Raw genomic sequence first — 226557 nt, forward strand, 5'->3', positions numbered from 1 at the left:
TCACCGTCAACGCCACCCTGGTGTCGCAGGAGCAGAACGAGGAGATGCGCAACCTGACCCAGGCCAGCTACGCGCAGAACGAGGAGATCAAGAAGGTGTCGGCGTGGGCGGCGATCCTCTTCGCGCCCACCCTGATCGGAACCGTGTACGGCATGAACTTCGATCACATGCCCGAACTGCACTGGGTCGGGGGGTATCCGTTCGCGCTGTCGCTGATGATGCTCACCTGCGCCGGGCTGTACACGATCTTCAAACGCCGGGGCTGGTTGTGAGCGAGGCCGGCCGCGGGCGGGACCCGCGGCCGGCCTGCGCCCGCCGTCAGAGTTCGTCGACGCAGACGACGAATTTGCGTTCGGAGTATTCGTAGCCGTTGGACGACGTGCTGCACGAGTCCACGGACGTGGCGCCCTGCACGATCTCCGTCACCTTCACCCCGTCGACGGCCGTCGTGTCACCGCAGTCGATGCGCGCGGGATCCTCGCCACCGACGTCCATGCAGCCGCCGATCACCCAGTCCACGTCGAGGCAGATCGCGCCCTGCTCGATGCCGCCGAGGGTTTCGTAGTAGTACGAGTCGGCGTCGCTGACGCACTGGCTGTTCTTCGCGGCCTTCGCGATCACCTTGTAGTTCGAATCGGGGCTGCCGCACACCGCCTTGTCGATCTCGGCGTCGGTGACGGTGCCGCCGAGCTTCACGCATTCGCCGATCGCGACCTCGAAGTCGACGTCGCCGCCCGCGTCCTCGCCTTCCTGCCCGTCGATCACGGTGGTCGATTCGCTCGTCGAGGTTGCCGCGGAAGCACCCGATTCCGGCACCGCGGTGGGCGTCGTGTCCGAACCGCACCCCGCCACCAGAACTGCCGTCGCCGACAACGCGACGACCGCGGTACACACCCGCCGAACTAACCCTGTCATGTCTGACCCCTCCGTCGGGTGACGTCCCGCCACCCGTGCCTCTGAGATGACCGTTGCCACCTCGACCGTGTCCACCGCGATTGCCGTGTCGCGCATTATTTGATTACATCGCTGTCCGATTTGCCAATCGTGGTGACAGTATGGACGGGTGGACCTCCCCGTGATGCCCCCGTTACAGCCGATGCTCGCGAAGGCTGCGTCGTCCGTTCCGCCGCAACCGGAGTCCGGTCTCGCCTGGTCGTACGAGCCCAAATGGGACGGGTTCCGCACCCTCGTCTTCCGCGACGGCGACGAGGTGGTGCTCGGTTCCCGCGGCGGAAAAGACTTGGCCCGGTACTTTCCCGAACTCGTCCGCGCCGTGAAGGACGAACTGCCCGAGCGGTGCGTGGTGGACGGCGAACTCGTCGTCCCGCGCGACGTCGACGGCCGCACCCGCCTCGACTGGGAGTCGTTGTCGGAGCGCATCCATCCGGCCGAGAGCCGGGTGACGATGCTGTCGGAGAAGACGCCGGCCCAGTTCGTCGCGTTCGATCTGCTGGCGCTGGGCGACCGCGACCTGAGCAGGGAGGACTTCTCCGTGCGCCGCGCGCACCTCGTCGACACCGTCGGCGGCGGGCCCTCCTGCCACGTCACCGCAGCCACCGAATCCAGCGCGACGGCCACCGAGTGGTTCGAGGCGTTCGAGGGCGCCGGCCTCGACGGGGTGGTGGCGAAGAAACTGGTCGGCCCGTACCTGCCGAACAAGCGGGAGATGGTGAAGGTGAAGCACGCCCGCACCGCCGACTGCGTCGTCATCGGATACCGCCCGCACAAGAGTCAGCCGGGGGATCGGGTCGATGCTGCTCGGGCTGTACGACGGCGACCAGATGGCGATGGTCGGTGGGGCGTCGGCCTTCACGGCCGCGCGGCGGATCGAACTGCTCGCCGAACTCGACGAACTGCGCGTCGGCGACGACGTCGTCGCCGACGGGGCACCGACGCGGTGGCAGTCGGGCAACGACCGGACCTGGGTGCCGCTGCGCCCCGAACGCGTCGTCGAGGTGGCGTACGACCAGATGGAGGGTGCCCGGTTCCGGCACGCCGCGCGGTTCCTGCGCTGGCGCCCGGACCGGACGCCCGACGAGTGCACGTTCCAACAATTGGAGGTCCCGGTGCGATACGACCTTGCCGACGTCCTGGCCGGAGGTTCCTAGATGGCGAGTCCTGCCGAAGAACTCGACGTCGACGGCGTCGCCGTGCGGCTGTCGAGTCCCGACAAGATCTACTACCCGAAGCTCGGTGCCGACGGCGGCACGAAACGGCACCTGGTGGAGTACTACCGGACGGTGGCTCTGAACGGTGCGCTGCTGGGCGCCCTGCTCGATCGGCCGACGCACCTGCAACGGTTCCCGGACGGGGTCGAGGGCGAGGAGATCTACCAGAAGCGGGTGCCCGCGAAGCGCCCCGACCACGTCGACTCGTGCGAGGTCACGTTCCCGTCCGGCCGCACGGCGGACGTGCTCCGGGTGCGCAACGCCGCGAACATCGTGTGGGCGGCGAACCTCGGCAACATCACGTTCCACCCGTGGGCGGTGCGGTGCCCCGACGTCGATCACCCCGACGAACTGCGCATCGACCTGGACCCGCAGCCCGGCACCGGATTCGACGACGCCCGGGCGGTCGCGCTGGACGTGCTCCGGCCGCTGCTGGACGAACTCGGTCTGATCGGCTACCCCAAGACCTCGGGGGGCCGTGGCCTGCACGTGTACCTCCGCATCGAGCCGCGGTGGGACTTCGTCGAGGTGCGGCGGGCGGGCATCGCCCTGGCGCGGGAGGTCGAGCGGCGCAGCGGCGACCGGGCCACCACGTCCTGGTGGAAGGAGGAACGCGGCGAACGCATCTTCCTCGACTTCAACCAGAACGCCCGGGACAAGACGATCGCGTCCGCCTATTCGGCCCGCAAGACGCCGATCGCGACCGTGTCGACGCCGGTCACGTGGGAGGAACTCGTCGACGTCCACCCCGACGACTTCACGATCGCGACGGTGCCCGCGCTGCTCGAGAAACGCGGCGACCCGATGGCGACCATGGGTGACGTGGCGCACTCCCTCGACGTGCTGCTGGAAATGGCGGAACGGGACACCGCGAACGGCCTCGGCGATCTCCCGTACCCACCCAATTACCCCAAGATGCCGGGGGAACCCAAGCGGGTGCAACCGAGTCGGGACCGAGACCGCAAATAGCCGGCACTCACGTAGGCTCGGGACGGTCGGGTCGGGAACAATGTGAGGTCGCCATGGAACGTACGACGGTCGGAACTGCCGGAATCGTCCTCGGTGTCGTCGCGACGGCGCTCGGGACCCTGATGATCGCGCCGGCCACCGCGTCGGCCGTCTCCCTCTCCTGTGTGTCACCGCCGGGCCGGGGTGACACGACGGTCGTCGACCGCACCGCGTGCGGGGCCAACGCCGACACCAGCAGCAATTCGGCGGCGTTCGGCACCGACGGTGTCGGGTTCGCCGACGCGGCCCACGCGGGCGCGGCGCTCGGCGCCGGTCTGGGCGGTGGTGTCGGCGCGGCAGAGGCGCGCCGCGGCGCCGTCGCAGCGGTCGCGGTCGGGCCCGAGAGCGTCGCCATCGGAACGGTCGACAGCGTCGGCCCTGCGCTGGTGCTGGCCGGTCCCGGTGGGCAGGCGCTCGTCGCGGATCCGGCTAAAGGCGTGGTGTGCGCGGCCGGTCCCTCGCTGGCCATCAATTTCCTTGCAGGTCAAGCATGTCTGAGCGACGGAACAACTGTGTGGCGGCTTCCCTGAACGGCACCCCGGTCCGCGTCGTATGGTGACGGTAGTCACAATGGGCTGACGCACCTGCCGTAGGACTTACGGCAGCGAGATCGGAGGTGGTCGATGACGACCAGCGTTCGAGTTTCCAGGCCCGCGTCCGTGCCACGGACGGAACTGCACGTCGATCCGCGGTTCCTGCCGCTCGCCGACCGATTCTTCGCGATGTACCGGCAGCCTCAGCACGGCGGCGGCGCGCTCACCGCGTACTTCCGGGGCGAGAAGGTCCTCGACATCTGGGCGGGCTGGGCCGACCGCGACCGCCGGTGGGACCGCGACACCGTCGCATTGTCCTTCTCGACCGGAAAAGGCGTGGCCAGCACCGTCGTCCACCGGCTCGCCGAACGCCGGCTGATCGACTACGACGCGCCCGTGGCCCGCTACTGGCCCGAATTCGGTGCGGCGGGCAAGGACGACATCACCGTCCGCGACGTCCTCACCCACCGGGCCGGACTGCACAAGGTCCGGGGGCTGATGCGGAGCCCGCTCGATCTCCTCGAGTACGACGCCGTCGTGGAGGCCCTCGCCGCGGCCCCGGCGGATCCGCGCAGGCTGCGCGGCCCCGGGTATCACGCCGTCACCTACGGGTGGCTGGTGGCCGAACTGATCGCCCGCGTCACCGGAAAACCGTTCGTCCAGGTCGTGCAGGACGAAATCGCGGGACCACTCGGTGTCGACGACTTCTGGTATCAGGTTCCCGGACAGCACCGTCCACGGATCGCGAAACTGTTCCCGCACATCAACCCGGCCGGACTCAACTGGGAACTCACCTCGAACGTGCTCTCGCTCGTCGGCCCCACCCGCGGGCTCGCCGAGGCGGCGATGCCGCAGGGATTCGACACGCTGGTGCGGAACCCCGCGGTGCACGACGCGGTGATGCCCGGCTGGAACGGTGTGTTCAGCGCGCGGGCGCTCGCGCGGATGTACGGCGCCATCGCCAACGGGGGCAAGCTGGACGGACGCCGATTCCTGCGCAAATCCACCATCGCGCAGATGTCGGAGGTGCAGACCGGCGACCGCGACTACGTCCTCGGTATCCGGCCGCTGTGGTCGCTCGGCTACCACCGGCCGATCCTCCTGTCCCGGGAACAACCGCGGAACGCGATCGGGCACTACGGGGTCGGCGGGTCCGGCGCCTACGCGGACCTCGACAGCGGGCTGTCCCTGGGGTTCGTCACCAACCGCCTCGGCAGTTCCCTCACGGCTCTCGGTGATCTTCGTCTGGCCCGGCTCGGTGTCGAGGCACAGGCGATCGTCCGGAACGGCAAGTAACCCACGAAAGGAATCCTGATGAGTGATCACGTGTACCGAGTTGTCGAGGTCGTCGGCTCGTCGAGCGACAGCACCGATCAGGCCATCAAGAACGCCATCGCGCGGACCAACGAGACGGTGCGCAACGTCGAGTGGTTCGAGGTGGTCGAGACCAGGGGCCACGTCGAGAACGGCGCCATCGCGCACTACCAGGTCACGGTGAAGGTCGGATTCCGGGTGGAGCCGGGCGACGCGGTCTGACCCCGCGCACGGTTCTCGCGCAAAAGTGGAACACGTTATAGTCTGGGGTCGTATCTCGACGTTGGACTGCGCGTACTCAGGTAGGGGAGAACCGTGGCATATGTGATCACGCAGCCGTGCTGCAACGACGCGTCGTGCGTGGACGTCTGTCCGGTCAACTGCATCCATCCCACACCGGACGAGAAGCCGTTCGCGAGCACGGAAATGCTGTACATCGACCCGGACACCTGCATCGACTGCGGGGCCTGCGTCGAGGAGTGCCCGGTGGAGGCCATCTACGCGGAGAACGACCTCGACGAGGTCGACGAGCCGTACCTCGACATCAACGCGCAGTACTACACCAAGCACCCGATCGGCCCCGACTGGCCCGAGCCGCTGAAGCTGCCGCAGATCGACGCCGCCCTCGGCACGCTCCACGTCGCGGTCGTCGGGTCGGGCCCGGCCGCGTGCTACGCCGCGATGGAACTGACCGCGAAGCCACGCGTCGAGGTCGACATCTTCGACCGTCTGCCCACCCCGTACGGGCTGGTGCGTGCGGGTGTCGCCCCGGATCATCCGGGCACCAAGGGCGTCACGGACCAGTTCCGTTCGGTGGTGGGTAAGCGGACGGTGCACTGCCACTTCAACGTGACCGTGGGCGCGGATGTGACCCACGAGGAACTGCTCGCGCACCACCACGCCGTCATCTACGCGGTCGGCGCGGCAGGCGACCGCGAACTGGGCATTCCCGGCGAGAATCTCGCCGGCAGTCACGCCGCCACCGAGTTCGTGGCCTGGTACAACGGTCATCCCGACTACGCCGACCGCACGTTCGATCTGTCGGGGGAGCGGGCCGTCATCGTCGGCAACGGCAACGTAGCACTCGACGTCGCCCGCATCCTCGTCACCGACCCCGAGATCCTGGCCACGACGGATCTCGCCGACCACGCCCTCGAGGCGCTGCGGGCGAGCAACATCCGCGAGGTCGTCATCCTCGGCCGCCGGGGCCCCGCCCAGGCCGCGTACACCAACCCCGAACTCCTGGCGCTCGGGCGCATGCCGAACGTCGACATCGTCGTCGACCCGGAGGAAGCCGTGCTCGACCCGGCGAGCCGCGCATTCGTCGACGGCGACGACGCAGAGCCGTGGCAGCGCCACAAGGTGCGCCAGGTCGAGGAGTTCGCCCGGCGCACCGCCGATCCGGCCAAGAAGCGGATCGTGCTGCGCTTCCTGACCTCGCCCGTGGAAATTCTGGGCACCGACGCCGTCGAATCGGTGCGCATCGCGAAGAACGAGATGGTCGCGGACGCGTCCGGCAGGCTCGGCGCCAAACCGTCCGACGACACCTCGACGCTCGACACCGGCCTGGTGCTGCGCTCGATCGGCTACCGCGGGCAGCCGGTGGCCGGCATCCCGTTCGACGACCGGCGCGGCGTCATCCCCAACGAGAACGGGCGGGTGATCGACCCGGAGACCGGAGCACCGGTACCCGGCGTGTACGTCGCGGGGTGGATCAAGCGCGGTCCGACGGGTGTGATCGGCACCAACAAGTACTGCTCCGCGGAGACGGTCAGGATGCTCATCGACGACTTCTCCGCCGGCCGGCTCGACGCGCCCGCCGACCGTGAGGGTCTCGACCGGCTGATCGCCGAGCGTGTCCCGGACGCCGTCGACTTCCAGGGCTGGCAGCGGATCGACAAGACCGAGCGCGCCGCGGGCAGGGCGGCGGGCCGCACCCGCACGAAGCTGATCACCATCGAAAGCATGCTCGCCGCCGCCCGCGCCGAGACCTGATCGTGAGCGCTTCTTGACCACTCGGTGACACCGACCGCCCGCAGGCCGCGGAGCGGCAACGATTGCGGGCAAATTGCTCGCGGCCGGATGATGTGTGTTAATGGCAGTGCGCGATTGATAGGTCCGTCGGGGACGCGCGTTGTACACGTCGTCGAACGAGAGTGGTCATATGGGCAAGTCAGGAATCTGGTCGTCACGCGTCGCTGTCGCACTGACCGGGGCCGTCGTCTCCGGAACTGCGCTGGTCGGGGCCGCACAGGCCGCGCCGCTCTTTCCCGGTGGACCGGAGATTCCCAGTCTTCCCACCCTGCCCGGCGTGCCCGGCGCGCCGCAGCTCCCGCTGCCCGAACCGGCGCCGGCGCCTGCGAACTTCTCGGCCCCGTCCCTCAACCCGGGTGCGGGCGAGGTCGTGGGTGTCGCGCAACCGGTGATCATCCGCTTCAACGAGGCCATCGGCGACCGCGCCGCCGCCGAGAAGGCCATCAAGGTCACCACAAGCCAGCCGGTCGAGGGCGGCTTCTACTGGATCAACGACAGCCAGGTGCGGTGGAAGCCCACCGAGTTCTGGCCCGCGAACACCGAGGTCACCGTGGACGCCGGCGACTCGCACTCGACGTTCACCATCGGTGACGCGTTCGTCGCGACCGCCGACGACAACACCAAGCAGATCACCGTCACCCGCAACGGCGAAGTGGTCAAGACCATGCCGACGTCGATGGGCAAGGTCGATCACGAGACGCCGAACGGCACGTACATCATCGGCGACAAGTTCCGTGACATGTACATGGACTCCTCCACGTACGGGGTCCCGGTCGACTCCGCCGAGGGCTACCGCACGTACGTCGAGTACGCCACCCGCATGTCGTACAGCGGCATCTTCGTCCACGCCGCGCCGTGGTCGGTGGACGCTCAGGGCAACACGAACGTCAGTCACGGCTGCCTCAACGTCAGCACCGAGGACGCCAAGTGGTTCTACGAGAACTCGAAGAAGGGTGACGCCGTCGTCGTGCAGAACACCGCGGGCGGCACGCTGAACGGCTCCGACGGTCTCGGCGACTGGAACCGCTGACTCTGCTCCGACCACGTCTTCCCGTAGCCCGCACAGTTCAATGTGCGGGCTACGGCAATTTACCGGCTATTCGTCATCGGTCGTCAGACTGCCGCAGTGAGATCTGGTCCGGAACGAACCCTGCCGTCGCCGGGAAAGCAGGGGTTCCTCGGGCGTCCGTGGCGGGACTACGCGCTGTTCGCGGCGCTGGTGGGCCCCAATCTGGTTCTGCTCGTCCTGTTCACCTACCGCCCGCTGGTCGACAACATCCGGCTGTCGTTCTTCGACTGGAACATCGCCGATCCCGCCGCCACGTTCGTCGGCCTGGGCAACTACCGCGAGTGGTGGGGCCGCCCCGACACCTGGCAGATCGTCGGCAATACCGTCGTGTTCACGGCCGCGACCGTGGTGGGATCGATGGTCGCCGGTCTCGCGCTCGCCGTGCTGCTGGACCGTAAGCTGCACGGGCGCAATCTTGTTCGCTCGGCGATCTTCGCGCCGTTCGTCATCTCCGGCGCCGCGATCGGGGTGGCGTTCCAATTCGTGTTCGACCCGCGGTTCGGGCTGATCCAGGACCTCCTGCACCGCGTCGGGGTCGACTCCGTGCCCGACTTTTACCAGGATCCGCACTGGGCGCTGGTCATGGTCACGGTCACCTACGTGTGGAAGAACCTCGGCTACACGTTCGTGATCTACCTTGCGGCACTGCAGGGTACGCGGCGTGAACTGGCGGAGGCCGCGGAGATCGACGGGGCGAGCGGGTGGACGACGTTCCGCCGGGTCGTTCTCCCGCAGTTGCGTCCGACCACCTACTTCCTCTCGATCACGGTGATGCTGGGCTCGCTTCAGGTGTTCGACATCATCAACGTGATGACCAGGGGCGGTCCGCTCGGCACCGGCACCACCACGATGGTCTACCAGGTCTACAACGAGTCGTTCCGCAACTTCCGGGCCGGGTACGGCGCCACCGTCGCCACGATCATGTTCCTGGTGCTGCTCGGAATCACCGTCTACCAGGTGCGGATCATGGATCGCGGGGACGGCCGGTGACCGCGGGAGCCGTGCGCGAGCGGCGCGGCACGGAGGCACCGCCGGCGGCGGACGCGGCCCGCGATCATCGCCGGCGGGAAGCGCTCGTGACGGCGCTGGGCTACGCCGCGATGGTGGCCGTGCTGGTGACGGTGGCCCTGCCGCTGTACTGGATCGTGATGACGTCGTTCAAGGATCGCCCCGACATCTACACCCTTCCGGTCACGTGGTGGCCCGGGACCTTTCACCCCGAGAACTATGCGGAGGCCACCACGTCGGTGCCGTTCCGGACGTTCCTGCGCAACTCGGTGATCATCACCGGAGTGCTGTCCGCCGTGAAGTTCACACTCGGCGTCCTCAGCGCCTACGGTCTGGTGTTCCTGCGGTTCCCCGGCAAGAACGTCGTATTCCTCGGAATCATCGCCGCGTTGATGGTGCCCAACCAGATCACCGTCATCTCGAATTACGCCCTCGTCGCCGAATGGGGTTGGCGGAACAGTTTCCACGGCATCATCGTTCCGCTCGCGGGCGTCGCGTTCGGAACGTTCCTGATGCGCAACCACTTCCTGTCGATACCCACCGAGATCATCGAGGCCGCCCGGATGGACGGCGCCGGCCACTTCCGGCTGCTGTGGCGGGTGGTTCTACCGGTGTCCGGCCCCACCATGGTGGCGTTCGCGATCATCACCGTCGTCACCGAATGGAACGAGTACCTGTGGCCGTTCCTGATGGCCGACGACGCATCCGTCGCGCCGCTGCCGATCGGGCTGACCCAACTGCAGAACAACGACGGGCTCACCGACTGGGGTCCGGTCATGGCGGGGACGGTGCTCACGATGCTGCCGATCCTCGCGGTCTTCCTTGTGCTGCAACGGCACATGATCAAGGGCCTCACGTCGGGTGCGGTCAAGGGATAGCGGACACGAGGAGAGACATGAATCGGATGAATCGCCGGGGATTCCTCGGACTCGCGGGCGCGGCGGCAGCCGGCGCCGCGCTCACGGCCTGCGCGGGCTCGGGTTCGGGCTCGTCGGCGGCGTCCGGGGCGGCGGGGAACCCGAACACCATCACGTTCTGGTCCAACCACCCGGGCAAGTCCCAAGACGTCGAACGTGAACTGATCAACCGCTTCCAGGCGACGCACCCCGGCCTCACCGTCGACCTCGTGGACGCCGGGAAGAACTACGAGGAGGTGTCGCAGAAGTTCAACGCGGCGCTGTCGGGCGGCGCACTGCCCGACGTCGTGGTGCTGTCCGACGTGTGGTGGTTCAACTACGCCCTGACCGGTGCCGTCGAACCGCTCGACGGACTGTTCGGTGAGGTGGGGGTCGACACCTCCGATTACGTCGACTCGCTGCTCGCCGACTACCTGTTCCAGGGGAAGCACTACGCCCTCCCGTACGCGCGGTCGACGCCGCTGTTCTACTACAACAAGCAGGTCTGGGCGCAGGCCGGCCTGCCCGACCGCGGTCCCGCCACCTGGCGGGAGTTCGACGAATGGGGTCCCGAACTGCAGCGGGTGATCGGCGGCGGCAAGCTGGCCCACGGCTGGGGCGACGCCAAGAACTACCTCGGCTGGACGTTCGAGGGACCGGTCTGGACGTTCGGCGGGGCGTACTCGGACCAGTGGGACCTGAAGTTCGGCGACGAGAAGACACTCGCCGCGGGCACCTTCCTGAAGGACATGATCCACACGAAGAAATACGCGGCCGTGTCGAGCGACATCGCCAACGAGTTCGGGGCGGGCATCCTCGCGTCGACGATCGCCTCGACCGGCGACCTGTCGGGGATCACCACGTCGGCCGCGTTCGACTTCGGCACCGCCTTCCTCCCCGCGTCGGGCGCGCCGGGCTGCCCGACCGGCGGCGCGGGTCTCGCGATTCCGGCGCGAATCTCCGACGAGCGGAAGACGAACGCGCTCACGTTCATCGACTTCGTGACCAACGGCGAGAACACCGCGTACTTCTCGCAGAACGTCGGGTACATGCCAGTCCGCAAATCCGCGGTCGAGGACCCGGGCATGAAGGCGTACCTGGACGCGAACCCCAACGCGCGCACCGCCGTCGACCAACTCGCGAAGACCCGATCGCAGGACTACGCCCGGGTGTTCGTGCCCGGCGGCGACCAGATCATCGGCACCGGACTGGAACAGATCGCCTTGCAGAACGCGGACGTGGCAACGACCTTCGCCGGTGTCGGGGAGCAACTCCAGCAGATCGTCGACCGCCAGATCACCCCCAAACTGCCCCAGTAGGAGGAGAAGGTACATCCATGGCCAACGTGCAGTTCGCGGGTGTCACCCACCGCTATTCCGGAGCCGACCGACCCGCGGTCGATCGGCTGGACCTCGATATCGAGGACGGCGAGTTCCTCGTCCTCGTGGGTCCGTCCGGGTGCGGTAAGTCGACGAGCCTGCGGATGCTGGCCGGCCTCGAAGCCGTCGAGGCCGGCCGCATCGAGATCGGCGGCGCCGACGTCACCGCGCTGCCGCCCCGGGCGCGGGACGTGGCCATGGTGTTCCAGAGTTACGCGCTGTACCCGAACATGACCGTCGCCGACAACATGGGGTTCGCGCTCCGCAACGCCGGCGTCGGAAAGGCGGAACGCACCGCGCGGGTGCTGGAAGCGGCGCGGATGCTCGAACTCGAACCGCTGCTCGGTCGCAAACCGGCGAAACTGTCCGGCGGGCAACGTCAACGGGTCGCGATGGGCCGCGCCATCGTGCGGCACCCCAAGGTGTTCTGCATGGACGAACCGCTGAGCAACCTCGACGCCACACTGCGGGTGAGCACCCGCTCGCAGATCGCGGGGCTGCAGCGCAGGCTCGGCACGACCACCGTGTACGTCACCCACGACCAGGTGGAGGCCATGACGATGGGCGACCGGGTGGCGGTCATGCAGGCCGGCCGCCTCCAGCAGGTCGCCCGGCCACGCGATCTGTACGACAACCCGGTCAACACGTTCGTCGCCGGGTTCATCGGCTCCCCGGGCATGAACCTCATGGACACCCCGATCCGGGACGGTGTCGCCGAACTGGGCGACCTGCGTATTCCCGTGCCGCACTCGGTGATCGGGGACGGCTCCGTGATCGTCGGAGTGCGCCCGGAGTCGTGGACGCTCGTCGGGTCGTGGCGCAAGGACTCGTACACCGTCGAGACCGACCTTCTCGAGGAACTCGGTGCCGAGTCGTTCGTGTACGCGTCCGGCACGTCCGGGAAGGTGGTGGTGCGGGTCGACCGCACCCGCACCGTCACCGCGGGGGAGAGGTTGCACCTGCAGCCGAAGCCCGGCGAGGTGTACTTCTTCTCCGCGGCGACGGGCGACCGTCTGCGGTAACCGCGCTACCAGATCTTGACGCGCTCCTCCGGATCCAGATACAGGGCGTCACCCGGCTGGACGTCGAACGCGTCGTGGAACGTGTCCAGGTTGCGGATCACGCCGTTGCAGCGGAACTCCGGCGGCGAGTGCGGGTCGACGGCCAGCCGGCGGAGCGCCTCCGCGTCCCGGGCCTTGGTGCGCCACACCTGCGCCCAGCCGAAGAACACCCGCTGGATCCCGGTCAGGCCGTCGAGGACCTCCGGCTCGGACCCGTCCGTCGCGATCCGGTACGCGGCGATGGCGATGGACAGGCCACCGAGGTCGCCGATGTTCTCCCCGATCGTGAACTCGCCGTTCACCGTGTGCCCGGGCAGCGCCTTCGGCTCGAACGCGTTGTACTGCTCGATCAGCGCCTTCGTGCGCTTGCCGAACTCGGTCCGGTCGTCGTCGGTCCACCAGTCGATCATGTTGCCGTCGCCGTCGTACTTGGCGCCCTGATCGTCGAAGCCGTGGCCGATCTCGTGACCGATGACCGCACCGATCCCACCGTAGTTGGCGGCGTCGTCGGCCGCGGCGTCGAAGAACGGCGGCTGCAGAATGGCTGCGGGGAAGACGATTTCGTTCATGCCCGGGTTGTAGTAGGCGTTGACCGTCTGCGGCGTCATGAACCACTCGTCCCGGTCGACCGGGCCACCGAGCTTCGCGAGATCGCGGTCGTACTCCGCCGCGTAGCCGCTGCGGTAGTTGCCGACCAGGTCGTCGCGGGAGATGGTGACGGCCGAGTAGTCCCGCCACTTGTCGGGGTACCCGATCTTCGGCGTGAACTTCTCCAGCTTGCGGAGCGCGGCCTGCCGAGTCTGCGGGCTCATCCAGTCCAGGTCGGAGATGTTGCGCCGGTACGCCTCCTGCAGGTTCGCGACGAGTTCCTGCATGCGGGCCTTCGCGTCCGCCGGGAAGTGCCGCTCGACGTACAGCTTGCCGACGGCCTCGCCCAGCAGATCCTGGACCAGGGACACGCCGCGCTTCCAGCGCTCACGAATCTCCTCGGCGCCGGTCAGCGTCTTCCCGTAGAACGCGAAATTCTCCTCCACCAGCGCCTGCGTGAGATACGGGGCGCGGGAGCGGATGACGTTCCACGTCGCCCACGCCTTCCAGTCGTCGAAGTCCTCGGACGTCCACAGCCCGGTCAGGGTGGTGAGGTAGTCGGGCTGGCGGACCACGATCTCGGCGAACTGCTCCGACGTGCCGCCGAGCGCGCCGATCCACGAAGACCAGTCCAGGCCGGCGGGCAGCTGGTCGAGGGTGAGCAGGTTGTAGCTCAGCTCGGCGTCGCGGCGCTTCACGACGTCCCAATGGCCTGCCGCGATCTTCGTTTCCAGGGCGAACACCCGCTGCGCGTCGTAGTCGACACCGGCGAGGGCGAACATCTTCGCGATGTGTTCCACGTACGCCGCGCGGATCTCCGCGTGATCGTCCTGGCGGTAATACGACTCGTCGGGCAGCCCGATGCCGGCCTGGCTGAAGTGGACGAGGTAGCGCGCGGAGTTCTTGGCGTCCGTGTCGACGTAGTGACCGACGGCGCCGCCGACCCCCGTGCGCTGCAGGCGGCCGATGACGGCGGCGAGGGCGGAGCGGTCGGTGGCCGAGGCCACGTCGGCGAGTTCCCGGGCGATCGGTGCGAGCCCCGCCGCCTCCACGACATCCGCGTCCATGAAGCTGCCGTACAGGTCGCCGATGCGCTGCGCGTCGGTCCCCGGGGCCGCGCCGGAGTCCGCCGCCTCCTCGATGATGGTCTGGACGTCGACCTCGGCCTTGTCGTAGAGCGTGCGGAACGCGCCGTCGATCGCCCGGTCCGCGGGAATCTCGTAGTCGTCGATCCACTTGCCGTTCACGTGGACGAAGAGGTCGTCCTGGGCGCGGGTGTCGCGGTCGAGGTGGGTGAGGTCGATGCCGGAGCGCTGAGCCGTGGTCATGCGTTCCATCCTTACACCGTTCCGCGTCGACAGGTCCACCACTGCGCTCAGGGCGAAACACAGGACCGGGGAGCGGTCAGACGTCGATGCCGAGGTTGATCGCCGCGAGGTAGCCGTCCGACTGCGTGGCGACGGTCAGCAGGCCGGCGGCGTCGTAGATGCCGTCCGTGGCGTTGGTCACGTTGTTCTCCCGTCCGGTGTGGTCGGAGTACGGCGCCGTCGCGTACACCTCGTCGAGCAGTGCCTCGTCGAAGAACAGCTGGGTGGTGAGCACCGTCTTCTTGTCGATGTGCACCTTGAGATGGATGTGCGTGGTCCGGCCGGTGTACCAGCCGGGGAAGACGGTGGTGAACTGGGCGATGCCGTTCGCGTCCGTCGTCTGGGCGCCGCGAAGGTACATGCCGTCGTCCGTGGTGGTGGCCTCGCTGTCGCCGACGCTGTAGGACCCGTCGGACGTCTCACCCGAGCCGCCGGACATGTCGCCGCCGGGACCGCCTTGGCCCGCACCACCCGGACCACCCGGACCTCCGGCCGGGGGCTGGCCACCGTCGCCGGGCCCGCCTGCCGGCGGTGCTCCGGCGGGCGGGCCGTTGCCGCCGAGGTCCGCCGCCTTCGAGCCCGACTCGAAGCCGGAGTACACGCCGCCCGCGTCGCAGTGCCAGATCTCCACGACGGCGTTGCTCACGACCGCGGCGGAGCCGTCCGCGGAACAGTTCGTCAGGTCCTGCACCCGCAGTGCGAGCTGCAGGTTCGTTCCCGGCCGGTCTTCGCGGATGTCGCTGCGGATGGAGTCGACGTCGAACCAGTACGGTCCCTGCGTCTCCTCGACGGCCATCACGCACTGCGGCGCCTGGTCGAGCAGGGCCGTCACCGCGTCGGCGCTCGTCGCACTCGACGCGGCCGCGGTCGACGTGGCCGGCGCCGACGTGCCGCTGCTCCCGTTCCCGGTGCAGGCGGCGATGAGCCCACCCAGACTCACCGTTCCCCCGACCGCAAATGCGCGGCGGCGGCTGATGCGCAGCCGGCTCTTCTCGACGTCCTTGTTCACAATGGGTACCTCTCCATGATCGGGCTGTGCCTCGATCGTGGCGCACGAACCTGCGCGCGGCGTTCCGCCCGGCTGTGAACCCGCTGGGAACTCAGCCGCCGAGGCGGGCGTGCATCTCCCAGACGAGCACCTCGGCGCCGGAGTGGGAGGAGAGCTGCTGGCCACCGGAGGCGCTCAACCGGACGGCGTCGCCCTCGTACAGAGTGCCGACACCCTCCATCTCCGCGGTGCCCCGGGCGACGAACACGTGGAGGAACGGCGCTTCGGGAAGGGTCACCGGTGCGCCGGGGAAGAGTCGCGCGACGTGCAGCGCCGCGTGCTTGTTGTTGATCCGGATCGCCGAATTGTCCTTGTATTCCGGCATTCCGGACGCAACGGGCACCAGCCCGCCTGTGAGGATCTCGTCCTCGATCTCGAGTTGTTCGTAGCTTGGCGCGAGTCCGGGTTCGTCGGGTACCACCCACATCTGGACGAAATGCACCGGCTCGTGGTGCTGCTCGCCGGCGAGGCGCCAGCTGTCGTTCTTCTCGGAATGCATGATGCCCTTGCCTGCGCTCATGCGTTGCGCAAGGCCGGGATAGATGATGCCGGAGTGGCCGATCGAGTCCTGGTGGACGAGCGAGCCGCGCAGCACCCAGGTGACGATCTCCATGTCCTTGTGTGGATGGGTGTCGAATCCCTGACCGGGGAGCACGGTGTCGTCGTTGTTGACGAGGAGCAGTCCGTGGTGCGTGTTGTCGGGGTCGTAGTGCTGGCCGAAGGAGAACGAGTGCTTCGAATCCAACCAGGAAATCTTGGTTTTCAGCCGATCGCCGGCGCGATGAACGTAGACGTGAGGTGTGGTGACTGCTGGCATATCGGTCCTCCTTCGGGCGGTACCGGTCCAGAGTACGAGGTGCCGGCTGCGGGTACTCGCGAGACGGTGTCGATTGTGCATCGAATTCATCGCCCGCTCGTCGCGGTGAAGGTGTCCGCGTCGAACCCGAAATGATGTTGCGCAGTGCGGCATTGGGGGATTTGTGGGCCGTAAGATGCTGTTCGGCAACGGGTTTCGCCGTAGGTTCGAATTTGCGAAAGACGGCCGTCCAGTTCGTACCGCCACGAATGCCCGCTTCCGCCGGGCCCGCGGCGTACAGTTCGAATTGTGCGCCCAGGAGTCGCAGGTTGCGGCACGTCGCACCCGGCGGAAGGAGCGTGATGAAGGCGAATCCGGATCGACACGATCAGCTCCCCGAACACCAGCGGATCGCAGACCTCGTCGACGACATGGAAGACCGGCTGGCGGCCGAACGCGAGGCGAAGGGAATCGCCGGCAACGCGTCCGAGCGCGAGCAGGAGGAGCAGGTCGAGCCTGACGACCAGGCGCCCGAGTAGTGGTGCGGCTTCGCCGCCCGTGAGTACTTGTTAACGTCGGGCGGTTAACAAGTACTCACAGCTGGGTCACTCGAAGAAGCGGTACACGGCCTCGACGACTACCGCGGGACGCTCGCTGCCCTCGAGTTCGATCTGCCCCGCGACCGTCACCTGGACGCCGCCCTTGGGCAAGTCCTCGACGGACTGCAGCGTCGCGCTGAGCCGGACGCGTCCCTCGGCGGGCACGGGGCTGGTGAACCGGACCTTGTTCAGCCCGTAGTTGACGGCCATGGTCACGCTGTCGACGGTCAGGATCTCGTCCCACATGGGGATGATCAGCGACAACGTGAGGTACCCGTGGGCGATGGGACCGCCGAACGGGCTCTCGGCCCGGGCGCGTTCGGGGTCGACGTGGATCCACTGGTGGTCGTCGGTGGCGTCGGCGAACGTGTCGATCCGCTGCTGCGGGATGTCGATCCACGAGCTGGTGCCCAGCGGCGTGCCCTCGAGTGCGGCGAGGTCGGCGAGGGTGGCGACCCGGGTGGTGGTGGCGGTGGTGCTCATGTCAGGGCTCCTAGTCTTTGATACCGAGAACACGCAGGGCGTTCTGTTTGAAGATCAGCGGCGCGACCTCCGGCTTGATGTCGAGGTTCTCGAAGTCCGTGATCCAGCGGTCGACCTGGATGACGGGGAAGTCGGACCCGAACAGCACCTTGCCGCGGAGCATGCTGTTGGCGGCCTTGACCAGCTGCGGCGGGAAGTACTTCGGCGACCATCCGGACAGGTCGATGTAGACGTTGGCCTTGTGTGTGGCGATGGAGATCTGCGCGTCGACCCACGGGACGGCGGGGTGGGCCATGATCACGGTGAGGTCGGGGAAGTCGGCGGCGACGTCGTCGAGGAGCATCGGGTCGGAGTAGCGCAGTTTGATGCCGTGGCCGCCGGGCAGCCCGGCGCCGATGCCGGTCTGCCCGGTGTGGAACAGGGCGGGGACGCCGGCCTCGGTGATGGCCTCGTACAGCGGGTAGAACCGGCGGTCGTTCGGTTCGAAGCCCTGCATGCTGGGGTGAAATTTGAAGCCCTTGACGCCGTAGTGGTCGACGAGGCGGTGGACGCGGCGGACGGCGGCCTTGCCCTGCCAGGGGTCGACGGATCCGAAGGGGATGAGGACGTCGTTGTGGCGGGCCGCGCCCTCGGCGATCTCCTCGACGGAGTTGGCGGAGTGTCCGCTGGCCGAGGCGGCATCGACGGTGAACACGACCGCGGCCATGTTGCGGGCCCGGTAGTGGTCGGCGATCGCGTCGATGGTCGGGGTGCGTTCCTCGCCGGATTTGAAGTACTTCTCCGAGGCGGCCATCAGCTCGTCGTCGAGGGACCGGTGTCCGCAGCCGTCGATCTCGACGTGGGTGTGGATGTCGATGGCGTCGATCGTGTCGAAGTCGATGCCGTACTCGTAGCGGCTCATTTCGCCATCAACTCCTCGGGGAACTCCTCGCCGACGGACTGCACCGACTCGCCGAACGTCCGGGGCCACTGGGCGGCGATGTCGTCGGCCGACCAGCCGCCGTCGTGGTGCTCGACGGCGGTGAGTTCGGGGTGCGACCAGAGTGCGAGGCGGTCGCCGCCGACGGCGAAGGCCTGTCCGGTGATGTCGGCTGCGGCGTCGGAGGCGAGGAACGAGATGATGCCCGCGGCGTCGTCGGGGGTGCCCATCCCCACCTCGCGGCGGATGATGTCGGGCAGCGGTTCGCCGTTCTTCATGCCCTCGATGTAGGGGGCGAGGAACGGGACGGTCTCGGTCATCGCGGTCGCGGCGACGGGGCAGACGGCGTTGGCGGTGATACCGGCGCGCTGCAGTTCGAGCGCCCACGTGCGGACCATGCCGACGATGCCGGCCTTGGCGCCCGAGTAGTTGGTCTGCCCGAAATTGCCGCGCTGGCCGGCGGGGGAGCCGATACAGACGATGCGACCACCGTCGCCCTGTTCGCGGAACCGGAGGACCGCCTCCCGGACACACGTGAACGTGCCGCGCAGGTGCACGCCGACGACGGCGTCGAAGTCGTCGTCGGTCATCTTCCACAGCACCGTGTCGCGGAGGATGCCGGCGTTGGTGACCATGACGTCGAGGCGCCCGAACGCGTCGACCGCGCCCGTGACGAGGGCCCGGGCGGTCTCGGTGCTGCCGACCGGGGCGACGACGGCGACGGCGCGGCCGCCCGCGGCGGTGATGTCGGCGACGGCGGCGTCGGCGGTGGCCTGGTTGACGTCGTTGATCACGACCGCGGCGCCGTGGCGGGCCAGGTCCTTGGCGTAGGCGAGCCCGAGGCCCTGTCCGCTGCCGGTGACGACGGCGACTTTGTCGGTGAGGTCCATGTCTGATTCTCCTGAGGTCGTGTTCGCTGAATCACACGTAATCATTGATGATTGAGAAAGTCAATCATTAAGATCTGCTACTCTAGCGACACTCATCGGAAGGGGGTCGTCGCATGGCAGAGACGCAGGCGTTATCGGACGACATCGGGTTCCTGCTCTCCCGCGTCGGCGGAATGGTGCTGGGCTCGGTGAACAAGGCCCTCGTCCCCACCGGGCTGCGGGTGCGGTCCTACTCGGTCCTGGTCCTCGCGTGCGAACAGGCCGAGGGCGTCAACCAGCGCGGAGTGGCCGCCACCATGGGCCTCGACCCCAGCCAGATCGTGGGGCTCGTCGACGAACTCGAGGAACGCGGACTCGTCGTGCGCACCCTCGACCCCTCCGACCGCCGCAACAAACTGATCGCCGCGACCGACGAGGGCAGGCGGCTCCGCGACGACGCCAAGGCTCGGGTCGACGCCGCCCACGGGCGCTATTTCGAGGGCATCCCCGAATCGGTCGTGAATCAGATGCGGGACACGTTGCAGAGCATCGCCTTTCCCGCACTTCCCGAGTAGGGCGCGATGACCGACCTGCTCGCCCCGGCCCCGCCCGGCGAGGTGCTCCTCACGGCGTTCGTGGTGGACTGACCGGCCGTGGAAATCCGCTGGATGAAGTCGTTCGTCGCGGTCGCCGAGGAACTCAACTACGGCCGGGCCGCGGAGGTGCTGCACATCGCGCAACCGGCGGTGAGCCAGCAGGTGCAGCAACTCGAGAAGCGTCTCGGCGTGAAACTGTTCGACCGCACCACGCGCTCGGTCCGGCTCACCGCGGCGGGCGAGCGCTTCCTGCAGCCGTGCAAGGACGCCCTCGCCGGGATCGACCGCGCCGTCGATGCCGCGGTGATCGCGGATCCGGAGGTCGAGGGGCGCGTCCGGGTCGGCTTCAGCGGGGCCTACGGGCAGACCGAATTGTCCTCTCTGGCAAGGTCGGTGCGCCGCCGGTACCCCCTGATCGACCTCGTCCTCGAGGGGGCGACGGTGAGTGGGCAGATCCTCGACGAGATCTGGGAGGGGCAACTGGACCTCGGGATCGTCTCCGACGCGGTCTCGCACCCCCACGTGCTCACGCGGCAGATCTCGGTGGAGTACCTCAGCGCGCTGCTCCCGAGCGATCACCCACTCGCCGAACGGAAGTCGATCGACCTCGCGGAGCTGCGGGAGGAAACGTTCGTCGCGAACCCCGCCGCCACCGGATCCACGCTCCGCCGGGATCTGCTCGCCGCGTGCCGGGATGCCGGGTTCACGCCGAACATCGTGCAGGAGACCACCGACGGCATCGTCCTGACCGCCCTCGTCGCGGCAGGGGTCGGCGTCGCGCTCGTGCCCGGCGACGTGCAGACGTATCCCAATCGGGTAGTGCTGATTCCCCTCGACGCCGGGCGATTCGAGGTCCGGGCGGCGCTGGCCTGGTCGGACCGTCCCGTGTCACCGGTCGTACAGACGGTTCTCGACCTCGCCGCCGAGGTGCTGCCGACGCCGGGCGCCGTCTCCGACGAATAATAAAGATCGGTTATCAATCACTGCCGATACTGCTCTTGGACGGTGATCGGTTTCTTTGGCAGAGTCTCCCTCGGCGGCAACAGATGTGACCTGGACAACTCCCGGTCCCCGGTGTCGCACCCACCTCGAGGCCTCTCCGAACTCCCGGAAGCCCTTCACTTTCAGGTAGGAACCACATGACTTCCACATTCGACGGCCGCGCCGTACGCGCCGACGCGAACGCCCGGTCGCCCCACGCGCGCCGGGCCGCCCTGGCCTCCTTCGTGGGCAGCACCCTCGAGTACTACGACTTCTTCATCTACGCCTCCTTCTCCGCGCTCGCGTTCAACACCCTGTTCTTTCCGGACCTCGGTTCGTTCTGGGGAACCATCGTGTCGATGGCGACCATCGGGATCGGGTACGTCGTCCGGCCGCTCGCGGCCCTCGTCTTCGGGCACTTCGGGGACACGCTCGGACGCAAGCGGATGCTGGTGGTGACGCTCGTGATGATGGGCGTGGCCACGGCGCTCATCGGCTGCCTGCCCACCTACGGGGCGATCGGCGTCGCCGCGCCGATCCTGCTGGTCCTGCTCCGGGCCGTCCAGGGCGCGTCGGCGGCGGGGGAATCGGCGGGAGCGGCTTCGCTGGCCCTCGAACACGCACCCGCTGGCCGCCGCGCGCTCGCGGCGAGCTGGGTGAACACCGGTGCGGCTGCCGGCATGCTGCTGGCGTCGCTCGTGGTCCTCGTGTTCTCCGGGCTGCCCGAGGACGCCTTCCTCGACTGGGGATGGCGTATCCCGTTCCTGCTCAGCGTGTTCGTCGCACTCGCGGGTCTCGTGATCCGCCGGATGCTGCCCGAGAGCGAGGTGTTCGAGGAGGCCGTGTCCACCGACGGGCCGAAGGAGATGCCGGCGAAGGTGATCTTCCGCGACCACTGGCCGAGCGTGCTGCGGGTAGTGGGCTGCGGACTGTTCGCGGTGGTGTCCACCATCTTCAGCGCCTTCGCCCTGTCGTGGGGCACCCACGAAGCCGGTGTGTCCCGCACCGTCATGGTGGGAGCCACCGTCCTCACCGCCGCGCTCGCCCTCGTCGCGCAACCTGCCGCAGGGATCCTCGCCGACCGGATCGGCCGCAAACCGGTCTTCATCACCGGCAACCTCGTCTGCGCGGTCTCCGTCTCCGGGTTCTTCTGGGCGATCAGCCAGCGTTCGACCGCCCTGATCCTGATCACCGCGTGCATCGTGATGGTGGTCGGCTATTCGCTCGTCAACGCCGTCGGCCCCGCGCTGTACGCCGAGATGTTTGAGACGCGCATCCGGTACTCGGGCATGGCGATCTCCGGGCAGCTGGCCCTGGTGGCCACCGGTTTCGCCCCCACCATCGCCGCGACCCTGGTCCGGCCCGGACCGAACGGCTGGATACCCGTGGCTGCGTTCACCGCGGGCTGCTGCCTGGTCAGCGCCCTCACCACCCTCACGGTCCGCGAAACCTACCGGACCAGCACCACCGACCTCGGCCGATGACCCACCTCCCGTCGAAAGCGACCCACCCTGTGAAACACGATGTACTGATCGAGAACGATGTCGAGGCGACGATGCGGGACGGCGTCGTCCTCAGCTCGACCGTCTACCGCCCGAATGCCAGTGGCCGCTTCCCGGTGCTGCTCACCCGCACCCCGTACGGCCGCGACCTGTCCGTCAACTCCGGCTATCTCAACCCCAACACGGTCGCCGCCGGCGGTTTCGTGGTGATCATGCAGGACGTCCGCGGCCGGTTCGGCTCCGACGGCGACTTCGTGCCGTCCGAGAACGAAGGCCCGGACGGCTACGACACCGTGCAGTGGGCCGCCGAACTGCCGTACTCGTCCGGAGTCGTCGGCATGTGGGGAAGGTCGTACTTCGCCGAAACGCAGTGGCGCGCAGCCCAGGAGAAGCCGCCCGCCCTGCGCGGCATCGCCCCGGGAATCTCGGCAGGCGGCAACGCGCGGTCCGGCGGTCTCGTGCGCGGGGGCGCGGTCGAATTCGGCGCCCGGCTCGGATGGGGGCACCTGTCGGCAGGACCGGCGGAGATCACGAAACTGTCCCGCACGGATCCCGCACGCGCAGAACGCGAATGGGCGTCGTGGTCGCGGATCGATCGGGCGATGTCCGAGGACGCGTACTTCGACAGCCTGCCCCTGCGCGACCTGGCCGTCGATGCCCCCGCGTTCTTCGCGTCGCCGATCGTCGAATCGCTCGGATTCGCGATCGACCACCCCAGCCGCGACCTGTGGGACAGTGCGAGCGGGCGGGCCGTCGACCTCCCCACGCTGCACATCGGCGGGTGGTACGACATCTTCGTCAACAGCACCCTCGACCAGTACTTCGGCCAACTCGCCCACAGCGATTCCGGTGCGGCCCCCGCGCCGTACCTGATTCTGGGCCCGTGGAGTCACACCAACTTCTCCGGGCTCGGCGGGTCGGTGGTGTTCGGCAGCCCGGCCAACCAGGCGGTGCTCGACTCGGGTCAGGACCTGTCGTCGGTGCACGCCCAGTGGTACGCGGCGGTGCTCGGCGACGAGGAACCCGACCTGCCGCGGGTCCGGATCTTCGTGATGGGGGAGAACCGGTGGCGGACGTACGACCGCTTCCCGGAACCCACCCGCACCGCCGACCTGTTCCTCGCCCCCGGCGGAACCCTCGCCCCGGAAGCAGAACGGACGGAAGGACGCGTCGACTACGACTACGACCCGGCGGATCCGGTACCGACGGTCGGTGGGGCGACGATGATGCCGGGAACCTTCGCACCCGGAGCGCTGGAGCAGGGCCGAGTCGAATCCCGCGACGACGTCCTCGTGTTCACCGGCGAGGTCCTCACCGAACCGTTGACCGTGATCGGCCGGGTGTCCGCGACGCTGTTCGCGTCGTCGAGTGCCGTCGACACCGACTTCGTCGTCAGGCTGTGCCGCGTCACCGCGGACGGCACGTCGATCACCCTCACCGACGGCATGGTGCGGGCCCGCTACCGCGACTCCTACCGGACGCCCGGAACCTACACGTCCGCCGAGCCGAGCCTGCTCGAGCCCGGGAAGGTGTACGAGTACGCGATCGACCTGTGGTCCACGGCCGTCACGTTCCAGCCCGGTGAGCGGATCCGCGTCCAGGTGACGTCCAGCAACCATCCCCGCTGGGACCGCAACCTCAACACCGGCGAATCCGCCTACGATTCGGACGAATTCGTGATCGCCCACCAGCACGTGCACACGGGGGCGCGGTACCCCAGCCGGGTGTCGCTGCCGGTCGTGCGCTGACGCACCCGTGAGTACTTGTTAACCGCCGGCGGTTGACAAGTACTCACGGGCGGAGGTTCGCAGGTCGGGTTTGCGGATCTTGCCGGTCGCGGTGCGGGGGAGGGCCTCCGCGATCCGCACGAACGTGGGAATCTTGAACCCCGCGAGCTTCTCTCGCAGCCGGGCGCGCACCGTGTCCTCGTCGAGGGTGGTGCCGTCGGCGCCGACGACGAATGCCATGCCGGTCTCGCCCCACTTCTCGTGCGGGACGCCGATCACCGCCGCCTCCCGGATGCCGTCCAGCTTCAGCAGCGCCGCCTCGACCTCGGCGGGGTAGACGTTCTCGCCGCCCGAGATGTACATGTCCTTGTAGCGGTCGCAGATGAAGAGGAAGCCGTCGTCGTCGAAGTAGCCGGCGTCGCCGGTGTGCAGCCACCCGCCCACGATGGTGCGGGAGGTCGCCTCGGGCTGATTCAGGTAGCCGAGCATCACGTTCGGCCCCTTCGCGACGATCTCACCGATCTCGTTCGGTTCGGCACTCGACCCGTCCGGGCGGACGACGTCGACGTCGGTGAAGAACGTCCGCTTGCCCGCGGATCCGACCTTCGCGCGGACGTCGTCCCCCGACAGCATCGTCACCGACGGCGCGGTTTCCGTCAGCCCGTACGCCTGCGCGATCGCGACGCCGCGTTCCTGCCACGGCGAGATCAGCGCTTCGGGGAGGGGAGCCCCGGCGACGCAGATGGCCCGCAGGCTGGACAGGTCGGCGTCCGCGAACCGGGGGTGGTGCCACAGTTCCTGGATCATCGTGGGGACCGCGAAGAATGTGGTGATGCGCTCCTTCTCGATCGTGTCGAGGACGGCGCCGGCATCGAACTTGCGCAGCAGCACGACCGTGCCGCCGGACAGCAGGGTCGGTGTGACGGCTCCGCCGATTCCGCCGATGTGGAAGAGCGGCGCCACCGACAGCGTGCGTTCCCTGGACGTCATGTCTTGGGCGAGAAGCTGGTTCATGGCGTTCCACAGCATGTTTCCGTGGCTGAGCATGACACCCTTCGGTGCGCCGGTGGTGCCCGACGAGTACATGAGCACCGACAGGTCGTCGAGGCCCACCTGCTCGTCGATGCGGGTGTCCGGCTGCCCGGTGCGCACACTGTCGTAGGTGTGGGCGGACCAGGAGTCGGTCAGCCCGATCCAGGTGGTGACCGGGGAGTCCGACCGTGCGAGTTCCTGTGCGACGCCGGCCTGCTGGTCACCGAAGATCACTGTGGTGCAATGGGAGTCGCCGAGCACGTAGCGCGCTTCCTCGGCGGTGAGGCGGGCGTTGAGTGGGAGATATGTGGCGCCGAGCAGCCCGGCGGCGAACATCACCTCGAGCGCCGCGGGGTCGTTGAACCCGAAGAAGCCTACGCAGTCACCCTTCTCGACGCCGAGGGCGCGCAGGCCGTGGGCGAGCCGGCGGGTCCGCAGGGTCATTTCCTCGTAGGTGACGGCTCGTCCGTCGAAGACGAGCGCCTCGTTCTTCGGTGTCATGGTGATGCGGCGCTCGAGCCACGAGCCGATACCTTCGTTGTCCATGGTGACTCCTCGTTCTCTTCGAAACTACTCTCGGGCTCGGGTCAGGCCGACGGGGTGTCGGCGCTCAGGTCGTTGTCCTTGCTTTCCTTCGTTGCGACGAGGAAGGCGGCGCTGACCACGCACAGTGCGATGACGAACAGCCCGACCGGGAGGATCGACTTGCCGGACGACGCGAACAGCGACGCCAGGATGACGGGGGTGAAGCCTGCTCCGACGAGGGTGGCCAGCTGGTATCCGAGCGACGCCCCGGTGTAGCGCGCCCGCGTGCCGAACTGCTCGGAGATGAATGCGGCCATCGGACCGTAGGTGGCCGAATGGCACAGGGTGTAGCCGACGAAGGCGAGTGCGATGAACAGGAACTCTCCGGTGCTCAGCAGCAGGAACAGCGGGTAGACGCTGACGATCATCGCCGCGAGTCCCGCGAGCATGACCGGCCTGCGGCCGATCCGGTCGGACAGCCGAGCCGATCCGAGGACCAGGAAGATCGCACAGAACTGGCAGAAGGAGAACGCCAGCAGCGCGTCGGACCGCGGGGCGCCGCTCGACACGGCGTAGGTGATGGCGAACGTGGTGAACGCCGTCTGCATTCCGAAGCTTGCGATGCAGGACATCGACGCCACGACGACCGCACGGGGCCGCTTCAGGATCGTGACGATCGGCGGGGCGGTCTCCTTCTTCGCGCTCTCCTTCAGGGCCGCCGTGAACAGCGGGCTCTCCGACACCTTCGACCGGATGAACAGGCCGAGTGCCAGCATGAGCGCCGAGATCAGGAACGGGATGCGCCAGCCCCACGTCAGGAACTGCTCGTCGGGCAGCAGTGAGACGGCGGCCAGGGCGAGGGTGCCGAGCAGGGCGCCGGTCGGCGCGCCCGCGTTGGTGAACGCGGCGGCGAACCCGCGCTTGCCGGACTCGGCGTGCTCGAGCGACATCAGCGCTGCGCCACCCCATTCGCCGCCGACCGCCAGACCCTGGCAGACGCGGAGCAGGACGAGCAGCACCGCCGCCCAGGACCCGATCATCTCGGGTGGGGGAATGAGCCCGATCGCGAACGAGGCGATGCCCATGACGGTCATCGAGATCAGCAGCATGGCCTTGCGGCCGACGGTGTCGCCGAAGTGGCCGAAGACGATTCCGCCCAGTGGGCGGGCGACGTAGCCGGCGGCGAACGTGCCCATCGACGCGATGGTCGCGCCGAGGGGGTCCAGTCCGGCGAAGAACACCGGGCCGAAGACGAGGGACGCCGCAGTGGCGTAGAGCAGGAAGTCGTAGAACTCGATGGTGCTGCCCAGGTAGCTCGACAGGATCACCCTGCGAACTTCCTTCTTGCGTCGGGTGGCCGACATGGTGCCGGCGGTGGCGGTGACCGTCATCGATACTCCTTGGCCGAGCGTGGGACAACAGAGCGGAGCGCGTGTAGCGCGGATCACAATTAAACATTAATCATTGAAGTTGTCAATGGAAGAGATTGGCAACGCTTCTGAGAGTGCGGCCGCAGACGGCATCTGCGCCGGCATGAATCGCCTACGCGGGCAACCGGATCCGTCAGGAACGGATGAGCCTGCGCCCGATGATCTCCTTCATGATCTCGGTGGTGCCGGCGTAGATCGGGCCGCCGCGACAGTCGAGATAGTCCTGCGCGACGTCGTACTCGCGCATGTATCCGTAGCCGCCGTGCAGCTGGACCGCCCGCTGGACGACCCGCTGCTGCAGCTCGGTGATCCACCATTTGGCCATCGCCGCGGTCACCTCGTCGAGCGTTCCGTGCGCGGCGTCGAGGATGCAGCGGTCGGTGAAGCACTGCGCGATCTCCATCTCGGTGGCGAGTTCCGCGAGGTAGAAGCGGTTGGCCTGGAAGTCGGCCACCCGCCGGCCGAACGCCGTGCGGTCGCAGCTGTACGTCAGCGCCCGATCGAACGTGCGTCGCGTGGACGCCATGGACGTGACCGCCACGCTGAGGCGCTCCTGGGGCAGATTGTGGCGCAGATAGCCGAAGCCGGCGTTCGGTTCTCCGAGGACGTTCTCGCGGGGGACGCGGACGTCGTCGAACACGAGTTCCGCCGTGTCCTGGGCGCTCAGTCCGACCTTGTGCAGTGGGCCGTTGCGGGTGAATCCGGCCATTCCGGTTTCGACCACCAGCAGGCTCATGCCCTTCTTGCCCGCGGCCGGATCCGTCTTGGCCGCGACGATCACGAAGTCGGCGAGCATGCCGTTGCTGATGAAGATCTTGGTGCCGTTCAGGACCAGGTCGTCGCCGTCGGCGACGGCGGTCGTGGAGATCGCGGCCAGGTCGCTACCTGCGCCCGGCTCGGTCATGGCGATCGCGCCGATCTTCTCGCCGGTGCACAGCGGTGTCAGGAATCGGTGCTTCTGCTCCTCGTTCGCCAGTGAGGTGAGGTAGGGCGTGACGAGGTCGTTGATGCCGGCCAGGCCCATCACGACGGCGGGTGCCCCGACGCGGCAGAGTTCTTCGATGACGATGGCGTTGAAACGGAAGTCGTCGGTTCCGCCGCCCGCGAATCGCTCCTCGATGTTGATCCCGAGGATGCCGAGCTTGCCGGCCTGACGGTAGACGTCCCGGTCGACCCGCCCCGCATCCGCCCATTCGCGAAGATGCGGGGCGACATCACGTTCGGCGAACCGGCGCACCGTGTCCCGGAACGCATCGTGATCGGCGTCGAAAATGGTCCGTTCCAGTGCAACCGGAGACATTGAAAGGTTCCTTTCGTCGGCAGGCGTGCGTCGCACGCCTGCATACCCGAAAGGAACCTATCTATCAATCATTGATAAAGTCAATGATTAAGGATGTTCGGCGGCGTCAATACCAGTACTTCCGCCCACCGACCGCGCGGCCCGTCGTGCCCAGCAGCAGGAGTACGAGGCCGATGACGAGGAGGATGATTCCGATCGTCGTGAGAATCGAGATCCCCGCGACGAGGCCGATGACGAGCAGGATGAGTCCGAGAACGATCACGGTCTTCCCTCTTTCGGTTGACTGCTTGGAACTACTGACTCGGTTGCGGCACTTCGCAATCGATCTTCGGGTTGACGCCCGCATAGTTGAGCGGCCCGGCGATCACGGTGACGGCGATCGTTCCGGCGCTGGCACAATCGGCCTGCGCGTCCTTGAAATAGCCGCGCTGGAACACGGCGATGGCGCCGATGATCAGCCAGATGATCACGATCAGCGACAGGAGCCGTCCGATACGCATTTCCGACCTCCGTGTGGGCACCGGCACCGGGCCGGTGAACCTGTCGTACCCGAACGCTATGTCGACGACGTGTCGGTCGGCTTCGCGTGTGCTCCATGGGTATTCGTGGAGCTCGTGCCGTCGGGCCGGGCGTTGGCCGGTCCGCCGTCGGTGGTGCGGGCGTCCGCGGCCCGGGCGTCGGTGGTGCGGGCGTCGTTCGGGGCGGCACCCGTCGTCTTGACCTCGGGATCGAGCTCGTCCGCCCTCTTCCACTCCTTCTTCAGGTCGTCACGAGACGTGGTCGCCGTGTTCTGGTGAGTCTGCGCATCGACCTGTAGTCGCTTGGCCTCGGCGGCTTTCGCTTCCGCTTCTGCCTGGGCCTTCCGTGCATTGGCCGCGGTCTCCTCGGCCAGCGCTTCGCGCTTCTCGACGACGGATGTCTGCTCCTGCGCCTTCGCGCGGATGCTGTCGGCCTCCTGGTGGCGGCGCGCGTTGCGCTTGCGGGACGCCGCAATGAGCAGCGCGGCCACGGCGAGTACGACGACGATCGCGACGATGATCCAGATGATGGTCATGGTGTCCATTGGCTACTCCCAGCAGTCGTGTTGTTGAAGTACCCAGCCCGCAAACCCGGCAAACAGACCGTGAGCCAATCGCAATCAAACGGGCAGGTCCGGCAGGCAGGACCGGCAGCCGGAGTGCTGGAAGTACCCTGCATTCCACTACCGTGAACCGCATGAGCGAGTTGCTGGAACGCGACGGCGTGCGCGGACGACTCCACCGCCCCGCGGGAGACGCGTCGGCCGGGCTGGTCCTGACACACGGGGCAGGAAGTGACTGCGACACAAAGCTGTTGCTGGCCGTGACCGAGGGGTTCGTGCGGCGGGGGGTGGCGGTCCTGCGGTTCGACCTCCCGTTCCGGCAGCGCCGCGCGTCGGGCCCGCCGCACCCGTCGAAGGCAGCGGAGGACCGGGAGGGCGTCGCGGCCGCGGTGGCCGTGATGCGGGAGTTGGTGCCGGCGCCGGTGTGGGCGGGCGGGCACTCGTACGGCGGGCGTCAGGCGTCCATGCTCGCCTCGGAGCGTCCGGGTCTCGTCGACGCCCTGCTCCTGCTGTCGTACCCGCTGCATCCACCGGCCAAGCCGGAGAAACTCCGCACCGAGCACCTGCCCGGCCTCCACACCCCGGCCGTGGTGGTGCACGGGTCGAAGGACCCGTTCGCGACCCCCGGCGAAATGCGGTCGGCACTCGCACTGATCCCCGCCCGGACGACGCTCGTCGAACTCGAGGGCGCCCGGCACGATCTGGCCCCGGACAGGTTCCCGGTGGTCGAACGCGCGGTCGCGGCCATGCTGGACCTTCTGTAGGCCGGCCGAGAGCGTCCGCCCGTGGTCGGTATGTTCGGTGAATGAGCAACGAGCAGTCGGACGCGCCCCAGTGGTTCACCACGGCAGTGGCGGCCCCGGTCGACATCGGCCGGGTGGACGTCGCCGGTGCGGAGGTCCACTACCGCGCGTGGGGCCCGACGGGCACGCCCGGGCTCGTGCTCGTCCACGGCGGCGCCGCCCACAGCCGGTGGTGGGACCATGTGGCACCCATGCTGGCCACGGGCCGCCGCGTCGTCGCACTCGACCTCACCGGGCACGGCGACAGCGACCGCCGGCAGGAGTACGGATTGGAACGGTGGGCGGAGGAAGCCCTCGCCGTCGCCAAACCGGCGGGCATCTCGGGCGCGCCGGTGCTGGTCGGGCACAGCATGGGCGGAATGGTGTCGTACGTGGCCGCGCAACTGTTCGGCGAGGACCTGGCCGGTGTCCAGCTGATCGATTCGCCCGTCCTCGCGCGCACGCCGGAAGAGGAAGAAGCGCGGAAACAGCGGGCATTCGGTCCGAAGAAGGTCTACCCGTCCCGGGAGGTGGCGCTGCAGCGGTTCCGGTTCGTCCCGCCGCAGGACACCGCGGTGCCCGCCGTCCTGCGCCACGTCGCGGAGACCTCGATGGAGGAGGTGGACGGCGGGTGGTCGTGGAAGTTCGATTCCTCGTTCTTCTCCCGCGAGGGCAGCGGCCATCTGGGCGCGTCCGACCCGCGCTGCCGCCTCGCCTACTTCCGCGCCGAGAACGGCATCGTCACCGACGCCATGATGGACAGCATGCGCAGCCGATTCGGGCCGACCGCGGTGGTCGTCGAGATCCCCGACGCCGGACACCACGTGATGATCGATCAGCCGCTCGCGCTGGTCGTCGGTATCCGGACGGTGCTCGCGTCGTGGGACGTGGAGGATTCCGTGGCCGGGATGCCGGGCTGAATCAACTGATTCAGTCGCCGGACCGCACGGCGGCGACGAACTGCTCGATCAACGCCGCATCCTTCACCCCGCGGGACGATTCGACCCCGCTCGACACGTCGACACCCCACGCGCCGGTCGCGTCGACGGCGGCGCGCACGTTGCCCGGATGAAGACCGCCGGCGAGGATCCATTCGCCGTCCGGTCTGCTCTGGTTCGCCCAGTCCCAGGGCACCCCGGCCCCGGCGGTGGCCCCGTCGACGAGGACGCGGTCTGCTCCGAAATCGCCCGAGGTGTCACCGGCGACGACGGCACGGATCACGCGGAGCCCCGCCTCCCGCAACCGGGTGACGTCGTCGGCGGAGGTCAGGTCGTGCACCTGGACGGTGCCGAGCCCGGCCGCGGCGGCGACCTCGATCACCTCCGCGACAGAACTCCCCTTGAACACACCGACCGCGACGGTGTGACCGGCGACCCGGCGGACCAGCGGCGCGGCGTCGCCGGGGGAGATCCGGCGGACGCTGTCGGCGAACACGAAACCCACGGCGTCCACACCGAGGCGCACGGACAGATCGACGGAGGCCTCGTCACGCAGGCCGCACACCTTGATGAATGTCACCCGCGCAATTTTACCGGTCGCTCCGACTCGCCGACGCGGCGCTGGTTCGCGCTCTAGGCTTCGTGAGGTGGACTGGCTCAGCGACCTCAGCGTGATCACCGGGCCCCTGCCCTGGATCCTCACGGTGATCGGTGCGCTCGGCGGCGTGTGGCTGCTCGCCGCCCGCGCCCCGTGGTACCGCAGGAAGGCGATTCCGATCTGCCTGGCCGTGGCGGTGGTCGTCACCGTCGTCCTGTACGTGATGGTCGAAAAGGTTCTCCGGCCTTTCCCCGACCCCATCGAGATGTCCATCTACGTGTGGATCGGTCTGGGGCTCTTCGCGATCTTCCTGCTCGTGCCGCGGATCCGTGCGGGCCGGACAGTGAAAGCCGCCGTCGGGTCGGTGCTCGCGGTCCTCGCCGTGATTCTCGCGTCCGCGACGCAGATCAATTGGGTGTTCGACGCTTATCCCACGGTGGGCACGGCATTCGGGGCGGAGCCGTTCGACCGGGTCCAGATGAACGACCTCGGCAGCTCCACCGAGAACGTCGTGACGGGAACGCCGCTCGACGCGTCGTGGACGGCCCCGCCCGGGATGCCCAGCGAGGGACGGGTGCTGACGGCGGCCGTTCCCGGGACGGCGTCGGGATTCACCGCCCGCGACGCCGAGATCTACCTCCCGCCCGCCTACTTCGCCAACCCGCGCCCGCTGCTGCCCGTGCTCGTGATGCTGGCCGGTCAGCCCGGCGCGCCCGAGGACTGGTTCGCCGGAGGCAAACTCGCCACCACGATGAACGAGTTCGCCGCGAAACACGACGGGCTGGCCCCGATCGTGGTGGTGGCGGACGGCACCGGTTCGCAGATCGCGAACCCGCTGTGCGTCGACTCGAAACTGGGCAACGTGGCCACCTATCTGGCGAAGGACGTTCCGGCCTGGGTGAAGTCGAACCTGCAGGTGAACCCGGACCCCGAGGCGTGGGCCATCGGCGGCCTGTCCTACGGCGGCACCTGTTCGCTGCAGATGGCCACCAATTATCCCGACGTGTACCCGACGTTCCTCGACATCTCGGGTCAGGAAGCACCCACGCTCGGTGACCACCAGCGCACCCTCGACGACGGCTTCGGCGGTGACGAGGCGGCGTTCGAGAAGGTCAACCCGCTCGACCTGATGGCGTCGAACAAGTACCCGGACACGGCCGGGGTCTTCGTGATCGGCAGCGACGACGACGCCTACAAGCCGGGAGCGCAGAAGGTCTATCAGGCCGCGAAGAACGCCGGCATGGACGTGCAGTACGTGGAAGTGCCGGGCGGACACAGCTTCGCCGTGTGGTCCGCCGGGTTGGAGAAGGAATTGCCCTGGCTGGCACAGCGGTTGGGGCTGGTCGGTTCGTAAGAACACCTCGCGGTGGAGAGGGGCGACATGACGGCGGCAGCGAAGGTACTGCGGGTGGGGTCGGCCCTGCCCGACCCGCCGTTCGAGTTCCGGGACGGGGAGGCACCTGCGGGTTTCGACGTCGAGTTCACCCGGGCGCTCGCGCGGGAACTCGGCCTCGGCTGGTCGCTCGTCCCGTACCGAGGCACCGATTTCAACGGCATCTTCGATGCGCTGAAAGACGGCGAATTCGATTGCATCGCCTCGGGAACCACCGTGACGCCGGAGCGGCGGGAGCGCGCCGATTTCTGCGCCCCGTACCTCGTGTCGGGCCAGTCCCTGGCCGTCGACACGTCCCGGCATCCGGGCGTGCGCGGGGTCGACGACCTGCGCGGCCTGACCGTCGGTGTCCAGCACGGCAACACCAGTCAGCCGATCGTGGAGCGCCTGGTCGCGGAGGGCCGCGCGGCCGCGATCCGGGTGTACGCGTACGACCGGATCGGACAGGCCCTCGACGACCTGTCCTCGGGCGGGTGCGACGCCGTCATGAAACTCGCGCCGGTCCTCACCTGGCTGGTCCGGGACCGCCCGCGCGTGGAGGTGGTCGAACGGGGAATCTCCCGCGAGGAGATCGCCGTCGCGGTCCGCACGGGTGATCACGCACTGCGCGAGGCCATCGAGTCGGCGCAGCGCGCCCTGGCCGCGGACGGCACCCTCGACCGGCTGCGGTCGGAGTGGCTCGGGATCAGTGGCACGGACGGTGGCTCGGCATGACACCTGTCCAAGAATAGGAACGTGTTCTATATTTGCGGCAAACCTTTTGTCTCTCGGCGACTGGAGTGCCCGGCATGTATGAGTGGTCAGATACCGACCTGATGTTCCGCGACGCGATCCGCGGCTTCATCGACAAGGAGATTCGACCGCACGTCGACAAGCTGGAGACCGGCGAGCTGCCTCCGTTCGACATCATCCGCAAACTCTTCGCCACCTTCGGTCTGGACGAGATGGCCCGGGAGGCGCTCACGAAATCCCTGGACCGCGAACGCAGTGGCGACGCCGCGTCCGGCGCGAAGGAGGAGAAATCCGGCGGTCTCGGCGGTGCGGGCAGCATGGGCGTCATCATGAACGCCGAACTGGCAGGCGTCAGCCTCGGGCTCGTCGCCTCGCTCGGGGTGAGCCTCGGGCTGGCGGCGGGCACCATCCGCAGTCGCGGGACGCTGGCGCAGAAGGAGCGCTGGCTGCCCGGCCTGGTCACGTTCGAGAAGGTCGGGGCGTGGGCGATCACCGAGCCCGACTCCGGCTCGGACGCGTTCGGCGGCATGAAGTCCTACGTGCGCCGCGACGGCGACGACTACATTCTCAACGGGCAGAAGACGTTCATCACCAACGGTCCCTACGCCGACGTCATCGTCGTGTACGCGAAACTCGACGAGGGGGACTCGTCCGTCGACCGCCGCGACCGGAAGGTGCTCGCCTTCGTCCTCGACGCGGGCATGGACGGGCTCACCCAGGGTGCGCCGTTCAAGAAGATGGGCATGAACTCCTCGCCCACCGGGGAACTGTTCTTCGACAACGTGCGCGTCACCCGTGACCGTCTGCTCGGCGAGACGGAGGACGGCGGCACGTCGGACGGCAAGTCCAGCGCGAAGGAGAACTTCGCGGCCGAACGGATCGGCATCGCGTCGCTGTCGCTCGGCATCATCAACGAGTGTCACCGGCTCTGCGTCGACTACGCCAGGTCCCGCAAGCTGTGGGGCAAGGAGATCGCCCAGTTCCAGCTCGTCCAGCTCAAGCTCGCCGAGATGGAGATCGCGCGCATCAACGTGCAGAACATGGTCTTCAACGCCATCGAGCGCACCGCGGCGGGGGATCGGGTGAGCCTCGCGGAGGCGTCGGCGATGAAACTCTACTCCTCGCGGGCCGCCACCGAGGTGGCGATGGAGGCGGTGCAGTTGTTCGGCGGCAACGGGTACATGGCCGAGTACCGGGTCGAGCAACTCGCGCGCGATGCGAAGTCGCTGATGATCTACGCCGGCAGCAACGAGATCCAGGTGACGCACATCGCGAAGGGCCTGCTGGCGATGTGAGGTCCGGCCCCGGGAACAAATGTCGTACGGCGTACGTTAGGGGGGTGTCGTCAACGAAAGGACACCACCGTGAAGGTCACCGCGAGCGCACTGTCGCTGAACGTCGCAGACCCCGTCGCGTCGGCCGAATTCGCCAAGTCCCACCTGGGCTTCGTCGAGGAGATGGCCGCCGAGGGCTTCGTGTCGCTGAAGCGTGCGGACGTCGGCTTCAATCTGGTCTTCCTGAAGACCGGACTGGAGACGTTCAAACCCGCGCGGATCGCCGGTGACGCCGGCCAGGGGCTGCTGATCGCACTCGTCGTCGACGGCATCGACGGCGAATACGAGCGGCTGCAGGCGGAGGGCGTCCCGATCGTGACGCCCATCGAAACCGAGCCGTGGGGCGAACGCTACTTCCAGATGAGTGACCCGAACGGGGTGATCATCCAACTGGTCGAATGGGTGTAGCGGTCACACCGCCGCGAGGAACGGCTCCACGGTCGCGAGCACCTCGGTGCTCGCGGCCACCGCCGTCGAATGGTCGAAACCGGGCAGGATCGTCAGCGACGCACCGGGAATCAGCGCCGCCACCCGCCGGGTGTCGCCGATCCGCTCGGCATCGTTCGAACCGGCGAACAGCAGGGTGGGGACGGCGATCCGGCGCAGGACGTCGTCGTCCACTCCCGGCTCCGCACCGGAACGACGCATGTACGCGGCGAGCGCCTTCGCGTCGTTCGCCAGGAACGCGGCCCGCGTCCCGGCGTCGATCGGCCACGCGCGCCGGGCATTCCACTGCCCCAGGAACGCCTCCATGCCGTCCCGTTCGAGGACGTCGATGCAGCCGGGGAAGAACAGCCGGTCGAACGCGCCGGCCTGCGGGAGGCTGCTGCCACCGCCGACGATCAGGCTCTCCAGACGTTCGGGCGCGCCGACCGCCAACGCCAGCGCGACCCGGCCGCCGAGCGAATACCCCAGCACGTGCGCGCTGGGAAGGGCCAGGTGGTCGAGGACCGCCAGGACGTCGCCGCGGAGCAGATCCATCGCGTACGCGTCCTCGTCGTGCGGCTTGTCGCTGCGCCCGTGGCCCCGCAGATCGACCAGGATCAGCCGGTACCGATCACGCAGCGCGGCGACGTAACCGAAACCGCGCCAGATCGCGTGGGACAGGGCCGTGCCGTGAAGAAGAACCAGGGGCTCGCCCTCGCCGACGGTCCGGTACGCGATCCGGACGCCGTCGACGGGATTGGTAGCGTGCTGCACCCGCCCAGTCTGCATCACGTGCTTCGCGGACGGCACTCGGGCGCACGGGCCGGGGGCGATACTGGTGGCATGCCGATTCCCCCGAACCCCGCGCTCGACCCCGAGGAACTGCTGGCCGTCGCGATCGCCGAGGCGGAACTCGGCAAACGGGAAGGCGGAATCCCGATCGGGGCCGCGCTGTTCGCCGCCGACGGAACCCTGCTGGGCCGCGGCCGCAACCGGCGGGTCCAGCACGGCGACCCGTCCGTCCACGGCGAGACGGACGCGTTCCGCGCCGCCGGACGCCAGCGCGACTACCGCTCGACGATCATGGTGACCACCCTGTCGCCGTGCTGGTACTGCAGCGGACTGGTCCGGCAGTTCAACATCGGCGCGATCGTCGTGGGGGAGAGCGTCACGTTCACCGGCGGCCACGAATGGCTCCGCGAGAACGGCGTCGACGTGACCGTCCTGCGCGATCAGCACTGCATCGACCTCATGGCCGAATTCATCGAGAGCAGGCCCGCACTGTGGCACGAAGACATCGGCGTGGCCGAATAGGCTTCGCCCGTGCGCCTTTCCGGTAGCCGGGACTACCGGAAAGGCGCGCATGGCCGGAGGCCCTCTCCGGTCATTTCCAGCCACCGGGTGACACCGATGTCGTGGAGGAACTGCCGGTCGTGGCTGACCACGATCAGCGCACCGCGGTAGCTGCGCAGCGCCTGCGTGAGGTGTGCGAGGCTCGGCAGGTCGAGGTTGTTCGTCGGCTCGTCCATCAGCAGCAGACGCGGGGCGGGCTCGGCCAGCAGGATGGTCGCGAGGGCGGCCCGCAACCGTTCCCCGCCCGACAACGCCGACGCGAGAACATCGGAATCGTTGCCCCGGAACAGGAACCGGGCCAGCTGGGCGCGGATCTGCTCCTGCGACGCGTGCGGCGCCGCCGCGGCCACGTTCTCGGCGACCGTCAGCGACTCGTCGAACACGTCGAGCCGCTGCGGCAGGGCCTTGAACGGAACCCGCGGTCCCGCAGCCACGACGGCGTCGAGCAGGGTCGTCTTCCCGACGCCGTTGCGCCCGACGAGGGCGATCCGCTCGGGGCCGACCACGTCCAGCGTCACCCGCTGGCCGGTGCGCAGGCTCAGGTCCCGGACGGAGACCACCTCCTGACCCGAGTACACCTCCGTGGCGGGCAGGTCGATGCGCACCTCGCGGTCGTCCCGCAGGGCACTCTCCGCTTCCGTCAACGACTCCCGCGCCTCGTCGACCTTCGCGATGTGATTGTTCCGCAGCTTTCCCGCTGACTCCTGCGCCTGCCGCTTCCTCAGCCCCATCACGATCTTCGGCTCGCGCTTGTTCTCGAACATCTTCTGCCCGTACCGCTTACGCCGGTCGATCTTGATGCGTGCCTCGACGAGTTCCCGCTTCTGCTTCTGCACGTCGCTGCGGGCGTCGCGCACCGCGGCCCGGGCGGCCTCCTGCTCCGCCTCGACGATCTCCCGGTAGGCGCTGAAGTTGCCGCCGAACATGCGGATCTCGCCGCCGCGCAGTTCCGCGACGGACGTCATGAGGTCGAGCAGGGCGCGATCGTGGCTGACCACCAGCAGCGTGCCCGGAAACTGTTGCACCACCTCGTAGAGCTTGCTGCGGGACGCGCCGTCGAGGTTGTTGGTGGGCTCGTCGAGGAGCAGCACCTCCGGCTCCCTCAGTAGTTGCGCGGTGAGACCGAGTAGCACGGTCTCACCGCCCGACAGGGTGCCGACGGTGCGGTCGAGGTCGGACGTGCTGCCGAGCACCCGCTCGAGACCGAGCCGGTGCAGGGTCGACACGGCCCGCTCCTCGATGTCCCAGCGGCCGGTCGCCGCATCGAAATCCTCGGGCGTGCCCTCGCCGGACTCGATGCGGTGCAACGCCGCCCGAAGATCGTCGATGCCCAGGATCCGGTCGATCTTCAGCGTGGGGTCGAGCGTGATGTCCTGCGGCAGGTACGCCACCTCGCCCTGCGCCGTCACCGACCCGCGGTCGGGGCGCAGGCGCCCGGCGATCAGCCGGAGCAGCGTCGATTTTCCGGAGCCGTTGAGACCGACCAGGCCGGTGCGACCGGGGCCGAAGACGGCGTCGAGGCCGTCGAAGACAGGCTCGCCGTCCGGCCAGGTGAACGTGAGGTCGGACAGGGACAGATATGACTGGGCCATGGGGTACTCCCGAGGTGTGTGCGGATGAAGACTCGCGTGACTACCTCGTCAGGAGCAATGGACCGTTCCCCTCTGTCTGACGCGCCCGGTGCGCATCGGTGACGTTCACGATAGGACGCCGCCGATGCCCGCGCAATCGAATTAAATCTGGGGGCCGTCGGCCCTGAGTTCGTCCACCTTCGCCATGGCCTCGCGCAGTTCGGCCAGCCACTGTTCGCTGTGCTGGCCTGCCAGACGCACCGTCCACATCAGCGCGTCCGACCGCGACCGCGCCACGCCGGCGTCGACGAGCGTGTCGAGGACCTTGCGTTCGGGTTGGCGGAGGCGGGTCATCACCGGAACCGCGAGGTGGGTGAACAGCGTCTTGTGGTCGTCGAGGCTGACGCCCCACGCGACCTTGCGCCCGTAGCGACGCTCGGCCTCGTCCGCGATGCGCATCCGATCGGCCCGGGTCGTTTCGCGGAATCGCGAGATACGCCCGTCGATCGCGGCGTCGGAACCGGACTCGGCGGACTCGACGGGCGGCAACTCGCCGACCACCACGATCTCCTCCCGGTCGACCTCGACGGTCGCGGGGCCGGTGAACCAGTCGTCGGGGAGGCGGCCGGCGAACCACTCGGCCGCGTCGCTCGCGTCGGGGACGTCCGCCTGCTGCCATCCACCGGGGCGGCCGAAGCGGCGGGGGCCCGGACCTTGTGGGTTTCTCATGGCGTCCTCCTGGGAGCCGGGTGCCACGATCACCGTGATGCAGCACTGATTACATGATTACACCCATTATTCGAAGCGCGCCACCACGTCAGGCATGATCGAGTCCGTGCGCACCTCAACCGTTCGTCACAGCCCCATCCGTCCCACCCCTACCCGGAAGGCGACCGCCGGGATCGCCGTCCTCGCGACGGTGCTCTCCGCCTGCGGACTCTTCGGACCGGACCAGCCCGACACCGTGTCACAGCAGTTCGCCGAAGCCCTGAACAGCGACGACGTGCAGGCTGCCGCCGCGCTCACCACCGACCCGGCCGCCGCCACCGCCGCGATCACGGCCATGTACGACGGGCTCGGAAACCAGGACGGCACGTACACCCGCACCGACGTGCAGGAGTCGGGCGACGACGGCGGAACGTTCACGATGGACGTGACCTGGCCGTTCGCCCCGGGGCAGGAATGGAAGTACAGCACCACCGGCAACGCCACCAAGGACGGCGACGACTGGAAGATCGTCTGGGACCCGGCCGTGCTCGCACCCGGACTCACCGACGACACCGCCGTCCGATACACCACCACGACGGGCACACCGCCGAAGGTCCTCGCCGCCGGTGGCACCCCGATCCTCGAGCAACAGGTCGTCACGCTGGTCAACCTCGACCAGGGCGCCGACACCGCGGCGGTCGCGTCGTTGCTGTCGCCCATCGCGCCGACCATCACCGCGGCCACGCTCCAGCAGGATCTGGCAGGCGCCCAGGGCAAGCCGGTCACGGCCATCTCGCTGCGGGCCGAGGACCTGGCGCCGATCGAACCGCAGTTGCGGCAACTCGCCGGAGTCACGCTCGCCCCGCAGACCCGGCTGCTCAGCACGGACAAGGCGCTGGCCTCGCCCACCCTGGCGGGGCTCGGCGACCTGTGGCAGCAAGGGCAGGACGCGTCCGCAGGCTGGGCGGTGCAACTGGTCGGTCAGGACGGTTCGGCGAAGACCGTCGCCGGTGAACAGGGCCCCGACGCCCCCGACATCGCGACGACCCTCGACCTCCCGATGCAGATGGCCGCCGAGCGGGCGCTCGCCGACGTGCCGCAGCAGGCCGCGATCGTCGCCCTGCGACCCTCCACGGGGGAGGTCCTCGCGGTCGCGCAGAACGCCCCCGCCGACGCGCTCGGCCCGATCGCGCTCACCGGCCTCTACCCGCCGGGATCCACGTTCAAGACGGTGACGACGTCCGCCGCCCTGCAGGCCGGCGCCGCCACCCCGGACACCGTCCTGCCCTGCCCCGGCACCGAGAACATCGAGGGCAGGCAGATCCCCAACGACGACGAATTCGACCTCGGCGCGGTCCCGTTGCACACCGCGTTCGCCAGGTCCTGCAACACCACCATGGGACGGCTCGCGGTCGGGTTGCCGCCCGACGCCCTGCAGAAGGCCGCGCTGCAGTTCGGGCTCGGCGTCGACTACGTCACGCCCGGACTGACCACCGTCACCGGCAACGTGCCCATCGCCGACAGTCCCGCCGCCCGGGTCGAGTCCGGTATCGGGCAGGGGCAGGTGACTGCGTCGCCGTTCGGGATGGCTATGGTGGCCGCATCGATCGCGGACGGTTCGACGCCGGCGCCGACGATCGTGCAGGGACAGCCCGGCACCGCCGACAAGACGGCGCCCGCCGTGCCTGCGAACGTCACCGCCGACCTCCGGACGATGATGCGCGAAACTGTGACGGGAGGTACCGCTACTGCGCTGCAGGACATTCCGGGACTTCTCGGCAAAACGGGCACCGCCGAGTCCGGCAGTGGTCCCGCTCACGGCTGGTTCGTCGGAATCAAGGACGACCTAGCATTTGCCGTCTTTATTGCAACAGGTGACAGTTCGGCCCCTGCTGTGCAGGCTGCGGGGCGTTTTCTTCGATAAACCCGTTCACGCGTTGCTGTTCGGGGATAAGTTGTGGCTCAACCGTAACTCCTTCGTAGGCAAATGGTGCTTGTTACGCATGTGACTGAAAGCAAGATGGTGGACATGGGGAATGGACGATCGCTTGGCCGCCGTAACCGATACGTGATCGCCCTGACGTCGGCTGTCGTTCTGGCGGTAATTCTGGCGTCGTGCGTGCTCTCGAAAGAGGAAGCGACCGCGCAGTCGGTCGTCGACGATTTCGTCAACGCACTCAACGAGGGCGATGCCGCTGCCGCTGCAGCGCAGACCTCCTATCCCAACGCCGCGGAGACGGCGATTCAGCAGATGTTCGACGGCCTCCATCCCGAGGACGCCACGTTCGACGTGACCCAGTTCATGGATCTCGGCTCGGATTCCGGCTTCTTCACCGTCGGTGCCGCTTGGCATTTCGGTGAGGGCAAGGACTGGAGCTACCAGGTTCAGGGCGGTGTGCGGAACCTGTCCGTCGGCTGGCGCATCTCCTGGGATCCGTCGATCCTCGCGCCCGACCTGGGCAACGGTCGGGTGGTCCGCTACGACCGGACGGACGCCGCGCCGCCGCGGGTCTTCGACGCACTCGGCGGGTTGCTCATGAACGAGCAGACCATCAACTCGGTCACCCTCGATCCCGCGACGATGCCCGACCCGGTCGCGACCACCCGGCGGCTGGCGGAGGTCCTCGAGCCGGTGGCTCCCCTCGTGACGGCCGACTCGATGATGGCGGAGATGGCTGACAAACCCGGCCAGCAGGTCACCGCCGTGCTGTTGCGCGACCAGGACTGGCAATTCCTCGAGGAGGATCTCGCGATCCCCGGTGTGATCACCATCAAGACGCCGAAACTCATCACGTCGGATCGGCGCATCACGACGCCGCTGCTGGATCCGCTGCGCAAGGTGTGGCAGGCGAACCGGGACGCGACGGCCGGCTGGGCCGTCCACCTCGTCGACCCCGACGGCACGCTCATTCCGCAGGCCGGTTTCCAGGGCCCGCCCGGACCGGACATCGTCGCGACGGTGGACTCCCACCTGCAGCTGGCAGCAGAGGAAGCCGTCGTCAGCGTCGGAACCCCCGCGGCGATCGTCGCGATCCAGCCGTCCTCCGGCGCCGTGCTGGCCGCCGCGCAGAACAACCAGGCGATGGAGCAGGGGCCCATCGCGTTCCAAGGTCTCTACAACGCCGGATCGAACCTCGACCTGGTGAAGAAGGCCGCCGGACTGCAGAAGGGCGTCGACCCGTCCTCGCTGTCGATCGAGGACATCGAGAAAGCGGGCAATCAGCTCGGGCTCGGCATGAACTACAAGATCCCCGGCCTCGACCATCAGACCGCAGTCTTCACCGCCGACCAGTCGGGCATGAACCAGGTGATGAACCGCAAGGACAGCGACCTGCCCGCCGTCACGCCGTTCGGGATGGCCATGCTGGCCGCGTCGATCGCACGGGGCAGCGCGCCCGCGCCGATGATCGTCCAGGGGCAGCCGGGCACCACCGACGTGGCCGCTCAGCCGCTTCCTGCGAACGTCAACGACCAGTTGCGGGGCATGATGCGCGACAACGTGGTGCGGGGCGGGGCGTCGTACCTCAACGGCTACCCGGACCTCATGGGCATGAACGGTGCGAGCGGCGACGACCGCTGGTTCTACGGCTCACGCGGCGACCTGGCTTTTGCGGTCTTCGTCGCCGACGCCGACGGTGGCGACCGCGCGGTGAAGATGACCGACATGCTCTTCCGTGAGATGGCGAAGCCGGCGAACTGACAAGGCGGGGACCGTCCGCGCTGAGGGCGGACCGTCCGCGCAGAGGGAGTAAGTGAGCAAGGGTAAGTTTCTACCTTGTGTCCCTGCTTGATATCGGTCTTCTCGTCGTAGCGGGGTTCTTCGCGGGACTGGTCGGGTTCGTCACCGGCCTGGCGTCCATCGTGTCGTATCCCGCACTCCTCGCCGTCGGTCTGCCGCCCGTGACCGCCAACGTCACCAACACGGTCGCGATGGTGGCAGTCGGCGTCGGCGCACTGTCCAACTCGACGCGGGAGGTCGCCGACACCGGTCCCAAGCTGTGGCGGTGGGCGCTGTACTCGGCTGCGGGCGGCCTGGTCGGAGCGGGCATCCTGCTGCTGGCGCCCGCAGGGTCGTTCGAGGCGATCGTCCCGTTCATGGTCGCGTTCGCCGCGCTGGCGCTACTGCTGCAACCCCGGCTACGCGCGCTGGCGGGCGAACGGGACATGCCCCGCACCTATTCGGTGTCACTGTTCGTCGTCGCCATCTACGGCGGGTACTTCGGTGCGGGCGCCGGCGTCATCTTCCTGGCCATCGCCCTGATCCTCACGTCGGAGACGATCTGGCGCGCCACCATTCTGAAGAGCTTTCTCCTCGGCGTCGCGAACCTGGTCGCTGCGATCGGGTTCGCGGCCTTCGGCCCCGTCCACTGGGGCGCCGCCGCCGCGATGGCGATCGGCGCCCTGGCCGGTGGCTGGTGCGGTCCGCCCGTGGTCAGGCGGATACCGCCGTCCGTCCTCCGCGTCGTCATCGCGATGGCGGGATTCGGCTTGGCCGTGTGGCTGTGGCTGCGCTGAGACGGCTTCTCCGCGCAGAAGATCTCAGTGCACGCCCTTCATCAGACGCTTGATCCACGGCGCCCCGATGGCGAGCAGCACACCCACGGCGATCGAGCCGAGCCCGACCGCGGTGAAGTACGGGACCTCGTTGTTCTCGTCGTAGTACTTGGCCAGGGTGCCCGCCATCGCCGTGCCCAGCGCGACGGACAGGAAGAACAACGCCACCATCTGCGTGTGGAACGCCTCGGGCGCCAGCTTGGTCGACAGCGACAGGCCCACCGGCGACAGCAGCAGTTCCGCGAACGTGAACAGCAGGAGAATGCCGGCCAGGCCCAGCAGCGGTGCGCTGTTCGCGCCGCCACCCGACATCGGGATGAACGCCAGGAACGCCAGACCCATGATGATGGTGCCCGCCGCGAACTTGATCGGCGACGACGGCTGACGGGGGCCGAGTTTCGTCCACGCGGCCGCGAACACACCCGCGAAGATGATGATGAAGACCGGGTTGATGGACTGCACCCACGACGGCGGGAAGTCCCAGCCGAACAGGTTGCGGTCGAGTCGCTTGTCCGAGTACACGGCGACGGTGGTGAACTGCTGCTGGAACAGCGACCAGAACACGGCGCTGGCGATGAACATCGGAATGAACGCGTAGACGCGGCTGCGCTCGACGGCCGTGATGCGGCGACTCGTCAGCATGACCGCGAAATAGCCGATCGCCGCGACGATGGTGAGACCGACGACGATGTCCGACATGTTGGCAGCGGTGATCACTCCGGTGAGTGACAGGGCGGCGATCACGATCACCGCGCCGGCGCCGATCGCGATCCACTTGGTGCGCTGGTCGTGGGGGAGCGGGTTGGTCGGCTCGGCGCCGACACCCCGGAGGTGCTTGCGGCCGAGCGTGTACTGGATCAGTCCGAGCGCCATACCGATCGCGGCCAGCGCGAAGCCGGCATGGAACCCGATGGCGTCCTGCGCCCAGCCCGTCAGCAGCGGGCCGACCAGGGCACCCAGGTTGATACCCATGTAGAAGATGGAGAACCCGGCGTCGCGGCGCTCGTCCTGCTCGTCGTACAGATCGCCGACCAGGGACGTGGCGTTGGCCTTGAGCCCACCGCTGCCGAACGCGACACAGACCAGGCCGATGCCCACACCCCACAGTCCCGGGAACACCGCCAGGGCGATGTGGCCGAGCATGACGAGGATGGCGCTGTAGAACAGGGTGCGTTCGGAGCCGAGGAGACGGTCCGCGACCCACGCTCCCAGGATGGTGGACAGGTACACCGTGCCGCCGTAGGCGCCGACGATACTGGTAGCGGACGATTCGGCGATTCCGAGACCGCCGTCGGCGGCCGAATAGTAGAGGTAATAGATCAGGATGCCCTGCATCCCGTAGAAGGAGAATCGCTCCCACATCTCGACGCCGAACAGGTTCGCGAGGGCGAACGGCTGGCCGAAGAAACCGCGGTCGGACCGCCGCTCGTCCCGGGCCGGATCGATGGTGTCACTCATGGGAAAACTGTCTCACCTCGAGCGGAAGTTCGGGTGCCGTCGGGGTGGATTCGCCCGCGATCAGGTGGTGGCGCGCGCCTTCGTCACGATCTTCGCGAGGGCACGCCAGCCGAGGAGGAACAGGGCCAAGCTCAGAGCGGCTATCAACGGGAATGGCATCTCGGCGCCTCGGCCGCTCACGATGCGCAACAGCATGCCCACCACGAGCGTCGACAACCACACCACGATGCCCGTCGGGACGATGAGGAACGCGTCGAACTTGTCGCGGTATAGCGCGACGGTCGCGAGCCAGCCGACCGCCAGACCGGACAGGAACGGCCAGGCCGTGGTCGCCAGGCCTGTCAGGGCGTTGGTTTCGTCGTGGCTCTGGCGGCCGATCGCGCAGAACACGATGACGAGGACGACATCCAGGGCGAGCGCGGGGAGGTACTTCTTCACACGGCCAGCCTAGAGGTGGCGTCGACGCGGCGTTCCGCCCGATCGGTTCACCCACCCCGCACGTGAGCGGCAAAGCGTGTCCGGGGACGCTTTCTCACTCACGTGGGGGGAGGCAGGCGCGCGCGGCGGCGAGCACGGTGGCCCCGGCCGCGTCGAGCGGTTCGGTGCTGCGGAGCGCGCGGGCGAGGACGAACGCCCCCTCGAGGCTGGTCACGAACCCCAGGATCAGACGCCTCGCATCGGCCTCGCCGAACCCGCGCGCCCGCAACAGGGCGCTGCCGGAGTCGATCCAACTCGTGAACACATCCGCCGTGGCGACGCGGAGCACCTCGTTGGTGCTCGCGACCTCGAGCGCGACCGTGGCGATGGGGCAGGCGTCCGCGTAATCGGTGGCCACCAGGGTCTCGCCGGCCAGCCGGAACCCGACCTCGATCCCCTCGAGGATGTCGGGATGGGCGTCGAGGATGGAGAACACCAGCCGCGCGTACTCCTCGCCCGACGTGCGGATGACCTCCTCGCCGAGCTGCTGCTTTCCGCCCGGGAAGAAGTGGTAGATCGACCCGAACGGCGCGCGGGCCTCCGCCGCGACCTGCTTGAGTCCGGTCCCGGTGTAGCCGTTGCGACGGAAGAGGTCGCTGCTGGTGCCGAGGATCCGGGCCTTGGTGTCGTTCACTTTTTCTGCCTCCGACCGTTGCGCTCGGTGCGCACCCCATCGTAACCTGAGTCTCAGTAGAACGATCTATCAAATGGAGTGAGCGCCATGAAAAAGATCGAACTCTCCGCAGGCACCGTCGAGTACGACGACACCGGCGGCGACGGCCCCGTCCTCGTGTTCATCTCCGGCCTGACCATCGACGGCACCGTGTGGCGGCACGTCGTGGAGCGCCTCGTCCCGGACTTCCGCTGCATTCTCCCCACCCTCCCGCTCGGCGCGCACCGCATCCCGATGCGCGCCGACGCCGACCTCTCGCTACGCGGGCTCGGACTGCTCATCGGCGAGTTCCTGGAGAAACTCGACCTGGCCGACGTCACGCTCGTGCAGAACGACTGGGGCGGCGCGCAGGTGCTGATCGCACTCGGCGACACCAGCCGCGTCGGGGCCCTCGTCCTCACGCCGTGCGAGGCGTTCGACAACTATCCGCCGGGAATACCCGGTCGCGCGATCGGTCTCGCGGTGGCGGTCCCCGGCGGCCTCGCCCTGACCATGCACGCGCTCCGATTCCGGGCGATGCGCCGGGCTCCCGCGGCGTGGGGGTGGATGAGCAAGCGGCCCGTGCCGAAACCGGTGATGGACGGCTGGTTCCGCCCCGCGACCACCGACCGCCGGGTGCGGCGGGACCTGCGCAAGTACACGACGTCGCTTCCGTCCAAGTCGACACTGCGCGAATGGGCGGAGGCGAACCGGAACTTCGACCGGCCGGTCCTCGTGCTGTGGGCGATCGAGGACAAGGTGATGCCCCGCGACCACGGTCGGCGACTCGCCGAGCTGTACCCGAACGCCCGACTGCGAGAGGTCGAGGACAGCTACACGTTGATGCCCGAGGACCGCCCGGACGTGGTGGCGGAGGCGATCCGGGAGTTTGCGGCTTCGCCACCCGTGAGTACTTCCTAACCGCCGGACGTTAACAAGTACTCACGGCTGGGAGTCGGGCTCGGAGTCCGTGGTGTGCTGCGTGTGGTTGGTGCTCGGGGTCGACTGCTCACGGCGCTCGAATTCGAGGTCCATCTCCAGGTCCTCGTGCTGGTTGTGGCGGAACAGGATGAGGAACACCACCCAGCCGACCAGTGCGACGAGGATGTAGCTCACGACGCGATAGACGAACACGGCCGCGAGCGCCTGCGACGCGGTCGCCCCGGCCGCGGTCAGTGTGGCGATCAGGGTGCCGTCGACGAACCCCAGCCCGCCCGGCGCGAGGGGAATGCTGCCCACCGCCTTGGCCGCGGCGAACGCGATCAGCAGACCCGCGAACGACGGTTCCGCGCCCACCGCCCAGCACGCGAAACCGAGGCACGCGACATCGGCGAGCCGGTGCACCGCCGACCACCCGAACGTGATGATCGAATCCTTGCGCCTCAGCTCGACCGAATCGAGCTGGCTCAGGATCTCCCGCCACCGCTCGGCGCCGGCTTCGGGCGGATTCTTGCGGAACTTGTTGTACCGGGCGAGCGCCCACAGCCCGATCGATTCGATCGAGTCGGGGTTACGTGAGATGTATCGCAGTGCGTAGAACAACCCGAACGCGGCCACCAGCGACAGCACCAGAGTGACCGGACTCACCTTGGTGCCCACCGCAAATGCGCCCGCGGCGCCGAGAAGCGCGAGGCTTCCCGCGGCGATCACGCCCGAGATCGCCAGCTGCCACGACGCCACGATGGGGGTGGCCCCCCACTTGCGGGTCTGCTTGTAGGTGAAGGCGGTGGAGAACACCTGACCGGCGGGCAGGCTCACGGCCATCGCGGTGCTCGCGTAGATCACCGACACCGACTTGAGCTGGCTGACGACGACTCCGCCCGCCTGCAGCAACCGCTGCTGGACCGCTCCATACCCGCTCAGGGACACGGCCTGGGCTGCAATGCAGGCGGCGACCCACCCCCAGTGAATCTCGGTGAGCGCTTTCCACGAATCGCTGAGTGTGGGCCACAGATAGATTCCCTCGACGGTCAGCAGGGCCAGGAGGCCGGCGCCGAGTAGCCATTTGATCCACCAGTATCGGCTTCGCTGCCGAGGAGGCTCGGCAGTGGGCGGGTCGGATCGAGGCTGTGCCACCTGGCCAGCGTAACCAACGGGTAGCGGATTACTCCGGATAGTCCTCCGGCCAAGCCAGATGGGTGTTGCGGCGACGGCCCCGCAGCTGGACCTGTTCGCCGAGTTCCCAGTGCGCCTGCTCGTCGTCGTCCGCGAAGTACAGGGCACTCGTCGACGCGAGCACGCGGCTGGGGTGCAGCTTGGCGAGTTCGGTGAGCCGCGACGCCTCGTTGACGGGGTCTCCGATCACCGTGTACTCGAAGCGTTCGGCGGCGCCGATGTTGCCGGCGACGGCGAGGCCCGCGGAGACGCCGATGCCGACGTCGAGGCCGGTGATCTCGTTCAACGCGAACCGCAACTCCCGGGCCGCGGCCAGCGCCGCCGTCGGTGCGTCGGGGCGGTCGAGTGGGGCGCCGAAGATCGCGAGCGCCGCGTCACCCATGAACTTGTTGACGAAGCCGTGGTGCCGGTCGATGACGTCGACGACGACGCGGAAGAACTCGTTGAGTAGGTTCACGACCTCGCCGGGGGGACGCTCCGCGGCGGCGCCGGTGGAGCCGACCATGTCGACGAACAGCACCGCGACGAACCTCGTCTCGCCGCCGAGTTCGGTGCCGAACTGCAGTGCCCGCCGCGCCACGTCCTCGCCGACGTGCTGGCCGAACAGTTCACGCAGCAGCCGACGCTCGTCCGACTCGCGCATCATGCGGTTGAACCCGACCTGCAGCCGGCCGACCTCGCTGCCGTCGAACACCTCGACCCGGACGTCGGTGGCGCCGCGCTGGACGCGTTCGATGGCCCGCCGCAGCTGCTTGATCGGGTCGGAGATCTGGCTGGCCGTCAGCATCGACAGCGCGAACGCCTGCGCGATCGCGATGATCGACAGCAGCATGATCGCCCACGCGAGCGCGTCCGGGGAGAACACGAGGTCGGTGGTTATCTGCGTCACGCACAGCAGGATGATGCCGATGACGGGCATCAGCGTTCCCAGGCCCCACGTCATCGCCATCCGGGTACCGACGCCGGGGGCCATGGTCCTGTCGAACTCGCCCTCGCTGAGCGCGCGGGCGGCCACCGGACGCAGGATGCGTTCGCCGAGCATGTACGTGAAGCCGAACGTGGTGGTCGCGGCCATGCAGACGGTGACGATCACCGCGACCGCCAGTTCCGGCATCTCGGTGATGGTGAGCAGCACGAAGATGATGCCGCCGAGGATCCACAGCACCAGGTGCACGATCGCCTGTCGCAGCGGCGCGTGCAGCGCCGACATCTGCTCGCTGCGCGTCGGCGGACCGCCCCGCAACTGCCAGCGGACGACCGACCGCAGCATCATCGCGGCGGCCGTGAGACTCACCACGGCGGCGAACGCGAGATAGCCGCCGAAGATCGCGACGTTGCGCACCCGGTCGGCCATGATGGCCGCCGATTCGGGGATCGGCACCCCGTACCGCACGAACGCGAACACGAGGATGGCGCCGATGAAATTGGCGAGGAGCATCGAAACCATATAGAGCGGCCATCTGCTGCGGACCGTCGCCGCGATCGCTCTATAGGATTTCCGCACGCCGTTCAATTTAGCGGGGGGTGTACCGGGTGGCGTAGGACACGTCCCCAAAACGGCGCATATGCGTGCCCTGCGCACGTGTTTCCCGCGCGAAGCACCCGGCGCCGCCCGAACCTCGATACGCTCCGCAGGTGAACGCGAACGAGCAACGCTCGGACACTGCCGCGGTAACACAGGGCGGGGGTCACCCTTCGGCGTCGGTGCACCCGGTGGTGCGGGTGGCGGCCGAGTGGACGTGGCGGCTCCTCGTCATCTTCGCCGGTCTGCTGACCCTCGGATACATCGTGACCAGGCTCGACACCGTCCTCATCCCGGTGGGCCTGGCGCTCCTGGCGTCGGCGCTGCTGGTGCCCCTCGTCGACTGGCTGCAGGGCAAGGGGGTGCCGCGGTCGGCTGCCGTCCTGGTCGTCCTCATCGGTTCGATCGGCATCGTCGCCGGGATCATGACGTTCGTCGTCGAGCAGTTCATCGAAGGTCTCCCCGGCCTCACCGAACAATTCGAGGCGAGCATCACACAGATCCAAGGGTGGCTCACGAACGGCCCGTTCCACTTCAGCGAGGACCAGATCCGGCAGGCCGGCGATTCGGTGGTCAAGTCGATCCAGGAGAACCGGCAGCAGCTGACGAGTGGCGCACTGACCACCGCCACGGTCGTCGGCGAGATCTTCACCGGCGCTCTGCTGACCCTGTTCACCCTCATCTTCTTCCTCTACGGCGGCTCCCAGATCTGGGAGTTCGTCACCCGCCTCGTCCCGTCCGCGTCCCGGCGGCGGGTCCGGCTCGCGGGAAGTCAGGGGTTCGGCTCGCTGATCGGGTACGTCCGGGCCACGGTGGCGGTGGCCGCCGCGGACGCCATCGGGATCGGGGCGGGACTCGCGATCCTCGGGGTTCCACTCGCGCTGCCGCTGGCGTCGCTCGTGTTCATCGGCGCGTTCATCCCGATCGTCGGCGCATTCCTCACCGGCTTCCTCGCAGTACTCGTGGCTCTGGTCACCAAGGGATTCCTCACGGCGCTGATCGTGCTCGGCATCATCATCGGGGTGATGCAACTCGAGGCCCACGTGCTGCAACCGCTGCTGCTCGGCCGCGCGGTCCGGTTGCACCCGCTCGCGGTGGTGCTGGCCATCACCACCGGCATCGTCCTCGCCGGGATCGTCGGCGGTCTGCTGGCGGTGCCGATCGTCGCGCTGCTGAACACGGCGGTGCGCTCACTGCTGTCCCCGGACCCCGACGCCACCTACGACGCACTCGAGGTCGACGACCCGGCCGTCCCGCTCTACCCGGCCGCAGCCGACCCACCACCGCACCACGACCCACACTCGGAGAACCCGGCGCAGACCCATGACCGACGAGAGTGAACACCGCACCCGCCTGCACTACCGGCCGCGAGCCGCGGCCGAACTCGACACCCACCCGGACGCCCCGCTGTGGCGTGCGGCGCAGGCGTTCCGCCTCGTCACACTGGTGTACGCGATCAGCTACCAGGTCGTGTCGGTGCAGTACTACACGCATCAGCGGCTGAGCTGGTTCTTCGTCGCCCTGATGGCGGTGTGGTCGGGACTGTCGGCGGTCCTGCTGTCCCACGGGAACGTCCCGCGCTACCAGGTAGTGATCGCCGACCAGGTGATCGCCATCGCGCTGATGGCGTCGACGCGCGTCGTCTCCGATCACGAGTGGTACAGCCACCATCAGACGCTGCCGACGACGCTGTGGGTCACCAACGCGGTGATCTCCGCCGCCGTCTTCGGCGGGCCGTGGCTCGGCATGGCGTCCGGGGTGCTCATGGCGACCGTGAGTGCGGTGGTGCGTGACCAGGTCAACCTCGACCTGTGGAAGGACGCGACGGCACCCGTCCTGGTGTCGGTGGGGTTGGCGCTCGGGCTCGCCACCACCACCGCGAGGCGCGCGCAGGCCCAGCTGGAGCAGGCTGTGCGGTTGGCCGCCGCCACCGAGGAGCGGGAACGACTCGCCCGCGAGGTGCACGACGGCGTCCTGCAGGTGCTCGCGCTGGTGCGCCGCAGGGGCAACGAGATCGGTGGGCCCGCAGCCGAACTCGCGGAACTTGCCGGAGAGCAGGAGGTGGCGCTGCGGATGCTCATCTCCGAGCAGGGCGCCGGTGTCGCGTCGGATCTGGGTGGGAGCGCGGTCGACGTGCGACTGCTGCTGGGCACGCGGGCGAGCACCACGGTGTCCGTCTCGACCCCCGCCGACCCGGTGACGATCGAGCGCGGGCGGGCGACCGAACTCGTCGCGATCGTCGACACGGCACTGTCCAACGTCGCGCTGCACGCGGGGACCGGCGCCCGGGCATACGTCTTGCTGGAGGATCTGGGTGCCGAGGTGATCGTCAGCATCCGCGACGACGGCACCGGCATCGCCCCGGGACGGCTGGCCGAAGCGGAGGCCGAGGGGCGCATGGGAGTATCGAAATCCATTCTGGGCCGCGTCGGCGCGCTCGGCGGCACCGCCGAACTCGACACCGAACCCGGCCAGGGCACCGAATGGGAGATCCGCGTGCCGAAGGGAGACGAAACACATGGGTGACCCGGAGACCGGCGAACACATCACCGTGATGGTCGTCGACGACCACCCGATGTGGCGGGACGCCGTGGCCCGCGACCTCGACGGCGCCGGGTTCACCGTGGTCGCCACCGCGGACGGCGTCGCGGCCGCGGGACGGCGGGCGGCGGCGACCCGTCCCGACGTCGTCCTCATGGACATGCAACTGCCGGACGGCAACGGGGCCGCGGCCACCGCCGCCGTCCTGGACGTGTCGCCGGACAGCCGGGTGCTGGTGCTGTCGGCCTCGTCGGAGCGTGACGACGTCCTCGACGCCGTCAAGGCCGGCGCGTCCGGGTACCTCGTGAAGAGTGCGTCCGTGGAGGAACTGCTGGACGCGGTGCGGGCCACTGCGGCCGGGCAGGCGGTGTTCACGCCGGGGCTTGCGGGACTCGTGCTGGGGGAGTACCGCCGAATGTCGAGTGCACCCGCCGACGAGCAGGGCCCCGCCGTCCCCAAACTGACGGAGCGGGAGACGGAGGTGCTGCGGTTCGTCGCGAAAGGGCTCAGCGCCAAGCAGATCGCGACCAAGCTGTCGCTGAGTCACCGCACCGTGGAGAACCACGTCCAGGCCACCCTCCGCAAGCTGCAGTTGGCGAACCGCGTCGAGCTGACCAGGTACGCCATCGAGCAGGGCCTCGAGTAGCCGTGAGTACTTGTCAACGTCCGGCGGTTAACAAGTACTCACGGGCGCTAGCTGTAGTTCCCAGGCAGGTTGTGAACGGCGTGGCGAACAGGAATAGGTGAGGACCTCCGGTATCGGTGTGGTTACCACACACACGCCGCTACCGAGAGGCCCTCATGACACACCGTAATGCCTTCCTGACTCCACGGGGACGTTCCGCACTCGCGCGACTGGTCCTCGAAGACGGCTGGTCGCTACGCCGGGTAGCGGAGCGGTTCCAGTGCTCGCCAGCGACGGTCAAGAAGTGGGTCGACCGCTACCGCGACGGCGGCGAGGCCGCAATGGACGATCACTCGAGTCGACCACGTCACTGCCCGCACCAGACCCCGACCCACACCGAACGACGGATCATCAAGGTGCGATTCACCCGCCGCTGGGGACCACACCGCATCGCCCACCACCTGCGCGTGGCCCGCTCGACCGTCGAAGCGGTCCTGCGCCGATACCGGATGCCGAAGCTGGCTCACCTCGACCAGGCCACCGGTCTGCCGGTCCGCCGGCCGCCGGCGCACCGCTACGAGCACGACGCACCGGGCGACCTGGTCCACGTCGACATCAAGAAGCTCGGCCGCATCCCCGATGGCGGTGGCCACCGCAAACTCGGCCGCGCCGCCGGACGTCGCAACCGCTCCGGAGTGGGTTACTCGTATCTGCATCACGCCGTCGACGATCATTCGCGGCTCGTGTACTCGGAAATTCTGTGCGATGAGAGGAAGGAGACCGCTTCCGGGTTCTGGTCCCGAGCGAACGACTTCTTCGCGGCCCACCACATCACCGTCACACGGGTGTTGACCGACAATGGATCCTGTTACCGTTCAAAAGCTTTCGCTGATGCTCTCGGCCCGGACATTGCGCACAAGCGAACCCGGCCGTACCGGCCCCAGACCAACGGCAAAGTCGAACGGTTCAACCGGACCCTCGCCGCGGAGTGGGCGTATGCAGAGACCTACCTCAGCGACGAGGCCCGCTCATCGACCTACGAAGCCTGGCTGCATGACTACAATCACCACCGACCCCATACCGGGATCGGCGGCAACTCACCCATCGACCGCGTCGGCGTTCACAACGTCCCCAGGAATTACAGCTAGTGCGCGCAACGGTAGGCAGCGACCCCCTCGGGTGTCCGCGGCCGCTGTCGCGCGCGCGGTCGGCGTGTCTCCGGCCACCGTCTCCTACGTGATGAACGGGCGATCGGGGGTGTCGGAGGAGACTCGGGCGCGGGTTCTCGAGGCCGCGGAGGAGCTCGGGCACACCTCGAGTGCCCGGGCGAACCGTCTCCGTTCACATCAGTCCCGGGTCATCGGCCTCGTCCTGACCGATATCGCCAATCCGTTCTACACCGAGATCGCGGCGGGAACGATCGACGCCGCCCGAGCCCGCGGATACGAGGTATTTCTCGCTCACACGCAGGAAGATCCCGACACGCTACGGTCCGTCGTAGACGCGATGATCGCCCGGCACGTCGACGGCGTCGTGGTCACCGTCCTGCACCCGGACGACGGCGACGTCGTGCGGTCGCTGCGCAGCGCCCGCATCCCGCTGGTCCAGCTGTCCCGGCGCATCGAACGGGTCGACGCCGACTTCGTCGGTATCGACGACCGGGCCGCGGCATCAGAGATGATGGAACACGTTGTCGAGCATGGATATCAGGACATCGTCACGATTGTGGGGCCGCGCACCTCGAGCGCGTCCGCGGCCCGGGAGGAAGGATTTATCCGTACGGCCGAAGCTCGTGGCATTCGCAGTATCGCCTCGCACCGGATCAGCACCTATCTCAGTGAGCACGGTGGGTATGTGGCGGTCGACGAGCTCCTTGCGCGCAAGGCTCTCCCGCGGGTGATCGTCTGCGGCAGCGACGCGATTGCACTCGGCGCGATCAGTGCACTGCGCGCGCAATCGATCACCGTCCCCGGCGATGTCGCCGTCACCGGTTTCGACGGCCTCTTCCCCGGCGCGTCTCCACTGGTCGAATTGACCACCGTCAATCAACCACGCCGTGAGATGGCCGAACAGGCCCTCGAGCTGCTCACCCGCCGCATCGACGGTGCCGGCGGCTCGTACCAGGCAGTTCTCCGCGCCCACCAACTCCGCATCGGCACCACCTGCGGATGCCCACGAAAGGATTCCACCGCCGCCCCGTAGCGGCCGGCGCGCTTTCACCACCGCGCCAGAACCAATTTCATTCCGACCCGGACTGTCGTTCCTCTCATCATCCGGACGTCATCCCGACCGATTCTCCGGAGCGCTCCGCTCACGGGACCACCTCTCGACACCCTGAGAAGGCATTGCCATGTCTGAAAACCACACGGCCTCCGCGCCGCCCGGTGAAGAGCTGAACAAGCTCATCTTCCGCAAGCTCATGCCGTTGCTGATCGCCGCGTACATCATCGCGTTCATCGATCGCACCAACATCGGCCTGGCGAAGCATCATCTAGAAGCCGATCTGGGAATCTCCGCCGCCGCATACGGTTTGGGTGCGGGACTGTTCTTCCTCGCGTATTCGCTGTGCGAGGTGCCGAGCAATCTCATCATGTACCGGGTCGGCGCGCGGATGTGGATCACTCGGATCATGGTCACCTGGGGACTCCTCTCGGCGGCGATGGCATTCGTCGAAGGACCCATCTCCTTCTACATTCTGCGAGTACTGCTCGGTGCAGCAGAGGCCGGTCTGTTCCCCGGAGTTATGCTCTACCTCACCTTCTGGTTCGGTCGTGAACAACGCGCTCGCGCGAACGGGTCGTTCCTGGTCGCCGTCTGCCTGGCGAACATCCTGGGAGCGCCCATCGGCGGCGCACTGCTGGGATTGGACGGGCTGTTCGGCTGGCACGGCTGGCAGTGGATGTTCGTCCTCGAGGGAATCCCGGCAGTGATCCTCGCTGTCGTGGTGTTCAAATACCTGCCCAACGGCCCGCTCGACGCGAAGTGGCTCGACCCGAAGCAGGCCCGCGACCTCACGGCCCGTCTGGCCAAGGAACAACAGGAGGGCGCCGACGCGTCCGGCACCCATTCGTTTGCCGGGGTGTTCAAGGACAAGCAGATTCTGTTGGTCATCGCCGTGTACTTCACCCATCAGATCGCGGTCTACAGCCTCACCTATTTCCTGCCCAGCATCATCGGCGAGTGGGGGGAGATGTCGGACCTGACCATCGGGTTGCTCACCGCCCTGCCGTGGGTGGCGGCAGCGATCGGCACCCTGGTCCTGCCGCGGTATGCCACCAACGGCCGCCGGTCCCGCAAGATCCTCTTCGGCGGAATGACCTCCATGGTCGTCGGTTTCACGATCGGTGCCGTCGCGGGCCCGGCACTGGCTCTCGTCGGGTTCTGCATCGCGGCCGCTACCTTCTTCGTCGTCCAGTCGATACTCTTCGCCGTTCCCGCGGCCCGCCTCGCCGGAGCCGCATTGGCGGGCGGATTGGCGCTGGTCAACACCCTCGGCATCCTCGGTGGCTTCGTCGGCCCGTTCGCGATGGGACTCATCGAAACAGCGACCGACAACCCGTCTGCAGGACTGTGGTTCGTCATCGCCCTCGTCGCTGTCGGTGCAGCGGTCAGCCTCACCCTCCAGATCCAGGACCCACAGATGAACGGCAAGAAGAAGGAAAGCCAGGTAAAGGCATGAATCAGCGCATCCTCATCGTCGGCGCGGGGGCCATTGGCGGAGTCACCGCCGCCCATCTCGCCCGTGCCGGCCACGACGTCGTCGTCCTCGACGCCAACACCGAACACGTCAGGCTGATGAACTCACCCGGTCTGCAGTTCGATGAACTCGGCGCCACCTCGCATGTCACGATCAATGCGGTCGACTCGGCCGACGACCTGGAGGGGCGGTTCGACTACGCGCTCGTCACGCTCAAGGCGCCCTATCTCGAGGTAGCACTGACCCCGCTCGTCCTCGGCGATCTGGTGGGCACCTACGTCTCGCTCGGAAATGGTCTGGTGCAGAACAATGTCGAGAGTATCGTCGGTGCCGACCGATTGGTCATCGGCATCACCGAGTGGGGTGCAACGAACCTCGGCCCCGGCCACCTCGCCCAGACCACCGTCGCACCGTTCGTCGTCGGAGAGGTCGACGGCCGCCGGACCGACCGCATCGAGCGGCTGGCCCGCATCCTCGCCGCCGCCGCCGAGGTGAACATCTCCGAAGGCATCGTCGGGCAGATCTGGTCGAAGCTGCTCCTCAACAGCACCTTCTCCGGACTCGGCGCGGTCACTGGACTGCTCTACCGCGATGTCGTCTCGGATCCGCTCGGGCGAGAAATCGCGTACCGGCTCTGGACCGAAGCGTACGACGTCGCAACCGCAATCGGCATCCAACTCGACGAGATCGTCGGCGTCCGGCCCGATCAGCTCGTGGTCCGATCCGCCGACGACTCGAGCCGCGCCGATGCCGCACTCGCCATCTTGATGAACCGACTCGGGGCGACCAAGGCATCGATGCTCCAAGACCTCGAACGCGGTGCGGTCACCGAGGTCGATGTCATCAACGGCGGCGTCGCCTCGACCGCCGTGTCCGCCGGTGTTCCCAGCCCGCTGAACGTCCGCGTCGTCGAGCTCGTGCACGAGTGTGAACGCGGCCTCCGCAAGCCCGGCCGCGACACCCTGATGGCACTCGCCACAGTTCCCGCCTGACCAAACCGCCGAATCCCTGTCAAGTCCCCATTCAGGAGTCGAAAAACCATGAACGACAAAGTCATCATCACCTGCGCACTCACCGGCGGCATGACCGTCCCCGCCCAGAGCAAGGCCATCCCGATCACCGTCGACCAGATCGTCGCGGAGGGTGTGAAGGCCGCCGAGGCCGGCGCCTCCGTCCTGCACGTGCACGTGCGCGAGGAGGAGACCGGGCGCCCCGTCGCCGACCTCGACCTGTTCGAACGTGCCCTGTCCGAGTTGCGGAAACACACCGACGCCGTCCTCCAGCCCACCACCGGCGGCGGGCGCGGCATGACCGTCCAAGAGCGTGCCTCGGTCCTGAAGTTCCGCCCCGAGATGGCCACCTTCAACGCCGGCAGCTTCAACTTCGGTCTCTTCCCCGTTGCCTCCCGCGACCTGCCGTTCGCCGACTGGGAACGCGACTACCTCGAGGGCACCACCGACTACATCTTCAAGAACACCTTCGAGGACATGACCTACATGGCGCAGCAAATGCGCGAGTCCGACACCCGGCCGGAGATCGAGGTCTACGACGTCGGGCAGATCTACAACCTCGAACAGCTCGTCAAGGACGGCGTGCTGGAGGCGCCGTTCAACCTGCAGTTCGTGCTCGGGGTACTCGGCGCCAATGCTGCCGAACCCGACCAGCTCATCCACATGCTGCGCACCGCCGAGCGGGTTCTCGGCAAGGACTCGTTCACCTGGTCCGCCGCCGGAGTGGGCTACCGCGGTGAGTTCAACCTTGCCGCGCTGTCGCTGATGCTCGGCGGCAACGTCCGTGTGGGGCTCGAGGACAACCTTCGCGTGAGCAAGCGCGAGCAGGCCACCTCCAACGCGCAATTGGTGTCGAAGGTGGCAGACCTGGCCGCGATGTTCGACCGCACCCCCGCGACACCGGACGAGGCGCGTGTGCACCTGGGTCTCAAAGGCTCGTCCGCAGTGGCGTTCTGATTCCCACGCCTCACAGTCTCGTCCGACGCGCCCTCCGAGGAGACCGATGGACATCACGCTCGCGCTGTCATCCACGGCAACGGATCCTCGTCCGCACGCTGCAAAGGTGGCGCAGCGGTGAAGATTTCCTTGTCCCCGCGCGACCAGGACATCGCCGATGACGTATAGATCGCACCGAGCGCGGATTTCCGCTGGTCATCGGCGCAGGGGTATCTGCGGGGCACAACGAGATCCTGCACGGCTGCACGATCGTCGACGACGTTCTGGTCGGAATGGGTGCAACGGTGATGAACGGTGCCCGCATCGGGGCGGGCACCGTGATCACCGCGAACGCACTGATCTCAGAGGGAATACAGATTCCGCCCAGGACACTCGTCACCGGCATGCCCGGAAAGGTTCGGCGCGCCCTCACAACACCGGAACTGGCCGTCATCCGCACCAACGCACGAACCTACGAGCAGGCTGGTGCACGGCACGCGGCCGCAACAGGCACAGATCATCACCTTCGCCCGGTATCACCGTGAACCTGGAATCGGAACGATGAGTCCGCCCACGCCACGGGGGGCATACGCGAATCGAGGACGGGGCGCTCAACGCGCGCTATCCGCGTCGAGCGGTAGTCTCTCGCACCTGAATCCCGTACGGCAGTAACTCTTTGCGTGCGGGGCCCTTGTCGCCGGCGAGACGTTGGAGAAGCATGCGGGCGGCCCGTTGACCCATCAGATCCCGTGGCACGGTCACGGTACTCAACTGGAGAGGTCCGGCGCTGGAAAAGCTCATGTCGTCGAACCCCGTCAGGGCCAGATCTTCCGGCACGCGCTTGCCGATTTCCCGGGAGACATCGAGGACTCCGAGCGCGATCATGTCGTTACCGCACACGACGGCGTCTACCTCCGGATATTCGGCGAAGAGTGATCGGGCACGTAATGCACCGGCCGTGCGAGTCAACTCGCCCCAGACGTCGGGTTCGTTGACCGCACACAGACCGGCTTTGGCCAGGGCGTCACGATATCCGTTCATGCGGTTGACCGACACGCTCGAGGTGTCCGGGCCGCCGAGGACGGCGACCTTGCGACGCCCGGTGGCGATGACGTGGGACGCCATTTCGAACGAAGCTGAGTAGTCGTCTATGCCCACCCAGTCCGAGGGCTCGTCTTCGATCTGGCGGTAGAGCTGCACGACGGGGATGCTCTCGTGGCGGAGCTTGTCGAGGAGGGGTTTGTCGGCGGCGACGAGCGAGGTGAAGATCAGTCCGCTGCAGTTCCGGTCGACCTGCGCGAACGCGACGTCCGATTGCCGCGAACCGTCCACGCCGACGTGGGAGACGAACACCTCGTAGCCTTCTTCGGCGGCGGCCGCGACCACACCACCGGCGACCTCGGTATAGAACGGGTTGGCGATGTCGGCCAGGAGCAACCCGATCGCTTTCGTGGTTCCCGAGCGCAGGTCCCGGGCGATCCTGCTGGGTCGAAACCCCATTTCCTCGGCGATGGCGAGGATCCGTTGGCGCCGCTCCTCGCTGACGCCGGGAGCCCCGCTGAGCGCGTAGGAGACCGCGGCGGCCGACACCCCCGCCTTGCGGGCGACATCGCTCATGGTCACGCGACGGGAGCGCCCACCGTTGGACCGACCCGGGCCGCGAGGTGGAGGTGTGTCGATCATGTGCGCCAGCTTACGCGGTTAAGTGATGCCTTCAGTGATAGGGCACTCGAACTTGCCTGCTCGAACCGTATGCTGATTCGTTTAAGTTTTCGATCACCGCGTCGCTGACCGCTTAAGAAGGATGTCACCTGCTCAACCTGGTGGTATATCCCCAGATGGAAGCGTCAGAATCCTCGATGAACATCCATGCTTGTGTGCCGGAACACAACGATGTACGGTAACTTATGCGATTAAGCGAAAGGAGAGCATCGTGAGTTCCACCGTTGACATGACGAACGAAGAGGCTGTGCCCTACACGGGTCCGAAGCCGTACGGGATGAGTGACGATCTGATCGTTCCGGGTGCGCTGGATCTGGACTGTGACGAGCGGCTGTGGGTTCCGCAGTCTCAGGATGTCGAGTTCCGGCCGCTGGTGTTGTCGGCGAGTCAGGGCTATTTCGTGAACATTCTGCGGGTGCGCCGCTCGGGGATTCTGTCTCGGCACCGGCACGCCGGGGCGGTGCACGCCTTCACCCTGCGGGGCCGCTGGCACTACCTCGAGTACGACTGGTGGGCAGAAGAGGGCACCTACGCATTCGAGCCGCCCGGCGACATCCACACCCTCGAGGTCCCGGAAGACGTGACCGAGATGGCGACCCTGTTCCACGTGAGCGGTGCGTACATCTATGTCGACGTGGACGGCAACACCGTCGGCATCGAGGATGTGTTCAGCAAGATCGACAAGGCCCGCGCGCACTACGAGAAGATCGGTCTCGGCGCCGACTACGTCGACCGCTTCATCCGCTGATTCCGCCTCGGACACCGCCTGACATGGCGCAGCTACACGGAGTGTCCCCGGCACTGTGCGCGGTGTCCGCAGGCGCCCCAAACCCTTTCATCCCTGATCCCGGCCGCGGGCGAAAGTGAGCAGATTCCCATGCGAGCTCTAACCAAGAGAAGTGCCACCCCTCACGACGTTCGGGTGCAGGATCTGCCCAAGCCCGAACCGGGCCCGGGGCAGGTGCGGGTTCGCACCGAGGCATGCGGGCTGTGCGGCAGCGACGTGCACGCCTGGCGGCACGACAGCGGCTACGAATGGATCCGTCCCCCGGTGGTTCTGGGACATGAGGCGGTCGGATACGTCGAAGCCCTCGGCGAGGGTGTCGACCCGGACTGGCTTGGCAAACGCGTTGTCCCCGTTGCGATCGACGGCTGCGGAGCGTGTGATCTGTGCGAGCGCGGCTTCCGGCAGATCTGCTCCCGGCGCACCGTGCTCGGGCTGTCTTTCGACGGCGCGGCCTCCGAATCGTTCGTCGTCCCCGAGGTCCGCCTGGTCGAGGTCGACCCACATCTGCCGGCGTCGACCTTGGCGCTGACCGAACCGCTGTCGGTCGCCTGCCGCGCGATCGCGCACATCGAGAACGCAGCCGTGGGCCCCACTCAGGTGGTGGTGTCCGGGCCCGGTCCGATCGGCACGATGGCCGCCCTCGTTCTCGCTCAGCGCGGCCACGATGTCGTGCTCTCCGGGGTCGGCAACGATGAGAACGTGCGATTGCCGCTGGCCCGCGTGCTCGGTCTGCGGACCGTGATCGCCGGCCGGGACGAGCTGCCGTTCATCCCCACCGCCTGGGTCGACGCCTCCGGTTCGACGGCTGCGCTCGATGCCGCAATCGCCGCGGTCCTGCCCGGCAGCCCGATCTCCGTCGTCGGTCTGTTCGCCCGCACCGGACCAGTCGACTTCAACGCCGTCACCCGCAAGGAGATTCGTCTGCAGGGCAGCTACGGATCGACCAAGGTCGACTACCGTGCCGCTGCCGACGCGATGGCCGCCGACCCGACGCCGTGGCCACGGTTGGTCACCGAAATTTCGCTCACTGATGCGGCTTCGGCGCTCGAACGCGCCGCGGCCGGTCACGACATGAAGGTCGTGCTCGTCCCATGACCACACCGGACCCCACCCCTGTCCCGAAAGGACACGTCATGTCCACACCCGACGTTGCCGCCGAACCCGCTACCCACGCGGCCGGGCGCACCTCGATCGTCAAAGTCGCCTTCGCCAGCATGATCGGCACGGCCGTCGAATGGTACGACTTCTTCCTCTACGGCTCGGCCGCTGCGCTGGTCTTCGGACCACTGTTCTTCCCCGACAGCGAACCGGCCACCGCCACCCTGCTGGCGTTCGCCACGTTCGCGGTGGGCTTCTTCGCCCGCCCGCTCGGCGGGATCGTCTTCGGCCACTACGGTGACAAACTCGGTCGCAAGAAGATGCTGGTCGTCAGCCTGCTCATGATGGGCGCCGCGACCTTCGCCATCGGCCTGCTGCCGACCTTCGCGAGTATCGGTATGGCCGCACCGCTGCTGTTGATCGGCTGCCGACTGCTGCAGGGCTTCGCCGTCGGTGGCGAATGGGGCGGAGCAGTCCTGATGGCCGCCGAACACGGTGACAACGACCGCCGCGGATTCTGGACGTCGTGGACCCAGGCCGGTGTACCCCTCGGCAACCTCCTGTCCGCGGTGGTGCTGTGGGTGCTGGCACTGTTCCAGAGCGACGATGCCTTCGATTCCTGGGGCTGGCGTATTCCCTTCCTGCTCAGCGCCGTACTGGTTCTGATCGGTCTGTGGATCCGGCTGAGCATCGAGGAATCCCCGGTCTTCGCCGCCAACAAGAAGGCCCTCGAGAACCACAAGGCGGAGCACGCACCGATCATCGAGGTCCTGCGCAAGTACCCCCGCGAAGTGCTCATCGCGATGGGGCTGCGGTTGGTGGAGAACACCTCGTACTACATCTTCACGGTCGTGGTGATGACCTACATGGTCACCTACCTGGACATGCCCAAGAGCGCCGCCATCGCGGGTGTCCTGATCGCCTCCGTCGCGCAGTTCTTCCTCACCCCGGTCATCGGCGCCCTGTCCGACCGCGTCGGCCGGCGACCGCTGTACTTCACCGGCGCGGTCGGTGCCGGTATCTGGGGCTTCGTGTTCTTCCCCCTCATCGACACCGGAAACCACGCCGTCATCGCGGGGGCGATCTTCATCGGGCTGATCTTCACAACCCTGATGTACGCGCCGCAGGCGGCGATGTTCTCCGAACTGTTCGGTACCAGCGTCCGCTACAGCGGCGCCTCCCTCGGCTACCAGCTCGCCTCGGTGTTCGCCGGCGGCCTCGCCCCCGTCATCGCGGTCGCACTGCTCGGCACCGTCGAGGAGAAGAACACCGTCGCGGTGAGCATCTACCTCGCCGTACTTGCGGTAATCACCATCATCGCCGTGATCGCCGCCAAGGAAACCGCCCGCACTTCCCTCGAACACGACCGGGTCCTCGACGAGGCCACCCGAAACTGACGAAGCCGCCGGGCCGGTGTGCGGTTCTCACCCCGCACGCCAGACCGGTCCCCACCTCCGAAAGAGCCTCTCCCATGAACACACCCGTCCACACCACGGTTATGGATCTGTTCCGGCTGGACGGAAATGCCGCCCTCGTCACCGGTGCATCCCGCGGCCTCGGCCGCGCACTCGCCATCGCACTCGCCGAGGCGGGAGCCGACATCCTCGCCGTCGACATCGGCGACCTCGACCAGGTCGCCAAGGAGGTGCGCGCCCGAGGGGTTCACTGCGCGACCCGCACCGCCGACCTCGGCAATCTGACACCTGAAACCGCGGCCGAGCTGATCTCCTGGGCCGATGCCGAGTTCCCGCATCCGACGATCCTGGTCAATAACGCGGGCATCATCCGGCGCGGCCCGGCGATCGAAACCTCGGCAGCAGACTGGTCGGCGGTGCTCGATCTCAATCTCACCGCCCCCTTCCTGCTCAGCCAGGCCTTCGCGCAATCGGTTCTTGCTGCAGGTGACGATGCCGCCAGCATCATCAATGTCGCCTCGATCAACTCTTTCCAGGGCGGGATGGAGGTTCCGTCGTACGCCGCCTCCAAGCACGGCGTCCTCGGACTGACCCGCGCTCTCGCGAACGAGTGGGCACCCCAGCGCATCCGGGTGAACGCAATCGCCCCCGGCTACATGGAGACCGAATTCACCGCCGCGCACCGCGAGGACCCCGCCCGGGCGGAGAACATGCTGCGCCGCATTCCCGCCGGCACGTGGGGTCAGCCGAAGGACCTCGCCGGCGCGGTCGTCTTCCTCGCCTCGGCCGCGTCCGCCTACGTCACCGGCACCATCCTGTCCGTCGACGGTGGATGGCTGTCCCGATAGCAACGACGCGTGCCAACGGATAGAAGGCGAACCCGCCCGAGGGCGGTGTCACAGAACGGATTCCAGCCACGCCGCCGTCTCGAACAGGCGCTGCTCGGCGCCGGGGCGCCCGATCAGCTGCAATCCGAGGGGTAGGCCCACGCTGTCGCGCTTGCCGGGGATGGTGACCACGGGCAGGCCCATCGCCTGCCACGGCCGGCTCAGCACGGGCGTCCCCGTCGCGTCGTGGCCGCGGGGAGCGGCGCCGAGTGCGGCGGGTCCGAGGACGGCCTCGTCCTCGTCCAGAGCCGCGAGCAGCGACCGCCGGGTCTCGGCGATTCCGGCAAGGGCGGCGCGGTATTCCGCCTCGGTGGTCTGTGCTCCCGCGGTGAACAATTCGGCGAGGGGTGCACTGATCTCGTCGGGCTGCGCCGCCTCGACGGCGCGTTCCCGGGCGGCGTCGTACGCCATCACCGTGTGGTGATGTTCCGTCAGCGCCACGACGGCCGCGGCGGCATCCATCTCACGGCATCGAACACCCGCGGACTGCGCGGCACCCGCGGTGGTCCTGAGCGCCGCCGTCATGTCCGGGGACACCTCGCCGAGTTCGAACCCACTCCACAGGCGGAGCCGACGCGGCGCGGAAGGCTCGAGAGCGGGTGCCCGGGTGCCGTCGCGCAGCGCCGTCCACGCGAAGTGCAGATCGGACACCGTGCGTGCCAGCAGCCCCACCGTGTCGAGACGGGGACTCAATCCGGTGATGCCCGCGGTCGGGAATTCGCCGTGGGCGGTGACGAAACCCGCGACTCCGCAGAACGACGCCGGCCGGGTCAGCGATCCCGCGGTCTGCGTGCCGAACGCCAGCGGCACCATGCCGGCGGCCACCGCTGCCGCCGAACCGCTCGACGACCCGCCGGGCGTGTGGTCCACGGCGCGCGGATTGCGGGTGGGGCCGGGCTTGAAATACCCGAACTCGGTGGTCACGGTCTTGCCGACCGGGAGCGCACCGAGTGCACGCACACGCGCCACACAGTCGGCGTCCGTCGATGCCGGTTCCGCGCTCCGCAGCTCACTGCCGCAGCGCGTCGGCATGCCGGCGACGTCGATCAGATCCTTGACGCCGACGGGAACACCCCACAGCACGCCGCCGGGATCGCTGGATTGGATCCGGGCGGCCGCAGACCGCACCGCGTCGGGATCGAGGTGGGCCCAGGCGTGGATCGCCGGATCCAGGTCCGCGATCTGCGCGAGTGCCGCGTCCGCCACGTCGATCGGCGTCGTCGAACCCGCCGACAGCTGTTCGACCAGGTCCCGAAGTGGTGACCGTAGTTCCGTCTTCATTGCATCGCCGCCATCGTGTCGTCGTTCTCCGTCTCGGTCTGTCCGGTGAGCGCCCGGGTGCGCATCACCGAGAAGAGGCGGTCGGCCCGTGCCTTGGTCTCCCCGGACGGCGCCGACAGCAGTGCGACCACGATCGAGACGGCCAGCGAGATGGGCGCCACGGCGAGTGCCGGGTTCGAGAATCCGAGGATGGAGTCCGGCCCCTGGACGACCGGGCTGAGCAGGATGACGGTGATCGACAGCACCAGACCGACGACGATGCCGGAGATGACGGCACGGGCCGTCATGCGCTTCCAGTACATGGTCAGCAGCAGCGCAGGCAGGTTCGCGCACGCGGCGATGGACATTCCCAGCGACGCGAGGAACGCGACGTTCTGCTTCTGCGCCGCGAACGCGATGGCGACACCGATGACGCAGGTCGCCACGGTCGCGACCCGGGCCGCGCGGTGCTGAGCCTTCGCCGACACCGAACCGTTGCGGATCACCTGCCCGTACAGATCGTGTGCGATCGCACCCGATGTCGCGATGACCAGGCCGGACAGTGCGGCCAGAATGGTCACGAACGCCACGGCCGCGACGAACGCCAGCAACACTCCGCCGCCCACGGTTTCTGCAAGCTGGGCGACCGCCAGGTTGCCGCCGCGGTTCTCGGACTTGATGACCTCGACGCCGACCAGCTTGGCGGCGCCGTACCCGAGAACGGGAACGAGGAGGTAGAACGCGAAGAAGATCCAGATCGCCGTGTAGGCGGACGTTCTCGCCTGCCTCGCGTCCGGGACGGTGAGGAATCGGATCATGACGTGCGGCAGGCCGAGCACGCCGAGAACGAGCCCGACGGTCTGCGACAACTGGTCGAACGACGCCGCACCCGACGTGCGCTGCGGTGCGACGAACGATTGACCGAATTCGGCGAGCGCGGTGCTGAACGGGCCGAAGGGGTTGAAATCGAAGCGCACCAGCACGAGGACGAACAGCACGACGGCACACACCATGAGCAGACCGGTCTTGATGATCTGGATCCAGCTGGTGGCGAGCATCCCGCCCACGAGCGTGTATGCGGTGGTGAGTGTTCCGATGATCAGCACGGCCACCGCGTAGTCGAGGTCGAACAGCAGCGACACCAGCAGTGCGGCGCCCACCAGTTGCGACACGAGGTAGACCACGCTGATCACCACCGTGCTGAGCGCCATCATCGAGCGCACGTCCTTGCCGGGGAAGCGGGTGGCGAGGACATCCGCCAGCGTGAAGCGGCCGAGGTTGCGCAGCGGTTCGGCGATCAGCAACATCGCGAGAACGAACGCGACGGGCACGAAGACCGCGAGATAGAACCCGTTGAAACCGGTCAGGGCGATCGCACCGGTGACGCCGAGAAACGAGGCGGCAGAGATGAAGTCGCCGGCGATCGCGACACCGTTCTGCCGACCGGTGAGGGCGCCGCCCGCGACGTAGTGATCGGCGGCCGACTTGTTCCGCTTGGACGCCCACGCGGTGATCATCAGGGTGACGGCGACGAGCGCCGCGAACAGTGACGCAGAGACGAGGTTCACGGCGCGTTATCCTTTCGCCCGGGGAGAGGTTCGGGCGTCGAGTTCGGCGGCACGCACCATGTAGTACCGGGCCACGACGATGGCGACGACGAACTGTGCGACGGCGTAGAGCCACGCCACGGTGACACCGCTGAACACGACGCCGTCCAGCAGTGAGGTGAACCCGCCGAGGATCGGCAGGGGCAGGAACAGGGCGAGGACCAGCGCGCTGAGGCGAAAGGTCAAGGCGGCACGAGTATCTGCGAGCTCCTGCAGGTCGGAATTCTGCGGGAGTCGTTCTCGAGGTGGCGAGGTGTCCATGTCTATCTACCTCCGGCTGCGGTGGGAACGAGGGCGGGTGTCACGGTGATCGGATCGGACCATTCGTCGTAGAACAGCCAGTCGGGAGACTCGACCGGGACCGACAAACGGTGGAATTTGCGCTGGAAGTAGACGAGGCTGTCGCCCTGTTCGCGCGCCTGGACGCGGTCGAGTTCGATGAACATCACCGAATGCGATCCGACGGTCTCGGTGTCCGAGATCCGGCCCGCAAGCACCACATGGGCGGCGCGCAGGATCGGAACCCCGTCGTCGGTGTCCTCCTCCCAGATGTCCCACTGGAAGCGGTCCGCCATCGCCACTTTCGTCGCGCCCGCGAAATGCATGGCCAGCTCCTCGTCGTCGCCGGAGAGCACGTTGATACCGACTCGGCCGTTCTCCCGGAACACGTTGTGCATCGCGCTGTTCTGGTTCATGCACACGAGAGCTGTGGGAGGGGAGTCGGTCACCGAGCAGACGGCGGTGACGGTCATTCCGCAGCGCCCGGCGGGGCCGTCGGTCGTCACGATGTTGACCGCGGCGGGCAGATTCGCCATGGCGGTGCGGAAGTTCGATTGGATGGGAGTGAGTTCGGGCATTTTCAGCCTCCGTGAGTCGGAACGGGATGTCGTGTCACCACGTGGCGCCGGCGATCCTGCACAGAAGGATATGACGCGCTCGTGCGCTGGAACATTGGCGGCGACGCTACTTTCTCGCAGGAAGTCGCGTATCCGGGTAGGGGATTTCTTCAGTTGCCTGTCGCTTCCGTTACGGTCGGTGTTGACTGGACGGGCAAGCAAGCCATCTGTGCGAGGCAGGATTCGATGGAGCAGCAAGAAACACGGGTTTACATCGTCGACGACGATCAAGAGTTGTGCGCATCGCTTGCGTGGCTGCTCGATTCGGTCAACATCACGTCGGAGTACTACTTCTCGGTGCAGTCGTTCCTCGAGGAGTACCGCCGCGACATCCCGGCCTGCCTCGTCCTGGACGTGCGGATGCCGGAAGTCGGGGGATTCCAGCTCCAGGAGACACTCCTCGCCGACGAATCCCCGATTCCGATCATCTTCGTGTCGGCCCACGGCGACATCAAGATGTCGGTGCGGGCACTGCAGCAAGGCGCGCTGACGTTCATCGAGAAGCCCTACGACCCGCAGCACATGCTCGACGTGATCCAGGATGCGCTCCGGGTCGCGCGGCAACGATTCGGCGAGCGCCGCAACCGTACGGAATTGCAGGGTCGGATAGACGCGCTGACGGTGCGGGAACGGGAAATTCTCGCACTCGTGCTCGACGGGCTGCCGAGCAAGAATATCGCCAAAGAACTGGGTATCAGCGTGAAGACGGTCGACGTGCATCGCACGCGCATCAAGGAGAAGACCGGAGCAGAAAGCATTGCGGTTCTCGTGCGCGACATTCTGCAGGCCGGACTTTCCGTGACCTGACAGTGTTCAGGGAAGCTCGACGACGAGTCGCGCGGATTTCGCGCGCGACACACACGCGGCAATTCTGTCTCCCGCCTTTCTCTCACTCTTGGTGAGGCAATTGTCCCGGTGGTCGGGTTCGCCCTCGAGCACGTCCATCACGCACGTGCCGCAGATCCCTTCCCGGCACGAGGTGTCGATCTCGATGTCGTTCTCTTCGAGTACGTCGGCGATGGATTTTCCGGCCGGCACCTCGAACACCTCGCCCGTGTCGAGTTCCACCTCGAACGCCGTATCCGACTCGGTCGCGGCAGGCGTCGCCGCCTCGAAGTGTTCGAAGTGGACCGCGTCCTCGCCGACCGCAGGTTCCGCCAACTGGCGCACCCGATCCATGAAACCTTCGGGGCCGCACGTGTAGACGTGGGTGGCGGCGGACGCGTCCGCCAGGATCTTCTCGAGCGCCGAGAACTGGTCGTCCCGCGTGAGGCCGAAGTGCTGGTGCACGTCTTGCCGGAAATCCGCATTCTCCAGCAGGTCGACGAACGCGGCCTGCGCCCTCGTGCGCGCGAAATAGTGCAGGTCGAATCGCTGTCCCTGCCGATGCAACGCGAACGCCAGGCTCAGCATCGGCGTCAGCCCGATCCCCGCCGCGACGAGGATGTGCCGATCGGCGTCCTCGGCGAGCGTGAGCAGTGTCCGCGGCCCGCTGATCCGCAACTCGCTGCCGGTCGTCACGTGATCGTGCAGCGCGGCCGAGGCGCCGCGCGGACCGGTCTCGCGTTTGACGGCGACGACATACGATTCGGACTCGTGCGGCGGACTGCACAGCGAGTACTGGGTGAGGACCTCGGTGGGTCCGAGGATGTCGATGTGGGCGCCCGCAGGGTACGGGTCGAACGGTGAACCGTCCGTCCGGACCAGCCGGAACGACTTGATGTCCGGCGTTTCCTCGACGATTTCCGCGACCGTGACAGTGAACATGCTCATGGTGATTTCCTCCGGTGCTGCGACCCGTCGCCCTCGAGCGGGGGTCAGCGCATGTACAGGCCGCCGTTGACGTCCCAGCAGGCTCCGGTCACCGACGCGGCGGCCGGGGACGCGAGGAGGGCGACCGTCTCGGCGATGAATTCGGGCGACCCCAGTGTGCCCACGGGAATGGTGGTGAGAATGGCCGCGAGCGTGTCCGCGGGCACCGTCTCGCGCACCACTGGCAGGTCCAGCGGTCCGGGCGACACCGCGTTGACGGTGACACCCGACGGTGCGAGTTCCCGGGCGAAGACCTTGGTCAGCGTCCCGACGCCGCCCTTCGCGGCCGCGTAGTGGGCGCCGGTCGCCGTGCCGCCGTTCTGGCCGGCGAGCGAGGCGATGTTGACGATGCGGCCGTAGCCGCGTTCGGCGAAGTGACTTCCGAACACCTGGCAGCCGAGGAACGCACCGTTGAGGTTGATTTCGACGATGTCCGAGAATTCCTCCGACGCAATGTCCATCAACGAGCCGGTCTGGGAACGGCCGGCATTGTTGACGAGAACGTCCGCCCCACCCCAGAGGTCGACGACGCGGTCGCGCAGGGACTCGAAGTCGGACTTCTTCCGGACGTCGAGGGCGGCGGCGACGGCGGTGTTCCCGGAGGAGTCCAGGCTCACCGCAGTCTCTTTCGCGGCGGCCTCGTCGATGTCCGCGACCAGTACGCGATATCCGCGGTCGTGCAACAGGCGGGCGATGGCGGCGCCGAGTCCGCGTCCGGCGCCGGTGACTACTGCGACGTGATCCATGTCGAACTCCTATTTCTGGAGGGAAGGGTCAGAGGAGGTAGCCGGAGGCGTTGACCGCGGCCTGCGAGTTGACGAGCCGGATGACCTTCAGGTCCAGCCGTGGGCCGTCCTCGGTGTAGCGGATGCGGTGCGTGACGTCGGCGGCGAGGGTCTGCTGGTCGTCGCGTTTGAAGCCCACGAGGATCTGCGCGGACTTCAGCGTGATCGAGTCGTCGGTGCGGTCCTCGACCGTGAAGCGGGACACGGTACGGACGGTGCGGGCGGCGGCGAGGGCCGACATCGAGTAGCCGGACGTCAGGCGCTCGATCCGCATGCGCCGCATCCGGGTGTCGTCGTTCACCATGTTCAGCGATCCGTCGAAGTCGTCGGTGTCCGGGTCGATGGGAATGACGTACCGGCCTTCGCCGGTCCACAGGGCGTCCCAGGTCTGGTAGTCCTTGGCGTCGAGCAGGGCCGCTTCGTGCCAGACGAGTTCGATCGCCTGCAGTACCCGGGTGTCGGACAGTGCGATCGTCAGGAGGTCAGTGCTCATCGGTCATCATCTTCTTCCACATTGCGTACGCCTCGCGCATTCCGGTTTCGTCGGTGACGTGCGAGGTACGGTGCCCGTCGCTGTCGAGTGCTTCACGACCCAGACCGCGGTTCACCATGATCGGCATTCCGGGTGCACCGCGGGAGCCGCGCTGCACCCGGTCCCAGGCCTCGGAGTCGTCGGGGCTGCCGAAACCGAACGGGCCCTGGAAATGTTCGTGGATGCGGAGACGTTCACGGTTGACGATCTCGGGTCCGCCGTCCATGCCGAGGGCGATGTGCCGGATCTCGGTCTCGTCGACCGCGATCGGGCGCAGTACCCGGAAGAACGACATCGACATCGCGACGTTGGGGAAGATGTTGAGGTTGAACCCGGCGCCGTGCATGGACCGGACGATGCGGCGGACCTGGTCGGCGGGCATCGTCTTCGACAGTTCCTCGACGATGTGGTCGAAGCGGGCCTGAATCTTCTCGGTGCCGTCGTCGTGGTCGAGGTCGACGTGCTCCGGGACCATGATGGCGACGCTGTGGCCGTTGCCGAGCGCGTGCGTGACGGCGTTGTCGTCGGTCATGAAGGAGAGCATGTCGGCGGTTTCGGCGTCGACGGAGGACATCCAGGATCGGTGCACGATGGGGAAGTGGTAGCCGTCGGTGGTGTTCTCCAACTGGATCTTCCAGTTGCCGCGGAAGCGGAAGCAGTGCTCGCCCTGGGTCTTGATCGGGTAGCCGGCGCCCTGCTTCATGAACAGGTCGATCCACACCTTCGCGTCGCCGAGGAAGTCGTCGAGGGGTTCGATGTCGGGGTTGAAGCTGGCGAAGATCATGCCCGCGTACGACTCCACCCGCAGGCTCTGCAGCGGGAGATCCTTCTTGTCGAGGTCCTCGTCGTAGCCGTCGGGGTAGGGGATGCCGCGCAGCCGCCCGTCGAGGGCGTACGACCAGCTGTGATACGGGCAGGTGAACCCGTTCGCCTTGCCCTTGGGGACCTCGCAGACGCTGGCCCCGCGGTGGCGGCACCGGTTCAGCAGGACGTTGAAATTTCCTTTGCGGTCGCGGTTGACGATCACCGGCTGCCTGCCGATGGTCGCCATCTTGAAGCTTCCGGCTTCGGGGATCTCGCTCTCGTGGGCGACCCACACCCAGGTGCGGTAGAAGATTCGCTCGAGTTCGGCCTCGAACATGTCGGGGTCGGTGTACAGCGATCCGTCCACGCGGTCGTCGGTGACGAGGTCCGCGAAGTCGGTGTCCGCGAGGCCGGTGTCTGTGGGATCCAGCGAAGTGGTCATCACATTCTCTTTCCATTCGATTCGAGCAGTCGCGGTGCCTCGTCGAGGCGGGTGGCGAACAGCTTCTCGGTCGTGAAGTGGCTGATCCGGGCGGTGCCGTCCCGGACTTCGCACTCGGCGGTGATGCGGGCGACGAGCAGTTCGGCCGATTCGTCCTCGTACCGCGACAGCTGCTGCATGACCCACCGCCCCTGCGCGGTGGGTCCGTCCACGTCGATCTGCTCGTTGCCGAGCAGGTGCGCATTGCCGCGGAAATGAGAGCTCGGTGGAAGGTACGCGGTGAGCACTCCGACGATCTCCCGGCGGCCCTGCCGCCTGCCGAATTTCTGCGCATAGTCGTGGCCGACGCCCTCCCACACCGCGTCGGCGGTGAAGAGGGAGCCGAGTTCCTCGGCCGAGAACTGCACGGACGGAACGTCACACAGTTCCATGTAGCGGCACATCACCCGGTGAACGGCCTCGCGCTTCTCGATGCGCTCGGGTGCGCTCGCACGGTGCATGTCGCTCACACGCCGAGGTCGACGTCTTCGCGGACGGTGAGCGCGCGGCCGATGCGGGCTTCGATCTTCGCGTAGCGCCACAGCGTGTACTCGCCGACCGTGGTGGTGCGGAAGAGGTTGCAGACGTCCTTGACGGTCTGCTGGGTGTCGACGTCGGCGAGGATGTAGCAGGTCCACGGCCAGCCGTCCGACGGTCCGACCATGTGGCTGTCGTCGTCGATGTCCCCGATCACCCGCACACCGGGGGTCTCGGCGAGCGCGTCCATCATCCCGGAGAACGCCTTCCACACCAGGCCGCCCTGGCCGGTCGGGAGGTCGAAGAAGTTCTGGTTGATGCCGATGCAGAACAGCACACGCAGCGGTGCGGTCTTGGTGTCGCTCACGATGATCTCCTCGATTCGAAACGGGTGGTCAGATGAAGCCGGGGAACGGCGGGATGTCCATGAGCACCGCACCGGCGCTGTCGTAGATGCCGTCGCCGAGGAAGGCATGCTGCGGCGGGACCAGTGCCTCGCGCATGTACCGCTGCATGGCGTTGCCGTCGTAGATCGCGCCGGTGCCCGACAACTGGAAGGCGGTGTGCACGGCGGACGCTCCCGCCTTCGCGACGTGGGTCGAGGACAGGCGGAGCAGCGCGGCGAGCTTGTCCGGGACCGGATCGCCGGCGACCACCGTGGCGTACGCCTCGTCGGTCACCTCGTAGAAGAAGGCACGGGCGGACCGCAGCGTCGCCTCCGCCTTGGCGAGGTCGATGCGGTAGTAGGCCCGGTCGGCGAGCTTGGGCGCTCCGGTGATTCCGGTGCGTCCCGCACCGACCTTGATCGCATAGTCGAGGGCGGCGCGTCCCACTCCGAGATTGACGACGGCCAGCACCTGCGCGGCGTAGGCGATGGAGGGGTAGCGGTAGAGGGGTTCGTCGACGGTGGGGGTTCCGCCGCGGATGAACGTCCAGTCCTCGGGCACGACGACGCCGTCGACTTTCAGTTCGTGGCTTCCGGTGCCGGAGAGGCCGACCACGTCCCAGTTCTCGACGATCTCGACGTCCTTCGGCCACAGTAGCGCGGTGCGGGGCTTGCCGGCGGTGGAGTCGCCGCCCCGGATGCCGACACCGAGGATGTCGGCGCCCTTGCAGCCGCTGGCGAATTTCCACTGCCCGCTGATCTTCAGGCCGCCCGGCACCTGTTCGGCGGGTTGCACCGGGAACAGGCCGCCGGCGAAGACGAGGTCGGGGCTGTCCTTGTACAACTCGGCCTGCGTCGCGAGGGGCAGCGCCGCCAGGTAGACGAGGGCGGAGCCGAAACTCGCGACCCAGCCCGCCGACGCGTCCACCGCGGAGATACGTTCGATCATCCGCAGGAATTCGCTCGGGGGCAGTGCGTCGCCGCCGAACTGCCGGGGGGTCGCCGCGCGGTAGATGCCGATCTGCTTGAACTCGTCGATCATGTCGCGGGGAACGAACTTCTGGCGAGCGAACTCTTCCCGTCGCAGGGCGACGTGCTCGAGGACGTCCTCGAACGACAGCGTCCCGTTCGCGGCGGTGCCCGTCGTGTCGAGGGTCGGTGCGGTGGTGGTCATCGAATACTCCGATCGACGCGAAGTAGAAGGGGTGTGGCGTGTTTCGTGTCGAGTTTCACGCTATTGCGGTGGTGGGCGTCACTCAATCGGTGCTTCCTCCCGCGTATGTGCGGAGATGTCGCGCCGGACTGAAGGTTTTCCCTATCGTGTCCGCGGTCTGCGGGCTCAGTAGACTCGACGTGAGCCCAAGGAGGCCGCATTGTCCGATCTCGCGCCGTCCGACTACGAACAACTCGTCGAGTCGCTCCGCTATTGCGTCCTGGTCCACGATGCGGCGACCAAGGACATCCTCTGGGCCAACAGGGCTGCGTCGGAACTGCTCGAGTTCACGGTCGAGGAACTCAAACCGCTCAAGGCCCCCGACATGAGCTCCCCGGCGAAGCGCTACCGCCGGTCGGTGGGACGGCGGTGGCTGCAGGAAGCCGTCGACAACGGGGCGGCGGTCACCGAATGGGCGTATCGCGCGAAGAGCGGGCGAGAAGTCCTGACGGAGGCGATCGCGATCCGGGTCGAGCTGAGCGCCCGGACCGTGGTGATGGTGCAGTTCCGCGACATCGAGCAGGAAACGTCGATGCGCCGCGACCTCACGCGCACCGAGGCCGACCTCAGCCGCACCGAGGCCCGCCTGGCCGCGTTCCTGCGGAACATGGCCGAGGGCATCCTGGTCCTCGACGACGACAGCCGCATCACGTATGCGAGCGAGGCGGCGTCGGAACTCCTGAAGGTCCCGGTGGCATCGCTTGTCGGCGAACGTTTCACGGAGTTCTGCCGGGCGGGGCAGTCACGGGAGAGCGTGCGGCGGGCCCTGGACCTCACCACCGCCGACGGGGGTTCCCAAAGCCTGCGCTACGAGGTGGAACTGACAGCCGAGGAGCGCCGCTGGCACGCGGGAAGCTGCCAGCACATCGCGATCGAGAATGATCTGAGCGGGCACCTGCTGCTCTTCCACGACGTCACCGAGCACGTCCACACCGAACAGGAGCACGAGCGGGACTCGCAATACCTCAACTACCTGGCCCGCTACAACGCGATGGGCGACATGGCCATGGCCATCGCACACGAGTTGGCCCAGCCGCTCGCGGCCGCCACCAATTTCATCGCCGGAACGCAGAGCCGCCTCGGTGACGGGCAGAGCAGTCGCGACGAGGTGAGCTGGGGCCTCGGAGAGGCGCGCAAGCAGATCGACCGGGCCAATCAGATCGTCCGGAGCCTGCGCGAATACGTGACGCAACTCGAGGAGTCCCAGCAGATCGTCGACCTCAACGACATCGTCGACGAATGCGCGTATTTCGCCGACATCCGCGCGCGGCAGAAGGGCGTTCACGTCGAATACCTCCGCGCGCCCGAACCGGTCGCCGTCGTGTGCGAGCGGGTGCTCACCGGGCAGGTCGTCCTGAACCTGTGTTTCAACGCCATCGACGAGATGGCGGAATGGCCGGCCGCCGACCGCATCGTGACCGTCCGCACCGAGGCCACCAATACGGAGGGCGTCGTGAGCGTCGAGGACCACGGCAAGGGTCTCTCGCACGTCCCGGACGGCCGAATCTTCGACGGCGCGTTCACCTCGAAGTCCACGGGCCACGGAATCGGACTCGCGCTGAGCCACCGCATCATCACCCGCCAGGGCGGGACGATCACCGCACGCGAGAACGATCCACACGGGGCGGTCTTCACGTTCACGCTACCGGTCGACCCGAACCGCTGAGCGACCACACGCACCGGGGTAAAGGTTTCTTGGATTCCGTTGAGCACGATCCGGTTCTAGCGTTATGGGAAAACCACCGCGGCCCCGGAGGTACCTCGTGGACTATTCGCATCACCATCGCACATTCCTGACGTGTTACGCCGACACCCACCGCTACGGCTGGCATCACGTCGACCTGTTCGTGCACGACGAGCACGGCAACGAAGTGAACTGGGTGCACTGGCAGGTGCGGGAGGACGGACCGGACGGCGCCGACGTGGCCACCGCGCGCGTCGAGCCGAACCTGCGGCGGACCACCGATTGGCAACGCGGAATCAGCGCCGACGGAAGCGAGTACTGGATCGCGGAGGCCGCCTGGGCGCAGTGACGTGCCCGGACGCCGAACGGCCGGTTCACCTACAGCAGTGGTGAACCGGCCGTTCGGATGTCGTCGGTATCGGGCCTACGCGACACTCTCCGTGACGCGCTCGAACACGACCTTCCCACCCAGCACGGTCGTGACGACCTGCATCGCGGGGATGTCGTGCGGGTGAGCTGTCTCGAGGTCGCCGTCGAGGATGCACAGGTCGGCCACCTTGCCGGCCTCGAGTGACCCCTTCCAGTCTTCGGCGAAGTCCTGCCAGGCCGCGTTGATCGTGTAGGTCCGCACGGCGTCGGCGAGCCCGATGGTCTGGTCGGGTCCGCTCACCGCGCCGCTGGCCTTGCTCTCCCGCAGGATCATCGTCGAGATGCCCTGGCGCCAGTCGGGTGGTGTGACCGGCGCATCGGAACTGCTCATCAGGTGCACCCCGGATTCGACGGCGCTGCGATACGGCCACTCGTAGGCGGCACGTTCGGTCCCGACCACCCCGACCTCGAGGTCGGCGATGGTCCACTTGATCGTCGGGTTCATGTTGACGCCGATGTCGTTGTCGGCCAACCGCTTCAGGGTGGCTTCGCTGATGAAGTCGCCGTGGATCAGGTAGTGCCGGGCATCCGCGCGGGGGTGCGCGTTCTGTGCGGCGATGATCGCCTCGGCGACGGTGTCGATGGCACGGTCGCCGGTGACGTGCACACCGATCTGGTAGCCGGCCTCGTGGCCGATGCGGACCATCTCGGTCACCTCGTACACCTGCCGTTCGTCGGTGTCGCCGCCGACGCACAGGGATCCGCAGCCGCCGCCGACGTACTCCTCGTGCATCCACGCGGTCTTGCTCGGCGGGATGCCGTCGGCGAACACCTTCACCCCGAGGACCCGGAACATTCGTGGGTCCACCGTGTCCGGAACGTCGATGCCGGCGAGGTTCTTCCCGAAATCCTCGGCGGAACCGGACATTCCGGTGGGCAGGAGGAGAAGGTTGACGCGGGCGCCCAGTTCTCCGCGGCGGGCGAGGTCGGCGTACACCGACAGGCCCTCCGCGCCCATCGCGCCGCCGGCGAGCGCTTCGCCGCCGGGGCCGATCGCGGGGTCGGTGAAGCTGGTGATCCCCTCGCTCTGCAGGATCGAGATCGCCGAGCGGAGTGCTTCCTCCCGGCGCTCCCGGGTGAGGGCGGGCAGCACCCTCTGCACGAGGGCCTGCGCCCCCTCCATGACGATGCCGGTCAGCAGGCCGTCCTCGCCAATGGGCATGAGGCTGCCGGGCGGCAACGGGGTGGTCTCGTCCACCCCGGCGAGGGCGAGTGCCGCGCTGTTCACCCACGACGTGTGACGGGAAAAATCCTGCAGGAACACGGGATTGTTCGGGGACACCTCGTCGAGGTCCCAGCGGGTCGGCGTCCGCCCGTCCTCGGCGAGGCATTCGTCGAGATAGCCGTCGTCCCAGCCCGTTCCGATGATCCAGGCGCCGTCCTCGGCGGCCGAGGCGGCCTCCCGCACGCGTTCGCGGACATCGGAGATCGACCGGACGGCCGGGAACGACACGTCGAGCGAGAGCGGCGGCGTGTCGAGTCCGTAGGCGATGGCGTGCAGGTGCGAATCGTTGATCCCCGGGAGGATCGTCTTCCCACCGAGATCCGTGACCACGGTGTCCGGTCCGATCAGGGTTTCGATCTCCGCGTCGGTGCCCACCGCGTGGACGAGTCCGTCGCGGACCGCGAGGGCGGTGGCGATGGTGAAGTCCTCGTCGACGGTGAAGACCTTGCCGCGGGTGTAGACGGCATCGGCGTAACTCATCGGTTCCTCCAGGGTGCTGTCGGTGGGAGGGCGGTCAGGCGGCCATCGGGGCCATGCCCAGGATCATCAGTGCGGATCCCGCTGCCGCGGTCTTGACGCCGGAACGGCGCTCGCGGCGCGGGGTGGAGCGGAAGAGATACAGGGTCGACAGTGCCCAGCACACGAGCACGACGAGGGGAAGCCAGCCCGTCGAGATTCCTGCGCCACCGTGGTGGTGGCCGGAGGGTGTCGGCGCCGACGCCGCCGACGCCGCCGGGGTGGTAGCGGACATCGGCGCCAGGAGCAGCAGCACCCCCATGGCCGTGAGGTCGACCGCGCACGGAATCGCGGTCCGGCGGTGCATGGTCTCACCGGTGACGAACACAGCGAGGCCGATGAGGACGGCGCCCTCCAGCAGGTGGATCCCTGCCGGCACGCCGGGGATCATCATCGCGACCATGGACAGCGCCATCGCACCGTGCGCAATCTGGACCCGGCAGTCGGTTCCGTGCGCCCGCCACATCGGGACGAGGGCCCCGACCGCTCCGACGAACATCGCCGCGTGCACGGCAGGGATCTCGAACATCGTCGGACTCAGATCGTGGGGGTGAGTTCGCGGCTGTCCGCGACATCTGCCCGGCTCTGCCGGGTGACCCGGGCGACGACAAGTCCGGCGACGAAGAACAGGGCGATCACGGCCAGCAGGATGTCCGCGAGCAGCTCCGACCCGCCGATCAGCGTGGTGAAGTTGTCGAGCACCAATCCGGTGACGGCGACCAGACCCACGCAGCCCAGCACCGGGGCGATGCGGGTGTGCCAGAGCCGGGTGTCCAGCCGGGTGCGGGCGAAGAACGCGATGATCGCGACACTGGTGAGCACCATCAGCACCAGGATGCTCACCGTGGCCAGACCCGCCATCCAGGTGAACAGTTGCAGCACCGGGTCTGCGCCGGCGAGTGCGAACACCCCGACGACCACCGTCGCGGAGATCGTCTGGGCGATCGAGCCGACGTGCGGGGAACCGTGCTCGGAGTGGGTGCGGGCCAGTGCGCGCGGCGCCGCGCCCTTGCGGGCGAGGGCGAACACGTACCGGGAGATGGCGTTGTGGAACGCCAGCAGCGCGGCGAACAGGCTGGTGACGAGCATGATCGCCATGACGTCGGCAGCCGGGCCGCCCAGGAAGTGCGCGGCCGCGGCGAACGTCAGCCCGGCAGGGTCGGCGGCGGCCGCGTCGGACACGGTGTCGCTGCCGAACGCGAGCACCACGGCCCAGCTGGCGAGCGCATACACCAGTCCGATGACGATGACGGCGGCGTACGTCGCGATGGGGATCGTGCGCCGGGGGTTGCGGGCCTCCTCGCCGTAGATCGCGGTCGCCTCGAAGCCGATGAACGACGCGATCGCGAACATCAAAGCGACACCGGGTGATCCGCTGAAGAACGACGTCGGGGTGAACGACGCGAAGTCGATGCCCGCGGCCCCGCCCCGCACCAGGACGCCGAACGACAGCGCGAGGATGATGCCGATCTCGAGGACGAGGAGAACCCCGAGTACCTTGGCGCCCAGATCGATGCTGCGGTACCCGAGCACGGCCACCAGCGCGATGAGGACCAGCGCCCACATCCACCACGGCAGGTCGGGTCCGCCGTACTGGACGACGAGGCCCTGAATGGTCGCGGCGGCCAGGCCGTACACGGCGGCCTGGATGGCGGTGTACGTCAGCAACGCGAGACCGGCGGCCCCGAGCCCGCAGGATTCGCCGAGACCCTTCGCGACGTAGGCGTAGAACGCGCCGGTGTCGACCATGTGGCTGCTCATGGCCGCGTATCCGACGCTGAACACGAGCAGGACCAGCGCGGCGATGAGATAGGCCGTCGGAGCGCCCGCGCCGTTGCCGATCGCGATCATGACGGGCAGGGCGCCGCCGATCGCCGTGAGGGGAGCGGCGGCGGCGATGACGAGGAAGACGATCCCGACGACGCCGATGGATCCGCGTAGCTTGCCGGGTCCGGAACCCGTGGTGGTGTCAGACATCAGTGCCTCCGTCCGAGTGGCAGCTGCTGCTGCCTCCGGTCGAGCAGTGCTTCGACGTCGTGCGGGGCACGTCGAGAGAGGGGTTACGGTCGAAGAAACCGTTGGGCTTCAACGTGAATCCGGTGTAGTCGACGGGCATGATCGGCCAATCCTCCGGGCGCGGGAAGTGGGTGAGACCGAACGTGTGCCACACGACGAGATCCTCGTTCTCCAGATCGCGGTCGCCGGCCACGAAGCTGGGCAGTCCTGCGCCGCCGGCGTGCTGGTTCACGAAATCGCCTGCCGCGTAACGTTCCTTCTCGTCGAACCGGGTGACCCACAGGTGCTTGGTGGCGAACGTCGCCCGCGCCGCGATCGAGGAGTCGTCGTCGGCCAGCAGGATCGGCTGCCCCTCCGGGTGCAGTGCGTACGCCACCGGCTTGCCGAGACGGTTCAGCTTGTTCGAGTTGCTGATGTGCCACACCCGTCCGACGCTGTTGTCCGCGAGGCGCTGAGCCTCGGATTCCTTCGTCAGCGGCGTGCGCTCGAGGGTGAACGCATTGCCGTGCACATTCCCGGGGCCCATCTTCACCCGCTTGGTCTGCACCTCCTCGACAGAGTTGCGGTCGCCGTCGATCATCATGTCGAGGCGGGCGCTGAACAGGTGCTGGTGGTACGGGGCGCCGAGGCCGGGCGCGATCTCCGAGGCGTACGGGTAGTCGCCGCCCGGGTGACCCGACGTGAACACGACGCCGGTGGCCTTGACCTCGAACTCGATGGTGCCGTCGAGGTAGAGGTACCAGAAGAAGCCGTAGTCGTAGTTGCCGATCGTGGTGAAGAAGGAGATAACCAGGCGGCGTTGGCGGCGTGTCTCGGCGGAGCCGGCCCAGAGGTCGGTGTGCTTCCACAGCACACCGAAGTCCTCCTCGTGCATGCACACTGCGTTCTTCAGCGTCTTGGGGGCACCGAACTCGTCGGCGATGACGGCGTCGAAGTACGTGATGTCGCCGACGCAGTCGCAACCGAGTTCGAGGGCGTTCGCGTAGCGGCCCACCATGTACTCGCCCGTGTCGAAGTAGTTCTGCCACGACCGGACCGGTGAGGGGTCGCCGTAGGGAACGACCATCTCGGCGATGGACGCGCGGTGGATGATCGGGCGTACCCGGTCGCCGTCGGCGAATCCGAGCTGATGGAGGACGAGTCCCTCGCGGGCGTCGAAGCCGACGCGGAACGACCACTTCTCCCAGTCGACGCGGTTGCCGTCGACGACGAAGCTGGGGCCCTCGGGCTGGGTGATCTCGATAGGCTTCTGGGTGGTGCGCAGCGGGCCGGTGACGGCGACGTCGTCGAAGTTGCCCGACTCCTCGGGGATCGGGACGGCGCCGAGGTCGAGAACGTCGGTGACGGTCCGGTTCATGACGTCGACGAAGCCGACGAGCCCGTCGATCGGGTGGGCCCAGGCGTGGTCCCTCGGGTGGTCCTGACGGAACGCGAGCCCGCGGAGGATCCGCTTGCCGGTCTCGCCGGGGTAGTCGAAGACGCCGGCCGAGAGGGGAGCGACCCGGACGTCGGCGACGTCGAGTCCGCGGGCGGCGAGTGCGGCGAGCCAGCGTTCGTCGGCGGACAGTACCTGCTCGACGAGTTCGAATTCCTCGTCCAGGACCGGCATCTGACCGTCCCGGGTGGCGTCGAGGGTGACCGAGCTGATGACCGACCGCTGGGTCACGGACACCACGACGTCCACGGCGTTCGGCGACGAGATGTCGTGCAGCAGAACGCGGAATCGGCGATCGGTCTCGTTGGTCTCGGCCGGGTACAGCGTCGACTTGTCCGGTTCCTCGAGGCCGACGTAGACGAATCTCGTCTGCTCGGTCAGCGCGTCGGCGGCCTCGAGGATCTCGCGGAGGGAGGCGATCTCGTCGACGGTCGGCAGCGACAGCGGGTGGTCGATACGCGCAGGGGAAAGGGTGGGCATGTCGCGATCCTTTGGTTCTACGGGTGTTGAATAAAAAGCTTAGTGACGTACGTTACATCGGAGGTGCCCTCGTGTAAACAGTGAGTTTCGGAGCCCGGATTTACTGACCGTTCGGTCAGAAATCTGACCGGGTCGGAGTCGAGCGACGCGGGTGGCCGGGACTTTCCTGCCGGCGGTCAGCTGTTCGAGGGACGTGTCCGGCTCGTCGGATTCACCGAGGGCGCCGTGGAGCGACGGGCTCCCGGGGTTCGGGCCGCGAGGCGGGTACGTCGGGTGTGGCGGGCGCGTTCGTTTTCGGACAGGCCGCCCCAGATGCCGTGTGTTTCGGCGGCGGTGAGGGCGTGGGTGCGGCAGTCGGTGAGCACGGGGCACTCCTGGCAGATTTGTTTGGCGGTGTGCTCGCGCTGGGCGCGGACTCGGCGACGTTCACCGTCAGAGGAGAAGAACACGTCGGGGTCGGTGCCGCGGCAGGAGGCGCGGTCCTGCCAGTTCCCGTGGACATGGGTGTGGTGGTGCGAATGATCAGACACTGCTGGGTGGGTCGCTTTCGGAGTCGAACGGTTACACGATCCGGTGCTCAGGCGGAGCACGGGGCTTGCGCCGGCAGGAACGGCACCGCCGGCCGGCGAACATCAGGCGCCGCTGCCGGACATTACTCGTCGCATCGGTACGTCAGAGCGGGGACGGGTTTTCGTCGGTGCCGGCCGGGCCGTTCTCGTCTCGATCGGCGTACATCATCTGGATCCGCTGCAAGATCTCCGGCGTACTGAGCGCTCGGTGCGTGGGAATTGCATGGTGCGGTGCGCTGTCGGGCGAACCGTGTAGGCGTGTCATCAGGATTCTCTCGGTCGCACAGTCGTGGGACGCACGATGGCCAAGGCGCAGGGCAACCCCTGCCCGTCACCGTGATCCCGGTCCCTGTCAGTGTTCGGGCTCATGCGGTGGCGCGGATAGGGGACAAGGTCCTTTCCCCGGTGATCGGTGCCGGGCCGGTATGCGACGCGGCTCGTTTCGGAGGACATGAGCACTGAGATCCTCCGGGTGTTGCATGGGGCGAACGGGACTGCTTGGTGTTCACGCGCAATGGAAGCTGTGGTGCACAGTAGTTTTGGGGTGCTCCGTGCGTCGCGCGCGGATCGAATGGTCAATGCGGAGCGCAGGCGTTTCCTCAGCTGGTCGGGAATGGCTCCGACGGCAGCGGCGCCGTCGAAGGCTCCGGCGGCGGCGGCTGCTGAATGGGTGGTTGTGTGGTCGGGTTGTCGGACGGCGCAGGTGGGGGTGGTTGCGTGGTCGGGTTGTCGGGTGGCGCAGGCGGCGGCAGCGGCGCCGTCGAAGGCTCCGGCGGCGGCTGCTGAATGGGTGGTTGTGTGGTCGGGTCGTCCGACGGCACAGGCAGGGGCGGCTCCGGCGGCGGGACCACCGTGATGGGGGGTTCAGGGCTGGTGGACGGCAACGTCTCGGGCGGAAGCGGAAGCTGCGGCGGCAAGGTGGGTAGCGGCGTCACCGAAGTGGGCGGCAGTCCGGGAGGCAGCAGATCCGTGGGCAGGGTTCCCGGCAACTGCCCGACTCCCGGCACCGTCGTGGTTCCGGGTGTCCCCTGCACGGTGGCAGGCAGTGGGGTGGTCTGCGTCGGCGCGGGGGTGGTGGTACCGGGCGTTGTCGTCGCCGGGGGTGTGGTGGGAGCGATCTTCTCCAGTTCCGCGGCCAGCTTCGCCCGCCACACCTCGAGTTCGTTGCGGGTGTCGGCGTCGCGTACCTCGCCGGAACGGTCGGCGGCGCCCTCGAGCAGGTTCCTCGCCGACTCCGTGTCGCCCGCGGCGATCAGCCGTTCGGCCTCCTGCAGCTGCGACGTGGTGTCGATCTGCGCGACGGTCGAGTCGGCCTGCTGGCTGAACACGACCGACTTGACGCTCCACAGCGGATCGCCGGGTGCGGCGTCGTACGAAAGAATGGTGACACCGCCCATGACGACCGCGATCGCGGCGGCGGCACCTGCGATGGGCCGTAACAGCCGGAGCTTGCCGCGGGCGGCACTGCGTGCGGAACGGGCGTCCGAGGCGTCGATCGCCGCGATCACGTCGTCCAGCAGCGGACCCGACGGCATCGGCGTCGACACGATGTCGGCGCGCCAACTGGTCAGCAGAAGCGCGAGCTGGTCCTGTTCCGGCGAATCCGTCGCGACGGATTCGCCACCGGCGATCGCGTCGATGAGCGCGTCGTCGCGGCGCACAGCCGCGACGTCCACCGGAGCGTCGTCTTCCGGGAGATCGGCATCGGGATTGCCGTTGCGCTCGATGTCCCTGGCCACACCTCTCACCTGCCCTCGTCACCCGCCATGGCTCGGTGTCGAGCCGTGCGGACACCCCCGTGGAACTACCCCACGGCCGGGGCCGTTTCCTTCACTGACATACCGACCACGAGGCGGAGGATCACGACCTTCCGGTGCCTTCCGGCAGCGTGCTCGGCAGTCCGTTCATCTGCCTGCTCGCCCTTTCGAGTCCAGCGCCCGCTGTTCGGGTCTATCACCTGGTACTTCGGCGACGGGCCCCGACTTGTTACCACACTCGTCCTGTGCGGGCCGACCCCGGCGCACTCGGGCGGTCCTGAGGCCCTGGGCCGGGGTCGACGTCATTGCGGGGGCACCGTCGCGGGGTGGACGATCCTCCTAGTGGGATTATCCTCCAGTCTGCCATTCCGGAACACCCGAGCATCGCAGGCAAGATTCCGCGCATTCTGTCGGCCGTGGTGACGTGATATCGCCGGTAGCGCGGCGGTTGCGATCCAGATCAGTCGTGACCACACGGTGAGCTGGGGCGGGTATTCTGGCAGCCCGGCACGATCCGGGCCAGATCCCAAGCGGGAGGGTCACCGATGCGTTGGAGGACAACTCGCAGGCGGTGTGTTGCATCGACCGCTGGAATCGTGGCCGGCTGTGCTTTCTCGCTCGGATCGTCGGCTGTCGCGGCGGCGGAGCCCCCCGTAGTGCCTGTGGCGTTTGCGGCCCCCGCAACGTTTGTTTCGGGATGCTTCAGTTTGTTGATGTGCACTGTGCCACCGGTGGTGGCGGTAACGCCGTCGGCGACGACGGACGTGCCGGGCATAGTGACCTTCACGGCGCGGCAATCGGGTGCGATTGTCACGCCCGACTGTCTCGATGTGGCGGTGCACTGGCGAAACCTGTCCACTGCCGCCGCCGGTACCGCCGTGCTCCGCGGCGTGACGCCCACAGATTTCAGTCGGCCCACCGCCCCCGAGGATTGGTGCCGATATATCCCGGTGGCGGTGGTCACCGGCAGCGGCATCGTCGCCGCGTCTGCGGACGCGTTCGCCGATCTCCACCAGTTCCAGCTGGCCATCGCTCCAGGATTCGGAACTTTCGCGGTTCCCTAGCGCGGCCTGCCGATGCCGACGGAATTGTCCTTTCCGGACCTCGTTCGGAGTTCGGCACCGCCGACGGCGGCTGCGGTCATTCGCGTTCCTTCAACCGTGCGGTGTGCCGCTTCGCCACGTCGAGGTCGGCGTCGGCCGTTCCGAGCGTGTCCTGAGCGGCGCGGAGGGCGTCGACGGCGCTCTCCAACACCTCCGGCGCGGTGGTCGGGTCGCCGAGTTCGTCCACGTCGAGCGCGGTCGCATCGAGGTCTGCGTAGGTGCGCTCCAGGTCGAGGAGGGTTCGACGCAGGGCATGCAGCGCATCCCGGACCCCGGTTACCCGCTCATCGAGATCAGCGGGGGTACTCATACGATCACGGCCCAGGGCGCCGCGGCGGCGTTGATGAGGTGCAGCTGCCTGCGCGCCTCGGCTGTCGGTTGGTCGAGGTCGGTCATGAGATCACTCCATCCGTTGTGAATGACTCAGGGGTGGACATTCCGCGCCGATGTCGGTTCTCCCATGCCTTCCAGGCTAGGGGTTTACGTATCGGTTTTTCGGGGTGTGATGGTGCTGTGACCTGGTGCGTCGACATAACACCGGTTTGTGATGTGGGGGGTACGGGGCCGAGCGCCTGCACGGCAGAAACGTTCGTCGGCAAGAAGATACCGGCGACCTGTGCTCGCTCGTGGTCATCGATCGCGAGCCCTCCGGCTGACCCGGTGGAAACTCTGTTCCGCGCGAAGCGGAAACACCGGGACGCCGTGCGAGCGCTGTACGTCCTCTCCGCACGGGGGTGTGCGGGACCTGCGACCTCGGGTCGAAATTACTGCTATCCGATATCGGGAGAGACTGCGCCGCAGTGGCTTTGCGGAACCTCATTCGTTGGAAGGGCTGGGACCGCCACGCGCACGCCCAGCTCGGCGCCCTGAATACAGATTGGGCTGGGGACGTTGAAGTGCCAGCTCGGGTGAGCTTCGTGATTACCGGAGGAAGCCGCCTGCCGCTACTGTGTGCGTTCGACGATTGCCTGGCGAAGAAGGAGACAGCATGGCGGTATCACCGAGGGGTTCTGAAGGTTCGACGAAGAGGGCAACCAGGGAGATTCGCGAATGGGCGATCGGAATGGGCTTGGCGGTGTCTTCCCGTGGCCGGATCTCGGCCGAGGTCGAGCGTGCCTTCCACGAAGCTCAGGTGAAAAAGGTTCAGGCGAAAAAGGTTCAGGCGAAGAAGGCGGACGTGAAGACGGTCGCGGCGAAGACGCCGGTCAATCAGGCGGCCGTGAGTACAGCCCCGCCGAAGAAGACGTCCAGGGAGATTCGTGAGTGGGCGATCGGGGCGGGTCACGTAGTGTCCTCCCGCGGGAGGATCCCGGTCGAGATCGAGCAAGCTTTCCATGAGGCTCAGGCGAAGAAAGCTCAGGGGAAGCGGGCGCCGGTAAAGAAGACGGCGGCGAAGAAGACGGCGGCCAAGCCGGTGAAGAGAGTCGCGGCGAGCACGGCTCCGGCGGAGAAGAAGAACGGGAAGAAGACAGTCGCGAAGAAGGCGGCTACGAAGAATGTGGACGTGACGAAGGTGGTCGCGGCGACGGCTCCGGCGAAGGGGACGTCCAGGGAGATTCGTGAGTGGGCGATCGGGGCGGGTCACGTAGTGTCCTCCCGCGGGAGGATTCCGGTCGAGATCGAGCAAGCTTTCCATGAGGCTCAGGCGAAGAAGTTTCAGGCGAAGCGGGCGCCGGTAAAGAAGGCTGCGGCGAAGAAAACGGCGGCGAAGACGACGGCGGCGAAGACGACGGCGGCGAAGAAGACGGCGGCGAAGCCGGTGAAGAGAGTAGCGGCGAGCAAGGCGCCTGCGGAGAAGAAGAATGGGAAGAAGGCAGTCGCGAAGAAGGCGGCTACGAAGAAGGCGCCCGTGAAGAAGATGGTCGTGGCCACGGCTCCGGTCAAGCAGGCGGCCGCGAGTACGGCTCCGGCGCAGAGGACGTCCAGGGAGATTCGTGAGTGGGCGATCGGAGCGGGTCACGTAGTGTCCTCCCGCGGCCGGATCGCGGCTGAGATCGAGCGAGCCTTCCATGATGCTCAGGCAGAGCTGCCGGTGGCGTGAGTTGCGACAGTGCCTGATGGATTCGGAGCCCATCCTGCCGCGAAGGCGATGAGCCCTGCCCACCGTGTCGCCCGGTCATCGCGGACGCTGACGAGGTGACCGTCGATCCCCGCTCCCGCCGGCCTGGCCGGGGCGGGGCCCCACCGGCGTTATCGAGGCGCACATCACGGTGAGCGGACGGAGTCGGCCGAGTACGCTGACGCGGTCGAGACGGAGAGGTGTTGTGTCCATGAGTGAGCCGTATGCAGTAGTCGGAGCGACGGGTGGTCAGGGAGGCGCTGTCGTCGACGCGCTGCTCGAACGTGGACGCGAGGTCCGAGCCCTGGTCCGTCGAAGCTCTTCTCGCTCAGAGGCGTTGCGCCTACGCGGCGTCGACATTGCGGTGGCCGATATCACCGATCGAGCGGCGATCGCGTCTGCCGTCGAGGGGTGTGCGGGCGTGTTCGCCATGACAACGCCGTTCGAAGACGGCCCAGAGGCGGAGATCGCGCAGGGCGCCGCGCTGGTCGACGCGTTCGGTGATGCCGGTGTTCCGCACGTGGTGTTCTCTTCGGTGGCCGATGCGGACAGGAGTACCGGGGTCCCACATTTCGACACGAAGGCCGTGACCGAGTCGTTGCTGCGAGAATCCTCGGTCTCGCACACGATCGTCGGGCCGACCTACTTCTACGACAACTTGCTCGGTGGACTCGACGGCATCCGCGGAGGCCGGCTCGATCTGCCTCTGCCGGTCGATACCCCGCTGCAGCAGTTGTCGCGCCGAGACCTCGGTCGGTTCGTCGCCCTGGTATTCGATGATCCGGACCGATTTGCGCGGACACGAATCGACCTCGCGTCGGACGATCCGACCCCACGTCGCATGGCCGAGGTGCTCAGCAGCGTCCTCGGCACGCCGGTTCAGGCCCATGCGTCCGACGCGGACGCCATCGCCTCGCCGGACATGCGCGCAATGTTCCGCTTCCTCACCGACACCGGGTACGACGCGAACATCGGCGAACTGCGCCGGCTCTACCCCGAGGTGGGGTGGCAGAGCTTCGCCGATTGGGCAGCCGAGTTGGCCTGAGGTCTGCGGAGAACGCAAGGTCCGCAGTTCGGTGTCGGTGGAGGCCGTCGGCTCAGAGAGTGGTGACGAACCGCTCGAGCATCTCGAGCTGACGCTCCGACGACGTCTCGCCCGGCGTGAGGACACCCAGAATCTGCATGCCCATCATCATGTTGAGCAGTTGCTCGACCACGATGGTGACGTCGATGTCGCCGACGGTGCCCTCGTCGCGGGCCTGCTCGAGGAAGATCGCCATCTGCTCGCGCCAGCGGTCCATCGTCCGGCGGTTGGTCGCGGCCATCTGCTCGTCGTACATGGCCCGCGGCCACAGGGAGGCGGCGATCCGGGCCTCGAGAAGTTTCTCCTCGTTGATCGGCATCACCTCGCGGCACAGGATGCGCAGGGCGTCGAGGCCGGTCGCGTCGCCGAGCGCCTCGGTGATCCGCCGATCGGTGGCCTCGGAGATGTGCTCGTACGACGTCCGGAGGATCTCGTCCTTGCCGGCGAAGTAGTGGCTCAGCGCGCCATTGGTGTACCCGGCCTCGGTGGCGATGTCGCGCATGTTCGCGGCCTCGATACCGCGGGCCGCGATCAGCCGCCAGGCGGCGGCGGTGATGCTTCGCCGACGCTCGTCGTGATCCACGAGCTTAGGCACGACGTGTACCTGTCCCACCAGCGATCATGCGACCACGGTATCAATGAGCTCCGCCGAGATTGAGCACGACCACTCCGGAGACGACGAGACCGAGTCCGAAGATCTTCGTCGCGGTCAGCGGTTCACCGAGGAATGCGGCCCCGATCGCGACGATCGCCGCCGTCCCGAGCCCCGACCACATGGCGTAGGCGATCCCGACCGGCACCGTCTTGACCGCCTGCGACAGGAACAGGAACGCGAGAGTGTAGCCGGCGAGGCAGCCGACCGTCGGCCAGAGCCGGGTGAAGCCCTCGGTGGACTTCAGCAGGCTCGTACCGAACACCTCGGCGGCGATCGCGGCAAGCAGGAACACGTACGGCATGGGGACAGGGAACCATGCCGGGAGCGGTGAGGCGTGCAGCGCCCCACCGCTCCCGACGGTGCCGTCTACGAGTACATGATGACGCCGCGGACGTTCTCGGCCTTCCGCATCGCCTCGTAGCCGTCGTTGATCTGGTCGAGCGTGTATGTCCTCGTGATCATTTCGTCCAGCTTCAGCTGACCCTCCATGTACAGGCGGAGCAGATGCGGGATGTCGAACCGGATGTTCGCGTTGCCGAACCATGCCCCCTTGAGCGTCTTGCGCATCGCCGTCAGATCGAACAGGTTCAGGTCGACGTCGTTCTGCGTGACATCGCCGACCGACACGTGGACGCACGTGCCGCCCTTCGCCACCAGGCTCATCGCCGGACCGATGATGCGGCCACTCGCATTCGCGACAGTGATGAGCACCTTGTCGGCCAACTGGCCCCACGTCAGGTCCTGGAGGAGGGGGAGGGCCTCGTCGATGCTCGCCGCGGTGTGGGTGGCGCCGAAGATCTTGGCCTGCTCCCGCTTGAACTCCGACGGGTCGACGACCACGACGTGCCGGGCACCGGCGAGCGCGGCGCCCTGAACCGCCCCGCACCCGACGCCGCCCATGCCGATCACGACGACGGTCTCACCGGCCTGGACGCCGGCCGCGTACACCGACGACCCCCAGCCAGTCGTGACGCCGCAGCCGACCAGCGCCGCCTTGTCGAGCGGGATGTCCTTCGTGATCTTGACGCAGGACGCCTCGTTGACCACCGTGTACGGCGAGAACGTTCCGATCAGGCACTGGATGGCAGCGTCCTTGCCGCGCACGTGGTGGCGCGCCGTACCGTCCGAGATCTGCCATCCTTCGAGCAGGTGAGCACCCAGGTCGCAGATGCTGGACTGTCCGGTCGCGCACTGCCGGCACCGCCCGCACGCGGGGATGAATCCGAGTGCGACGTGATCGCCCTTCTCGACGCTGGTGACCCCCGGTCCGACCTCGAGCACGACACCGGCGCCCTCGTGCCCGCCGATGAACGGGTAGTACTCGAGCGGCAGGCTCCCGTCCCGAACGTGTTCGTCCGAATGGCACATCCCCGACGCCGCCAACTGCAGCAGCACCTCCCCGTGCTTCGGCGGGTCGAGTTCCAGTTCTTCGATCTGCCACGGCTGACCGGGTTCCCACAACACAGCGGCCTGGGTCTTCATGTTTGCTGCTCCTGTCCGACGACGTCGATGGTGTACGGGATCAGAGGATGATGGTGACGACCTTCTCCTCGGTGTTGGCTTCGATTCCGGCCCAGCCGAGTTCGCGTCCGGTGCCGCTGGTCTTCATGCCGCCCCAGGGCAGGGCGGGATCGATCGGTGCCCAGCCGTTCACGGCCACCGCTCCGGCCCGGACCTTGCCGGCGAGGGTGTGGGCGTGGGAGACGTCGCGCGTCCAGATCGAGGCGGCGAGTCCGTAGTCGGTGGCGTTGGCGATCGCGATCGCCTCGTCGGTGGTGTCGAACGCGATGACGGTGCCGACGGGTCCGAAGATCTCCTCCCGCGCGATCTTCATGTCGTTGTTGGCGTCGGCGAAGATGGTCGGCTGGACGAAGAACCCGTCCCCGTCCGGGCGGCCGCCGCCGGCGGCGACGCGGGCGCCCTCGCTGCGTCCGGCCGCGATGTAGTCGAGGACGGTGTCGCGCTGCTTCGCGTTGACCAGGGCGCCCATGGTGGTGGCCGGGTCGAACGGGTCGCCGAGGACCTGGGCGGACGCGGCGGCGGCGAGACCGTCGACGACCTGCGAGTACAGCGACCGGTGCACCAGGATGCGGGTGCCCGCGGCGCAGACCTCGCCCTGGTTGAAGAACAGACCCATCGCGGTGCCGTTGATCGCGGCCTCGAGGTCGGCGTCCGGGAGGATGATCTGCGGGGACTTGCCACCCAGTTCGAGGGTGGTGCGCTTGAACGTGTCCGCGGCGCGCTTGGCGATGATCCGCCCGACGCGGGGGCTGCCGGTGAAGCTGATCTTGTCCACGCCCGGGTGGGCGGCGAGTGCGTCGCCGGCGATCTCGCCGAGGCCGGGCACGACGTTGACGGTGCCTGCGGGCAGTCCGGCCTCCTCGAGCAGCGTCGCCAGGTGCAGGATCGACAGCGGTGCGTCCTCCGGCGGCTTGACCACCAGGGTGTTTCCGGCGGCCAGCGCCGGGGCGATCTTCCACGCCGAGATCATCAGCGGGGTGTTCCACGGGACGATCGCGCCGATCACGCCGACCGGTTCGCGGACGGTGTACGAGTGGGTGGGCTGACCGAAGTAGCCGGCGGTCGGGATGGACTGGCCGGTGATCTTGTCGGCCCAGCCGGCGAAGTGCCGGAACGTGCCCGCGGCCATCGGGATGTCGAGCATGGTGGGCTGGCCGACGGGCTTGCCGACGTCGAGGGCCTCGAGCCGGGCGAGGATCTCGCCGTCGCGCTCGATGAGATCGGCGACCTTGTTCAGGATCCGTCCGCGGGCGGCACCGGGCAGTGATCCCCATTCACCGTTCAGCTGCGACCGCGCCGCGGCGACGGCGTCGTCGATGTCCTGCCCGGTTCCGGCGGCCACGTCGACGAGGGGGCGTCCGGTGGCCGGGTTCAGGTCGGTGAACGTTCCGCCGTCCGACGCCGGACGCCACTGCCCGCCGATGAACAGCTGCGTGGCGGTTCCATCAGGAAGCCCTGTGGCACTGACGTTCTCGTGTACTGCGGTCATGGCGTCAACTCTCCCAGTGGTGTTGTGATGGCTGTCACAAGCATGCGGGTGTGGGGGCGGCGTCGTCTTGCACGCACGCGCATGGTTGTTGCTCGTATGCGCACCGATTCGCCGTCCGCGGGCACCGAGTCGCGGTTTCCTGACAGTAAACAGCGCTGTTACGATGCGGGCGTGACGACTCGACCCGAGACCGAGGTTCACCGCGACACGGGAGACCCCGCGCCCGTCGAGCGGGAGGTACCGTCCGACACGCCGACCGGGCCCGACCTGGAGAAGGTGATCGCCAGGCAGGTCCGGGCGCTCCGCAAGGCCAGCGGGCTGTCCGTCGGCGACATGGCGGCCAAGGTCGGGATCTCCAAGGCGATGCTGTCGAAGATCGAGAACTCGCAGACGTCGTGCAGTCTGTCGACGCTGGCGCGGCTCGCCGCCGGACTCGACGTGCCGGTGACCTCCCTGTTCCGGGGTGCAGACACCGCCCGCGACGCCGTGTACGTCGAGGCGGGCCACGGCGCGGTCATCGTCGGACGCGGCACCCGGGTGGGGCACCACTACGAACTCCTCGGCGCCCTGCGCGGGCAGCACAAGCGACTCGAACCGGTGCTGGTCACGCTCACCGACGCCAGCGAGACGTTTCCGCTGTTCCAGCACGCGGGCACCGAACTGCTGTACATGCTCGAGGGCGTCATGGTCTACGGGCACGGCGAGGCCGAGTACACGCTGCGACCGGGCGACTCGCTGCTCCTCGACGGCGAAGGCCTGCACGGTCCCAACGACCTCGTGCGGTTGCCCATCCGGTTCCTCGCCGTCACCGCGTACCCGGACCATCACGAGGAGTGACTCCTCCGACCGCTGTTTCGTCCTTCCTCCACGCCGTGTGCCGGGCGTAGAGTGGCGGGTGGTTCGAAAGGTCGTGGTAGCAATGTTGGCGACAGTTCAGATAGCGTCCGGCGGAAAAGCGGCGCTGCCCTTCGATCCCGCCGAGCCGGTCAGCCTGGCCACCGCGGGCGCGATCGGCCTCTACTATTTCGATTACGGCACCGATGCGCGGATGAACGCGGATGATCACGGCGACTTCTACGTCGTTCAGATTCCCCTGTCGGGCACGGCCCGAATTACCTCCGGCGCACAAGAATTCGACTCGACCATGACGGTCGCGTCGATTCTGTCGCCGGGACGCCGCGCAAGCATGGAGTGGCACGAAGGGCAGTCTCAGCTGATCATCCGACTGGCGCGCGGCACCCTCGAGGACCACCTGCAGGAAATTCTCGGGAGTCCACTCGATCAACCCCTACGATTCGAGCCGCAGATGGAACTCGGCAGCCCCGCTGTGTGCGGGTGGCGTGAGGCGGTCGAACTGCTCGAACACGAAGTCGCGAATCATGCAGCAATCACGGGTGATTCGGCCGCGATGGAGGAATTCGATCGAATCGTGCTGACCCAGTTCCTGTCCGCCCAGCCGAACAACTACAGCGATCGGCTTCGGAGTCTGGCTCAGAGCCTGACGTAGTCGGCGACGAAGGCAGGGCCCTGCCCGCGGAATGCTGCGGACAGGGCCCGGTCTGTGTGCGGCGCTGGATCAGGCCTTCGCGGGGTCTCCCACCGCTTCCGCGGTGATGGCTTCCGCACCGAGCACCGCGTCCGCGCCGTGCTTGGATGCACCGGTGAGGCCGACGGCGTCGAGCACGTAGGCGGTCTCACCGTGGACGGACACGTCGAGGCCGTCGTATTCGCTGTCCTGGTCTGCCCGGATGCCCATGACCTTCTTCAGTGCCGCGGCGATCACCAGGGTGACGACGAAGCAGTAGGCGAGAACGGCTGCCACGGCGACACATTGGCGCCACAGCACGTCGAAGCCGCCGCCGTAGAGCAGTCCCGCTGCGCCGTTGGGTGCGGCCGGGTCCGCGAGGAACCCGATCAGGAGGGTGCCGAGGATGCCGCCCACCAGGTGCACGCCGACGACGTCGAGCGCGTCGTCGTAGCCGAGCCGGTACTTCCAGGAGACCGCGAAGCAGCAGACCGCGCCGGCCGCGGCGCCGACCGCCAACGCGCCCAGGGGGGAGACGGCGCCGCAGGCGGGCGTGATGGCGACCAGGGCGGCGATCAGCCCGGATGCCGCGCCGAGCGACGTGGCCCGGCCTTCCCGCAGTTTCTCGACGGCCAGCCACGCGCAGATGCCTGCACACGCCGCGGCGACGGTGTTGAGGATGACGACCGACGCGCTGTTACCGGCGGACAGTGCCGAGCCGCCGTTGAACCCGAACCAGCCGAACAGCAGGATGCCGGCGCCGAGCATGGTCAGGGGAAGGCTGTGCGGGCGCGGCGAGACGGGGAACGTCTTGCGGGCCCCCAGAACCAGGACGACGGCGAGGGCAGCGACGCCGGCGTTGATGTGCACCGCCGTGCCGCCGGCGAAGTCGATGGCGCCGAGGGTGTTGGCGATCCATCCGCCGATCACCGATCCGTCCTCCGAGTCGAATGCGAAGACCCAGTGGGCGACGGGGAAGTAGACGAACGTGGCCCACAGTCCGGCGAACAGCATCCACGCGCCGAACTTCATCCGGTCGGCCAGAGCGCCCGAGATGAGGGCCACGGTGATACCGGCGAACAACAGCTGGAATCCGGAGACCAGCGCGGGTGGCAGTCCGGGTTCGGCGGGGGCCTCCAGCAGTGCACTGGAGCCGAAGAACTCGAGCGGGTCGCCCAGGAGGCCGAGGCCGCCGAGGGAATTGCCGAGCACGGCCGAGTAGCCGAACACGATCCACAGCACCCCGACGACGGCGAACGCGCCGAACGTCATCATGGCCATGTTGAGCGTGTTGCGCACGCTGACCATTCCGCCGTAGAACATGGCCAGGCCCGGGACCATCAGGCTCACCGCCGTGAAGGCCGCCAGAATCCAGGCGGTGTCGGCCGCAGCGACTGCTTCGTTCATAGTCGTCCACCTTGATCGAGGATGGCGGGACACCCGCAGTGTCCGCCGATGGGAATCAATGTCTATCGTCAGTGAACCAAAGTGGAGATTGCGGAAATAGTGCGTCGCGTGACGAATGCGTTACGGATTCGACCCGGGCTTTCTGTCGCCAAAGGTGAAACGCTGTATCGTGGCAGTGGACATTGTGAGTGAGGAGTACGGGTGACAACAGCTCGCGGGGCACGCATCATCCGTCGCGCGGAACGTCGCATCACGCCGTGGGCCAACGGTGCCGGGACGACCGCGGAGATCGCCGCCGGCGCCGCGTCCCGGTGGCGGTTCAGCGTCGCGACGCTCGACGGGAACTCGACGTTCTCGCCGTTCCCCGAGGTGGACCGCATCTTCACGGTGATCGGCGACCATCCGGTGTCGCTCGACTTCGGCGACGCCCCGGCGGTGATTCCGCGCCTCAGCCCGACCCCGTTCGCCGGTGAGGACGGTCCCGCCTGCGTGGCGACCGGGGCGACCGAGGCGTTCAACGTCATGGTCCACCGGTCCACGACGGCCGCCTCGGTGGACATCGTCGAGATCGGAACGGCGCACGAGATGCCCGCCGGCGGACGGGAGGCCGTCCTCGCCCTGGTCCTGAGCGGAGGCCTCACGACGGACCTCGGGTCACTCGAACCCGGCGACTGCCTGCTCGTCGAACAGGGGTCGGTGCACCTGTCCGGACCGGCGTCGGTCGTGCTCGCCCAGGTCTTCCCCAGGTGAGCGCCAAAGCGTGCCGGGGGACACTTTGGCACTCACCTGGGGGAGTCGCCTCGGGATGGATCTGAACCAACAACGCGTCGCGTGATGCACCGTGCATCACCTGCGGATGCCGGTGATGCACCGTGCATCACCACCCCGGTCTTTCTTCGCAGCTTGTCGTTTTCGCCATGAGTGTCGGTCAGACTGTCGAGGCCAGGGTCGCGTTGTAGTGCGCGAGCATCCGTTCGACGAGCACCAGGCCGATCGTGCTCGGGAGTGGCACGGAATCATCGCTGTTGACGGTGAGAGCGGGATGGATGGTGCGGGTGGGATCGGTGGCGAGCATCCAGGCGAACTTGTCCTCGTTGTGCCTGCAGCGGTATACCAGTCCGTCGGCCGACGGCGCCGCGGCGAACAGTGCACGCGCCCAGGTTCGGGTGAGCACGTAGTCGGAGGGGTCGGATTTGGTGAGCCAGGTGTCCTGTCCGACCGCCGACAGGTGTGATCCGTGCAAGGCGATTACGGTCATCTCGGTGACGACGGTAAGTCGGCTCAGGACTCGCCCTGAGATTCGGGCGCGCGGCACCAATCGGGGGCGGGCTGTCACGGCCAGGTCCCGGCACAGGGTCTCGGCGACGGCTGCCTCGGGTGAATCGCCGAGGTAGGTATAGGCGTAATCACCAGTGAGGCTGTCGAATCGGGCACCGCCGGGTATGGTCGGCTGAGGGGTCGGGTTCACGGCATTGGCCGCGTAATCTTCGTGGTGGATTCGCCACAGTTCGGTTCCCGCGGGTAGTGGCACCAGGGCGGGTCTACCGGTCAGATCGGGTGGCGGTGGTGCCGCGGGCACCGGTTCAGTCCGCCAGCAGGTCGTGGGCGATGGCGCGGATCCGATCGTCCTGCCCGCCCTCCGCAGCGAGGTCGGCGGGCGATTGCCCGTCCGGGAGCCACCCGGATGGGCTGATCCACCAGGAACTCACTCCCCAGGGGTCGTGCTTGGCGTTCAGGAGCTGGTTGATCTCCGCGACGACAGGCCGAACCTTCGCGGTCGCTGCGTCGAATTGGAAGCTGGGGTAGAGATAGCGCCCGCCGATCTCGTATCCGACAATGTCGCCCCGTTCGCGCAACCGGCTGGCTGGGCTGCGTCGGTTGCTGTCGCGAGAGCGCAGGACATCGGCGACATCGTTCGCTTCGAGATGTGGATGCTCGAAAATCGCCTGTCGTGCCGTGGTCTCGATTCGGGCCCGCGCGATCGACTCCGTCAGTGCGTGCGTGGGCACCGCCGAGGCGATGGAGGCGCTGAGGGTGGGGCCGGAGGCGACAAGCGAGAGGAGAGCGTTGCGCACCGAGCTCATCGACTCGCGGTTGGCGACTTCTCGGGCGAGGAGGGCGAAGAACTCGCCATCGGGCAGGGCACGGAGTTCCGCGCCGAGGTCATGGTCGATGCTCATTGCTCGCCTCCTCCGATGCGACGGTAGTAACAGCATACGTGCTTGTCGCTTCTGTCGCATCCATCGGGATCCGCTCCATCCTGCGGGCCGCGACGGCAATCCGTTGCTCGTCGGTACCCGACTCGAGAGGCATGACTTCAGTCGCTGCAGGGAAGATTTGGACGGCCGGCGGTCAGTGTCCGATGCTGTCGGCCAGCTCGGCCACGTCGTCCGGGGTGAGGGTCTCCCGGAGTGTCACTTCCGTGATGAGCCAGGCGAGGACGAACGCGGCGGCGGCGATGACGGCCCCCACAGGAAGATCGCGTGGGTGCCGTTGACAACGGCTTGTTTGAACGACCTGCACGGCCTCGGGAAGTTGGTGCAACGCTGCCGGGGACATCCCGGTGGCGCTGGGGGCTCCCTGCCCGCCGGTGTCGCCCAGCGACGACGTGAGTTGGCTGGCGTAGATCGCGCCGAGCAGGGCGACTCCGACCGACCCGCCCATGTTGCGGGCTAAGGTGGCGGTGCCGGTCGCGGTGCCCATGTCTCGGATCGGCACACTGTTCTGCGCGATCAAGGTTTTCGCGTCCATGGTGGAGAACAGCCACAGTCCCACCACCAGCATGGCGGCGCCGACGATCGGGATCGCCTTGTATCGGCCGGTCTTGGTTATGAACAGTCCACCGGCGAGCGAGACGACCATGGCCGAGATCAGATCCTCGTGGCCGGCCTGCTCGATCAGATCGTCGAACTCGTCGACTGGACGATGACGGAACTATGACGGACGGGGTTCTCGCCCAGATCCTCCCCAGGTGAGTGGCAAAGCGTGCCGGGGCACACTTTGCCACTCACCTGGGGGTCACCTCGCGGTCGACAGAATCCGGCGCAGGCGCTCGATGGCGCGCTCGGTGGCGGGACGATCCTTGGCGACCAGCTGGTGCATGATGAAACCCTCGATCGCCGAGTACACCAGCAGGGTCAGATCTTCGTCGGCGATGATGCCCAGGCGGGTCAGGGCCTGGGACGTCGCCTCGATGTACGTGGCGTACAGCAGCTTCACATGTGCGTCGAGGCGAGGTGTCCGCCGGGATTCGAGCATCAGCTCGTACTGGAAGACCTGTAGGTCGGGGTCTCGGGCGACGAGGTCCGTGAGGTGCTCGACGAAGTGGTCGAGTGACGACCCGTCGGCGATGTCGGCGAAGACGCTCGCGCTCTTGTCCAGCGCGTACCGGAGTGCGGCGTCGACGAGGGCGTCCGTCGACGCGAAACTCTGCCGGACTTCCGCGTCCGTGATGCCCGCCTCCGCGGCGACGGCCCGGACCGTCAGACCGCGCAGTCCGTCGCGGGCGATCACGGAGACTGTCGCGAGGACGAGGTCGAGAGCCACCTGATCGCTGCAGGGGACTGCCCGCCGTCGCCCGTCAACCAGCGTCACAGTTCCACACCCCCGTGGGCCGCGAGCCATCTCATTCCGGGCTCGCGGGTGCGGCTGATGCCCTTGTATTCGGCCATGTCCACCGGAAGGTCCTCGAGGACCTTGTACAGCCGTGCACCCCACTCGGGGACGGACGCGACGTCGCGGAGCGGGAGCAGGTAGGTGCGGATCAGGAACATGACAGCGCCGGAGTGGGCGAGCCGGATCAGGTGCTGCACTTCGGTTCTGAGGAACAGTCGGTCGCCGACCTCGTCGAGCGGTCCGTCGGCGAGCGTGCGACGGTCCTTCCCCCACTCCGGATAGGTCTCGGTGGACGTGTCGAGTGTGCCGTCGACGGTCAGCGTCCAGTTGGTGCGCCGGTAGCTCTGGCCGGGTTCGAGCCGCATCAGGAAGTTGTGGGCGCGGGTGATGATCTTCTCGGTGTGGATACGCGGGACGGGGCCGTGGATCTCGAGGAAGCTCATCCCGACGTCGAATCCGAAGGACCAGTCCGCGGCGAATGTCACCAAGCCGGCGTCGCCCCACAATGCGCCCTCACGCTGATCGAGGAGCACGACGTCTTCCTGGATCTGGCCGCAGATGTACAGCAGCGGCGGCGCCGGCAACGTGGTGAGGTCGCCGAACACGAAGCTGTGCTCGATCCCGAGGAGGTCGTTCCGCCAGAACCAGGTGTCCCCGCGACGTTCGAGGGCCATGGTGTCGGGGTATTCGGCGGCGAGGGTGCGCATCAGGGTGAGCATCGCGTCCCAGGCGGCGGGGACCATGTGCGGCAGGCACTGGTGCCGCGACGGGTCCGCGGTGAGGATTCGTTCGCGCTCGGCGAGTTCGCGGTGGTAGTGGTCGTCGATGGCGATGCGGGTGCCGCCCCAGCTGCCGGCCAGGGTTTCGGTCGGGTTCCCGGCCGGCTCGACGTTGGTGCTGTAGCGGTACTGGTCGCGGGGGAAGGGGAAGGGAAAATGCGCGGTACGCGAGTCGGTCGAGGTCACAATTCCAGCTCCAATCGGTCTCCTACGGCCCGTGACACGCACGGCATGATCGAATCCCCGGACGCCTTCTCCTCGTCGGTGAGGAACAGGTCGCGGTGCTCGACCTCGCCGCCGCGGACCGACAGCCGGCATTCGCCGCACACTCCCTGCCGGCACAGGTTCGGGACGGTGATGCCCTTGTCCAGCAGGGCTTCCAGAAGGCTGGTGCCCGACGGGACGGGGACGATCATCCCGGTGCGTCCGAGCTTGGCGGCGAACGGGTTTCCTTCGGGCAGCGGGCCCGCGCCGAACGCCTCCGAGTGCACGCGGCCCGGTGGCCAGCCGCATTCGCGGGCCCACTCCGCGACCGCGGCGATCATCGGCGCGGGTCCGCACGTGTAGACGTGGGTGCCGAGTGGCTGGTCCGCCAGTGTGGGAACCAAGGTCTCGCGCAGTTCGTCGGGGGTGGGCACCGTGACGAGCCGGTCGCCGCACAGCGCCGCCAGTTCGTCGGCGTGCGCCCCCTGACGATCGCGGAAGGAGTAGATCACCTCGAACGACCGACCCCATTCGAGGGCGGCCCGCACGTGCGACAGGATCGGCGTGACGCCGATCCCGCCCGCGACCAGGATGTGGTGCCGGGCGTTGAGGATCGGCGCGAATGCGCTGCGCGGGCGGCTCACCCGGACGGTCTGCCCCGGCTGGAGGTCGTGGACCCAGCGCGAACCGCCGTGGCCGTTCTCGTCGAGCCGGACCGAGATCGCGTAGTGGTCCGGCTCGATCGACGGCCCCGTCAGCGAGTACGAGTTGTGCCTGCCCTCGGACCAGTTCACCGCGATATGGCTGCCCGGGGTGAACGTCGGCAGGGCGCGGCCGCCCGGGTCCGCGAGGACGACGTGCCGGACACCCGGGCACAGCAGCCGGGCCTCGCGCACCGTCAGGGCGAGCGTACCGGAAACATCTTCGCCCGCAACCGTTTCGAGCACCATGGTCATGGCAGTTCCTCCGCGTCAGCTCGGTAACCCAGATACGCGCTGTGGCGCCGGGAGAAGTGGTGGTAGACGGTCAGCTCTTCGGAACACCCCGTGCACGGTGTCTGCCCGCCCATGGCCACCGGAACGTTCGGGGACGTCGTGTGGCAGTGCGCGCAGTACACGTCGCGCACCCCGGTGTCCCCGTCGCTGATCACGGCGGCGATCTCAGAGGGCAATGCGCCCGCGGAGACCAGCCGGGAGCGCACCGCCCCCACCGTCCGCTCGGAACCCGCGACCACGAATCGCCACCCGATGCGCGCTTCGGACAGCAGGTCGTCGAGCCCGGATCCGTCGACGTTCTCGACGGCCAGCGTGCGAGTCGGTACCGGGGCGACCCGCTCGGACAGCTCGCGCAGTATTCGATCACCGACCGAACCGTCCGAGACGAGCACGTAGCAGGTGACGCGAGCGCCGGCCGCCAGGTCGTCGACGGCCGAGTAATCGGACCGCCACCGTGGGACGCTCGTCGACCTCATCGAGACGGCCATCGCGGATCAGGGTGCGAAGGAACGGTGGCCGACGAAGTAGGCCAGCGCGCGGTCGGGGGTGGTGAAGCGGATGCGCGACCCCTTGGGGAAGAAGATCGCATCCTTCGCCTTCGCCACCTCGACCTGGCCGGTGTCGAGGTTCTCCAGGGTGAACTCGCCTTCGAGGACGACCTTCATCTCGTCGTACGCGTAGTAGTAGTCGAGCGGGGCGTCGGTGCGCTGGAGTTCGAAGTAGCCGGCCGACATCTCGGAGCCGTCCGGGTTGGCGAAGACGTCGTCGATGTATCCCTTGGTGCCCGGGTACTGCGAGACCGGCATCTGCGGCAGGTTCTCGTGGAATCCGGCGGTGACGCGGAACGGGACGGCGGTGGGCTTGTCGGTCGTGGTCATGGAGTCTCCTGTGAGAGGCGATGGAGGGTGGTGAAGAGCGAATCCCCTTCGTGAAACTCGGGGTAGCAACAGGAAACCACATTGCACATTTCAGTGGCGTAAATCCAGTTGGCGACCCGGAAAGTTCGCTGTTCAGGACCGCATTATCCTGCCGAAGCCTCAGTTGGACCGGAGATTTTGGTGATTCGGCCACAACATTGCCGTAACGCGATGGACATAGTAGAACTGTTTCATGGTGAACAACAGCGATTCATGAGGTGAAACGAACCGCTACCGCAGCCACCAGAGCCCGACCGTCCGGCCGAATGAAGGAAGCAACGTGACAGAGACAGCAAAGTTCGTGATCGTCGGTGGAGGACTCGAGGGTCTCGCCATCGCGTGGTCGCTCGCGGACCGAGGCGAGACCGACGTCCTGGTCCTCGAGCGCGACACCTTGTGCTCGGGCATGACCGGCAAGTCGTCCGGCGTGGTCCGGTGCCACTACGGGACGCCGTCGCTGGCGGCGATGTCCTGGTACGGCGTCGACATCTTCACGCGGGCCACGGAGATCTTCGGCGACGACATGGCGTTCCGCCAGTGCGGGTACGTCGTCGGCGTCGGCGAGAACAACATCGACCCGCTCAAGGCGAACGTCGCGATGATGCAGGGCCTCGGCATCGACGTCGACTACATCGGCCACGACAAGATGGCCGAGCTGTGGCCGGGGCTGCACCTCGACGATTTCGCCGCCTTCGCCTACGAGCCCCTCGGCGGCCGCGGCGAGGCGTACATGGCCGGCATGGCGTTCGGCGCGTCCGCCCGCAAGCTGGGCGTCACGATCCGCCAGAGCACGCCGGTAGCGTCGCTGCTGCAGAACACCGACGGCCGCGTCTACGGCGTGACCCTGGGTAACGGCGACGAGGTGCACGCCGAGCACGTGATCCTCGCGACCGGCCCGTGGGCGCCCGAACTCGGTGCCGGAGTCGGCGTCGACATCCCGGTGAAAGCCCAACGCGCGCAACTCGTCCTGATCGATCAGGGAGTTCCCACGCCGGAGGTTCCGGTGCTGTCGGATCTCGCCGGACTGCAGTACATCTGCCGCGAACCCAACGGCGAACTGCTCGTCGGGAACAGCGACCATGCCGCGCCCGAATACATCGACCCCGACAAGTACAGCAACCGCGCGGACGACAGCACCATCGAGAAGAACATCATGAAGCTGGGCAACCGGCTGCCGGACATGCCGGACCCGCGCATCACGTCCTCGTACGTCGGGGCGTACGACGTCACCCCCGACTACAACCCGATCATCGGGCCCGCGCCCGTCGCCGGGCTGTTCCTCGCCACCGGGTTCTCCGGTCACGGTTTCAAGATCTCCCCCGCGGTCGGGCGCCTCGTCGCCGACATGCTGCTCGACGACGGCACGACCACCCTCCCGAACGTCGAGCCGTCCGACTTCCGCTACTCGCGCTTCGAGGAGGGCGACCTCCTCTTCAGCCTGCACCCCTACGAGGGCGCCGGCGAGATGCGCTGACCCACAAACCACCTCACCCGTAGACCACCAGTTCAGGAGCTCCCCATGGCTGTCGACACTGCTGACGCGTTCACCGCGCAGAACATCGTGGCATCCCCACCGCAGACCTTGTCCGAGGTGGCCCGGGCCACCGGAACCACCTTCATCCTCGCCCTGTTCGTCACCCTGTCCGGGAAACCGTGCGCCAAACTCGTCCCGATCGAGGCCGTCGAGCAACTTCAGGACGACGGCGTGGGCTTCGCCGGCTACGCGGCCGGGCACATGGGGCAGGAGCCGAAGGACTCCGATCTCGTTGCCGTGCCAGATGTCTCGTCGTTCACGCCGATCCCGTTCGTGAAGCCCGGACTCGCGATCGTGCACTGCGACCCCCACGTGGAGGGCACGCCGTGGCCGTATGCGCCGCGGGTGATCCTGAAGGAGACGCTGAAGAAGGCGGCCGAACTCGGCCTGTCCGTCAACGTCGGGGCGGAGATCGAGTACTTCCTCGTCAACCGCACCGGCGACGGTCCCCTCACCACCGCGGACACCGACGACGTCAGCCGTCAGCCGTGTTACGACGCCCGCGACGTCACCCGGATGTACGACCACCTCACCGAGGTGTCGCAGGCCATGAACACGCTCGGGTGGGGCAACTACGCCAACGACCACGAGGACGGCAACGGGCAGTTCGAGCAGAACTTCGACTACGCCGACGCGATGACCACCTCGGACCGGGTGATCACCGCCCGGTACCTGTTGTCGGTGATCGCCGAGAAACGGGGCATGAAGGCCACGTTCATGCCGAAGCCGTTCTCCGACCGCACCGGGTCGGGCATGCACCTGCACCTGTCGCTGTGGAACGACGGCGGTTCGGTGTTCCCGGACGGTGACGACCCCAAGGGGCTCGGACTGTCGAAAACCGCATACGCGTTCATCGCCGGCATTCTGGAGCATGCGTGCGCGCTGCAGGGCGTGATCGCCCCGACCGTAAACTCCTACAAGCGAACCGGCGCCACCTCGACGAGCAGCGGCGCCACCTGGTCGCCGCGGTACGCCACGTACGGTGGCAACGACCGCACCCACTACCTGCGGGTGCCGGACAAGAACCGGGTGGAACTGCGCGGCGGCGACGGCTCCGCCAACCCCTACCTCGCGGCCGCCACCGCGATCGCCGCCGGCCTGGACGGCATCGCCCGCGACCTCGACCCGGGCACCCCGGGATCCGGCGACAGCCCCAGCGACATGCTGCCGATGACGTTGCTGCACGCCATGGACGCGCTGGAATCGGATCCGATCGTGACGGGCGCCCTCGACGTCGCGGGCCCCGGCGTCGCCGAGTACTTCGCGAAACTCAAGCGCGAGGAATTCTTCGCCTGGCACAACACCGTTTCCCCCTGGGAACTCGACCACTACCTGACTGCGTTCTGAACGACCTCCCGAAAGGAGACATCCATGTGTGGAATCGTCGGACTTCACCTGCGTGAGCCGTCCCTCTACCCACAACTCGGCGCCCTGCTCACCGACATGCTCGCGCAGATGTGCGACCGCGGCCCCGATTCCGCCGGCATGGCCATCTACGGCGACCGGACCTGGTCGCCGGAAGGGGAGTCGACGGTCTCGCTGCTCGACTGCCCCATCCCCGCAGCGGATCTCGCCGCGACGCTGTCGTCCACCCTCGACACGACCATCACCGGACTCGACCTCGACCCGACCACGATCCTGCACGGCGTCGTCGGCGCGGGGGACCTCGCGGCGGCCGTGCGCAGCCTCGTCCCCACGGCACGGGTCATCGGCTTCGGCGACGATCTCACCGTCCTCAAGGGCGTCGGGAACCCCGTCGACCTGGCGAACCGGTTCGGGCTGCCCGCCGCCACCGGATGGCAGGGCGTCGCCCACACCCGGATGGCCACCGAATCCGCCGTCACCGCCGAGGGTTCGCACCCGTTCTCCGTCGGCCCCGACGAGTGCCTGGTGCACAACGGGTCCTTCTCGAACCACATGAGCATCAAGCACCAGCTCGAACGCGACGGCGTCGTGTTCGACAGCGCCAACGACACCGAGGTCGGGGCGCGGTTCGTCGCCAAGCAACTCGCCGAGGGCGTCGATCTCGAGAAGGCGCTGCTCATGCTCAACGAGACATTCGACGGCTTCTACACCCTCCTCGTCTCGACCGCCGACTCGTTCGCCGTGGTCCGCGACGCCATCTCCTGCAAGCCCGCCGTCATCGCCGAGACCGACCAGTGGGTCGCGATGGCCTCCGAATACCGCGCCCTGGCGAACCTGCCCGGCGTCGAGAACGCCCGAATCTTCGAGCCCGAACCGGAAGAGGTGTACGTATGGCACCGGTAGCCACCACCGAAGCAACTGTCCTGGACCTCGCGTCGTCGAGCACCCGGGCCGTCAACGAACGGCTCACCTCGCCCGAGGCGCCGAAGGTCGTCACCGTCACCGGCCCCCAGGGGGCGCACGCACTCGCCTGCGGCCTCGACTCGGACATCGACGTCACGATCGAGGGGCACGTCGGCTACTACTGCGCCGGCATGAACCAGCAGGCCACCGTGACCGTGACCGGCAACGCCGGCGTCGGGCTCGCCGAGAACATGATGTCGGGGACGGTGCACGTCAAGGGCGACGCGTCGCAGTCCGCCGGCGCCACCGCCCACGGCGGACTGCTCGTGATCGACGGCAATGCTGCTGCGCGCTGCGGCATCTCGATGAAGGGCGTCGACATCGTCGTCGGCGGCAACATCGGGCACATGTCCGCGTTCATGGGTCAGGCGGGCCGGCTCGTCGTCCTCGGCGACGCCGGCGAAGCCCTCGGCGACTCGCTGTACGAGGCGCGCATCTACGTCCGCGGCACCGTCGCGTCCCTCGGCGCCGACTGCATCAAGAAGGAGATGCGCGAGGAGCACCTGACGGAACTGCGGGAACTGCTCGATCAAGCCGGCTTCGACGCCGACCCGTCCGAGTTCACCCGGTACGGCTCCGCCCGCAAGCTCTACAACTTCCACGTCGACAACGCCAGCGCCTACTAGGAGAACCGTCATGAACACCCCGAACCCGGCCCTGCGCGAATCGGCGACGTTCGACCGCGGCGTCATCTCCGAGATCCAGCGGGCCGCCGAGACCGGCATCTACGACATCCGCGGCTGGGGCGCCAAGCGGAGGCTGCCCCACTTCGACGACCTGCTGTTCCTCGGCGCGTCGATGTCGCGGTACCCGCTCGAGGGGTACCGCGAAAAGTGCGACACCGACGTCGTCCTCGGCGACCGCAACGCGAAGTTCCCGCTGCACCTGGACATCCCGATCACCATCGCCGGCATGAGCTTCGGCGCGCTGTCCGGGCAGGCGAAGGAAGCGCTAGGCCGCGGCGCCAGCGAGGTCGGCACGTCCACCACCACCGGCGACGGCGGCATGACCCCGGAGGAACGCGGGCAGTCGAAGAACCTGGTCTACCAGTACCTGCCGTCGCGGTACGGGATGAACCCGGACGACCTGCGCAAGGCCGACGCCATCGAGATCGTCCTCGGGCAGGGCGCCAAGCCCGGCGGCGGCGGAATGCTGCTGGGACAGAAGATCACCGAACGCGTCGCCGGGATGCGCACCCTCCCCATGGGTGTCGATCAGCGGTCGGCGTGCCGGCATCCCGACTGGACCGGTCCCGACGACCTCGCAATCAAGATCATCGAGTTGCGCGAGATCACCAACTGGGAGAAGCCGATCTACATCAAGGTCGGTGCCACCCGCACCTACTACGACGTGAAACTCGCAGTGAAGGCCGGCGCCGACGTCGTCGTCGTCGACGGCATGCAGGGCGGCACCGCCGCCACCCAGGACGTGTTCATCGAACATGTCGGCATCCCCACCCTCGCGGCGATCCCGCAGGCGGTCCAGGCGCTGCAGGAGCTCGGGGTGCACAGGAAGGTGCAGCTCATCGTGTCCGGTGGCATCCGGAGCGGCGCGGACGTCGCGAAGGCGATGGCCCTCGGTGCGGACGCCGTCGCGATCGGCACCGCCGCCCTGATCGCGTTGGGAGACAACAGCCCCCGCTACGCGAAGCAGTACGAGGAACTCGGCTCCGCCGCCGGGTTCTACGACGACTTCCAGGCAGGCAAGGACCCCGCCGGGATCACCACCCAGGACCCGGAACTGTCGAAGAACCTCGACCCCGTCGAGGGCGGACGGCGGCTCGCGAACTACCTGCGGGTGCTCACCATGGAGGCGCAGACCCTGGCCCGCGCCTGCGGCAAGTCGCACCTGCGCAACCTCGAACCCGAGGACCTCGTCGCCCTCACCGTCGAGGCGTCCGCCATGGCACGCGTGCCCCTCGCCGGAACCACCTGGATCCCCGGCGCACTGTAGGCGGCTCCGCCACCCGTGCGTGCTTAAGGAGTCCAAAGACTCGTTAACCACGCACGGGCGCGAAGCGCCTATTCCTACGAGTAGAGGACCCAATACATGACTTCGTTCGATTCGCTGTGGGCGACCATTCTCGATGTCGGTCAGCACAAGTCGACGCGCGGGTACCGCCGCTTCGCGTGGAACGACGCCGACATGACGCTGCGAGAATGGTTCGGCGACTGCGCCCGGCAGCGGGGGATGAGCGTCGAGGAAGACCGCAACGGCAACCTGTGGGCCTGGTGGATGCCGGAGGGATGGTCGGGTGATCCCCGCGACAGTTTCGTCACCGGGTCGCACCTCGACTCCGTGCCCGACGGCGGCGCCTACGACGGACCCCTCGGGGTCGTGTCGGCGTTCGCGGCGATCGACCTGGTGCGGGAACGGGGGATCGTGCCGACGCGTCCGGTGGCGGTCACGGCGTTTTCCGACGAGGAGGGTGCGCGGTTCGGTGTCGCCTGCGTCGGCTCACAGCTCTCGACCGGGGCGGTGACACCTGCCCGTGCTCTGGCTCTGCGGGACAGCGACGGCATCAGCCTCGGCGAGGCACTGATCTCGGCCGGCCGCGACCCGCACCATCTCGGCGAGGACCCCGACCTCGTCGACCGCGTCGGCGTGTACGTGGAACTGCACGTCGAGCAGGGGCGCGCCCTCGACCTGATCGACAGCCCCATCGCCGTGGCCTCGTCGATCTGGCCGCACGGGCGGTGGCAGTTCGTGTTCTCCGGGGAGGCCAACCATGCAGGTGCCACCCGTTTGGTCGACCGCCGCGACCCGATGCTCGCGTTCGCGTCCTCGGTACACACCGCACGGTCCGCCGCGGCACTGCACGAGGCGGTCGCGACGTTCGGCAAGGTGCGGGTACTTCCCAACGGTGCCAATGCGATTCCGTCGGAGGTGCGGGCGTGGCTCGACGCCCGGGCCGCCGACGAGGAGACGCTGACGAAACTGGTGCAGCAGATCACCGCCGAGGCGCGGGCCTACGCGGCCGCCGACGGCATCGGTCTCGACGTCGACGCCGAATCGGTGACACCGATCGTCGAGTTCCCGCACGACACCCGGGAACGACTGCGCCGCTCCCTCGCCCACCTCGGCGACATCCCCGTCCTCCCGACCGCGGCCGGTCACGACGCGGGGATCCTGTCGGCGAAGGTGCCCACCGCGATGATGTTCGTCCGCAACCCCACCGGTGTGTCGCACTCGCCGGACGAGTTCGCCGAGGCCGACGACTGCAATCGGGGCGCGGAAGCGCTCGCGGACGTGATGGCGGACTGGGTGACCGCCACCTGACCCCCACGTGAGCGTCAAAGCGTGCCGGGGCACTCTTTGCCACTCACGTACGGGAGGGGCTCCACTCCTCGAGCTGTTCGACGGCGGTGTTCGCGACCGCGACGGCTTCGTCGCGGTCGACCCGCGACAGTAGGAGGGCGCTGACGGACAGGGACGTCAGGAGCCGGGCCCGGTGCTGCAGGGTGGCGGCCGAGGCGTCGGGGTCGTGGGCTCGGAGTGCGTGGGTGAGCGCCCCGGACAGTTCGCGCTGGTAGCTCTCGACGACGGACCGTTGTGCGTCGTCGTGTGCGGCGAAACCGGCGGCACTGTTGAGCAGCAGGCAGCCGCGTCCGGGGGCTTCATCGGGGAGGGACGCGAGGGCGCCGGCGAGGCTGCGGTAGTAGCGCGAGGCGGCGTCGGGGCGGGTCGGCTCGTCGGTCAGGATGCGGAGCCGGGGACGCACCACGCGGTCCAGGTAGTCGTGGACGGCGGCGTCGTAGAGTCCGCGTTTGTTGGTGAAGGCGTTGTAGAGGCTCGACCGATTCAAACCGGTGACGCGCTCGAGGTCGGGTATCGATGTGGCTTCGAAGCCCTTGTCCCAGAACAGGTCGCGGGCGCGGGCGACCACCTCGGCCGTGTCGAAGTCCTGCGTGCGCGGCATGACGGTCCTCACTCGTGGTTGTGAAACGACCATTTCAGTATATATTGAAATGGTCAGTTCAGAACGAGGAGGGGTTTCGTATGGTCGCCGCGGGTCTTGTTCTTGCCGCACTCGCCAGTGCGCTCCACGTGTATATCTTCGTGCTCGAGTCCGTCCTCTGGACGGCGCCGCGCACCCGCGCGACGTTCGGGACCAGCGCCGAAGAGGCCGCCGCCACCAGGGAGCTTGCCTTCAACCAGGGCTTCTACAACCTCTTCCTGGCGATCGTGACGGCAGTCGGCATCGTCGCCGTCGCCATCGGCGCCACCGCCGTCGGTTCGGCCCTCGTCTTCGCCGGAGCGGGCTCCATGCTGCTCGCGGCGCTCGTGCTCCTGCTGTCGTCGCCCGACAAGGCGCGCGCGGCGATCACCCAGGGGACCCTGCCGCTGCTCGCCGTCATCCTCCTCGCGCTCGGACTGGCGCTGTGACCTCAGATGCATCGAAAGGAACACCATGCCGTCGAGCACCCAGATTCAACTGATCCATCGGCCGGTGGGCTGGCCCACCCCGGACGACTTCCGCACCGCCACCGTCGAACTACCCGCACTCGGGCCCGACCAGGTGCGCGTGCTCAACGAGTTCGTCTCCGTCGACCCCTACATGCGCGGCCGGATGAACGACGTGAAGTCGTACATCCCGCCGTTCGTGCTGGGTGAGACGATGACCGGCGGGGCCGTCGGTCGCGTCGTCGAATCCACCGCCGCCACCCACCCGGTCGGCTCGGTGGTCGTCCACGACCTCGGGTGGCGCGACGTCGCGCAGGGTGACGCCTCCGCGTTCCGGGTCGTCGAAGAGATTCCGGGAGTGCGGATCTCGGCTTACCTGGGGATTCTCGGACTGACCGGGCTCACCGCCTACGTCGGGCTGGTCCACATCGCCCACCTGAAGGCCGGCGACTCCGTATTCATCTCCGGAGCCGCGGGAGCGGTCGGGACCGCCGCCGGCCAGATCGCACGACTCGAAGGCGCGTCCCGGGTGATCGGTTCCGCCGGGTCCGCGGAGAAGGTCGCGCTGCTGACCGACCGCTACGGATACGACGCGGCCTTCGACTACAAGCAGGCACCCGTGCGCGAGCAGCTGCGCGGACTCGCGGGCGACGGCATCGACGTCTACTTCGACAACGTCGGTGGCGACCACCTCGAGGCCGCCCTCGACGTCATGCGCCTCGGCGGGCGGGCCGCACTGTGCGGCGCGATCGCGGCGTACAACGCCACCGAGCGCACTCCCGGCCCCGACAACATGGTGAACATCATCAGCCGCGGGCTCACCCTCGAGGGTTTCACGCTCGGCAACTACACCCACGTGTTCCCCGAGTTCGCCGCCAAGATGGGACCGTGGCTCGCGTCCGGCGACGTGGTGCACGACGAGACCGTCGTCGACGGCATCGAGAACTCGGTCGACGCGTTCCTGCAGCTCATGCGCGGCGCGAACGTCGGGAAGATGCTGGTGAAGGTGGCGTAGCCACCTGTGCGCGGTTAAGGAGTCCAGAGACTCGTTAACCGCGCACAGGCGCGGAGCGCCTGTACCGCTCGCGGACGTCGGGTGCCGGGTCGGCCTCGAAGCGCCGGGTGGACGTCTGGCTCCACTGCGGCGGCTCGGGGGTCCCGGCCAGGGTCCAGGCCGCTTGACGGCACGCGCCGATCGCGACGTATTCCGCCGGCTGCGGAACGAGCACCGGCGCCCCGAAGATGGCGGGCGCGAGTTCACACAGTGCCTGTGAGCGGGCACCGCCGCCGATCAGGAGGATGCGGCGCACCGTGACACCCTGGGCGATCAGGTGGTCGATGCCTTCCGCCAGGCCGCACAGCAGCCCCTCGACGGCCGCGCGGGCGAGGTGCGCGGGCGTCGAATTGGCCAGCCGCAGACCGTGAACGGATCCGGTGGCGTCGGGACGGTTGGGGGTGCGTTCGCCCTCGAAGTACGGCACCATCACCAGGCCGCCGCTGCCGGACGGCGCCGACAACGCCAGCCGCGACAGCTCGTCGTGATCGACCCCCAGCAGCGAGGCGGTCGCGTCGAGGACCCGGGCGGCGTTCAGCGTGCACACGAGCGGCAGCTGGCGTCCGGTGGCGTCGGCGAAGCCGGCGACGAAACCGCCCGGATCGTTCGCCGGTGTCACCGATACCGCGGACACGACACCCGACGTTCCCACGGAGACGACGACGTCACCTTCCCGCGCGTCGAGAGCGAGCGCCGCGGCGGCATTGTCGCCGGTGCCCGGTCCGACGGCGGCGCCCCAGCGGGTCTCCCCGATCCGCTCGGCCGGTCCGGCGACACGCGGCACGGCGGCGGTGCGTCCCCGCAGTGCCAGCGACAGCAGGTCGGACCGGTAGGAATCCGTTGCGGCGGAGAAGTATCCGGTGCCGCTGGCGTCGCCGCGGTCGGTGGCCAGTGTGCCGAGATCCGACCTGCCGGTGAGCTGCCAGGCGAGCCAGTCGTGGGGCAGGCACACCGCGGACGTCCGGTCGGCGTTCGCCGGTTCGGAATCGGCGAGCCAGCGCAGCTTGCTGACGGTGATCGCGGCGAGGGGCACCACACCCACGGCGTCCGCCCACGCGTCCGGCCCGCCGAGGTCGTCCACCAGTTGTTCGGCGGCGCCGGCGGAGCGAGTGTCGTTCCACAGCAACGCCGGACGCACGACCGTGCCCGCGTCGTCGAGGCAGACCATGCCGTGCTGTTGCGCGCCGACCGACACCGCGGCGACATCGTCCAGGCCACCTGCGGCGTCCACGGCGGCGTCGAGGGCCGAAGCCCACGCCTGCGGATCGACCTCGGTGCCGTCCGGGTGCGGGGCCTTGCCCTCGCGGACGAGTGCGCCGGTGTCGGCGTCGCAGACCATCACCTTGCACGACTGGGTGGACGAGTCGATTCCCGCGACGAGTGTCATTGCCGGACACCCGCCGCGCGGTCCAGTGTCTCGCGGGTGGGGAGGTCCGCCCCGGCGCGCGCGACCGTGAGACCGGACATCAGCACGGCGTTGTCGAGCACGTTCCGCAGTTCGTTCGGTTCGATCGCGCGGAGGGCGGCGCGGCTCTCCGCGCCGAGGAAGCCGTGCGACCAGAATCCGTCGAGGAGTCCGGCCATGAACGCGTCGCCGGCCCCGACGGTGTCGACCACCTCGACGTTCCGGGCTGCGACCTCGACGAGTCCGGCCGCGCAGACCGCGAAGGCGCCCTCGGCGCCCTTCGTCACCGCGACCATCGCCGGACCGCGGGACAGCCATGCGCGGGCGATGTCGACCGGATCCCGGTCGGGGTCGTACCAGCGCAGGTCTTCGTCGCTGACCTTGACGATGTCGGAGATCGACACGAGGTGCTCGATCCGCTGCCGGGCGCGGGCCCGGTCGGTGACCAGCACCGGTCGCACGTTGGGGTCGTAGCTGATCGTCGCCGAGGAGCGGCGGCGGTCGAGCATGTTTGCCACCACATCGCAGCCGGGTTCCAGCACGGCGGCAATGGAACCGGTATGCACGAGCGACGGGGCCGACGCACCGCTGGGGGAGGGAAGATCCCACTCGAGGTCGAACTCGTAGGTGGCGGACCCGGCGGCGTCGAGGGTGGCGTGCGCGGTCGCCGTTCGCTGCGCGGTGACACTGCCGGGCGCGACGCTCACCCCCGACTGCTGCAGGTGCCGGACGATCGCAGCACCCCGGGTGTCGTCGCCGATCCGGGTGACGAACTCGACCGGACGCCCGAGCCTGCCGAGACCGACCGCGACGTTGAGCGGGCTGCCGCCGACGTATTCGGTGGTCGTGCCGTCGCTCGCCGTGACGATGTCGATGAGGGCTTCACCGATGATCAGACTCATGACTGCACCTTCTCACGCAGGGCCTCGAGCGTCTTCCGTGCGCCGACGCCGTGCAGTGAGTCCAGCGCCCACAGGTAGGCGGTGACGAAGCGCGGGTTGTCGGCCAGATCGCCGAAGACGGATCGGTTCTCTATGAAGGCTGTGGGGTTCTCGTGCTGGCTGCGCGCGATCGGGACGAGGGAGTCCTTCAACTGGTCGACGACGTCGATGGGTTCGCCGTCCTCGTCGACGCCCTCGGCGTAGCGGGCCCAGCTCGCCACGATCGCGGCCGACAGTCGAATGTGCCGGTCGGACAACAGGTTCTCGCGGATCACCGGCAGCAGCCACTTCGGGATGCGGTCGGACGATTCGGCGCAGAGCCGGGCGACGGTGTCGCGGATCTCGGGATTGGAAAAGCGCTCGATGAGCGTGCGCTTGTACTCGTCGAGGTCGACCCCGGGCACCGGCGCCAGGGTGGGTGTGGCCTCCTCGTCCATGTACGCCAGCAGGAAGTCGGCGAACAGCGGATCCTGGGCGACGTCGTGCACCAGCCGGTACCCCGACAGGTACCCGAAATAGCAGAGACCCTGATGGCTGGCGTTGAGCAGGCGCAGTTTCATCAGTTCGTACGGTTCGACGTCGTCGACCACCTGCACACCGACGTCCTCGAACGCGGGGCGGCCGAGCGGGAACGCGTCCTCGAGCACCCACGAGGTGAACGGCTCCGCCGCGACGGGCCACCGGTCGTCGACGCCGAAGCGCGACGACAGCGCCGCCGTCACCTCGGGGGTGGTGACGGGCGTGATGCGGTCGACCATGGAGTTGGGGAACGACGTCTCGGTGCGCATCCACTCGGCGAGGTCCCGGTCCTTCAACTCTGCGTACTCCAGGAACATCCGGCGCGCCACGTCGCCGTTGCCCTGAATGTTGTCGCAGGACATGATGGTCGGCGACGGCAGTCCGCGCGCGCGGCGGCGGGACAGGGCCTCGACGACGAGTCCGAACGTGGTCCGCGGGACGGCCCCGTCGGTGAGATCGTGCACGACGTCGGGGTTGGCGGCGTCGAATTCGCCGGTGTCGTGGGTGAAGTTGTAGCCGCCCTCCGTGATCGTCAGCGAGACGATCCGGGTGGTCTCCGCGGCGATCTTCTCGACGACCGCCTCGGGATCGTCGGGGGCGAGGAGGTAGTCGACGATGGAACCGATGACGCTCACGTCCCAGGTGCCGTCGGCGTGACGGAGCGCCAGCGTGTACAGGCCGTCCTGTGCGTCGAGGACGTCCTTCATGCGCCGGTCGCCGGGCAGCACCCCGACTCCGCAGATGCCCCAGTCGCGGGCGCCGCCCTGCCGGAGCAGCCGATCGACGTACATCGCCTGATGCGCGCGGTGGAATCCGCCGACACCGAAATGCACTATGCCCACGGTGATGTCGCTTCGATCGTAGTTCGGCACCTGCACGGTGTCGTCGAACTGCTGCAGTGCCTGCGCGCTCAGTTGCATCGGTCTCTCCTCATTCCTGGACGCGTACGACGGCCTTGAGGCTGCCCGGCGTCCGGTCTGCGTTCAGTGCTTGTTCCGCCTCGGCGAGCGGAAATCTTTCGGTGACCATCGAATCGAGGTCGACGCGCCCGGACCGCGCCAGCGCGATCGCCGTCGGCCAGGTGTTGGCGTAGCGGAACACCCCGGTCAGCACCAACTCTCGGTTCTGAATGGTCTGGACGGGCAGCGTCATCTCGGGGGCGCCCATGCCCACCAGGACCACGATTCCCGCGGGCCGGACCGCCCGGATGCCGGCGAGGACCGCGCTCGGGGCGCCGGACGCGTCGACGAACGCGTCCACGTGCAGTCCCGCGACGTCCTGCTCGCGGGGGTCGAGCACGGTGGTGGCACCGAATTTCGTTGCGACGTCGCGTCGCTGGGGGTCGAGGTCCGAGACGATGACTTCGGTGGCGCCGAAGGCCAGGGCCGTCTGCACCGTCGCGATCCCGATCGGCCCCGCGCCCGCGATCAGCACCCGGGAGCCTGCCGTCACGCCGGCCTTGCGGGTGGTGGCGATGGCCACGGACAACGGCTCGCACAGCGCGGCCGCGTCGTCGGACATCTCGTCGGGAACCGGATGGGCGAACGCCGAGCCGATGGTCACGTATTCGGCCAGCGCCCCGTCGATCGGCGGGGTGGCATAGAACTGCATGTGCGGGCACAGGTTGTAGAGACCGCGCCGGGATTCGTCGGTGTCCGGGTCGGGGCGCTGCGGTTCGATGGAGACCCGCTGCCCGATGCGCTCCGCCGCGACGCCGGCCCCGACACCGACCACGGTGCCCGACGCCTCATGTCCCAGCACGATCGGCTGGTCGACCACGAACTCGCCGATGCGGCCCTCGCGGTAGTAGTGGGTGTCCGATCCGCAGACGCCGACCGAGGCCACGCGGATCAGGACGTCGCCGGGGCCGGGAGCGGGCACGGGCCGCTCCCGGATCTCGATCACGCCCGGCTCGACGAGTACGCCGGCACGCATCGTCCTGGGGATTTCCAAGGGGAGTGTTGTGTGGGTCACACTTCGATGCTAGCGTATTGAGCAGATGAACGCATAGTGATCATTTGCTCACGGTTTCTCGAGGCTCCGAAGACACGCTCGACGGGCTCGGGATCATGGCGAGGAGAACCAGTGACGTCCCCCAACTCGACGGCCCCGACGCCGTCTCCCATCGCGGCACCGCCGCCGTCCACGACGGAGGATCTGCGCCTCGCGTTGCGCGCCGCAACGTTGTACTACCTCGACGGAATGACCCAGGCCGAGGTCGCCACGCGCCTCGGCGTCTCCCGCCCGACGGCGGGCCGGCTGGTGGCACGAGCCCGCGCCCAGGGCCTGGTGCGCATCGAGGTGCAGGCACCCGCGCATCTGCGTGACTCGCTGCGCTCGGACGAGGAGCGCGCGCTCGAGGAGAAGTACGGCCTCGTCGAAGCGGTGGTGGTCGCCGATTCCGTCGACGCCGCCGGTGCGATCGACGACCACAACAGTTTCGCGGGTGTCGGGCGCGCCGCCGCGTCCCTGCTGGTTCGCCGGATCCGGGAAGGCGACACCCTCGGATTCACGTGGGGGCCGGAGACGGTCGCCGTCGCGCAGGGGTTGCCGTCCGGTGCGGCCACGTGCGCATCCGTCGTCCAGCTCGACGGCTCGGTGAGTGCGATCAACTATCAGACGGGAACGGAGTACGTGCTCGGCCGATGCGCGGAGCAGCTGCAGGCCAACACCGTTCGGCTGCCCGTGCCCCTGTACGCGGACGCGTCGACCGTGGTATCCATGCGGGGCGACTCCGTCATCTCCAAAGCGCTCGAGGCCGGGCGGACCGCGCAGATGATGATGTTCGGCACGGGCGCCGTGTCCACGTCGACCACCCTGTTCGAAGGCAGCTTCATCGACACGGACATGCTGTCCGTGCTCACCGGCCTCGGCGCGGTCGGCGAAGTCGGTGGACGCTTCTACCGGCTCGACGGAACCGAGGTGTCCGGCCCACTGGACGAACGGGCCATGTCCGTTCCTCTCGACGACATCCGCGCGTGCGAGGGATCGATCCTCGTCACCGGTGGCGTCGCCAAACACCAAGCGGCACTGGGTGCCCTCCACGGCGGACTGGCCAAGATGCTGGTCTGCGACATCGAATGCGCGCGTTGGCTGCTCGACCAGTAGCACCACGCAAGAGAGGTGAAGATCGGTGAAGAAACACAGGAAACCGGCGACGATGCTGGTAGCGGGGGCAGGAGCGCTCTGCCTCACGCTCAGCGGATGCGCGGGCGCCGGATCGCTGGGCGCGTCGGACCAGACCATCACCATCGCGATGGTCTCCAACTCACAGATGCAGGACGCCCAGAAACTCGCCTCGCAGTTCGAGGAAGAGAATCCCGACATCGACCTGAAATTCGTCACGCTGTCGGAGAACCAGGCGCGCGCGAAGATCACGGCATCCACCGCGACCGGCGGCGGGGAGTTCGACGTCGTGATGATCAGCAACTACGAGACGCCGCAGTGGGCGCAGTACGGCTGGCTGAAGAACCTGTCGGAGTACGCCCAGGCGACGGAGGGCTACGACGAGGCCGACTTCATCCCCACCCTGCGCGAGTCGCTGTCCTACGACGGGAGCATGTACTCGGTGCCGTTCTACGGCGAGTCCTCGTTCCTGATGTACCGCAAGGACCTGTTCGAGCAGGCCGGAATCACCCTGTCGGAGAAGCCGACCTGGACCGAGGTCGCCGCGGCGGCGAAGCAACTCGACTCCGAGGACATGGCCGGCATCTGCCTGCGCGGCAAGCCCGGCTGGGGTGAACTGCTCGCACCCCTCGACACCGTCATCAACACGTTCGGTGGCCGCTGGTTCGACGAGGACTGGAACGCTCAGCTGACCAGCCCCGAGGTGGAACGCGCGGTCCAGTTCTACGTAGACCTGGTGCGCGAGTACGGCGAGCCAGGCGCCGCGACGAGCGGTTTCGGCGAGTGCGCCACGCAGCTCGCTCAGGGGCAGGTGGCGATGTGGTACGACTCGACGTCCGCCGTCTCCACGCTCGAGGATCCGTCGTCGAGTGCCGTCGTCGGCAAGATCGGGTATGCGCCCGCGCCCATCGAGGTGAAGGACAACTCCGGATGGCTGTACAGCTGGGCGCTGGGAATCCCCGAGAGCAGCGAGAACCCCGATGCTGCCTGGAAGTTCATTTCGTGGATGACCGACAAGCAATACATACGCACGGTCGGTGAGGATCTCGGCTGGGAGCGGGTGCCTCCGGGCAGCCGGCTCTCGACCTACGAGATTCCCGAGTACAAGGAGGCCTCGGCCGCGTACGGACCGCTGACGCTCGAGGCGATCGAGAACGCGACCCCGGAAGCGCCCACTGTGCAGCCGGTTCCGTACACGGGCGTGCAGTTCCTGGCGATCCCCGAGTTCCAGGATCTCGGAACCCGCGTCAGCCAGCAGATCAGCGCGGCGATCGCCGGCCAGCAGACCGTGCCCGAGGCACTCGCCCAGGCACAGCAGTACGCCGAGGTCGTCGGCGCGACCTATCGGGAGGAAAGTTAGCGGTTCCCTTGCCTGAAGGCATGGGATTTCAGGCTCAGACAGCACACACATCCGACCCGAAGGAGGAATGCACATGTCTGACGTCGTCAACACGAGTGTGGCCCCGCTCTGCCACAGCCAAGATCACCCTGGCAGCGTTCCTGTCCCGACAGTCCCTGAATCCGCACTGTTGGCACAAGAAGACTCGTTCCGCGAGCTCGAGTCGTTGCTTGGCTCTCGCGAAACAGCTCGAACACGTCATCGTCGTGTACGCGGGCTGTACCAACACCACCCTTCGGCCGGCCCGCACAGCGCGCTCGATCAGTTCTCGCTTGGAGGCGCCGATCGTCGCATCGGCAGCCTTCCGGGCCATCCTGGACTTTGCAAGGAATTTCGGGCGGAAGTCCTCGACGGCGATCAGGTGATGACTGTCGACGACCCCTTTGGCCCAAACCCTGGCATCGTACCGAGTCTGCCGGGCCGCCTTCTTCTGCAACTTGGCGGCTTCCCTGCGGGCGCGTTCGTACCCGTTGGTTTGAGGACCACGCGTCCCGCGATGGCGCCGCGCCATCTTTCGCTGGGCCTTGCCGAGTTCGGCGGAACAACGCTTGCGGTGTCCGAGGTACGGCAAATCAAACCCCGAGCTCGTAGTCGTAGCCGTGACGGACACACCCCAGTCGATCCCGATGCCACTGTCCAAATCGACAGCGGGGACGGGGATGGCGTCACGGCGTACCACGAACGAGGCGTACCAGTGACCGATCGAATCCCGATGTACGCGGACACTTGTCGGCTCGGACGGCAATTCCCTGGACCAGATGACCGGGACTACGATGCCTTTGGCCAGGCACAACCGGCCATCACGAAGAGAGAATCCCCGGGAGGTGTACTCGAGCGACGGGAGCGTGTTTCGGCGCGCCTTGAACGTCGGCCGTCCGCGGCCCTTCACCGTGAACGATTGTGCCAACGATTGAGCGTACGTCCGCAGTGTCTGTTGCTGCGGGACTTGGGCGCCCTCGCGCAGCCATCCGTTGCGGCTGCGGGCTTCGGTCAGGAGCTTTCCGAGCTTGGCGAACGTCGGCCTGCGGCCGGTCTTCTGTTGCCGCACTGCCTCGTTCCACACGTATCGACAGCGATGCCACTCGGATTCGAGCGCACGCACAGCCGTCACACCCGGCCGAAGCCGGTAGCTGTACCGCACGATTTCTTCCACAGCACAACTGTAATCAGGAGCACCGACATGCACCGATGCCGCACACTTCACACATGGCCGAGCGGTCTGTCTACGTTGAAGGATTGGGAATCTGCCCGTGAATCCCGATGACAACCATCGCCGAGAAACCCACCGCGGACGGCACCGCCGATCGGGTGCGGGAACTGCGGGAGGCCAAGGACGACAGCGTCTCCCGGGCCGAGGGCTGGCGCCGCCGGGGGCCGTTGCTGCCCGCCCTGATCTTCATGATCGTGGTGACCCAGATCCCGTTCCTGTTCACGCTGTACTACTCGACGCAGTCGTGGAACCTGGTGCGACCCGGCTCCCGCGAGTTCATCGGGCTGCAGAACTACGTGGACGTGTTCAAGGACAGCCAGTTCCGTGAGGTCGCGGTCAACACCGTGATCCTGATCGTCGGGACGGTGCTGATCTCGGTGGTGCTGGGCCTGCTGCTCGCGCTGCTGCTGGACCGAGCGTTCCTGGGCCGTGGCATCGTGCGTACCCTGCTCATCACGCCGTTCCTGGTGACACCCGTCGCCGGCGCGCTGCTGTGGAAGACGACGATGTTCGACCCGGTGTTCGGCATCGTCAACTTCGTGCTCTCCCCGTTCGGGGTGGGGCAGGTCGACTGGGTCAGCAAGTTCCCGCTGGCCTCGGTGATGGTGAGCCTGGTGTGGCAGTGGACGCCGTTCATGATGCTGCTGATCCTGGCCGGGCTGCAGTCCATGCCGCGCGACATCCTCGAAGCGGCCCGGGTGGACGGCGCCAAACCGTTCGCGATGTTTCGCGAACTGACGCTCCCGCACCTGCGCCGGTTCATCGAACTCGGTGCGGTGCTCGGCGCCATCTACCTGATCAACACGTTCGACGCCATCTACATGATGACCCAGGGCGGGCCGGGCACCGCCAGTGCCAACCTTCCCTTCTACATCTACCAGCGCGCATTCCTCGGTTTCGACATCGGGCAGGCCGCGGCGATGGGCGTCATCGTCGTGATCGCGACGATCGTCGTCGCGACCCTGGCGTTGCGCCTGATCTTCAAGAGCTTTACCGGTAACGAGGAGGCAGCGTGATGAGTACCGACACTGCGGCGGCGCCGGTGGAGTCCGCTCCCGCCTCCCCGGAGACGAAGCGGGCGCGCAAGCATCGCAAGTTCAGTCCGTGGAGTGTGGTGGCGTGGATCGTGGCGCTCGGGTTCTTCTTCCCGGTGGCGTGGATGGTGCTCACCGCGTTCAAGCAGGAGGGCGACGCCTACACGACTCCGCCGAAACTGTTCTTCACGCCCACGCTGGACCAGTTCAAGGCGGTCCTCGACAGCGGAATCGGCACGGCACTGCTGAATTCGGCGTTCGCGACCGCTGTGTCGACGATCATCGTGCTGGTGCTCGGCGTCCCGGCGGCGTTCGCGCTGTCACTGCGGCCGGTCCGCAAGACGAAGGACGCCCTGTTCTTCTTCATCAGCACCAAGATGCTCCCGATCGTGGCCGCGATCATCCCGCTGTACGTGATCGTCAACGACATCGGCCTGCTCGACAACATCTGGGCGCTGATCATCCTGTACACGGCGATGAACCTGCCGATCGCGGTGTGGATGATGCGCTCGTTCTTCCTCGAGGTCCCGGGCGAAATCCTGGAGGCCGCGAGCATGGATGGGGCGAGCCTGTGGACGTCGGTGCGCGAGGTGATCCTTCCGCTGGTGTCACCCGGTATCGCGGCCACCGCGCTGATCTGCGTGATCTTCTCGTGGAACGAATTCTTCTTCGCTGTCAATCTCACGGCCGTCCAGGCGCAGACCATTCCGGTGTTCCTCGTCGGATTCATCACCGGTGAGGGCCTGTACTGGGCCCGGCTGTCGGCGGCGGCGACGCTGGCGGCGCTCCCGGTCATCCTGGCCGGCTGGGTCGCGCAGAACAAACTGGTCCGCGGCCTGTCCTTCGGCGCGATCAAATGATCACCCCGGCAACCACTTCCCCCGATTTCGGTACCCACCAGAGGAGCAATCATGGCTGACATCGCGTACAAGGGCGCATCCTGCATCTACGAGAACGCCGACACGCTGGCGGTCGATACGCTCGACCTCGAGATCGAAGACGGCGAGTTCATCGTCCTCGTCGGACCGTCCGGTTCCGGCAAGAGCACGGCGCTGCGGATGCTCGCCGGCCTCGAGGACATCGACGAGGGCACCATCACCATCAACGGCAAGGACATGGTGGGGGTGCCGTCGAAGGATCGCGACATCGCGATGGTGTTCCAGAACTACGCCCTCTACCCGAACAAGACGGTGGGCGAGAACATGGGCTTCGCGCTGAAGATGCGCGGCGTCGGCGTCGAGGAACGCAAGAAGAAGGTGGCGGAGGCGGCCAAACTCCTCGACCTCACCGATTATCTCGACCGCAAACCCGGCAAGCTGTCCGGTGGTCAGCGGCAGCGTGTCGCGATGGGGCGCGCCATCGTGCGTGAGCCGCAGGTCTTCTGCATGGATGAGCCGCTGTCCAACCTCGACGCCAAACTCCGCGTCCAGACCCGCACCCAGATCGCGGCACTGCAGCGCCGGCTCGGCACCACCACCGTCTATGTCACCCACGACCAGGTGGAGGCCATGACCATGGGTGACCGGGTGGCCGTCCTCAAGAACGGTAAGCTGCAGCAGTTCTCGGCACCCACCGAGCTGTACGACCGTCCCACCAACGCCTTCGTGGCCGGCTTCATCGGTTCCCCGGCGATGAACCTGATGACCATGCCCATCGTCAGCGACGGTGTGCGGCTCGGAAACTCCACGCTCCCGCTCGAACGCGACCAGCTGTCGACGCTGCACGCCGCCGGCCTGGAGACCGTGACGGTCGGCGTGCGGCCCGAGCAGCTCGAACTGTCGACCGGGGAGGGCGGCATCGAGGTGATCGTCGACCTCGTCGAGGAACTCGGGAGCGAATCCTACGTCCACACCCACATCGCCGGGGACGGCACTCAACTCGTCGCCCGGTCGTTGACCCGCACCCCCGCCCGGCTCGCCGACACCGTGTCTCTGCGCAAGCGGGACGGAGCCGTGCACCTGTTCCACCCGGAGACGGGGGATCGGATCGGGGACTGACTTCGGGGGCCAGGGCTACGACTCGCATCTCGACGCACACCTCGGCACAGGCGAAGATGTAGTGACCTCGTCCGGTAGCGACACCAGGGCGGAACCCTGGCATCACCGGCGCACGAACATCCGTAGGAGGAGTTGTGTTTGTCCCGTTCAGTGTCAACGATTTCCTCGACCGCGCGGCGACCGTGTACGGGGACAGGATCGGTGTGGTCGACGAACCTGACCAACCCGCCCCGTCCCAGGGGTCGCTGACCTACGCCGAGATCGCCGACCTGGCCCGCCGCCAGTCCGCCAAGCTCGACGAACTCGGCATCGGCGCCGGTGAGCGGGTCGCGATCGTCAGCCACAACTCCAGCCGGTTGATGACCTCGTTCTTCGGGGTCAGCGGTTCGGGCCGGGTGCTGGTTCCGGTCAACTTCCGGCTGCGTCCCGACGAGGTCCGTTACATCGTCGAGGACTCCGGTGCCCGCGTCCTCTACGTCGATCCCGAACTCGAGGACGCGCTCGAGGAGGTCGACTGCGAGCACAAGTTCGTCCTGGGCTCGGACACCGACCTCTACGCCGCTCCCGGGGCGGTGCCGCAGCCGTGGGAGCCGGACGAGTCGGCTATTGCCACCCTCAACTACACATCCGGGACCACCGCCCGCCCGAAGGGTGTGGAGATCACTCACCGCAACATCTGGGTCAATGCGGTCACGTTCGGGCTGCACGCCGGGATCGGTGACCGGGACGTGTACCTGCACACGTTGCCGATGTTCCATTGCAACGGCTGGGGTCAACCGTTCGCGCTGACCGGCGTCGGCGCCCGGCACATCATCCTGCGCAAGGTCGACGGCGCCGAGATCCTGAGGCGGGTCCGCGACCACGGGGTCACGGTGCTCTGTGGGGCGCCGGCGGTCGCGTCCGCGGTCCTCGAGGCCGCACAGACTTGGGAGGGCGAGATTCCCGGCCGGGACCGGGTGCGGATCATCATGGCCGCTGCGCCGCCGCCCACGACGACCGTCGTGCGGGTCGAGGAAGAGCTTGGCTGGGAGTTCATCCAGATCTACGGTCTCACCGAAACCTCCCCGCTGCTGACCGTCAACCGCACCCGCGCCGAATGGGACGACCTCGACCCGGAGACCCGCGCGGCGAAACTGATCCGGGCCGGCGCCCCGGCACTCGGTGTCCGGCTGCAGATCGAGGAGGCCGAGGAAGGCGCGGGGGAGGTGCTGGCCCGCTCCAACGTCGTGATGGAGGGCTACTGGAACAAACCGGAGGAGACCGAGAAGGCGCTGGCCGGTGGCTGGTTCCACACCGGCGACGGTGGCGCGATCGGCGAGGACGGGTATCTGACCATCGCCGACCGGAAGAAGGATGTCATCATCACCGGCGGTGAGAACGTGTCTTCGATCGAGGTCGAGGACTGCCTGTTCTCCCATCCGGCCGTGTCCGAGGTGGCCGTGATCGCGGTGCCGAGCGACAAGTGGGGAGAGACGATCAAGGCCCTGGTGGTACTGCACCCGGACGTGGAGCCGGGCGACAGCACCGAGGCGGAACTGATCGGCTGGTGCAAGCAGCATCTGGCCGGGTACAAGGCACCGACCTCGGTGGAGTTCCGCAGCGAGCTGGCCCGCACCGCCACCGGCAAGCTGCAGAAGTTCAAACTGCGCTCCCCGTATTGGGACGGACACGCACGTCAGGTCAACTGACATCGCGTTTTCGGTGTCCACACGCCGGCGTGATGTGAAAAGACCTCGGTGGGGTGGGAGGTGTGCCCGCCCCACCGAAGCCGAATCAAACGCCAGCCGGCCGGGCTCAGGCCGGCCAGTGGGCCAGCACGCGCTGTTTGAGCTCTTCCGGGTAACCCTGCTCGAACGACGAGTGGAGATCCCGGCCCTCTCCGAATGCGGGCAGGAGCAGGTCGTAGACGATCTTCGGGCCCTGTCCGGAGGCGTACTCACCCTCGTCGTAACACTGCGGCAGCCGAACGATCCGCTGGTCCTCGAATACCGCGCGCCGGCCGGTGGGGTGCACACGGGTGGAGATGGCCCACACGACATCCGAGAGGTTCGTCGGGTCGATGTCGTCGTCGACGAGGAAGACCTTCGGGATGAACAGCATCGCGCCGGTCTCGAACAGAACGTCGCCCACCCGTTTCGCGAACTGTTCACTCGAGACGCCCGGTAGCTCGTCACGCCAGTCCGCCGGCACGACTACCAGGAGCCAGTGCACCGCGGCGCCCTCCGGTGCCCAGACGGTCTTCACCGGAAGCTTCGCGGCCCGGAGGTGGGTCAGGGCGTCGGCGGCGATGCCCATGGCCCAGATGGTGTGTGATTCGTCCGCCGGGCGCCCGGCCACCACCAGCGGCCAGATCGGTTCGTCGCGGTGAGTGATCGTCTCGACATGGAAGGTGGGCTGGAGTGAAGAGCCGGTGCCGAGGTATCCGCCGTACTCGCCGTAAGGCCCCTCCATGCAGTCGCGGGTGATGGACACGTGACCCTCGATCACGATCTCCGCGGTCGCGGGAACCTCGAGGTCTACGCTGATCGCCTTGACGAGTTCGACCGGTTCACCCACCAGGGCTCCCACATAGTCGACCTCGTCGACCTCGGCGGGCAGGGGGATACCCGAGACACACGAGATCGCCGGTGCAGGTCCTTGCACGAGCGCATAGGGCATGGGCTCGCCCAGCTTCACCCACTCGGCCCAGATCTGGCCGGTGTGCTGGCTCGGTACGACGAGGCCCACCATTCTCCGACCGTCGACCTTCATGATGCGGGCGATCGCCCAGTTCACCCATCTGCCGTCGGGTGTTTTCACGATCAGGGTGCCCCACGTGTTGGCGTAGCGTCCGCCGTCCTTCCCGTGGGCGAACGGGATGGGGAACAGGTCGAGATTCGCATCCTCGCCGCGGAGAACGTTCTGCTGACAGGGTGCCTCGGACGGGTCGACGAGGACGGGCGGTGTGAGCGGAAGGTCGCGCGCGGCCGCGAGAGCCTCGACGATCTCGGGGCCGGCCGACTCCGGCGGCAGGCCCAGTGACAGTGCGACCCGGGCATACGGCATGTCGGGTCGGGAAGAGAGCGCGGCCGGTCCGCCGAGGATGCGGAATCCCGGCTCGGCACCCGCGATGTTCTCGAACAGCGGTGCCGGCGAATTGATTTCGCAACTGCGCCGGGTGATGGCGCCGGGCTCGAGATCGCCGTCGACCTGACGGGTGATGTGCGTGATGTCGCCGAGATCGTCGAGTGCGGCGATATAGCTTCTCAGGTCACTGAGGTACGTCATGGGGCATTCCTTCGATCGAATGATTGCGGGCGGCCTTTGTTCCGTTCCACCGCGTGGTGAGGCTGTTGTCCAGGCCGAACTGGTCGAGGACCCGGGAGACGATGTGATCGACGATGTCGGCTGTCGTCTCGGGGTTGTTGTAGAAGGCAGGCATGGGCGGAAGCATCATGGCGCCCGCCCGGGTCAATGCGAGCATGTTTTCGAGATGAATTGCACTCAAGGGAGATTCGCGGGGAACGAGGACGAGGCGTCGTTGTTCCTTCAGTGAGACGTCGGCCGCCCGGGCGACGAGCCCGTCGCCGTAACCGCAACGGATGGCCGCGAGCGTCTTCATGCTGCACGGAGCGACTATCATGCCGTCTACGCGGTAGGAGCCACTGGCGATGGCTGCTGCCTGATCTTGCTCGCTGTATGTCTTCGATGCAAGTGCCATGACGTCGTTAACCGAATAAGGAGTCTCCATGTGAATGGTCGCGCGAGCCCACTTCGTTATCACCAGATGGGTTTCGACCCCGAGGTCACTCAGTGCCTCGAGAATGCGAATTCCGATTGCGGCGCCGGTCGCGCCGGTCATTCCTACTACAAGCTTCATGCCCACTGCCTTCATTCGGTCCGGCCGAACTCGCAAGGCGCAGTTCGTGTTAAAACAGTTCGAGTACGAACTATAAATACGAGACTATGAGGAGTCAAGAGACGCTATGACCGACAACACCGAATCCGTTCTTTCCGCGCCGCTCTGGCCGCACGGCGATACTGCGCTCATGCACCTGATCCGCCGGGCCGGCCAGCGGTGCACGACCAGCTGGACCTCGACCGTGACTACCGGTCTGTCCGCGGTTCAGTACGCCATTCTCGTCGTGCTCGCCGAGATGAAGACCTGTGATCAGCAGACGCTCGGAAGTCGCGCGGGTTTCGACAAGGCGACCGGGACCTACCTGATCGACAAGATGGGCAAGGGCGGTCTGGTCAGGACGCACTTCGATCCGGCCGACCGCCGGCGCAAGCTGGTCTCCCTCACTGCCGCCGGCCGCAAGGCGTTGAATCAGATGATCGACGAAGCTCGGCAGGCCGAAGCCATGGTTACCTCCGGCTTGGAGCCCGGCGATATCGCGGAACTGAAACGCTTGCTGAGCAAGATGACAGGGCTGCAGTAACCCGGCAGTCCGGCGCGAAGGTCACGCGAGATCGATTTCGATGAAAACCATTCGAGAACAGTTGGATTCACGACTTCGAGACTGCAGCATCCACAGGGAAGGTCGGCGCTACGGTCTCGATGACAAGCCTCGGGTCAGCCGCGCGCGCGTCGCTCGGTGCCGGCCAATGCATCGCTGCACGCGCGGGGCGTCGTTCCGTACCGCTCGCGGAACTCGTTGATGAAGTGCGACGTGCTTCGGTAACCGACGGCCTTCGAAATCTCCGTGACGTTGCACTCGTTCTCGATCAGCAGCTCACGCGCCTTGTTCAGCCGGATCTCCTTCACGAACTGGTACGGCGATCGTCCGGTCACATCCCGGAACAGGTGCGAGAACGCGGACGGACTCATGAACGCGCGCTCGGCGAGTTCGCTCACGCTCAGCGGCTCGGCGAGGTGTTCCTGCACGTACGCGATGACGGCGCTGACGGGGTTGCTCGCGCTCTCACTCGCCGCTCTTTCGACCAGGCGGGTGTACTGCTCGGCCTGCAGCGCCCGGTAGACGATTTCCTTCAGGTATGTCGGCGCGAGCACGCGGCGGTCGGCTCCGGTCGAGAGTGCGCGGAGGAAGCGCAGGATCGCGTCCAGCATGTCGCGGTCCAGGGCGGAGACGAAGTCGTGGTGCGCCTCGCTCTTCGGCCGCGCGCGGGTGAATGCCGTGGTCTCCCGCTCCAGGAGGATGTCGGACGACACCTGTCGCACCAGTTCCGGATCGAGCTGGAGTCCGAACGACAGGAAGGGCTTCGCCGGGCTGGCTTCGATGATCTCCGTCAGGAACGGAACATGGTTGCTGATCGCCAGATACGTGAACGGGTCGTAATAGCAGGCGTTCCCGTTCGTCGTGACGCATTTGCGGCCCTGCGCGATCACGCACAAATGAAGTTCGCGGACCTCTTCCCACTGCGGCTCCGCGGGTGCGTCGAACCGGTAGATGGTCAGCCCGGGCCACAGCCCGTCGTTGGTGCCCGGCTCCGGAGCGCGGGACTTGAGTTCGGCGACCAGATCTCCCGAGGTGATTCGGAACTCGAGCGGATTCAGTGCGTTCATCGCAGCCTCCCGTGCGGGGGTAAGTGGCGGATCAACCCGCTCCTCGGATTGAAACACTATAACCGCAATTCGCCATTCTTCTTCGACTGATTTTCACGCATTACTGGAAGTCCCGTACCCGGACGAATGACCAGTACCTGCCGGTAACCCACGTGGTCGCGCTTTGTTAGCAGAATCCTGCGGTTCGTTTGCGGATTCCAGCGCGACTCTCCGCTGAGGCTGTTGCTGCGCCCGTCGGGGGTTCTCTAATGGGCCGAGGAAACACCCTCAGCGAACAACCGAGACGAGAAACGAGGCACATCCGACATGACTAGCGCCCTCATCGCCGTCACCGGCGTCGACTACTGGACGCTCGCGGACGGCACCACGCACCCTTGCGGCTACTGGCCGGAGGAAGTCAGTACGCCGTACCAGGTCTTCGTGGACGCAGGCATCGACATCACGATCGCCACCCCGGGCGGTGTCACACCCACTGCCGACCAGGCCGGATTCGCTCCCGAATACAACGGAGACAGCGCCGAAGAAGGGCAGCGAATCAAGGCGCACCTGGAGTCGATCGCGGCCCTGCGTTCCCCCGAGGTGCTCGAGGACGTCGATGTGGCGTCGTTCGATTTCATTTTCGTGCCGGGTGGGCACGGTCCGATGGAGGATCTCGCGGCTTCCGAGTTTTTCGGTGCTCTGCTGCGTCAGTTCGTCGATGCGGGCAAGCCGGTGGCCGCGGTGTGCCACGGCCCGGCCGCGTTGCTGCCCGCGCGAGATGACAACGGCGAGTGGCTCTTCGCAGGTCGCAGGGTCACGGGGTTCAGCAACGAGGAGGAGCATCAGGTGGGCTTCGCGCCGCGTGCGAAGTGGCTCCTCGAAGACCGCCTGAAGAGCTCGGGAGGTATCTATTCGTCCGCGCCGGAGGCGTGGACCGAGTTCGTCGTCGTCGACGGGAATCTGTACACCGGTCAGAACCCCGCCTCGTCCGAGGGAATTGCACGCCGACTGGTTCTCGACGTCGTAGAACGTCGCCAGACGGTCGACGCCGGCGCCCAGTAGCCCGGGAAACGGAGGATCGCAGGGGGAGTCGAAGGGCATGTTCCGGCTCCCCCTCGGTCTTTCACGACCGCCTGTCACACCGAATCATCGATCCAGTTCGTGCAGTCTTCGAAAAGGTTGGTAGATAACCAAGTTGGCGGGCTCCCTCACGCTCCGAACTGCACCAACAGAGAGGCTTACCCGTGACCACCACTGACTCGCTCCAGGACCGTATCGCGTCCCTCGACGCACAACGCGGCGTCCTCGTCGGCGGACGCCGGCTCCCGGGATCGCTCGGCACGTTCGACGTCGAGGATCCCGCAGACAAATCCGTCATCGCCCGGGTCGCGAACGGGGGAGTAGCCGAGGCCACTGCCGCGGTCGATGCCGCCGCGGCTGCGGCAACCGACTGGGCCGCGATCAGCCCTCGGCAGCGATCCGAGATTCTCTACCGTGGCTTCGAGCTGATCCGGGGAGAGGTCGACGGTCTCGCGGCGCTGATCTGCGCGGAGAACGGCAAGTCGATTGCCGACGCCCGCGCCGAGGTCACCTACGCTGCGGAGTTCTTCCGTTGGTATGCCGAGGAGGCGGTGCGCACGGAGGGCACGTACGGTCCGGCGCCGGCCGGCGGCGTGCGTACCGTCGTGACCCGGCGCCCGGTCGGCATCGCCGCACTCGTGACGCCGTGGAACTTCCCGGCCGCGATGGCCGCCCGCAAGATCGCGCCTGCGCTCGCGGCAGGCTGCACCGTGGTCCTCAAGCCGGCCGCCGAGACCCCGCTCACCGCCCTGGCAGTTGCGCGGCTCCTCGCTCGGGCCGGTGTCCCTGACGGCGTAATCAACGTGGTGCCGACCCTCGAAGCGGGCGAGGTGGTGCGCACCTGGCTCGAGGACGACCGGGTGCGCAAGCTGTCCTTCACCGGCTCGACCGGTGTGGGCCGCCTGCTGCTTCACCAGGCCGCGGACCGAGTGCTCAATGCGTCGATGGAACTCGGCGGCAACGCGCCGTTCGTCGTCACCGAGGATGCCGATCTCACGGCGGCCGTGGACGGCGCGATGATTGCGAAGTTCCGCGGCGGAGGGCAGGCGTGCACCGCGGCCAACCGGTTCTACGTCCACGCCGACGTCGCGGACGAGTTCGTCCGACTCTTCGCGGATCGGATCGAGACGCTCGTCGTCGGACCGGGCAGCAACCCGGATACCGAGATCGGCCCGCTGATCAACGGCCGCGCGGTGGAGAAGGTCGCGGCACTGGTGGACGACGCGATCGCCGGCGGTGCCCGTGTCGCCGCACAGGCCGCTGTCCCTGCCGAGCTCGGCGGATATTTCCATGCGCCCACCCTGCTCGTCGATGTCGCCCCCGATGCGTCGGTGGTGCGGGAGGAGATCTTCGGACCTGTTGCCCCGGTGGTGACCTGGCGCGACGAGAACGAACTGGTCGGTCTTGTGAACGGCACCGAGATGGGCCTGTCCGCCTATCTCTACGCCCGCGACCTCAAGCGGGCGCTCCAGCTTGCCGAGCGAATCGAGGCCGGAATGATCGGCATCAACCGTGGCCTCGTCTCCGACCCCTCCGCGCCGTTCGGTGGGCTCAAGCAAAGCGGACTGGGACGCGAGGGCGCCCGCGAGGGACTCGCGGAGTACGCGGAGATCCAGTACTTCAGTGTCGACTGGAGCGAGTCGTGACCACCGGGACGATCGCGCTATTTCCTGCGTGAGAGATCAATTCAATTGCAGCACAATGACATAACGATAGGGGATTGACATGCCATCCATTCGCTCTCATGCCATTCTCGACCACGATGCGGCGTCGGTGTGGTCCGTCGTCAGGGATGTCGGCTCGGTTGCCGACTGGTTCCCCGCGATGACACATTCGGAACCAACCAGTTCCGGGCGCAGTATCACCCTCACGGACGGCGCCACGCTGATCGAGGACACGGTGACACTCGACGACGACCTACGACGTCTCCAATATCAGCTCGTCGGTGGTGATCTCAGTGTCGACTCGCACCTGGGCACGATTGACGTCATCGATCTACGCGACGGCCGCTGCGTGCTCGTCTACGGCTCGGACGTCGAGCCGGCGGAGGTCGCTGCGGCGTTCGACGCGGCGATCCGCGAGGCCGTCAACCGTCTCGGTGCACACCTCGCCGCACGGCGCGCCATGTCTGCCTGAGCCCAGTCGTTGCGGGAGAACATGATCCGGTCGAGCAATCGAGCAGGCGACTCGCCGTGCCTCTTTCGCTCACATCGAGTGCCCGCAGGAATGCGCAACACCACAGCAGGATTCTGTGATGTGTGCCAGGCCACAATCCAGCTAGGTTCAAAGAACTCAACCAGTCCATTACCGGGAGTCAACGAATGCCTCGCATCGCTTATCTTGTGACCAGTGCACGGGAGATCGATCTCCGTGACAGCAGTAGCCACCCGACCGGATTCTGGGCCGAAGAGGCGCTGAAGCCCTACGAACGGTTCGTCGAAGCAGGCGCCGACGTCGTCGTGATGACGCCGGACGGCAAGCCCCCGGTCGCCGACCCCTACGGTCTCGACCCGATCTTCCACTACCCGGACAAGGACCGGGACTTCTTCGCGTCCGTCTACCGAACGTTCCATCACGATCCGGACGACATCCGGATCACCCTGCACAACACGACGGAACAGGAGTTGATGGCCGGCCGCCGGATCGCGGGACGGCTGGTCGACTCCGGCAAGTCATCCGCGGAGGCACACGAGATCGTCAGCCGAGCCGCCAAGATAGCCTGGGCGCAGGACCGTTTGCTGGTCGACGTCATGCTCGCCGAAGGACTCGACGGTGGTCTGTCCGAGGAGTCGCTGCGCGGCGCGGTCCAGGAACTGGTGGCGGACAGCCAGGCCAAGTCGGACGAACGCAAGGCGAAGCTGGACGCTATCGAGGGATTCCGTTCGCCGCTGGCGCTTTCCGATCTGAGCGACGAACAGCTCGCCGAGTTCGACGCGGTGTTCGCGCCGGGTGGGCACGGACCGATGGTGGACTTCCCGGAGAACGAGGACATCGGCAGGCTGCTCGGAATCCTGCACGCCAAGAACGCACCGATCGCCTCGCTCTGCCATGGCCCGGCCATGCTGCTGTCGGCACCGGAGCGTGCGGACGGTCAGTGGTTGTTCGAAGGGTTCCGGCTCACCTCGTTCACCGACGAGGAAGAGGACCAGAACAAGCTGGGAATGCTCGGTATTCCATGGTATTTGGACGCCGCACTGAGAAACGCGGGTGCGGTGTTCGATGACGCACCGTACCCGTGGGCCTCCCACGTCGTCGTGGACCGGAACCTCATCACCGGCCAGCAACCGAACTCCACCGACGCGGCCGCCACCGCCACGTTGAAGGCATTGAATCTGTGAACCCGCGCGCTATTTCGAGGAGTCAGTCATGACAACAAGCCCCCGCCAGACCGTGGAGGCCTTCATCGCCGGCTTCCGCCTCCAGGACGTGGACGCGGCACTGTCCACCGTGTCGGACGACGTGCAGGTGACCGTGTACCCGCTTCAGCTCTCCGACAGTGGAAAGCCGGTGATCCGCGGGGTTCTCGAGGACATCGTCGTCTCGTTCCCGGACCTGCACCTCACCGTGCGGAACGTGCTCGAACTCGGCCGGGTCGTGGTCGTGGAGATGAAGATCGAAGGCACCCAGGCTGCCGACTACCTGGGCGCGATCAACCAGGAGAAGCATCTCGACGTGGACTCCGCATGGCGGTTCACCGTCACCGGAGACGCGATCACCGGAATCGACGTCTACTGGTGCCAGAACCAGCTCTACCGCCGGCTGGCCGTGAAACGAACCGACCACGTCACGATCGTCTAGAAGGAGACACCGTCTCATGACCATCCAACTCGATTCCGCTCCCACCATCGGAGCCCGTAAAGCCACCGAAGTCGTCACCGAGTTCTTCAACGCCTACCGGCGCCGCGACGTCGAGGCCATGACTGACATGTGCACGGACAACGCGGATTTCTCCTACATCCCGTTCGAGGTGTGGGCCAAGCAGCGGGTGATGCGCGGCGACGGCAAGGTCCGCACGGTCGGCAAGGTGATCTGGAGCGGACTGATCAACGCGTTCCCCAACCTGTTCAACGTCGTGCACCACATCGACGGCAACGACAACGGCGACGTCGTCGTGGCCTGCGACATCGCGGGCACGCAGCAGTCTGCCTGGGCGTTCATCGCGCCGCAGGGCCAGCCGTTCTCCGAGCCGCACCTGTTCATCATGCACGTCAACCCTGAAGGCCTGATCGACAGCATCCGGGCCTATTGGGACAACGCGGGCGTCTGCCGGCAACTCGGCCACCTCGAAGTCGACTAGCGAAGGAACACCAACACCATGGCATTGCTCAAGCGAGAAGAATGGCAGGACTTCGTCCGCGACGTCGACTGGACCCTGTCCTACGTGGACGACGAGGCCGTCTATCCGGAATGGTTCTGCGGAACCGGCAAGGTGCCCCGGGATGCGTGGCTGAAGTGGGAAGAGGACTACAAGGTCAGCTACCAGGAGTACGTGTACACGCAGCGTGAGAAGGAGGCGTCGACGTACGCGGTGAAGGCCGCGCTGCAGCGTTCGACGGTCTTCGACAACCTCGACGAGGGCTGGAAGTCGTCGACGAAGATGCACTTCGGTGGTGTCGCTCAGGTCGAGTACACCGCGACCCTGGCCGAGCTGAAGATGGCCCGGTTCGGGCTGAGTGCGGCGTGGCGGAACATGGCCACGTTCGGTCAGCTCGACGAGCTGCGGCACGGCGCGCTCACCACGTACTTCGGACACGAGTTCGTCGGCAAGGACCCGCAATTCGACTGGACGCAGAAGACGTACTCCACCAACGACTGGGTGCCGATTGCGCTGCGCACCTACTTCGACGGCATCATGACCACCTCCAACGCGGTCGACACCGCGCTGATGGTGCCGCTGGTGTTCGAGACCGGTTTCACCAACCTGCAGTTCGTCGGCCTGTCCGCGGACGCTTTGGAGTCCGGGGACATCAACTTCGCCAACATGATCTCGTCGATCCAGACCGACGAGGCCCGGCACTCCCAGCAGGGCGTCGCGACCCTGGAGATCCTCGTCGAGCACGACCCGGCCCGTGCGCAGTGGGTGATCGACAAGGCGTTCTGGGGATCCGCCCGCCTGTTTGCCGCCCTGACCGGTCTGCCGATGGATTACTACACCCCCGTCGAGCACCGGAAGCAGTCCTACCGGGAGTTCATGGAGGAGTGGATCATCGACCAGTTCCTCCGCACGATCGAGGGCTACGGACTGAAGAAGCCGTGGTTCTGGGACGAGTTCATGCGGGGACTGGACACCTGGCACCACAGCCTGCACCTGGGCATGTGGTGGTGGCGCCCGACCCTGTGGTGGAAGCCGAAGGCCGGTGTCTCCAAGGACGAGCGCGACTGGCTGCGGGAGAAGTACCCCAACTGGGAGACGATCTACGGCGAGAAGTGGGACGTCATCATCGACAACGTCAACAACAACAACGTCGAGGCCACGCTGCCGGAGACGCTGCCGTGGCTGTGCAGCACCTGCCACCTCCCCGCCTGCAACCCGACGATGGCCGGGGACGGTAGCTGGAAGGTGCGCGACCACTCGCTGAAGTACGACGGCAAGACGTACCACTTCTGCACCATGGGCTGCCGCCAGATCTGGTGGAAGGACCGCGACAACGTCAACCACGAGACGCTCGTGGACCGGTTCCTCGCCGGCCAGATTCAGCCGATGACCGTGCCCGGCATCCTCGACTACATGGGCGTCACCCCGGACGTGATGGGCGACGACCCGGACTACGCGGCGTGGACCAAGGACTACATCGGCCGCACAGCCAGCGGCCTCATCCTGACGGGAGACGCGAAGCGATGACCGGAGAAAACACCCAGTTCGGGGTCGAGGACCGGGCACCCGAAGTGGTTCCGTTGAATGCGATCTTCTCGACCGATTTCGTGCAGATCCTGGTCCCGGTGACCACCGCGGACACGATGGACGAGGTCGCCGCCGCGGTGGCCCACCACTCCGAGGGGCGGCGGGTGCGAGCGCTCCCGTACCCCAAGGTCGTGATTCACAACGGACGAAAACTGCCGGGGCACAGCACTGTTGCCGAAGCCGGCATCCAATCGCACGACCACGTCGCGGTCGAGTACGACATCCCGGAAGAGGCGTCATGAAGAACCCTGTCGGACCTGTATTGCGGATGGGCGAAGAGGTCGATCAGATCATCGCGGCGATCGAGGACGACAACCCGGACACCGACATCGAGATCATCGACCGCGGCTCGTACGTGCGCATTCAGGGCGAGGAGCGGGTCGTGCTCACCGAGGCGTCCCTGCAGGCCTACCTCGGCTCTGATTACCGCATCCGGTCGCTGGAAAACCTGATGTCCTCGTTCAGTGGTCGCGCCATCACCGCGAGCGACTCGATCACCTGGCTGAGCTCGGGTGCCCGCAAGGACGCCGCACCCGTCACGGAAGGAGCGGACCGATGACCACGCCCGCACGCAAACGCAAGCTCCGCACGTTCAGCGCATTCGGCGACGTTCGCCGGATGCCGAGCGAGTACGAGATCGTCACGCACGCCCAGAACTGGAACACCAGAAACGGCCGGCTCAGCACGTTCGAACAGAACACGTCCTCCCCGCTGAACCTGTGGTTCCTCACGTACCGCGAGAACTCGCCCCTGCAGGCGGACGACTGGGACAGCTTCCGCGATCCCGACCAGATCGCCTACCGCTCCTACGTGAACCTGCAGGCCGATGAGCAGACCAAACTCGACGGCATGCTGGACAGCTACTCGGGTGCGGACGCCGGACTCTCGCAGAAGCAGGTGACGCGGCTCGCGACGGCGCACACGCCGTCCCGCTACCTGGTCCACGGCTTCCAGCAGGCGCAGGCCTACGTCGCCTACATGGGCCCGAGTTCAACGGTCACCAGTGCGGGCGGATACGCGAACGCGGACTTCCTGCGCCGGGTGACGATGATCGCCTACCGCACCCGCATGCTGCAGATCACCCATCCGGACTCCGGAATCGGGGTGAACGAGCGGCAGATCTGGGAACAGCACGAGGCCTGGCAGCCGGCCCGCGAGGCGATCGAGCGGGCGCTCGTCGCCTACGACTGGGGCGAGGCGTTCACCGCCCTCGACCTCGTCCTGGCACCCACGTTGGACGACGTCCTGATCCGCCAGTTCGGCGAGATCAGCAAGGCCGACGGAGACGAACTCTCCTGGCTGTTGTCCGGGCTGCTCGACCGCGACAGTGCACGACGCAACCGCTGGACCGGCGCCCTTGCCCGGCACGCGGTGGAGCAGCGGCCCACCAACGTGGCGGCGCTGAACAAGTGGATCGACCGCTGGTCGGCGCTCGCCGACGACGCAGCGGAAGGACTGGCCGGACTGCTCGGTGCGCCGGCATCCGATGTAGTTGCAGGCGCGCGCGCCGCACGCGAAGAGTTCCACAACGGCTTCTTCGCCGCGGCGGCAACGGCCAACTGAGGAGAGTGCGATGAGTGAAACGTTGGCGCAGCAGTGGCACACGGTCTTCCACCTCGACGACCTGTGGGAAGGCGAGATGGAGTCCGTCGAGGTGGACGGCAAGTCGGTTCTGCTGATCAACCTCGACGGTGAGGTGTTGGCCTATCGGAACCGGTGCCCGCACCAGGATTGGCCGCTCAACGACGGCGACCTCGAGGACAACAAGCTCACCTGTGCCCAGCACCTGTGGGAGTTCGACGTCACCACCGGCAAGGGGATCAACCCGTCCACCTGCGCACTGCTCACGTACCAGTGCAAGGTCGACGGCGACGGCAACATCTCGGTGTGTGTCGGATGACCAGGTTCGTGCTGGTCGGTGGCGGGGTCGCTTCGGCGGCCACTGCTGCCGGCCTGCGGGAGGCGGGATTCGACGGCGAGATCGTGCTCGTCTCCGACGAATCCCATCTCCCGTACGAGCGCCCGCCGCTGTCCAAGGAGTTCCTCACCGGAACGTTCGCTCACACGGACTTCCGGGTGAATCAGGAGAGCTGGTACGCCGACAACGCCATCGAGTTGGAGCTCGGAACCCGGGCGACGGATCTGGACCCCGTCGCCCGCCGAGTGTCCCTTTCCGAGGGTCGATCACTCACGTACGACGCCCTGGTACTGGCCACCGGTGTCCGGGCGAGGACCCTTCCCGGCTTCGACGGCGAACGGGTGCACTTCCTGCGCACGATCGCGGACGCCGAGCGGCTCGGTCAGCGCCTCGCGCCCGGGCGCCACCTGGCGATCCTGGGTGCGGGGTTCATCGGCTGCGAGGTCGCCGCGGTCGCCGTGGCGCGCGGGCTGCGGGTGACGGTCTTCGATCCGGGTCCCGTGCCCCTCGGTCGTGCGCTCGGCGCCGAGATCGGCGGCGCGATGGGCGGCATCCACACCGAACGCGGCGTCGAGATCCGCACCGGCGAGGTGGTCTCCGCGATGATCGAGACCGCATCCGGGGTCCAATTGCGGACCAGCTCCGGCGAACTGTTCGAGTGCGATGATCTGCTGGTGGGTATCGGCTCGATACCCAACTCCGAGATCGCGGCGCAGGCCGGAATCGACGTGGACGGCGGAATCCTCACCGACGAGTACGGCCGCACCAGTGTGCCGCACGTGCACGCGATCGGGGACGTCGCCTCGCGGTTCCACCCGGTGCACGGCCGCAGACTCAGGGTCGAGCACCACGAGGTCGCGATGCGGCACGGTGCGAACACGGCCCGCAACCTTCTCGGTGCGTCCGAACCGTTCGCCGAGGAACACTTCTTCTGGTCCCACCAGTACGAGCACAACTTGCAGTCGGTGGGGCACTTCGCCGGTGGCGGCACTCGGGTGATCCGCGGGTCGATCGAGGAGCGGTCGTTCTCCGTGTTCTCCCTCGAGAACGGACGCATCCGTTCCGTCGTGGCCCTGGACCGGCCCCTCGACGTGCTGCACACGCGCAAACTGCTGGCCGTGCCGCACGAGGTCACCGCGGAACAGCTCGCCGACAAGGGCTTTCCACTCAAGAGCCTGCTTCCACGAAAGGCAGGCGCACGCCGATCGGAGGCGAGAACATGACGACACTGGCCGAAGCCACCGACATCGTCGTCCGGGAGCACCAGCTCCGGATCACCGAGTCCGACGCGTCGAAGGCGCTCGAACGGGTGACGGGTCAATCCGCCGCGCAGGCACGGGCGAAGTTGCGTTTCGGGCCCGGGATCGTCTGCGAGCAACTGGCGCGGATGCTGGACAAGGCGTTGATCCGGGCGAAGGAGCGTGGACTGGACGCCGGCACCCTGGTGCTCAGCGGCGGCAGCGCGGTGGCCGCCGAGGACATCGTGCGGGTACGGCGAAAGGCACACGGCGTCGCCGACTTCATCAACAGCCCGACCAGCGACGTGACGATCGTGTTGCGGCCCAAAGGGCTGGTGGCAGCGGCGTCGGTCGCCCCTCCTGCCGCGCCGCCGAGCGTGCCCCAAGGGCGGCAAAACGCGCCGGAAACAGCGGCGGAGCTCGCGGTTCGCGAGGCGCTGTACGACGTGATTGACCCCGATCTCGGCGTGAACATCGTCGACCTCGGGTTCGTGCGCCGAGTCGAGATCGCCGACGACGGACTCGCGACCATCACGATGACGCTCACGTCGGCGGCATGCCCGCTGACGGTGGTGATGGAGAGCCAGATCCGCACCGTGCTGTCCGAGATGGACACCGAGTACGTCGTGCAATGGGAATGGTTGCCAAGCTGGCGCCCCCACGACATCAGCGAAGACGGGCGCGACCAGCTACGAGCGATCGGGTTCACCGCATTCTGAGATTGACAATCCAATCCGACAAGGAGATCTGAAGATGGCAGTTCAGGACGAAGAGAAGATCGAGACATTGAACGCGCTGATGAAGGCGTTCAACGCGCACGATCTGGACGCGATCATGGAGTTCTTCACCGAGGACTGTTCCTTCGACACGTCGAAGGGACCCGAGCCGTGGGGGCAGCGTCTCACCGGCAAGGCGGCGGTGCGCGAGGGACTGGGCGCGCGGTTTGCCGGAATGCCCGACGTCCAGTACGACGCCGACCGGCACTGGGTCTCGGGCGACCTCGGCGTCTCCGAATGGCTCGTCACCGGCACGACGACCGACGGCAAGAAGGTGAGCGCGCGCGGATGCGACCACTGGGAGTTCCGGGACGACAAGATCGTCCGCAAGGACTCCTACTGGAAGATCGTCGACGCCCCCGCCTAGGACGGCACCGCCCTCGATACTCGCCCAGCCGCACAGCCGAATCGACTTCCTGTGCGGCTGGGCGTCCCACCGTGGGGCGGAGGCCGGTCGAAACGGGGCAGCGGGTACGGTGAGAGAAGATAAAGTATAGTTATGATGTTTAAGCTTGGGGTGGAGCCTCGGCGGACGCACCCTCCGGCTTCGTCAGACTCTCATCCGTCCTGAAGTGCGTTGGCGGGGATATGAATTCTGTGGAGAAAGATGTCTTCTCTATCGATCTCGGTCGGGTGCGGGACGACTCCGTCTCGAAGTTGGTCGACGGCGTCGTGCATCAACTGGAGATGACGATCGCGGTCGGCCTGCTGGCCGGCGGGGAACGGCTGCCCACCGAGGCCGAGCTGGCCGCCAAGCTTCAGGTTTCGACGGTCACGTTGCGGCAGGCTCTGACCGTTCTGAGGGACCGCGGTCTGATCGAAACCCGGCGCGGCCGCGGCGGCGGGAGCTACGTCCGCGACTTCGGCACCGCCGACCGCGAACGGGCGGACGCGCAACTTCGGACGACGAGTGCGGAGAAGTTGCGGGACCTCGGGGACTTGGTGGGGGCTTTGACCGGCGCGGCAACCCGCCTTGCGGCGCTGCGCGCACTGCCCGAGGACGTCGATCGGCTGGAGGATCTCGCGCGGAATTTCGCCGAGGCCACTCGTGCGGACGTTCGACGCCGCGCGGACAGCCGCTTCCACATCGAACTCGGTGCCGCAGCGCAGTCGTCGCATCTGACGACGTTGATCGTCCAGGCGCAGGCCCAGGTGGCCCCGTTGCTGTGGGATACCGATGCGCTGGATCCGCACGATGCGATCCGCGAGCACACGTTGATCGTCGAGGCCATCCGCAATCGTGATCCCGACGCCGCGCACCGCCATGCGCTGGATCATTGTGCACGCGAAACCCGCGTTCTGGTCGATCGTCACCTCGCGTTGGCGGCGACGTGACGAACGAGGACGGCCGTCGGCCCGCGCAGCTTCCGGATTTGGATCGGCTGACGGCAGAGATCACCGACTATCTGCGCGTGACGCTGGACAGCCTCACTCGGGTGCGTGCCGACATGCGCGAGTTGCTCGAACGCGTCGCGCGGGACGGGCGTCGACCGGCCCGCTCCGATCTCAGCGGAATCCGCGACAGTCTGCAGGCGTGTCTGCGGAACCCCGAGTACGCGGTGGATCGCATCGGCGTGGCCACCGCCGTGGACTACCTGACGGACAGCCCGTACTGGATGGAGTGGTGGGGCTACGACGACCACGGGGATCTCGAGTTCATCGGTCACAGCGTCAACCCCGGACAGGTCTCCTTCTACGACTACTCCCGCCGGGGCTGGTTCTCCATACCTCAGACCTGCGGCACTCCGGCCGTCATCGGACCGTACGTCGACTTCGGCGGTATCGACTCCTACAGCTACACGGTCACGATCTCGGTGCCGGTCATAGCGGCGGGCGGTTTCGCCGGCGTCGCGGGTGCCGATGTTCTGGCGCATCGGTTCGAGCGCTTCCTGTTCACGGGGGACCGGGACCGACTGCCCGTCGTTCTGGTGAATGCGGACTTGCGCGTCATCGCCTCGACGACGTCCGGGTACCTGCCCGGCGACCTTCTGCAACCGGACGACGTCACGTCGTGGGCCAGGTCGGAACTGGCCGCGGACCTCTTCCCGAACGGCAGAAGCTGGCAGTTGGTCTCGCCCCTGCCCTGAGTCGGCCCGTCGGATCCGTGGTTACCCGTGTCCGGTAGCCCCTGACCTGGCACTTCGCCATAGAACTTTAAAAAGTGAAAATATCTTCTATTGCTTATAGACTCGGCTTGTGCCACGATGATGTGGCGGGCGTCACAAGTCCAGCGGAGCGCGGGACTGCCGCCGGCGGTGGGAGCGTGGGCAATCGCCAAAGACGTTGTGACGCATGCAGCTTTGTGGATGTCCGCCGCCGTTGTCGGATTCCCAACTTCGAGGTCGAGCAAGTTGGCCTTCGCTGCAGCAGTCAACTTCACTACTTCGGCTTCAGGAGACATGCATGTACGACGTGATCGTCGTTGGTGGCGGTACAGCGGGAGTGGCCACGGCCTACTTTCTTCGAGACCTGAAATTGGATATCTGCGTGCTCGAGGCGACCGGTGAAGTGGGAGGTAGGTCGAACACGGTAGATCTCGCGGGGGCGAGTGCGAACTCCGGTGCGCTGTTCATCTACCGGAACACCCGGACCGAAGAACTTGCCACCGAACTCGCGCTCGACGTCGTACCGTTCGAACCCACCACGTACGGAATCCATGCCAACGGCAAGACGGTCGTCGCCGAGACCAACGAAGATCTCGTCGCGCGTCTCGATCTGACCGACTCCGAAAAGGCGGAGCTGAGCGAATTCATCGACAGTGCTCTGCTCGAATACAACGAGCACACGAGCAACGGTGTGCTGGACCAGGACGATCGGGGTCTGGCTACCGAGACGATCGCCGAACGGCTCAGCGGACTGCAACCCGGCGTGCGCCGGATCATCGATGCCGCTCTGCGCGGCGGGGCAGTAGGAGACCCGGCCAAGCTGTCGGCGAAGTACGCCCTCCGCTACTTCGCGAGCTATCTCGCGCGAGAGAAGCGCAACCGATCCTTCGCGCTCGACGGCATGCAGGCCATCCCCAGGGCGATGCACGGCCACCTGCCTCCGGACACCGTTCGATTCGACACCACGGTCACCGGTGTCGCGTTCAAGGAAGAGCAGGACGCCTACGAGGTCAGCTTCACCGGCCCGGAGGGAGCGGGAACGCTCCTGACCCGTCACGTCGTGTCGACGCTGCCCGCCCCGCTGGTTCCCACCGTCTTCGGTGATCTACCGACATGGAAGACGGACGCGCTCCACAGCTTCGACACTCCCGGCAGCACCACGCTCAATATCGTCGCCGACATCGACGGCCTGTCGGGCATCGAGGACTGGGCGTTCATCGTGACCGCCGGGATGCCGTTCGACGCGATCATCAATCCGACACCCGGCCGGGTAGGACCCAACTGGGCCGCGGGCAGAGTGCAATTCACCTGCTACGGAAATTCCACCGGGTTCCAGCCGGGATTCGCCGAGGACGAGGCCCGCGTCGCCGATTGGGTGGAGAGCTTCCTGACCGTTGCGCCGCAGCTCAGAGGAAGAATCACCGGCGTTCACGCCCGCACGTGGGAACACTGCTTTGCGCTACTCGGCCCCGATCGCGCCGCGAATCTGGCCGAACTCCAGCGATCGGTGGGCTCGATCCACTTCGCCGGGGACTACACGTCCGAGACCGCGGGGACCCATGGCGCGTACACGGAAGCAGAACGTGTCGCGTCCCTGATCCGGGCCTCCGTTGCCTCCTCGAACAATTGACCGACGCTCGCCGGCCCGACACCGACTTCAGAACACCATCACTGACGAGGAGCTCGTTATGACGACGATCAACCCCTTGGACGATGCGCCACTGTCCAGGTTCCACAAGAAGCTAGCGCTGTTCTCCTCTGGCGGACCGTTTCTCGACGGCTACGTCTTGTCGATCATCGGTGTCGCGATGGTGCAGTTCGCGGATCAGTGGAGCCTGTCGTCCGTCGAACAGGGCCTGGTCGGTGCCTCGTCACTGGTCGGAATCCTGCTGGGCGCCTACGCCGGTGGATGGTTGACCGACAAATTCGGGCGTGAGGTTCTGTTCACGATCGACCTGGTCGCCATCATCGTGTTCTCCGTGGCTCAATTCTTCGTCCAGGACGTCGTGTGGCTGATCATTCTGCGCCTGCTGATCGGTATGGCGGTAGGTGCGGACTACCCGATCGCCACCTCTCTGCTGACCGAGTTCACACCGCGCAAGTACCGGGGCCCGTTCCTCGGCGCCTTCGTCGCGATGTGGTTCGTCGGCGCCGCAGCCGCCTACGTCGTCGGAGAATTCCTGGCACGAACCGGACACGAAGATGCATGGCGTTGGATGCTGGCCAGCGCCGCAGTACCCGCGATTCTGATCGTCCTCGCCCGGGTCGGAACACCCGAATCCCCACGCTGGCTTGCGAACAAGGGAAGGATCGACGAAGCGAACGACGTGATGCGGAAGGTCTACGGACCCACCGTCAGCATCGCAGACCTCCCGATGGACGACGGCACCGACGTCAGTGTCAAGGACCTCCTCCGGTCCGGATACGGAAAGCGGATGGCCTTCATCACGCTGTTCTGGACGTGCTCGATCGTGCCGCTGTTCGCCGTGTACGCGTTCGCACCCGCCATCCTCGGGGCACTGAAGCTCGAAGGCGATGCAGCACACTTCGGATCGGCCGTGATCACGATCCTGTTCCTGGTCGGATGCGTCGTCGCGCTGCTTCTGGTCAACCGGATGGGCCGGCGGCCCCTGCTCATCCACAGCTTCCTGTGGTCCGGACTCGCCCTCCTGATCCTCGGACTGTTCCCCGAAGCACCGAGCGTGATCATCATGGCGCTGTTCGCGATCTACGCGGTGGTCATCGGCGGCAGTCAGATCCTGCAGTGGGTCTACCCGAACGAGCTGTTTCCCACCGAGATCCGGGGTTCCGCCGTGGGTATGGCCTCCTCGCTCAGTCGTATCGGCGCCGCGGTCGGAACGTTCCTGGTTCCGATGTCGCTCAGCGGTATCGGCATCGGCCCCACGATGCTCATCGCGGCCGCCATCACCCTCCTCGGCGCGGTCCTGTCGCAGGTCATGGCGCCCGAGACCCGCGGAATGGCACTGACGGAAAGCGCCGCACTGGGCACCACCACCCGCACGACGCTGTCCACCGCCTGATCCCAGCCGGCAGCACGGACACAGTTCGCAGGTACCCGGGCGCTCACCGAGCGTCCGGGTACCTCGCGGCTACGAGGGATGCGACGTTCCCGGACCCCCGACCAGCCGTCCCAGCGAGAGACCGACGTGTAACTCCAAGCGGTCCTGGCCGATCGACAGATCCAGCGTCGTGAGTTCCTGAATTCGACGCAGCCGGTAGTACAGCGTCTGCCGGTGAATGCTCAGCGCATCGGTCGTCGCGGCAATGTCGCCACCATTGTCGAAAAAGGTCTCCGCGGTGGCGAGAAGGTCTCTGTTCCGGTGCTCGAACAGTGCCCTGACCGCCGGGGTGATGGCCGCCTCTGCGACGAGTTCCGCGGATGCCAGTGCTGCCAGCCGATACACGCCGAGTCGATCCCAGTACGCCACCGGCCCTTTAGAGGGCTCGAGTGCGATGACGTCGAGGCACAGTCTTGCCTGCCGCCAGCTCTTCCCGGCATCGCGAAGGTCCGAATAGGTTCCCCCGACTCCGACGACGCTTCCCTCGGCGCAACAGCTGTCGACAGCCGATCGAAGGGTGGAAGACGATGAATCTCGGTGCGCTACGAACACTGCCGTGAGTCTTCCCATCGGCACGGCGGTGACGCCCGATCGTCGATCGATCGAGGCGTGGTCCGTTGCGAGCATCGTGAAGTCGGCGTCGTTCATCTCGCCCGACGCCCGGAGGTGCTCTGCGGCAGCCGAAGACCTGTCCGGATCGCCCTCCAGCAGGTCCGCAAATGCCCCTGCGAGGTGCCCATTTCCCGATGCGCCGGCGGCGAGCAGCGCACCCGCCTGAGCCGCGAGCGGCATCAGTTCTTCGAGTGCGCGGTCGGAGATCGATGTGTCGTCGCCCGGGAGGACGAACAAGAACCCGTACGTCCTTCCTCCGTGCCGGACGGGGAGGCAGATCCGTGCCTTCGAACCGGTGGTCCTGTTCGCCGGTGTTCGAACCGGCCTCGTGGCGTACGCGATTCCACAATCGACGATCCAGTTGCGGGTGTCTGCATCGGTCGCTTGCCTGACCACCGACTGTGCGTGATCTTCGGACACTTCGATCGACCGGGCGCTGTAGGCGATCATCTCGAAATCGCTGTCGAGCAGCACTACGGATGCTCCCAGGTGCCGGCGCGTGCGTGCCATGAAATCGTCGACGCTGGCAACGGCAACAGCCCGGCCGATCTGATTCATGACTAATATATTAACATGCGGCCAGTGGTCGATCATCCATATGTCTGACGTACACCTGCGGACTTCTGGCATCTGTCGATAGTCGCGGAGCGCCTCGGAGGTGTTGTATGGATCACATCCAAACACGGGACGTGATCATCGCAAGGGCGGGTGAGTTACTTCCGCCGAAAGTGATCGAAGTCGCTGGGCGAGTAGAAGCCTCGCTCGGCGGATGCGGGCAGAATGCTCCGCGTCCACGTGTGTCGAATCGATCGTGAGAGCTGCCGATGTCTGATTTGGATAAGAAACCGTCGCCCACACTGCAGAAGAGTCTGAAGCAACGTCACCTGACCATGATTGCTATCGGTGGCGTCATCGGCGCCGGACTGTTCGTCGGCTCCAGCGCACTGCTGAACTCATCGGGCCCCGCCGCAATCTTCTCCTACGCGATCACCGGTCTCGTGGTCATTCTCGTCATGCGCATGCTCGGCGAAATGGCCGTGGCAGACCCGTCGACGGGCTCCTTCGCCGGATACGCGCGTAAGGCGTTCGGAAACCGCGCGGGATTCACCACCGGGTGGTTGTACTGGTTCTTCTGGGTGGTCGTCGCCGGGGCCGAGGCCGTGATCGGCGGCAAACTCCTGCAGCGGTGGATAGATCTCCCCTCGTGGCCCATGGCGGCGGCGTTGCTTCTCGCCATGGTGGCGACCAACCTTCGGTCGGTGCGCAATTTCGGCGAGTTCGAGTACTGGTTCGCCGGCATCAAGGTCGCCGCGATCATCGCGTTCCTCGCCATCGGGGCGTGCTTCGTGGTGGGCCTGTGGCCGGGACACAGCGCCGACGTCTCCAACCTGACCGATCACGGGGGATTCGCACCGAACGGGTGGACCGTCGTACTCTCCGGTGTCGTCGTCGCGGTCTTCTCCATGGTCGGCCCCGAGATCGCCACGATCGCGGCGGCAGAGTCCGAAGAACCCGAGAAATCGGTTGCCAAGGCGGCGAACTCCGTGATCGGCCGTGTCGGAGTGTTCTATCTCGGCTCCGTCCTTCTCCTGGCGATCATCGTCCCCTGGACTTCCATCAAAGTTGGTCAGTCGCCCTTCGTCGACGCCCTGAACGTCATGGGTATTCCGGGCGGCCCGGACATCATGAACGCGGTGGTCCTGGTTGCGGTGCTGTCCTGCCTGAATTCGAGTCTCTACACCGCCTCGCGCATGATGTTCGTCCTGGCCAATCAGGGAGACGCACCGCGTTCGGTCGCTCGGGTGGACAAGAACGGAGTTCCCCGCGGGGCGCTGCTGGCCGCGCTGTGTGTTGGGCTGGGCTGCGTTGCGCTCGACTACTTCTCACCGACAACGGCGTTCGCGTTCATCGTCAACGCGTCGGGTGCCACGATCCTGATGGTCTACCTGATGATCGCGCTCTCCCAGATCAAGCTCCGTGCCGTGCTCGGCCGGGAGAAGGCCCGCGAACTCCGCTTCAAGATGTGGCTGTTCCCGTACCTCTCGATCCTCGGGGTCGTCGGTATCCTCGCGGTGTTGATCTCGATGTTCTTCGTCGAATCCACGCGAACACAGATCTCCCTCAGTCTGTGTGCCCTCGTCGTCACCCTGATCGCATACCAGGCTCGGCGCACGTTCGGCTCCGGGCGCACGCCGGCCGGTTCCGCCGACGGCCGAAACGTCGATCCGGAACGAGAATTCGACGCCGAGGCGTCGTACGCGGTGCCGGCAGACGCGGCGCCGAGCGACCGGTAGTCGCGCGAGTTCTCTGGGCCGGAGCACGCTGCTCCGGCCCAGAGGTATGCGCTGTCTGACGGTGTCTAGCCGGCTGCGTCCTCGGACGGTTCTTGCCGTCCGGGCCTCGGATGGCGGGAGGAAACGGTCAGACGTCGTGCGGCGCTTCCGGTTGCGGTGTTCGTTCGGGGCGGCTGCTGCGGCGTGCGGGCGGTCGAGAATCGGCGATCGGCCTCGGTCGCGCCGCCCCAGATCCCGTACGGCTCACGAACTGTCTGGGCGTAGGTGTGGCACTCGGTCACGACCGGGCAGGAGTGACAGATCTGGGTGACGAACTCTTCGCGGTAGCGCCGCGCCTGCCGTGTCTCGCCGTCGGGGGAGAAGAACAGGTCGGTGTCCATGTTCCGGCAGCGGGCATGCAACTGCCAGTCCCACATCTCCGTCGAGGGTGCGTAGGGGTGCGCTGTCAGAGACGCGCTCATGACTTCTCCGCTTCTATCCGGTCCTTCACGCTACCGGTGACCGTAGTCGGGATCACACTCGGCGTCAATAGATTCGATCTGTGATCACAAGTGGTATACGCTGGCAGTAACCGTCGGTGACCTCTCGCCGGCGATCTCGCCACAACTCGGAGGTCCCCGTGGGCAGGCCGAATACTCTCGTCTTGCGGGAGATGAAAACGACTCCACCGCACTGTTCTTCGTCGAGCCTGCTGGCGGACCGGGTATACGAGACCCTGCGTGGGCACATCGCGCAGGGGCACTGGGCGCCGGGGACGCAGCTGCGGATCAGGGAGGTCGCCGCACTGGTGGGCACCAGCGTGATGCCGGTCCGGGAGGCGTTCCGGCGACTCGAGCAGGCGGGTCTGATCGTCACGGAGCCCTACCGGGGAGCGTCGGTGCGGGAGTTGAGCATCGACGAACTCGAATACGTGTACGACGTGCGCATCATGCTCGAACCCGATGCCGCGCGCCGGGGCGCCGTCCTGGCCGACGACGCGGCCGTCGAGACGATGAGACAGCACTGGCGGCTGCTGGAGAACGCGGCCGTGCACGGCGACATCGCGGGAGCCGTCGCTCAGGACGAACTGCTGCTGTCGGCGTTGTTCTCCGCCGGAAACAACCCGGTGCTCACGGGGCTGATCCAGGGGATGTGGGATACCTGCCGCCCCTACAAGAACCTCTGGGTGCGCGACGCCGTCGGACACGGACTGTCCCGGTGGAGTTATCTCGCCGACATCGTCGCTGCGGTCGAAACCCGCGACGGCGACAGCGCATTCCGCATTCTCGAACACGTGTGCCGCACCTCCCGGTCCACCGTGCGGGGCATTCTCGATCCGCTGTCCATCTGAGTCTCCGAGCGCATCGACCGACCACCAGTAGATTTCATCGCGGGAACCCGGATCCGGAAGGAACGTGCCGCCCATACGGATGACCGTATGGGCGGCACGTCGTGGCAGGACTCGATCGGCACCGTCGACGTCGGTTCGTGGTGCCGATCGAATCAGCGACTGTGGTTGTGCATGACGTGCTTGGTGCGGGAGTAGTCGTCGAGGGCGTAGATCGACAGGTCGCGACCGTAACCGGAACCCTTGAATCCACCCCACGGGACCTCGTTGGCCAGCACCAGGTGTGAATTGACCCAGACCGTACCGGAATCCAGCCGTGCAGCGATGTCGTGGCTGCGGCGCGCGTTCTCGGTCCAGACCGAAGCGGACAGGCCGACGGGGACGTCGTTGGCGCGGCGCACGGCCTCGTCCTCGTCGGTGAACGTCTCGACGGTGACGACGGGTCCGAAGATCTCCTCACGGGAGCACTCGGCGCCGTCGGGGACGTCGACGAGCACCGTCGGTGCCACGAAGTAGCCGGTACCGGCCAGCGCCGTTCCGCCGATGGCGACGCGGATGCCCTGCTGGGCGGCGCGATCGAGGTATCCGACGACCCGATCGAAATGGGCCTTGGAGACGAGCGGTCCGATCTCGATGTCGTCGCCGGAGCCGGGTTCGCCGACGGCGAGTTCGCGGACCTGGGCGACGAAAAGTTCGACGAACTTGTCGGCGACCGACTCGTGGACCAGGACGCGGCACGCCGCGCCGCACTCCTGCCCGGAGTTCCAGAAGCTCGCGACCCGCAGCGACTCCGCTGCCTCCTCGAGATTGGCGTCGGCGAAGATCACGACCGGCGCCTTGCCGCCGAGTTCGAGGTGGACGCGCTTGAGGGTCTCGGCGGCACCGCGGGCGACGGCGCGGCCACTGCCCACCGACCCGGTGAGGGCGATCATGTCCACGTCCGGGTGCTCGGCGAGCCGGGCGCCGACGACCGAGCCGCGGCCGGTGACCACGTTCAGCACTCCGGCGGGCAGCAGGTCGGCGACGAGTTCGGCGAACTTCAGGGTCGTCAGCGGGGTCTGCTCCGACGGCTTGATCACGAGGGTGTTGCCGGCGGCGAGGATGGGTGCGATCTTCCATGCCGCCATCAGCAGGGGGTAGTTCCACGGGGTGACCACCCCGACCACTCCGAGGGGTTCGCGCAGGATCACCGACAGGTGGTTCTCGACGTAATCCCCGGCCGCCATGGACGTGGTCGCGCGCAGCGCGCCGGCCATGAAGCGGAAGGTGTCGATGGTGCCGTCGACGTCGTCACGGGAGACGGCCAGGGGCTTTCCGGCGTTCATCGATTCGAGTCGGGCGAGCAGGTCGGCGTTCGCGGCGAGCCGGTCGGCGATTCGGTGCAGAATCTCCGACCGCTCCTTGGGCACCACGCGTGCCCAGGCTTCCGCGGCCGCTGCGGCGGCGTTCACTGCGCGGTCGACGTCCTCGGTGGTGCCCTGCGGGATCTGAGCGATGACGTTCTCCGTGCTGGGGTCGATCACATCGAACACGTCGCCGGGAGCAGCTTGGTCGAACACGCCGTCGACGAAGTGCGAGGTCGGGGGAAGATCGGCCGTCGTGATCAGCGGCGCCGAGCCGGATGCACGGCGTACCGTCACGTCCTCGACGGGGGTTGAGATGGACATCAGAGGTACCTCCATGATCGTGGAACTCGAGCTGCAGGCCCGGTCCGTTGTGGATCCCGAGCCGATTACGGCGGGCATGAAACGTGCGGGTGTAATGGCGTGTGTTCGGGGATCGCCCGAGGTGGGTGGGCTGCTGCGGCACCTGCGTCTCACCACAGCCTAAAATGTAATCACAGATCACACAAGGGGGGATCCGAACGCCGGTTAATATGTGATCTGTGGTCATGTCCAAGCGCGCCGAGCCGACTCTTCTGACCGATCAGGTCTACTCGATGATTCACGAGTCGATAATGAACGGTGATCTGCCCGCCGGTGCCCGCCTGCGGGTGCGCGATCTCGCCGAGCAGGTGGGAACCAGCGTGATGCCGGTGCGTGAGGCGATCCGGCGGCTCGAGGAAGCCGGTCTGGCCGAACGCGTGCCCCACCGGGGAGCGGTGGTCAAGGGCCTGACCCTCGCCGAGTTGGTGCACGTCTACGACGTGCGTCGGTTGCTCGAGGTGGAGGCCGCCCGGCTCGGCGCGCAGCGGATCAGCGCCGAGGACTGCGACAGGATGCAGGCCGAGTTCACGCTGATGCGCGCCGCCGTCGACGAGGGGCGCGTGGTTGCCGTCCTCGACCACGACGAGGCCCTGTTGTCGATCCTGTACGAGGCCGCCGCGAATCCTGTTCTTCTGCAGACGATCCGCAACCTGTGGAACCACTGCCGGGCCTACAAGATCGTGGGCGCGCAGGGAAGCCTGGACTCCGGGGGAGACGACCCGCTGTGGCGATTCCAGGAGCGCCTCGTTGCTGCTGCCCGGGACCGCTCGGGTGAATCCGCGGCCGCGGTCAACGAGGAATCGCTCCTCGACGCGACCGACCGCATCAAGGCGCTCCTGGCGACAGAGCAGGCCGCGGCGGCAGACGCCGGATAGCGCCGCCCCACACCTCTACGCCGTCGGCACGAATCGCCGTCGAGCAGTGCACCCTCGGGCCGGAATGACTCCCGAGTAACCACGGCCGGAAGGTCGCGCCACCCGAGGTGGTGAGCCCGCGGCCGGGTGAACCGTCGTGCTGTCCGCTGTGTCATCGGTATGGAAGCACGACCGAGGGGTTGTGTGATCTGTGATTACATATTAGTGTTCTGTGACGAGACGCACATCACACCAGCGGGTGTGGCAAGTGGTGAATGAAGCCGGCTCGCCGGCACGGCCTCGCGTCGAGAATCACGTGTTCTCGAATTGCTTTGTGTCTCAACAGGAATCGAAACATCATCCGACCACCTCGATATCGCCACCGAGGAATGCCGCATCAGGGCCGGGTCGGCACAGAATGTCAACAAGGAGTCCGAGATGACGACGACCAACCCGTTGGACGACGCGCCACTGTCCACCTTTCACAAGAAGTTAGCGGTGTTCTCCTCCGGAGGGCCGTTCCTCGACGGCTACGCCCTCTCGATCATCGGTGTCGCGATGGTGCAGATCTCGGGCCAGTGGAACCTGTCGTCGGCCGAACAGGGCCTGATCGCCGCGTCCACGCTGATCGGCATCCTGCTCGGTGCCTTCGCCGGAGGTTGGCTGACCGACCGCTTCGGCCGGGAGGTCCTGTTCACCCTCGACCTGATCGCGATCATCGCCTGCTCGGTGGCGCAGTTCTTCGTAGAAGATGTCGTCTGGTTGATCGTGCTGAGGCTGCTCCTGGGCATGGCCGTGGGTGCGGACTACCCGATCGCCACCTCCCTGATGACAGAATTTGCGCCGCGTAAATACCGTGGTCCGTTGCTCGGTGCCTTCGTCACCATGTGGTTCGTCGGTGCGGCGGCGGCGTACGTCGTCGGCGAGGTCCTGGCGCGGACCGCCGGAGACGACGCGTGGCGTTGGATGCTCGCCAGTGCCGCATTGCCCGCAGTATTGATCTGCGTGGCCCGGGTCGGCACGCCGGAGTCGCCCAGGTGGCTGGTCAGCAAGGGGAAGATCGACAAGGCCAACGAAGTGCTGCGCAAGGTCTACGGTCCCGGTGTCACCGTCGCCGACCTTCCCGCGGACGAAGAGACCAACGTCGGCGTCAAGGAACTCCTGCGCTCCGGCTACGGCAAGCGGATGGCCTTCATCACCCTCTTCTGGACCTGCTCGGTGGTCCCGCTGTTCGCCGTCTACGCCTTTGCCCCGGCCATCCTCGGTGCCCTCGAACTCGAGGGCGACGCCGCACACATCGGATCCGCCGCCATCACCATTCTGTTCATGGTCGGTTGCATCGTCGCGCTGCTGCTGGTCAATCGGATGGGCCGGCGCCCGCTGCTGATCCACAGTTTCGTGTGGTCGGGTCTCGCCCTGCTGCTGCTGGGAATTTTCCCCGGCGCGCCGAGCGCGATCATCATGGTTCTCTTCGCTGCCTACGCAGTCCTCATCGGCGGCTCCCAGATCCTGCAGTGGGTGTACCCGAACGAGCTGTTCCCCACCGAAGTCCGCGGTTCCGCAGTGGGATTGGCGTCCTCGCTCAGCCGCATCGGCGCTGCGATCGGCACGTTCCTGGTGCCGCTGTCCCTCAGTAGCCTCGGCATCGGCGTCACCATGCTGATCGCCGCCGGCGTCACCCTCTTCGGTGCCGTGATCTCCCAGATGTGGGCACCCGAGACCCGGGGGCTGTCCCTCTCCGAGAGCGCCGGGCTCGGCCAGACGGCCACGTCGCCCGCCCCCGCGGAAACCATCTCCGTGTAACAGAACCCCAGGCGTCATGCGAGAACCGTGTCCTTCGCTCGGAAGGACACGGTTCTCGTGCGTCCCATGGCCGGTTCGACGCGCCACCACTCCGACGCCCGGCCGGCAGTCAGTGGGTGTCGATCGCGCCGGCTTCGTGCTTGCGCCGGCGAACTCCCAGCGCGCTCGGGCCTCGCGACGAGTGACGTCGACCGCTGACGCGCACCGACGCATGATTCCGCGGTCGTTCGTCTGGGACGGTGCTGTCGGATGTCGCCGGTGCCGGAGGGGTACTTTCGTCGGCCTTCCCGGGCTCACGCGTTGCGACCCAGCACACCGTTGCGCCGAGGCACACGATGGCGGTGCCGACCCAGAAGGTGACTCCGAGCGCGGTAGCCAACATCAGCGAAGAGAACGCAGCCGACAGTACCGGCGTGAAGTAGGAAGCGGCAGCGAGCAGGGTCATGTTTCCGTGAAGAATGCCCACATTCCACAGGGCATAGCCGAAACCGATGGCACATGCCGCCACCAGCGTGGCTACCACCCCGGTCACCGTCAGGCGGAGGGGTTCGGTGTCGCTGAACAGGTACAGCACCCAGAACGATGCTGCGGTGAGCATGAAGAACGGAGTAATCCCGTTGTTGCCCTTGGCGAACAGCTTGGTCACGGTGCAGTATGCGGACCAGATGACGGCACCCAGGAGTGCGAGAGCGTAACTCAGGGGATTCGCGCGGATGTTCTCGATGGTTCCGGGCAGGTCGAGTCCGGCGTCACCGCCGAGGACCAGGGCGATCCCGGCAATGGACAATCCGATGCCGGGAATGAACAGGATCGAGGATCTCTGACCGGTGAACAGGATGGCGAACAGGACTGTCAGGCACGGCCACAGGTAGTTCACGATGCCGACCTCGATCGCCTGGCGCGGGTCGGTCGCCAGTCCGATCGCGAGAGCGAAGCACACTTCGTAAGCGGCGAACATCAGCGCACCGGTCAGCAGATAGATGCGGTTGAATTCGCGAAGTGTGGGCCACCCGACGGTGAGGAACAACAAAACGGAGCAGCACGTGTAGATCATGGCCGCGCCGCCGAGGGCGCCGAGGCTCTCGGTCACCAGTCGGATCATGCCGACCATGGTGCTCCACAACACAATTGCTGCCAGGCCGGCCAGGGTTGCGTTCCGGCCAGTCATCGCCACTTTTGCCAAGATGATCCTCCTTCGTGCTGAGCTCAGGGATTGTCGAACCCGAACACCGTGACGTGCAGGCGAGGAGGGAGGTCGTCCCGCGGCACGCCTGAGAGGTCTGTGGATCGAGTTGTCGTGGGCACCACGAATCGGCGTACATCGGCGCGAGGGAACCCGACCGTTACGCGATTCTTACCTAAATGTAATCTGTGATCACAAAGTTGGCAAGTGATGTGCGCCGCAGGGGTCGGTAGGCGTGCAACGAGCAGGAATGATCAGCGGTGGCCATCACGGGAACGCCGTGTGGCCCGCTCGGGAGCGGGCCACACGGAACTCTCGGTCGGACTCAGAAGTCGGGGTAGTAGCTCGGACGCGGTGCCGTGGTCCGAATGTCGGGAAGCTCCATGTTCCGCTTGTCCTCCTCGTCATCGACCCAGCAGTCGGCGATCTCGTCGGTGGTCGCGAACCAGACACCGTCGTGGGACACCATGTGCTCGATCAGCTTCTGGTACCACATCATGTGATGGGCCTGGCCGACGATCTGCGGATGCACACACGAGACGAACGCGGCACCCTCGACGTTCTGATAGCCGTAGTCGAAGATATCGCGCCAGCGTTCGAAGACGGTACGACTGTCCTGCTGGCCGGCCTGTACTCCGGTGATGCAAGCGAGTGGCGGGAAGTCGTCGAGGTACCAGCTGACCGGCAGTTCGAGGACATGGCTCGCCTTGCCGGGCTTGTACTTCGTCGTCACTCGAACGCTGGGGATCAACACCGACCCGTTTCGTGATCTCCGGGTCGGGTCGGGCGAGGGGCTCGGCGGGGCGGCGCGTGAGACCGGGCACCCCATTCGTTCGCTGAACTACGAGGAAGATCGCAACCTTCGCGCCGCGAAGCGCGAGGAGACACGTGGCGAGGGAATCAACTCCGCACTGGCGGTCCCCGTCCGCGACGGCGGCAACGTCGAGGCGGTGCTCTACGTCGCGAGCCGGCGGCCGCGCGCGTACAGCGAAGACGACGAGCGGGTACTGGCGGACTTCGCGAACGCGGCACTGCGGGGTCTGGACCGGTCCAATCTGGGCGAGAGCCGGCGGGGGTCGTTCGAGACCTGGAACGCGCCCGGCTCGCGCAATCACTCCACGACGATCTGGTACGTCGGTTGGCCCAGATCGGTTCGCAGCAGAGGAACTCGAATACCAGTCGACCGGTGACAGCCGTCTTGTAGGTGGCGGCTGCCCTTTCCTTTTCCGAATCGGCGGTGACCAGGGTGGCGTCGATCTCATGGTCGGAAGCCTGTTCACCGGCGGCGTTCCAGGCGATCCGTCGGGCTGTCGAACGCGCGGAGTTGATTGCCGCCAACGCTTTCGGAACGTCAGCGGCCACTGCGGCAATCAGTCTCGAGACGGTGGGGTCGGACGCCACCCGGCCGAAGACTTCGGGTTCGGTCGTCGGTTTACGCCACGGCTCGAGCGCACTCGACAACGCGGTCGTCAGACCAGTCTTCTCTGCGGTACGTAGCAACAACACCGCCCCGGCGTGCGACACGACACCAGTTCCGGCGGGGTCAACGGACAGCGACGGGTACCACGAAGTAGACTTGCCCACCAGAAAGACATCCCATGTTGCTAGGAAGTCAAGTGGCATCCTCTTTTTGGGTTGTCAAACCCGCCTTGGCGGGAGTAGTCCAGGCAATGTGTTCGTCGTAGACACACTCCAATGCGAGGCATCCGTGCAAGATGCCCACGAATCGGTTGGCCAGGTCGCGTAGTGCAGCGTTGTGTTCGACGCCGCGGTGCCGTTGCGTGTCGTAGTAGGCGCGAGCTCCGGGTGAGACCCTGATAGCGGTGAAGGCCTGACGGGTCAGCGCATCGAGAAGTCTGTCGTTGTGGACGTAGCGGCGCGAGACGGCAGACTTCTTGCCTGATGCTCTGGTGATGGGGCTGGTCCCAGCAAAGTTCCTGCGGGCCTTGCCTGTGAGATAGCGACCGGGTGCGTCACCGAACTCGGCGAGCACGCGCGCCCCGACAACTGATCCCATGCCGGGCAGGGACGCGATGATCGCCGCCTGGGGTGGCTTTCGAAGGCCGTGGTGACCTGTTCGTTGAGAAGTTCGATGTGGGTATCGATGGTGGCGATCACGGCCAACGTCGCGACCGTGGCGGCGGCGTGGGCGGCTTCGAGTGCGCCGGGTTGGGTCAGTCGTCCCGGGGCGCGGAGTGCGGTGCGGATCTTCGTTTGCACGTTCGTCGATCGTCCGCCGATGGGCTCGTTTGAGTGCGGCTTTGATCTGAGTGAGGGTCAATGCGGCGGCTCGCGACGGAGTGGGGGGCCTTGGTCAACAGTCCGACACATTCCGGTGACGCCAGGTCGCCGAAGGTGTCGACTGCCGCCCGGGAAATATTGGATTAGATTGTACCGCAGCCTGTTCAAGTGGCGGTTGCGTTCCCAGATGAGGGCCTTGTGAGTACGGGCAAGTATCTTCGAGGCCCTCGACCTCGACGGAGTCTTCGGCCACCGGGCGCAACTGCCGACGGTCGCGACCAAAATGATGAGTGCTCAGCCGGCGTTTCGAGCAGGTAGCCGGTCGGCACGACATCCCATCAGCGATCAGGCGACGGCAGTCGACGAGGGCACGGTCATTCTGTAGGACTCCCCGTCACCGAGGGTCCAGGTGCTCCGTGTGCTCACCCGTCAACTGCTGCCCCGCGAGAATCCCTGTACGAGGGGTTCCCACGACTCATTAGGTGCTCCTCGAATGCAGTGAATATCGGCCCTCAGCAAGCCATATTCTCCCAGTTCAGAGCACCTTTCTTCGTGATCAACACGCGGCCGCGGCATGACCAGCGTGAAAGCCCGAGGTTAGCTGGGGCGATCGCTGTCCCACTTCTCCGATCACCGCGTCGGCGTGCAGTACGCAGTCGGGTGAAGTAGAGGTCGTTGACCTCTTCTCCGATTCATTTGGCGATTCCAGGACGGTCATTTCTGTTCCATCAATTCTCGACGGGTCTGGCACTCCTGTGCCGACCTTGGGGGGTCGGTACAGGAGACTGTGATCTGACCGGATGTCGTTGTGTGAGTGGCTTTGTCTCGCTCACCGTGAACTACTTCGGAAAACACGTCGTCCCGGCCACGGAAAGGCCGGGACGACGTGCCAGAGGCCGGAAGTTGGCCCCCCGATCAGGTGGTCACACGCAGGGAGAACCGAAAACCTGCGGCGTGCTTCCATTGAACTCGTCAGGTCTTGTGAGACTTGTCGCTGCTGTCAGATATGGAAGTGAGTGCAGTCGGTAATTTTTAGCGTTCCGAGCCGTTCTCATCCGACGCTGTTACTTCTGATGTGGGCGCGGGACAGGGGTGTTGGCCGTGTTCCTGCGGCAAACATCATCAATCCTCAGGCAGCGAAGAAGATGTCGGGATGCGGTGTTGACGCCAGTGTCGCGTCAGCTCTTCCGCTTTCGGATGAGTTGGGTGGACTCGAGGGCTTTCTCTCGCTTCTCCGCCCGGCGCTCCTTGAGGGCACGTGCGGACTGTTTCGAACTCTTGACGGCGGACTTGTCGGCCATTGTCGGTCCTTTCCGAATCGGCAACCGCGAACTGACCTCGACCATACCCAACAAAAGAAATAAGTCCAGTTCAGCGGCCGAAATGCGAGGCGACTCGGTGATGCTGGGTCGTGACGAGGGGTCGGGTGGTGCCTCGGGGCGGGGCGGTTCCCCGATCCGAGATGCGCTACGCCCCCTTTCGTCCGGTCCGGTCGTCGTGAAACACCAGTCGGGAGCTTCCGAGGCGCAAGGCGCGCAGGAAATTTCACGGGGCTTGCTTATTTCTTACCGATGGCTATGGTGCAGGGCAGCGTTAGTGGAATCTACTTGGAGGACTGAAATGTGAGTGCAGCTACCGATCGTCAGTGGGCGGTTCGCGACGCTGTTCTGCGTTGGCTTCTTGCGAAGACAACGGAGGGTTATCGCAGCCCGATTCTGGACGCGGATGCCATCGGAGCGGAGGTCGGGTGGGTGGCCTCGGCGCTCACCCACGACGAAGTGGTCGACGCCTCGATGTTTCTCTTCAAGGAGAACTTTGTGACAGGCGTCCCGGTAATGGGTATCGGGATTCCACGACCGATGCTGACTGTCGCCGGACGCCGGGTGGCCAAGGCAGGCAAATCGTTGAGGTCCAAGATCGACGCTCACGAAGCGAAGTTGCGCCAGCGTCTACCGGCCCCCCTCTCAGAGACATCCGCGACGACGTCGGCAGTGAAGTGAACGAGAGAATGGCTCGACCGGTCACTCGACGATGGGTTCGTGAGCCTGGGGTTGAATTCGGAACCGTTGGGGCTGCACCGTCCGGGCTGCACTCTGCGGCGCGAAGGTCCGACCGCATGGGCGACAGCCGGCAGGGCGCCGTTCGCGTGGCTCGTCGATGGACACGTTATTTGCTGGTGAGGGTGTAGCGGTCGGCGATGACGTCTCGTGGGGTGACTGTATGCCCGTCCGTGATCTGGCCGATTGCACTCGGAGCCAACCAATGGATTTCTAGACGAAGGCAGGAATCGTCCATCATGAGTGTGACATCCGACCGCAGGACATCGTCGACCCTCACCGGTGCCGGGTCGATCAGCACCGCGGAGATCAAGGCCCGACTCGCCGTGATGTTCGCTGACGACAACGCCGACACCCCTTCGCCCCCACTGCCGATTGCGCGCGAACTGATCTCTACCGCATCACGATCCGCACCGGCCGCCACACCTGGCCCATCCCGAGGAGGACCTGTCCCGTGAATCTCAATGTCGTTCTACTGCTCCTTGTTCTCGCCGGCGGAATCGGTGGCACCGCCGTCATCCAGGCCGCGTTGCGCCGTTCCGCCGACCGCGGTCGACGTGCGGTGTTCCACGTCGACGGCTGATCGAACTTTCTCTGTCAAGGTCGCCGGCGGTCGAGAAGGGCAGCGGTAAGCGATCCTGCGACGGGGTACCCGCGCTATCGAACTGCGTGACAACGCCATCTGTCTGTTGCCCGGCTTCGGATTGCTCACTTGCGCCCTCCGCGCTAATCGCCTGGCCTCATCCCGACCGTGTCTGTTCGAGCCGCGGTCGCAGCCGCCACCGAGCAGGAGAAGCAATTGATGGAGGAGCTGTCGCAGCGGGTGCACCGTACGTTCGCTGCGGCCGGCGTGCCCACCGACGTGTTCGCGGACGTGCAGGCGACCGCTGACGATCATAGAACCGTAATCAGCCGTGCGAGAGGACGACCTTCCCGAACCCGCTTCCCTGTTCGAGATGCTTGTGTGCGGCGGCCGCTTCGGCGAGGGGGAATGCCGCGCTGGTAGTGCGGCGATGGACTGCTCCCACGTCCCCACCGCATCCAGGACGAGGTCGAATCCCTGACCGTCCGGGGTGAGTCGGCGAGCCTCGTCCGGCCATTCGGGGTCGGTGTAGAGCACGCCGTTCGCGGCGCCGAGTTCCTGTGCCTGCGCGATCTTGGCCGCCGTGGAGGACGTGACGGTGACGTTCGCTCCTACTGCGGAAGCCAGCATGACGGCCATGGTCGCGACGCCGCCGCCTGCACCCAGGACGAGCACGTTCTCGCCGGCGTGGAGGCGGCCGCGCGTGAACAGGGCGCGGTAGGTGGTGAGTCCGACGAGGGGCAGTGCGGCGGCCTGCTCCCAGCTGAGTCCGCGTGGTTTGGGGGCGACGCAGTCTGCGGGAACGCGTACCAACTCGGCATAGGTGCCTCGCTGGTGATCGCCGAGGATCTCCCATTGTGTGCTCGGCGCGGCGTCGCGATCTCCCCACCACAGCGACGGGAGGACGAGAACCTCCTCGCCCGTGTCGGTGCGAATACCTGCACCGTCGGCGCCGAGTACGAGCGGCAACGGTGATGAATACCTGCCCTGGCGGACGAGGACGTCGTGCCAGTTGAGCGCGGCCGCCTTCAAGCGGACGGTGACCCAACCCGGGTCGGCAACCGGATTGGCGACCGACTCCAATTTCAAGACATCGGGCTCCCCGAACTCTCGTAAAACTACCGCGTCGACAGCTACTTTTTCGGTCGTACCATTCGCAAGATAGCGTTTCGCTGAGGACTGAGGTGGGCTACAGCGGATAGTGCGTCAGCACCCCCATCGGATCGTGCCGCTGCCGCAGTTCGCGCAGCCGCCGCAGGTTTCCGCCATAGGCCGCGTCGATCTCGGCGCCGGTCTCGGGGAAGCCGGGCCGGACTTCGACGCTGTAGACGCCGGTGGTGTGGGGTGCGAGTGCGTCGAGGGTGCCGCCCGCCCAGGACAGGCAGGCGGTGCCGTCGTAGGGGTCGGACCAGATCGCGTTGAGGGGGATGTTCCATTCGCCGCCGCGACCCCAGAAGGCGGTGTCCTTGTCGCCCACGTCGGCGAGCGCACCGCCGGTGTGCTGGAAGTCGATTCGACATTCCCGCGTCGGCGCCCCGCGGATCTGGGTGGCGAGGGCTTCCGCGAGGTGGGAATCGAGGGTCGGTCCGGTGAAGACGGCCTTACCGAAGAACGACGCCCGGTGGTCACCCGGTTGGGGAAGCCGGATCGGTTCGGGTTCTTCGCCGTCGGCTCCGGGTGGCGCAAATTCGGGTAGCCCGGCGAGGTAGGTGCCCGAGGTCTCGGACCGATACAGCACGCTGCCCGACACGGCGGCGACCGAGGTGGCGGCGGCCCGGGCGCGGTCGATGTCGGATGCATCCTCGCTCGCGCACGCGGTGTACACGAACAGGACGGGTTCGTCGGCGGACAGTGCGCTGTAACCGAGCACCGCGCCCATCGTCGTGTCACGCGGAAGCGTTGGTGCGACACGGAAATAGGTGGCGAGCGCTTCGAGTCCGAGCACCATCCGATCGACCCACACCGGACCCTGCGGATGGGTGCGCAGCACCGCCGACGTGACGACTCCGAAGCACGGTGCGCACCCCCGGACCGCCCACCACAGGTCGGCCTCGTCGCCGGTACTGGCATCGGACAGGTGGACGATTTCGCCGGAGGGCAGCACGAGTTCGACCTCGAGCAGTTGATCGACGGTCAGACCGAGACTGCGGGTGAGGTAGCCGACGCCGCCGCGGGTGACGAGTCCGAAACCCGCATGTCCGACGATTCCCACCGGCACCACCCGGCCGGTGGGGGCGAGGGCGTTCAGCATGGTTCCCACGGTGGCGCCGCCGGCGACGACCACTCGATCGTCCTCGGGCCGCGCCGTGTTCATCTGCGCCGACAGGTCGAGCATGACGGCGTCGTCGGCGACACAGTTGGAACTCAGCCCGCCGCCGCGGACGGTGACGGTGCCGCCCGTCCGGTGCACGACCCGCACGACGGAGGAGACTTCGTCCACGGACTCCGGTTCGACGACACAGGACGGGCGGCGTCGCGCGGCGTCGGGAAAGAACACTCTGCCCAGTGCGTTGTGGTAGTCGTCGGTGTCCGGCAGATGAACCCGGTGCGGGAGCACCGCCTTCAGCTGCGCGACACATTCCGCGGATGGTGAACTCACGAGCGCCTCCTATCCGGTTGCGTTACCTGCCTGCCACTCGGCCCACGGGACCTCCCAGTCCCCGTACGTGTCCCACACGGGCAGGATCGGTCCGCCCGAGTTGGTGATCTCGACGACGTCGCCGATACCGAAGTGGTCGAACATCCACTGGGCGTTGGCCGGAGCCAGGTTCACGCAGCCGTGGGAGACGTTGCTGTTGCCCTGATCGCCCACCGACCACGGCGCCGAGTGGACGAACTCACCGTCGTTCGAGATGCGGAGGTTCAGGTCGACCTTCTCGCGGTAGTAGTCGGGGTCACCGGCGCAGACCCCGTACGTGCAGGAGTCCATGATGATGCTCTGCTGCTTGTCGGAGACCACGTGCGGACCCTCGTGCGACGGGTGGTCGGGGGAGCCGAGACTCATCGGCATCGAGGTCTCCTGAACACCGTTGTGGAACACGGTGAGTACCTCACTGGCCCCGTCCGCCTTGGCGACCCACGAGTCGTGCACCGTGTAGTCGGCGGCATTGTTCTCGGCGCCGAAGACGCCGTCGCCCAGGTCGACGCCGAACACGTCCGCCTCGATGTGGATCTTGGTTCCCGGCGCCCAATAGTTCGCGGCGCGGTAGTGCGCGTTCTGGTCGTCGGTCCAGTACCAGGCCCCGGGCTGCGGCGGTGTCGTCGTCACGTGCAGTCGCTCCTGCACCGCGGCCTTGTTGGCGACCGGAGCGGTGAACTGGAAGACCATGGGCTGGCCGACGCCGATGCCGGTGTCGGCGACGACCTCGGGTGCCGGGACGACGTTTGCATACGCGGTGGAGCCGGGAGTCATCGTCGTCACCGTGAACGTCTGCTCGACGGGGGCGCCGTCGGGGTTCGCCGCGTCGGCGACGACCGTGTACGTGGACCCGTATCCGAGGGGCGCGCTGCTCGTCCAACTCGTGCCGTCGGGGGCGAGGGCGCCGGCGACCGGTGCGCCGGCGTCCGCGGGATTCGTGACCGTCACGGTGGTCAGCCGCCCGCCCGTGGCGGTGACCACGATCGGGGTGGTCGGGTTGATCGGTGCGCCGTCGGCCGCGGGAACGGCAATCGTGGCGGGCGCGGCCTGGGTGGTGGTCGGGGGTGCCGAGGTGCCGGCGTCTCCGATGGTGCATGCCGTGGCCAGGAACGTCAGGGCCACCACGGCAACGATGCCGGCTGTCCGTGTGCGGAGAGTCACGACCACCTTCTTTCGGATCTCGATCAGCGTTCGCCGTTCCTCATACTGCCAGCGATCGGCTCGGAGTTTCCTGTGAGACGCCCGCGGGTGCCGCCCGACCTGCGGAAATTCGACCAACCAGCGTTCATTAGGCAGTCTTGCTGGCGAAGTTTACCGCCGGGAGCGCGGGTTTATGCCGGAATTTAAGCATTGATTGTCGAAAATAAAACAGCTAGACTGGCTAATGAATCCGACCGGCGAACGAGAGGCGAATACATGGACGACAAGGCTGATCGACTCCGCGAGGACGTCGTCATGTTCACCCGGCGCATCCGGACCCAGCGCTCCGGGCACCTGCTCACGCCCTCGCAGTTGCAGGCCCTCGCGCATCTCGACCGGGAAGGTCCGATGAGCGCCCGCGCCCTCGCCGATCTCGAGCAGGTGGCGCCGCAGTCCATCGCGCGGACCGTCTCGATCCTCGAGGACTCCGGGATGGTATCCCGCACGGTGGACCCCCAGGACGCGCGGGCGAGCATCGTCGCGATCACCGCGCAGGGATTGCAGACCCTCACCGCCGACCGGTCGCGGCGGAGCGAATGGCTCTCGGCCGCGCTCGCCACCGAATGCACCGAGGCTGAACGCGACCTCCTCTTCATCGCCGGACGGCTGCTCCGCCGACTCGCAGCAACCCCCGAGTCGGCGCCGCAGCGGGAGTCACTGATGAACTCGTGAGCGCGACCGTCACCGAAACCGTTGTCGCGCAGAAGTCGCCGTCCGTACCGTTCCGGGTCAGCGGATCCGTCGCCACCGGGAGCATTCTCCAACCGCTGAACTCGTCGATGATCGCGGTGGCGATCGTCGGCATCGCCGCCCAGTTCGGCTCCTCGTCCGGCATCACCTGGGTGATCTCCGCGCTCTACATCGCCACCGCCGTCACCGCGCCGATGGCGGGGAAGCTCGGCGCCCTCCTCGGCGCCCGGAAGGTGTACCTCGGGGGACTCGCACTGGTGGCGCTGGGCTCCGTGGCCGGTCTACTTGCGCCCACGGTCGGCTGGCTGATCTTCTCCCGCATCCTCGTCGGAATCGGCACCGCCACCCAGTATCCCAACGCGATGACGATGATCCGCGGATACGCGGAACGGCACGGTGCGCAACCGCGCACCGCGATCACGACCCTCGCGATCTGCAGCCAGGCCGTCGTGGCGCTCGGCCCGACGCTCGGCGGACTACTGGTGGGTGCGTTCGGCTGGCAGTCGATCATGTGGATCAACCTCCCGATCGTTCTGTTCAGCGCCGTCGCGGTCACGAAGTTCGCGAACGTCGGTTTCGTCGGCGGCATGTCGGTCAGCCGACGGCAACTGGTGCACGCGCTCGACGTCGTGGGAGTCCTGCTGTTTCTCGCGCTCGTCTCGTCCACGATGCTGTTCCTGCTGTCGATCACCACCGACCCGGTGTGGTGGCTGATCCCCGTGTGGGCGCTGGTGCTGGCGCTGTTCGTCCAGTGGGAACGTCGGGCGGGCGAACCGTTCATCGACGTTCGGGCGCTGGCCCGGAACCGGGCGCTCACCGCGACCCTCGCGCGGACCCTCCTCACCTACACGGCCTTCTACTGCGTCTTCTTCGGAATCCCACAGTGGCTGCAGTACTCCCGGGGGATGGGCGCCACCGAGGCGGGGCTGACGATGCTTCCCGTCGCCGTCGTCGGTATCGGCTCCACACTGCTCGCGTCCCGGACGTACCGGCGGCACGGGGTGCGCCGAACACTCACCATCGGGACGTGCGCGCTGCTGGTCGGCGGGGTGCTCCTGGCCTCGGTGGAAAGCAGTACCGCGCCGATCGTCGTGCTGCTGATGGTCGCGGCGGTGCTGGGAATCCCCAACGGATTCAACAACATCGGCAATCAGAATCTGATCAGCTCGGTCACGTCCGTCGAGGAAGTCGGCACAGCGATCGGGATGTACCGCACCGTGCAGTACATCGGGGCGAACCTGTCGGCCGTCGTGCTGCAGACCACCGCCGGTCACGTCATCGGCGACGACGGACTACATCGCACGGGATGGTTCATCGCGATCACGGGTGTTCTCCTCCTCGCCGGGGTCCTGATGTCGCGGAACATGGGCGACCGCCGGTCGGCTGCATAGACCACGTCAGGAGGGAACCGTTCCTCCGACCGCCCGCCAGGTCAGCGCCGCGGTCCGGGCAGGCCAGTCCGCGGGGGGACGGTCGCCGGCCAGGGTGCGGCCGTACCAACTGCCCGTGGTCATCGTGACGGCGATCTCGAGATCGGCGTCGGCGTCGATCATCTTCAGCTCCGCGGCACGATCCAGGATGGCGCGGATACGACGCCGGCGCGGTGCCACCACCCGGGCACGGTACTGCGCGCGGACGTCGCCGTCCGTCGTGTCCTGCAGCATCGTCCCGACCAGCGACAGCCGGCCGGTGCGCGACACCCCGCGCTGGAAGTCGGCCAGTTCGCGAACCAGATCACCGAACGGGTCCGCCGTCGACCGGCCGGTCTCCTCGTCGGCCAACTGCGCCACGACGGCCGCGGCCAACTCCGCCTTCGTCGCCCACCGGCGGTACAGCGCCTGGCGGGTGGTGCCGGCCTCGGCCGCGATCGCGGCGAGCGACATCGCGTCGTATCCGGCCCGGGACAGTTGCCGGCCCGCAACTTTCAGGACCCGGGTGTCGATGTCGGTGTCGCGACTGCGCCCGGCCACACTCATGCTCGAACCTCTTTTCAATCCAATACTGATGTGTATTGTAATGGGGAGACGACGGAAATCGGGAGCTCGCATGAGTGATCAGGGCACCCCGTCCCTGTACGAGTGGGCGGGCGGTGAGCAGTCGTTCCGGCGGCTGATCGACGCCTTCTACGACCGGGTGGAGCGCGACGATCTGCTGTCGCCGATGTTCCCCGGCGGCGTCCACGAGGAGCATCGCCGCAACGTCACCCTGTGGTGGTGCGAGGTGTTCGGCGGCCCGCCGCGATACACCGAAACCCTCGGCGGCTACGAACGGATGTTGCGGCACCACATCGGTCTCGGCATCACGCCGGAACAGCGGCACCGCTTCGCCGCGACCATGAGTCTCGCCGCCGACGACGCGGACCTGCCGTCCGACCCCGAATTCCGCTCGGCCTTCATGGCATACGTCGAGTGGGGGACCCGGCTCGCCCTGCAGAATTCGAGTCCGGGAGCCGAGGTGGTCGAGCACGCACCCGTCCCGCACTGGGGTTGGGGCGTCGCCCCGCCCTACCGCGGTTGACCGGGCAGGGCGTCGGGCCGACGTCCTACAGGTTCCCGCCGGTGAACGGACACCCCGACGTCGCGGGTGCCGGGAGAAAGTTGGGGCGAATGTCCATGTCGGGCGCGTCGTAGAGCCGGTGGAACGTCGGGGTGAGCGCCGCCGACATCGGTGGGTTGATCCACGACCAGTCGGTGGGGCACTTCCGGCCCAGCGATTCCTCGCGTTCGACATGGCTGATGAACTGCTTGGCGACGGTGTGGTGATCGACCATGTGCACCCCGGACTGCCGGTAACTGTGGATCACGGCGCGGTTCAGTTCGACCAGTGCCCGGTCGCGCCACAGCGTTCGCTCCGAGGACGTGTCCAGGCACAGCTTCTCGGCGATGGCCGGCAGCATGTCGTAGCGATCCTGGTCGCTGAGGTTGCGGGCCCCGACCTCGGTGCTCACGTACCAGCCACTGAACGGGGCGAGTGGGTATGTCAGCCCGCCGACCGAGAAGTGCATGTTCGACACGGCAGGCACGGCATGCCATTTGAGACCGAGATCGGCGAACCAGGCGTAGTCGGGGTGCTCGATCTCGACCTCGAGTACCAGCTCGGATGGAATCTCGTACCAGCGCAGCGTCTCGTCGGGGGTGCTCACCAGCAGCGGCAGCACGTCGAACGGCGTGCCTGCGCCCCGCCACCCCATCTTCGTCACCGCCTCGGTGATTCCGACCTGGGCGGGGTCTCCGGTCACCGTTCCGTCCGCGTGGCGGTAGCCGGCGTAGCGGATCAGTTGCGGGCTGACGATCTTGTACTCGCGTCCGTCCGCCAGCGGTAGGGGACCGACCGTGATGACCGAGCGTAGCGCGCCCCCGTTCGTCGCGACCCGCAGGTGCTCCCAGCACGCCTCCGCAATCTCGTCCGCGGTGGTGGCGTGGCGGGCATCGATCAGCTTCAGCGTGCGCCAGTGCTTGCGACCGACGCAGCGGGCGTGATTGCGCCACGCCAGCTGCGAACCGACTTCCAGTTCCTCCACGGTGTGCTCGTAGCGGCCCGTCTCGGCGAGCGACTCCAGTGCGTCCGCGAGGCGGGCGGTGGGCAGGTGGGCCAGCTCGGGCTCGCTGAAGAACTCTGCGCACTCCCGCATCTGCGCTGCGGACCGCGACGTGACGTCCAGCGAGAACGACATAGTCCCTGTGCTGCTCACCATTGACCTCCTGGCGATCGTGGATCCTGCGGCGGTCAGTATGTCAGCGAAGCGGGCACACCCGTCCACCGAGTGCGGACGGGGTGAGGAAATACCGCCGGCAGGACGGCGGTTCCCCCGGAGGTGAAGCTCTCGATTCTGGACCGGTCCCGCACGCGCCGCGGTGCGCCCGACTCTGCCGCGCTCACCGGAACGATCGAGCGGGCGGTGCACGCCGAACACCTCGGATTCGAGCGGTTCTGGGTGGCCGAGCACCACGCCGTGCCGGGCATCGCGAGCGGGTCGCCGCCCGTGCTGCTCGCGGCCCTCGGCGCCCGCACCAGCCGGATCCGGTTGGGCTCGGGTGGTGTGATGTTGCCGAACCACCAGCCGCTGGTGGTGGCCGAACAATTCCTGATGCTCGAGGCCGTGTACCCGGGCCGCATCGACCTGGGGGTCGGGCGGTCACTGGGATTCACCAAGCCGGTGCGGGAGGCACTGCGACGCGACCGCAACGCCCCCGACACGTTCGCGGACGACCTCGACGAGGTGCGGAACTACCTCGAGGGCAAGGGCACCGTGACGGCCCGGCCCCAGGTGGCGAGCCCCCCGTCGATGTTCGTTCTCGCCACGCGCCGCGGACTCGACTTCGCCGCGAAGGCCGGTCTGCCGGTGGTGGTCGGCGGGCCGATCCTCCACGGGTCGGGCGCGAGCGTTCCGGAACTCGACCGGTACCGCGACAGCTTCGTCTCCTCCGCCGCTCACCGGGACCCGTACGTGATGATCTCGCTCGAGGTCATGATCGCCGAGAACGACGACCAGGCCCGCGAACTGCTGCTCCCGGAGGCGTGGGCGCTGGCGCAATCGAGCCGGACCGGCGAGTTCCCGCCGCTCGAATCGGTCGCGGACATACGCACGCAGCCCTGGACCCCGCGGCTGCGCGAACAGGTCGACGCCACGATCGCGTCGTCGATCCACGGCGACGCCGAACAGGTGAAGGTCGCGCTCGACGCGCTGAGGGCACGCACCGGCGCGGACGAACTCCTGGCCTCGACGTCCACGTTCGACCGGGACGCGCTGTTCGAATCCGATCGGCAACTGTCGCTTCTGTACGGTGAGTGAATTGCCGCACCCCCGAGGTCAGGAGAGCAAGCTGATGAAGGAATTCACCGCCTGGATCGCTCGCGAGAACGAGGGCGCCATCGGCCTCTCCGCGGAGACGGTCGACGAATCGTTCCTGCCACAGGGCGAGGTCACGATCCAGGTCGAATACTCCAGCGTGAACTTCAAGGATGCGCTGGCGCTCACGCCGAAGGGCGGAGTGGTGCGCGAATATCCCATCGTGCCCGGCATCGACGTCGCGGGCATCGTCGCCGAGTCGCAGTCGCCGGAGTTCGCGGTCGGTGACAAGGTCGTCGCCCATGGTTACGACATCGGAACCGCCCGGCACGGCGGGTACGCGCAGTTCGCCCGCGTCCCGGCCGACTGGGTGGTGAAACTCGACGGCATGTCCACCCGAACCGCCGCCGCGATCGGGACCGCCGGTTTCACGGCCGCGATGAGTGTGGAGGCACTGCAGTCTCGCGGCGTCGAGCCGGGCCACGGTCCGGTGCTGGTGACCGGGGCGAGCGGCGGAGTCGGCACCGTCGCCGTCGACCTGCTGTCGGCGGCCGGCTTCGAGGTGGTCGCGTCGAGCGGTAAGCCGGAGAAGGCGGAACTGCTCACCCAGCTGGGCGCGAGCAAGGTGATCGGACGCCTCCCCGAACCCGACACGAAACCGCGCCCCCTCGGCAAGGCGCAGTGGGCTGCCGCGGTCGACTGTGTCGGCGGCGCCACCCTCGCCCACGTACTCAGCACCATCGAATACGGCGGTGCCGTGGCGGCCAGTGGACTGACCGGCGGACCGAAGTTGGAGACCACGGTCCTGCCGTTCATCCTGCGCGGCGTCAGCCTGCTCGGCATCGACTCCGTGCAGTACCCGATCGACCAGCGGCGCCGACTGTGGGGCCGTCTCGCGTCCGACCTCGCACCCAGCCGCCTCGAGTCGATCACGCACGAGGTCCCGATTGCCGACGTCGTCTCGGTGATCGATCAGGTGCGGGCGGGCACGTGGTCGGGTCGTGCGCTGACGCGCCTGTGAGTACTTGTTAACGTCCGGCGGTTAACAAGTACTCACGGGCGGCGGAGCCGCACGATCCAGGCGCGGGTATCCGCCGGGTCGATCACGTCGTCGAGTTCGAAGATCGTCGCCGCGTTGAGTGCCTTCCCGTGCTGGTAGGCGGCGTCGACGAGTTGCGTGAACGCCGCGTCCCGCTCGGCGGGGTCGTCGAGCGCCTCGAGTTCCTTCCGGAACCCGAGGCGCACCGCGCCTTCCAGCCCCATGGCGCCGATCTCGCCGGTCGGCCACGCGACCGTGAACTCGGACGCGTGGAAGGAGCCGCCCGCCATGGCCATCGCGCCGAGGCCGTAGCCCTTGCGCAGGATGACCGTTCCGTACGGCACGGTCATCCGCGCGCCGGTGATGAACAGTTTGCCGAACCGGCGGACCGTGGCCTCCTTCTCCGAGTCCGGGCCTACCATGAATCCCGGCGTGTCGCACAGCGAGACCACCGGCAGGCCGAACGATTCGCACAATTCCAGGAAGTGGGCCATCTTGTCGGCCGCGACCGCGTCGATCGCACCGCCGAGGTGGTGGCTGCTGTTCGCGACGAGGCCATACGGCGCCCCCTCGACCCGGATCAGCGCGGTGACGATGCCGACGCCGTGGTCGCGGCGTAGCTCGAGGACCGAGCCGACGTCGGCGATGGACTCCACCGCACTGCGAACGTCGTAGGCGCGCAACCGGTTCTCCGGGACGACGCGACGGGCCAACCGCTCGTCGGGGGCCTCCCAGTCGGGGAGCACCCCCTGGAAGTACGACAGGTACGTCTTCGCCAGTTCGACGGCATGCGCCTCGTCGCGGGCGAGCAGATCGATCACGCCGTTGCGGCGCTGCACGTCGACCGGCCCGATGTCCTCCGGCCGGTACACACCCAGCCCGCCGCCCTCGACCATCGCCGGACCGCCCATGCCGATGTTCGCGTCGGGGGTGGCGATCAGGACGTCGCAGACCCCGGCGAGGGCGGCGTTGCCCGCGAAGCAGCGGCCGGACACGACCGACACCAGCGGCACCTTCCCGTTCAGCGCCGCCAGCGACCGGAAGGTGTTCAGGTCCAGGCCCGCGGCGGGACCGGCGTCGGTGTCGCCGGGACGTCCGCCGCCGCCCTCCGCGAACAGGACGACCGGAACCTGTTTGCGGCCCGCGAGTTCGATCACCCGGTCCGTCTTGGCGTGGTTCCGCATGCCCTGGGTTCCGGCGAGCACCGTGTAGTCGTACGACAGCACCACCGCCTGGGACTTCTGCGGACCGAACACGTCCCCGTTGATTGCGGCGAGGCCGGCGATCAGGCCGTCGGCGGGGGTGTTCTCGATCAGGTCCTGTTCGGAGCGGCGACTGCGCTGCGCGGCGAGAACGAGGGGCCCGTACTCGACGAAACTGCCGGGGTCGATCAGATCCTCGATATTGGCGCGAGCGCTGCGCCTCCCGAGCTTCGCGCGTTTCGCGATCGCGGCGGGCCGGGCGGCGTCGAGGGTGTAGTCGTGCCGCTGCCGGATCTCCGCCAGATCGGCACGCTCGCGATCGAGATCGTGTGCGCTGTCGGCCACGTCGCCGGCCTCCGACCCGGTGCGGCGGATCACGACCAGTGGATCGCCGGCGTTGACGGTCTGCCCGGACGACACCAGATTCCGCTCCACCACAGCGCCGGTGGGCGCGACGATCACGTGCTGCATCTTCATGGCCTCGAGCACCACGAGGTGCGCACCCGACGCCACGGCGGACCCCTCGGCGGCCGACTCCACGACCGTCCCGGCCAGGTGCGCGCGCAGCACGTCCTCGCCGGCCCGCAACTCGAGCGCGTCCGACGCGACCTCCGCCGGATGATGCACGTGCGCGGCGTCGACGAGGGCACCCATCCGCTCCGCAAGATAGTCGGTGCCCACGACGCCGTCGGCGAAGCCGGGATCCGTGAGAATCGCCCGGAGAAAGCCGATGTTGGTGGGGACGCCCTCGACGACGAACTCGGCGAGCGCCGCATCCGCCTTGCGCGCCGCCGCCGCGAACGACTGCCCGCGGGAATGCACGATCACCTTCGCGAGGAGCGAGTCGTACCGCGGGCTCGGCGACAGCCCCGGCCGCCCGTAGGTGTCGACGCGCACCCCCGGTCCCGTGGGCGGGGAGAACACGGACAGCGTGCCCGCGGCGGGAACGGCCTGACCGTCGGGGCGCATCGTCTCCATGTTCACCCGGGACTGGACGGCGATCCCACGCGCGACGGCCGGTGTGCCCGACGTGTCGAGCCCGACCGCGGTGACCCCGTCCGGCAGCGCCAGTTCCCTGAAGTCCGCTCTCCGCGCGAGGTCGATCTGCACGGCGACGAGGTCGATCCCCGTCACCTCCTCGGTGACCGTGTGTTCCACCTGAATCCGCGGGTTGACCTCCAGGAACACGAATCCGTCCGGGGACACCAGGAATTCGACGGTAGCGAGTCCCCGGTAGCCGACACTGGCACACAGCCGCGCCGCGGCCTCGTGGAGTTCGCTGCGCAGTCCGGGATCGAGCCCCTGCGCGGGTGCTATCTCGACGAGTTTCTGGTGGCGACGCTGCACGCTGCAGTCGCGGTCGCCGACGGCGAGTGCCCGCGTCACGCCCGCCTGCGGTGCCGCCACCACCTGCACCTCGATGTGCCGGGCGCCCTCGAGCAGCGCCTCGGCGAACACCGCGGGATTGCCGAACCCGAGTTCCGCCTCCGACGCGCACGCCCGGTACGCCTCCTCGATCCGGTCCGCGCTGCGGACGGCGCGGATGCCGCGGCCGCCGCCGCCCGCGAGTGCCTTGATCATGATGCCGCGCGGCTGCTCCGCGAAGAACGCGCGGACGCCGTCCAGGTCGGTGGGGCCGTTCGTCGCGGCGAGCACCGGAACCTTCGCGGCGACAGCGGCCTCGCGCGCCGACGACTTGTCGCCGAAGATGTCGAGCACCTCAGGGCCCGGGCCCACGAACGTGAGTCCGGCATCGCCGCAGGCGCGGGCGAAATCGGCGTTCTCGCTGAGGAACCCGTAACCGGGGTGCACCGCCGTCGCGCCGAACTCGGCGGCCGCGGCGAGGAGTGCGCGAGCGTCCAGGTACGCGGACGGTCCCGAGCCGCGCAGTGCGACCGCCTCGGTCGCCGCCCGCACGTGGGGGCTGTCGGCGTCGTCCTCCGCGTACACGGCGACGGTGTCGACCGACATTTCCTCGGCCGAGCGGATGATGCGCAGCGCGATCTCGCCGCGATTGGCGACCAGCAGGGTCACTTGTACTCCTCGGCCAGGGCGAACAGGTCGGCCTTGCGGACCTTCCCCGTCGCCGTCATGGGTAGCGCGTCGAGCACCTCGACGGTGGGCACCTTGTAGGTGGCCATGTTCCGGGCGGCCCACTCCCGCAGTTCCTCACCCGACACCCGACGGTCGGGCAGGAGCTGGACGAACGCGAACGGCACCTGCCCCTTGCCCGGATCGGGCTTCGGGACCACTGCGGCCGACTGAATCGCCGGATGCAGCATGAGCAGTGCCTCCACCTCCGAGGGGAACACGCTCATCCCGTTGGTCTTGATCATCTCCTTGTTGCGGGCCAGATAGTGCAGCGCGCCTTTGCCGTTCAGCTTTCCGACGTCACCGGTCCGGAGCCATCCACCGCGGAGTGCGTCGGCGGTGGCGTCGGGTTTGCCGTAGTAGCCGGTGAGCAGCGACGGACTGCGGACGATGATCTGCCCGGGTTGCCCCACCGGCACCGGAACCCCGGCGTCGTCGACGATCAGCACGTCGGTGCCCGGAACCGGCAGCCCGCAGAAGACGGGTTCGCTGAGCAGATCCTCGTCGTCGGTCTGGAAACCGAGCGTGATGGTGTCGGCGGTGTGCGTCTCCGTCATGCCGTAGCTGGCCTCCCGGAGGACGTGCCCGGTGGCTGCGCGCCAGCGGCCGCGGATCTCGGGGTCGAGTTTGAGCACGAACGACACGGCCATCGCGTTGCCGAGGGTGGAGAAGTCCCGCTCGGCGAAGCCCGGCAGATCCATCAGTTCCACGTAGTTGTCGACGGTGCCGACCATCGACGTCACACCACGGCGTTCGACGAGGGTCGCCGCGGCTTCCGGGTCCCAACGGGTGAGCAGCACGACGGTGCCGCCGTTGATCAGCGGGTACAGGATGCCGAAGTCCTCGCCGGCGATCCAGAAGATGGGCAGGAACCCGAGGACCACCGGGGGAGCCTCACCCACCTGGCTGCCCCCGGCCAGGGTCGCGGTGGCGGCGGTGTACACCATGTGCGCCTGAGTGTGTTTGCAGCCCTTCGGCATCCCGGTGGTGCCGCCGGTGTAGTTCAGCGCCGCGAGCGCGTCGGGATCCATCGGGATCGGATCGGCGCGTGGCGATTCCATGATCGACGTCCAGTCGGTGGCCCCGGACGCGGTGGGGAACGGCGGACTGACGCAGGGTTCGGCGGGCAGCAGGTCCGACAGGGCCGTGACCGCGACGTGCCGCAGAGCCGACTCGCCGCGCACGGATTCGACCATGTCCGCGAACGAATCCTGGGTCAGCAGGATCTCCACACCGGCGTCGCCGAGTTCGTACGCGAGTTCGTGCTCACGGAACAACGGGTTGATCGGGACGTGGACCGCACCGATCTTCAGGATCCCCAGCATGGCGATGTGGAATTGAGGGCAGTTGGCCAGGTGGACGCCGACGCGGTCGCCTGCCGACGCGCCCCGCTGCAGCAGCCAGCCGGCGAAGCGGTCCGACAGGTCGTCGAGTTCGCCGTACGTGATGTCGCGGCCGTAGAAGTCGATCGCGACGGTGTCCGGCCGGTGCGTTGCCCAGTGCCGCAGATAGTCGATCACGGTGCGGCCCTCGATCGGGTACTCGACGGTCCGCGGTACCTCCGGTGGCCACGCGGCGTCCTGGAGTGCGCGTATCTCGGCGAGGGCGGATTCCAGTGCCGTGGGGTCACTCGAAGGCGAAGTGGGCATACCGAACTCCCGATTCTGTGCGGATTGTCCTTGTTAGGCGAAGCCGATGAGTCTTTCGGAGATGGCGGTCAGGTCTGCGGTGTACCGCCGTTGTTCGCGGGCGCTCGCATCGACCAGCCGGGCCGCGCCCGCGAGTTGGGCGTCGGCGAGGGTCTGCGCGATGCGGGCGGGTGGTGCACACGGCGTGACGTCGCAGGTGGCGTTGATGCGCTCGATGAACCGGGTGTAGCGGCGGATGAGCCGCGTCTGCACGGTGGTCCAGCTTCGGCCGACCTCGGGGTCGAGGCCGGCGCGGTGCCTGATCAGTTCGAGGACCCGTCCGTTGGTGTAGACGGCCTCGACGAAGGCTTTCGTGGTGGTGCGCAGTACCTCTCGCAGGTCTTCGCTCGCCGGACCTTCGACGTGCTGCGACTCGAGGAACTCCTCGCAGACGTCGGCGGCGACGGCGTGGAACACCTCGTCCCTCGAGGAGAAGTACGCGTAGAACGTCGCCCGCGACACTTCCGCCCGGGTGGTGATCACCTCGACGGTGGTCCGGTCGTACCCGAGTTCGGCGAAGCAGGCGCTCGCGGCGCGGAGGAGTTCGCGGCGGCGGGGACCGTCGTTGTCCTTACGCGCCGACCGCGCCCGCTCCTGAGCCTCGCTTGTGGTCACGGTCACAGTATGGGTTGATATTGACGTCAATGTCAATCACGGCTCGACGACGACCGGATCCGCAGCGGGAGCGCGCTGTGGCGGCGCACGAGGAGGCTGGGGAGCCAACGCGTCTCGGCGTCGTCGGCGAGGGAGAACCGGTCGGTGCGCGCGAGCAGCGTGGTGGTGGCGGCGAGTGCCTCCATGCGGGCGAGCGCCGATCCGACGCAGAAGTGGACGCCCTTGCCGAACGCGAGATGGGAGCGGACGTGCGGCCGGTCGAGCACGATCTCGTCCGGCCTCTCGAACGCGGCGGGATCCCGGTTGGCCGCGCCCCACAGCAGGAGCAGGTGGCTACCCGCGGGCAGGTCGACGCCGCCGAGGGTGGTGTCGGCGACCACGTGCCGGTGATGCCCGCGAAACGGGGATTCGAGACGCAGTGCCTCGTCGAGAAGCGCGTCGACGAGCGCGGGTTCCTGCCGGAGTCGAGTCTGCACTCCGGGATGGGTGGCCAGGAGGCGGGCGGCGTTCGCGATCAGGCCCGCGGTCGATTCGCCGCCCGCGCCGACGAGCTGGAGCAGGACGAGTGTCGCGACGTCCTCGGACAGCTCTCCCGCATTGCAGGCGTGTGCGAGGACGCCCAGTAGATCCTCCGACGGTTGCGACCTCGCCCGCACGAGTTCGGCCCGCAGGTACGCGGCCAGTTCGGTCACGGAGATCACCAGCCGGGCGAGGCGACCCGCGTCGACGATCCCGCCCAGCATCTCCGTGCTGTCGTACGCCCAGGCGAGCAGCTGGGGAACGTCCGGCTCCGGCAGCCCGATGAGATGCGCCACCATCGTCAGCGGCAGGCGGTCGGCCATCTCGGCCGCCCAGTCGATCCGACCGTCCCGCAGGCCCTCGTCCCACAGGGTGTCGACGAGCGTCTGCACGGTGGGGGTCAGCGCGCGGATGCGGCGGCCGAGCGTGGGCAGCACGAGCTTGCGGTGGTGCAGGTGCGTCGGGTCGTCGGCGGTGGCCAGCACGTGAATCGCCTGACCGCCGCCGTCCATGTCGAACGTCGTGGGCGGTCCCGACGGTTGCTGGACCAGCACGCCGGTGAGGTGCGAGGAGAAGTCGTCGGTGCGGCTCGCTGCCTCGGTCACGAGGTCCCACGTGGACACGAGGAAGAAGTCGGTGCCTGCGACGCGATGGACGGGGGAGTGCTCGCGGAGGATTCGGTACAGCTCGTTCGGGTCGTCGAGGTGGGTGGGATCGAAGATGTCGATTCCGTGGGTCGGCGAGTGGCTCATCGAGGACTCCTTGTCGGCGAGAACGTGTTGCACATCACCACAGTTCGCGTCGGAGCCGGGTGCTGTCAAGGGTGGCGATCAAGGTGAGATTCTGCTGATCAGCACGCCGTTCTGTCGGTGTCTCAGCGCTCGATGACCCGGCTTCGTCGATCCTGATCACGGCCCTATCGGAGAGGAACACGTTATAGAATTGGCGCGCATCCGTCTCATCGTGAGACGAAATCGCAAGGACGTTTCTGGAGGTGCCGTGGGCACGGAGCAGGCAGACTGGTTGACCGGAGGCAGCAGGCGGGTGCTCGCGGTCGAGAGGATTCACGCCGCCGCTGCCGACCTCATTCGCGAACAGGGCATCGACGGGGTGAGCGTGGAGGAGGTCGCGGCGCGCGCGGGGTGCTCACGCGCCACGCTCTACCGGTACGCCGGGGGCAAGCGGACGCTCGTCGCGGCCGTGATGTCCCGCGCCGCCGACTCCGTGGCCGACCACGTCGAGCAGGCGCTGGAACCGTTCGAGGACTCGGAGCGGATCGTGGAGGCGATCCTCGCCTCGCTGGTGGCGATCCGCGAGGAGCCGACCCTGGTGCGGTGGTTCACCGGGGCGCATCCCGAGGAGTACGGACGAGTACCTGGCCCGCGCACCCGAACTCGGCCGGGTGGCGATCTCGCTCACCCGCATCGCGCCCGACGAGGAGGCCGCGGGATGGATCGTGCGCGTCGTCCTGGCCCTGTTGACGTGGCCGCTGCCCGACGCGGCCGCCGAGCGGCGCACCGTCGAACGCTTTGTGGAGCCGATCTTCAGGATTCGCGCGGCGTTGTAGCCGATCGGGTGGGCTCGAGCACGAAGAGCCGGAACTCGCGTCCCCCGGACCGCCGGTGCTCCATGCGGTAGCCGGGCCAGTAGTCGACGACGAATTTCCACAGGTTCTCGCGTTCGTCGCCGGTGACCATCCGGACGCGCATCCGGGACTCCCGTGCCCCGGCCTTCACCAGCGCTTCGTCCGCTGCGCGCAGATTCGCCGACCACGCCGGGTGGTCGGGTCGGCCCCAGTTGGAACCGGTGACGATGTATCCGTCGCCGTACGGGATGCACAGCAGCGCCGTCGTCCGCGGGGTGCCGCTCTTGCGTCCCGGGACCGTCACCTGCACGGACTGCAGGCCGGCGATGCCGATGAGACTCACGCGGTTCCCGGTCCACGCTCGTAGGTGTGACTCCAGCCAGATGATGACCGGTGCCATCCGCATCACCCATTCCTGGGTGCCCAGCCACCGCGCGAGGACGCGGAGCGGGTTGCGGAGCGCGCGCGATCGGTCGGGGGGTGCGGGGACGGCGTTCATAGTGGCCATCTTCCCTCAGGTGGCCGGTTCGGGCCGATCGCGATGAGTTTTGTGCTTGCCGCGGGTCTAATGGTCAGGTCCCACCGAAAAGACCTCGATTTCACGCCTTGACCCGAACAATGGTTGAGGTTGCAGGATCGGTCAGTAGCACTTCGAGCCACTCGACAGGGAGTACAGATCATGTCCAACACTGGAGCCACGATTTCTGCAACCACGACCTCACGGATCAACCCGGCGACGCTCGAACTGAGCCGGCCCTGGGCGGTCGTCGCGACCGTCATCGGAGCGCTCGTCCCGAATCTGGTCATCTGGCTGCTCGGCGTCGCCGCCGGCGGGTCGTTCGAGATGACCGATGCGGGCACGACCAGCAGTGTCGCGCCCGGCGGCGTCGTCATCCTGACGGTGGTTCCGACGTTGATCGGGATGACGCTGGCCGCGCTCATCTCACTGAAATGGGTGGCGGTCATTCGGCCCGCCGAGGTGATCGGCGCGCTGCTGCCGCTGGCGACGATCGCGCTCACCGTCCAGGCGGACTTCGACACCGCCAGCACCATCGCACTGGCTGTCATGCACGTGGTGATCGCCGTGGTGATCGTCGTCGGCCTCGAAGCGATGCGTCGGCCCCTGGTCCGTGACGCGCAGATCTAGGGGGTGCTGTTCACCGGCACGTGCGCCTCGATGGTGAGTGCGATGTGCTCGACGATCCGCTTCTGCGAGATCTTCGGGCTGCCGGTGAGCCAGCGCTGATACAGGAAGGCGATCGCCCCGAACAAGGCAATCGCGTTCAGCTGGGTGTTGACGGCATCGCGGGGTGCGCCGTCGGCACCCAGCATTTTCAGTGCCACGGCCATGGGGGTGGTGAACTCGGCGACGAGTTGTTCGCCGCGCTGCGCCAGTTCCGGCACGGACTGCGACTCGACGAACATGATGCGTCCCCGCCGCCGGTCCTCGGCGATGTAGCCGGTGAACGCCTTCACGACGTGGCGGACGAGTCGGCCCGGATCTTCCGGGGCCGTGTCGAGTGCCCCGAGCAGGGTGTCCCTCGCACCCAGGACGACGTGGTCGAGGAGGGCGACGAGTAGCGCCTCCCGATTGTCGAAACTCTCGTAGAAGTAGCGCTCGGTGAGGCCTGCCTGACGGCAGGTCGCGCGCATGGTCGTGGCCGCCGTCCCCTCCGTGCCCATGATCTGGAGGCCGGCCTCGATCAGGGCCGCGCGCCTCGCCGCGCGGCGGTCGTCCGGCTCTTGGCCGCGCCATCTGCGCGGTGCTCCACGAGGGTTCTCGCTGTCGCTCATCCCGTCATCGTCTCACCGCTCCCGGTGTCGATCGGGGTGCCCTCGCGCACCGACTGTTGACATCAGGTGATGTCAACAGTCATCCTGAGTGCAACGCGTTCCACATCCAGCGGCATCAGGAGATCGCCATGACCACCACTGAGCTTCCGCCCCACCGTCGTTCGACTGCGCCTGCGCTCGGGCCCGATTCGCTGACGTGGCACCGGTTCGGCGACTGGCGAACCGCGCTGCTCATCTCGTGGTCGGGCACGCTGCAGGTGATGCATCCCGTCATCGACGCCGCCCTCGTGCAGCATTCGACCGTCTTCGACAACGAACTCGCCCGGCTCGCCCGTTCCGCGGGGCCGATCATCCGGGCGCTCTACGATCCGACGGGCGCGGAGGCCCGGACGATCCGCGACATGCACAAGGACATCAAGGGCACCACGGACGACGGACGGCGGTACCACGCGCTGAACCCGGGGCCGTATTTCTGGGCACACGCCACGTTCCTCGGCACCCAGTACGTGGTCGCCGACTACTTCGGTGAACCGCTCACCACCGCCGAGAAGGAACAGCTGTATCAGGAGTCGAAGCAGTGGTATGCGCTCTACGGGGTGTCGGCCACCCACTTGCCCGAGACGTACGCCGATTTCGTGGACTACTGGAACGAGATGGTCGGCACCGTCCTGGAGAAGACCGAGACGGTGCGCAGGTCGCGGCTTCTGAGTGGACTGTCGATGCCACGTCCCGACGATCGCATCCCCGAGATGGTGTGGCGTCTCGTCGGTCCCGCGCTCGGACGGCTGCTCGTCTGGATCGCCCGGGGAACGCTGCCTCCCGTCGCCCGCGACAAGCTCGGCTGGGAGTGGTCCGCCGCCGACGAGCGCAGGCTCCGCCGATTCGGCGGCGCCGTGCGGTTCGGTTTCCGGATCCTGCCCGAGCGGTGGCGGCTGACTCCCATCGCCCGAAGAGCGTGCGACGGAACGGCATCAGGGTCTCGGGCCGCCCGGGTCGGCTGACAGTTCCGTGACCCAGGCCGCGATCTGAGCCCGGGAGGAGAATCCGAGTTTCGAGAGGACGTGCTCGACGTGACCCTGCGCGGTGCGTTGAGAGATCACGAGGCGGGCGGCGATCGCCTTGTTGGTCAGACCCTGCGCGACCAGGTCGGCGACCTGGCGTTCGCGCTTGGTCAGCGCCGCCGCCGGATCGCCGCGCCGCGGCGCTGCCGGGAGAGGTTCGCCCAGGGCATACGACGCGGCGGCGGTGAAGCCCAGCGCCTCGCCCTCGCGGGACGCAGTCTCGAACGCGCGGGCACCGAGCGTGCGCCGCGTGACGAGCTCGCATTCGTTGTGGGATTCGGTCAGGTCGGGGATCTGGACGATGGACGTGCCGACCCTCCGTCGAAGCATCTCTGCCGCTGCCAGCAGGACGGCGGCGCGGTGGAAATCGTTCTCGCGGCACGAGATCCAGGCGAGAATTTCGAGGCACCAGGTGGCTCCGAACGGATCGTCGACCGCGCGGGCCAGCTCGAGTCCCCGCCGCAGAAGCAGCACCGCACGATCGCGGTCGCCCTCCCGCCACATCACCAGCCCGAGGGTCAGGGACGAGCGGCCCAGGTACACCGATTCACCGTGTGATTCGGTAATCCGGATCGCCTCGTCGAGACAGCGGGTGGCGGCCTCGGCGTGCCCGAGGATCTCATGGGCCAATCCGAGCGCATGCAACGACGCGACGTGTGCGAAAAGGTCGCCCTCGCCACGTAACACCTGGAGAGCCTCGGTGAACGAGCTCACGGCGTGCTGCGGGTTGCCGGCGTGCACGGCCTGCGCTCCGTCGGCCTGACGCATCAGTGCGCGATCGAATGCACTGCCCCGGGTCTCGGCGAGCACCCGCCCTTCGTCGATCAGTTCGGCTGCCCGCTCGAGGTCTTCGTGCCGGCTGGCGAGGATGGCGGCCGAATGCAATGCCTTGACCCGGAGTGCGGTGTCGTGTTCGCCCTCCACCGCCAGTGCACGGTCGAGCCAGCGGCGTCCCTCTCGCAGCAGCCCACGGGAAACCCAGAACGGATACAGTGCGGTCGCGATCTCCAGCCCCGCATCGGCCGAGTCGGCAGCCGTGGACAGGCCGTACTCCATCGCTTCGCGCAGGTTGGGTTGTTCCCGCTCGAGCCGGGCGAGCCAGGCGACCTGCCGGGGGCCGATCCATTCGGATTCGGCCTGAAGGGCGAATTGCCGGTACCAGCTGTGATGCCGCCGCTGGAGATCCGAGAGGGTGCTGTCCTGTTCGAGCTTCTCCCGGCCGTACTCGCGCAGCGTTTCGAGCATCCGGAATCGCACCACCGCCCCCGAACCCTCGCGGATGAGGATCGACTTGTCCACGAGCGATGCGACGAGATCGATGAGACCGGCCGGTTCGGCGTCGTACATGGACACCTCCTCGGCGGCGTCCAGTTCGAAGCTGCCTGCGAAGACCGACAGCCGCGACCACAGTTGCTGCTCGGCCGGGACACACAGGTCGTAGCTCCAGTCGATGCTCCACCGCAACGTCTGCTGCCTGGTCGGCGCACTCCGGCTTCCGCGGGTCAGCAGCTCGTACCGGTTGGTCAACCGCTGCAGGATCTGTTCCGGCGACATCGAACGCAGCCTCGCCGCCGCCAATTCGATGGCCAGGGGCAGGCCGTCCAGCCGGATGCAGATCCGGGCGACGGTCGCGGCATTGTCTTCGGTGACCTCGAAGCCGGGCACCGCCGTGGCGGCCCGTTCGGCGAACAGCGTCACCGCGTCGTAGCCGGGCAGACTCTTCAGCGACGGCTCGCTGTCCGAATCCGGAAGCGCCAGTGGACGAACGCGCAGGGCCGCTTCCCCCGCGACGTCCAGGGTTTCGCGGCTCGTCGCGAGAATCCGCAGGCCCGGGCAGGTACGCAGCACGGTCTCCGTCAGGTCTGCCGCCGCATCCACCACCTGCTCGCAGTTGTCGAGGACCAGCAGCATGTCGCGCGGCTCCAGGAACTCCACGAGGGTCTGCAGCGGTCTCGGCGACCGCTGCCGCAATCCCAGCCCGGCCGCCACGACTTCTCCCAGCAACGATCCGTCGCGCAATTCGCCCAATTCGACCATCCGGACCCCGTCGTCGAATGCCCGCCGGATGGTGGTCGCGACGCGCAGTGCCAGTCGGGTCTTGCCGACACCGCCGATTCCGGTCAACGTGACCAGCCGTGACGCCGAGAGCAGTTTCTTGGCCTCGGCGAGCTCTTTTCGCCGGCCGACGAAGCTCGTCAAGTCCAGCGGCAGAGTCCCGTCGGCCGGCGTTCCCGAGGGGGCTCCGCTGGATGATCGTCCGGGCGACGTCGGGCGCTGCGCGTCTCGCTTGGCTTCGGGGTCCGGGCCCAACGCCATGTCGTCGACCGGGACACCACGGCGAAATTGGATGTCCCGCAGCGCTTCACCCAGCATCGCCGCGGACGGGCGCTCGTGCGCGTCTCGCGACATGGCCCGTTCCAGCATGGCGGCCACGTCGGCGTCGATACCCGACTCCCGGAGGTCCGGCGCCGGTTGCGTGGTGATCCGCAGGAACTGCGCGACCACCTGTTCGCCGCTCCGGCGCTCGAACGCCGCGTGCCCGGTCAGTGCGGCGAACAGAGTCGCCCCGAGGCCGTACACGTCGGAGGACGGACCCGGGGTGTCGCCCTCGAGGACCTCCGGGGCGGTGAACGCGGGCGATCCGGTGATGGTTCCCGTCGCAGTCTGGAAGCCGCCGGTGATGTGCGCGATGCCGAAGTCCGTCAGCGCCGGCTCGTCGTAGTCGGTGAGCAGGATGTTGCTCGGCTTGACGTCGCGGTGCACGATCCCGAACCGGTGCGCCGTCTCGAGCGCGCCCGCCATCTTCACGCCCAACCGCAGCGCCTCGGTGACGGTGAGCGGACCTTGACGGCGAATCCGCATGTCGAGGGAATCCTGCGGATGGTAGGGCATCACCAGGAACGGAAGCCCGCTCGGCGTGACGCCGACCTCGAGCACACTTACGACGTTCGGGTGCCCGGTCAGCCTGCCCATCGCTCGCTGCTCACGGAGGAACCTGGCCCGGCTCTCGTCGTCGAGGTCGCCGCTGTGAATCTTCACGGCCACGGCGCGCTCCAGAGCGGACTGAGTGCAGCGGTACACCACGCCGAAGCCCCCACGCCCGATCTCCCGGGCATCGTCGAACCCGGCCGCGCGGAGTTCGTCCGTCGTCGCGGTGTCGGTATCGCGCTGTGTGCGGAGCGGATCGCCGTCGGTTGCCAACGCGCTATCCGTCCCTGTGCCGCCCCGGAACCCGTGGTGTCATCCGCCTGCCTCTCGACGACACTTCCCAGAGTATCGCCGCCGCCCGGGCCGCGGGACCGAGACGATCCGGAATGCGGTCACGCGGCCGTCGAGTAGGCGACCGGTGGCGATCCGGGCGGCGCCGCCTAACGGCGGATCGAACCTCCGTCGACGACGAGCGTCTGCCCGGTGACGAACGAGGAGCCGGGAGAGAGGAAGAATCGGGTCGGGCCGACGAAGTCCTCGACCGTTGCGGGTCGTTTGATCGCTCGCGTGTTGATGTTGGCCTCTTCACCTGCGGCGATCGCCGTCGAGAGTGGGGTCAGCACCAAACCGGGGGCGATCACGTTGACCGTGATGTTCCTGGCCCCGAGTTCCGCGGCGAGGCTGCGGGCAAAGCCGATCACGCCGGCCTTGGAGGCCGCGTACGCCGCTGCGCTCGCCGGGGCCTTGAAGACCGTCCCGGACGAGAACAGGACGATCCTGCCGCCGTCTGCGACCATGTCGGCGACGCCCTGGACGAAATTGAGTGTTCCGTGCAGGTTGACCAGGAGCACCCGTTCCCACTCGGACTTCGGCATCTCCATGAAGGGGCCGAATGCGCCGATACCCGCGCAGTGGACGACGCCGTCGATCGTTGCCCGGCCGTTCTCGGTCAGGGTCTTGCGAACCGTGTCGACCGCATCGTCGGTGGTGATGTCGCCCTGGAGGTACGTCACACCGGGGACAGGCGTGTCCGGCAGATCCCGATCGACGACGGTGATGTCCCACTCGCCTGCCAGATCGCCCGCCAGCCCGGCGCCGATTCCGGACGATCCGCCGGTGAGAACGAGCGAACCCACGGTGGATGCGGCCGCGGCAGTGCCGTCCGGGGTCGGCATCAGTTCGTACCGCCGGTGCAGCTGTCGAGGAACTCGCCGATCACGGCCCACGTTTCCTTCGGATGGGTGATGTTCGGGCAGTGCCGGTACGGCAGGACCATCGCGCGGGAATTCTGGAGTTCGGCCTGGAGGTGTTTGCTCCACCCCGCCTCGAGCAGCACGTCCTCGGAGCACTCGAGGAGCAGCACGGGGGTCTGAACGCCGGCAAGTGTGGCCGGGTAGGGGTCGGTCGGGCGCTCCTTCCGCAACGCCTCGGGTACCGGCAGATGCGGAGCGCTCATGCACCCGAAGTGACCGGGCGCGATGGCCCACCTGTATCGGGCGTCCACCTGTCCGGCCCTGCCGGAGAAGTCGTCGCACAGCAGGTCGACGAACGCCTCGATTCCGGCAACCGAACCGTCGAAGTCGCGCAGCTTGCCCATGTCCGGCGCTTTCCAGGGGCCACCGGTGCCACTGAGTGTGGTGACCGAGGCGATCCGGGATCGATAGTCACCGTCGGCCAGCGCCCGCAGACCCACCGATCCACCGAACGAATTTCCGACCAGGTGTACCGGACCGTCGATGCCGAGATGGTCGAGCAAGGCGAAGACGTGCCGGATCCGGAACGCGAACGGTGAGACATCCAGGCGAACGGACTTGGCGGATCCGCCGTAACCGAGAAAGTCCGGGGCGATGACCCGGTACTTCGCCGCGGCCAGGGGCAGGACCTGCCCCCACGTCACGTCGGCGCTGCCGCCCCACGCGCCGTCGTGCAGGAACACGACGGGGACGCCGTCTTCCGGACCGCCCGTCAGGTAGCGGGTTTCGAGGTTGGCGACAACTGCCGTTGTCTCGGTGATCAAAGTAGCCTCCGGGGAAATGAAAAATGCGGATGATGACGTCGTGCGGGTCAGTGGATGTGGTAGTCCTCGTCGTGCACCGCGCTGGTGCGCTCGAAGTACTGCCGGGCCGGGAGTGGCCACATGATGGTGGACCGCCCGGCGGCGTTCTGATACCAGCTGTGGGTCTTCGACCAGCCCCAGGTGCGCTTGGCGCTCTCCTTGGTGACCTCGTCGGTGTACTCGGTGAACACGTCCGGTCGAAGAGCCATCGAACGGTGGCCGCCCTTGGCCAGCATCTGGACCGCGCTGATGATGTACGCGGCTTGGCACTCGAGGAAGAACACCAGGTTGCCGTGGATGACGGTGTTGGTGTTCGGGCCGTACATGCAGAAGAAGTTGGGGTAGCCGGGCAGCGTGATGCCGAGGTAGGCGCTGGCGTCGATACCCCAGGTCTGGTGCAGGTCCTGTCCGCCGACGCCCGTCACCGTCATGGGGACGAGGAATTCCGAAGCCTTGAAGCCGGTTCCGAACAAGATGATGTCGGCGGGGACGTGCTCGTCACCGATCCAGACACCGTCCTTGTCGATCCGTTGCACCGCCTGGCTGACCAGGCGCACGTTGTCCCGCTTGAGGGTGGCGACCCACGTGCCGTCGTCGCAGATGATTCTCTTCGCGGCGGGCGGGTAGTCGGGCATGATCTGCTCGAGCAGATCGAGTCGGTCGCCGGCCTGTTCGGTGAGGTAGTCGGTCAGCTCGACACGAAGGGCCTCGTTGGCCGCGGACACCGAGACCTCGGTCGGCGGAAAGTCCGGATCGACCGTTGCGGCCGGGAGGTTGCCGATGAGGCGGGGGAGGAAGATGGAGAAACGGTAGTAGGCGCGGTAGTGCTTCAGATTCGTGAGGAGCCAGCGCTCGCCGGGGTCGATCTCCTGCCGGAGCACCGGCGTCGACCGCAACCAGGGGGCACTCCTCTGGAAGATCGTGACGTGCTCCGCTTCCTTCGCGACCGCCGGAGCGAATTGCAGTGCGCTGGCACCGGTCCCGATCACGACGACGCGTTTGCCGGCGAAATCGATGCTGTGGTCCCATTGTGCGGAGTGCATGACCGGGCCGGTGAAGGTGTCGAGGCCGTCGACGGCGGGGATCATCGGCCGGTTCAGTTGTCCCACAGCGCTGACGACGATCTGAGCTTCGGCCGATCCGACGGCGCCGTCGGACGTGCGGGTGTCGATCGTCCAGGTGCTGGTGCTCTCGTCCCACCGGGTCGCGGTCACTTCGGTGCCGAACGAGATGTGCTCCAGGAGACCGTTCTTCGCCGCGAAGTTGTAGAGGTACTCGTGGATGGCCTGCTGGCGGCCGAAGTGCGTGACCCAGTCGTGTGGAACGAACGAATACGTGTAGATGTGGCTGCGGACGTCGGTCCGGCAATCCGGGTAGCTGTTCTCGTACCACGTGCCACCGACATTCGTGCTCTTCTCGAGGATCGTGAAGGGCACACCTGCCTGCTTCAGTCGAAGTCCGGCGAGGAGACCGGAGAATCCGGCGCCGATGACCACGACACTCAGGCCGCTGTCGGGCGCGATCTCGTCGAGATTCCACTCCGGCCCGCGAGGATCACTGTCGTCGGGTGTGAAGGCCACCGCGGCCAGAGCCTGGGCGTCCTCGATGTTCTCGTCCATCAGCCAGGCGCACATCGACTCACGCAGGGAATCGTCGGGCAGCGCAGCCCAGTCCCGCTGCGAGGAGAGGTACGGTGCGAGGCGCTTCAGGCAGAAGGCTCTGATCTCCGCGTCGGTCTCGGGTGCGAGTCCACTGGCAGGCAACGTCGCCCGGGTGGGCTTCCATTCCGCACGCAGTACGCCGGCGTCACCCGTGACGTGGGCCGTCAACATCAGGAGCGCGGGCGTGAGGGCCGAATCGAGGTGTGCGCGAAGCTCATCCTCTGTCATCGCGCGATCGAGCGTGAAATCCATGTCGTCTCCGTAGCAGTATGGGGAACCAGTGTGCACGTGGGCCGAGTGGCTACCAGCAGTCGAGGCCCTCGAGGAAAGGTCGCACCGTGGCGGCGACTTCGCGGGGGTTGTCGAAGGCGGCGAGGTGTCCGCCCCTGGCGAAACGCAGTTCAGCACCCGTGATGGACGCTGCGAGCTGTTCGATCACGGCACGAGGGGTGCTTCGGTCGTCGTCGCCGCCGACCACGAGGGTCGGGGGCGGTGAATCGGTGTGAAACGTGCCGACCTCGGTCATGGCGTCGAAATAGGCGCCGATGGTGTTGCCGCCGGCGTTCCGGAACTGTTCGCGAGCTTTCCGAACCAACGGGTCTGCCTCGTTTCGCGATGCGTCGCCGAACCAGCGATGCATGGTCATCTCCTCGGCTTGCTCGAGGCCGCTCGGTGCACGAACCTCCGCCGCGCGGGCCGAAGTTCCGCGAATGGCCTCCTCATCATAGGCGCCCCGGGTGGCCATCAGGATCTGCGCGTCGACCCGGTTTGGGAAGCTGCCCGACACCGCCTGAGCGACCATGCCTCCCAGAGAGATTCCCAGCACCACCGAACTCTCGACGTTCTCGGCGTCCCACATCGCGGCGACGTCCCCGGCAACGAGACCGAGAGTGATGGCAGATCCTCCGCGCGCAGTCATGCCGTGCCCGCGGAAATCCGGCGCGAGCAGACGGTAGTCATCTCCGAGGGCCTCGGCCAAAGGCGCATACCAGGATCCGTCCAATGCCAGGGAGTGCAGGCACGTGATCAGGCGTGGCCCTCGGCCGAATTGCTGATAGGCAATGGTGGCGCCATCGGCGGTAGTCGCAGTCTGCAGAGTTTCAGTCATTCTGGTTTTCTTCCATCATCCGCTGTTCGGCAAGATCGACTTCGGCCCGAAGCCGGGCGGACATATCGTGGAAATAGGTTTTGAAGAGATCGGAGGACCTGCGCATCTCCTGATGCCGCGGCCGCTCGAGTTCGATCTTCATGTCGACCACCATGCGGCCCGGCCTGCTGGCCATCAGGATGACGCGGTCGCTGAGCAGGATGGCCTCCTCGAGGTCGTGGGTGACGAAGATGACCGTCGGTCGCTCGGCCTCCCACAGCCGGAGGAACTCCTCCTGCTGGATCGCGCGGGTCTGGGCGTCCAACGCTGCGAACGGCTCATCCATCAGAAGGACGCCGGGGCTCTGGACCAGGGTGCGGGCGATCGCAACGCGCTGGCGCATGCCCTGCGACAGGTGGAGAACATCCGAGTCGGCGAACTCGTGCAGGCGAACACGACGAAGCCATTCCTCGGCGCGCTCGCGTCGTTCCGCCTTGGGAACGCCCCGGACCTCCATGCCGAGCTCGACGTTGCTGCGGACCCGTCGCCACGGAAGGAGCGCATCGCGCGCAAAGAGGAAGGCCGCATCATTGCTGCCGGGCCGCACCTCCGCTCCGTCGATGCGAACGGTTCCACTGCGCGGCTTCAAGAGGTTGCCGACCATGCCGAGCGCCGTGGTCTTCCCGCAGCCCGACGGACCGACGATGCTGACGAACTCGGACGGCTCGATGCGGAGGTTGAAGTCGTCCAGCACGCGCACCGGTCGATTGCCGTGGAGGAACGCGTGGCGGACATTCTCGAACTCGACCGAGACCCCCTTGGCGGTAGTGGGCCTCGTCGGAGTTTCAGCTGGACCAGTCACAAGATTCTCACTCTCACTGTTTGACCGTAGGGATGAATCGGACACCGTCAATCCGATGGTGTGTGTGCGGGGCCGACCGATCGCTGCCTCCCGTGCCGGACGATCTGCTGAATCGGCACAAAATCCGCGGTGGATCCGGACTGCATGACCCTGTGGTGAATATCACCCTATCGGCCTATGAATCGTTGAACACGTCGGCGGCGGTGTCAAGGAAATGTGGGCGGGTCCGCGGCTATCGCCTTGATAGCGATTCAGTCATTGTCCACGGCCTCGAATGGCACGACGCTAACTCGAACGCACCTTGCCGGGAACGGCTCCCAGTGCGTCACAAGCTGCCCACACAGGGTGCGAATCACGAGGAGGACGTCAGGTGACCAGAGAAGCCGCCACCATCAACAAGGTCGGTCAGACCACTTTCGACTTCACGGATCAGGTCGTCATAGTGACGGGCGCTTCCGGAGGCATCGGGTCGGCGCTCGCCGACAAGTTCGCGGAAGCGGGAGCAGATCTGATCCTGCACGGGCGCAACGCCGAAACGCTCCAGGCAAGAGTGGAGAGCGTCGAAGCGCTCGGGCGGAAGGCGGCCCTCGTCGCCGGCAACATCCGCGAGCCGAAGACCGCCGAAGATCTCGTCCGGACCGCCCTCGAAAGGTTCGGGAGGATCGACGTCCTGATCAACAATGCCGGCGGCAACTTCGCATCGCGGCTCGAGGACCTGTCGGTCAATGCCTGGAACGCGACGATCGATACCAATCTCAGCGGCGCCTTCCACACGGCCCGCGCATGCCTGCCGGTCTTCGAACGTCAGGGCGGCGGAAACGTCATCAACGTCGGATCCGGATCGGCCAACCATGCGCACCCGCTCCGCGGCGCCTACGCGGCCGCAAAAGCGGGGCTCGCCTCGCTGACGAAGACGATGGCCTGGGAATGGGCGGACCGTGGCATCCGGGTCAACTGCGTCGAACCCGGCGCCACTCTGACGCCGGCGTCCCGTTTCGCCTCTCCGGAAGCCGAGCAGAAGTTCGGCCGCTACCTCGCACTCGGACGCGTCGGAAGGCCGGAAGAAGTCGCCGATGCGTGCCTGTACCTGTGCTCCGACGCCGCAAGCTTCATCACGGGAACCGTCCTGCAGGTCACCGGCGGCCCCCACACCTCCTCGGCCGCCGACGTCGAGCTCGTCCGAGGACCGCTCGATGCCTGACCGACACAGCCGTCCAGAAGACCCGAAGGGAAGGTCCCGGCATGGAATCCATCACTGAAGCGCCCCGCACGGTCGCACCGATCGGCGGAGTCGCGAACAACGACGACGCGGCGGACATCGACAACGCGATCCTCGTGGAGCGGCGTCGCACCCGACGCAACGAGAAGCTTCTCGTCTGGTCGCTCCGGGTCGGTGCACTCGCACTGTTCGTCTCCGGCTGGGCGTATGTCTCCGGAAACATGATCGTCGACCCGATGATGATCTCCGCCCCACTCGACGTCGCGCGCGCGTTCATCGACCAGCTGAGCGACGGCGTCTTCTGGACCGACGTGACGGCGACGTTCAGCGGGGCAATGGTCGGACTGGTGACCGGTGCGATCGCCGGCATCCTCGCAGGCGTCGTCTTCGCCCGCGTCCAGGTGCTCCACACCGCGGCCTCACCTTTCCTGACCTTGATGAACAGCCTTCCGCGTCCCGCGCTGGCACCGATCTTCATCCTCTGGTTCGGCCTGGGTTTCGGACCGAAGGCCCTCGTCGCGTTCAGCGTCGTGTTCTTCGTCCTGATGACCAGCACGATGGGTGCGATGAAGAGCATCGACCACGACATCGCTCAGCTGACCAAGTCGCTGGGCATGACGCGGACCCAGCGCTTCTTCAAGATCGAGATTCCCGCGGCTCTGCCTGCCATCGTCGGCGGCCTGAGGCTCGGCGCGGTCTACTCGGTGCTCGGCGCCGTGGTGTCGGAAATGGTCGGCGCCTACACCGGCCTGGGGCAGCGGCTCGTCGTCGTGACCAACAATTTCCAGGTTGCGGAAACCTTCGCGATCCTGATCGCCATGGGCTTGCTGTCCATGGTCCTGGACGTCTCGATCTCCGGCCTGCAGAAGCTGGTCACCAAGTGGACGAGGTGAGTCGGTGAAGATCGACGACCCCGATCAGCCACTTCTCGCCGAGACGGTCGATCACCACAGCCTGTTCCGGCTGGACGGCAATTCCTACGTCGTCCTCGGCGCAGGCGCCGGGATCGGTGAGCACGTCAGCAGGACGATCGTCGCCCTGGGCGGCCGCGTTCTGTGCGTCGACGTCAATGGTGACGACGTCGACGCCGTCGCCGGCTCGTTGCGGATGCCGTCGGTGGTCGCGGACGTGACCACCGAAGAGGGCATCGACTTCGTGGCGACCCGTGCCATCGCCGAGTTCGGACAGATCAACGGCTACGTGGACGTCATCGGCCGGATGCATCGCACGCAGATCGCCGACTACGGACTGGCGGAGTGGGATCAGGATTTCCGGGTGAACCTGGCCCACGCCTTTCTGTCTGCGCGCCGGCTGTCCCCGTTGATAAGCCACGGCGCGATCGTCCACGTCTCGAGTGTGATGGGCTCTCACGGAGGTCGCACGGCACCCGGCTACGGCCCCGCCAAGGCGGCACTGGAAGTGTGGTCGAAGGAGTTGGCCGCCGAGCACGGACCCCGCGGCGTTCGCGTCAACGTGGTCGCCCCCGGCCTCTTCCTCTCGCCACGCGTTGCCGCGACCCCGCGAAGCCCGAACGATTCCCGGATCCTGGCCGGGCGGCCCATGCTCGGGAGGCTCGGTCAGCCTTTCGAGATCGCCGCCACCGTCGCGTTCCTTCTCTCGCCCGCTGCGGGATACATCACGGGTACAACGATTCCCGTCGAGGGCGGCTCCCTGTCGCGGGACTCGACGGGCCTCGACGACCTGGTGAACTGACCGGCACGGTTCGGTCCGCTCGGGCTTTCGAGTCGAGTGCTGCGACAGCCCGACGCCGAGTTCGGTGAGACCCCGGCGAGCTGTAATGTGGGCCACGTCGCATGGCAGCACCGAGGGAGACCGATGAGATTCGAGCAGTTGCGATATCTGGAAGCGGCGCTTCGGACCGGATCGTTCCGTCAAGCCGCCAAGGAACTCGACATCTCGCAGCCGACGATCACCAACCAGGTGCAGCGGCTCGAGGAGGACCTCGGCGTCGTGCTCGTGGTTCGCGGTGCCAAGGGAGTTCGGCCGACGTATGCGGCCGAACGGATCCTGCCGCACGTGGTCGCCGCCGTTCAGGCCGAACACCTGATGCGCGAGGAGGCCAGCGCCATCGGCGGCCTGAAACTCGGCACCGTCCGCCTGGGCACGGTGCCCGCGGGATCTCAGACGATCCTTCCCGGGGTGGTCAAGCGCCTGTTGAGCGACTTTCCCAATGTGCGCTTCGAGGTGGAGGAAGGCCCGTCGAGAATGGTGAGCCGCGGCGTCCTCAGCGGCCATTTCGACGTGGGTCTGGTGACGCGTCTGGCCGGAATCGATCTGATTCCGGCGGAGCAGGCCCTGCTGCACCACGTCGACCTGATCTCCGGCCGGCTGGTGCTGGCGGTACCGGAGAACCACCGCCTCGCCAGCAAGGACGGCTTCGAGGCCGCCGACCTGGAGGGCGAGCCGCTGATCTTCCCGGCGGAGACCAGCATCCTCCGTACCGCCTTCGAGCAGCTGCTCGACGGAATCGAAGCGAGGATCGTCTACGCCACCAACAACGCCGAAGCGTCGCAGAACATGGTGCGCGCCGGCGTCGGGATCTGCATGGCGAACACACTTCTCAGCTCGACGGTGAGCGGCAACGGCGTCGCGCTCGTGCCCCTCCCGTTCGAGTGGGCCCATGCCCGCATCTCCGCGATCGTGCGGAACGACGAAGCGCGGACGTCGGCGGTGCAGGCCTTCCTGGGCCTGTTGCGGGAATCTGCCAAGAATTACTGACGGCGTCGTCGATCGGGACACGTCGGCTACGGCCCGATAGCGCACCCGTATCACCCCGCCAACGCTGCGGACCTTCCCAAGCCGTGTGCGGCTGACCACACTGAAACACGTGCCGAGCGAGCGAGATCGCCGCCGGATCCGACGTTCAGTGAGGAACTTCAGGTGTCAGTCGATACAGCACAGCCATGCACCCGGGACGCAGTCGCCGAACTCATTTCCGTTGCACGGGAAAGAGAATCGGCGATGTTCACGGAGGCGGAAGGTAAATCCCTGCTCTCCACCTTCGGGATCGACACCCCCCGGGGCATCGAAATTGCTGTCGGCCAAATGATTTCCGACGACATTCGCGAGCCGTTGGTCGTCAAGGCCATCTCGTCCACGCTCGTCCACAAGTCCGACGCCGGCGGCGTCCGGGTGGGGGTGCGCCGCGACGAGATCGACGACGTCGCTGCACGGATGGGCGAGCGGCTCGCCGCCGCCGGGCACCGCTTGGACGGCCTCCTCGTCGAGGAAATGGTGCCGTCCGGTCACGAAGTGATCGTCGGAGCAGTCCGGGCTCCGGGGCTGGGCTGGACCGTCATGGTGGGCCTCGGCGGCGTACTGGTCGAGATCTTCGAAGATGTGGCGTTCGGTCTCGCACCGCTCGCGAACGAACAAATCCTCGACATGCTGCACGAACTGCGCGGCATGAAGGTGCTCGACGGAGCCCGCGGTGGGGAGAAGGCAGACATTCCTGCCTTGGTGACACTGATCTCGCGACTCGCCGGGCCGAACGGTCTGCTGCAGTCGCTGCCGGACGACGTGATCGAGATCGACCTGAACCCGGTCATCGTTTCCGGAACACGCGCAGTGGCCGTGGACGCACGTTTCGTCGTCGGTCCGGTGGAAGACACCGGATCGGCACCCGGCGACAGCGATGACGGCCGGGCCACCGATTTCACGCCGCTGTTTCATCCGCGCAGGATCGCCGTCCTCGGCGCGAGCGGTCAGCGGCCGAATCTCGCGAACCGGTTCATCCGGAACATTCTGAGCGGCGGGTTCGACGGCACCATCGTGCCGATACACCCGACCGCGGACAGCATCGAAGGACTTCCCACGGCGCGGTCGCTGGCCGAGGTCGATCAACCGATCGACTACGCGTTCGTGGCGCTGCCTGCGACCCGTGTCAGCGAGGCGCTGAGCCGAGGCGCCGGCCGAGTTCGGTTTGCCCAGGTGATCTCCAGCGGCTTCGGTGAGGTCGAGGAAGGAAAAGATCTCGAGGCGACCCTGGTCCAGACCGTCCGCGACGCGGGCATTCGGCTGATCGGCCCGAACTGCCTGGGCACACACGCCTCGGCCGGTCGACTCTCGTTCGTGCCCGAAGCTCCCCTGACACCGGGGACGACGGCTGTGGTCTCGCAGAGCGGCGGGCTGAGTGTCGACATCCTGCGCGTCGGATCGTTGCGCGGCATCGACTTTCACAGCGTGGTCAGCATCGGGAACGGCGCAGACGTCACCGCTGCAGAGCTCGTCGAATCCGCCCTCCGGAACGACGAGGTCCGTGTCATCGGCCTGTACCTCGAGTCGCTGGCGGCGGCACGAGAGGTGCTCGACGTGCTGACCCGCGCCGAAATGCGCAAGCCGGTAGTGCTTCTCGCCGGTGGCCGAACCAGCGAAGGCTCGCGGGCGGCGACCAGTCACACCGGTGCCCTCGCGGGAAATCACCGACTGTGGCCCGCGATCGCGCGGCAGGCCGGAATGACACTCGTCGATTCACTCGACGACTTCGCGACGGCCCTGCATGCCCTGTCCACGCTCGACCTCACGGTCAAGCCGAACGGTCGCGATGCCGTTCTGTTCGGCAACGGCGGCGGCGCGAGCGTCCTCGGCGCCGACGCACTCGAGCGGCAGGGACTGGCGACACCGCCACTCGCCGCTTCCGTGGTCGACGAACTGGACGGCCTGGGCCTGCCGCCGGGCAACGGACTGCGGAACCCGATCGACGTGCCTGCGGGGACGCTCGCCGTCAAGAACGGTGCGATCGCGAAGGACGTACTCGCGGTGGTGCTCGCCGGCAGTGAGTCCGCAGTGCTGATCTCCCACCTCAACGTGGGCATCATCCAGCGCAACCTCGGGGAAACCCACGGCGACGTGACCGGCACCGTCATCGACTCGATCGCAGACGCCCGCGACGAAGCCACATCGAACACCCACCAGCTTCTCGTGCTCAAGACCGACGGCAGCGCCGAGACGGAGGCATTGATCACGACGTACGCGCACCGCGCCCGCAGCCGCGGAATCCCGGTCTTTCCCGCCTTCGAGGACGCGGCCCTCGCCGCACGGGCGGTTCTCGAGCAGGGACTGCGGACATACCAGGCGTCACGCGACGCAGACGGAAGGCAGTAGAGATGTCACAGGACACAGTGATGGCCGAACCCACACTCAGCCGAGAGCAGGAGCACGAAGAACGCCGCGCAGCCGCGCTGGCGATGGGTGGCCCGAAGAAGCTGGAGCAGCGGCGCGCCGAGGGCACACTCAACGCCCGCGAGCGGATTGCGTTGATGCTCGACCCCGGAACCTTCCGGGAAAGCGGGTTGTTCACGACCTCGGCCGTCGACGCCGATCGCGACAAGACACCCGCGGACGGCAAGGTGACCGGAACCGGTGAGGTCGACGGCCGGCGCGCAGCCGTCATCGCCTACGACTTCACCGTCAAGGGGTCGTCGAGCAGTCCGGTGAGCAACAAGAAGATGTCCCATTTCAAGGAACTCGTCGTTCAGGTCGGGATGCCGCTGGTCTACCTGTCGGAGTCCACCGGGGTTCGGATGCCGGACGCGATGGGCGGGACCGGAATGGGCGCCGCCAACAGCAAGAAGCGGTTCCTCCGGCAGCGCGAAAGTCCCTGGGCATCAGCCGCATTCGGATACTGCTTTGGATCGGCTGCGTGGCACACCGTGTCCGCCGACTTCGCGGTCTTCCGCAAGGGGAGTGTCCTGGCGGTGTCGAGCCCCGGACTCGTCAGCCGCGCCACCGGGCAGCAAGTCGACGCCCAGGAGCTCGGAGGATGGAAGGTACACGCCGAGGTCACCGGCTACGCCGATGCCGTCGCCGACACCGACGAGGAAGCGATCGAACTGATCCGCCGGTTCCTCTCGTACCTGCCTTCGCACAACGGCGAGACACCGCCGGTCGCGCCGATCCCGACCGGATCCGGCGAGCGTGCCGCCGAACTCAACGACATCGTTCCCCAGGCCCGCACCCAGACCTATGACGTGCGCAAGGTCATCGAGATCGTCGCCGACACCGGGTCGGTGTTCCCGATCAAGGCACGCTACGGCAAGAGTCTGGACACCTCGCTGGTCCGGATCGGTGGACAGAGCGTCGGCATCATCGCCAACAACCCGATGTTCAAGGGCGGGGCGCTCGACGGTCCGGCGTGTGACAAGGCGACCAGCTTCCTGGTTCTCTGCGACTCCTACAACATTCCCGTCGTGTTCCTCGTCGACCAGCCGGGATTCCTGATCGGGTTGGAAGCCGAGCGGAACAAGATCGCCGGCAAGGTCATCAACTGGATGAACGCCCTGTCCCTGGTGACCGTGCCGAAGATCGCTGTCACGCTCCGCAAGAACTACGGCCAGGCCTACATCAACATGGGCGGCGGACTGACCGCCGACACGACGGCAGGCTGGTGGTCCACGGAGGTGAGCTTCATGGATCCCACGTCCGCGGTGTCGGTCGTCCACGGAGTCGACGCGGAATCCGACCCGGAACTCTATGCTCAGCGCCTCGCCGAGATGGCCAAGGGGACTACCGCGTACGACGTGGCACGCGTCTTCGGCGTCGAACAGGTCATCGATCCCGCCGAGACCCGTGACTTCATCCTCGGTGCGCTGAAAGACCACTACCGAGCCCGCACCAACGGCATCGGCGAGCACCTGCTGCGCGCCTGGCCGACGAGTTACTGAGGACGACGTGATGAACTCATATCCAGATTGCCTGCTGGTCGCGAATCGCGGCGAGATCGCCCGGCGGATCATCTCGACCGCCAACACGCTCGGTGTCCGCACCGTCGCGGTCTACCACAAGGTCGATGCGGACCTGCCGTACATCGGAGAGGCCGACCACGCCGTTCAGCTCGAGGGCGACACGCCGGTGCAGGCCTACCTCGACGGCGCCCAGATCGTGCGAATCGCACAGCAAGCCGGCGCGACCGCCGTGCATCCGGGCTACGGATTCCTGGCAGAGAACGCCGACTTCGCCCGGCTGGTGGCCCAGTCCGGACTGACGTGGGTCGGCCCGAGTGCCGAGGTCATCGAGGTCATGGGCGACAAGGTCGAGTCCCGCCGGGTGGTGGCCGCAGCCGGTGTGCCGATCAGCGGTGACGTCGGCGCGGCGCTCGAGACGGGCGACGAAGCCGTCGCGGAGGCAGGGCGTCTCGGATACCCGGTGATGGTGAAGGCCTCCGCCGGCGGCGGCGGAATCGGCATGGCCGTTGCTCACGACGAAGAAGGCCTGCGCAAGGCGTTCGAGAACACCAAGTCGATGGCGGCGCGGAGCTTCGGTTCCGATCGGGTCTTCGTCGAACGGTATGTGTCGTCCGCGCGGCACGTCGAGATCCAGATCCTCGGTCTGGAGGACGGTTCGATCGTCGCTCTGGGAGAACGGGACTGCTCGACGCAACGACGTCACCAGAAACTCATCGAGGAGAGCCCGGCCCCGCACCTGGATCCGGTTCTGAGGAACCGCCTCGTCGAGAGTTCGATCGCGGCCGCCCGGGCCGTGGGCTATCGGAATGCGGGTACGGTGGAATTCCTGCTCGACGCCGTCACCGGCGACTTCGTATTCCTCGAGATGAACACCCGCATCCAGGTCGAGCACCCGATCACCGAACTCACCCACGGTGTCGATCTGGTCGAGCAGCAGCTGAGCATCGCGGAGACGGGCACCACCACCCCCGGCTTCGCCCCCGTCTCGCGCGGTCACGCGATCGAATTACGGATCTGCGCGGAAGACCCCAAGAGGTTCTTCCCACGCCCGGGGCCGATCGACGTGTGGCAGGAGCCGACCGGGCCCGGTATCCGGGTCGACTCGGGCTATACGGCGGGCACCGAGGTGACGCCGCACTTCGACTCGTTGCTGGCCAAGGTGTGCGCGTTCGGCGCGACCCGTGAGGAGGCGCGCGCCCGCGCCCTCGCGGCCTGCAGGGAGTTCGTGATCGAGGGGCTCGTCACCAACAAGCCCTTCCTCGAACACGTGCTCGGCTCGGAGGAGTTCACGAGCGGGCGCTACGACACCGGTGTGGTCGAGAAGATCCAACGGAGACAGAAGAACTTGGCCGGAAGGAGTGCGTGAGATGTCGGAGACGATTCAGTCGGATATGGGTGCCAACGTGTGGAAGATCCTCGTCGCACCGGGTGACCGGGTGGAGGAGGAGGCGACGTTGATGATTCTCGAAGCCATGAAGATGGAGATCCCGATCCTCGCCGAAGATGCAGGCACGGTCGTGGCAGTCCACGTCGCCGAGGGCGACAGCGTCGCGTCCGGTCAGCCCCTCGTCGAATTCGAGACGGCATGAACACATCGATTCCCCGCCGCATGAAATCGTGGTCGGTCGCGCAACTCGGCGAACCGATCGACGTCGTCCACCTCGTCGAAGGTGATGTTCCCGAACCCGGTGCAGGGCAGGTCCTCGTGCGGGTCCTGGCGGGCGCAGCCAACTTCCCGGACGTGCTGATGTGCCGTGGCAAGTACCAGGTGCGCCCCGACCTGCCCTTCACCCCCGGACGTGAAGTCTGCGGCGAGGTCGTCGCGGTCGGGCCGGACGTCGTGCGGGCAGCGGTCGGCGACCGGGTGCTGGGCCTGACCACCCTTCCCTACGGCGGATTCGCCGAGTACGCCCTCATGGACCAGAGCACGACCCATCCGGCGCCGGCTTCACTCGACGACGCGCAGGCCTCCTGCCTGTTCATCGGGTATCAGACCGGCTGGTTCGGGCTGCATCGGCTGGCTAGGATCCGGGAGGGGGAGACCCTTCTGGTGCACGCGGCCGCCGGCGGTGTCGGCAGCGCGGCCATCCAGCTCGGCAAGGCCGCCGGTGCCCGGGTCGTCGGTGTCGTGGGCGGCGAGGAGAAGGCCGCCTACGCCCGGCAACTCGGTGCCGATGTCGTCGTCGACCGCAGGCGGGAGGACTTCGTCGGGGTCGTCAAGGACTTCACCGACGGCAGAGGCGCCGACGTCGTCTACGACCCGGTGGGAGGCGACGTCTACCACCGTTCGACGAAATGCATTGCGTTCGAGGGGCGGATTCTGGTCGTCGGCTTCGCGGGCGGCGAGATCCAGACCGCGGCGCTCAACCACGCGCTGGTCAAGAACTATTCGATCCTGGGGATTCACTGGGGGCTCTACAACACGAAGAATCCTGACGCGGTGGATCGATGCCACCAGGAACTGTGCACGTTGGCGGACTCCGGAGCCATCGATCCCTTCGTCAGCCAACGGGTCTCGATGGACGCAGTGCCTGCAGCCCTGCAGAGCCTGGGGGACGGAAAGACCGTCGGCCGAGTGGTGATGGAGCACACCGGGATCGGCCGGTAGCCAGTTTGCGGAAACCGGGGGCAGCACATCGGCAGGCCACCAGGCATGCACTGATCACTAGGAGTACGAATGTTTGGGTCGAAGCAAGGTGACTCGCCCTTCGGAGAACTGCGGGCATTGGACAGCACCATCTCGAGAAGGTCGATGTTGAAGTATCTCGGTCTCGGCACGGCGGCGGTCGGCGCCACCTCGTTGCTCGCGGCCTGCGGGGGCGGGCCGGGCGCCGGTGCCTCGGGCCGGGCCGCCAAGTTCACCATCGGGTCGTTTCCGGGTGACACGTTTCTCCTCGATGCGGTGAATCTTGCCAACGACGACTTCGCCAGGAACAACCTCGACGTTCCGAAGTTCATCACCCCGCAGAGCGGTGTGCAGGCGCTACAGCTCGTCTCGGCGGGCGCTGTCAACGGCTACAGCTCCGACACCCTGCTGCTGATGGGTGCCCACGCCAACAGCACACAGGGCAAGCGACCGGTCATCATCGGTCTGAAGAACGTGTCCACCACCTACGGGATCGTCGTCGGCCCGAACGGCAATTGGCCCGGCGAAGACGCGACGTTCGAAGAGAAGATGCAGTCGCTGAAAGGCAAGTCGATCGGGGTGAGCGCCATCGGCGCGGGCGGTGATCTGCAACTGGACCTCGCTCTCGAGCTGGCCGGTATGCAATCCTCCGACGTCACCCATCTGGCGGTCGGCCCGTCTGCCTCGGCCATCCCGAACATGAAGGCCGGGCGACTCGACGGCTACGTGTCGGTCCAATGGAGCTCGGGGCTGTTCATCGCCCGGGAGACAGGCGGATCGGTGCTGCTCGACTTCGGCAGGCCGTCGATGCCCGAGACGTTGCGCAACCAGGCCGTGGTCTGCATTTCCACCAGCGAAAGTTTTGCCGAGGAGCACGAGGACGTGCTGAAGAACTGGCTTCGAGCACAGTCGGAGGGCAGCGAATGGATGCTCTCCCACAAGGACGAAGCAGCGGAAATCCTGAACTCCGGCACCTTCGACGGCAACGCACCCGAAATCGCCAAGGCCTACATCGAGCACTACGCGCAGGATGTGGCGCCGAAATTGCAACCGATGTTCAAGGCGCCCAAGGATCAGGTCGACCACATGATCGACCTTGCCGTCCGCTTCGGAAACGCGAAGGAAGGCGCTATCAGCTACGAGCAGATAGTCCCCGCCTTCGCACGGGCGTGAGGTCTCACATGGAGTACACACGAACAGGTGCCGCCCCGACGCGTCCCCAATCCCCGCCCGGGCTGGATCTCGATCGAATCACCGAGTGGCTGGCCGGGGAGCGACCGGGGCTGGTGGCAGGGGAACTGTCGGCCCGGCTGATCGAGGGCGGGAAATCGAATCTGACCTACGACCTCTCCGACGGTGAGAACCAGTGGATCGTGCGTCGTGCGCCACTGGGCGAGGTCATGGCGACGGCTCACGACATGCGCCGGGAGTACCGAATGGCCGGCGCACTTCGAACCACCGACGTCCCCGTGCCGGCGATGATCGCCTACTGCGACGACAAAGACGTTCTCGGCACCGACTTCTACCTCATGGAGCGGATCGAGGGCGTGCCCTATCGGTACGCCGACGAGCTCAGACCACTCGGCGCAGCTCGAACGCGAGCCATCTCCGTCGAGCTGGTGCGCACACTGGCAACGCTGCACCGGGTAGAACCGGGAGAGGTGGGCCTGAACGACTTCGGTCGTCCCGAGGGCTTCCTGGGGCGGCAGGTGACACGCTGGAAGACGCAGCTGGACGCGTCCTACACCCGCGATCTCCCCGGCGCCGACGAGCTCTACACGGCACTCGTCGCGGCTGTCCCCACGAAGTCGGCCGCGGGCATCGTCCACGGCGATTTCCGCCTGGACAACGTGCTCGTCGGCGCCGACGACCTGCCTGCCGCCGTCATCGACTGGGAGCTGGCGACGCTGGGCGACCCGCTTCTGGACCTGGCCCTGATGCTCACCTATCAGCGGCGAGCGAAGATCGTGGCCGAACGGGAGACGACGGAACCGGCGAAGTACGACGCGACGCTGGCACCCGGCTACCTCACCGAGAAGCAGATCATCGAACACTACGAAACCGAGAGCGGCCGTGAACTGGAGGGATTCGGCTTCCACCTCGGTCTGGCCTGTTTCAAGCTCGCCGCGATCTCCGAGGGCGTCCGGTATCGGCACATCAATCGTCAAACCGTGGGTGCGGGTTTCGAGGACAGTGGCAGCACTGTGCCGTTGCTGCTCGAACTCGGGCTCGACTCACTGAAGGAGCACAAGTAGATGGAATTCTCGACAGACGCCCGGACCGACGAGTTGCGCAAGGAACTCGTCGACTTCATGTACGGGCACGTCTACCCGGCCGAGGCGGCGTACCTGGATGAGCTGGACGGCCTCGGGAACCGCTTCGCGTGGTCGGAGTCGCCGATCCTGCAGAAGCTGAGAGCCGAGGCACGCAGCCGTGGGCTGTGGAACCTCTTCCTCCCCGGGGCCGAGGGGGCCGGGCTGACGAACGTGCAGTACGCACCGCTCGCCGAGATCACCGGCCGCAGCAAACTCCTCGCTCCCGCGGCGCTGAACTGTTCGGCCCCCGACACCGGCAACATGGAACTGCTGTCGATGTTCGGCACCGAGCAGCAGAAGAAGGAGTGGCTCACCCCGTTGCTCGAGGCCGAGATCCGTTCGGCCTTCGCCATGACCGAGCCCGACGTCGCGTCGTCGGACGCCACCAACATCTCCACCAGTATCGTTCGCGACGGCGGCGACTACGTGATCAACGGCCGCAAGTGGTACATCAGCGGTGCGATGAATCCCAACGCCGAGATCCTGATCGTGATGGGCAAGACGGATCCGTCGGCCGACCGGCACCGCCAGCAGAGCATGATCCTGGTGCCGCGGAACACCCCCGGCGTCCACATCGAACGTGCGATGAAAGTCCTGGGCTACGACGACCATCACAGCGGGGGACACGCCGAGATCGGGTTCACCGACGTGCGGGTTCCGGTTGCCAATCTCATCGGCAACGAGGGCGACGGCTTCGGGATCGCCCAGGCCCGGCTGGGACCCGGCCGGATCCATCACTGCATGCGCGCCATCGGTATCGCGGAGCGGGCGATCAAACTCATGTGCGAGCGGGCCGACGACCGTGTGGCGTTCGGCAAGCCCCTCAGCCAACAGGGCGTGATTCGCGACTGGATCGCCGAATCGCGGGTCCGTCTCGAGCAGTTGCGCCTGCTGGTCCTCAAGACGGCGTGGCTCATGGACACGGTGGGCAACAAGGGCGCCCACACCGAGATCCAGGCCATCAAGATCGCCACTCCGTCGACCGTCGAATGGATCATCGACAAGGCAATCCAGGTTCACGGCGCCGGCGGACTGTCCCAGGACTACTTCCTCGCTCCGGCAGCGGCGTATGTCCGCACGCTGCGGTTCGCGGACGGACCCGACGAGGTGCACAAGAACGCGCTGGCGCGCAATGAACTTCGCCGCCAGGCCGCACGACGCAGTGCCTGACCGCTCGGTCGATTACCGCTGAGACGTGCGGCTCCGCTCGCCCACGAAGCGAGTCGGTGTCGCCGTGACGGCCCACCCGTGTCCCCCTCACCCGTAACCCGGGTGAGGGGGACACTGTCGTGTGCAGGGCCCGTTCGGGAGGCGACTGTGGCTATCGCCTTGATAGTGAGTGAGACATTGATCTCACCAGCAGGACCCGCGCATGATCATGACGTGCCAAATCATCTTGCTCAGCATGGTGCCGACTCGTCCTCGCCCGCATCGCCGGTCACGCGGCGACCCGGAAATCAGACGCTCGAGGTCGCGCGGAAGGACGTCGTGGCAGACGGCGTCGTGAAACTGCGGCTCGAGGAGCCGACCGGTGGACGGCTCCCGCATTGGACGCCCGGCGCGCACATCGACCTGGTCATGCCGACCGTGGACGGTGGTTCCCAGGTGCGGCAGTACTCGTTGTGCGGCGACCGGTGGGATGCCTCCGCCTACGAGGTCGCCGTGTTGCGGGAGCCGAACTCCCAGGGCGGATCGCAGTTCATTCACGAGAATCTGGCCGTCGGGGACATGCTCAGTGTCGGCACCCCTCGGAACAATTTCGGTCTGGCACAGGCGAGCCGATACGAATTTATCGCCGGCGGCATCGGGATCACGCCGATCATGACGATGATCGCCGCAGCAGAGAAACTGGGTATCGACTGGCACCTGCTCTACGGTGGCCGGTCACGTCGTTCCATGGCCTTCCTCGGCGAACTGGCCCGATACGGAGACCGCGTCACGGTGTGGCCGCAGGACGAATCGGGTCACCTGCCGCTCGATTTCCTCGAGGAGCCGACGGACGGGGCAAAGGTCTACTGCTGCGGTCCCGAGCCCCTGCTGGCGGCGGTCGAATCCGCGTCCGCGAACTGGCCCGGGTGGGCCGTCCGGTTCGAGCGGTTCGTGGCGCCTTCGCAGCCGCCACCGGTCCGCACCGAACCCTTCACGATCGAACTGTCCCACTCCGGCAGGACCGTCACCGTCGGTACCGAACAGACCGTTCTCGAGGCACTGGACGCCGCCGGCGTCCCGGTGTTGTCCTCGTGCAACGAGGGAGTCTGCGGCACATGTGAAGTCGGCGTCGTGGGCGGTGTTCCGGATCATCGGGATTCACTCCTGAGCGACGCGGAACGCGCCAAGGGGGACCGGATGTTCGTCTGTGTGTCACGTTCGATCACCGAACGACTCGTGCTGGATCTCTAGGAAGGTTGACAGTGTCGATTACGGATACCACCGGACGGCAGGGTTCGACAGCCCCGTCCCTCGACGACGACCCCTTCTCGTCGGAAACGCTCGAGAACCCGCTGCCGTTCCAGGAGCGGCTGCGTGAATCCGGGCCCGTCGTCTTCCTGCCCCGGTACAACGTCCACGCCGTCGGGCGTTACGACGAGGTCCACAGCGCGCTCTCGAACTGGCAGGGCATGACCTCCGGTTCCGGAGTCGGTCTGAACGAGCCCTGGCGGGCGCGGGGACTGCTTCAGACCGACCCACCCGAGCACGACGCACCCCGCGAGGTGCTGCAGTCGATTCTGTCCGCACGAGCATTGCGTGCGATGAAGGACGCCTGCACCCGGCAGGCCGAGACGCTGATCGACGACCTGCTCGGTGGCGCGGCTGCCGGGGACGCGATCGAGATCGACGGATACAACGACATCGCGGCCAAGTTTCCGGTGAACTTCTTTCCCGACGCGTCCGGCATCGACGAGGAGCAGCGGGAGAATCTCGTTCCCTACGCCGATCACATCTTCAATGCCCTGGGGCCGCGAAACGAACGAGTCCTGCAGGGGGAGTGCCGGAGCGAGGCGCTGGCGGAATGGGCCACGGCGAAGTGTGCCCGCGAGTCACTGAAACCCGGAGGATTCGGCAGCGAGATCTGGGCGGCCGCCGATCGCGGCGACATCATGCACGAACTGGCGCCGCTCCTCACGCGTTCGCTGTTGTCGGCAGGTGTCGACACGACCGTCTACGGTCTCTCTGCGATGCTCTACGGGTTCGCCACCCATCCCGATCAGTGGGCGGCGCTTCGCGAGAACCCCAACCTCGCCCGAGTCGCGTTCGACGAGGCGCTGCGCTGGGAGTCTCCCGTCCAGATGTTGTTCCGCAAGACGTCGGCCGACGTCGAGATCTCCGGGACCGTCATACCGGCCGAGACGCGGGTGCTGCTGTGCTACGCCGCGGCGAATCGTGACCCGCGCAGGTGGGACGACCCCGACCGGTTCGACCTCTCGCGTGATCCCTCGGGGCACGTGGCCTTCGGGATGGGCATCCACCAGTGCGTGGGGCAGCACGCGGCGCGTCTGCAGGCCGAGTGCCTGCTCGAGGTACTCGTGACCCGCGTGACGTGCATCGAACTCGCGGCACCCGTACGTCGCTATCACAACAACACGCTGCGAGGATGGAAGGCCATGCCGCTTCGGCTGAGTCTCGCCCAGATGTTGTGAGCGAGTTCGTGTTCGACTGCGCCATGGAACGATTGAGTGCCGGTGCCGGTTCGACGTACCTGATTCACGGTGAGGCAGGCACCGGTAAGACACACCTCCTGCGGAGCACGCTCGACGCGGCCCGCAGGCGTGGTTGGTCCTGCCTGTACGCCGCGGCGCACGAGTACGACCGCGACATCCCGTATGCGACGGTGCGCACTCTCCTGGGAGCCCTCGGCCACAGCACGGTGTCGAGCGATCCGAACAGTGTGACGGTGCTGTTGCAGTCGATGACGGCTTCGTCGCCGGTCGTCGTGGCCGTGGACGACGCGCACCTGGCGGACGAGGACAGCCTCGTCGCCGTGACCCTCGCCGCACGGCATCTGGCGGGCCGCCCGCTCCTCGTGATCTTCGCCTCGCGGACCCGGCCGTGGATGACCGGCGAACGTCTCTTCGCGGCGATCGGCCCCCTCGTGAGCGAACAGGAGCAAACTGTTCTCGAGCGTCACTCGGTCGAGGGGCATGCCCTCGGCACCCTCGTCGAGTCGGTCCTCGGAGCTGCGCCCGACGAACGACTGACCGGCTACCTGACCGAGCGGACGCGGGGGAACCCGCTGCTGGTCCGGGAAACGCTGAACGCGTTGCACACTGCGGGTGCAGTCCGGTCCGAGCAGGGAACCGCCTACCTGGTCGATGATTCCCCGCCGCAGCTCCCGCGTCCCGCGGCGTTGCTCCACCGAATGTTTCCCCGGGACCCCGCTCTCCGCGCGCTGGGTCGTCTGGTCGCGGCGCTCGGCCGGGTGGATCTGGACTACCTCCCACTCCTCGCCGAACTGGCCGAGAGGTCGCTGGGCGAGGTCCGGGCCGTCTTCGACTCACTGGTCTCGAGCGGTGAACTCGTGGCAACGGGGTCCGGATGGTACGAGTTCCGCCACCCACTGGTCGGTGAGCTGCTCTACGACGAAATAGGCCCGGCCGAGCGCCGCCGCGTCCATGCTGCGATTGCGGCGTGGATCGCGGACAGCGAGTTGGGCATGCCGGCCCGCGAGCGCGCCCGACACGTCACGGAGGGCGCGGCGCGCGGCGACACCGCCGCGGTCACCGTGGCGGTGCGCGCCGCCGATCGAGCGATGCGCACGTCGCCGCGCGTGGCTGCTCGCTGGTACGGCCGGGCGCTGGATCTGCTGCCACGCTCGGACGCCGCCGCCGGCGAGATACTTCGACGGCAGTCCGCGGCGTATTGGAAGGGTGCGCGACCGGCCCTGGCAATCGACGCAGGCAGGAAAGCGCTCGGTGTGCTCGGCGCGGGCCGTTCCCGCGACCGCACCGTGGCGACGATCGTGCACTGCCACAACGCGATGGGCGATCCGCAGAGCGCCGCAGACCTACTGGTCGCCGAGGCGGGGCAGGCGAGAGACCCGACGCCCTACCTCGCGCAGCGCGCGGCGATGTCGGCGCGCCTCGGTGACACCGATCAGGCGCGCGTCCTGGCCGCGACGGCGTGGTCACAGGTGCGCGAGTCGACCCCGGCGGCCCAGGTCGTCGCCTACACGTACCTCGGTCAGGTCGAGGCCGCCGTCGGCACGTTCCCGAACGCGCGCGAGGCCGTCGATCAGCTCGAGATCCTCGGGACCGGCGAGCAGGAAGTCCCGGCGGGCACGCGCACCGGTGCCCTGGAGTCGGCAGCGCACCACGCCGCAACAGCCGGCGCGACCGATCGCGCGAACGCGCTGCTGACGACAGCGGGGGAAGCCGCCGGACTCGCCGGATCCGCAAACCTGGGCGGGCAAGCCGCACTGGCCCGCGCGCTCGCCGAGTTCACGGCCGGCGAATGGACCGCGGCCTCCGAGACGATCGCCCGGGAGGCAGTCCATCTCGAGTTCTCGGGTATGCGCAGCACTCTGGCTCGCCTGCGTGGCGTGGAAGTCCAGATCCTCACGGGCCGCGGTGATTTCCGGCGTGCCGTGTCCGTGCTGGCAGCGACGAAGCCGCCGGCCTCCTGCCGGATCGACTTCGCGATCTGGCAGGCGGTGCAGGCCTCGGTCGAGGTGTCGAGGTCCCGGATCGAGCACGCCATCCCGATCCTGGAGCGACTGCGGTCGGAAGCGGGAGCCCGCGGCTGGAACGAGGTCGGGACCATCACCCACACGAGTCTGGTCGAGGGCTACCTCGCTCGCGGAGAGATCGAGGCCGCGCGGCGCGGCGCGGACGACTTCTGCCGCCACGCGGAGAACGTCGGTACGCCCAGGGCGCGCATGGCATCCGGCATCGGCCGTGCCCTCAGCTTCGGTGAGGCGGACCCGGCTCGCGACGTGCTTCTCGAGGCCGAGGCGCAGAACATGCACTACATCGCGGCGCAGGCCCATCACGCGCTGGGCGTCGTCGGTCCGGACGTCGCCGATCACCTCGAGGCCGCGTGGGCGTTGTTCCAGAAGATGGACGCGACGCTGTGGCTGAAGCGGGTGGAGGCCGCCGGCCGGTCGCGCGGACTCGTCCTCGGCCGACGTGCCGACACGGCGGGGGCACCCGGACCTCTCACCGATGTGGAACGTCACCTCGTCACGCTGGTCCGAGACGGCCTCAGCAACCGGGAGATCGCCGACGTTCTCCATTACAGCAGCAAGACCGTCGAGGCCTACCTCACCCGGCTCTACAAGAAGACCGGCTACACCTCGCGGGTCGAGCTGATCGTGGCCCACGAGCGGGCGGACAGTCTCACCGGTAGGTGACCCAGGGGTCCGGGAGATGACCGTGCTCGTTGAACGCCACGAGGGACGTCCCCGACGAGCCGATCACGATCTTCGTGACGCCGGAATTGACCGCGACCCTGTTCAGGGCGAGCCATTGCGGGAAGCCGCCGCCCAGCAGCCGGGCGGTCACCCAGGCGATCGCACCGGCGCTGGAGAAGACGACACCGGTCTGCCCGCGGTCGAGTCCTCCGGCGACCCGGTCGAGGGACGTGTCGACCCGGGCCGTGAACGCACCGAACGTCTCGGCGTAGTCGGCGTCGTGGTCACCGGACGACCACCGTGTGGACGCCCGCTCGAGCAGCCGCTGGAAGGCGCGCGAATCCGTCTTCGCCCGCGGATCGTGCTCACCGCTGGCAGCCAGCAGATCGCTCGCGTCGAACTCGTCCCAGCCCGGATCCACGTCGGGGTGCGTCGTGTGCCAGGCGGCGGCCGTGCTTGCCTCCTGAGCCGTCTCTCGTTGGCGTTTCATGTTTCCGGTGACCGTCCGGGCGGGAGCGATGCCGCGACGACTCAGTTCGGTGCCGAGGGCGCGGCTCTGTTCCCGGCCGCGAGGCGACAGGCGGTCGTAGTCGTCGGTGCCGAAGGATGCTTGCCCGTGACGGACCAGAAGGACAACACTCATGCGGCGCACGGTAGTTCACCCGACCACCCGCGGCATACCCTTCTCGGCCGGTCGCCGCACACTGTCGGGAGATCCCTATCGGCCGCCCGCCACGGTGCCGGTACCTCTAGATTCAGAGGATGGACATGCGGCAGATGGAGTACTTCCTCGCTGTAGTCGACTGCGGCGGGGTCACCCGCGCCGCAGCGCAGTTGCGTGTGGCGCAGCCGTCGCTGTCGCAGGCGGTGCGCAAGCTCGAGAAGGACTTGGGCGTCGAGTTGTTCCATCGCGTCGGCCGCGGCCTCGTGCTCTCGCCTGCCGGTGAGGCGCTCGTCGGCCCGGCACGCAGCATCCTGCGGGAGGTGGAATCGGCCGAGAACGCCGTGCGCGACGTCGGGGCGATGCGCGGCGGCCGGATCGACATCGCCTCGCTCTCGGACCTGTCCTCGGATCCGCTGTCGGTGTGGGTCGCCAAGTTCCGCCGGCAGTATCCCGACGTGCGGTTCCACATCGAGGAACGGGACGAGACCGCCGACATCGTGACGCTGGTCCGGTCGGGGGCGTGCGAGCTGGGCATTCTCGCGCTGCCCCTGCCGACCGAGGATCTCGTCGGGGAGGAACTCATCGATCAGCAGCTCGTCCTGGTGTGTCCGCCCGGCACCGACGCCCGGTGGCCGGACCCGGTGCCGATCGAGGCGTTGACCCGCGTTCCGTTCGTGATGGGCGAAAAAGGCACGGCAACGCGGGATTTCATCGACCGCTCACTACGGCGGCGCGGCGTCGAACCCGACGTCGCGGTGGAGGTGCGTCAGCGTGGTGCCGTGCTGCCGATCGTTCTCGCGGGCGGCGGGGTGTCGATCGTGGCCCTGCGCAGCGGACTCGACGCGATGCTGCGCGGCGGGGTGGTGCGTGAACTCTCGCCGCGGCTCACCCGGCGGATGGGGGTGATCCGCCGTCCCGGCCGGATGACCCAGGCGTCCACGGAGTTCCTGGCCTGCGCCCGCGCGTCGTTCGAGGAGTTCGCCACGTCCATCGCCGCGCTCATGTCCTCGGGTGTTTCCCTCGTGGAGGCCGCGAAGCTGACGCGGGCCGAGTTCGACCGCCGGATTCGCGACGACAACGCGCGCGCCACGAACTCATAGGCAATTGCAGTATTTCTCCTACTTTTCTGGTCTTTGACCCGATCGATACTCGGGACTTCAATGGTGTGCACCTGATCACACCGTTGCGACGGGATCCGGATCGATCGAAGGTCGTATTCGAGATCCGTCCGGACTGGTTCACGCCGTGCAGACACGTCGCGACGGTTCGTTTCCGAAGAGGCCCTATGACTCAAGTATCGACGCCGACCACCGCAGCGTCCCGGCGTACCGGATCGGCGCTGACCCGGCGCGCCTGGATGATTACCGGACTGCTCGTCGTGTTCATGCTCATCAATTTCGCGGACAAGTCCGTCATCGCGTTCGCCGGCGTCCAGATCCAGAAGGATCTGGGCCTGACGCCGCAACAGTTCGGCATGATCCAGAGCAGCTTCTTCTGGCTGTTCGCCGCCGGCGCTCTGTTCTTCGGCTGGCTGTCGTCCAAGGTGAGTATCCGATGGCTGCTGGCCGGACTGATGTTGCTCTGGGTAGCCACCATGGTGCCCCTGACCGGCACCGTGACCTTCGGCGTCCTGGTGGCCTGCCGGCTGATCCTCGGGTTCGCCGAGGGCCCGGCCTTCGCCCTTGCCAACCACGCCGTCCACTCCTGGTTCCCGCCGGAGAAGCGTGCCCTGCCGAGCAGCTTCGTCACCGCCGGATCCTCACTCGGCGTCCTCATCGCCGCCCCCGTGCTGACCTGGATCATCGTCAGCTGGGACTGGCACGCCGCGTTCTATCTCCTGATCACGGTCGGTCTGGTCTGGATGGTCGCCTGGATCGTCCTCGGACGCGGCGCACCCGGCGAGACCGCCGAGCCGGCCCAGGCAACCGAAACCGTCGTCGACACCGTCGACGCCCCGTACCGGACGATCCTGCGCACCGGGACCGTGATCGGGATCGCGCTGTTGATGTTCTGCTCGTACTGGTCCACCACGCTCAAGGTGTCCTGGCTTCCCGTCTATCTGGAAGACGGCCTCGGCTACGACACCCTGACCACCGGTCGGTTGGTCATGCTTCCCTACGGACTCGCGGCGGTCGGTGCGATCGCCGCCGGATGGTTCTCGAATCGCCTCGTCTCCCGCGGCGTCTCCCGGAAGGTTGCGCGCGGCTACCTGTCGGCCGGCCTGATCGCCGGCGCCGGCATCACCATGGTCGGGTTCACCATCGTGTCGGCCGGACTGCTGCAGATTCTGCTCGTGTCCCTGGCCTTCTCGCTCAACACCGCGGCGTACGGCGTGGCGTTGACCGCAATCGCGGACGTCGTGCAGTCCCGTAAGCGCGGCATGGTCCTCGGTGGCCTCGGCGCGGTGTCGAGCATCTCCGGCATGGTGGCACCACTCGTACTCGGTTACTCGGTCGGGCGGGCGGCCGACAAGGTCTCCGGCTACGGCACCGGCTTCCTGATCAGCGGGATCCTGATGATCGTCGGTAGTGCGATCGCGGTGTTCCTGGTCAACCCCGAACGCGACATCACCCTCATCCGCCGGCGTGCCGAGGAGACCGCATGATCGACAAGCCTCTCGACGGCGTCCGCGTCATCGACTTCGGACAATTCATCGCTGCCCCCGCCGCCACCCAGGTCCTCGTGGACCTCGGCGCCGACGTGATCAAGGTCGAACCGGTGCACGGCGAGTCCGCGCGCGGAATCGGCGCGCACGGTAAAGCCATGGTGGAGAACTACAACCGCGGCAAGCGGGCAATCGCGCTCGACCTCAAGGACCCGCGCGGTCAGGAGATCGCCCGCCGGCTGATCGCCGGCGCCGACATCGTGGTGCAGAATCTGCGCCCCGGGGTGATGGACAAGCTCGGTCTGGGCGCGGACGAGATGCGCACCGCGCATCCGCACCTCGTGTACGCGACGGTGAGCGGGTTCGGCCTGCACGGACCGTCCAGGAATCGTGCCGGACTCGACATCGCCGCGCAGGCGGAGAGCGGCCTGATGTGGGTGACCGGCGAGCACGACGGCGAGCCGCAGAAGGTCGGTGCCCAGATCGTCGACGCCGCCACCGGCTACGTCTGCGCCCAGGCAATCCTCGGCGCGTACATCAGGCGCCTGCGCACCGGCGAGGGCGACACCGTCGAGGTGTCGCTGCTCGAGGTCGCTATTCATCTGCAGACCCCGAACTGGGGCGCCTACCTCGACACCGGCACCGAACCGCGGCGCATGGGCAACGGTCAGCCGACGGTCGCTCCGGCCGCCGACATCATGCCCACCAGCGACGGCAGCGTCGTGGTCTCCGCGTACTCCGAGGTCCACTTCCGACGGCTGTGCCGACTGCTGGGCCGACCGGAACTCGCCGACGACGCCCGGTTCGCCGACAACGAGAGCCGGGTCCGCAACCGCCCCGCCCTGCTCACCGAGTTGCGCGCCGCGTTCGTGACCATGACGAGCGACGAGGCGATGGACGTACTCGCCGCCAACGGTGTCGTCGCCGGGCGGATCAACACCTACCCCGAGGCGATGCGCAGTCCCGACGTCCAGGCCTCCGGGCTCTTCATCGAGGTCAGCCGCCCCGACGGCGTGCCGGCGACCGCTCTGGGCACGCCGTGGCACCTCGAGAGCGTCCCGAAGCTCCCGACCACGGGTGCGCCCGACCTGGGGCAGCACACCGCCGAACTGATCGCCGAACTCGGCTACCCGACCGACGCGCTCGATGCGCTGGCCGCCGACGGCGTCGTCGCGCTCGGCCGCTGAATCCGTCGTCGATCCCCACCTGTACCGATAAATATCTGAGGAATCTTCATGCAACGCACCATCTTCACCGACGACCACCATGCCTTCCGTGATGTGGTCCGCCAGTTCATCGCCAAGGAGATCACCCCGAACCTGCCCGACTGGGAGGCCGCCGGCTCCATCCCCCGCGACTTCTACAAGAAGACGGCAGAGATCGGGATCAACGGACTGCAGGTGCCCGAGCAGTACGGCGGCGGTGGTATCGACAGCTTCCTGTTCAACACCGTCGTCTACGAGGAGATCGGTTACGCCGCAGCCTCACTCGGCGGGTTTCAGGTGCATTTGAACACCGTGCTGCCGTACTTTCTCGAGTATGCCAATGAGGAGCAGCGCGACCGCTGGTTCCCCGGCTTCGCCGACGGCGGCCTGGTCAGCGCGATCGCGATGACCGAGCCCGGCATCGGCTCCGACCTGGCCGGTGTCACCACCACCGCGGTCCGCGACGGCGACGACTACGTCCTCAACGGCAACAAGACGTTCATCACCGGCGGCATCAACGCCGACCTGGTGATCGTGGTGGCGCGCACCTCGAAGGATCCCGAGAATCGCCGCAAGGGCCTGTCGCTGCTGGTCGTCGAGGGCGACATGCCCGGCTTCATTCGCGGTCGGAACCTGCACAAGATCGGCATGAAGTCGTCCGACACCGCCGAGTTGACGTTCGACAACGTCCGCGTGCCGGCCCGGAACCTGCTCGGCGAGGAGGGTCAGGCGTTCGGCATGCTCGCCCACAACCTGCCGCAGGAGCGGCTGTCGATCGCGATCACCGGTCTGGCCACCGCGACCGCCGCCGTGAACCTCGCGATCGACTATGCCAAGGAACGCCGCGTCTTCGGCAAGCCGCTGGCCGACTTCCAGAACACCAAATTCGTGCTCGCCGAGTGCGCGACCGAACTGCAGGCCGGGCAGGCGCTGGTCGACCAGGCGCTGATCGCGCTGGACGCCGGCACGCTCACTCCCGCCGACGCGGCCAAGGTGAAGCTGTTCTGCACCGAGGTGCAGGCCCGCGTCATCGACAAGTGCCTGCAGGTACACGGCGGCTACGGCTACATGACCGAGTACCCGATCGCGCGACTGTACGCCGATGCCCGCGTCACTCGGATCTTCGGCGGCACCAGCGAAGTCATGAAGAGCGTCATCTCGAAATCGATGGGGCTCTAGGCAACTCGCACTCCACACCATTCCGGGCGCCGCTGGGGCCCGGCCACATCGAAGGTTCATCCATGCAGATCAAGGACATCAACGCCGTCGTCACGGGCGGTGCCTCCGGACTCGGACTCGCCACCGCCACCCGGCTGGTCGAGTCCGGCGCCACCGTCACCCTGCTCGACCTCCCCGGTTCGCCGGGGGCGGAGCAGGCCGCGGCGCTCGGGCCCGCGGCGCGGTTCGTGCCGACCGACGTGACCGACGGCGACGCGGTGGCCGCGGCCTTCGCCGCCGCTGCCGAGCGCGGCCCGGTGCGGGCCGTCGTGCACTGCGCAGGCCGCGGGCGGCCGATGCGCGTGCTCACCAAGGACCGCAAGGCCGCCGACCTCGAGCCTTTCGAATCGGTGATCCGGCTCAACGTGATCGGGACGTTCAACGTGCTGCGGTTCGCGGCCGAGGCGATGGCCGCGAACGAGTTGCTCGGAGGCGACCGCGGAGTGTGTGTCCTCACCGCGTCCGTCGCCGCGTACGAAGGCCAGATCGGGCAGATCAACTACGCGACGTCCAAGGCGGGCATCGTGGGGATGACACTGCCCGCCGCCCGCGACCTCGCCGGCGTCGGGATCCGGGTGTGCACCATCGCCCCCGGCGTGTTCGCGACGCCCCTCCTACTCAATGCACGCGACGACATCCGGGACGCGCTGGCGGCGTCGGTTCCGCATCCGCAGCGGCTCGGCGAGCCGTCCGAGTTCGCCGCGCTGGCCGAGCACATCATCGAGAACGGCATGCTCAACGGTGAGACGATCCGCCTCGACGGTGCGATCCGGATGGCACCGAGGTGACCGCGGAGCCGTCCGCACCGGTCGTGCTGACGGAACGGGCGGGGCCGGTGCTGGTCATCACGCTGAACCGGCCGCAGGCCCGCAACGCGGTGGACCGTGCGGTCGCGGAAGCCGTCGCCGAGGCGGTTCAACTGCTGGACTTCGATCCGCAGCTGAGGGTGGGTGTGCTCACCGGAGCCGGCGGATACTTCTGCGCAGGAATGGATCTCAAGGCCTTCCTGCGGGGTGAGAGCCCACGCGTCGAGGGCCGCGGATTCGCCGGGCTGGTGGAGGCGCCGCCTGCCAAGCCCCTGATCGCCGCCGTCGACGGTCCCGCGCTGGCGGGCGGTTTCGAGATCGTCCTGGCGGCGGATCTCGTCGTGGCCGCGCCGACCTCGACGTTCGGCCTGCCCGAGGTCCGTCGCGGCCTGGTCGCCGCCGCGGGCGGGTTGACCCGGCTGCCCGCACGGCTGCCGCGAACGGTGGCGCTGGAGATGGTGCTCACCGGCAAGACCATGACCGCCGCGCAGCTCCACCCGCTGGGACTGGTCAACCGGCTGGCCCCCGAGGGCGAGGTGTTGGCGGCGGCGCTCGAACTGGCCGCGGAGATCGCCGGCAACGGGCCGCTCGCAGTCCGGGCCAGCAAGCGGGTCGTCGACGAGTCTCCCGGCTGGCCGCACGCGGAGATGTTCGAGCGGACCCGGCAGATCGTGATGCCGGTCTTCGACTCCAACGACGCCCGCGAGGGCGCCGCCGCCTTCACCGAACGCCGCGCCCCGGTCTGGACCGCGACGTGATCACCGAGAACGAGAGAACAGGAACACACCATGCGTGATGCAGTCATCGTCGAAGCGGTACGGAGCCCCATCGGCCGCCGCAAGGGCGGCCTGGCAGAGGTCCACCCCGTCGACCTGTCCGGGGCCGTGCTGACCGCGCTGCTCGACCGGGCCGGCGTCGACGCCGCGTCGGTCGACGACGTCGTGTGGGGATGCGTCGGACAGGTCGGTGAGCAGGCCGGCAACATCGCACGCAACGCGGTGCTGGCGGCCGGATGGCCCGAGTCGGTTCCCGGCACCACGATCGAGCGGCAGTGCGGATCGAGCCAGCAGGCACTGCATTTCGCCGCGGCGGGAGTGATCGCCGGTCAGTACGACATCGTCGTCGCGGGCGGCGTCGAGTCGATGACCCGCATCCCGATGGGATCGGCGAGGCGAGTCGGCCTCGGTGACCCGAACAGCGACGCGATTCGGAAACGCTACGACGGCATCGAGTTCAACCAGGGCCGCGGCGCCGAGATCCTCGCCGACCGGTACGAACTGAGCCGCGGCTGGCTCGACGAATACAGCCTGCGCTCACATCAGCGCGCCGCCGCCGCGGTCGACGAAGGCCGATTCGCCGGCGAGATCGTGCCGGTGACCCTGCCGGACGGCACGAAACTCGACGCCGACGAGGGGATCCGCCGAACCACGACCCTCGAGAAGCTCGCCCAGCTGGAGCCGGCGTTCGGCGAGGACGGCCGCATCACCGCGGGCAACGCCTCACAGATCTCCGACGGCGCCGCAGCACTGCTGGTGATGTCCGGCGACCGCGCCCGCGACCTCGGACTGACCCCGCTGGCACGGGTACACACCGCCACCGTCGTCGGCGACGACCCGGTCGCGATGCTGGCCGGACCCGTCCCCGCCACCGCTCGGGTGCTCGAACGCGCAGGCCTGGCCCTCGACGACATCGGAGCCTTCGAGGTCAACGAGGCCTTCGCCAGCGTCGTCGGCGCCTGGCTGCGGGCGACCGGGGCACCGGAGGAACGGGTCAACGCGCTCGGCGGAGCGATCGCCCTCGGGCATCCGCTCGGCGGATCCGGGGCCCGGCTCGCCACCACCCTCGTGCATCACCTGCGCGCCGAGGGCGTCCGCTACGGACTGCAGACGATGTGCGAAGGCGGCGGCATGGCCAATGCCACCATCTTCGAAAACCTCGCCGTCACGGTCTGACCGTGGCGAGCGGGTTGGAGAGGGTGGACGCAGCCATCCTCGAGTTCGCGTGCCGGTGGCTGCCCTACGGTGGTCCACCTCCCGACGAGATCTGGATCGGGTTCGGTATGACGACACCCCGATTCGACCGGAGACTGTCGAAGATCCTGGAGAGTGTCGCCGCACGAGAAGTGCCCGCCGAAGTCCGAGCGCGGTTGCGCGACCAACTGTCCGAGCGGGCACGACGGTGGGCGAATCGATCGAGGCCCACCGTCTCGTTGTAGGGGGCACCCGCGACGTCTCGCTCAGGCGCGGCGCAACCCGTCGAACGTCAGCTCGACGACGGCATCGGCGAGGTCGGAGACCGTCCCGCCGGTGCGGGGGCGGTACCACTCGATCAGCGAGTTGACCGTGCCGAACACGAGCCGGCTGGTGAGTGCGGGATCGATTCCGGGCCGCAGGTCGCCCTCTTCCGCCGCCGCGACCACGAGGTCGCTGACGAACGCGTCGAACTCGCGGCGGCGGGCGAGCGCGCGACGTTCCACCGCGGTGTTGCCCCGGACGCGCAGCAGGAGCGTGACGTACGGGAGTTCGGCGGCGAGGACCTCGACACTGCGGCGGACGAGGTACTCGAGGCGGTCGATGTACCGGCCGCTCGTCGCCTTCTCCTCGGTGGTGACCGCGAAGAGAGCGTTGAGTGCGCGCGACAGCGCCAGTTCGAGGAGCTCCGATTTCCCGGACACGTGGTGATAGATCGACGACTTCGTGATTCCCAGGCGCTGGGCCAGCACCTCCATGCTGGTGCCGTCGTAGCCCTTGTCGTTGAACACCTTGACCGCGACAGCGAGCAGCGAGTCGAGGTCGTAGCCGGGCCGTCCGGGCGAACCGGTCTTCCGTGCGGGGCGTGCCGTAGTCATGCGCGCAATCCTTCCAGGTGCAGAACTCCACCGCATCGGTGCGCCGTCGTCCACAGGAGCCGACCGAAGGTTCGGTTCAGATGAGAATACCGTGACCGGCCCGGCGGCGGTGAACCGTGGGGTCTCGAGGCGCTTCGCCAAATCTCGTCGGCGGTGGCCACTCGGTGGCCGGTAGGCGGATGGCGGGATCATCGGTATCGAAATCGGGAATTCGATGTGAGTGCCCGGCTCGAGGTTGCAGGGAGTATCGGCATGGCGCAGGGCATTGTGACGTGGCAATGGATTCAAGTCGCTCGACGAGAATCAGCGGGTGGAGTTCGAGGTGGGCAGGGGCAGAAGGGCCCGCAGGCGACGAATGTGCGGCCTGTCCAACTAGTCAGCGGGCCCGCCCATCCGGTGGGTGCGGTCCTCATTCGATAGCGAATGCGGATCCGCTCGAGGCATCGCGCCGCCGAGTGGGTCGGCCCAATCGGCGAGCCTGAGAATTCGACGTCTGTAACAGACCGGTCGGTATAAACGATCAAGGTGTCAGGTTATACCGACAATAGGGAGCGGGAACGATGGGTTCGTCTGAGGTCTTCACTGATTTGGTTGCCTGGGGTGCCGAGGGTTTTCTGAACGGAAATCCGGTTCAGTCGGCAGTGGGTGCGGTGCTGTTCCTGGGCCTGGGGCTCTGGGACCTCGTCACCGGTGCACCGATCGTCATCTGAACCGGCCGGGCCTGCGGTACCTGCCAGAGGATGTCCATCCGGGCCTGGCCACTCGACGCCAGACATACTGCTACTGAAAGGATCTCAATGAGAAGCGCAACTATCGCTGCGACACGCATCACGACCGCCGCCGTATCGGGGCTGGCCTTCGCAGCGATCATCGGCTCCGGCACCGCCCAGGCGGCGCTCCAGGACTGCGTCATTCAGCGGGATGCCTTCAGCGCGACGGCGACCTGCCATGACACCGATGCGCCCCCTGGCAGGGAGTACGCGCTGATCGTCGACTGTTGGGGCCTCCACGGCATCCCCAACGCCTTTCCGTTCTATGCGATCGGGCCATTCAGCCAGTCCAGTCGCTCATTCGCGACGACCGGTCAGGCCACTGGTTCTTGTAGCACGAATTGGGGTGCCCCTTCCTTGGATGCGGGCGTAGTCACCGACGCCCACGTGGAGATCTACCGCCAGTAGCAGGTGCCAGGGACGCGACCGCGTGTCCGTCGATGCGCGGAAACAATATTCGAGGAACCTTCGTCGTCGTCGGCTGGCAGGCCGTGCGGCGGGTGCCGGGGAGGTAGCGCGATCAAGTCGTGTCGTTCCTCGCCGGTCCGGCGCGGTGGGTGAACGGAGCAGATTCTCCCCGTGAACGGCGGCGTCACCCGGCTCATCGGCCCAGGGCCTGGGTGCGGCCTTCCTTCCGGGCCTTCGCGAGGCCGCGGCGGGCCATGAATCCGTTGGCCAGGAGCATGATCGTCTTGTTCGGCGGCGCAGTGAATCCGCCCTGCGTGTGCGGTGCGTACACCGCCTCGATGCCGGTGACCTCGATCCAGCCGGTGTTCTGACGCGACTCGAGGCCGACGAGCTGGGGCCGGTACGCGTGGGCGAGCAGGCCGGCGCGGCGGCCGCCCTGCGGCACCCCGGCAGGGACCCTCATACGCACGCCCTCGTGGCTCGCCGAGTTCACGTCGACCGGCACGACGGTCGGATAGCCGTCCGCCTCTCGGTAAGCGAGCAGCACGTGCGGCAGCTTCCGGGCGCGCTCACCGGTCTTCACCGCATCCACCCGTGGCCCGGTGCCCTTCTTCGGCGGCGCCTGTGGCGCCGCGTCGGTTTCAGGGAGCGGTGCGCCGTAGACCTCGGGCTCGCCGGTCGTGCGCAGGTCGGGCCAGGCGGTCACCCGCGTCACCACGACCGTCACCAGCACCCGGTCGGTGTAGTACGCGCTGAGCCAGCGGTCCCAGAATCGGCCACGCCGCGGCGCGCCCACATAGGGGGCCGAGCGCTCGCCGAGGGCGTCGAGGACGTCCCGGTCGGGGCTGGGATCGAACGTCGCGTCGCCCTGTACGAGCACGTAGCGCCGGTTGGTGCCGTCGCCGATTCCGTGCTCACGCGCGTGGAAGGCGAGCGCCACCCGCGGTTCCGCCGTGATGCGCTCGAGCTTGCGGCCGAAGCCCAGCGAGGTGGTGAATCCGACGGTGCCCCGCTCGCGGTCACGCAACCCGAAGGGTGCCACCGCGGCCACCACAGCTCCTCCCGCGGGCGTGACGTACGCGAACCCGCTGGTGAGGTCGTCGCGGATGACCTCGTCGACGTCGTCCGACCAGGTGACCGGCATGTCCCGAGCCTACCCAGGCGACGCGGCACCGGGCCAGCACTTCGTGCCCGCCGAGGGTTGACGCCCTCACCAAAATGAATAATGCTTCATTTGCTGTGAGCAGTCGCTCAAATCTAATGATCGTGCATTCACCACGGCATCGAGGAGCATTCCATGGACCTGACACTGACCGAGGAGCAGAAGGAATTCCGGCAGCTGGCCCGCGACTTCCTGAACAAGGAGGTCGTCCCGCACCGCGCCGAATGGGACCGCGCCGAATCGGTGGACACCGCGATCGTCGGGAAACTCGCCGACATCGGCTTCTTCGGCATGACCATTCCGGAGGAGTACGGCGGGCTGGGCGGCGACTACATCACGTACTGCCTCGGGATGGAGGAACTCGGCCGGGCGGATTCCGCGGTCCGGGGCATCGTGTCGGTGTCGATGGGACTGGTGGGGAAGGTGATTCTCTCGCACGGCACCGAGGAGCAGAAGCACGAATGGCTGCCCCGCATCGCGTCCGGTGAGGCGCTCGCCTGTTTCGGGCTCACCGAGCCCGACAACGGCTCCGACCCCGGAAATCTGAAGACCAGGGCGGTGCGTAGCGGCGACGAGTACGTCATCAACGGGTCCAAGATCTTCATCACCAACGGCACGTGGGCCAAGGTGTGCCTGGTGTTCGCGCGTACCGGAGGTCCGGGGCCCAAGGGTGTTTCGGCCTTCCTGGTCCCGACGGATACCCCCGGCTTCGAATCCCGCGAGATCCACGGGAAGCTCGGACTCCGCGGGCAGGCGACCGCCGAGTTGTCCTTCACCGACGTGCGGGTGCCTGCGAGTTGCCTCCTCGGATCGGAGGGGCAGGGCTTCTCCATCGCGATGCACTCGCTGGACAAGGGCCGCGTCTCGGTGGGCGCCGGATGTGTGGGGATCATCCAGGGCTGCCTCGAGGCGGCCGTCGACTACGCCCGCGAGCGCACCCAGTTCGACCGCCCCCTCGCGTCGTTTCAACTCGTGCAGGACCTGATCGCCGACATGTCCGTCGACGCCGACGCCGGGAGGCTGCTCACCTGGCGGGCGGCCGACCTGATCGAGCGTGGGGAGCCGTTCGGGACGGCCGCGTCGAAGGCGAAGTACTTCTGCAGTGAGGCCGCGGTTCGTGCCGCCAACAACGCGATCCAGCTGTTCGGAGGGTACGGCTACGTCGACGAGTACCCCGTCGCCAAGTACATGCGCGACGCGCGGGTGATGACCCTGTACGAGGGCACGAGCCAGATCCAGAAGTTGCTGATCGGGCGGGCGGAGACCGGGATCAGCGCCTTCCTCTAGCGGTCGCTGGGGCTGCGTGACCCTTGACACACTCCGCGTAGTGAATGTACGTTCATTCTCACCGAATACAAGTTCACGATTGTTGAACCAACTCTCATAACCGGCTTCCCGGAAAGGAATCACCGTGACCGACTACGAAGACATCACCTACGAGGTCGACGGCCCGGCGGCGGTCGTCACGATCAACCGCCCCGCGCGCTACAACGCATTTCGCGGCAAGACCGTCGAGGAACTGATCAAGGCGTTCCGCTCGGCATGGGCCGACGACACGGTGCAGGCGATCATCCTCACCGGTGCGGGGGAGAAGGCGTTCTGCACGGGCGGCGACGTCAAACAGCGGGCGGAGACCGGCGACTACGGCCCCACCGAGAGCGGCATGTTCGAGATCGGCAACCTGCACAAACTCATCCGCGACGTCCCCAAGCCCGTCATCGCGGCGGTCAACGGCATCGCCGTCGGCGGCGGCCACGTGCTCCACGTTCTCTGCGACCTCACCATCGCGTCCGAGACCGCGAAGTTCGGCCAGGCGGGACCGCGTGTGGGCTCGTTCGACGCCGGCTTCGGATCGGCATTCCTGGCGCGAGTCGTCGGTGAAAAGCGGGCCCGCGAGATCTGGTACCTCTGCCGTCAGTACGACGCCGTCACCGCCGAACGCTGGGGCCTGGTCAACTGGGTCGTTCCCGCGGACCGGTTGCTCGACGAAGCGAAGGCCGTCGCCGCGGAGATCGCCGAGAAGAGCCCCACCACCCTGCGCTTCCTGAAGCAGTCGTTCAACGCCGACACCGACCACCAGGCCGGCCTGAGCAACCTCGCGATGTCTGCGCTCGATCTGTTCACGCATTCACCCGAGGGCCTCGAGGGGGCGACGGCGTTCGCGGAGAAGCGCAAGCCCGAGTTCGCCAAGTACGTGAACGCCTGAGTCCGACACCCACGGGAAGGGGAAACACCATGAGCAACAACATCGCAGTGGTCACCGGCGCGGGATCCGGCATCGGCCGCGCCATCGCGCTCGCGCTCGCCGAGCAGGGCGACCGGGTGGTCGTCGCCGACCTCGACCTTCAGGCCGCGGAGAAGACCGCGGCGGAACGGCCCGACCTGCTTTTTCCGATGACCGTCGACGTCGCCGACCGGACGCAGGTCGACGCCCTGCGGGACCGGGTGGCGGCCGAGGTGGGGGTCGCGAACATCCTCGTCAACGCGGCGGGATGGGACCGCACCGACCAGTTCCTCAACGCCACCACCGAATTCGCCGAGAAGGTCGTCGCCATCAACTACCTCGGGCCCGTGCACATGTGCAGTGCCTTCCTCCCCGGCATGGTGGATGCGGGTAACGGTGGCCGGGTCGTCAACCTCGCCAGCGATGCCGGCCGCGTCGGCAGTGCGGGGGAGAGCATCTACGCGGGCGCGAAGGGCGGTGTGATCGCCCTGTCGAAGTCGCTGGCGCGGGAGATGGCCCGGCACGGGATCAACGTCAACTGCGTGTGCCCCGGCCCGACCGACACGCCGCTGTTCCAGGCGCAGGCGGAGAAGCTGAAAGAGGCTCTGGTCAAGGCCATTCCGTTCCGCAGGCTCGCGCGCCCGGACGAGGTTGCGGCGCCGGTCGTGTTCCTCGCGTCCGAATCCGCATCGTTCATCACCGGCCAGGTGATCAGCGTCAGCGGTGGCCTCACCATGGCCGGCTGACCGGCACCGGGACGGAGGACTCATCATGTACACATACGATGCCCACGCCTATCGTCAGTACTTCGAGCACGACTTCACCTATCTGAACGGCTTCCGGCGCAACACGCACCGGTACGCCGATCGACTCGCGATGCAGTCCCCGTCGACCGGCGAGAGCTGGACGTACGCCGAACTCGGCGACCGGGTCGACCGGCTCGCCACCGGCCTCGCCCGCGCCGGTGTGGGTCCCGGCGAGGTCGTGGCCTACCAGTTGTTCAACGGCCCCGAGTTCGCACAGCTGTACCTGGCCGGGCAGGCCTGCGGGGCAGTCGGATCGCCGATGAACTTCCGCCTCGCGTCCGGCGAGACGGCGTTCATCCTCGACGCGAACCGTCCCACGGTGTTCGTCTACGACACCGAGATCGGCGAGATGGTGCGGGACGCGCTGGCGCGCTCCACGCACAAGCCCACGCTCGTCGTCGCCGTCGGTCCGGGAGAGCCCCTGCCGGGGAACGGATTCGAGGTGATCCGGTTCGACGACCTCGTCGCCGAGTCGGCGTCGCCGCCGGACGTGACTCGCACGGTGTGGGACGAGACCACCCGGCTGTTCACGTCGGGAACGACCGGCATGCCGAAGGGCGTCCCGCTCAACAGCATGATCGAGATCTTCAGCGCCCACGACGTGATCATGCACTTCCCGCTGACGGCGGAAGACAAGACGCTGAACATGACGCCGTGGTTCCACCGCGGTGGGCTGTACTGCGCCGGTCCGAATCCCACGTTCTATCTCGGCGCGTCGCTGGTGGCGCTGCGCAGCTTCGACGCCGATCTCACGCTCGACCACGTCGAGGAGTACGGGCTGACGTTCCTGATCGGCGCCCCGACCAACCTGGCGATGCTCGCGCGTGCGCAGGAGGAGAAGCCCCGCGACCTGTCTACCCTGAAGGGCATCGTCACGATGGGTGCGCCCCTCGAGCGGGAGGCGGCACTGCACTACCAGAAGGTGCTGAACCCGCGAATCTTCAACGGCTACGGCAGCACCGAAGGTTTCTGGAACACCTTCCTGCGTCCCACGGATCTGCCGGACATGGCCGGGACCGCGGGGCGGGCCTGCATCGACGACGACGTCGCCGTGGTCAAGTTGTTCGACGACCGCCTTGCCGACGCCTACGAGACGGTCGCCAGGGACGGAACGGAGATCGGCGAGGTCATCGTCCGCTCCCCGAAGGGCGCCAACGCCTATTTCGATGCCCCGGAGCAGGAGAAGCGGAAGTTCCGGAACGGCTGGCTGCACATCGGCGACCTCGCCACCTGGGACGAGAAGGAGTTCGTGACGATCGTCGGACGCAAGGACGACATGCTCCTGTCCGGCGGCGAGAACGTCCACCCGGTGCAGATCGAGGAAGCGCTGAACGAGCACGCGTCGGTGACGGATTCGCTCGTCGTCGGTGTTCCGGACGACAAGTGGGGACAGGTCGTCGTCGCCTACGTCGTCGCCACCGCGCCGGTCCCGTCCGCCGACGAACTGGACGACTTCTGCCGCAGACACCCGATGCTGTCGCAGTTCAAACGCCCCCGTGCCTACCGCTTCGTCGAGTCGCTCCCCGTGTCGGCGACGGGAAAGAAGCTGCACTACAAGGCAACCGACACCGCCCGCAGGGAGTTCGAGAGCGGGGCATTCGTCACCCCGGGCACCCGCGGATCCCAGACCATCGGCTCGTAAAGGACACCGTCATGACCACCCACTCACCAGCGCGGCCTTTCAGCGCCGTCGACCCTCTCGACATCGACTCGCTGTACTCGGACGACGAACTCGCCGTGCGCGACACCGTCCGGAAATTCTGCGCCGAACACGTCACCCCGCACATCGCCGACTGGTTCGAGGCCGGCGAACTGCCGGGAGCCCGCGAACTGGCGAAGGAATTCGGGAAACTCGGCGTCCTCGGCATGCACCTCGAGGGCTACGGATGCGGCGGATCCTCGGCCGTCCACTACGGCCTCGCCTGCCTCGAACTCGAGGCCTGCGACTCCGGCATCCGCTCCCTCGTGTCGGTGCAGGGCTCCCTGGCCATGTTCTCGATCTGGAACAACGGCTCCGAAGAGCAGAAGAATCAATGGCTACCCGGCATGGCGGCGGGCGAGATCATCGGCTGCTTCGGTCTCACCGAACCGGACGCGGGCTCCGACCCGGCGTCGATGTCGACCCGCGCCAAGCGGGACGGCTCGGACTGGATCCTGAACGGCCGCAAGATGTGGATCACCAACGGCAGCATCGCCGACGTCGCGGTGGTGTGGGCGGCCACCGACGACGGGATCCGCGGATTCATCGTTCCGACCGACACCCCGGGTTTCAGCGCGCCCCTTATCAAGCACAAGATGTCGTTGCGCGCCTCGGTCACCAGCGAACTGGTGCTGGATGACGTGCGACTGCCCGAATCGGCGATGCTCCCCGGCGCCCGCGGGGTGCGCGCCCCGCTCAGCAGCCTGTCCGAGGCGCGCTACGGCATCGTGTGGGGAGCGATGGGCGCGGCGCGGTCCGCGTGGGAGGCCGCCCTGCAGTACTCGAAGGACCGCGCCCAGTTCGGACGGCCCATCGGCGGATTCCAGCTCACGCAGGCCAAGCTGGCCGACATGGCGGTGGAACTGCACAAGGGGCAGCTGCTGTCGCTGCACCTCGGCAGGCTGAAGGACACGGCCGGCCTGCGACCGGACCAGGTCAGCTTCGGCAAACTCAACAACACGCGTGAGGCCATCGAGATCTGCCGCACGGCGCGCACCATCCTGGGCGGCAACGGAATCTCCCTGGAGTTCCCCGTCATCCGGCACATGGTCAACCTCGAATCGGTCCTGACCTACGAGGGGACACCCGAGATGCATCAGCTGGTTCTCGGGCAGGCCTTCACCGGCGAGAACGCGTTCCGCGGATAGGAGACGAACACCATGACCATCGAATACGAATCCGAGCACCAGCAGTTCCGGGACAGCGTCCGCAGCTTCGTTCGCGAGCGGATCGTCCCGCGGCACGAGCAGTGGGAGAGCGAAAGCTGCCTCGACCCGGCACTGTTCACCGACGCGGGTAAGCAGGGGCTGCTCGGCTTCCCGGTCCCCGAGGCGTACGGAGGTCCCGGCGTCGAGGACTTCCGCTACAACGCGATCGTCGTCGACGAGGTCAACCGGGTGGGTGCCGCCGCCGCGGGGATCGCGTTCTCCCTGCAGAACGACGTCGTGCTGCCGTACCTGACGGACATGACGACCGAGGAACAGAAGGCCCGGTGGCTTCCGGGAACCGTGACCGGCGAGACCGTCCTCGGGATCGCGATGACCGAGCCGGGCACCGGCAGCGACCTCACCGGCATCCGCACCACGGCGGTGCGCGACGGCGACCACTACGTGGTGAACGGCAGCAAGACGTTCATCTCCAACGGCCAGAACGGCACACTCTTCGTCGTTGCCGTGCGCACGTCGCCGGACAAGCACAAGGGGCTGTCGCTGCTCGTCGTCGAGTCGGACACGCCCGGGTTCTCCCGTGGCCGCAACCTGGAGAAGATCGGGTTGCACGCGCAGGACACCAGCGAGCTGACGTTCACCGACATGCGCGTTCCGGTGGCCAACCTGCTCGGGGAGGAGGGGCAGGGCTTCTATCAGCTCGTCC

General features: G+C 67.2%; 216 protein-coding genes and 6 pseudogenes (2 of these 222 running past the window's edge). 130 read left to right on the plus strand and 92 right to left on the minus strand.

The genetic code is table 11. The annotated features are described in order from the left end of the window. Positions 1-272, plus strand: the end of a protein-coding gene (locus ACFU5V_RS09605) for a magnesium and cobalt transport protein CorA (RefSeq protein WP_378436478.1). 859 nt of this gene lie to the left of the window's left edge; the window shows 272 of its 1131 coding nt (coding positions 860-1131); its start codon lies beyond the left edge, outside the window; its stop codon occupies positions 270-272. 46 nt (positions 273-318) lie between these two features. On the opposite strand, the gene ACFU5V_RS09610 is transcribed toward ACFU5V_RS09605, so the two are convergent. Next, complete coding sequence (locus ACFU5V_RS09610; protein WP_378698696.1) at positions 319-1011, minus strand: hypothetical protein; 693 nt, start codon at positions 1009-1011, stop codon at positions 319-321. 52 nt (positions 1012-1063) lie between these two features. Between ACFU5V_RS09610 and ACFU5V_RS09615 the strand changes: the two are divergent. The 11 genes and pseudogenes from ACFU5V_RS09615 to ACFU5V_RS09665 all read left to right on the plus strand — a co-directional run bounded on the left by ACFU5V_RS09615 (position 1064) and on the right by ACFU5V_RS09665 (position 12431). Next, positions 1064-2108, plus strand: a pseudogene (locus ACFU5V_RS09615) (ATP-dependent DNA ligase). Next, a complete protein-coding gene (locus ACFU5V_RS09620; RefSeq protein ID WP_378698698.1) occupies positions 2109-3137 on the plus strand; it encodes a DNA polymerase domain-containing protein in 1029 nt (342 codons plus the stop codon). It abuts the pseudogene before it with no gap. 53 nt (positions 3138-3190) lie between these two features. Next, on the plus strand, positions 3191-3706 hold the full coding sequence (locus ACFU5V_RS09625) for a DUF6764 family protein (RefSeq protein ID WP_378698700.1): 516 nt from the start codon (positions 3191-3193) through the stop codon (positions 3704-3706). Between the two features lie 93 nt (positions 3707-3799). After that, the gene (locus ACFU5V_RS09630; RefSeq protein ID WP_378698702.1) at positions 3800-5005 is read left to right on the plus strand and encodes a serine hydrolase domain-containing protein; all 1206 of its coding nucleotides are present in this window, start codon (positions 3800-3802) and stop codon (positions 5003-5005) included. Between the two features lie 18 nt (positions 5006-5023). Next, a complete protein-coding gene (locus ACFU5V_RS09635) occupies positions 5024-5245 on the plus strand; it encodes a dodecin (protein ID WP_378434977.1) in 222 nt (73 codons plus the stop codon). A gap of 93 nt (positions 5246-5338) precedes the next feature. Continuing rightward, positions 5339-7018, plus strand: coding sequence for an FAD-dependent oxidoreductase (locus ACFU5V_RS09640; RefSeq protein ID WP_378698704.1), 1680 nt, complete (start codon positions 5339-5341; stop codon positions 7016-7018). Positions 7019-7187: 169 nt separating this feature from the next. Continuing rightward, positions 7188-8087, plus strand: coding sequence for an Ig-like domain-containing protein (locus tag ACFU5V_RS09645; RefSeq protein ID WP_378698706.1), 900 nt, complete (start codon positions 7188-7190; stop codon positions 8085-8087). A gap of 120 nt (positions 8088-8207) precedes the next feature. Then, a complete protein-coding gene (locus tag ACFU5V_RS09650; protein WP_378699073.1) occupies positions 8208-9116 on the plus strand; it encodes a carbohydrate ABC transporter permease in 909 nt (302 codons plus the stop codon). Continuing rightward, positions 9113-10012, plus strand: a complete 900-nt coding sequence (locus tag ACFU5V_RS09655) for a carbohydrate ABC transporter permease (RefSeq protein WP_378698708.1) — start codon at positions 9113-9115, stop codon at positions 10010-10012. The genes ACFU5V_RS09650 and ACFU5V_RS09655 overlap by 4 nt, the downstream gene beginning before the upstream one ends. A 17-nt stretch (positions 10013-10029) precedes the next feature. Beyond that, positions 10030-11349, plus strand: coding sequence for an ABC transporter substrate-binding protein (locus tag ACFU5V_RS09660; protein WP_378698709.1), 1320 nt, complete (start codon positions 10030-10032; stop codon positions 11347-11349). 17 nt (positions 11350-11366) lie between these two features. Further along, positions 11367-12431, plus strand: a complete 1065-nt coding sequence (locus tag ACFU5V_RS09665; RefSeq protein WP_378434987.1) for an ABC transporter ATP-binding protein — start codon at positions 11367-11369, stop codon at positions 12429-12431. A 5-nt stretch (positions 12432-12436) separates the two neighbouring features. Here the strand turns inward: ACFU5V_RS09665 and ACFU5V_RS09670 are convergent, their stop codons facing one another. The 3 genes from ACFU5V_RS09670 to ACFU5V_RS09680 all read right to left on the minus strand — a co-directional run bounded on the left by ACFU5V_RS09670 (position 12437) and on the right by ACFU5V_RS09680 (position 16290). Further along, a complete protein-coding gene (locus ACFU5V_RS09670) occupies positions 12437-14386 on the minus strand; it encodes a M13 family metallopeptidase (protein ID WP_378434988.1) in 1950 nt (649 codons plus the stop codon). A 76-nt stretch (positions 14387-14462) separates the two neighbouring features. Next, entirely contained in the window at positions 14463-15434 is a 972-nt protein-coding gene (locus tag ACFU5V_RS09675; RefSeq protein WP_378698710.1) for a protocatechuate dioxygenase, read from the minus strand. 91 nt (positions 15435-15525) lie between these two features. Continuing rightward, on the minus strand, positions 15526-16290 hold the full coding sequence (locus ACFU5V_RS09680; RefSeq protein ID WP_378434992.1) for a pirin family protein: 765 nt from the start codon (positions 16288-16290) through the stop codon (positions 15526-15528). A gap of 341 nt (positions 16291-16631) precedes the next feature. On the opposite strand from ACFU5V_RS09680, the gene ACFU5V_RS09685 reads away from it, so the two are divergent. Then, positions 16632-16808 carry a hypothetical protein gene (locus ACFU5V_RS09685; RefSeq protein WP_378434994.1) on the plus strand — a complete coding sequence of 59 codons (177 nt, stop codon included), beginning with the start codon at positions 16632-16634 and terminating at the stop codon, positions 16806-16808. Positions 16809-16874: 66 nt separating this feature from the next. On the opposite strand, the gene couM is transcribed toward ACFU5V_RS09685, so the two are convergent. The 3 genes from couM to couN are packed head-to-tail and all read right to left on the minus strand — an operon-like array spanning position 16875 to position 19160. Further along, positions 16875-17351, minus strand: coding sequence for a p-hydroxycinnamoyl-CoA hydratase (gene couM / locus ACFU5V_RS09690; protein ID WP_378434996.1), 477 nt, complete (start codon positions 17349-17351; stop codon positions 16875-16877). Between the two features lie 10 nt (positions 17352-17361). Beyond that, complete coding sequence (couO, locus tag ACFU5V_RS09695; RefSeq protein WP_378698713.1) at positions 17362-18252, minus strand: 4-hydroxyphenyl-beta-ketoacyl-CoA hydrolase; 891 nt, start codon at positions 18250-18252, stop codon at positions 17362-17364. Then, positions 18249-19160 (minus strand): 4-hydroxyphenyl-beta-hydroxyacyl-CoA dehydrogenase, encoded by a 912-nt coding sequence (gene couN, locus ACFU5V_RS09700; RefSeq protein WP_378698715.1) that lies wholly within the window; start codon positions 19158-19160, stop codon positions 18249-18251. The genes couO and couN overlap by 4 nt, the downstream gene beginning before the upstream one ends. A gap of 113 nt (positions 19161-19273) precedes the next feature. Here couN and couR point away from each other — a divergent pair, with 113 nt between their 5' ends. The 4 genes from couR (at position 19274) to ACFU5V_RS09720 (ending at position 23966) form a co-directional block, all read left to right on the plus strand. After that, positions 19274-19714, plus strand: a complete 441-nt coding sequence (couR, locus tag ACFU5V_RS09705) for a MarR family transcriptional repressor CouR (protein WP_378435002.1) — start codon at positions 19274-19276, stop codon at positions 19712-19714. A 78-nt stretch (positions 19715-19792) separates the two neighbouring features. Beyond that, positions 19793-20698 (plus strand): LysR family transcriptional regulator, encoded by a 906-nt coding sequence (locus ACFU5V_RS09710; RefSeq protein WP_378698717.1) that lies wholly within the window; start codon positions 19793-19795, stop codon positions 20696-20698. A 176-nt stretch (positions 20699-20874) separates the two neighbouring features. Then, positions 20875-22200, plus strand: coding sequence for an MFS transporter (locus tag ACFU5V_RS09715; RefSeq protein WP_378698719.1), 1326 nt, complete (start codon positions 20875-20877; stop codon positions 22198-22200). Continuing rightward, positions 22197-23966 carry a CocE/NonD family hydrolase gene (locus ACFU5V_RS09720; RefSeq protein WP_378698721.1) on the plus strand — a complete coding sequence of 590 codons (1770 nt, stop codon included), beginning with the start codon at positions 22197-22199 and terminating at the stop codon, positions 23964-23966. The genes ACFU5V_RS09715 and ACFU5V_RS09720 overlap by 4 nt, the downstream gene beginning before the upstream one ends. An 18-nt stretch (positions 23967-23984) precedes the next feature. Here the strand turns inward: ACFU5V_RS09720 and couL are convergent, their stop codons facing one another. The 6 genes from couL to ACFU5V_RS09750 form a co-directional block, all read right to left on the minus strand. Then, positions 23985-25523, minus strand: a complete 1539-nt coding sequence (gene couL / locus ACFU5V_RS09725; RefSeq protein WP_378698723.1) for a p-hydroxycinnamoyl-CoA synthetase — start codon at positions 25521-25523, stop codon at positions 23985-23987. Positions 25524-25564: 41 nt separating this feature from the next. After that, a complete protein-coding gene (gene couT, locus ACFU5V_RS09730; protein WP_378698725.1) occupies positions 25565-26893 on the minus strand; it encodes a p-hydroxycinnamate MFS transporter in 1329 nt (442 codons plus the stop codon). 172 nt (positions 26894-27065) lie between these two features. Continuing rightward, the gene (gene couH / locus ACFU5V_RS09735; protein WP_378698727.1) at positions 27066-28232 is read right to left on the minus strand and encodes a dihydro-p-hydroxycinnamoy-CoA dehydrogenase; all 1167 of its coding nucleotides are present in this window, start codon (positions 28230-28232) and stop codon (positions 27066-27068) included. A gap of 106 nt (positions 28233-28338) precedes the next feature. Continuing rightward, positions 28339-28494 (minus strand): DUF6131 family protein, encoded by a 156-nt coding sequence (locus ACFU5V_RS09740; RefSeq protein WP_378432264.1) that lies wholly within the window; start codon positions 28492-28494, stop codon positions 28339-28341. A 31-nt stretch (positions 28495-28525) separates the two neighbouring features. After that, a complete protein-coding gene (locus ACFU5V_RS09745; protein ID WP_072947562.1) occupies positions 28526-28732 on the minus strand; it encodes a hypothetical protein in 207 nt (68 codons plus the stop codon). 56 nt (positions 28733-28788) lie between these two features. Then, the gene (locus tag ACFU5V_RS09750) at positions 28789-29295 is read right to left on the minus strand and encodes a hypothetical protein (protein ID WP_378432267.1); all 507 of its coding nucleotides are present in this window, start codon (positions 29293-29295) and stop codon (positions 28789-28791) included. Positions 29296-29438: 143 nt separating this feature from the next. Between ACFU5V_RS09750 and ACFU5V_RS09755 the strand changes: the two genes are divergently transcribed. After that, positions 29439-30077, plus strand: coding sequence for an alpha/beta fold hydrolase (locus tag ACFU5V_RS09755; RefSeq protein WP_378698729.1), 639 nt, complete (start codon positions 29439-29441; stop codon positions 30075-30077). Positions 30078-30118: 41 nt separating this feature from the next. Then, positions 30119-31015, plus strand: coding sequence for an alpha/beta fold hydrolase (locus ACFU5V_RS09760; RefSeq protein ID WP_378698731.1), 897 nt, complete (start codon positions 30119-30121; stop codon positions 31013-31015). A 10-nt stretch (positions 31016-31025) separates the two neighbouring features. Here ACFU5V_RS09760 and ACFU5V_RS09765 read toward each other — a convergent pair whose 3' ends face one another. Further along, positions 31026-31613, minus strand: a complete 588-nt coding sequence (locus tag ACFU5V_RS09765; RefSeq protein WP_378698733.1) for a phosphoribosylanthranilate isomerase — start codon at positions 31611-31613, stop codon at positions 31026-31028. Positions 31614-31680: 67 nt separating this feature from the next. Between ACFU5V_RS09765 and ACFU5V_RS09770 the strand changes: the two genes are divergently transcribed. From ACFU5V_RS09770 to ACFU5V_RS09785, 4 genes are all read left to right on the plus strand, one after another. Further along, positions 31681-32985: an alpha/beta hydrolase gene (locus tag ACFU5V_RS09770; protein ID WP_378698735.1), complete on the plus strand. Its 1305-nt coding sequence runs from the start codon at positions 31681-31683 to the stop codon at positions 32983-32985. Positions 32986-33012: 27 nt separating this feature from the next. Continuing rightward, positions 33013-33738 carry an ABC transporter substrate-binding protein gene (locus ACFU5V_RS09775; protein WP_378698737.1) on the plus strand — a complete coding sequence of 242 codons (726 nt, stop codon included), beginning with the start codon at positions 33013-33015 and terminating at the stop codon, positions 33736-33738. 74 nt (positions 33739-33812) lie between these two features. Then, entirely contained in the window at positions 33813-35051 is a 1239-nt protein-coding gene (locus ACFU5V_RS09780; protein ID WP_378698739.1) for an acyl-CoA dehydrogenase family protein, read from the plus strand. A gap of 69 nt (positions 35052-35120) precedes the next feature. Continuing rightward, positions 35121-35498 (plus strand): VOC family protein, encoded by a 378-nt coding sequence (locus ACFU5V_RS09785; protein WP_072947554.1) that lies wholly within the window; start codon positions 35121-35123, stop codon positions 35496-35498. 3 nt (positions 35499-35501) lie between these two features. Here the strand turns inward: ACFU5V_RS09785 and ACFU5V_RS09790 are convergent, their stop codons facing one another. After that, on the minus strand, positions 35502-36305 hold the full coding sequence (locus ACFU5V_RS09790) for an alpha/beta fold hydrolase (RefSeq protein ID WP_378698741.1): 804 nt from the start codon (positions 36303-36305) through the stop codon (positions 35502-35504). 54 nt (positions 36306-36359) lie between these two features. Between ACFU5V_RS09790 and ACFU5V_RS09795 the strand changes: the two genes are divergently transcribed. Continuing rightward, positions 36360-36830, plus strand: coding sequence for a nucleoside deaminase (locus ACFU5V_RS09795; protein WP_206006576.1), 471 nt, complete (start codon positions 36360-36362; stop codon positions 36828-36830). Between the two features lie 32 nt (positions 36831-36862). Here ACFU5V_RS09795 and ACFU5V_RS09800 read toward each other — a convergent pair whose 3' ends face one another. Beyond that, positions 36863-38461, minus strand: coding sequence for an ABC-F family ATP-binding cassette domain-containing protein (locus tag ACFU5V_RS09800; protein ID WP_378698743.1), 1599 nt, complete (start codon positions 38459-38461; stop codon positions 36863-36865). Positions 38462-38602: 141 nt separating this feature from the next. Continuing rightward, entirely contained in the window at positions 38603-39169 is a 567-nt protein-coding gene (locus tag ACFU5V_RS09805) for a hypothetical protein (RefSeq protein WP_378698745.1), read from the minus strand. A 94-nt stretch (positions 39170-39263) separates the two neighbouring features. Here ACFU5V_RS09805 and ACFU5V_RS09810 point away from each other — a divergent pair, with 94 nt between their 5' ends. The 3 genes from ACFU5V_RS09810 (at position 39264) to ACFU5V_RS09820 (ending at position 43663) form a co-directional block, all read left to right on the plus strand. After that, complete coding sequence (locus tag ACFU5V_RS09810) at positions 39264-41072, plus strand: penicillin-binding transpeptidase domain-containing protein (protein WP_378698747.1); 1809 nt, start codon at positions 39264-39266, stop codon at positions 41070-41072. 96 nt (positions 41073-41168) lie between these two features. After that, a complete protein-coding gene (locus ACFU5V_RS09815) occupies positions 41169-42848 on the plus strand; it encodes an NTF2-like N-terminal transpeptidase domain-containing protein (RefSeq protein ID WP_378699075.1) in 1680 nt (559 codons plus the stop codon). Between the two features lie 77 nt (positions 42849-42925). Then, the gene (locus tag ACFU5V_RS09820) at positions 42926-43663 is read left to right on the plus strand and encodes a sulfite exporter TauE/SafE family protein (protein ID WP_378432289.1); all 738 of its coding nucleotides are present in this window, start codon (positions 42926-42928) and stop codon (positions 43661-43663) included. 24 nt (positions 43664-43687) lie between these two features. On the opposite strand, the gene ACFU5V_RS09825 is transcribed toward ACFU5V_RS09820, so the two are convergent. From ACFU5V_RS09825 to ACFU5V_RS09835, 3 genes are all read right to left on the minus strand, one after another. Continuing rightward, on the minus strand, positions 43688-45160 hold the full coding sequence (locus ACFU5V_RS09825; RefSeq protein ID WP_378432291.1) for a peptide MFS transporter: 1473 nt from the start codon (positions 45158-45160) through the stop codon (positions 43688-43690). A gap of 60 nt (positions 45161-45220) precedes the next feature. Continuing rightward, positions 45221-45598, minus strand: a complete 378-nt coding sequence (locus tag ACFU5V_RS09830; protein ID WP_378432293.1) for a DUF3054 domain-containing protein — start codon at positions 45596-45598, stop codon at positions 45221-45223. 94 nt (positions 45599-45692) lie between these two features. Continuing rightward, positions 45693-46271 carry a TetR/AcrR family transcriptional regulator gene (locus ACFU5V_RS09835; RefSeq protein ID WP_378432295.1) on the minus strand — a complete coding sequence of 193 codons (579 nt, stop codon included), beginning with the start codon at positions 46269-46271 and terminating at the stop codon, positions 45693-45695. Between the two features lie 87 nt (positions 46272-46358). Between ACFU5V_RS09835 and ACFU5V_RS09840 the strand changes: the two genes are divergently transcribed. After that, on the plus strand, positions 46359-47210 hold the full coding sequence (locus ACFU5V_RS09840) for an alpha/beta fold hydrolase (RefSeq protein ID WP_378698749.1): 852 nt from the start codon (positions 46359-46361) through the stop codon (positions 47208-47210). Positions 47211-47231: 21 nt separating this feature from the next. Here ACFU5V_RS09840 and ACFU5V_RS09845 read toward each other — a convergent pair whose 3' ends face one another. Together ACFU5V_RS09845 and ACFU5V_RS09850 are read right to left on the minus strand one after the other, a co-directional pair. Beyond that, positions 47232-48365 (minus strand): YbhN family protein, encoded by a 1134-nt coding sequence (locus ACFU5V_RS09845; protein ID WP_378432299.1) that lies wholly within the window; start codon positions 48363-48365, stop codon positions 47232-47234. 28 nt (positions 48366-48393) lie between these two features. Next, positions 48394-49851 carry an adenylate/guanylate cyclase domain-containing protein gene (locus ACFU5V_RS09850; RefSeq protein WP_378432301.1) on the minus strand — a complete coding sequence of 486 codons (1458 nt, stop codon included), beginning with the start codon at positions 49849-49851 and terminating at the stop codon, positions 48394-48396. 188 nt (positions 49852-50039) lie between these two features. Between ACFU5V_RS09850 and ACFU5V_RS09855 the strand changes: the two genes are divergently transcribed. From ACFU5V_RS09855 to ACFU5V_RS09895, 9 genes and pseudogenes are all read left to right on the plus strand, one after another. Further along, positions 50040-51266, plus strand: coding sequence for an AI-2E family transporter (locus ACFU5V_RS09855; protein ID WP_378432303.1), 1227 nt, complete (start codon positions 50040-50042; stop codon positions 51264-51266). Then, positions 51250-52452 (plus strand): MacS family sensor histidine kinase, encoded by a 1203-nt coding sequence (gene macS / locus ACFU5V_RS09860; protein WP_378698751.1) that lies wholly within the window; start codon positions 51250-51252, stop codon positions 52450-52452. Before ACFU5V_RS09855 ends, macS begins: the two co-directional genes overlap by 17 nt. Then, complete coding sequence (locus tag ACFU5V_RS09865; protein ID WP_378698753.1) at positions 52445-53113, plus strand: response regulator; 669 nt, start codon at positions 52445-52447, stop codon at positions 53111-53113. Before macS ends, ACFU5V_RS09865 begins: the two co-directional genes overlap by 8 nt. Positions 53114-53268: 155 nt before the next feature. Next, the gene (locus ACFU5V_RS09870; protein WP_378698755.1) at positions 53269-54240 is read left to right on the plus strand and encodes an IS481 family transposase; all 972 of its coding nucleotides are present in this window, start codon (positions 53269-53271) and stop codon (positions 54238-54240) included. Positions 54241-54271: 31 nt separating this feature from the next. Further along, positions 54272-55294: a LacI family DNA-binding transcriptional regulator gene (locus ACFU5V_RS09875; RefSeq protein WP_378698757.1), complete on the plus strand. Its 1023-nt coding sequence runs from the start codon at positions 54272-54274 to the stop codon at positions 55292-55294. 148 nt (positions 55295-55442) lie between these two features. Further along, positions 55443-56771: an MFS transporter gene (locus ACFU5V_RS09880; RefSeq protein ID WP_378698759.1), complete on the plus strand. Its 1329-nt coding sequence runs from the start codon at positions 55443-55445 to the stop codon at positions 56769-56771. Further along, positions 56768-57781: a ketopantoate reductase family protein gene (locus ACFU5V_RS09885; RefSeq protein WP_378698761.1), complete on the plus strand. Its 1014-nt coding sequence runs from the start codon at positions 56768-56770 to the stop codon at positions 57779-57781. Before ACFU5V_RS09880 ends, ACFU5V_RS09885 begins: the two co-directional genes overlap by 4 nt. Positions 57782-57829: 48 nt before the next feature. After that, positions 57830-58756, plus strand: coding sequence for a 3-keto-5-aminohexanoate cleavage protein (locus tag ACFU5V_RS09890; protein WP_378698763.1), 927 nt, complete (start codon positions 57830-57832; stop codon positions 58754-58756). A 182-nt stretch (positions 58757-58938) separates the two neighbouring features. Next, positions 58939-59280 (plus strand): annotated as a pseudogene (locus ACFU5V_RS09895) (gamma carbonic anhydrase family protein); the annotation flags it as partial. A 76-nt stretch (positions 59281-59356) separates the two neighbouring features. Here the strand turns inward: ACFU5V_RS09895 and ACFU5V_RS09900 are convergent. Continuing rightward, on the minus strand, positions 59357-60352 hold the full coding sequence (locus tag ACFU5V_RS09900; RefSeq protein ID WP_378699077.1) for a LacI family DNA-binding transcriptional regulator: 996 nt from the start codon (positions 60350-60352) through the stop codon (positions 59357-59359). 316 nt (positions 60353-60668) lie between these two features. Here ACFU5V_RS09900 and ACFU5V_RS09905 point away from each other — a divergent pair, with 316 nt between their 5' ends. The 4 genes from ACFU5V_RS09905 to ACFU5V_RS09920 all read left to right on the plus strand — a co-directional run bounded on the left by ACFU5V_RS09905 (position 60669) and on the right by ACFU5V_RS09920 (position 64605). Next, entirely contained in the window at positions 60669-61205 is a 537-nt protein-coding gene (locus ACFU5V_RS09905; RefSeq protein ID WP_378698765.1) for a 2,4'-dihydroxyacetophenone dioxygenase family protein, read from the plus strand. A 129-nt stretch (positions 61206-61334) separates the two neighbouring features. Then, positions 61335-62339: an alcohol dehydrogenase catalytic domain-containing protein gene (locus ACFU5V_RS09910; RefSeq protein ID WP_378698767.1), complete on the plus strand. Its 1005-nt coding sequence runs from the start codon at positions 61335-61337 to the stop codon at positions 62337-62339. A gap of 38 nt (positions 62340-62377) precedes the next feature. Beyond that, positions 62378-63739, plus strand: coding sequence for an MFS transporter (locus ACFU5V_RS09915; RefSeq protein WP_378698769.1), 1362 nt, complete (start codon positions 62378-62380; stop codon positions 63737-63739). A gap of 74 nt (positions 63740-63813) precedes the next feature. After that, positions 63814-64605 (plus strand): SDR family oxidoreductase, encoded by a 792-nt coding sequence (locus tag ACFU5V_RS09920; RefSeq protein WP_378698771.1) that lies wholly within the window; start codon positions 63814-63816, stop codon positions 64603-64605. Positions 64606-64653: 48 nt separating this feature from the next. On the opposite strand, the gene ACFU5V_RS09925 is transcribed toward ACFU5V_RS09920, so the two are convergent. From ACFU5V_RS09925 to ACFU5V_RS09940, 4 genes are read right to left on the minus strand one after another with little or no spacing between them, the layout of a single operon-like run. Beyond that, positions 64654-65925 (minus strand): amidase, encoded by a 1272-nt coding sequence (locus ACFU5V_RS09925; protein WP_378698773.1) that lies wholly within the window; start codon positions 65923-65925, stop codon positions 64654-64656. Further along, positions 65922-67472 (minus strand): cation acetate symporter, encoded by a 1551-nt coding sequence (locus tag ACFU5V_RS09930; protein ID WP_378698775.1) that lies wholly within the window; start codon positions 67470-67472, stop codon positions 65922-65924. The genes ACFU5V_RS09925 and ACFU5V_RS09930 overlap by 4 nt, the downstream gene beginning before the upstream one ends. Positions 67473-67478: 6 nt before the next feature. After that, entirely contained in the window at positions 67479-67772 is a 294-nt protein-coding gene (locus tag ACFU5V_RS09935) for a DUF485 domain-containing protein (protein WP_378698777.1), read from the minus strand. 2 nt (positions 67773-67774) lie between these two features. Then, positions 67775-68368 (minus strand): flavin reductase, encoded by a 594-nt coding sequence (locus tag ACFU5V_RS09940; RefSeq protein WP_378698779.1) that lies wholly within the window; start codon positions 68366-68368, stop codon positions 67775-67777. Between the two features lie 225 nt (positions 68369-68593). Here ACFU5V_RS09940 and ACFU5V_RS09945 point away from each other — a divergent pair, with 225 nt between their 5' ends. Continuing rightward, entirely contained in the window at positions 68594-69214 is a 621-nt protein-coding gene (locus ACFU5V_RS09945) for a response regulator transcription factor (RefSeq protein ID WP_378699079.1), read from the plus strand. Between the two features lie 6 nt (positions 69215-69220). Here the strand turns inward: ACFU5V_RS09945 and ACFU5V_RS09950 are convergent, their stop codons facing one another. Genes ACFU5V_RS09950 through ACFU5V_RS09980 form a run of 7 tightly spaced genes read right to left on the minus strand, consistent with a single transcriptional unit; the run spans position 69221 to position 74857 of the window. Beyond that, a complete protein-coding gene (locus ACFU5V_RS09950) occupies positions 69221-70180 on the minus strand; it encodes a PDR/VanB family oxidoreductase (RefSeq protein WP_378698781.1) in 960 nt (319 codons plus the stop codon). A gap of 44 nt (positions 70181-70224) precedes the next feature. Next, positions 70225-70965: an SDR family NAD(P)-dependent oxidoreductase gene (locus tag ACFU5V_RS09955; protein WP_378698784.1), complete on the minus strand. Its 741-nt coding sequence runs from the start codon at positions 70963-70965 to the stop codon at positions 70225-70227. A 28-nt stretch (positions 70966-70993) separates the two neighbouring features. Next, on the minus strand, positions 70994-71497 hold the full coding sequence (locus ACFU5V_RS09960; protein WP_378432122.1) for an aromatic-ring-hydroxylating dioxygenase subunit beta: 504 nt from the start codon (positions 71495-71497) through the stop codon (positions 70994-70996). Next, the gene (locus ACFU5V_RS09965; RefSeq protein WP_378698786.1) at positions 71487-72782 is read right to left on the minus strand and encodes a Rieske 2Fe-2S domain-containing protein; all 1296 of its coding nucleotides are present in this window, start codon (positions 72780-72782) and stop codon (positions 71487-71489) included. Before ACFU5V_RS09965 ends, ACFU5V_RS09960 begins: the two co-directional genes overlap by 11 nt. Continuing rightward, positions 72782-73282: a nuclear transport factor 2 family protein gene (locus ACFU5V_RS09970; protein ID WP_378699081.1), complete on the minus strand. Its 501-nt coding sequence runs from the start codon at positions 73280-73282 to the stop codon at positions 72782-72784. The genes ACFU5V_RS09965 and ACFU5V_RS09970 overlap by 1 nt, the downstream gene beginning before the upstream one ends. A gap of 5 nt (positions 73283-73287) precedes the next feature. After that, positions 73288-73665 carry a hypothetical protein gene (locus ACFU5V_RS09975; protein ID WP_378698788.1) on the minus strand — a complete coding sequence of 126 codons (378 nt, stop codon included), beginning with the start codon at positions 73663-73665 and terminating at the stop codon, positions 73288-73290. Between the two features lie 28 nt (positions 73666-73693). Beyond that, positions 73694-74857 carry an acyl-CoA dehydrogenase family protein gene (locus ACFU5V_RS09980; RefSeq protein ID WP_378698790.1) on the minus strand — a complete coding sequence of 388 codons (1164 nt, stop codon included), beginning with the start codon at positions 74855-74857 and terminating at the stop codon, positions 73694-73696. Positions 74858-75056: 199 nt separating this feature from the next. Between ACFU5V_RS09980 and ACFU5V_RS09985 the strand changes: the two genes are divergently transcribed. Both ACFU5V_RS09985 and ACFU5V_RS09990 read left to right on the plus strand, forming a co-directional pair. Beyond that, positions 75057-76562 (plus strand): ATP-binding protein, encoded by a 1506-nt coding sequence (locus ACFU5V_RS09985; RefSeq protein WP_378698793.1) that lies wholly within the window; start codon positions 75057-75059, stop codon positions 76560-76562. Positions 76563-76659: 97 nt separating this feature from the next. Further along, the gene (locus tag ACFU5V_RS09990) at positions 76660-76929 is read left to right on the plus strand and encodes a hypothetical protein (protein WP_083395744.1); all 270 of its coding nucleotides are present in this window, start codon (positions 76660-76662) and stop codon (positions 76927-76929) included. A gap of 75 nt (positions 76930-77004) precedes the next feature. Here ACFU5V_RS09990 and ACFU5V_RS09995 read toward each other — a convergent pair whose 3' ends face one another. From ACFU5V_RS09995 to ACFU5V_RS10025, 7 genes are all read right to left on the minus strand, one after another. Next, a complete protein-coding gene (locus ACFU5V_RS09995; RefSeq protein ID WP_378698795.1) occupies positions 77005-78714 on the minus strand; it encodes an amidohydrolase in 1710 nt (569 codons plus the stop codon). Between the two features lie 34 nt (positions 78715-78748). Next, a complete protein-coding gene (locus ACFU5V_RS10000) occupies positions 78749-79279 on the minus strand; it encodes a DUF5134 domain-containing protein (RefSeq protein ID WP_124394692.1) in 531 nt (176 codons plus the stop codon). A gap of 8 nt (positions 79280-79287) precedes the next feature. Then, positions 79288-80727, minus strand: coding sequence for an APC family permease (locus ACFU5V_RS10005; protein WP_378698797.1), 1440 nt, complete (start codon positions 80725-80727; stop codon positions 79288-79290). Further along, a complete protein-coding gene (locus tag ACFU5V_RS10010) occupies positions 80720-82681 on the minus strand; it encodes a primary-amine oxidase (protein WP_378698799.1) in 1962 nt (653 codons plus the stop codon). Before ACFU5V_RS10010 ends, ACFU5V_RS10005 begins: the two co-directional genes overlap by 8 nt. 176 nt (positions 82682-82857) lie before the next feature. Further along, positions 82858-83211, minus strand: coding sequence for a WhiB family transcriptional regulator (locus ACFU5V_RS10015; protein WP_378439732.1), 354 nt, complete (start codon positions 83209-83211; stop codon positions 82858-82860). A 142-nt stretch (positions 83212-83353) separates the two neighbouring features. Continuing rightward, positions 83354-83515, minus strand: a complete 162-nt coding sequence (locus tag ACFU5V_RS10020; RefSeq protein WP_378439734.1) for a hypothetical protein — start codon at positions 83513-83515, stop codon at positions 83354-83356. Positions 83516-83849: 334 nt separating this feature from the next. Next, positions 83850-84998 (minus strand): anti-sigma-D factor RsdA, encoded by a 1149-nt coding sequence (locus ACFU5V_RS10025; RefSeq protein WP_378698801.1) that lies wholly within the window; start codon positions 84996-84998, stop codon positions 83850-83852. A gap of 722 nt (positions 84999-85720) precedes the next feature. On the opposite strand from ACFU5V_RS10025, the gene ACFU5V_RS10030 reads away from it, so the two are divergent. Continuing rightward, positions 85721-86071, plus strand: a complete 351-nt coding sequence (locus ACFU5V_RS10030) for a hypothetical protein (protein ID WP_378439738.1) — start codon at positions 85721-85723, stop codon at positions 86069-86071. 76 nt (positions 86072-86147) lie between these two features. Here the strand turns inward: ACFU5V_RS10030 and ACFU5V_RS10035 are convergent, their stop codons facing one another. After that, positions 86148-86420: a hypothetical protein gene (locus ACFU5V_RS10035; RefSeq protein ID WP_378439740.1), complete on the minus strand. Its 273-nt coding sequence runs from the start codon at positions 86418-86420 to the stop codon at positions 86148-86150. 678 nt (positions 86421-87098) lie between these two features. Between ACFU5V_RS10035 and ACFU5V_RS10040 the strand changes: the two genes are divergently transcribed. Both ACFU5V_RS10040 and ACFU5V_RS10045 read left to right on the plus strand, forming a co-directional pair. Next, a complete protein-coding gene (locus tag ACFU5V_RS10040; RefSeq protein ID WP_378698804.1) occupies positions 87099-88151 on the plus strand; it encodes a histone-like nucleoid-structuring protein Lsr2 in 1053 nt (350 codons plus the stop codon). A gap of 223 nt (positions 88152-88374) precedes the next feature. Then, complete coding sequence (locus tag ACFU5V_RS10045; RefSeq protein ID WP_378440209.1) at positions 88375-89214, plus strand: NmrA/HSCARG family protein; 840 nt, start codon at positions 88375-88377, stop codon at positions 89212-89214. 52 nt (positions 89215-89266) lie between these two features. On the opposite strand, the gene ACFU5V_RS10050 is transcribed toward ACFU5V_RS10045, so the two are convergent. The 4 genes from ACFU5V_RS10050 to styD form a co-directional block, all read right to left on the minus strand. Further along, a complete protein-coding gene (locus tag ACFU5V_RS10050; protein ID WP_095862695.1) occupies positions 89267-89836 on the minus strand; it encodes a TetR/AcrR family transcriptional regulator in 570 nt (189 codons plus the stop codon). 52 nt (positions 89837-89888) lie between these two features. Further along, the gene (locus ACFU5V_RS10055; protein WP_378698806.1) at positions 89889-90209 is read right to left on the minus strand and encodes a DMT family transporter; all 321 of its coding nucleotides are present in this window, start codon (positions 90207-90209) and stop codon (positions 89889-89891) included. A 65-nt stretch (positions 90210-90274) separates the two neighbouring features. Then, on the minus strand, positions 90275-91390 hold the full coding sequence (locus tag ACFU5V_RS10060) for an NDMA-dependent alcohol dehydrogenase (protein WP_378698808.1): 1116 nt from the start codon (positions 91388-91390) through the stop codon (positions 90275-90277). A gap of 40 nt (positions 91391-91430) precedes the next feature. Continuing rightward, positions 91431-92918, minus strand: a complete 1488-nt coding sequence (styD, locus tag ACFU5V_RS10065; protein WP_378698810.1) for a phenylacetaldehyde dehydrogenase StyD — start codon at positions 92916-92918, stop codon at positions 91431-91433. Positions 92919-93089: 171 nt separating this feature from the next. Here styD and ACFU5V_RS10070 point away from each other — a divergent pair, with 171 nt between their 5' ends. Together ACFU5V_RS10070 and ACFU5V_RS10075 are read left to right on the plus strand one after the other, a co-directional pair. After that, a complete protein-coding gene (locus ACFU5V_RS10070; protein WP_012689757.1) occupies positions 93090-93755 on the plus strand; it encodes an XRE family transcriptional regulator in 666 nt (221 codons plus the stop codon). An 82-nt stretch (positions 93756-93837) separates the two neighbouring features. Next, positions 93838-94425 carry a transcriptional regulator gene (locus ACFU5V_RS10075; RefSeq protein WP_378698812.1) on the plus strand — a complete coding sequence of 196 codons (588 nt, stop codon included), beginning with the start codon at positions 93838-93840 and terminating at the stop codon, positions 94423-94425. 69 nt (positions 94426-94494) lie between these two features. Here the strand turns inward: ACFU5V_RS10075 and ACFU5V_RS10080 are convergent, their stop codons facing one another. Beyond that, on the minus strand, positions 94495-95850 hold the full coding sequence (locus ACFU5V_RS10080; RefSeq protein ID WP_378698814.1) for an ammonium transporter: 1356 nt from the start codon (positions 95848-95850) through the stop codon (positions 94495-94497). Between the two features lie 201 nt (positions 95851-96051). Here ACFU5V_RS10080 and ACFU5V_RS10085 point away from each other — a divergent pair, with 201 nt between their 5' ends. Next, positions 96052-96600, plus strand: coding sequence for a HutD family protein (locus tag ACFU5V_RS10085; protein ID WP_378698816.1), 549 nt, complete (start codon positions 96052-96054; stop codon positions 96598-96600). Between the two features lie 178 nt (positions 96601-96778). Here the strand turns inward: ACFU5V_RS10085 and ACFU5V_RS10090 are convergent, their stop codons facing one another. The 8 genes from ACFU5V_RS10090 to ACFU5V_RS10125 form a co-directional block, all read right to left on the minus strand. Continuing rightward, entirely contained in the window at positions 96779-97381 is a 603-nt protein-coding gene (locus ACFU5V_RS10090; protein ID WP_378698818.1) for an RES family NAD+ phosphorylase, read from the minus strand. 52 nt (positions 97382-97433) lie between these two features. After that, a complete protein-coding gene (locus ACFU5V_RS10095; protein WP_378441830.1) occupies positions 97434-98030 on the minus strand; it encodes a hypothetical protein in 597 nt (198 codons plus the stop codon). A 172-nt stretch (positions 98031-98202) separates the two neighbouring features. Then, positions 98203-98712 carry a hypothetical protein gene (locus ACFU5V_RS10100; RefSeq protein WP_378698820.1) on the minus strand — a complete coding sequence of 170 codons (510 nt, stop codon included), beginning with the start codon at positions 98710-98712 and terminating at the stop codon, positions 98203-98205. 156 nt (positions 98713-98868) lie between these two features. Next, complete coding sequence (locus tag ACFU5V_RS10105) at positions 98869-99444, minus strand: TetR/AcrR family transcriptional regulator (protein ID WP_378698822.1); 576 nt, start codon at positions 99442-99444, stop codon at positions 98869-98871. Next, the gene (locus ACFU5V_RS10110) at positions 99441-100430 is read right to left on the minus strand and encodes a DUF3445 domain-containing protein (protein ID WP_378698824.1); all 990 of its coding nucleotides are present in this window, start codon (positions 100428-100430) and stop codon (positions 99441-99443) included. Before ACFU5V_RS10110 ends, ACFU5V_RS10105 begins: the two co-directional genes overlap by 4 nt. Next, entirely contained in the window at positions 100427-101404 is a 978-nt protein-coding gene (locus ACFU5V_RS10115) for a PDR/VanB family oxidoreductase (RefSeq protein WP_378698827.1), read from the minus strand. Before ACFU5V_RS10115 ends, ACFU5V_RS10110 begins: the two co-directional genes overlap by 4 nt. Continuing rightward, positions 101401-101931 (minus strand): dimethylamine monooxygenase subunit DmmA family protein, encoded by a 531-nt coding sequence (locus tag ACFU5V_RS10120; RefSeq protein WP_378698829.1) that lies wholly within the window; start codon positions 101929-101931, stop codon positions 101401-101403. The genes ACFU5V_RS10115 and ACFU5V_RS10120 overlap by 4 nt, the downstream gene beginning before the upstream one ends. Positions 101932-101937: 6 nt before the next feature. After that, positions 101938-102321 carry an ethanolamine utilization protein gene (locus ACFU5V_RS10125; RefSeq protein ID WP_378698831.1) on the minus strand — a complete coding sequence of 128 codons (384 nt, stop codon included), beginning with the start codon at positions 102319-102321 and terminating at the stop codon, positions 101938-101940. A 319-nt stretch (positions 102322-102640) separates the two neighbouring features. On the opposite strand from ACFU5V_RS10125, the gene ACFU5V_RS10130 reads away from it, so the two are divergent. The 6 genes from ACFU5V_RS10130 to ACFU5V_RS10155 all read left to right on the plus strand — a co-directional run bounded on the left by ACFU5V_RS10130 (position 102641) and on the right by ACFU5V_RS10155 (position 109501). After that, positions 102641-103834, plus strand: coding sequence for an NAD(P)/FAD-dependent oxidoreductase (locus tag ACFU5V_RS10130; RefSeq protein ID WP_378698833.1), 1194 nt, complete (start codon positions 102641-102643; stop codon positions 103832-103834). Positions 103835-103879: 45 nt separating this feature from the next. Further along, positions 103880-105241 carry a type III glutamate--ammonia ligase gene (gene glnT / locus ACFU5V_RS10135; protein WP_378698835.1) on the plus strand — a complete coding sequence of 454 codons (1362 nt, stop codon included), beginning with the start codon at positions 103880-103882 and terminating at the stop codon, positions 105239-105241. Between the two features lie 24 nt (positions 105242-105265). Continuing rightward, the gene (locus tag ACFU5V_RS10140; protein ID WP_378698837.1) at positions 105266-106162 is read left to right on the plus strand and encodes a glutamine amidotransferase family protein; all 897 of its coding nucleotides are present in this window, start codon (positions 105266-105268) and stop codon (positions 106160-106162) included. Next, positions 106150-106848 (plus strand): protein glxC, encoded by a 699-nt coding sequence (locus tag ACFU5V_RS10145; RefSeq protein ID WP_378698839.1) that lies wholly within the window; start codon positions 106150-106152, stop codon positions 106846-106848. The genes ACFU5V_RS10140 and ACFU5V_RS10145 overlap by 13 nt, the downstream gene beginning before the upstream one ends. 10 nt (positions 106849-106858) lie before the next feature. Continuing rightward, positions 106859-108175 carry an FMN-binding glutamate synthase family protein gene (locus ACFU5V_RS10150; protein WP_072937026.1) on the plus strand — a complete coding sequence of 439 codons (1317 nt, stop codon included), beginning with the start codon at positions 106859-106861 and terminating at the stop codon, positions 108173-108175. A 96-nt stretch (positions 108176-108271) separates the two neighbouring features. Beyond that, entirely contained in the window at positions 108272-109501 is a 1230-nt protein-coding gene (locus tag ACFU5V_RS10155) for an allantoate amidohydrolase (protein ID WP_378698842.1), read from the plus strand. Positions 109502-109544: 43 nt separating this feature from the next. Here ACFU5V_RS10155 and ACFU5V_RS10160 read toward each other — a convergent pair whose 3' ends face one another. Then, the gene (locus ACFU5V_RS10160) at positions 109545-110141 is read right to left on the minus strand and encodes a TetR/AcrR family transcriptional regulator (RefSeq protein ID WP_378698844.1); all 597 of its coding nucleotides are present in this window, start codon (positions 110139-110141) and stop codon (positions 109545-109547) included. A gap of 80 nt (positions 110142-110221) precedes the next feature. On the opposite strand from ACFU5V_RS10160, the gene ACFU5V_RS10165 reads away from it, so the two are divergent. Both ACFU5V_RS10165 and ACFU5V_RS10170 read left to right on the plus strand, forming a co-directional pair. Next, the gene (locus tag ACFU5V_RS10165) at positions 110222-110608 is read left to right on the plus strand and encodes a DUF1304 domain-containing protein (protein ID WP_087560373.1); all 387 of its coding nucleotides are present in this window, start codon (positions 110222-110224) and stop codon (positions 110606-110608) included. A 25-nt stretch (positions 110609-110633) separates the two neighbouring features. After that, positions 110634-111641, plus strand: coding sequence for an NADP-dependent oxidoreductase (locus tag ACFU5V_RS10170; RefSeq protein ID WP_378698846.1), 1008 nt, complete (start codon positions 110634-110636; stop codon positions 111639-111641). Between the two features lie 34 nt (positions 111642-111675). Here ACFU5V_RS10170 and xylB read toward each other — a convergent pair whose 3' ends face one another. The 4 genes from xylB to ACFU5V_RS10190 are packed head-to-tail and all read right to left on the minus strand — an operon-like array spanning position 111676 to position 116480. Further along, positions 111676-113067, minus strand: a complete 1392-nt coding sequence (xylB, locus tag ACFU5V_RS10175; RefSeq protein ID WP_378698848.1) for a xylulokinase — start codon at positions 113065-113067, stop codon at positions 111676-111678. Then, positions 113064-113987: a carbohydrate kinase gene (locus ACFU5V_RS10180; protein ID WP_378698850.1), complete on the minus strand. Its 924-nt coding sequence runs from the start codon at positions 113985-113987 to the stop codon at positions 113064-113066. The genes xylB and ACFU5V_RS10180 overlap by 4 nt, the downstream gene beginning before the upstream one ends. Further along, on the minus strand, positions 113984-115465 hold the full coding sequence (locus ACFU5V_RS10185; protein ID WP_378698852.1) for a mannitol dehydrogenase family protein: 1482 nt from the start codon (positions 115463-115465) through the stop codon (positions 113984-113986). Before ACFU5V_RS10185 ends, ACFU5V_RS10180 begins: the two co-directional genes overlap by 4 nt. A 10-nt stretch (positions 115466-115475) precedes the next feature. Next, positions 115476-116480, minus strand: coding sequence for an NAD(P)-dependent alcohol dehydrogenase (locus ACFU5V_RS10190; protein ID WP_378699083.1), 1005 nt, complete (start codon positions 116478-116480; stop codon positions 115476-115478). Between the two features lie 150 nt (positions 116481-116630). Here ACFU5V_RS10190 and ACFU5V_RS10195 point away from each other — a divergent pair, with 150 nt between their 5' ends. Both ACFU5V_RS10195 and ACFU5V_RS10200 read left to right on the plus strand, forming a co-directional pair. Further along, on the plus strand, positions 116631-117653 hold the full coding sequence (locus ACFU5V_RS10195; RefSeq protein ID WP_378435675.1) for a sugar-binding transcriptional regulator: 1023 nt from the start codon (positions 116631-116633) through the stop codon (positions 117651-117653). Between the two features lie 52 nt (positions 117654-117705). Next, positions 117706-119031, plus strand: coding sequence for an ABC transporter substrate-binding protein (locus ACFU5V_RS10200; protein WP_378699085.1), 1326 nt, complete (start codon positions 117706-117708; stop codon positions 119029-119031). A gap of 34 nt (positions 119032-119065) precedes the next feature. Here ACFU5V_RS10200 and ACFU5V_RS10205 read toward each other — a convergent pair whose 3' ends face one another. Further along, entirely contained in the window at positions 119066-120223 is a 1158-nt protein-coding gene (locus ACFU5V_RS10205; protein ID WP_378698854.1) for an RNA-guided endonuclease InsQ/TnpB family protein, read from the minus strand. 107 nt (positions 120224-120330) lie between these two features. On the opposite strand from ACFU5V_RS10205, the gene ACFU5V_RS10210 reads away from it, so the two are divergent. The 4 genes from ACFU5V_RS10210 to ACFU5V_RS10225 all read left to right on the plus strand — a co-directional run bounded on the left by ACFU5V_RS10210 (position 120331) and on the right by ACFU5V_RS10225 (position 124999). Then, the gene (locus ACFU5V_RS10210) at positions 120331-121296 is read left to right on the plus strand and encodes a carbohydrate ABC transporter permease (RefSeq protein ID WP_378435673.1); all 966 of its coding nucleotides are present in this window, start codon (positions 120331-120333) and stop codon (positions 121294-121296) included. Beyond that, positions 121296-122174 (plus strand): carbohydrate ABC transporter permease, encoded by an 879-nt coding sequence (locus ACFU5V_RS10215; RefSeq protein WP_378698856.1) that lies wholly within the window; start codon positions 121296-121298, stop codon positions 122172-122174. Before ACFU5V_RS10210 ends, ACFU5V_RS10215 begins: the two co-directional genes overlap by 1 nt. Positions 122175-122225: 51 nt before the next feature. Then, positions 122226-123311, plus strand: a complete 1086-nt coding sequence (locus tag ACFU5V_RS10220; RefSeq protein ID WP_378435669.1) for an ABC transporter ATP-binding protein — start codon at positions 122226-122228, stop codon at positions 123309-123311. 134 nt (positions 123312-123445) lie between these two features. Further along, a complete protein-coding gene (locus ACFU5V_RS10225) occupies positions 123446-124999 on the plus strand; it encodes an AMP-binding protein (RefSeq protein ID WP_378698858.1) in 1554 nt (517 codons plus the stop codon). Between the two features lie 106 nt (positions 125000-125105). Here ACFU5V_RS10225 and ACFU5V_RS10230 read toward each other — a convergent pair whose 3' ends face one another. Beyond that, positions 125106-126578, minus strand: a complete 1473-nt coding sequence (locus ACFU5V_RS10230) for a UbiD family decarboxylase (RefSeq protein ID WP_378698860.1) — start codon at positions 126576-126578, stop codon at positions 125106-125108. Further along, complete coding sequence (locus ACFU5V_RS10235; RefSeq protein WP_378435664.1) at positions 126562-127185, minus strand: UbiX family flavin prenyltransferase; 624 nt, start codon at positions 127183-127185, stop codon at positions 126562-126564. The genes ACFU5V_RS10230 and ACFU5V_RS10235 overlap by 17 nt, the downstream gene beginning before the upstream one ends. Positions 127186-127276: 91 nt before the next feature. Between ACFU5V_RS10235 and ACFU5V_RS10240 the strand changes: the two genes are divergently transcribed. Then, entirely contained in the window at positions 127277-127732 is a 456-nt protein-coding gene (locus ACFU5V_RS10240; protein WP_378435662.1) for a MarR family winged helix-turn-helix transcriptional regulator, read from the plus strand. 134 nt (positions 127733-127866) lie between these two features. On the opposite strand, the gene ACFU5V_RS10245 is transcribed toward ACFU5V_RS10240, so the two are convergent. Further along, a complete protein-coding gene (locus ACFU5V_RS10245; protein ID WP_378435660.1) occupies positions 127867-128817 on the minus strand; it encodes an AraC family transcriptional regulator N-terminal domain-containing protein in 951 nt (316 codons plus the stop codon). A 306-nt stretch (positions 128818-129123) separates the two neighbouring features. Between ACFU5V_RS10245 and ACFU5V_RS10250 the strand changes: the two genes are divergently transcribed. The 18 genes from ACFU5V_RS10250 (at position 129124) to ACFU5V_RS10335 (ending at position 144856) form a co-directional block, all read left to right on the plus strand. After that, complete coding sequence (locus ACFU5V_RS10250) at positions 129124-129858, plus strand: type 1 glutamine amidotransferase domain-containing protein (RefSeq protein ID WP_378698862.1); 735 nt, start codon at positions 129124-129126, stop codon at positions 129856-129858. A gap of 182 nt (positions 129859-130040) precedes the next feature. Further along, the gene (locus ACFU5V_RS10255) at positions 130041-131522 is read left to right on the plus strand and encodes an NAD-dependent succinate-semialdehyde dehydrogenase (protein ID WP_378698864.1); all 1482 of its coding nucleotides are present in this window, start codon (positions 130041-130043) and stop codon (positions 131520-131522) included. A gap of 79 nt (positions 131523-131601) precedes the next feature. Further along, positions 131602-132012, plus strand: coding sequence for an SRPBCC family protein (locus ACFU5V_RS10260; RefSeq protein ID WP_378698866.1), 411 nt, complete (start codon positions 131602-131604; stop codon positions 132010-132012). Between the two features lie 206 nt (positions 132013-132218). Further along, positions 132219-133214: a DJ-1/PfpI family protein gene (locus ACFU5V_RS10265; RefSeq protein WP_378698868.1), complete on the plus strand. Its 996-nt coding sequence runs from the start codon at positions 132219-132221 to the stop codon at positions 133212-133214. 28 nt (positions 133215-133242) lie between these two features. After that, positions 133243-133674 carry a nuclear transport factor 2 family protein gene (locus ACFU5V_RS10270; protein WP_378698870.1) on the plus strand — a complete coding sequence of 144 codons (432 nt, stop codon included), beginning with the start codon at positions 133243-133245 and terminating at the stop codon, positions 133672-133674. A gap of 16 nt (positions 133675-133690) precedes the next feature. Beyond that, complete coding sequence (locus ACFU5V_RS10275; RefSeq protein ID WP_378698872.1) at positions 133691-134173, plus strand: nuclear transport factor 2 family protein; 483 nt, start codon at positions 133691-133693, stop codon at positions 134171-134173. An 18-nt stretch (positions 134174-134191) separates the two neighbouring features. After that, positions 134192-135718, plus strand: a complete 1527-nt coding sequence (locus tag ACFU5V_RS10280; protein ID WP_378698874.1) for a toluene monooxygenase — start codon at positions 134192-134194, stop codon at positions 135716-135718. Beyond that, positions 135715-136020 (plus strand): toluene-4-monooxygenase system B family protein, encoded by a 306-nt coding sequence (locus tag ACFU5V_RS10285; RefSeq protein WP_378439333.1) that lies wholly within the window; start codon positions 135715-135717, stop codon positions 136018-136020. The genes ACFU5V_RS10280 and ACFU5V_RS10285 overlap by 4 nt, the downstream gene beginning before the upstream one ends. Further along, the gene (locus ACFU5V_RS10290; protein WP_378439331.1) at positions 136017-136337 is read left to right on the plus strand and encodes an MmoB/DmpM family protein; all 321 of its coding nucleotides are present in this window, start codon (positions 136017-136019) and stop codon (positions 136335-136337) included. Before ACFU5V_RS10285 ends, ACFU5V_RS10290 begins: the two co-directional genes overlap by 4 nt. Further along, a complete protein-coding gene (locus ACFU5V_RS10295) occupies positions 136334-137341 on the plus strand; it encodes a toluene hydroxylase (RefSeq protein WP_378698876.1) in 1008 nt (335 codons plus the stop codon). The genes ACFU5V_RS10290 and ACFU5V_RS10295 overlap by 4 nt, the downstream gene beginning before the upstream one ends. Positions 137342-137351: 10 nt before the next feature. After that, positions 137352-137678, plus strand: a complete 327-nt coding sequence (locus tag ACFU5V_RS10300; RefSeq protein ID WP_378698878.1) for a Rieske (2Fe-2S) protein — start codon at positions 137352-137354, stop codon at positions 137676-137678. Continuing rightward, positions 137675-138919, plus strand: a complete 1245-nt coding sequence (locus ACFU5V_RS10305; protein WP_378698880.1) for an NAD(P)/FAD-dependent oxidoreductase — start codon at positions 137675-137677, stop codon at positions 138917-138919. Before ACFU5V_RS10300 ends, ACFU5V_RS10305 begins: the two co-directional genes overlap by 4 nt. Continuing rightward, positions 138916-139653 carry an iron-sulfur cluster assembly protein gene (locus ACFU5V_RS10310; RefSeq protein ID WP_378698882.1) on the plus strand — a complete coding sequence of 246 codons (738 nt, stop codon included), beginning with the start codon at positions 138916-138918 and terminating at the stop codon, positions 139651-139653. Before ACFU5V_RS10305 ends, ACFU5V_RS10310 begins: the two co-directional genes overlap by 4 nt. A 34-nt stretch (positions 139654-139687) precedes the next feature. Then, complete coding sequence (locus ACFU5V_RS10315; protein WP_378439321.1) at positions 139688-140077, plus strand: nuclear transport factor 2 family protein; 390 nt, start codon at positions 139688-139690, stop codon at positions 140075-140077. Positions 140078-140367: 290 nt separating this feature from the next. Next, on the plus strand, positions 140368-141045 hold the full coding sequence (locus tag ACFU5V_RS10320) for a FadR/GntR family transcriptional regulator (RefSeq protein WP_378698884.1): 678 nt from the start codon (positions 140368-140370) through the stop codon (positions 141043-141045). Next, complete coding sequence (locus ACFU5V_RS10325) at positions 141042-141797, plus strand: hypothetical protein (protein ID WP_378440934.1); 756 nt, start codon at positions 141042-141044, stop codon at positions 141795-141797. Before ACFU5V_RS10320 ends, ACFU5V_RS10325 begins: the two co-directional genes overlap by 4 nt. 316 nt (positions 141798-142113) lie before the next feature. Further along, positions 142114-143445, plus strand: a complete 1332-nt coding sequence (locus tag ACFU5V_RS10330; RefSeq protein ID WP_378698886.1) for a flavin monoamine oxidase family protein — start codon at positions 142114-142116, stop codon at positions 143443-143445. A gap of 58 nt (positions 143446-143503) precedes the next feature. Next, positions 143504-144856 carry an MFS transporter gene (locus ACFU5V_RS10335; protein WP_378698887.1) on the plus strand — a complete coding sequence of 451 codons (1353 nt, stop codon included), beginning with the start codon at positions 143504-143506 and terminating at the stop codon, positions 144854-144856. Positions 144857-144925: 69 nt separating this feature from the next. Here the strand turns inward: ACFU5V_RS10335 and ACFU5V_RS10340 are convergent, their stop codons facing one another. Then, a complete protein-coding gene (locus ACFU5V_RS10340; protein ID WP_378698889.1) occupies positions 144926-146065 on the minus strand; it encodes a PucR family transcriptional regulator in 1140 nt (379 codons plus the stop codon). Positions 146066-146331: 266 nt separating this feature from the next. Here ACFU5V_RS10340 and ACFU5V_RS10345 point away from each other — a divergent pair, with 266 nt between their 5' ends. Further along, positions 146332-147801: an amino acid permease gene (locus tag ACFU5V_RS10345; RefSeq protein WP_378698891.1), complete on the plus strand. Its 1470-nt coding sequence runs from the start codon at positions 146332-146334 to the stop codon at positions 147799-147801. 65 nt (positions 147802-147866) lie between these two features. Here ACFU5V_RS10345 and ACFU5V_RS10350 read toward each other — a convergent pair whose 3' ends face one another. Then, positions 147867-148262, minus strand: a complete 396-nt coding sequence (locus ACFU5V_RS10350) for a WhiB family transcriptional regulator (protein ID WP_378442607.1) — start codon at positions 148260-148262, stop codon at positions 147867-147869. Between the two features lie 191 nt (positions 148263-148453). Between ACFU5V_RS10350 and ACFU5V_RS10355 the strand changes: the two genes are divergently transcribed. Further along, positions 148454-149131 carry a GntR family transcriptional regulator gene (locus tag ACFU5V_RS10355; RefSeq protein ID WP_378698893.1) on the plus strand — a complete coding sequence of 226 codons (678 nt, stop codon included), beginning with the start codon at positions 148454-148456 and terminating at the stop codon, positions 149129-149131. A 152-nt stretch (positions 149132-149283) separates the two neighbouring features. Here ACFU5V_RS10355 and ACFU5V_RS10360 read toward each other — a convergent pair whose 3' ends face one another. Next, positions 149284-150795 (minus strand): aminobutyraldehyde dehydrogenase, encoded by a 1512-nt coding sequence (locus tag ACFU5V_RS10360; RefSeq protein WP_378698895.1) that lies wholly within the window; start codon positions 150793-150795, stop codon positions 149284-149286. A gap of 224 nt (positions 150796-151019) precedes the next feature. Here ACFU5V_RS10360 and ACFU5V_RS10365 point away from each other — a divergent pair, with 224 nt between their 5' ends. Beyond that, a complete protein-coding gene (locus tag ACFU5V_RS10365) occupies positions 151020-151709 on the plus strand; it encodes a GntR family transcriptional regulator (protein WP_378442333.1) in 690 nt (229 codons plus the stop codon). A gap of 417 nt (positions 151710-152126) precedes the next feature. Next, complete coding sequence (locus ACFU5V_RS10370) at positions 152127-153491, plus strand: MFS transporter (RefSeq protein WP_378698897.1); 1365 nt, start codon at positions 152127-152129, stop codon at positions 153489-153491. Positions 153492-153600: 109 nt separating this feature from the next. On the opposite strand, the gene yddG is transcribed toward ACFU5V_RS10370, so the two are convergent. Then, entirely contained in the window at positions 153601-154659 is a 1059-nt protein-coding gene (yddG, locus tag ACFU5V_RS10375; protein WP_378699087.1) for an aromatic amino acid DMT transporter YddG, read from the minus strand. 340 nt (positions 154660-154999) lie between these two features. After that, complete coding sequence (locus ACFU5V_RS10380) at positions 155000-155407, minus strand: hypothetical protein (RefSeq protein WP_378698899.1); 408 nt, start codon at positions 155405-155407, stop codon at positions 155000-155002. Here ACFU5V_RS10380 and ACFU5V_RS10385 point away from each other — a divergent pair. Next, on the plus strand, positions 155382-155864 hold the full coding sequence (locus ACFU5V_RS10385) for a GAF domain-containing protein (protein WP_378698901.1): 483 nt from the start codon (positions 155382-155384) through the stop codon (positions 155862-155864). The two genes, ACFU5V_RS10380 and ACFU5V_RS10385, sit on opposite strands and share 26 nt — an antisense overlap. Positions 155865-155871: 7 nt before the next feature. Here the strand turns inward: ACFU5V_RS10385 and ACFU5V_RS10390 are convergent. The 3 genes and pseudogenes from ACFU5V_RS10390 to ACFU5V_RS10400 all read right to left on the minus strand — a co-directional run. After that, positions 155872-156258: pseudogene (locus ACFU5V_RS10390) on the minus strand (IS1380 family transposase); the annotation flags it as partial. 28 nt (positions 156259-156286) lie between these two features. Beyond that, positions 156287-156955: an IS110 family transposase gene (locus ACFU5V_RS10395; protein WP_378698903.1), complete on the minus strand. Its 669-nt coding sequence runs from the start codon at positions 156953-156955 to the stop codon at positions 156287-156289. Between the two features lie 1138 nt (positions 156956-158093). After that, complete coding sequence (locus ACFU5V_RS10400) at positions 158094-158216, minus strand: hypothetical protein (protein WP_009476095.1); 123 nt, start codon at positions 158214-158216, stop codon at positions 158094-158096. Between the two features lie 321 nt (positions 158217-158537). Here ACFU5V_RS10400 and ACFU5V_RS10405 point away from each other — a divergent pair, with 321 nt between their 5' ends. Next, the gene (locus tag ACFU5V_RS10405) at positions 158538-158915 is read left to right on the plus strand and encodes a serine recombinase (RefSeq protein WP_378698905.1); all 378 of its coding nucleotides are present in this window, start codon (positions 158538-158540) and stop codon (positions 158913-158915) included. A 511-nt stretch (positions 158916-159426) separates the two neighbouring features. Continuing rightward, a complete protein-coding gene (locus ACFU5V_RS10410) occupies positions 159427-159555 on the plus strand; it encodes a hypothetical protein (protein WP_378698907.1) in 129 nt (42 codons plus the stop codon). 325 nt (positions 159556-159880) lie between these two features. On the opposite strand, the pseudogene ACFU5V_RS10415 reads toward ACFU5V_RS10410, so the two are convergent. The 3 genes and pseudogenes from ACFU5V_RS10415 to ACFU5V_RS10425 all read right to left on the minus strand — a co-directional run bounded on the left by ACFU5V_RS10415 (position 159881) and on the right by ACFU5V_RS10425 (position 163360). Next, positions 159881-160644, minus strand: a pseudogene (locus ACFU5V_RS10415) (zinc-binding alcohol dehydrogenase family protein). A 100-nt stretch (positions 160645-160744) separates the two neighbouring features. Continuing rightward, positions 160745-162154 (minus strand): FAD-binding protein, encoded by a 1410-nt coding sequence (locus ACFU5V_RS10420; RefSeq protein WP_378698909.1) that lies wholly within the window; start codon positions 162152-162154, stop codon positions 160745-160747. 9 nt (positions 162155-162163) lie between these two features. Further along, the gene (locus tag ACFU5V_RS10425; protein WP_378698911.1) at positions 162164-163360 is read right to left on the minus strand and encodes an Ig-like domain-containing protein; all 1197 of its coding nucleotides are present in this window, start codon (positions 163358-163360) and stop codon (positions 162164-162166) included. Positions 163361-163609: 249 nt separating this feature from the next. Here ACFU5V_RS10425 and ACFU5V_RS10430 point away from each other — a divergent pair, with 249 nt between their 5' ends. Both ACFU5V_RS10430 and ACFU5V_RS10435 read left to right on the plus strand, forming a co-directional pair. Next, positions 163610-164065, plus strand: coding sequence for a MarR family winged helix-turn-helix transcriptional regulator (locus ACFU5V_RS10430; protein WP_378698913.1), 456 nt, complete (start codon positions 163610-163612; stop codon positions 164063-164065). Beyond that, positions 164062-165474 carry an MFS transporter gene (locus ACFU5V_RS10435; protein ID WP_378698915.1) on the plus strand — a complete coding sequence of 471 codons (1413 nt, stop codon included), beginning with the start codon at positions 164062-164064 and terminating at the stop codon, positions 165472-165474. The genes ACFU5V_RS10430 and ACFU5V_RS10435 overlap by 4 nt, the downstream gene beginning before the upstream one ends. A gap of 6 nt (positions 165475-165480) precedes the next feature. Here ACFU5V_RS10435 and ACFU5V_RS10440 read toward each other — a convergent pair whose 3' ends face one another. Then, positions 165481-166059 carry a helix-turn-helix domain-containing protein gene (locus ACFU5V_RS10440; RefSeq protein ID WP_378698917.1) on the minus strand — a complete coding sequence of 193 codons (579 nt, stop codon included), beginning with the start codon at positions 166057-166059 and terminating at the stop codon, positions 165481-165483. A gap of 70 nt (positions 166060-166129) precedes the next feature. On the opposite strand from ACFU5V_RS10440, the gene ACFU5V_RS10445 reads away from it, so the two are divergent. Continuing rightward, complete coding sequence (locus tag ACFU5V_RS10445; RefSeq protein ID WP_378698919.1) at positions 166130-166600, plus strand: group II truncated hemoglobin; 471 nt, start codon at positions 166130-166132, stop codon at positions 166598-166600. Positions 166601-166625: 25 nt separating this feature from the next. Here the strand turns inward: ACFU5V_RS10445 and ACFU5V_RS10450 are convergent, their stop codons facing one another. Further along, positions 166626-167756: a nitric oxide synthase oxygenase gene (locus ACFU5V_RS10450; RefSeq protein ID WP_378699089.1), complete on the minus strand. Its 1131-nt coding sequence runs from the start codon at positions 167754-167756 to the stop codon at positions 166626-166628. Between the two features lie 141 nt (positions 167757-167897). Here ACFU5V_RS10450 and ACFU5V_RS10455 point away from each other — a divergent pair, with 141 nt between their 5' ends. Continuing rightward, complete coding sequence (locus tag ACFU5V_RS10455) at positions 167898-168875, plus strand: LLM class flavin-dependent oxidoreductase (RefSeq protein ID WP_378698921.1); 978 nt, start codon at positions 167898-167900, stop codon at positions 168873-168875. Between the two features lie 34 nt (positions 168876-168909). Beyond that, a complete protein-coding gene (locus tag ACFU5V_RS10460) occupies positions 168910-169893 on the plus strand; it encodes an MDR family oxidoreductase (protein ID WP_378433589.1) in 984 nt (327 codons plus the stop codon). Positions 169894-169925: 32 nt separating this feature from the next. Here the strand turns inward: ACFU5V_RS10460 and ACFU5V_RS10465 are convergent, their stop codons facing one another. The 4 genes from ACFU5V_RS10465 to ACFU5V_RS10480 are packed head-to-tail and all read right to left on the minus strand — an operon-like array spanning position 169926 to position 176778. Next, positions 169926-173147, minus strand: coding sequence for a carboxyl transferase domain-containing protein (locus tag ACFU5V_RS10465; RefSeq protein ID WP_378698923.1), 3222 nt, complete (start codon positions 173145-173147; stop codon positions 169926-169928). Further along, on the minus strand, positions 173144-174853 hold the full coding sequence (locus ACFU5V_RS10470) for an AMP-binding protein (RefSeq protein WP_378433185.1): 1710 nt from the start codon (positions 174851-174853) through the stop codon (positions 173144-173146). The genes ACFU5V_RS10465 and ACFU5V_RS10470 overlap by 4 nt, the downstream gene beginning before the upstream one ends. A gap of 33 nt (positions 174854-174886) precedes the next feature. Next, complete coding sequence (locus ACFU5V_RS10475) at positions 174887-175513, minus strand: TetR/AcrR family transcriptional regulator (protein WP_378433187.1); 627 nt, start codon at positions 175511-175513, stop codon at positions 174887-174889. Positions 175514-175539: 26 nt separating this feature from the next. Further along, positions 175540-176778: a cytochrome P450 gene (locus ACFU5V_RS10480; RefSeq protein ID WP_378698924.1), complete on the minus strand. Its 1239-nt coding sequence runs from the start codon at positions 176776-176778 to the stop codon at positions 175540-175542. Positions 176779-177025: 247 nt separating this feature from the next. On the opposite strand from ACFU5V_RS10480, the pseudogene ACFU5V_RS10485 reads away from it, so the two are divergent. Continuing rightward, positions 177026-177593: pseudogene (locus ACFU5V_RS10485) on the plus strand (TetR/AcrR family transcriptional regulator). Here the strand turns inward: ACFU5V_RS10485 and ACFU5V_RS10490 are convergent. Further along, positions 177571-178119, minus strand: a complete 549-nt coding sequence (locus ACFU5V_RS10490; RefSeq protein WP_378433193.1) for a nitroreductase family deazaflavin-dependent oxidoreductase — start codon at positions 178117-178119, stop codon at positions 177571-177573. The pseudogene ACFU5V_RS10485 and the gene ACFU5V_RS10490 sit on opposite strands and share 23 nt — an antisense overlap. A gap of 171 nt (positions 178120-178290) precedes the next feature. Between ACFU5V_RS10490 and ACFU5V_RS10495 the strand changes: the two genes are divergently transcribed. Continuing rightward, positions 178291-178758 carry a DUF6069 family protein gene (locus tag ACFU5V_RS10495; protein WP_378433195.1) on the plus strand — a complete coding sequence of 156 codons (468 nt, stop codon included), beginning with the start codon at positions 178291-178293 and terminating at the stop codon, positions 178756-178758. On the opposite strand, the gene ACFU5V_RS10500 is transcribed toward ACFU5V_RS10495, so the two are convergent. After that, on the minus strand, positions 178755-179405 hold the full coding sequence (locus ACFU5V_RS10500; protein ID WP_378698928.1) for a TetR/AcrR family transcriptional regulator: 651 nt from the start codon (positions 179403-179405) through the stop codon (positions 178755-178757). The genes ACFU5V_RS10495 and ACFU5V_RS10500 overlap by 4 nt on opposite strands. Before the next feature lie 128 nt (positions 179406-179533). Here ACFU5V_RS10500 and ACFU5V_RS10505 point away from each other — a divergent pair, with 128 nt between their 5' ends. Beyond that, positions 179534-180406 carry an oxygenase MpaB family protein gene (locus ACFU5V_RS10505; RefSeq protein WP_378698930.1) on the plus strand — a complete coding sequence of 291 codons (873 nt, stop codon included), beginning with the start codon at positions 179534-179536 and terminating at the stop codon, positions 180404-180406. On the opposite strand, the gene ACFU5V_RS10510 is transcribed toward ACFU5V_RS10505, so the two are convergent. The 6 genes from ACFU5V_RS10510 to ACFU5V_RS10535 all read right to left on the minus strand — a co-directional run bounded on the left by ACFU5V_RS10510 (position 180377) and on the right by ACFU5V_RS10535 (position 188958). Further along, positions 180377-183667: a protein kinase gene (locus ACFU5V_RS10510; protein ID WP_378698932.1), complete on the minus strand. Its 3291-nt coding sequence runs from the start codon at positions 183665-183667 to the stop codon at positions 180377-180379. The two genes, ACFU5V_RS10505 and ACFU5V_RS10510, sit on opposite strands and share 30 nt — an antisense overlap. 167 nt (positions 183668-183834) lie before the next feature. Further along, positions 183835-184569 (minus strand): SDR family NAD(P)-dependent oxidoreductase, encoded by a 735-nt coding sequence (locus ACFU5V_RS10515; RefSeq protein ID WP_378698934.1) that lies wholly within the window; start codon positions 184567-184569, stop codon positions 183835-183837. Next, entirely contained in the window at positions 184569-185411 is an 843-nt protein-coding gene (locus tag ACFU5V_RS10520) for an alpha/beta fold hydrolase (RefSeq protein ID WP_378698936.1), read from the minus strand. Before ACFU5V_RS10520 ends, ACFU5V_RS10515 begins: the two co-directional genes overlap by 1 nt. Before the next feature lie 47 nt (positions 185412-185458). Next, the gene (locus tag ACFU5V_RS10525; RefSeq protein WP_378698938.1) at positions 185459-187363 is read right to left on the minus strand and encodes a flavin-containing monooxygenase; all 1905 of its coding nucleotides are present in this window, start codon (positions 187361-187363) and stop codon (positions 185459-185461) included. Positions 187364-187412: 49 nt separating this feature from the next. Continuing rightward, entirely contained in the window at positions 187413-188219 is an 807-nt protein-coding gene (locus ACFU5V_RS10530) for an alpha/beta fold hydrolase (RefSeq protein WP_378698940.1), read from the minus strand. After that, entirely contained in the window at positions 188212-188958 is a 747-nt protein-coding gene (locus ACFU5V_RS10535; RefSeq protein ID WP_378433209.1) for an ABC transporter ATP-binding protein, read from the minus strand. The genes ACFU5V_RS10530 and ACFU5V_RS10535 overlap by 8 nt, the downstream gene beginning before the upstream one ends. A 472-nt stretch (positions 188959-189430) precedes the next feature. On the opposite strand from ACFU5V_RS10535, the gene ACFU5V_RS10540 reads away from it, so the two are divergent. The 15 genes from ACFU5V_RS10540 (at position 189431) to ACFU5V_RS10610 (ending at position 208270) form a co-directional block, all read left to right on the plus strand. Further along, entirely contained in the window at positions 189431-190261 is an 831-nt protein-coding gene (locus ACFU5V_RS10540) for an SDR family NAD(P)-dependent oxidoreductase (RefSeq protein ID WP_378698942.1), read from the plus strand. A 41-nt stretch (positions 190262-190302) separates the two neighbouring features. Next, positions 190303-191172, plus strand: a complete 870-nt coding sequence (locus ACFU5V_RS10545; RefSeq protein ID WP_378433213.1) for an ABC transporter permease — start codon at positions 190303-190305, stop codon at positions 191170-191172. Between the two features lie 4 nt (positions 191173-191176). Continuing rightward, positions 191177-191992, plus strand: coding sequence for an SDR family NAD(P)-dependent oxidoreductase (locus tag ACFU5V_RS10550; protein WP_378698944.1), 816 nt, complete (start codon positions 191177-191179; stop codon positions 191990-191992). 123 nt (positions 191993-192115) lie between these two features. After that, complete coding sequence (locus ACFU5V_RS10555) at positions 192116-193018, plus strand: LysR family transcriptional regulator (RefSeq protein ID WP_072937215.1); 903 nt, start codon at positions 192116-192118, stop codon at positions 193016-193018. A gap of 162 nt (positions 193019-193180) precedes the next feature. Continuing rightward, positions 193181-195403, plus strand: a complete 2223-nt coding sequence (locus ACFU5V_RS10560; protein ID WP_378698946.1) for an acetate--CoA ligase family protein — start codon at positions 193181-193183, stop codon at positions 195401-195403. A gap of 20 nt (positions 195404-195423) precedes the next feature. Further along, on the plus strand, positions 195424-196962 hold the full coding sequence (locus ACFU5V_RS10565; protein ID WP_378698948.1) for an acyl-CoA carboxylase subunit beta: 1539 nt from the start codon (positions 195424-195426) through the stop codon (positions 196960-196962). A 10-nt stretch (positions 196963-196972) separates the two neighbouring features. Next, positions 196973-198349, plus strand: a complete 1377-nt coding sequence (locus ACFU5V_RS10570; RefSeq protein WP_378698950.1) for an acetyl/propionyl/methylcrotonyl-CoA carboxylase subunit alpha — start codon at positions 196973-196975, stop codon at positions 198347-198349. A 1-nt stretch (position 198350) separates the two neighbouring features. Further along, on the plus strand, positions 198351-198572 hold the full coding sequence (locus ACFU5V_RS10575) for a biotin/lipoyl-binding carrier protein (RefSeq protein WP_378433218.1): 222 nt from the start codon (positions 198351-198353) through the stop codon (positions 198570-198572). 20 nt (positions 198573-198592) lie between these two features. Then, positions 198593-199591: an NADPH:quinone oxidoreductase family protein gene (locus ACFU5V_RS10580; protein WP_378699091.1), complete on the plus strand. Its 999-nt coding sequence runs from the start codon at positions 198593-198595 to the stop codon at positions 199589-199591. A gap of 144 nt (positions 199592-199735) precedes the next feature. Continuing rightward, positions 199736-200782, plus strand: coding sequence for an ABC transporter substrate-binding protein (locus ACFU5V_RS10585; protein ID WP_378698952.1), 1047 nt, complete (start codon positions 199736-199738; stop codon positions 200780-200782). Between the two features lie 8 nt (positions 200783-200790). Further along, a complete protein-coding gene (locus ACFU5V_RS10590; protein ID WP_378698954.1) occupies positions 200791-201864 on the plus strand; it encodes a phosphotransferase family protein in 1074 nt (357 codons plus the stop codon). Then, positions 201865-203094, plus strand: coding sequence for an acyl-CoA dehydrogenase family protein (locus tag ACFU5V_RS10595; RefSeq protein WP_378698956.1), 1230 nt, complete (start codon positions 201865-201867; stop codon positions 203092-203094). It abuts the gene before it with no gap. Positions 203095-203307: 213 nt separating this feature from the next. Then, positions 203308-204324: a PDR/VanB family oxidoreductase gene (locus ACFU5V_RS10600; protein WP_378698958.1), complete on the plus strand. Its 1017-nt coding sequence runs from the start codon at positions 203308-203310 to the stop codon at positions 204322-204324. An 11-nt stretch (positions 204325-204335) separates the two neighbouring features. Beyond that, complete coding sequence (locus ACFU5V_RS10605) at positions 204336-205562, plus strand: cytochrome P450 (RefSeq protein WP_378698961.1); 1227 nt, start codon at positions 204336-204338, stop codon at positions 205560-205562. A gap of 23 nt (positions 205563-205585) precedes the next feature. Further along, positions 205586-208270, plus strand: coding sequence for an AAA family ATPase (locus ACFU5V_RS10610; protein WP_378698963.1), 2685 nt, complete (start codon positions 205586-205588; stop codon positions 208268-208270). On the opposite strand, the gene ACFU5V_RS10615 is transcribed toward ACFU5V_RS10610, so the two are convergent. After that, positions 208257-208913, minus strand: a complete 657-nt coding sequence (locus ACFU5V_RS10615; RefSeq protein ID WP_378698965.1) for a histidine phosphatase family protein — start codon at positions 208911-208913, stop codon at positions 208257-208259. The two genes, ACFU5V_RS10610 and ACFU5V_RS10615, sit on opposite strands and share 14 nt — an antisense overlap. A 119-nt stretch (positions 208914-209032) precedes the next feature. Between ACFU5V_RS10615 and ACFU5V_RS10620 the strand changes: the two genes are divergently transcribed. From ACFU5V_RS10620 to ACFU5V_RS10655, 8 genes are all read left to right on the plus strand, one after another. After that, positions 209033-210034, plus strand: coding sequence for a LysR family transcriptional regulator (locus tag ACFU5V_RS10620; RefSeq protein ID WP_378698967.1), 1002 nt, complete (start codon positions 209033-209035; stop codon positions 210032-210034). Positions 210035-210219: 185 nt separating this feature from the next. Next, positions 210220-211539 carry an MFS transporter gene (locus ACFU5V_RS10625; RefSeq protein ID WP_378698970.1) on the plus strand — a complete coding sequence of 440 codons (1320 nt, stop codon included), beginning with the start codon at positions 210220-210222 and terminating at the stop codon, positions 211537-211539. Next, complete coding sequence (locus ACFU5V_RS10630; RefSeq protein WP_378698973.1) at positions 211536-212726, plus strand: CaiB/BaiF CoA transferase family protein; 1191 nt, start codon at positions 211536-211538, stop codon at positions 212724-212726. Before ACFU5V_RS10625 ends, ACFU5V_RS10630 begins: the two co-directional genes overlap by 4 nt. Before the next feature lie 48 nt (positions 212727-212774). Continuing rightward, a complete protein-coding gene (locus tag ACFU5V_RS10635) occupies positions 212775-213923 on the plus strand; it encodes an acyl-CoA dehydrogenase family protein (RefSeq protein ID WP_378698975.1) in 1149 nt (382 codons plus the stop codon). A gap of 62 nt (positions 213924-213985) precedes the next feature. Further along, complete coding sequence (locus ACFU5V_RS10640; RefSeq protein ID WP_378698977.1) at positions 213986-214750, plus strand: SDR family NAD(P)-dependent oxidoreductase; 765 nt, start codon at positions 213986-213988, stop codon at positions 214748-214750. Next, the gene (locus ACFU5V_RS10645) at positions 214747-215526 is read left to right on the plus strand and encodes a crotonase/enoyl-CoA hydratase family protein (protein WP_378698979.1); all 780 of its coding nucleotides are present in this window, start codon (positions 214747-214749) and stop codon (positions 215524-215526) included. The genes ACFU5V_RS10640 and ACFU5V_RS10645 overlap by 4 nt, the downstream gene beginning before the upstream one ends. Before the next feature lie 30 nt (positions 215527-215556). Further along, positions 215557-216720 carry a thiolase family protein gene (locus tag ACFU5V_RS10650; protein ID WP_378698981.1) on the plus strand — a complete coding sequence of 388 codons (1164 nt, stop codon included), beginning with the start codon at positions 215557-215559 and terminating at the stop codon, positions 216718-216720. Positions 216721-216722: 2 nt separating this feature from the next. Beyond that, the gene (locus ACFU5V_RS10655) at positions 216723-216983 is read left to right on the plus strand and encodes a DUF3263 domain-containing protein (RefSeq protein ID WP_378698983.1); all 261 of its coding nucleotides are present in this window, start codon (positions 216723-216725) and stop codon (positions 216981-216983) included. Positions 216984-217004: 21 nt separating this feature from the next. On the opposite strand, the gene ACFU5V_RS10660 is transcribed toward ACFU5V_RS10655, so the two are convergent. Continuing rightward, a complete protein-coding gene (locus tag ACFU5V_RS10660) occupies positions 217005-217616 on the minus strand; it encodes a TetR/AcrR family transcriptional regulator (RefSeq protein ID WP_378439031.1) in 612 nt (203 codons plus the stop codon). Positions 217617-217890: 274 nt separating this feature from the next. Here ACFU5V_RS10660 and ACFU5V_RS10665 point away from each other — a divergent pair. The 3 genes and pseudogenes from ACFU5V_RS10665 to ACFU5V_RS10675 all read left to right on the plus strand — a co-directional run. Continuing rightward, a pseudogene (locus ACFU5V_RS10665) lies at positions 217891-217985 on the plus strand (cold-shock protein); the annotation flags it as partial. Positions 217986-218176: 191 nt separating this feature from the next. Continuing rightward, entirely contained in the window at positions 218177-218326 is a 150-nt protein-coding gene (locus ACFU5V_RS10670; RefSeq protein ID WP_206009308.1) for a hypothetical protein, read from the plus strand. 87 nt (positions 218327-218413) lie between these two features. Then, positions 218414-218794, plus strand: a complete 381-nt coding sequence (locus tag ACFU5V_RS10675; protein WP_378698985.1) for a hypothetical protein — start codon at positions 218414-218416, stop codon at positions 218792-218794. A 193-nt stretch (positions 218795-218987) separates the two neighbouring features. Here ACFU5V_RS10675 and ACFU5V_RS10680 read toward each other — a convergent pair whose 3' ends face one another. Then, entirely contained in the window at positions 218988-219938 is a 951-nt protein-coding gene (locus ACFU5V_RS10680) for a hypothetical protein (protein ID WP_378698987.1), read from the minus strand. 153 nt (positions 219939-220091) lie between these two features. Here ACFU5V_RS10680 and ACFU5V_RS10685 point away from each other — a divergent pair, with 153 nt between their 5' ends. The 6 genes from ACFU5V_RS10685 to ACFU5V_RS10710 form a co-directional block, all read left to right on the plus strand. Beyond that, the gene (locus ACFU5V_RS10685) at positions 220092-221243 is read left to right on the plus strand and encodes an acyl-CoA dehydrogenase family protein (protein ID WP_378698988.1); all 1152 of its coding nucleotides are present in this window, start codon (positions 220092-220094) and stop codon (positions 221241-221243) included. A gap of 124 nt (positions 221244-221367) precedes the next feature. Next, positions 221368-222162 carry an enoyl-CoA hydratase-related protein gene (locus tag ACFU5V_RS10690; RefSeq protein WP_276141358.1) on the plus strand — a complete coding sequence of 265 codons (795 nt, stop codon included), beginning with the start codon at positions 221368-221370 and terminating at the stop codon, positions 222160-222162. A gap of 29 nt (positions 222163-222191) precedes the next feature. Then, positions 222192-222926, plus strand: a complete 735-nt coding sequence (locus tag ACFU5V_RS10695) for an SDR family NAD(P)-dependent oxidoreductase (RefSeq protein WP_378437454.1) — start codon at positions 222192-222194, stop codon at positions 222924-222926. Positions 222927-222948: 22 nt separating this feature from the next. Continuing rightward, positions 222949-224628: a class I adenylate-forming enzyme family protein gene (locus tag ACFU5V_RS10700; protein ID WP_378699093.1), complete on the plus strand. Its 1680-nt coding sequence runs from the start codon at positions 222949-222951 to the stop codon at positions 224626-224628. An 11-nt stretch (positions 224629-224639) separates the two neighbouring features. Then, positions 224640-225833, plus strand: coding sequence for an acyl-CoA dehydrogenase (locus tag ACFU5V_RS10705; protein ID WP_378698990.1), 1194 nt, complete (start codon positions 224640-224642; stop codon positions 225831-225833). A gap of 12 nt (positions 225834-225845) precedes the next feature. Then, positions 225846-226557, plus strand: the 5' portion of a protein-coding gene (locus ACFU5V_RS10710) for an acyl-CoA dehydrogenase family protein (protein WP_378698992.1). 431 nt of this gene lie beyond the right edge of the window; the window shows 712 of its 1143 coding nt (coding positions 1-712); its start codon is at positions 225846-225848; its stop codon lies beyond the right edge, outside the window.

It is taken from the genome of Rhodococcus sp. NPDC057529, from assembly GCF_042802055.1.
Lineage (GTDB): Bacteria > Actinomycetota > Actinomycetes > Mycobacteriales > Mycobacteriaceae > Rhodococcus_F.

What these genes read in the sequence shown, in the direction of transcription:
- ACFU5V_RS09610 (WP_378698696.1), bottom strand. Translation starts at nt 1,011, where the DNA reads ATGCGCGACACGGCAATCGCGGTGGACACGGTCGAGGTGGCAACGGTC.
- ACFU5V_RS09620 (WP_378698698.1), top strand. Translation starts at nt 2,109, where the DNA reads ATGGCGAGTCCTGCCGAAGAACTCGACGTCGACGGCGTCGCCGTGCGG.
- ACFU5V_RS09625 (WP_378698700.1), top strand. Translation starts at nt 3,191, where the DNA reads ATGGAACGTACGACGGTCGGAACTGCCGGAATCGTCCTCGGTGTCGTC.
- ACFU5V_RS09630 (WP_378698702.1), top strand. Translation starts at nt 3,800, where the DNA reads ATGACGACCAGCGTTCGAGTTTCCAGGCCCGCGTCCGTGCCACGGACG.
- ACFU5V_RS09635 (WP_378434977.1), top strand. Translation starts at nt 5,024, where the DNA reads ATGAGTGATCACGTGTACCGAGTTGTCGAGGTCGTCGGCTCGTCGAGC.
- ACFU5V_RS09645 (WP_378698706.1), top strand. Translation starts at nt 7,188, where the DNA reads ATGGGCAAGTCAGGAATCTGGTCGTCACGCGTCGCTGTCGCACTGACC.
- ACFU5V_RS09660 (WP_378698709.1), top strand. Translation starts at nt 10,030, where the DNA reads ATGAATCGGATGAATCGCCGGGGATTCCTCGGACTCGCGGGCGCGGCG.
- ACFU5V_RS09665 (WP_378434987.1), top strand. Translation starts at nt 11,367, where the DNA reads ATGGCCAACGTGCAGTTCGCGGGTGTCACCCACCGCTATTCCGGAGCC.
- ACFU5V_RS09670 (WP_378434988.1), bottom strand. Translation starts at nt 14,386, where the DNA reads ATGACCACGGCTCAGCGCTCCGGCATCGACCTCACCCACCTCGACCGC.
- ACFU5V_RS09680 (WP_378434992.1), bottom strand. Translation starts at nt 16,290, where the DNA reads ATGCCAGCAGTCACCACACCTCACGTCTACGTTCATCGCGCCGGCGAT.
- ACFU5V_RS09685 (WP_378434994.1), top strand. Translation starts at nt 16,632, where the DNA reads ATGAAGGCGAATCCGGATCGACACGATCAGCTCCCCGAACACCAGCGG.
- couM (WP_378434996.1), bottom strand. Translation starts at nt 17,351, where the DNA reads ATGAGCACCACCGCCACCACCACCCGGGTCGCCACCCTCGCCGACCTC.
- couO (WP_378698713.1), bottom strand. Translation starts at nt 18,252, where the DNA reads ATGAGCCGCTACGAGTACGGCATCGACTTCGACACGATCGACGCCATC.
- couN (WP_378698715.1), bottom strand. Translation starts at nt 19,160, where the DNA reads ATGGACCTCACCGACAAAGTCGCCGTCGTCACCGGCAGCGGACAGGGC.
- couR (WP_378435002.1), top strand. Translation starts at nt 19,274, where the DNA reads ATGGCAGAGACGCAGGCGTTATCGGACGACATCGGGTTCCTGCTCTCC.
- ACFU5V_RS09715 (WP_378698719.1), top strand. Translation starts at nt 20,875, where the DNA reads ATGACTTCCACATTCGACGGCCGCGCCGTACGCGCCGACGCGAACGCC.
- ACFU5V_RS09720 (WP_378698721.1), top strand. Translation starts at nt 22,197, where the DNA reads ATGACCCACCTCCCGTCGAAAGCGACCCACCCTGTGAAACACGATGTA.
- couL (WP_378698723.1), bottom strand. Translation starts at nt 25,523, where the DNA reads ATGGACAACGAAGGTATCGGCTCGTGGCTCGAGCGCCGCATCACCATG.
- couT (WP_378698725.1), bottom strand. Translation starts at nt 26,893, where the DNA reads ATGACGGTCACCGCCACCGCCGGCACCATGTCGGCCACCCGACGCAAG.
- couH (WP_378698727.1), bottom strand. Translation starts at nt 28,232, where the DNA reads ATGTCTCCGGTTGCACTGGAACGGACCATTTTCGACGCCGATCACGAT.
- ACFU5V_RS09745 (WP_072947562.1), bottom strand. Translation starts at nt 28,732, where the DNA reads ATGCGTATCGGACGGCTCCTGTCGCTGATCGTGATCATCTGGCTGATC.
- ACFU5V_RS09750 (WP_378432267.1), bottom strand. Translation starts at nt 29,295, where the DNA reads ATGGACACCATGACCATCATCTGGATCATCGTCGCGATCGTCGTCGTA.
- ACFU5V_RS09760 (WP_378698731.1), top strand. Translation starts at nt 30,119, where the DNA reads ATGAGCAACGAGCAGTCGGACGCGCCCCAGTGGTTCACCACGGCAGTG.
- ACFU5V_RS09775 (WP_378698737.1), top strand. Translation starts at nt 33,013, where the DNA reads ATGACGGCGGCAGCGAAGGTACTGCGGGTGGGGTCGGCCCTGCCCGAC.
- ACFU5V_RS09780 (WP_378698739.1), top strand. Translation starts at nt 33,813, where the DNA reads ATGTATGAGTGGTCAGATACCGACCTGATGTTCCGCGACGCGATCCGC.
- ACFU5V_RS09790 (WP_378698741.1), bottom strand. Translation starts at nt 36,305, where the DNA reads ATGCAGACTGGGCGGGTGCAGCACGCTACCAATCCCGTCGACGGCGTC.
- ACFU5V_RS09795 (WP_206006576.1), top strand. Translation starts at nt 36,360, where the DNA reads ATGCCGATTCCCCCGAACCCCGCGCTCGACCCCGAGGAACTGCTGGCC.
- ACFU5V_RS09800 (WP_378698743.1), bottom strand. Translation starts at nt 38,461, where the DNA reads ATGGCCCAGTCATATCTGTCCCTGTCCGACCTCACGTTCACCTGGCCG.
- ACFU5V_RS09805 (WP_378698745.1), bottom strand. Translation starts at nt 39,169, where the DNA reads ATGAGAAACCCACAAGGTCCGGGCCCCCGCCGCTTCGGCCGCCCCGGT.
- ACFU5V_RS09810 (WP_378698747.1), top strand. Translation starts at nt 39,264, where the DNA reads ATGATCGAGTCCGTGCGCACCTCAACCGTTCGTCACAGCCCCATCCGT.
- ACFU5V_RS09815 (WP_378699075.1), top strand. Translation starts at nt 41,169, where the DNA reads ATGGTGGACATGGGGAATGGACGATCGCTTGGCCGCCGTAACCGATAC.
- ACFU5V_RS09825 (WP_378432291.1), bottom strand. Translation starts at nt 45,160, where the DNA reads ATGAGTGACACCATCGATCCGGCCCGGGACGAGCGGCGGTCCGACCGC.
- ACFU5V_RS09840 (WP_378698749.1), top strand. Translation starts at nt 46,359, where the DNA reads ATGAAAAAGATCGAACTCTCCGCAGGCACCGTCGAGTACGACGACACC.
- ACFU5V_RS09850 (WP_378432301.1), bottom strand. Translation starts at nt 49,851, where the DNA reads ATGGTTTCGATGCTCCTCGCCAATTTCATCGGCGCCATCCTCGTGTTC.
- macS (WP_378698751.1), top strand. Translation starts at nt 51,250, where the DNA reads ATGACCGACGAGAGTGAACACCGCACCCGCCTGCACTACCGGCCGCGA.
- ACFU5V_RS09865 (WP_378698753.1), top strand. Translation starts at nt 52,445, where the DNA reads ATGGGTGACCCGGAGACCGGCGAACACATCACCGTGATGGTCGTCGAC.
- ACFU5V_RS09870 (WP_378698755.1), top strand. Translation starts at nt 53,269, where the DNA reads ATGACACACCGTAATGCCTTCCTGACTCCACGGGGACGTTCCGCACTC.
- ACFU5V_RS09880 (WP_378698759.1), top strand. Translation starts at nt 55,443, where the DNA reads ATGTCTGAAAACCACACGGCCTCCGCGCCGCCCGGTGAAGAGCTGAAC.
- ACFU5V_RS09885 (WP_378698761.1), top strand. Translation starts at nt 56,768, where the DNA reads ATGAATCAGCGCATCCTCATCGTCGGCGCGGGGGCCATTGGCGGAGTC.
- ACFU5V_RS09890 (WP_378698763.1), top strand. Translation starts at nt 57,830, where the DNA reads ATGAACGACAAAGTCATCATCACCTGCGCACTCACCGGCGGCATGACC.
- ACFU5V_RS09900 (WP_378699077.1), bottom strand. Translation starts at nt 60,352, where the DNA reads ATGAGCGATGTCGCCCGCAAGGCGGGGGTGTCGGCCGCCGCGGTCTCC.
- ACFU5V_RS09910 (WP_378698767.1), top strand. Translation starts at nt 61,335, where the DNA reads ATGCGAGCTCTAACCAAGAGAAGTGCCACCCCTCACGACGTTCGGGTG.
- ACFU5V_RS09915 (WP_378698769.1), top strand. Translation starts at nt 62,378, where the DNA reads ATGTCCACACCCGACGTTGCCGCCGAACCCGCTACCCACGCGGCCGGG.
- ACFU5V_RS09920 (WP_378698771.1), top strand. Translation starts at nt 63,814, where the DNA reads ATGAACACACCCGTCCACACCACGGTTATGGATCTGTTCCGGCTGGAC.
- ACFU5V_RS09925 (WP_378698773.1), bottom strand. Translation starts at nt 65,925, where the DNA reads ATGAAGACGGAACTACGGTCACCACTTCGGGACCTGGTCGAACAGCTG.
- ACFU5V_RS09935 (WP_378698777.1), bottom strand. Translation starts at nt 67,772, where the DNA reads ATGGACACCTCGCCACCTCGAGAACGACTCCCGCAGAATTCCGACCTG.
- ACFU5V_RS09940 (WP_378698779.1), bottom strand. Translation starts at nt 68,368, where the DNA reads ATGCCCGAACTCACTCCCATCCAATCGAACTTCCGCACCGCCATGGCG.
- ACFU5V_RS09945 (WP_378699079.1), top strand. Translation starts at nt 68,594, where the DNA reads ATGGAGCAGCAAGAAACACGGGTTTACATCGTCGACGACGATCAAGAG.
- ACFU5V_RS09950 (WP_378698781.1), bottom strand. Translation starts at nt 70,180, where the DNA reads ATGAGCATGTTCACTGTCACGGTCGCGGAAATCGTCGAGGAAACGCCG.
- ACFU5V_RS09955 (WP_378698784.1), bottom strand. Translation starts at nt 70,965, where the DNA reads ATGGATCACGTCGCAGTAGTCACCGGCGCCGGACGCGGACTCGGCGCC.
- ACFU5V_RS09960 (WP_378432122.1), bottom strand. Translation starts at nt 71,497, where the DNA reads ATGAGCACTGACCTCCTGACGATCGCACTGTCCGACACCCGGGTACTG.
- ACFU5V_RS09965 (WP_378698786.1), bottom strand. Translation starts at nt 72,782, where the DNA reads ATGACCACTTCGCTGGATCCCACAGACACCGGCCTCGCGGACACCGAC.
- ACFU5V_RS09970 (WP_378699081.1), bottom strand. Translation starts at nt 73,282, where the DNA reads ATGCACCGTGCGAGCGCACCCGAGCGCATCGAGAAGCGCGAGGCCGTT.
- ACFU5V_RS09980 (WP_378698790.1), bottom strand. Translation starts at nt 74,857, where the DNA reads ATGACCACCACCGCACCGACCCTCGACACGACGGGCACCGCCGCGAAC.
- ACFU5V_RS09995 (WP_378698795.1), bottom strand. Translation starts at nt 78,714, where the DNA reads ATGAGTTACGCCGATGCCGTCTACACCCGCGGCAAGGTCTTCACCGTC.
- ACFU5V_RS10000 (WP_124394692.1), bottom strand. Translation starts at nt 79,279, where the DNA reads ATGTTCGAGATCCCTGCCGTGCACGCGGCGATGTTCGTCGGAGCGGTC.
- ACFU5V_RS10005 (WP_378698797.1), bottom strand. Translation starts at nt 80,727, where the DNA reads ATGTCTGACACCACCACGGGTTCCGGACCCGGCAAGCTACGCGGATCC.
- ACFU5V_RS10010 (WP_378698799.1), bottom strand. Translation starts at nt 82,681, where the DNA reads ATGCCCACCCTTTCCCCTGCGCGTATCGACCACCCGCTGTCGCTGCCG.
- ACFU5V_RS10020 (WP_378439734.1), bottom strand. Translation starts at nt 83,515, where the DNA reads ATGACACGCCTACACGGTTCGCCCGACAGCGCACCGCACCATGCAATT.
- ACFU5V_RS10030 (WP_378439738.1), top strand. Translation starts at nt 85,721, where the DNA reads ATGTGCACTGTGCCACCGGTGGTGGCGGTAACGCCGTCGGCGACGACG.
- ACFU5V_RS10035 (WP_378439740.1), bottom strand. Translation starts at nt 86,420, where the DNA reads ATGAGTACCCCCGCTGATCTCGATGAGCGGGTAACCGGGGTCCGGGAT.
- ACFU5V_RS10040 (WP_378698804.1), top strand. Translation starts at nt 87,099, where the DNA reads ATGGCGGTATCACCGAGGGGTTCTGAAGGTTCGACGAAGAGGGCAACC.
- ACFU5V_RS10055 (WP_378698806.1), bottom strand. Translation starts at nt 90,209, where the DNA reads ATGCCGTACGTGTTCCTGCTTGCCGCGATCGCCGCCGAGGTGTTCGGT.
- ACFU5V_RS10060 (WP_378698808.1), bottom strand. Translation starts at nt 91,390, where the DNA reads ATGAAGACCCAGGCCGCTGTGTTGTGGGAACCCGGTCAGCCGTGGCAG.
- styD (WP_378698810.1), bottom strand. Translation starts at nt 92,918, where the DNA reads ATGACCGCAGTACACGAGAACGTCAGTGCCACAGGGCTTCCTGATGGA.
- ACFU5V_RS10075 (WP_378698812.1), top strand. Translation starts at nt 93,838, where the DNA reads ATGTTGGCGACAGTTCAGATAGCGTCCGGCGGAAAAGCGGCGCTGCCC.
- ACFU5V_RS10080 (WP_378698814.1), bottom strand. Translation starts at nt 95,850, where the DNA reads ATGAACGAAGCAGTCGCTGCGGCCGACACCGCCTGGATTCTGGCGGCC.
- ACFU5V_RS10095 (WP_378441830.1), bottom strand. Translation starts at nt 98,030, where the DNA reads ATGAGCATCGACCATGACCTCGGCGCGGAACTCCGTGCCCTGCCCGAT.
- ACFU5V_RS10100 (WP_378698820.1), bottom strand. Translation starts at nt 98,712, where the DNA reads ATGGTCGTCTCGCTCGCCGGTGGACTGTTCATAACCAAGACCGGCCGA.
- ACFU5V_RS10115 (WP_378698827.1), bottom strand. Translation starts at nt 101,404, where the DNA reads ATGACCATGGTGCTCGAAACGGTTGCGGGCGAAGATGTTTCCGGTACG.
- ACFU5V_RS10120 (WP_378698829.1), bottom strand. Translation starts at nt 101,931, where the DNA reads ATGGCCGTCTCGATGAGGTCGACGAGCGTCCCACGGTGGCGGTCCGAT.
- ACFU5V_RS10125 (WP_378698831.1), bottom strand. Translation starts at nt 102,321, where the DNA reads ATGACCACGACCGACAAGCCCACCGCCGTCCCGTTCCGCGTCACCGCC.
- glnT (WP_378698835.1), top strand. Translation starts at nt 103,880, where the DNA reads ATGGCTGTCGACACTGCTGACGCGTTCACCGCGCAGAACATCGTGGCA.
- ACFU5V_RS10140 (WP_378698837.1), top strand. Translation starts at nt 105,266, where the DNA reads ATGTGTGGAATCGTCGGACTTCACCTGCGTGAGCCGTCCCTCTACCCA.
- ACFU5V_RS10145 (WP_378698839.1), top strand. Translation starts at nt 106,150, where the DNA reads ATGGCACCGGTAGCCACCACCGAAGCAACTGTCCTGGACCTCGCGTCG.
- ACFU5V_RS10150 (WP_072937026.1), top strand. Translation starts at nt 106,859, where the DNA reads ATGAACACCCCGAACCCGGCCCTGCGCGAATCGGCGACGTTCGACCGC.
- ACFU5V_RS10155 (WP_378698842.1), top strand. Translation starts at nt 108,272, where the DNA reads ATGACTTCGTTCGATTCGCTGTGGGCGACCATTCTCGATGTCGGTCAG.
- ACFU5V_RS10160 (WP_378698844.1), bottom strand. Translation starts at nt 110,141, where the DNA reads ATGCCGCGCACGCAGGACTTCGACACGGCCGAGGTGGTCGCCCGCGCC.
- ACFU5V_RS10165 (WP_087560373.1), top strand. Translation starts at nt 110,222, where the DNA reads ATGGTCGCCGCGGGTCTTGTTCTTGCCGCACTCGCCAGTGCGCTCCAC.
- ACFU5V_RS10170 (WP_378698846.1), top strand. Translation starts at nt 110,634, where the DNA reads ATGCCGTCGAGCACCCAGATTCAACTGATCCATCGGCCGGTGGGCTGG.
- xylB (WP_378698848.1), bottom strand. Translation starts at nt 113,067, where the DNA reads ATGACACTCGTCGCGGGAATCGACTCGTCCACCCAGTCGTGCAAGGTG.
- ACFU5V_RS10180 (WP_378698850.1), bottom strand. Translation starts at nt 113,987, where the DNA reads ATGAGTCTGATCATCGGTGAAGCCCTCATCGACATCGTCACGGCGAGC.
- ACFU5V_RS10185 (WP_378698852.1), bottom strand. Translation starts at nt 115,465, where the DNA reads ATGCAACTGAGCGCGCAGGCACTGCAGCAGTTCGACGACACCGTGCAG.
- ACFU5V_RS10190 (WP_378699083.1), bottom strand. Translation starts at nt 116,480, where the DNA reads ATGCGTGCCGGCGTACTCGTCGAGCCGGGCGTGATCGAGATCCGGGAG.
- ACFU5V_RS10200 (WP_378699085.1), top strand. Translation starts at nt 117,706, where the DNA reads ATGCTGGTAGCGGGGGCAGGAGCGCTCTGCCTCACGCTCAGCGGATGC.
- ACFU5V_RS10210 (WP_378435673.1), top strand. Translation starts at nt 120,331, where the DNA reads ATGACAACCATCGCCGAGAAACCCACCGCGGACGGCACCGCCGATCGG.
- ACFU5V_RS10215 (WP_378698856.1), top strand. Translation starts at nt 121,296, where the DNA reads ATGAGTACCGACACTGCGGCGGCGCCGGTGGAGTCCGCTCCCGCCTCC.
- ACFU5V_RS10220 (WP_378435669.1), top strand. Translation starts at nt 122,226, where the DNA reads ATGGCTGACATCGCGTACAAGGGCGCATCCTGCATCTACGAGAACGCC.
- ACFU5V_RS10230 (WP_378698860.1), bottom strand. Translation starts at nt 126,578, where the DNA reads ATGACGTACCTCAGTGACCTGAGAAGCTATATCGCCGCACTCGACGAT.
- ACFU5V_RS10235 (WP_378435664.1), bottom strand. Translation starts at nt 127,185, where the DNA reads ATGAAGGCAGTGGGCATGAAGCTTGTAGTAGGAATGACCGGCGCGACC.
- ACFU5V_RS10240 (WP_378435662.1), top strand. Translation starts at nt 127,277, where the DNA reads ATGACCGACAACACCGAATCCGTTCTTTCCGCGCCGCTCTGGCCGCAC.
- ACFU5V_RS10245 (WP_378435660.1), bottom strand. Translation starts at nt 128,817, where the DNA reads ATGAACGCACTGAATCCGCTCGAGTTCCGAATCACCTCGGGAGATCTG.
- ACFU5V_RS10250 (WP_378698862.1), top strand. Translation starts at nt 129,124, where the DNA reads ATGACTAGCGCCCTCATCGCCGTCACCGGCGTCGACTACTGGACGCTC.
- ACFU5V_RS10260 (WP_378698866.1), top strand. Translation starts at nt 131,602, where the DNA reads ATGCCATCCATTCGCTCTCATGCCATTCTCGACCACGATGCGGCGTCG.
- ACFU5V_RS10270 (WP_378698870.1), top strand. Translation starts at nt 133,243, where the DNA reads ATGACAACAAGCCCCCGCCAGACCGTGGAGGCCTTCATCGCCGGCTTC.
- ACFU5V_RS10275 (WP_378698872.1), top strand. Translation starts at nt 133,691, where the DNA reads ATGACCATCCAACTCGATTCCGCTCCCACCATCGGAGCCCGTAAAGCC.
- ACFU5V_RS10280 (WP_378698874.1), top strand. Translation starts at nt 134,192, where the DNA reads ATGGCATTGCTCAAGCGAGAAGAATGGCAGGACTTCGTCCGCGACGTC.
- ACFU5V_RS10285 (WP_378439333.1), top strand. Translation starts at nt 135,715, where the DNA reads ATGACCGGAGAAAACACCCAGTTCGGGGTCGAGGACCGGGCACCCGAA.
- ACFU5V_RS10290 (WP_378439331.1), top strand. Translation starts at nt 136,017, where the DNA reads ATGAAGAACCCTGTCGGACCTGTATTGCGGATGGGCGAAGAGGTCGAT.
- ACFU5V_RS10295 (WP_378698876.1), top strand. Translation starts at nt 136,334, where the DNA reads ATGACCACGCCCGCACGCAAACGCAAGCTCCGCACGTTCAGCGCATTC.
- ACFU5V_RS10300 (WP_378698878.1), top strand. Translation starts at nt 137,352, where the DNA reads ATGAGTGAAACGTTGGCGCAGCAGTGGCACACGGTCTTCCACCTCGAC.
- ACFU5V_RS10305 (WP_378698880.1), top strand. Translation starts at nt 137,675, where the DNA reads ATGACCAGGTTCGTGCTGGTCGGTGGCGGGGTCGCTTCGGCGGCCACT.
- ACFU5V_RS10310 (WP_378698882.1), top strand. Translation starts at nt 138,916, where the DNA reads ATGACGACACTGGCCGAAGCCACCGACATCGTCGTCCGGGAGCACCAG.
- ACFU5V_RS10315 (WP_378439321.1), top strand. Translation starts at nt 139,688, where the DNA reads ATGGCAGTTCAGGACGAAGAGAAGATCGAGACATTGAACGCGCTGATG.
- ACFU5V_RS10330 (WP_378698886.1), top strand. Translation starts at nt 142,114, where the DNA reads ATGTACGACGTGATCGTCGTTGGTGGCGGTACAGCGGGAGTGGCCACG.
- ACFU5V_RS10335 (WP_378698887.1), top strand. Translation starts at nt 143,504, where the DNA reads ATGACGACGATCAACCCCTTGGACGATGCGCCACTGTCCAGGTTCCAC.
- ACFU5V_RS10340 (WP_378698889.1), bottom strand. Translation starts at nt 146,065, where the DNA reads ATGAATCAGATCGGCCGGGCTGTTGCCGTTGCCAGCGTCGACGATTTC.
- ACFU5V_RS10345 (WP_378698891.1), top strand. Translation starts at nt 146,332, where the DNA reads ATGTCTGATTTGGATAAGAAACCGTCGCCCACACTGCAGAAGAGTCTG.
- ACFU5V_RS10350 (WP_378442607.1), bottom strand. Translation starts at nt 148,262, where the DNA reads ATGAGCGCGTCTCTGACAGCGCACCCCTACGCACCCTCGACGGAGATG.
- ACFU5V_RS10355 (WP_378698893.1), top strand. Translation starts at nt 148,454, where the DNA reads ATGAAAACGACTCCACCGCACTGTTCTTCGTCGAGCCTGCTGGCGGAC.
- ACFU5V_RS10360 (WP_378698895.1), bottom strand. Translation starts at nt 150,795, where the DNA reads ATGTCCATCTCAACCCCCGTCGAGGACGTGACGGTACGCCGTGCATCC.
- ACFU5V_RS10365 (WP_378442333.1), top strand. Translation starts at nt 151,020, where the DNA reads ATGTCCAAGCGCGCCGAGCCGACTCTTCTGACCGATCAGGTCTACTCG.
- ACFU5V_RS10370 (WP_378698897.1), top strand. Translation starts at nt 152,127, where the DNA reads ATGACGACGACCAACCCGTTGGACGACGCGCCACTGTCCACCTTTCAC.
- yddG (WP_378699087.1), bottom strand. Translation starts at nt 154,659, where the DNA reads ATGACTGGCCGGAACGCAACCCTGGCCGGCCTGGCAGCAATTGTGTTG.
- ACFU5V_RS10400 (WP_009476095.1), bottom strand. Translation starts at nt 158,216, where the DNA reads ATGGCCGACAAGTCCGCCGTCAAGAGTTCGAAACAGTCCGCACGTGCC.
- ACFU5V_RS10430 (WP_378698913.1), top strand. Translation starts at nt 163,610, where the DNA reads ATGGACGACAAGGCTGATCGACTCCGCGAGGACGTCGTCATGTTCACC.
- ACFU5V_RS10440 (WP_378698917.1), bottom strand. Translation starts at nt 166,059, where the DNA reads ATGAGTGTGGCCGGGCGCAGTCGCGACACCGACATCGACACCCGGGTC.
- ACFU5V_RS10445 (WP_378698919.1), top strand. Translation starts at nt 166,130, where the DNA reads ATGAGTGATCAGGGCACCCCGTCCCTGTACGAGTGGGCGGGCGGTGAG.
- ACFU5V_RS10450 (WP_378699089.1), bottom strand. Translation starts at nt 167,756, where the DNA reads ATGTCGTTCTCGCTGGACGTCACGTCGCGGTCCGCAGCGCAGATGCGG.
- ACFU5V_RS10460 (WP_378433589.1), top strand. Translation starts at nt 168,910, where the DNA reads ATGAAGGAATTCACCGCCTGGATCGCTCGCGAGAACGAGGGCGCCATC.
- ACFU5V_RS10470 (WP_378433185.1), bottom strand. Translation starts at nt 174,853, where the DNA reads ATGCCCACTTCGCCTTCGAGTGACCCCACGGCACTGGAATCCGCCCTC.
- ACFU5V_RS10480 (WP_378698924.1), bottom strand. Translation starts at nt 176,778, where the DNA reads ATGAGCCACTCGCCGACCCACGGAATCGACATCTTCGATCCCACCCAC.
- ACFU5V_RS10490 (WP_378433193.1), bottom strand. Translation starts at nt 178,119, where the DNA reads ATGGCCACTATGAACGCCGTCCCCGCACCCCCCGACCGATCGCGCGCG.
- ACFU5V_RS10495 (WP_378433195.1), top strand. Translation starts at nt 178,291, where the DNA reads ATGTCCAACACTGGAGCCACGATTTCTGCAACCACGACCTCACGGATC.
- ACFU5V_RS10500 (WP_378698928.1), bottom strand. Translation starts at nt 179,405, where the DNA reads ATGAGCGACAGCGAGAACCCTCGTGGAGCACCGCGCAGATGGCGCGGC.
- ACFU5V_RS10505 (WP_378698930.1), top strand. Translation starts at nt 179,534, where the DNA reads ATGACCACCACTGAGCTTCCGCCCCACCGTCGTTCGACTGCGCCTGCG.
- ACFU5V_RS10515 (WP_378698934.1), bottom strand. Translation starts at nt 184,569, where the DNA reads ATGCCGACCCCGGACGGCACTGCCGCGGCCGCATCCACCGTGGGTTCG.
- ACFU5V_RS10525 (WP_378698938.1), bottom strand. Translation starts at nt 187,363, where the DNA reads ATGGATTTCACGCTCGATCGCGCGATGACAGAGGATGAGCTTCGCGCA.
- ACFU5V_RS10530 (WP_378698940.1), bottom strand. Translation starts at nt 188,219, where the DNA reads ATGACTGAAACTCTGCAGACTGCGACTACCGCCGATGGCGCCACCATT.
- ACFU5V_RS10545 (WP_378433213.1), top strand. Translation starts at nt 190,303, where the DNA reads ATGGAATCCATCACTGAAGCGCCCCGCACGGTCGCACCGATCGGCGGA.
- ACFU5V_RS10555 (WP_072937215.1), top strand. Translation starts at nt 192,116, where the DNA reads ATGAGATTCGAGCAGTTGCGATATCTGGAAGCGGCGCTTCGGACCGGA.
- ACFU5V_RS10565 (WP_378698948.1), top strand. Translation starts at nt 195,424, where the DNA reads ATGGCCGAACCCACACTCAGCCGAGAGCAGGAGCACGAAGAACGCCGC.
- ACFU5V_RS10570 (WP_378698950.1), top strand. Translation starts at nt 196,973, where the DNA reads ATGAACTCATATCCAGATTGCCTGCTGGTCGCGAATCGCGGCGAGATC.
- ACFU5V_RS10575 (WP_378433218.1), top strand. Translation starts at nt 198,351, where the DNA reads ATGTCGGAGACGATTCAGTCGGATATGGGTGCCAACGTGTGGAAGATC.
- ACFU5V_RS10580 (WP_378699091.1), top strand. Translation starts at nt 198,593, where the DNA reads ATGAAATCGTGGTCGGTCGCGCAACTCGGCGAACCGATCGACGTCGTC.
- ACFU5V_RS10585 (WP_378698952.1), top strand. Translation starts at nt 199,736, where the DNA reads ATGTTGAAGTATCTCGGTCTCGGCACGGCGGCGGTCGGCGCCACCTCG.
- ACFU5V_RS10590 (WP_378698954.1), top strand. Translation starts at nt 200,791, where the DNA reads ATGGAGTACACACGAACAGGTGCCGCCCCGACGCGTCCCCAATCCCCG.
- ACFU5V_RS10595 (WP_378698956.1), top strand. Translation starts at nt 201,865, where the DNA reads ATGGAATTCTCGACAGACGCCCGGACCGACGAGTTGCGCAAGGAACTC.
- ACFU5V_RS10610 (WP_378698963.1), top strand. Translation starts at nt 205,586, where the DNA reads ATGGAACGATTGAGTGCCGGTGCCGGTTCGACGTACCTGATTCACGGT.
- ACFU5V_RS10615 (WP_378698965.1), bottom strand. Translation starts at nt 208,913, where the DNA reads ATGAGTGTTGTCCTTCTGGTCCGTCACGGGCAAGCATCCTTCGGCACC.
- ACFU5V_RS10620 (WP_378698967.1), top strand. Translation starts at nt 209,033, where the DNA reads ATGGACATGCGGCAGATGGAGTACTTCCTCGCTGTAGTCGACTGCGGC.
- ACFU5V_RS10625 (WP_378698970.1), top strand. Translation starts at nt 210,220, where the DNA reads ATGACTCAAGTATCGACGCCGACCACCGCAGCGTCCCGGCGTACCGGA.
- ACFU5V_RS10630 (WP_378698973.1), top strand. Translation starts at nt 211,536, where the DNA reads ATGATCGACAAGCCTCTCGACGGCGTCCGCGTCATCGACTTCGGACAA.
- ACFU5V_RS10635 (WP_378698975.1), top strand. Translation starts at nt 212,775, where the DNA reads ATGCAACGCACCATCTTCACCGACGACCACCATGCCTTCCGTGATGTG.
- ACFU5V_RS10640 (WP_378698977.1), top strand. Translation starts at nt 213,986, where the DNA reads ATGCAGATCAAGGACATCAACGCCGTCGTCACGGGCGGTGCCTCCGGA.
- ACFU5V_RS10650 (WP_378698981.1), top strand. Translation starts at nt 215,557, where the DNA reads ATGCGTGATGCAGTCATCGTCGAAGCGGTACGGAGCCCCATCGGCCGC.
- ACFU5V_RS10660 (WP_378439031.1), bottom strand. Translation starts at nt 217,616, where the DNA reads ATGACTACGGCACGCCCCGCACGGAAGACCGGTTCGCCCGGACGGCCC.
- ACFU5V_RS10670 (WP_206009308.1), top strand. Translation starts at nt 218,177, where the DNA reads ATGGGTTCGTCTGAGGTCTTCACTGATTTGGTTGCCTGGGGTGCCGAG.
- ACFU5V_RS10675 (WP_378698985.1), top strand. Translation starts at nt 218,414, where the DNA reads ATGAGAAGCGCAACTATCGCTGCGACACGCATCACGACCGCCGCCGTA.
- ACFU5V_RS10680 (WP_378698987.1), bottom strand. Translation starts at nt 219,938, where the DNA reads ATGCCGGTCACCTGGTCGGACGACGTCGACGAGGTCATCCGCGACGAC.
- ACFU5V_RS10685 (WP_378698988.1), top strand. Translation starts at nt 220,092, where the DNA reads ATGGACCTGACACTGACCGAGGAGCAGAAGGAATTCCGGCAGCTGGCC.
- ACFU5V_RS10695 (WP_378437454.1), top strand. Translation starts at nt 222,192, where the DNA reads ATGAGCAACAACATCGCAGTGGTCACCGGCGCGGGATCCGGCATCGGC.
- ACFU5V_RS10705 (WP_378698990.1), top strand. Translation starts at nt 224,640, where the DNA reads ATGACCACCCACTCACCAGCGCGGCCTTTCAGCGCCGTCGACCCTCTC.